Raw genomic sequence first — 226,655 nt, 5'->3', positions numbered from 1 at the left:
TCGACGGTCTGTTGATCCTCTGCAAACTCCATGGCGCGACGGTCAGTCGCGCCAGCCTGAGTGCCGGGCTGCCCCTGAACAAACAACGCCTGAGCCTCGATCTGCTGCCCCGCGCCGCCGCCCGAGCCGGGTTGCAGGCGCGACTGTTGCGCCGTGAACTGAAAGACATCTCGCCACTGAATCTGCCGATTCTGCTGCTGCTCAACGACGGTCGCACCGCCGTGCTGCGGCGGTTTGGCGATGACGGTAAAGCGCTGATTCTGCCCAGTGAAGCCGATGGCGGCGAGCAATGGGTCAGCCGCGAAGAACTCAGCGAACACTACAGTGGCCAGGCATTGTTCGCCCGGCCACGCCACGAACTCGAAGATCTGCGTTCTCCGCTGGTGCCACGGGTGCATGCGTGGTTTCGCGACACCCTGAAGCTGTCGAAATGGCTGTACAGCGACGCGATCCTCGCCAGTTTTCTGATCAACCTGTTAGGCCTGATGGTGCCGCTTTTCGTCATGCAGACCTACGACCGCGTGGTGCCCAATCAGGCCACGTCGACCCTATGGGTGCTGTCGATCGGGCTGTTGATCGGCACCGGTTTCGAACTGGTGCTGCGGGTAGTGCGCGCACACTTGCTCGACACCGCCGGCAAGAAAACCGACGTGATCCTTTCCGCGACTTTATTCGAGCGCATCACCGGCATGTCGATGAAGGCGCGGCCGGCGACCATCGGCGGTTTCGCCCAGAGCATTCATGACTTTCAGGGCCTGCGTGAATTCCTCACGGCCGTGACCCTGACCAGCCTGATCGACCTGCCCTTCGTGGTGTTGATGCTGGTGGTGATCGGCCTGCTCGGCGGCTGGTTGGTGGTGATTCCGCTGCTGGCGTTTCCGCTGACCATCATCTTCGCGATGATCATTCAGGTGCGCCTGCGCGACACGGTGCAGAAGAGTCTGAGCCTCGGCGCTGAACGCCAGGCGCTGCTGATCGAAACCCTCGGTGGCCTGGAAACCCTCAAGGCGTGCAGCGCCGAAAGCGAGCGCCAGCACAAATGGGAAAGCACCCACGGCGCCCTCACCCGTCTCGACAGCCACGCGCGCAACCTCTCGGCGCTGGCCACCAACGGCACGCTGTTCATTCAGCAGTTCTCGGGGATGGCGACAATTGTCGCCGGGGTCTACAGCATCATCGCCGGCAACCTTAGTGTCGGCGCATTGGTGGCGACCTACATGCTCGGCAGCCGCGTGCTGGCGCCACTGGGGCAGATCGCCGGGCTGATCACCCGCTACCAGCAAGCGCAACTGACCATGAAAAGCACCGATGCGCTGATGGCCCTGCCCCAGGAGCGTGACGGCAAACAGCGGCCACTGGAACGCACACAACTGCAAGGCGCCCTCGACGTCAACGGCGTGACCTTCCACTACAACGGCCAGAATATACCGGCCCTGAGCAATGTCAGTTTCAGCCTGAAACCCGGTGAACGGGTCGGCATCATCGGCCGCAGCGGTTCGGGTAAAAGCACCCTGGCGCGGCTGGTGATGGGTTTTTACGAGCCCGAGGAAGGCCAGTTACTGCTCGACGGCCTCGCGCTGCAGCAACTGGATGTCGCCGACCTTCGCCAGCAGATCGGTTACGTCGCCCACGACTTGCCGCTGCTGGCCGGCAGCCTGCGCGACAACCTGACCCTCGGCGCGCGCTACATCAGCGATTCACGCATGCTGGAAGTCGCCGAACTGACCGGCGTCACCGAACTCGCCCGCCAGCATCCGCAAGGTTTCGACCGGCCGGTGGGCGAGCGCGGACAGTTGCTCTCCGGCGGTCAACGTCAAGCGGTGTTGCTGGCCCGTGCGTTGCTGCTCGATCCACCGATCATGCTGCTCGACGAACCCACCAGCGCCATGGACAACAGCAGCGAAGACCTGCTGCGCCAGAAACTGCATGGCTGGGTACAAGGCAAAACCCTGCTGCTGGTCACCCACCGCACCTCGATGCTGAGTCTGGTGGATCGCTTGCTGGTGCTGGACAACGGCCGGGTCGTCGCTGACGGCCCGAAAGAAGCAGTCATCGATGCACTGCGCAAGGGCCGTGTCGGCTCGGCGGCAGTCTAGGAGTAAGCCATGTCTGCTGCATCCGATGGCAAATCACGCGGCTACTTCGACAGCTTCGGCAAAAGCGCCGAGGCCGAGTTCATGCCGGAAACCGCCGGCGCCTCGTTGCAGGATTCGCCACGCTGGTCGCGGATTACCGTGTGGCTGGCGGCGGGCCTGCTGATCAGCGCACTGGTCTGGGCCAAGTTCGCGGTGCTTGAAGAAGTGACCATGGGCGAAGGCAAGGCGATTCCGTCGAGCAAGGTTCAAGTGATCCAGAACCTTGAGGGCGGGATCGTCACCGAGCTTTTTGTCCGCGAAGGGCAGATGGTGAACAAGGGCGACACCCTGCTGCGCCTGGATGACACGCGGTTTCGCTCGAACAAGGGTGAGAGCGAGGCCGACCGTTATGCGCTGACCGCGCAGGTCGAACGCTTGTCGGCGGAGTCTGAAGGCCGGCCGTTCAAGCTCTCCGATGAAGTGATCGCCAAGGCACCGCAAGTCGCCGAAGACGAACGCTCGCTGTACGAACAACGCCAGCGACGGCTGGCCAGCGAACAACGCACCCTCAGCGAACAACTGCGGCAGAAGACTCAGGAACTGGCGGAGTTTCGCTCCAAGCAGGGCCAGTTCAGTTCAAGCCTGGCGCTGTTGCAACAAGAGATGAACATGTCCGAACCGCTGGTGAAAACCGGCGCGGTGTCGCCGGTGGAAATCCTGCGGCTCAAGCGCAGTGCGGTGGAAATTCGTGGCTCGCTGAATGCCACCACACTGGCGATTCCCCGGGCGGAATCGGCGATTGCCGAGATCCGCAGCAAGATCGACGAGTCGGAGCAAACCTTCCGCTCCGAGGCCGCCAAGGAGCTGAACGAGAAACGCACCGACCTGTCGAAAATCACCGCGTCGAGCATCGCCATCGACGACCGCGTCAGCCGCACCACCGTGACCTCGCCAGTCCGTGGGGTGATCAAGCAAATGAAGGTCAACACCATCGGCGGCGTGGTCCAGCCGGGCAGCGACATGGTCGAAATCGTGCCGCTGGAAGACAACCTGCTGATCGAAGCCAAGGTGAGACCGCAGGACGTGGCATTCCTGCATCCGGGCCAGAAAGCCATGGTCAAGTTCAGTGCCTACGACTACACGATCTACGGCGGGTTGAGCGCCAAACTTGAGTTGATCGGTGCCGACACGATCACCGATGACAAGGGCAACAGCTTTTACCTGATTCAGGTGCGCACCGATAAAAACCACTTGGGCGGGGATGCGAAACCGTTGCTGATCATTCCGGGGATGGTAGCAACGGTGGACATTATTACCGGGGAGAAAAGTGTGCTGGATTACCTGCTGAAACCGGTGCTCAAGGCCCGTACCGAGGCAATGCGCGAGCGGTAGCCAATGATCGTTCCCACGCAGAGCGTGGGAACCATCATCTGTCAGCATGATTACGCTGAAAAACCTCCTCCCCCATCGCTGCAATCTGCCCGTCGATCAATGCCTCGAACGGCCTCAGCAATGGCGCAAACGTAGTCGGCGTTTCGAGAGTTTCGAGCGCCTGAACAATCGCCTCGATGGTCGACAACGCCCCCGGCCCCGGTGCCTTGCGCAACCGATACCGCGACACACCACCTTCGGCCAGCGTCACCCGCGGCAACGCCGCCAACAGCGGATTGAGGTGCAGCATCTTGCGCGCCTTGCGCCAGGTGCCGTCCGGCACGACCAGCAACAGCGGTTGCTCGGACTCGCCGTAAGCCTGCATCGGCTGCGCATCGTCCGCCGGAAACAGCAAACGCACCTGATACCCCGGCCGGTTCAACAGCGTCGGCAAATCCTCGAACACCTCACCGACGATCAGTTCGGCATTGGTCAAACCCAGCGCCGCCAGCCGCGCGGTGTTCAACGCATGATTGACCTCACTCGGATGCTGCAACAGCAACACCCGGGTGCGGCTGTCGAGACTGGGGATCAGCGCGCACAGGCAATGGGTTTGTGGGCGCAGGCAGCGCGGGCATTGGGGTCTGGACATATTCTTAGGCCTGATTGAGCTGGGCTTTGAGCAAATCGCGGAACGTCTGGATCAGCGGCTCACGACTGCGGCCACGGCGCATGATCATCGAGAACGGCGCCTGATAACCGAAGGTCGCCGGCAGCAGCACGCGCAAATCGCCCTTGTCGGCCCAAGCCTGGGCGTAATGCTCCGGCAGATAACCGATGTAGGCGCCGGACAGCACCAGAATCAGCTGCGCTTCCATACTCTCCACGGTCGCGGCGCTGTGCTTGAAACCGTGGCGGGCGAGTTCCGCCTGACTCCAGTAACCGCGCCCGACCATGCGTTGCTGGGTAATGACTTGTTCGGGAATGCGCCGCTCGTTGAACAACGGGTGTCGGCTGCTGCAATACAGCCAGTGCTGTTCGCGGTACAGAGGCATATAGACCAGACCGCTCATGCGCGTGGAGAACGCACCAATGGCCAGATCGAGGCGGTTGTCTTGCACTCCGAGTTGCAACTCATAAGGGCTCATCACCGACAAATGCAAATGCACCGCCGGGTGTTCCTGACTGTAGGCGCCGATGGCTTCGGCGAACGGCAGGGCCTTGTCGCTGACGGTCGAGTCGATCACCCCGAGGTTGAGCGTGCCGCGCAGTTCGCCTTTGAGCGCGGCGGCGTATTGCTCGAAGCCTTCGAGTTCGGCCAATAGGCGCAGGGTTTCCTGATGGAACAGCTCACCCTTGCTGGTCAGGCTGAACCCGCCACGGCCGCGATGACAGAGCACCAGACCGAGCGCGGCTTCGAGCTGGCTCATGTAGGTGCTGATCGCCGAAGTCGACAGATTGAGTTCCTGTTGAGCGTTGGCGAAACCCTGATGACGGACCACGCTGACGAAGATGCGTAATAGTTTGAGGTCGGGTAAAGCGTTGGCCATGCGGCTCTCCAAACATCTGTCGAACGCTGATGACTTTGTGGTGAGGGGATTTATCCCCGACCGGCTGCGAAGCAGTCGTAAATTCAATACACGCGGGGTGCCTGATGGACCGAGCCGCAGGAATTGGGGCGGCTTCGCCACCCATCGGGGATAAATCCCCTCGCCACAGGTCATCAACACAGGGCCTGAGAGTCTATCCCGCGCCTTGGCATTAGTTTAGAAAAATCTGAACTAAGTATTTGCCCGTAGCGATTCTTCCCCCTTACTACATTTCGCAGAATCGGCCCACAGCGGTGCCCGCCTGCCGGTGCACCGACATAAATAAAACAAGACGATGAGGCCCTACCCGTGGACAAGATTCTTCACCAACCACTGGGCGGCAACGAAATGCCGCGCTTCGGCGGCATCGCCACCATGCTCCGACTCCCCCATGTACCGACCGCTGCCGGTCTGGACGCTGCCTTCGTTGGCGTGCCTCTGGATATCGGTACTTCGCTGCGCCCCGGCACCCGCTTCGGGCCACGCGACATCCGCGCCGAATCGGTGATGATCCGCCCGTACAACATGGCGACCGGCGCTGCGCCGTTCGATTCGCTGTCGGTTGCCGACATCGGTGACGTGGCGATCAACACCTTCAACCTGCTCGACGCCGTGCGCATCATCGAAGAAGCCTACGACAACATCCTCGAGCACAACGTCATCCCGATGACCCTGGGTGGCGACCACACCATCACCCTGCCGATCCTGCGTGCCATCCATAAAAAGCATGGCAAGGTCGGTCTGGTACACATCGACGCCCACGCTGACGTCAACGATCACATGTTTGGCGAGAAAATCGCCCACGGCACGACCTTCCGTCGCGCCGTCGAAGAAGGTCTTTTGGACTGCGACCGCGTGGTGCAGATCGGTCTGCGTGCGCAGGGCTACACCGCTGATGACTTCAATTGGAGCCGTGATCAGGGTTTCCGCGTGGTTCAGGCCGAAGAGTGCTGGCACAAGTCGCTGGCCCCGCTGATGGCCGAAGTGCGCGAGAAAGTCGGCGGTGGTCCGGTGTACCTGAGCTTCGACATCGACGGTATCGACCCGGCTTGGGCGCCAGGCACCGGCACCCCGGAAATCGGTGGTCTGACGACCATTCAGGCGATTGAGATCGTTCGTGGCTGCCAGGGCCTCGACCTGATCGGTTGCGATCTGGTAGAAGTCTCGCCCGCTTATGACACCACCGGCAACACCTCGCTGCTGGCCGCCAACCTGCTGTACGAAATGCTCTGCGTACTGCCAGGCGTGGTTCACCGCTGAGGGTTGGGTCATGAACGAACGTGATCAGGTTCTGAAAGCGGCCGCCGATCTGGTGTCCGCCTTCGCCCGTAACGATCGCGAAGCCTACTTCGGCGCATTCAGCGCCGATGCCAGCTTCGTGTTTTACACCCTCGAACAGCCGCTGCTGTCGCGCGATGCCTATCAGGCGTTGTGGGACAACTGGCGCACCGAGGATGGCTTCGAGGTGCTTTCCTGCACATCAAGCAACGCCTTCGTCAGCCTGCAAGGTGACGTGGCGATTTTCATCCATGACGTGGCCACCGAGCTGCGCATGCAAGGGGAGCAACACTTCAGCCAGGAGCGCGAGACGATTGTTTTCAAGAAACAAGCGTCGAGCCTAGAACAACAAGGCCATTGGCTGGCCTGCCACGAACATTTGTCCGCAATGCCGGAAGGGCTGCCATCCCCTTAGCCAAGACAGGTGACGCTCACGCACGATGAGCGCGCCTTTATGATCGGAGCAGATCATGAATAACAACAACAACGACCAAAGCCTCACGCAGATTGAAACCCACGGGGTCGAACAGATCCCGGACAATGAACGCACCGCAGGCCCGACGGATTTGTTCCGGATGATCTTCGGTGGTTCCAATACCTTTGCCACCGCCGTGCTCGGCAGTTTCCCGGTGCTTTTCGGCCTTTCGTTTCAGGCCGGCGTCTGGGCAATTGTCTCGGGCGTGCTGCTCGGCTCGCTGATCCTCGCACCGATGGGCCTGTTCGGCCCGCTCAACGGCACCAACAATGCCGTGTCGTCCGGTGCGCACTTCGGCGTGCACGGGCGGATCGTCGGTTCGTTCCTGTCGCTTTTGACCGCCATCGCCTTCTTCTCGCTCTCGGTGTGGAGCTCGGGGGATGCGCTGATCGGCGGTGCAAAACGCCTGATCGGCCTGCCGGAAACCGACCTGACCCTGGGCCTGGCCTACGGTCTGTTCGCGATTCTGGTGCTGACCGTGTGCATCTACGGCTTCCGCTTTCTGCTGTGGGTGAACAAGATCGCGGTGTGGAGCGCCAGCCTGTTGTTCCTGCTGGGCATCTTCGCCTTCGCCGGGCCTTTCGACGCGCACTACGCCGGTACTGTCAGCCTCGGTCAACCAGGCTTCTGGGCAGCCTTCATCGGCGCGGCGCTGGTGGCCATGAGCAACCCGATCTCCTTCGGTGCGTTCCTCGGCGACTGGTCGCGCTACATCCCGCGTGACACTTCCAAGCAGCGGATCATGGCCGCCGTGGTGCTGTCGCAGATCGCGACGTTCATCCCGTTCCTGTTCGGCCTGGCTACCGCGACCATCGTCGCGATCAAGGCGCCGGACTACATCGCGGCCAACAACTATGTGGGCGGCTTGCTGGCGGTGTCGCCGAGCTGGTTCTTCCTGCCGGTGTGCCTGATTGCAGTGATTGGCGGCATGTCCACCGGCACCACGTCGCTTTATGGCACCGGGCTGGACATGTCCAGCGTGTTCCCGCGTGTGCTGTCTCGGGTCAAGGCGACCTTGCTGATCGGCGTACTGTCGATTGCCTTCATCTTCATCGGGCGCTTCGCGGCGAACCTGGTGCAAAGCGTGTCGACCTTCGCCGTGCTGATCATCACCTGCACCACCCCATGGATGGTGATCATGATCATCGGCCTGGTGGTGCGTCGCGGCTTCTACTGCCCGGATGACCTGCAAGTGTTCACTCGCGGCGAACAGGGTGGCCGCTACTGGTTCACCCACGGCTGGAACTGGCGTGGGCTGGGCGCGTGGATCCCGAGCGCGGCGGTCGGCCTGTGCTTCGTCAACCTGCCGGGGCAGTTTGTTGGCCCGCTGGGTGAGCTCGCGGGCGGGATCGACGTCAGCTTGCCGGTGACGTTGGGCCTGGCTTCGGTGGTGTATCTGACGCTGCTGAGCCTGTTCCCGGAACCGCGCGAAGTGTTCGGCCCGAAGGATGCTCGCAGCCAAGTCGCAGCAAAACCTGAACTGCGTCAGGCCGCCTGACGTAGGTCCCCTGTAGGAGCGAGCCTGCTCGCGAAGACTTCAGCACATTCAACATTGATGTGACTGACGGACCGCCTTCGCGAGCAGGCTCGCTCCCACAAAGGGCAGCCACACCAAACCAAATTTGTTTCACCATAAAAAAGACAATCGGAGACACGCCATCATGGCTTTGGATTTATTCGTCGTCCTCATCTACGCCGCCGGCATGCTCTTGCTCGGCTACTTCGGCATGCGCAAAGCCAAGACCAACGAAGACTTTCTGGTCGCCGGTCGCAACCTCGGCCCGAGCCTGTACATGGGCACCATGGCTGCGACCGTTTTGGGTGGGGCGTCCACCGTCGGCACCGTGCGCCTGGGCTACGTGCACGGCATCTCCGGCTTCTGGCTGTGTGCGGCGCTCGGTTGCGGCATCGTCGCGCTGAACCTGTTCCTCGCCAAACCGCTGCTGAAATTGAAAATCTACACCGTTACCCAGGTGCTGGAAAAACGCTACAACCCGATGGCCCGCTCGGCGAGCGCGGTAATCATGCTGGCCTATGCGCTGATGATCGGCGTGACCTCGATCCTGGCGATCGGCACCGTGCTGCAAGTGCTGTTTGACCTGCCATTCTGGATCTCGGTACTCGTCGGTGGTGGCGTGGTGGTGATCTACTCGGCCATCGGCGGCATGTGGTCGCTGACCCTGACCGACATCGTCCAGTTCATCATCAAGACTGTGGGCCTGATGTTCATCCTGTTGCCGATCTGCCTGTACCGCGTTGGCGGTTGGGATGAGCTGGTGCTGAAACTGCCTGCTACTGCATTCAGCTTCACCACCATCGGCTGGGACACGATCATCACCTACTTCATGATCTACTTCTTCGGCATCCTGATCGGTCAGGACATCTGGCAACGGGTGTTCACCGTCAAGACCGCCAAAGTCGCCCAGTACGCTGGCAGCATCGCGGGCATCTACTGCATCCTTTATGGTCTGGCATGCGCCCTGATCGGCATGGCTGCGCACGTACTGATCCCGGATCTGGACAACGTCAACAACGCCTTCGCCGCGATCGTCAAACTGTCGCTGCCGGATGGCATCCGTGGTCTGGTGATCGCCGCTGCTCTGGCCGCGATGATGTCCACCGCCAGCGCCGGCCTGCTCGCCGCTGCCACTACACTGACTGAAGACTTGCTGCCGAAACTGCGCGGCGGCAAACAGTCGAGCCTGGGCATCAACCGCCTGTTCACCCTGCTGACCGGCATCGTCGTGCTGGGTATTGCGCTGGTGGTGAACGACGTGATCAGCGCCCTGACGCTGGCGTACAACCTGTTGGTGGGCGGCATGCTGATCCCGCTGATGGGTGCGATCTTCTGGAAACGCGCAACCACCGCCGGCGCGATCGCCAGCATGGGTATGGGTTTTGCCACGGCGCTGGTGTTCATGTTCAAGGACGGTCTGGACGCCAACACGCCGATCTATTACAGCCTGGCCGTAGGTCTGGTGAGTTTTGTGGTGGTTAGCTTGGCATCGCGTCGTCCTGCGCCCCTGGCTAGCGCGATCTAAGCTGAAACATTACGACTTGATGCTTTCTTCGACGAGTGTGGCGTCGGTTGCCACACTCGTTTTTTTTCGTCTAAAGGAATGTGCTGATGAAGATTGTTTCTCGCGATCAGTGGTTCGAAGTGCAAACCCTGAGCGATGGCATCCGCCTGATTCACGAGCCGTACATCCGCCCGTTCTATCGCTGCAACTTGTGGCACGTTCAGGGTCGCGACAAGGATCTGTTGCTCGACAGCGGCTCCGGGCTGGTCAGCCTGCGCGAGCAACTGCCGTGGCTGACCGAGCGGCCACTGGTGGCGGTGGCCAGCCACTGCCATTTCGACCACATCGCCGGGCATCACGAATTTGCCGAGCGACTGGTGCACCCGGCAGAGGCGGACATTCTGGCGGCGCCGGATGGCGAGAATGATTTAAGTCGCGCCTTCGTCGGCGACGACATGTTCGAGGCGCACCCGGACTGCCCTCTGTGCTATGCCGAATACCGGGTCAAAGCCGCGCCGGCCACCGGGTTTATCGAGGATGGCGACGTGCTGGATCTGGGCAATCGTACGTTGCAGGTGCTGCACACACCGGGGCATTCGCCCGGCGGCATCAGCCTGTATGAAGCGGCGAGCGAAACGCTGTTCAGCGGCGACATCATCTACGACGGGCCGTTGATCGAAGACGCCTACCATTCCAATCTGAATGACTACGCCGCCAGTCTGCGCCGTTTGCAGGCACTGCCCATCCGCACGGTGCATGGCGGGCATTTCGGTAGTTTTTCCGGGGAGCATTTGCGCTCGATGATTGACGAATGGTTGCGCGGGCACGCATGACGCCTGCTGTACTCAAGCAGAACAACAACCAGAAAAAATTTGCCATGAGAAGAGCTGCCGTGCGTGCCGCCGTACATCGGTTCATCCGGCGTCTGCTGGAAAACCGCGAATTCGATGACAAGACCAGTCTGGTGCAATTGGGCTTGGAGAAGGCGGATATCGAGGATCTGATCTTCCATCTGGAAGATGAATTCGGACTGACGGCGTTTACCGCCGAAGAGGATCACCTGCTCAAGAAAGCGAAGACCGCGAATGACTTGAGCCGGTTTTTGCTGATGATTGCGCGTCACTGAAAACAAAAAATCGCAGCCTTCGACTGCTCCTACACTGATCTCTGTAGGAGCTGCCGAAGGCTGCGATCTTTTGATCTTAAGTCTTTTGAACCTTTACGTCGGGGGCCTTACCGCCGACGCTGCTGACGCCGACGCTGTTCGTCGTCCGTGCGAATCGGTACCGGTTGCAGAGGCGGTTCGATCAAGCCGAGGGCAACACCCAAATCGTGCAGCCAATTTTGAATTTTCTCTTTCATCGTCATGCCCCCTTCAGGGTGGTGCCGAGCGACCGGAATTCTGAGGCCGCTTCGCACTGATAATAGTCCGAACTCCTACGCAATGCTTGAGCAATTCCGCAATGATCTGTTACTGAATTGAACAGAGTCTGCTGACATTGGTTCAAGCCGTTTCCCGAGTTTCAGCCAAAGGCGCGGGATAGACGGCGTGCTGCACTTCGATCCATGCATTGAGGTTGGCGCCAACCATGCCCCGGCGCCACATGAGCCACGTTGTCGCACCCGCAAACGGCTCTGCCAAAGGGTGCACCGCGACGCTCTCGCGCCCCGGCAGACTGGCCAGCATCGACTCCGACATCAGCGCCACGCCACTGCCGGCAATCACGCAAGCGAGCATGCCCTGATAGGACTCAATCTCCATCGCCCGGCCCATCGCTGCGTGATCGTGCGCGAACCACGCCTCCAATCGCATACGGTAGGAACAGCCCTGGCGAAAGGTGAACACTGAGCGCCCTTCGACATCTCTGGCACTGCTTACCGGCGGATGATCGGCTTCAGTGATCAGCACCAGCCTTTCCTCACACAACGGCACGCCGTCGAGCCCGGCCAGCTCCAGCGGCCCGTCCACCAGTGCCGCATCGAGGCGTCCGGTGAGCAAACCTTCGAGCAACTCACCGCTCGGCGCGGACTGCACTTGCAGGTTCACCGCCGGATATTGCTTGTGATACCGCGCCAGCAGCGCCGGCAAATGGATCGCCGCCGTGCTGTACATGGTGCCCAACACAAAATCCCCCGCCGGTTGCCCGCCCATCACCGCCGCGCTGGCCTGATCACGCAGGGCAAACAGTTTGCCGGTGTAGTCCAACAGGACTTTCCCCGCAGGCGACAACTGCAAACGCTGACGCTCACGGACGAACAATTCGACGCCCATTTGCTCTTCCAGCTGTTTCAGGCGGGTCGAAAGATTGGAAGGCACTCGATGCAGGCGCTCGGCGGCGCGGGTGATCGAACCTTCTTCGGCGACTGCCTGAAAGATCCGCAGTTGGCTGAACTCCACAATCTTTCTCCAGAACAGAACAAGTTACTCACTATTATTCATTTTTAAAGAAAGTCAATCAGTCTTAGCCTGACGGTCATTGCTCTTCCAACGGAATCCAGACCATGTCACCACTGATTCGCTTATCCGCCTGCTTCGTCGCCCTGATGATGGCCGTGGGCATCGGGCGTTTCGCCCTCACACCACAAATGCCGCATATGCTCAGTGAAGGACAGATCGACCTGACTGCCGCCGGTCTGATTGCCGCGGCCAACTACCTTGGTTACCTGCTCGGTGCAGTGGATGCGATGTTCGCCCATCGTCCGCAGCAGGTTCATCGCCGATTGCACGGTGGCCTGTGGCTGTGTGTGCTGCTGACGCTGGCGTCGTTTTGGGCCAATGGCTTCTGGTCGCATCTGCTGCTGCGCTTTGGCACCGGGGTGGCAAGTGCCTGGGTGATGGTGATGATTACGACGCTCAGTCAGCCATTGGCTGCCGCGACGGGTCGTCCACGGCTTGGGGCGCTGGTATTTGCCGGACCCGGCTTGGGGATTTTTCTGACAGGCGTGTTGGCGCTGGTCTCACATCTGCTGAACCAGACTTCTGCGACGTTGTGGCTGATTTATGCAGCGGCGGCATTGGTGATGATGCTGGGGGTCTGGCGACTCCTGCCGCAACCAGTCGCAGCGAAGACGGCTGTGGCAGCCGTCAATCCATCGAGTCGTGGCATCGGGCGTCTGGCGGTGATCTACGCCCTGTACGGTGTCGGCTACATCATCCCGGCGACGTTCCTGTCGCAGATGGCCAACGCGCAGTTTCACGGGCAATGGCAGGCAGACCTATTCTGGCCGAGCTTCGGCCTGTGCGCGGCAATCGGCGTGTTGCTGGTGAGTCTGCGCCGTCACGATCCGCAGACCACGCGTCACTGGTTGATGGCGACGCTGTGGCTGCAAGCAGCCGGAGTTTTTGCCTGCCTGTTGGGCAGCGGTTGGGGGCTGGCGCTGGGCGTAATCCTCTGCGGCACATCGTTCCTGGCTTGCATGCAACTGGTCATGCAGCGTTCGCGAGAACTGGCGCCCCACGCCACCCAGCGCAACGCCGGCATGCTCACCGCCTGCTTCGCCGCCGGCCAGCTCAGCGGCCCGCTACTGGCCGCGCTGAGCAGCCATTTCAGCGGGGGCTTGCAGCCCGCGCTGGTGATCGCCGGCAGCGGTTTGCTGATTGCCGGCGGGCTGGCGATGCAATCGACTGTTACTGGCCCAGCGCTTTGCGCAAACGCCGACGCACCCACTGTTCAGCGCTGACAAAAGTGATGCCGAGCAACACCAGCACGGCACCGATAACGAAGTTCAGGCTCAGTTGCTCGCCGAGCAGCAACACGCCGAAAGTGACGCCGAACAGCGGCGTCATGAACGAGAACACCGCGAGATTCGCCGCCAGATAACGGCGCAATAACCAGAACCACACCAGGTAACTGAAGAAGGACACGACCAAACCCTGGAACAGCACGCTGGCCACCGCCACGGTAGTCAGATTTACATGGCTGATCTGGCCGCTGAACAGCGCGATCAACAGCAGGCCGATGAAGCCGACGATCAGCTGATAGAACAGCGTCAACGTCACCGGCGCTTCCGACAGTCGCGAGGCGCGCACCACCACGGTGGTCGCGCCCCAGCAGGCGCCAGCCAACACACCAAAGGCATCGCCCAGCAACATGCGCCGGTCAAGGCTGTCCCACGACACACCGCCGGCAAAGGCAATCGCGATGCCAATAAACGCGAGCAGAATCCCCAGCCACTGCAACGGCCGCAGACGCTCGCTGGCCAACAGAAAATGCACGCCCAGCGCGGTGAATATCGGTGCCGTATAGAGGAACACCGACATGTGCGCAGCGGTGGTCAGTTGCAAGCCTTCGCTGATGAAGAAGAACTCCAGACCGAACAAGGCACCGGCCAGCAAGCCGCCGCGCCAGGTGTTGCCGACCTGATCCCAGCCGCCCTTCCAGCAGATGAGCAATCCTACAAGCAACGCGGAAATCCCTGACCGCCCCGCTGCCTGCATCACCGGCGCAATGTCCGGCGCCGCCCACTTGATCATGACCTGCTGCACACCCCAGATCAGGCATAGGCCAATCATCACCTGCAAGGCAAAACGGTCGGCATTGCGCCGCTCGACAATCACCGCAACACCTCGAACACACACAACATGGCAGCCATCCAATGGTCAAAAAACAGTGCTGGGGATTATCAATCAGTCAGACAGAAAAAGCCGTCTGGAAAAGACATTTAGTTCATCGCAGACGTCAGCGGTGAATGGTTGTCGGCTGCGCCGTCATTCGCTGGCAAGCCAGCGAAGAGGCCGGTCAAGGCAACACAAATCAACGATTCGAAACACCAAACCGTCGAGCCACCAAAAACCCGATGGTACAAGCCACAGCGGTGGCAAACGTCCCCCACGCCCAATCCATCAATGACACTTGCGCCGACCACCCACGCAACGTCGCCCAATTGGTCAGGTCATAGGTGCCATACGCCACCAGCCCCAACAACGCGCCCATCTTCGCCGCGCGCTGCCAACTCAGTGCCGGCAACACCACCAACAGCACACACCCGAAAACGTACAGGCAATAAAAAACCGCTGCGGGAATCAGCAGCGGTTTTTCAAGCATCAGCGGACCGAGCAGTTCGCGATAGGTCGGCGCCATCAACAGGCCGAGCCAGACGCCGTCGAGCAAAAGAAACGTCACCAGGGTGGCGACATAGGCAATCAACGATTTTTTCATTTACCCGACCTCAAGTGAGCCCATGCAACATGGGCCACGCCAGGCTCAGGTTAGTTCAATGCGATCGGCGTGAATGACGATCTTGCCTTCCTTGTACAGCGAACCGATGGCCTTCTTGAAGTTGCCCTTGCTGACACCAAAAAGGCTGCTGATCAACGCCGGATCGCTCTTGTCGCTGACCGGCAGCGAGCCATCGTTTTCGCGCAGCTTGGCGAGAATCTTCGAGTTCAGGCTGCTGGCCGCTTCCTGACCGACCGGTTGCAGGCTCAGGCTGATCTTGCCGTCGGCGCGCACTTCCTTGATGAAGCCTTTCTCGATCATGCCGGCGCGCATGAACTTGAAGATTTCGTTCTTGTGAATCAAACCCCAGTGCTTGTTGTTGATGATCGCCTTGAAGCCCATGTCGGTGGCTTCGGCTACCAGCAGGTCAACTTCCTGGCCCTGGCTGTAGTTGGCCGGGGTTTTGTCGAGGTAACGATCCAGACGTGCGGTCGCGGTGATGCGGCGGGTGTGCTTGTCGAGGTAGACGTGCACCACGCAGTACTCGCCGGCGGTCATCTGACGTTTTTCTTCGGAATACGGCAGCAATAGATCTTTCGGCAGGCCCCAATCGAGGAACACGCCGATGCTGTTGACTTCAACCACTTTCAGACTGGCAAATTCACCGACCTGAACTTTTGGTTTTTCAGTGGTGGCGAGAAGTTTGTCTTCGCTGTCCAGATAAATAAAAACATTGAGCCAGTCTTCATCTTCGCTGGGAATATCTTTGGGAATATAACGGTTGGGCAAAAGAATCTCGCCGTCAGCACCGCCGTCCAGATATAAACCGAAGTTAGTGTGTTTAACCACTTGCAAACTGTTGTAACGCCCGACTAAAGCCATTTTCCAGAACCCTCATTGCGTGGGCGGCATTCTACCCGGTTTTGCCCCCAGCGTTGACTGGCAGATTCCTGCCTTCAGCGAAATAGGCGCAAAGCCTTGATTTTCCTTGGACGCGCACGTGACGGTTGCCGCTCGTCAGTCCGCTGTGGCGCATTGCGGCAGCCCCTCACAGCGCCGAAAAATATAAATGATCTTATTTAAAACAGCAGGTTAGCCGATTATTTCGAAAATTGAATCGAGAATAATCCACCATGGAGGTTGGTTATTCCCGGGGATATTTACCAAGCAATTGTCAAGTTATTACTGTACGATGCCTGGCCGAGTTACTTTTCTACAGGTTAATGGCCGCCATGCGTGTAAAAGCATCCACCAGCAAAGCAAAGCCAGCTCCAGCCGTTGAAACCAGCGAATCGATCAACGATCAGATCGCAGCGTTCCTCAAGTCCGGCGGCGAGATTCAGCAAATTGCCAAAGGCGTCAGCGGCCAGACGTTCGGCCCGTCCAAGCAGATCAGCCTGGGCAAGAAGTAACACCCGGTAATACACCCGTCCATAGGCGCTTTGAGCTTCGAAGCGCCTGGACTGGCACCGCAAAATCCCCCTCCGCTTTAAACAAATCTATCATCCATTCTTTGCAAATCGACGAACGGCCATCAATGCCGCGCATTCGCCGGTATCCTTGCACGCGTCTAGATCAAGCGTTTCAGCAGGCTTGCCGCCCTGCGCTCGCTGTTAATGGAGTGACGCATGCGCAAAACATCCTGTTTATCGCTCGTAGGCCTGCTGGCTTGCACGACTGCGCACGCGCAGATTTTCCAGCGTGAACTGGGCGACTTCGACCTCAAACTCGGCACCACGCCCAGCCGCAGCATGGCGCAAGGACTGGTCAAACCGGCGTCCACCGGCTCGTTTCATGGCGGACTAGACCTCAGCCACGACAGTGGCCTGTATTTCGGCCAGTACGCGCCGAGCATGGGAATTACGCCGGGCAAGAACCTCGAAATCGACTCCTACTTCGGTTTTAAACAACCCTTCGATCAAACCCTCGGCTACGAAGTCGGGATGATCCACTACAGCTATCCCAAAGTGGACACCCTCGACAGCCAGGAGTTGTTCGGTGGTCTGACCCTGCTCGGCAGCCGATTCGGCATTGCCTTGAGCAACGACCCGGATAAACAGAACAACACGCTGTTTGCCGACCTTGGCGGCAATCAGCCGTTCGGCATCGGCGTCAGCATGAAGTACACCACTCACCAACTAAACACTCCGGTGGCGGTAGACGGTGGTTATGTCAGCAGTTTCACCGATTGGTCGGTGAAGTTTTCCCGGCCGGTCATGGGCGTCAATCTCGACCTGATCTACAGCAATTCCAGCCTCAGTGGCAGCGATTGCTCGGCCTACTCCGGGCACAACAGCGAGTGCGACGGCCTCGTCACACTCAAAGCCGAGCGCGCGTTCTATTGATCGGCTGAACTGCCGGGTTCATTCTGCGTTCACATAAGAATCAGACCCCAAGGCTGGCCATCGCAAGGATTCGCCCATGTCTCGCTGGTTCACACACATTGTCACCCTGTTGATATTCACCCTAGCCCTCGGCGCCTGTAGCCGCGTAGGCCTGGCCTATCGCAATCTCGACGTGATCATTCCGTGGACGCTCAGCGACTACCTGGACATGAACGGCGAGCAGAAAGGCTGGTTCAACGAACGTCTTCAGGAACACCTGAGTTGGCACTGCACCACGCAACTGCCGGGCTATCTCGACTGGCTCGACCGCTTGCAAACGATGGTCGAGACCAACCAGGTGACTGAAGCCGCACTTGCGGCGCGCACCGAGGAAGCCAAAAAAGCCATTGCTGAAACCGCGCGGGAGATCACCCCGTCCGCTATCGAGTTGCTGCAAGGGCTGGATGACAAACAAGTCGCCGAGATGAACGACGCATTTGCCAAGGATCTGCGCAAGCGCCAGCAGGAATACCTGAAACCGCCGCTGACCCAGCAGATCGCCGAACGCAGTGCGCGCATGGTCAAACGCCTCAACGATTGGCTGGGGCCGTTGAGCGCCACGCAAGAGCAGCGGGTCATGGCCTGGTCGACGACGCTAGGCGACCAGAACACTCAGTGGATCGCTAATCGTGCCCATTGGCAGCAACAGTTCAGCGCAGCCGTCGCTCAGCGCAAGAGTCCGGAGTTCCCACAACGAATCGAGACACTTCTGGTCAATCGCGAGCGTTTATGGACGGCGGATTACCGCAAGGCATTTGCTGACACCGAGGCGCAGGGACGATCGCTGGCGGTTGATTTGATGGCGGAGAGTACACCGCAGCAACGTCAGCGGTTGTTGAAGAAAATTGAAGGGGTGCGCAAGGACTTCAATGATTTGAAGTGTCTGAAGGCCGCTAAACAGGGTTGAAGATCAAAAGATCGCAGCCTTCGGCAGCTCCTACACGGTTATGCGTAGGAGCTGCCGAAGGCTGCGATCTTTTGCTTTCAGGCAATCTGCGCCTTTGAAGCCACTTCATCAAACGTCGCCTCAGCCAGCGCATCCTCCTGCTCATCCAGTACTTGGCGTGGATGATCGTTGCCGGGAATGCTGCTGTCGATCAGGCTCAGCAGGCTGGAACCGCGCGGCGTCAGCACGAAATTGCTTCCTGTGGCGCCCTCTTCATCTGGACGCGGTGCGATGTAGCCACGCAAGAGCAGCAACCTTTCATAATCGCTGGCCAGCGTTTTCAGGCCATCCAGATTCTCGATCGGCTCGCCCGCGCTGGCTTTCTCCGCCGCGTAGTCCTCCGCGTATTTCCGAGGAGCGAAACTTTTGCCTGCACTGTTCTGCACTTCATGCAGCAAGCGCTCAATCAAATCCCAGTTGTAAGTCGTCATCCTGATTCAACCTCCGGTGCGCGTAATTAATGGCGCGGTCATAGGTTGTGACCCGAGCGTGCCGCAGCCGTTCAGCCGCATTTCTCGCCCCGACCGACCGGCGGTCTGTCGAATTCCCTGCCGGTTAAACGACTAGTCTGAAACAGACGGTTTCAACCCCGCAGGAGAAATCATCATGAACGTCGAGAATCATCCGGTGGTGTCGCGCGAAGAATGGCTCGCCGCCCGTAGACAACACCTCGATCACGAAAAAGCCTTCACCAGGGAGCGCGACCGCCTCAGCGCCGAACGTCGCGCATTGCCTTGGGTGAGAATCGACAAGGACTACCACTTTCAAGGCCCGGACGGCGAATTGAAACTGGCTGACCTGTTCGGCAAGAACAGCCAATTGGTCGTCTACCACTTCATGTTCGCCAAGGATTGGGAGGAAGGCTGCCCAGGGTGCTCGTTTCTGAGCGACCACATTGACGGCGCCAATCAGCATCTGGCGCATCACGATATTTCCGTGGTCGCGGTTTCCCACGCACCGTTCAACGAGTTTCAAGACTTTAAACGGCGGATGGGCTGGAAGTTTGACTGGGTGTCGTCGGAAGGTTGCGACTTCAATTACGACTTTGGCGTGTGCGCTCGGGCCGAGGATGTCGCTGCGGGAAAGGCTACTTACAACTATGAAAAGACTGATAGCGCCGAGGAGGAAATGCCGGGGCTGAGCGTGTTTTATCGCGATGATAAAGGTGGGATTTTCCACACTTACTCAACGTATGCCCGTGGGCTGGACATGTTGGTGGGCGCCTACAACTACCTCGATCTGACGCCCAAGGGCAGGAATGAAGGCGAGATCATGGAGTGGGTGCGGCATCACGACAAGTATGAGGCCTCAGGTAAATCCTCCTGCTGTCACGGGAAATAAGGCTCATCGACTTGCTCAAACCCGCCATGCAGACGGGGTTGAGACAAGTTGCCAGAACCAGCCCCGAGCGTTACTGCCTGGATTCACGCTTGGTCTGTTCGATCAACGGCCGGTATTTGTCATAGAGCGCGCCGTAGTTGACGGCCAATGCCGGCGGCATCGTGCCGAGATTTTCCCACCAGGTCATGTTCACGCCGTCTTTGGCAATAATCAGCTTGTTCATCCAGGTGTCGTGCAGCGTGGCAAACGCATTCATGCCCGGCACCGAGTTGGCAATGTTACTGATCAACGTACCGTGGCAGACCGCCAGCAATGAGGTGCAGGAATCATTCAGGCCGATATTCTTGCCCTCGATCCACTCGCCTGCCACCCACTCGCGAGCCACCAGTCCGCCGTCCAGTTGATCAACCTTGGGGCCTCCCGGTCGGTCCTCGCCCGGACGGACATCCGGCCCGCGACCGGTCCAGTACGCGTAAATCTCTGCCAGCGCGCCGGTACCGGCAATGGTCAGCCACGACTTGTCACTGCCGTCACCTGTCAGCAGACCCTTCAGGGCCGTATTGACCGCAAATGCCTTAAGTCGCTCAGTGACACTGATTGTAATCTTGTTACCTTGCGGCCCGATCTTGGTGCCCCACTCACCGGTATAAGAACCGGCACCGGCAATGATCGCCGCCGTGACGTAGCTCTTGATGTTTTCTTCCGAGAGCACATCTTTCAGTGTGTCGGCCAGATTGCCCTTGTTGTTGATGGCGCTGACCGCTGCGGTACTGGCCATCGACGTGATAACGGCAGTCAAGGCGACGTTACCAGCGCCAGCAGCGGTGGTTGCCGTCGCGGCAGCGAAGGTCGAACCCGTTCCGGAAGCCATCCCGCCGACCGCAGCGCTCGCGGCACCGGCTGTCAGCACCGTAACGATGATTGCGACAGCAATGGCAGCCCCCATGCCCATGCCCGAGCTTTGGTAATCCCACTGGTCATGCACTTCCTTGATCATGTGCCAGTCGATATCGCCGCGGTCCTGCATGTCCTTGAGCCAGGCCAGTTGCGGGTCAGCCTTGACCATCGCGTCGATGCTGTCGGCCACGGATTTCTGCGTGACCTCCTTGACGTCGATACGGATATCGCCGGCGGCCTTGATGATGATGTCCCCGGCCGCCAGCAGATGGCTCTGACGAACGGTCTCGTCGGTTTGCCCGGCGCCCTTGGCCGATGTCCAGGCGAGGCTGCTTTTGCTCTTCTCGTGGCTCTCTTTTTCCAGGTCGGTGACACTTTCAAACGTCAGGTCACCACCGCTGCTGATGGTCAGATCTTTCCCGGCGTTCAGATTGGCTGCCTGATATCGCTGATCGCCACCACTGACCAGAGTCAAATCACCGCCACTGCTGATTTCGCTGCCGACGTACTTGACCTTGGTCACCTCGTCATGACGGGTTTCCTTGCGCCCCAGGCTGCCCTTTTTCTTTTTGTCGTAAAGCGAATAGTCGTAGTCCTCAGCCGCCAGCACCTCCAGGTCATTGCCAGCGACCAGATACGCCTCATCGCCGGCGGTGATGCGACTCGATACCACGGTCAGGTCTTTCCCGGCGACGAACCCGGCCTTGCCGCCGGCACTGATCGAACTGGCGATCTGATCAATGTGGTCTTCCTGTGCCGTAACCTTTTTCGACTTGTAGTAGGAATGTGATTCCTCCTCGGCCGAGCCAATCAGCAGGTCACGGTCGGCGCTCATTTCAATATCGCGAGCGGCGCTGATCTGGCTGCCGATAACCGTCAGATCGCGCCCGGCGTTGACCGAGAAATCGCGGCCTGCCGTCGCGGTCGAACCCACCTGATGAACACTGCTGGTCGTGGCACCGGTAAACGCGGAGTTGTTGCTTTGCGCCGAAAGAATGCTGGCATCACGTCCCGCGTCGATGCTCGTATCACGACCGCTGACCAGCGCACTGCCCGTGCTGATAAAGTCGCGACCGGCGCTGGCTTTCAGGTCATTGGTGGCTTCGATGCGTGACGCGTTATCGAGGTACTCGCGGTGCTGCGAGTATCCTTGGGATGCGAAACCGCTGCTGGTGACGGTGCGCTCATTGATGATGTCGCCCTTGACCGACACCAGGTTCACATCGCGCCCGGTGATGATGCCGCCCGATTTGTTGACGATGTTATTGCCCGCCAGCAAGTCGAGACGGTTACCCGCCTCGATCAGGCCACTGTTGACAAGATCATTGCCGGCGGCGGCCGTCAGGTTATTGCTGGCACGCAGGGTTCCGGCGTTCTGTAGATCCTGACCGGCAATCAACTTGACGTTTGCGCCTTGGATCAGCGCGCCATTGGGTGCCAGCCGATTATTGGCCTGAGCCAGATAAAGCACCGGCACCAGAACTTTCTCGCCGTTCACTTCGTGCTCTTCAAGCCAGACGATGTCGTGGGTCAGCGCCGCCACTTGCTCGGCGGTGAGCGTCACGCCCACCGACAGGTCGAGCTGATCCTTGCTGGCGATCGCATTGTTCATCAGGTACTTGAACAGTCCTTCGTCGGAGGTCTGACCATCGATGAAGCGCTGCCCGGTGCGCTCGACCACCGCCTGCTGAATCAGACGCTGTTCGTACAAACCGTCACCCAGCCGTTTGGCACTTTGATCCGGGTCGTACCCCAGATTGGCCAACAGGTAATCCGAACTCATGAATTGTTTAAGTTCGGTGAGTACCGGGTTGGTTTCGATCAGATATTTGTGCGCGTTCGACGGCGCAGGTGTATTCGGCAGGCCCTGAACACGAGCCAGCGTCTGGCTGACATTACCCTTGAGCGACGTATTCGGTGCACCGATCAAAGCACCGGAGCCATCGTTGATGCTGGCATCGATCGCGCTTGCACCGGTGGTCGGCTGTAGACCTGTACGGTCCGCTGTAGTCAGTTGGCGATCCGCTGCACCGACCGCATTGATCGGGTCGACGGTCAATGTACGCCCGCCAGCAGGCAAGTCCGCCTGACGTTGCGTTGTTGTAACGGATGCGCCACCGATGGTCCAGTTCTGTGCGCCAGGAAGCGGTGCCGTGCTTCCCGAAGTGGCGCCCTGACCACTCAGACGAAACAGTCCGTTCTGACCACCGGGTAATTCAAATTCGGGTAACGCCAACGGGTTGACCTGCTGTTGAGCCAGATCCGGTGGCAATTGGCGATTCAGGCTGATCACTGTGGGTTTGGTCCCAGCGCCGGTTCGGGTATCGGCCGTTTTCGCCGGACCACCCGCGGTTGCCGTGTACGAACGCAGTTCGCCGTTGGTGATCTTGTTGGTCGCATTGACGACCACGCTGCCACCCGCCTGCACAATGGCCGGTACATAGCTTTTGTCAGTCGACTCGGTAATGACCGTCTGGAACGGCGTGGCGTTTCTGATTTCAGCCGGGGCGTCCACGCGGACACCGGAAGCGTACTGGGAGGCGCCAAACACTATATCACCGCCGCCCCAGACATCATTCGAATACGTCCCGATGTACTGGGTTCTTGTCTCGCCGACATGCGGGTTGTTTCTGATCCATGGAGTCACCGACGACTGCGCTCCACCGGCAGTCCAGAATCGAATGTCTTTGTCATAACCCGCGTCGTTATGGCTGTTGTAGTTAACGATCTGATCCCACAATTCGGGTTTCGGCGCTTTGTTGGTGATGTACTTGAGCGACGAATAACTGCCCAGCGAACTGCCGGAGTTGTTGAAGGTATCGACGTTGATGGTGATGTCGGACGCGGCGGATACCGTGGAATTGGAGTTGACGAATTCCGACCCGGTCACACTCAGATTACGTCCGGCGGTGATGCTAGAAGCATCGGCATCACCAGAAACTGTCACGTTGAACGTCTGCTGCCAGACCAGGTGCGAATCGACGTCTTCCATGTGTTTGGGACGCGCCGAATCACAGTTGAAGCAGCGCACACCAATGGACGAAGAATCGCCCTCGGTGGTGGTGACGCTGAAGTTCTCCATCTTGTTGTTCACCACTGACGACTTCAATGACATATCGCCGGTGGATTCGATACGCCCGGACAGATTGTCGACGCGAGCCGCCCGGTCTGCACCGTTGTAACCGAGCACATTGATGTCGCCCAGGCTGTATACGTCGCTGTAGGTGTTGGTCAGTGTGCCGACTTGCAGGTTCATGTGAGCGCCGCTGAAAAGCAGCGATCCCTGATTGGCTCGAATGCGGTTATTGGTCAGTGTCTGTGCGTTGATCAGGAGGTTTTTGGCACTGGCCAGCGTACCAAGATTGCTGACCGCACCGGCCCTGATTTCCAGCGCATCAGCGGATGTCAGGCGCCCCATATTGGTGACTTGACCGCTCACGTTGAGCTTGGTCAGACCGCCACCGGCAACACTGGCGCCCTCATTGACCGTCAACTGGGCGGCACCGAATGTGAGGTCGCCTACGCTTGAAACCCGACCGTTACCACCGTAACTGCCGCCCAGTTGCAGATCCATGCTGCCGTCGCTGGCAATCAGTCCGTCATTGACCCAGTTACCACCACGCCCTTGCAGTTGCGTCGAGGCCAGCAATTGACCGCTGGCAGTCTGACTGAAGTTGTTGACGTTGACGTTCAGCCGACCCGCTTGAATCACGCTGGAGTTGCTCCAGGTGTCGGCGTTGAGCGTCAGGCCGCCACGGGTGACGATGCTGCCGCCGGCGCCGGTGACATTGGCAGTGGAGATATCGAACGTACCATCGCCCAGGTGCAGCAGTTGGCCACCGCTGTTCAGGAAGCTGCCGACTGCCAGCGTGAGGTCGGTGTTGCCGGTTTCAAGCACACCATTGCGGTTGTCCAGCAGGCCGCCAATCTGAAACGCCGTTTTGCCAGTGTTGGCTAGCGAACGCAGCTTGCCACCCTGATTATCCAGGCTGGCTGCCTTCACCGACAGAGTCGTGTCGCTTTCCACGACACCGCCGCGGTTGTTCAAATCATTGAGCAGATCCAGATCGATACGATTGCCGGCGATTTGCCCGCCGCTGTTGTCCAGTCGAGTGCCAGTCACGCTGAGCAGATTTTTGGCGTAGAGCCCGCCGTTACGGTTATCCAGCGCGGCCGTGACAATGCTGGCGTCCGCCGTCTGCGCGGAGATCCGTCCGCCATTGTTGTCCAGCCCTGCCAGCGCAGTGAGGGTCAGGCCCTGTGCCTGGATAATGCCGCCCTGACGGTTATTGTTCAGGTCGACACCATTGCGCAACACGCCAACAGTGCGCGCTTGCAATGCGCCCTTGATGCTCGCCAGTACGCCGCCACGGTTGTCGATACTCGAGGCGTTGACACTGACCACACCCGTTTCGGCGATGACTCTGCCACTTTGATTATCCAGATCGCCACTGATATCAAGTGCCAGGCCACTCTGACTCTGGATTGCGCCTTTGCCGTTGGCCAGACTGGCCGCCTTCAATTGCAGGCCGGCGTTCTGGCTATAGATCAAACCATCGGAATGATTGAGCACCGCGCCGCTGGCGGTGATCTGCAAATCATCGTTGGCGGCAATGGTGCCTTTGTTGCTGTTGTCCAATGATCCGGTCAGCAGGCTGAGGTTACCTTGGCTGACCAGTTGCCCGCTGCGGTTGCTCAGGTCAGTAACGCCGGTGATCAGTACAGGGCCGGCACCCGCCAGTTTGCCGGCGTTGTTGTTCAGTTGTCCGAGCAGGTTAAGGGTTATCGCTGCGTTGCCAGCGATCTGGCCAGCACTGTTGTCGACGCGAGTGGCGTTGACGTTGATCGCCTGTTGCGCATTGATCGTACCGCCGGCATTGGTCAATGCCGCACTGCTGATATCGAGCGCCACGCCACTGTCAATGAGACCACCCTGATTGTTGTTGAGTGTCCCGCTCAATGTCAGGGTCTGCCCCGCCGCGCTGCTGAGAATGCCTTTATCACTGTTATCCAGCTCACTCGCCCTGACGTTCAGGCTGCCGTGACTGACCAACGCACCTGAATGACTATTGAGCAATCCACCTGTCAGCTCGACGACCACATCGCCACTGCGGCTGGAGAGCGTGCCACTGTCGCGGTTATCCAGGCTGGCACCTTTGACCGCGAGACTTTCCCAGCCAGAAATCAAGCCCTTGCGGTTGATCAACTCGGTACCGCTGACCGTCAGTTTCTGGCTGCTGATCAACTTGCCGCTGCTGTTGTTCAACGCCCGAGCGATTACGTCAAACGCCAACGCGCTGGAGATCTCGCCACCCTCGTTGTTCAGATCACGCAGACGCTCGAGGGTCAAAGGACCTTTGGCAGTGAGTAATCCGTTGCGATTGTCGAAGTCGCCCTCCGCCAGATCGACGCTGATCGCGTTGTCACCCAACAGACGACCGCCATTTTGGGTCAGCGCAGTCAACTTGAGATTGATATCACCCTTGGCGGAAACCTCACCGCCGTTGCTTGAGTCCAGCGTCGTAGCAGTCACGCTCAACGCACCCAGGCTGTTGATCAGACCATTGCCCCGGTTGTTCAGGGCCATCGCATTGAGCGTAATCGCGTCCTTGGCCAATATCGCGCCGCCCTCGTTGTTCAAGTCGGCACTGTTGAGGTGCAGCGCTTGCTCGGCGTTGATCAGGCCCTTGGCATCATTGCGCAACAAACCGTCCACGGTCAGGTCGAGATTGCCGCGACTGACCAGACTGCCACCGCTATTGTTCAGACTGGCGCTACGGAGATCGATTGCAGCGGCGCCGATCACGCCTTTGACGTTATCCAGGGCATTAGCGATGCGCACGGTCAGGCCCTGACTGCTCAGAAGCTTGCCGCCGTTGCTGTTATCGAAGTTTTGCGCAATCAGGGTGAACGCTTGCGCACTGGAAATTTCACCGCCCTGATTGTTGACCCCATTGAGTTGTTTGAGCAGCAAGGCACCCGGAGCGTTGATCAAGCCGTTCTGATTGTTCAACTGACCGTTATTCATGTCCAGAATCAGGCTTTGCTTACTGAACAACTGCCCGCCCTGCTGATCCAGTCCGGTGACCGAGGCCGTCAACGCACCTTCGCTGCCGATGCGCCCGCCATCGCTGTTGTTCACCTGGCCGGCGTTCAGATTTACCGTGCTGGCGCTGTTGAGTTGTCCGGACTGACTGTTGTCAAACGCACCCGTGGTAACGGTGACCGCGCCTTTGGCGCTGATAGTGGCTTTTTGGTGGTTATCGAGGCGCGTACTAACGAGGCTGAGCGCGCCGTTGGTGACCATGTTGCCGCCCTGGTTATCGACAGCGCCCTGACTGTTGACCGTCAGATCCCCTGCACTCGACAGACTGCCAAGGGCGTTTGTCAGTTGCGCTGTATTGACCGCCAATTCGCCTTCGCTGCTGACCTTGCCCCGGCTGTTATCGAATGCCCCGCTCAGGTCCAATCGGGCCGCGTGCAAACTCAGCAGGTTGCCACCGCTGTTATCCAGCGTGCGGCCTTGCAGGTTCAGCACGGATCGGCTGCTGATCAATCCGTCATTGCGATTGAGCAATTGATCGACAGTCAGGGCCAGCGCCTGTCCTGCGAACATCTTCCCGGCGTCGCTGTTATCGAGTTTGTCACCGGTTATCGATACTTGGGCGTTGCTGGTGATTTCTCCCCCTCGGTTGTCAACATCGCCGACATTGAGGGTCACGTCCTGCGTTGCACCCAGCAGACCGCTTTGGCGATTATCAAGTGTCTCGGCGTTCAGGCCGAGCGTACCGGTCGCGATCAGCTTGCCTTGGCGGTTATCCAGTTTTCTGACCGCAAGCAAAGCATCCGTCTTGCTGGCGATACTGCCGGCACGGTTATCCAGCGTGCCGGCCCTAAGCAGCAACTGCCCGTCGGCGATCAACGTACCGGCATGGTTGTTCAAGTCTTTGCCGACAGCCAGTTCCAGCCGTCCATTGCTGCTGATCAATCCTTCGGCATTATCCAGACTGTCACTTTGAGCATCGACCGAAGCGGCCGAAATCACACCTTTGAGATTATTCAGTGCGTGCGCAATACGCAGCGTCAGACCTGCTTGGCTCAGGAGCTTGCCTTGACTGTTATCAAGCTCATTGACAGCAAGCGTAAAGGCCAGTCGGCTGGAGATTTCACCGCCCTGGTTGTTCACGCCAGCAAGGTTTTTCAGCAATAGCGTTCCGGGGGCATTGATCAAGCCGTTGCGGTTATCCAAATCACCGTTGTTCAGATCCAGGGACAGGCTGTCTTTGCTGAACAACTCGCCAGCCTGCTGTTTGAGTCCGGTGACCGAAACCGTCATGGCTTGCTGGCTGGCGATCCGTCCGCCAGCGTTGTTGACCTGGTTGGCCTTGAGTTCAAGCGACGCACCGCTGATCAAGTGGCCGCCCTGACTATTATCCATATCGCCGGTATGGATCAGCGTGACATCCTTGGCCGAGACCGATCCATTGCGGCTGTTATCCAGACTGCCACTGCTAAGGTTCAACGTGCCGTCAGTGGAAATCGAACCGTCCTGATTGATCACTTCACCCTGCGTGGTCAGCGCCAGTGCGCCGGCACTGCCCAAGCTACCGGCACTGTTGTCGATACGATTGGCAGCGACGGTCAATGTGCCTTCGCTACTGACCAGGCCCTGGACATTGAGCATGGCGTCGTCGAGGGTGATGACCAGACCCTTGAGGCTTTCCAGCCTGCCGCCTGAGTTGTTAAGCGAGCTGCCGATCAACCCGGTAGCGCCCTTGGCGCTGATCAGCCCTTTGTTCTGATTATTCAATGTAGCCACTGCCAGTGTCAGATCCGCGCCGGCGAGCAGCTTGCCGCCGTCAGCGTTATCCAGACGCTTGCCGCTGATATTCATCAACAGCGTGGCGGAGAGTTCACCCGCGCGGTTGTCGACCTGGTCGACATTCAACTTCAATGCCTTGGTGGTCCCGACCAGTCCGCCGTTACGATTGTCGAGGCTGTTGCCGGTCAGGCTCAGATTGCCCTGCGCAACCAGTGCACCGCCCTGTTGTTGCAACAGGCCAATGGTAGCGAGCAAGTCAGCCTGGCTGGAGATCCGTCCCTGAGCGTTGTGCACCTCATCGAGTGTGAGAGTCACAGGGCCGACCGCACTAAAAAGACCGCCGCTGTTATCAAGATAATTGCCCTGCAAGGTCATCGCCGCTTTACCGGTGATCTGACCCTTGTCACGGTTATCCAATCGATTGATTTGCAGATTCAGTTGCTTGTCAGCCTGGATGATCCCTCCTCGGTTGTCCGCACTGTCGCCGCGCAGTGCCAGCGAGTTTTTACCAATGACCTTGCCCGCGCGATTGTCGAGACTGCCGGTTTGCGCGTCGATAGAGCCCTTGGTGGTGATTTCACCTTTGTCACGGTTGTCGAGCAGGCCATTGATGCGCAGGACAAGGCCGTTATCGCTGACCACAATGCCACCGTCACGGTTGTCTAAACTGCCCGCCTTGAGAGACAGAACCTGACCTGAGCCGAGCATGCCGTCACGGTTGTCCAGCGCCCCGCCGAGATCAATATTGAGCCCCAGGTCACCTAGAATCCGGCCGCTGCGATTGTCCAGGGTCAGGCCATTGAGACGCGTCGTGCGCGTGCTGGAAATCTCACCAGCGCTGTTGTCGAGCTGGCCGACGGCGCCCTGTAAATCGCCTGCACTGTTGATCAGGCCGCCCGTGTTCTGCACTTGATTGGCCGTCACATTCAGGGTGCCGCGACTCAACACACGTCCGTTGTTACGGTTGTCCAGTGTTCCCGCCGTCACTGCAGTGGTTTGCCCGCTGAGGGAGCCGCCCTGGTTGTTCAGGGTCTGCACCGCGATTACCGTCAGGTTGCGGCTGGCAGTCAAGCTCTTACCTTGGTTTTCAAGATTCTGCGCATTGAGGTTCAGGTCGCCATGTGTGTTGCGACTGCCGTCGGCATTGACGCCGGCCTCGATAGCTCCGGCGTTGTTCAGTTGCCCACCGGCGCTGAGGTTGATGCTGTCGCGGGCCGCGAGGGTTTGCCGGTTAGTCAGGTTGCCTTGGGTTTGTACATTGACGTCGGTACCGGCATAGACAGGGCCTTGCGCATCGAGACTCGCAGCTTTGACATTGACTGACGTAGCGGCAGACGTCTGCGCCAGCGTGAGCTGGCCGTTGGCATCAATCTGGATATCGCCACCACTGGCGGCAACGTTGCCCACCAGTTTCACGCCGACTCCAGCCTCGGTTCCCACCAGTTTGATCGCCCCGGCGTACATGCCGCCAAGCGCCGAAGAGTCGATGGCCAGTTGTGGTTTGGCGCTGCCGTCATCGGCGCGGGCAGTGGCATTGAGGGTTTGCGCGTTGACGTCGTTGCGGCCGGCAACAATGGTCAGATTCTGCGCCTGGATCTGGGCGTTTATTCTGGCGCTGCGGGTGATGATTTCGAAACGATCGACGTTGCTTGCATTGAGCCCGGCGCCTTCAATGGCGACACCGCCCTGATCGACCTGAAATCGATCCAGTTGACCGTTTTCGATCACCGGTTTGCCAGTGGTCAATGTCACACGTGGAGCGTTGATGAAGCCGCAACCATTGCAGGTAATCCCGTAAGGGTTTGCGACAATGACCCGCGCCGACTGCCCCGCCACTTCGGTGTAACCACGCAGTTGACTCGGGTTCCCGCTGATGACTTCGTTGAGAATCGCTTGCGCCGAACCGCTGTTCTTCAGGTTCGGGTTGCCGATGATGTGGCCCCCCAGTTGTGTGGCCGAGGTCTGTGCCGCGCCGTTGTTGAGGATGACGCCCTGTGCACCAACGTTGTAATCGTGGAATTGGTTATGTGACAGCCCACTTCCATTAGGCGTGGCGATGTTGATGATTGGCACGCCGTTGCCGGCCCGATCCAGCGATGTATTCGGGTTGGCCACCACGATCCCGTCGGCCTGCGCCCACATCGGTTGCCAGAACATGACGTTCGCCAGCAGAAATGCCAGTCCGCGCTTGGGCATCCCCCAAAAGTGTTCACGGGTTTCGATACTGCAAGATTGACGCGCGGCGAAGGCGTAGTGGCGAACATCCATGTTGAAAGTCTCATCGCGTGCAGCTGATTGATCGGCAAAATCGACAGGCAAAGCAGTCCCTACCCGGCCAAATGAAGCATGCCGGTAGAGTGAGAAACTGAATTAGGGGGATATAGGCGCGCTTGGGTCAGAACGTCCAAAGCGTTGCAAAACCATCACAGAATCGGTCTGCGACAAGTCTGTTCGATCCCTCGAAACCGCACATTGATATCAATGTGGTGGCTCGATGGTAGATTGCCATCATTCTGACGTCAACAACCCGTTATGCAACTATTTCAGCAACCGCTCTAGCGCGGGGTTTAGCGCACAAAGTTGATTTTTTGCGGGAGTTATCGACATTTTCGATTCAACAACAACGACGGCAGCGCCTGGGTTGAACCAGAACAAACAGGACTGAACTTTCTTCAGGCCACACCCCTCAACCGGTTAACCCGCCTTAACCGGAACTGAGGCCTGCCACCATGAATACCCTGATCAAGCTCACCCTCGCTGCCACTCTCGCCTGTGCCCTGCCCGCTTGGGCTTGCACGCCGGAAGAAGCTACCGCCAAACGCGAACAACTGGCCAAGGAAGTCTCCAAGCTCACCGAGCAGAATCCGGCCAAGGCAAAGGAGATCAACGCCGAATTGCAGAAGATGGACCTGGGCACCGCCAGTGCGGATTTGCCGGACAAGTGCCAGTTGATTGATCAGCGGTTAAAAGAGCTCAATTCGGCCGAGAAGAAAGCCGAGGGTTAACAAACCAAAGTCAAAAGATCGTCCGATCGCGGGCCGAGCCTTCGGCAGGTCCTACAAGGATCGGCCCGCGATCGGACGATCTTTTGATCCTGATAATGCACTAGTGCATTTATTTTATTGCATTAATGCATACTGCGACTAAGGTTACCTCGAGCAAGGAGATCGGCGCCCGCCATGGAACATGGCCAACCTTTAACCCCGATCGCTCGGCAACACCGCTGCACCCATACAAGCTGGACGCTTGTTTTCACTCATGGAGGATTGAAAAATGTTAACCAATGAAGCAACCCGATTCACCGGCGAGACCCTGCCAAGGTGCCTGATCGGCCATCTGCTCGACCCGCAACTGGTCGAGGTCGAGGCCGCTGAACACGCCAATGCCTTGGCTGCCAGCAGCCTCAACTTCAGCATGCAACAGCAGACCCAGACCAACTGGTGCTGGGCGGCCGTTTCCGCCTCGGTCGGCAACTATTACGGCACCGGGAACTGGACCCAGTGTGGCGTTGCCAGTTCGGAACTCAACCGCAACTGCTGCAACCAGCCGGGGCCGTGCAACGTCTATGGCTATCTTGATTCCGCCCTGCGCACCACGCGCAGTTATAACGGTATGAATCAGGGTTCGCTGCAGATGTCGGCCATTCAGAACCAGATCAACATGGGCCGCCCCGTCGGCCTGCGCTGTGCCTGGTACGGCGGCGGTGCGCACTTCCTGACGATCTATGGCACCAACGGCAACTACGTGCTGGTCGCGGATTCGATCTACGGCTATTCGACCCGCGCGCTGAACGCATTCCCCGGTTCGTACAACGGCGGCGGCAACTGGACCAACACTTACTTCACCGCAAAAAACTAGGAGGGCGACATCATGCAACTGACTTATCCAAAGGCGCCTTCCAACGGCGTACAGACTTTGCGTCCGGCACTACAAGCCGCCCTGCAAACCCAGGGCTTCGGCGCGAACCGGCAGTTTGCGAACGCTGTACCTGCGAAGATCAGCCTCAGTGAAGCCTGGCGTGGTTACTCGCTGAGCCTGGAGGACTTGAGCAACGGCAAAGGTCTGCCAGATGCCCGAGTGGGCGATTGGCATTACCTGGTGTTCGCCGATGGCGTAACCATTGCCGATGCGCAATTGGTCGACGTTCGCGGCCATGTCGAGTTCGCTTCGTTGAACCATGGTGGCCTGGCGGCTGCCACGGTCGGTGCGCTGAAATTGGCCGAGCAATCGCCGCAATTGCAGGGCAAAACCGTGGAACCGCGGTTGTTGTTTGTTTCGGCGTTGCACGTTGTAGCGATCTGGCTGCACGCCGATGGTGAAGATGTGCTGATTCCAATCGAGCCAACGCCCAAGGAATTGGCGGGCACCAGGTTGTACAGCGAGGCGGCGCTGCTCGCGTTGCTTAAACCGGCGGCTGACAAGGCCAAGCAACGTTTTGACGCCGACACCAGCGGGCTGCTCGGGAGCTGACAAATCCCGGCGATAAAAAAACCCGGACACTGTCCGGGTTTTTTATGTGCGCCTGAAACGACTTACTCAGCCGCAGGCTCTGCCGGCTTGCGGCGCTTGAGCGGCGCCATGCCGTCGCTGCTCACCAGAGAATCCGGCTTCGGACGGTTGACGCTCTTGCGCTTGGTCGGCGTCTTGGCGGCGGTTTTCTTCTTGTCGCCCTTGGCGTCGGTCTTTTTCTTCTTCACGCCGACAGCTTTACCCGAGGCCTTGACCTTTTTCGGCCCGCCGTAGGTGCCTTTGACTTCCTTGATGGTGCGGCGCTCGAAGCTCTGCTTCAGATAACGCTCGATGCTCGACATCAGGTTCCAGTCGCCGTGGCAGATCAGCGAGATCGCCAGACCGTCGTTACCGGCACGACCGGTGCGGCCGATGCGGTGCACGTACTCGTCGCCGCTGCGTGGCATGTCGAAGTTGATCACCAGGTCCAGGCCGTCAACGTCCAGACCACGGGCCGCCACATCGGTCGCCACCAGAATCTTCACGCCGCCCTGCTTCAGACGATCGATCGCCAGTTTGCGATCCTTCTGGTCTTTCTCGCCGTGCAGCACGAACGCCTTGTATTCCTGAGCCACAAGGCGGCCGTAGATGCGGTCGGCCATGGCGCGGGTGTTGGTGAAAACGATGGCCTTCTGATAGGTCTCGTTGGCCAGCAGCCAGTTCACGATTTGTTCTTTGTGCTGGTTGTGGTCGGCGGTGATGATCTGCTGACGAGTGGTCGAGTTCAACTGGCTGACCGCGTTGAGCTGCAAGTGCTCAGGGTTGTTCAGCACTTTGCCGATCATCTCGCGCAGACCGGAACCGCCGGTGGTGGCGGAGAACAGCATGGTCTGCTGACGGTTCGGGCATTCGTCGACCAGACGTTGCACGTCTTCGGCGAAACCCATGTCGAGCATGCGGTCGGCTTCGTCGAGCACCAGCACTTCAACTTCTTTCAAGTCGAGGTTGCCAGCGTTGAGTTGCTCGATCATCCGGCCCGGGGTGCCGATGAGGATGTCCGGCACCTTGCGCAGCATCGCTGCTTGCACCTTGAAATCTTCACCGCCGGTGATCAGGCCGGATTTGATGAAGGTGAACTGCGAGAAGCGTTCAACTTCTTTCAGCGTTTGCTGAGCCAGTTCACGGGTCGGCAGCAGGATCAGGGTCTTGATGCTGACGCGAACCTTGGCCGGGCCAATCAGGCGGTTGAGGATTGGCAGGACGAAAGCAGCAGTCTTGCCGCTACCGGTTTGCGCCGTCACCCGCAGGTCACGCCCCTGAAGCGCCAGCGGAATGGCCGCTGCTTGCACAGGCGTTGGCTCGACAAATTTCAGCTCGGCCACAGCTTTGAGCAGGCGTTCGTGCAGGGCGAATTGGGAAAACACGGGTGCTACCTCGAAGATATGCAAAAAAACAGCTGCATAGATTACCGGTTTCGAGCGCTCAGGCCGAGTTTCTTTATACAAACGGTGCTAATCAGTGGCTTTTTTGTTGCTCGATTTGTCTCTTACGGTAATACGCAGCGTCTTAAATGCTCTAATCGCCCATCGCGTCTTATAGAAGAATCGTTTCTCTTATGGATTTCAAACAGCTCTGGCTCAAAGCCCAAGACCTATGGGGCACCCTCGAACAGCATCCGTTTCTGCAATCCGGCCTGGCGCTGATCCTGCTTTTGGTGATCGCGCTGGTGCTCGGACGAGTGGCGCGCTATTTGATCCTGCATGCCAGCCGCATGCTCGGTCGTCAGCCGGCGCTGCACTGGCTCAACGACTTTCGCCACAACAAGGTGTTCCAGCGTCTGGCGCAGATGACGCCGTCACTGGTGATCCAGTTCGGCTTGCATCTGGTGCCGGAGCTGAGCAAAACCGCGATGACGTTCCTTGGCAACGTCGCGCTGTCGTTCACCATCTTGTTCCTGTTGCTGTCGATCAGCGCCCTGCTCAATGCCTTGCTCGACATCTACGCCCGCACCGAACACGCCCGCACCCGCTCGATCAAGGGTTACGTGCAACTGGCGAAAATGGTCTTGTACGTGTTTGGCGCGATCATCATCGTCGCCACGCTGATCGACCGTTCGCCGTTGTTGCTGCTGTCGGGTCTGGGTGCGATGTCGGCGGTGATTCTGTTGGTCTACAAGGACACCCTGCTGTCCTTCGTCGCCAGTGTGCAACTGACCAGCAACGACATGCTGCGGGTCGGCGACTGGATCGAGATGCCGCAAGTCGGCGCCGATGGCGACGTGGTCGATATCACGCTGCACACGGTCAAGGTGCAGAATTTCGACAAGACGATTGTGTCGATCCCGACCTGGCGGCTGATGTCCGAGTCGTTCCGAAACTGGCGCGGCATGCAGCAGTCCGGCGGGCGGCGGATCAAGCGCAGTCTGTTCATCGACGCCAGCGGCGTGCGTTTCATCCGTGACGATGAAGAAGAGAAACTGAGCCAGGTGCATCTGCTGACCGGCTACATGAGCCGCAAGAAAGCCGAACTCAAGGCTTGGAACGAAGCACAGGGCAATGTGGCGGCGATGTCGGCCAACCGTCGGCGGATGACCAATATCGGCACCTTTCGCGCTTATGCCTTGGCGTATTTGAAGAGTCACCCGGAGGTGCAACCGAACATGACCTGCATGGTGCGCCAGATGCAAACCACGGCGCAGGGCATTCCGCTGGAAATCTACTGCTTCACCAGCACCACGGTGTGGGCCGATTACGAGCGGATTCAGGGGGATATTTTCGATTACCTGCTGGCGGTGTTGCCGGAGTTTGGTTTGAGCCTGTATCAGCAGCCGAGTGGCGGGGATTTGCGTGTGGGAATGCTGCCGGCGGTGCTCGGCGCGGCCAGCATTCCAGAGCCGCAAAAACATCTCATGTAAAACCACCGATCTACTGTAGGAGTGAGCCTGCTCGCGATAGCGGTGGGTCAGACAAATCAATGATGACTGACCCACCGCTATCGCGAGCAGGCTCACTCCTACAGGGGTTAGGCGGTGGCTTGAGATCTGCGGATGCCTAAACGGCTGATCCACACCGCCGCCAGAATCACACTCCCGCCGAGGAACAACCTGCCCAGTTCCTCATCCTGATTCCAGATCAGCAAGTTCAGCAGCAACCCCACCGGTACATGCAGGTTGTTCATCACCGCCAGCGTGCCACCGTTGACCATGCACGCGCCTTTGTTCCACCAATACAGGCCCAGCGCCGTCGAGACCAGACCGAGGAACAGCAGCACGCCCCATTGCAGCGGCGCTTCGGGCAGGAAGTTGGCTTTGCCGAACAGCAGGAATGCCGGCAGCACCACCGCCAGTGCGCCGAGGTAGAAGTAGCCAAAGCGGCGATAATGCGGCAGATCGCTCGGGTGTTTCGCCACCAGATGTTTGTACAACACCTGCCCGGCGGCATAGGTGAAGTTGGCCAGTTGCAGCAGCAGGAAGCCCATGAAGAAGTCCGGGTTGATCCGGTCGAAGCGAATCACCGCTGCGCCGCCTACCGCCACCAATGCGGCGATCAGTGCCCACGGGTTGAAGCGGCGGTTGAGCGCATCTTCGATCAGGGTTACATGCAATGGCGTGAGGATGGTGAACAGCAACACCTCGGGCACCGTCAGCACACGGAAGCTCAGATAGAGGCAAACGTAAGTCACACCGAACTGCAACGCCCCAATCACCAACATGCCGCGCATGAACGAAGGTTCCACCGAACGCCAGCGGGTCAGCGGGATGAACACCAGCCCGGCTAGCAGCACACGTACCAGCACCGCAAAGTAGCTGTCGACATGACCGGCCAGGTATTCGCCGATCAGACTGAAGGAAAACGCCTGGATCAGCGTGACAAAAAGTAGATAGCCCATGATCGCCTCTGTTTCGAATGGCGGCGACGATAGCGGTTTTTACTTTCTGGAACCAATACAAAATCCCAGGCAAAAAAAAGCCCGATCTCGCTAATGCGTTCAATCGGGCTACAGCACTCAGGAGCAAAAAGTGCAAAGGGAGGTTCGATGCGCGTAGAGCCTTGAAGGGGTTGCGCCAGGTCACTAGAACATCCAGCGATTATCTGGCGATTAACATATCAAGCGACCGAGGCCAGTTTGGCGTTGGCCTGGTTCAAGCCTTTTTCCTGGAAGTCGCCACCCAGGTTCATGCCTTCGGCGTGAATGAAAGTCACGTCGTGGATGCCGATGAAACCCATCACCTGGCGCAAGTACGGTTCCTGATGGTCCGCCGGGCCGCCGGCGTAGATGCCGCCGCGGGCCGTCAGCACGTAGGCACGCTTGCCGCTGAGCAGGCCTTGCGGGCCGGTTTCGGTGTATTTGAAGGTCACGCCGGCACGCAGTACATGGTCGAGCCAGGCCTTGAGGGTGCTCGGGATCGCGAAGTTGTACATCGGTGCGGCCATCACCAATACATCGGCGGCCAGCAGTTCGTCAGTCAATTCATTGGAGCGATCCAGCGACGCCTGTTCGCTGTCGTTGCGCTGCTCGGCGGGCTTCATCCAGCCACCCAACAGATTGATGTCCAAGTGCGGCACCGGGTTCACGGCGAGGTCACGTACGGTGATCTGATCGGCAGGGTGTGCTGCTTTCCACTGTTTGATGAAGGTCTGGGTCAACTGGCGGGACACCGAGTCTTGCTGGCGGGCGCTGCTTTCGATGATCAGAACGCGGGACATGTTGTGTAGCCTCCATCCGAGAATGTTGTAGGTCGATGGAGTGGAGATTAGACAGAGTCGATTCGATGAAAAAGCGCAAATAATTGCTATAAAGCATCGATAAATTCGTTTATAAGCTGAAGCATGCCTTTGCAGGAGTGAGCCTGCTCGCAATAGCGGTGTGTCAGGCGACATCTATTTATCTGGAACACCGCTATCGCGAGCAGGCTCACTCCTACAGGAGAACGGTGCTACTTCGGGGTGCAAGTCAGCTTGATCCGCAGCTTGATGATTTCTCGGGTGAACTTGGCCGTAGCGTTTTTATGCTTGCCGGCCGCCACTTCGATGGTGCGTGTGCGAGGTGCTTCCGGGCCGTTGGTGAACACGGCTTTGCAGACTGCATCGACATCCCCGTAGTTGACCACCCGGATCGAGCCGATGTCATTGTCGGTGTCGAAGGTCTCGTAGTCGATCTTCAGTCCGTTGAGATCCTTGACCACGTCGATCGGATAAGCAAACGCCGACATCGGCAGCAGCGCCAGCAACACACAACAGAATTTTTTCATTCGGCAATCTCCATGAGGGACGGCCAGCTTAGGACAAGAGGAGCTATTGATGAAAGCGCCCCGCGTGACCCTTGATCAATGGCGAACATTGCAGGCCGTGGTCGACCACGGCGGATTCGCCCAGGCCGCCGAGGCCCTGCACCGTTCGCAATCGTCGGTGAGCTACACCGTCGCCCGCATGCAGGACCAGCTCGGCGTGCCGTTGCTGCGCATCGACGGGCGTAAAGCGGTACTCACCGAAGCCGGCGGCGTGCTGCTGCGCCGCTCGCGGCAACTGGTGAAACAGGCCAGCCAACTGGAAGACCTTGCCCACCACATGGAGCAAGGCTGGGAGGCCGAGGTGCGACTGGTGGTCGATGCGGCCTATCCGAGCGCACGCATCGTGAGGGCGCTGACTGCGTTCATGCCGCAGAGTCGTGGCTGCCGCGTGCGTCTGCGTGAGGAAGTGTTGTCGGGTGTCGAGGAAGTGTTGCTTGAGGGTGTGGCCGATCTGGCCATTACCGGCCTGAGCATTCCCGGTTACCTTGGTGCGGAACTGAGCGACGTCGAGTTTGTGGCCGTCGCACATCCCGATCACCCGCTGCATCGGCTCAATCGCGAACTGAGCTTTCAGGATCTGGAGACCCAGATGCAAGTGGTCATCCGCGACTCTGGGCGCCAACAGCCACGGGATGTCGGCTGGCTCGGCGCCGAACAACGCTGGACTGTCGGTAGCCTTGCTACTGCTGCCACGTTTGTCAGCAGCGGCCTGGGCTTTGCGTGGTTGCCACGGCACATGATCGAGCGGGAACTGAAAGATGGCTCGCTTAAGCTGCTACCGTTGGACAGGGGCGGCAACCGCAACTCCAGCTTCTATCTGTATTCAAACAAGGACAAACCGCTGGGCCCGGCCACGCAAATCCTTATCGAACTGCTGCGCACCTTCGACACTTTGCCGCTGGACGCACCGTTCGCCGCACCTGAGCAAGCCTGACACGGAGTTCATCGATGGCGTATTTCGAGCACGAAGGTTGCAACCTGCACTACGAGGAATATGGCCACGGCACGCCGTTGCTGCTGGTCCACGGGCTCGGCTCGAGCACGCTGGACTGGGAAATGCAGATCCCGGCACTGGCCGCGCGTTACCGGGTGATCGTCCCGGACATTCGCGGCCACGGCCGCTCGGACAAACCCCGCGAGCGCTACAGCATCGCGGGCTTCAGCGCCGATCTGGTCGCGCTGATCGAGCACTTGAAACTCGGCCCGGTGCACTACGCCGGGCTGTCCATGGGTGGCATGATCGGTTTTCAACTGGCCGTCGATCAGCCGCAGACGCTGAAGAGCCTGACCATCGTCAACAGCGCCCCCGAGGTCAAACTGCGCAGCCGCGACGACTATTGGCAGTGGTTCAAGCGCTGGAGTCTGATGCGAGTGCTGAGTCTCGCGACTATTGGCAAGGCGTTGGGTGGCAAACTTTTCCCGAAACCGGAACAGGCCGATCTGCGACAGAAAATGGCCGAACGCTGGGCAAAAAACGACAAACGTGCTTATCTCGCCAGCTTCGATGCGATTGTGGGCTGGGGGGTTCAGGAACGACTTTCCCGAGTGACCTGTCCAACCCTCATCGTCAGCGCCGACCGTGACTACACACCCGTCGCGCTGAAAGAAACCTATGTAAAACTGCTACCCGATGCGCGGCTGGTGGTGATCGCCGATTCACGCCACGCCACCCCGCTCGATCAACCCGAACGCTTCAACCAAACGCTGCTGGAGTTTCTCGCCGCAGCCGATATTCAATCTCAGGATCACTGACCCATGCTGAAAAAACTCGCCCTCGCCGCCGGCACCGTGCTGTTTGCTGCCAACCTGATGGCTGCCACGCCGGTTAAAGCACCGCACGTGCTGCTGGAAACCACCAATGGCCAGATCGAAATCGAACTGGACCCGGTCAAGGCACCGATCAGTACCAAGAACTTCCTTGAATACGTCGACAGCGGCTTCTACACCAACACGATTTTCCACCGTGTGATCCCGGGGTTCATGGCTCAGGGCGGCGGTTTCACCCAGCAAATGCAGCAAAAAGAAACCAAGGCACCGATCAAGAACGAAGCCAGCAATGGTCTGCATAACGTTCGCGGCACCTTGTCGATGGCACGCACCTCCAACCCGGATTCGGCCACCAGCCAGTTCTTCATCAACGTGGCCGACAACGCCTTCCTCGACCCGGGTCGTGACGCCGGTTACGCCGTATTCGCCAAAGTGGTCAAGGGCATGGACGTGGTCGACGTCATCGTCAACTCGCAAACCACTACCAAACAAGGCATGCAAAACGTGCCAGTCGACCCTGTGATCATCAAGTCGGCCAAGCGCATCGACTAAGGTTTACAGGGCATATAGAGCGGCGACGGCTTGATCCCGCGCCGCTCACACCGATAAAAGGAGAGCCCGTACTCCGGGCGGTTATCTGATGCTCTATCGCCGTTTTGAACAACTGATCGACATATTCCGCGACGCCCCGACGGCATCCCCGCCGGACCGTGTGCTCCCCTTCTATACCTATTACCTCAAGCAGGTCTGGCCAAGTTTTGCCGCTCTGCTGGTGGTCGGTCTGTTTGCCGCGCTGATCGAAGTGGCGCTGTTCAGTTATCTGAGCCGCATCATCGACCTGGCCCAAGGCACGCCCAACCCGAATTTCTTCAGCGACCACGCCCTCGAACTGTCATGGATGCTGGTGGTTGCGCTTGTGCTGCGCCCGATCTTCTTTGCTCTGCATGATTTGCTGGTGCATCAGACCCTGAGCCCGGGCATGACCAGCATGATTCGCTGGCAGAACCACAGCTACGTGCTCAAGCAGAGCCTGAACTTCTTCCAGAACGACTTCGCCGGTCGTATCGCCCAGCGCATCATGCAGACCGGCAACTCGCTACGTGATTCGGCGGTGCAGGCGGTGGATGCGCTGTGGCACGTGGTGATCTATGCGGTCAGCGCGCTGGTACTGTTCGCCGAGGCCGACTGGCGCCTGATGATCCCGTTGCTGATATGGATCGCCGCCTATATCGGCGCGCTGTATTACTTCGTGCCACGGGTGAAAGACCGCTCGGTGGAAGCCTCCGACGCGCGCTCGAAACTGATGGGCCGAATCGTCGACGGCTACACCAACATCGCCACCCTGAAGCTGTTTGCCCACACCAATTTCGAACAGCACTACGCCAAGGAAGCCATCGAAGAGCAGACCGTCAAAGCGCAAATGGCCGGCCGCGTGGTCACCAGCATGGACGTGGCGATCACCGCCATGAACGGCTTGCTGATCGTCGGCACCACGGCGCTGGCCCTGTGGCTGTGGACGCAATCGCTGATCACTGTCGGCGCGATTGCCCTGGCGACGGGTCTGGTGATCCGCATCGTCAACATGTCCGGCTGGATCATGTGGGTGGTCACCGGCATTTTCGAGAACATCGGCATGGTCCAGGACGGTTTGCGCACCATCTCGCAACCGGTCAGCGTCACCGATCGCGAACAGGCCAAACCGCTGGCAGTGGCCCATGGCGAAGTGCGTTTCGAGCACGTGGATTTTCACTACGGCAAGAAGAAAGGCATCATCGGCGACCTCAACCTGAGCATTAAGCCGGGTGAGAAAATCGGTCTGATCGGGCCGTCCGGCGCCGGCAAATCGACCTTGGTCAACTTGCTCTTGCGCCTGTACGACGTTGAAGGCGGGCGCATCATGATTGACGGCCAGAACATCGCCGAAGTCGGCCAGGAAAGCCTGCGCGCGCGCATTGGCATGATCACTCAGGACACCTCGCTGCTGCACCGCTCGATCCGCGACAACTTGCTGTACGGCAAGCCTGACGCCACTGACGCAGAGCTGTGGGACGCGGTGCACAAGGCCCGCGCCGATGAGTTCATTCCGTTGTTGTCGGACGCTGAAGGCCGCACCGGGTTCGACGCGCATGTCGGTGAGCGTGGTGTGAAGCTGTCCGGTGGCCAGCGTCAGCGCATCGCCATCGCGCGGGTACTGCTCAAGGACGCGCCGATCCTGATCATGGACGAAGCGACCTCCGCCCTGGACTCGGAAGTCGAAGCAGCGATTCAGGAAAGCCTGGAAACCCTGATGCAGGGCAAAACCGTGATCGCGATTGCCCACCGCCTCTCGACCATCGCGCGCATGGATCGGCTGGTGGTGCTGGAAAACGGCAAGATCGCCGAGAGCGGCACCCACGCCGAGCTGCTGGCCCATCGCGGGCTGTATGCGCGGTTGTGGGCACACCAGACTGGAGGGTTTGTCGGGATCGATTGATAGCCAAAAAAGATCAAAAGATCGCAGCCTCCGGCAGCTCCTAGCTAGGGTTTTATATCCACTTGGAGGAGCTGCCGAAGGCTGCGATTTTTTGCTTTTGATCCCTGTAAATATTCAGGTTTGGCGGTAGGGCAAGGCTGCTCTCGCTTCTTCGGCATAGGCCAGCACACCGGCGCGTTCCTGGTGCAGGAAGTCTTTGACCGCCGCCTTCAAACCCGGATGCCGCAGGTAATGCCACGAATGCGTGATCACCGGTTCAAAGCCGCGAATCAGTTTGTGCTCACCCTGAGCGCCGGCATCGAAACGCTGATAACCCTGGGCAATCGCGTAATCCATGCCCTGATAAAAACAGGTCTCAAAGTGCAGCCGATCAAACTCGGCCAGACATCCCCAGTAGCGTCCGTAAAAGCTGTCACCCCCGACCAGGCTGAAGGCCATGGCCACCGGTCGTGAGCCTTGCTTGGCCAGCACCACACGGATCGCTTCGGGCATACGCTCGGCCAGCAGGCTGAAAAACTCCCGAGTCAGATAGGGCGTCTGCCGGCGCACCGCGTAGGTGTTGGCATAGCAGGCATAGACGAAATCCCACTGCGCCTCGTTCAGCTCGCGCCCTTCCAGCCATTCAAACTCGAAGCCCTGCCCCGCCACTTGCTCGCGCTCTTTGCGCATCTGTTTGCGCTTACGCGAACTGAGTACATCGAGAAAATCCTGGAAGTCGCTGTAACCACGATTCTGCCAGTGATACTGACAGCCGATGCGCTGCAACCAGCCCGGTTGCTCGGCCATGGCGGCATCAGTGAAAGGGTCGGTGAAGTTGATGTGGGCGCTGGAGAGTTCTTCGATTTCCAGATAACCCGGCAGGCTTTTGAGCAGCTCGTAACCATCTTCGACGTTCGCCGCCAACAGCCTTGGGCCGCTGACCGGACTGAATGGCACCGCCGTCAACAACTTGGGGTAATAGTCGATCCCGGCGCGGGCGCAGGCATCGGCCCAGCCGTGATCGAACACGTACTCGCCGTAAGAATGCCACTTGCGGTAACTGGGTAGCGCCGCGATCAGTCGATCATCTTCGATGTGCAGCAAATGCTCGGGTTGCCAACCGCTGTGCGGGCCGACACTGTCGCTGTCTTCCAGCGCACTGAGAAACGCATGACGCAGAAATGGCTGACTCTCGGGCACCAGAGCGTCCCATTCCGATGGGGCGATTTCTGACAGGTTCTGCAGGCGTTGCAACGGCATCAACAAGTCTCCACATCTGGGTTTCAGCGCCCGGCGAGTATCGCCGATTGCGTTGCATTGCACACCTGCCATTGAGCGACAGCGCTCTAGATCGATAGTTCACGCGCACCGTGCATCGTCATCAACCTGCCATCACTGTGCCACCGCTCTGTCATAAACCATCGCGATACTGGCGCCTGTTTTTAGAGCGCCGGGTTCTACCCGGACACTGTTTTCCGACCTTCAACCGTCGGTTGTGCCCAGGATGGTTCAGCCATCCCTCTCATCTTCGGAGATTGCTATGCGTCTTGCTTCCACGAAAACTGCGGCGGCCCTGTGCGGTGGCCTGTTGCTGGCCATGAGCGTTCCGGCCAGTGCCGCAGTCGACGCCAAACTGCTCGACATGCTCAAGGCTAATGGTTCGATTTCCCAGTCGCAGTACATCGAGCTGCAAACTGAACTGGCCAAGGATCAGAAGGCTCAGCAAATCGCCCAGCAGGCGCAGCAAGAGACCAACGAACAAGTCGCGGCTGTCGCGAAGAAAACCAACGAACAAAGTGCCTTCGACCAGAAACTGGCCTGGGCTGCCAAGACTCAGTTCAAGGGCGACGTGCGTATCCGTCAGGAAACCATCAAGATCGACGGCGAACCAAACAACGGCGGCCGCGACAAGGATCGTCAGCGCATCCGTGCCCGTCTGGGTGCCTACACCGAGATCAACCCGCAAGTCGACACTGGCATCCGTATCGCCACCGGCGGCGGCGATGACGCCCGTTCGACCAACCAGGATCAGGACAACTACTTCGACAAGAAGCAGATCTGGCTCGACCTGGGTTACATCGATTACCACCCCGATCAAATCAAGAACCTGCACGTGATCGGCGGCAAGATGCTGCAACCGTGGGTCAGCATGGGCGACGTGATCTGGGATGGCGACATCAACCCTGAAGGTCTGGCCGTTACTTACAAATACCCATTGGGCAGCAGCGCCGAACTGTTCGGCAGCGTGGGTAACTACAACCTCAAGGACAACGTCGATGGCGACGGCGTGCAATTCCGTCACGATTTGCGCATGACCGCCGGCCAACTGGGTAGCCGGTTCACCATCACCGATAACCTGAAGCTGACGGTGGGTGGCAGTGTCTACGCCTACCAGAACGACGAAGACAGCCGTTGCACCGGTACTTCCACGCCGTGCGCCCTGGCCGTCAACGGCAACTCGGCGAACAACGAGTTCCGCCTGTACGAAGGCTTCAGCCAGATCGACATCGGCGGTCTGCCAATGCCTCTGTCGTTCTACGGCCAGTACGTGAAGAACAACGACGCCGTGACCGATCAGGACACTGCGTGGCTGCTCGGCGCCAAGTCGAAGGTCTTCGGTTTCAACCTCGACTACAACTATCGTGACGTGCAACGCAACGCTGTAGTCGGCGCCTTCACCGACTCCGACTTCGCCAACGGTACTACCGGTTCGCGTGGCCACAAGTTCAAGGTCGGTTACGACATCGACAAGAACTTCGCCCTTGGCGCGACGTACTACCTGACCAAGGCCGACTTCTCCAGCCGTACACAGCGTGACGCAGACACCAACACTCTGCAGCTGGACGCGGAAGCGAAGTTTTAAGCCACAGAGCAACAGATCTCAGGCGTTGCGCTTCTCATCCGGGCGCAATGTTTGAGGTGTTTCAACAGTCTGGTGCGATTATGGCGATCCCCATCATCCGTGAGCCTTAACCGTGCCAGCCTGCATTTCCCTCAGGGACTGTCGTCCCGCCGCTGCTTGGCCAGACGCTCGGCCAGCGCATCGACATCCTCCACCGGGTGCTCCGGCAGCGCCTTCAGCGTCAATTGCATCAGACGCATCTGACGAATGAAACGCCGGCAATTGGCGCAGAACATCAGGTGATGACGCACCATCAGTTTTTCCCGAAAACTCAACTGGCCATCGAGATAATCGCTGGATCGTGCCACTTGCTCCTTGCAGGTCAACATTCCCCTGTCTCCTCAAAATGTTCCACGGTCGCGAAGACCTTTAAACGTGCCCGATGCAGCAGCACGCGGACATTGGAGAGCGATATCTCCAGAAGATTACAGATCTCTTCCAGCTCCAGCCCCTGACGTTCGCGCAACAACAGCACACTGCTTTGCAGTTCCGACAGGCTCAACAGCGTGTGTTCCAGGCATTCGCGCAGTTCGCTTTCGGTCAACAACGCTTCGGGAGTGTCCTGGTGCCAGGCAAACGGTGCGACCAGCCAATGGCCGTCCCCGGGAGAAAAACGGCCGTCGTCGATGGTGCCGTGGGGCGATGGCAGGTCATCCATCAGCACTTCGCGGCGATTGAGTTTGTAACGACTTTTGGCTGAGTTGGCGGTGATGGTCAGCAACCAGGTTTTGAGACTGGAGCGGCCTTCGAAGCTGCCAATATGACGCACCACCGAGAGCCAGGCATCCTGCACCACTTCCTCGACATGACGCTGGCCGACAATCGCATACGCGACGGCGCGCATCGCACTCTGATAAGTCGTGACCAGTTCCTTGAAAGCCCGTTGCTCGCCTGCCAGCAAACGCGCGAGCAGTTGGGTGTCGTCAGCCGCCATCCATCAATCTCCTTGTTCCGACTCCGAAAAAGATAGCGGCAGGATTCGCCTAAAGCGTCTCCTGCCGCGATTTCCGAAAACTACAGCGTTCCAGCCGATTCGGATGTAGGAAAGGTCAGCGCGATTAAGCGGAAATTAAACCGTTTTTCAACGCTTGCGCAGAATCACGCTCCCGATCGAGTAACCCGCACCGAACGAACTCAGTACCGCCAGCGAACCGCTGGCCAGATCATCCTGATATTTGTGGAAAGCAATCACGGACCCGGCAGAGCTGGTGTTGGCGTAGGTGTCGAGGATCACCGGCGCTTCTTCTTCGGTAGCCTCGCGGCCCAGCAGTTTGCGCACGATCAGGTGGTTCATGCTGAGGTTGGCCTGGTGCAGCCAGAAACGCTTCACATCGCCGACGTTGAGCTGGTTTTCCTGAAGATGCTCGCCGATCAGTTCAGCGACCATCGGGCAAACATCTTTAAACACCTTGCGGCCTTCCTGCACGAACAGCTTGTCGCGGGTGCCGATGCCCTCTTCCGCCGCGCGGTTGAGGAAGCCGAAGTTGTTGCGGATGTTGTTGGAAAACTTGGTCAGCAGTTTGGTACTGACCACGTCGAACTGATGCTTGGACGTTGCAAGGTCAGCGCGCTCGATGATCACCGCAGTCGCGGCGTCGCCGAAGATGAAGTGGCTGTCGCGGTCACGGAAATTCAGGTGACCGGTGCAGACTTCCGGGTTGACCATCAGGATCGCCCGGGCCTGGCCCAGTTGCACGCTGTTGGCCGCGGCCTGGATGCCGAAGGTCGCCGAGGAGCACGCGACGTTCATGTCGAAACCGAAACCCTGAATGCCCAGCGCTTCCTGGACTTCAATGGCGATGGCCGGGTAAGCGCGTTGCAGGTTAGAGCAGGCGACGATGACGCCGTCGATGTCGGCAGCCGTCTTGCCGGCGCGTTGCAAGGCTTGCTCGGCAGCGCCAATGGCCATTTGGCAAAGTACCGACCACTCGTCGTTGGAGCGCTCCGGCAGGCGCGGGGCCATGCGTTGCGGATCAAGGATGCCGTCCTTGTCCATGACAAAGCGGCTTTTGATGCCCGAAGCTTTTTCGATGAACGCAGCGCTGGATTCGGTCAGGGCCTGGACTTCGCCGCTGGCGATGGCATCGGCGTTGTCGGCATTGAACTGGGCGACGTAGGTATTGAAAGACTGCACCAGCTCTTCGTTGGAGATGCTGTTGGCCGGGGTGTACAGGCCGGTGCCGCTGATGACGACGTTATGCATGGTCGTTTCTCTAATCTGTTCAGGCAGAAAGTGCTGGAACCGTCGTACCAACACACAAAGGGTCTATTCCCATCCGGGGGACGCAAACCTGGCATCGCTTTATTCCGATCCGTGACCGCGCCGAAGGCTCTGGGTCGCGAAAGCGGCGTTTATGGTCGCGAAGTTTGCCATAAACGTGGGGTTTTGGCGCCTTTCTCAGGCACAACGCCTATCCCCTGTGCTGGCTTGTGTGGCGAGGGGATTTATCCCCGATCGGCTGCGAAGCAGTCGTCAAACCATCCCACTCGGTACAAATGGCACGCTTAGGTCATGGTTTTTGGGGCGGCTTCGCCACCCATCGGGGATGAATCCCCTCGCCACAGAGGTTGTTTGAGCTTCTGTGTCAGGGTTCGACCTGGGTCCACTGCTTGTTCAGGCGTTTGTCGGAAATCGGCACTTTTGTCCCCAACTGCTGGGCGAACAGCGACACCCGGTATTCCTCCAGCCACCAGCGATACAGCTCAAGCTGCGGATCGCGTTTGCCTTCCTGCGCGTGTTTGGCCGCACGGGTCTGGTATTGCGCCCACAGGCCGGCGAGTTCGCCGCTCCAGACGCGATCCTTCTGCACCTGCGCGCCGAGTTTCTCGAAACGCTGCTCGACCGCTTTCAGATAACGCGGCAGCTCCTTAAGCCACTGCATCGGCGTTTCCCGGACAAACCCCGGATAGACCAGATGATTGATCTGCTGCTTGATGTCGTTCAGCGCCACGGCTTGCGCCAAGTCGATCTTGCCCTTGAAGCGTTTTTGCAGACCGTGCCAGAGCTTGAGGATCTCCAGCGTCAGCCGCGCCACGCGCTCGGCATGTTCCGTCCAACTGCCGCGTTTGCGTTCGGCCAGGGCTGCCAGTCCTGCGCCGTCACGCGGCAGCGGGTCTTCGCCATCGAGAATGCAGCTGTCGAGACTGGCCAACAGAATGTCTTCGACCAGCGCATCGACACGGCCCAATTCACGATAGAGCAAGCCAAGTTCGGTCTGCCCCGGCAACTTGCCACGCAGGAATTTGGCCGGCTCGGCCAATTGCTGCATCAACAGACGCTGCAAGGCGCGACGGTGCTGGAACTCGGCTTCGGCCGGGGTCGAGAACCGCCCTTCCTTGACCGTGCCGCCCTCTTCGACCAGCGCCGGATAGACCGTCATCGACAGCCCGGCGATTTTCTGCTGAGTCTTTTCCGCTACGGGAGCGAAAACCTTGGCTTCCACCGGTTGCTGACTTTTCGCGCTCTGCGGCACCGCCAACGCGGCCTGACTCGCCTCAGCGAAGCGTGCAGTCAGCTCGGCCAGATCCCGCCCTTCGCCGAGGAACTTGCCCTGGCCGTCGACGATTTCCAGGTTCATCCGTAGATGCCCTTCGACTTGCTGCGCGGCTTCCGCCCACGCCTCGTCGCTGACCCGCGCGCCGGTCATGCGCAACAGCTCACGCCCGAGCACCTGGGGCAGCGAACCCTCGGCGAAGGTCATGCGTTGCAACGCAGCCTTGATGAAGTCCGGCACCGGCACGAAGTTTTTGCGCAGGGCTTTCGGCAGGTTACGCACGAGGGCGATGCACTTGGCCTCTATCAGCCCCGGCACCAGCCATTCCAGACGCTCCGGTGGCAGCATCGGCAGCAGCGGCGCCGGCACGCGCAGGGTCACGCCGTCGCGCGGGTGATTGGGTTCGAAGTGGTAAGTCAGGGCCAGTTCCAGATCGCCGATGTGCAGCGTGTCCGGGTAGTCCCGCGCGGTGACTTCACTGGCCTCACGGGCCAGCACGTCTTCTTCGCGCATGATCAACAGCTGCGGATCTTTTTGGCTGTTGATGCGATACCAACTGTCGAAGGTCGCGGTCTGATGAATCTCCGCCGGCAGCCGCGCATCGTAGAAGGCGTACAGGGTTTCTTCGTCGGCGAGGATGTCGCGACGTCGGGCCTTGGCTTCCAGTTCGTCGAGCTGTTCCAGCAGTTGTTTATTGGCGGTCAGGCATTTGGCCCGCGACTGAATCTCGCCACGCACCAGACCTTCGCGGATAAACAACTCACGCGAGACCACCGGATCAACCGGGCCGTAATGCACCGGCCGGCGACCGACCACGATCAGGCCGAACAGAGTGATCTGCTCAAACGCCACGACCTGCCCGCGCTTCTTCTCCCAGTGAGGTTCAAAGTGGTTTTTCTTGATCAGATGCCCGGCCAGCGGCTCGATCCAGTCTGCGTCGATCTTCGCCACCATGCGCGCGTACAGCTTGGTGGTTTCCACCAGCTCGGCGGTCATCAGCCATTGCGGGCGCTTCTTGCCGATGCCCGATGACGGATGAATCCAGAAGCGCCGCTGACGGGCGCCGAGGTAATCGCCGTCTTCGGTTTTCTGGCCGATCTGGCTGAGCAGCCCCACCAGCACGGCCTTGTGCAGTTTCGGATAATCCGCCGGCTCTTTATTGAGGCTCAACTGCATGTCGCGGCAGATCAGGCTCAACTGCCGATGCGAGTCACGCCACTCGCGCAGACGCAGGTAGTTGAGGAAATTCTTGCGGCACCAGTTGCGCAGCGGGCTGGCAGTCAGCGCCTGACGCTGCTCTTCAAAACCGCGCCATAGATTGACCAGCCCGGCGAAGTCGGAATCAACATCCTTCCATTGCGCGTGGGCCTGATCCGCCGCTTGCTGGCGCTCCGGCGGACGCTCGCGCGGGTCCTGAATCGACATGGCACTGGCGACGATCAGCACTTCCTGCAAGCTGCCGAGTTTCGCCGCTTCAAGCAGCATGCGGCCCATGCGCGGGTCGACCGGCAGGCGCGCCAACTGCCGACCCAACGGGGTCAACTGGCTGTTGCGATCCACCGCCGAGAGTTCTTGCAGCAGGTTGAAGCCGTCGCTGATCGCCTTGCCGTCCGGCGGCTCGATAAACGGGAACGCGGTGATTTCGCCGAGGCGCAGGTGCAGCATCTGCAAGATAACCGCAGCAAGGTTGGTGCGCAGAATCTCCGGATCGGTGAATTCCGGGCGACCGAGGAAATCTTCTTCGCTGTACAAACGTATGCAGATACCCGGCTCGACGCGACCGCAACGACCTTTACGCTGATTGGCGCTGGCCTGGGAAATCGCTTCGATCGGCAGGCGCTGTACCTTCGCGCGGTAGCTGTAACGGCTGATGCGCGCGGTGCCGCTGTCGATCACATAACGGATGCCCGGCACGGTCAGCGAGGTTTCGGCAACGTTGGTCGCCAGCACCACACGTCGACCCGGGTGCGACTGGAAAATCCGCTGCTGCTCGGCCGGCGACAGGCGCGCGTACAGCGGCAGAATCTCGGTGTGTTTGAGCTGGGCCTTGCGCAGCATGTCGGCGGCGTCGCGAATCTCGCGCTCGCCGGGCAGGAACACCAGCACGTCACCCGGACTGCGGCGTTCGCTGCGCTCGTAAGCGGCGATTTCGTCGAGGGTGGCGAGAATCGCCTGATCCACGGTCAGGTCGTCTTCGACGCGGTTGCCCTCTTCGTCCTGCTCCAGGGTCAGCGGGCGATACCAAGTGTCCACCGGGAAGGTGCGGCCGGAGACTTCGACAATTGGCGCATCGTCGAAGTGCTTGGAGAAGCGCTCCAGATCGATGGTCGCCGAAGTGATGATGACTTTCAGATCCGGGCGGCGCGGCAGCAGGGTTTTCAGGTAACCGAGCAGGAAATCGATGTTGAGGCTGCGCTCGTGGGCTTCGTCGACGATGATCGTGTCGTAGCGTTCCAGATACCGGTCGTTCTGGGTTTCCGCCAGCAGAATGCCGTCAGTCATCAGTTTGATCAGGGTGTTGGAATCGCTCTGATCTTCGAAACGCACCTGATAGCCGACCAAGGACCCCAGCGGCGTGCCGAGCTCTTCGGCAACCCGGCTGGCAACGCTGCGCGCCGCGATCCGGCGTGGCTGGGTGTGGCCGATCAAGCCGTGCTGGCCGCGGCCGATTTCCAGACAGATTTTCGGCAACTGCGTGGTTTTACCCGAGCCGGTTTCGCCGGCGATGATCAGCACCTGATGCTGCTCCAGCGCCTTTTTGATTTCGTCACGCTTGGCCGCGATCGGCAGGCTGTCGTCGTAACGGATCACTGGCAGGCTGGCCTTGCGCGCCAACACCTGATCGCAGGACGCCTGCATGCGCGCCACCCACTGAGCCAGCTTGGCCTCGTCGGGTTTCTTGCGCAGCTCAAGCAACTGCCGCCGCAACCGGTGACGGTCGGCGAGCATGGCGTGATCGAGGTTTTTCAACAATTTGTCGATGGAGGGCGATTCGTCGGTCATCGGGTACGCAATTCGGTCGTCTAGTGGCGCAGGTTGCGGATTGTCGCAGATTTGCGGCACTGAACACGACTGTGAGGTGCTTTTGTGGCGAGGGGATTTATCCCCGATCGGCTGCGCAGCAGTCGCCAACTGGATATCAAAGCCGATCTGTCACATCTGCGCTGAATGGTTTTAGGGGTGCTTCGCACCCCATCGGGGATAAATCCCCTCGCCACACAGTGTTCACTTGAAAATTATTCGTTATCCAGGCCCTTGCGCCGATACGGAAACACATCAATCACCTTCCCGGCCCGAATCGCCTCCTGCAAGCTCTTCCAGTAATCGGCGTTATACAACTCGCCATGCAACTGATCGAACAACTTGCGCTGACCGGAATCGGCAAACAAAAACGGCGGAAACTCCTCGGGGAACACATCCAGCGGCCCGATCGAATACCACGGCTCCGACGCCATTTCGTCCTCCGGCGTACGAGGTTGCGGGATGTGGCGGAAGTTGGCTTCGGTCAGGAAGCAGATCTCGTCGTAGTCATAAAACACCACCCGTCCGTGACGGGTGACGCCGAAGTTCTTCAGCAGCATGTCGCCGGGAAAGATGTTCGCTGCCGCCAGTTGCTTGATCGCCAAGCCGTAATCCTCCAACGCCTCGCGTACCTGCGCATCGTTGGCGTTTTCCAGGTACAGGTTGAGCGGGGTCATCCGTCGTTCGGTCCAGCAGTGGCGGATCAGCACGGTGTCGCCTTCCACCGACACCGTGGACGGCGCGACTTCAAGCAATTCTTCAAGGCACGCCGGATCGAACTTGCTCAGCGGAAAGCGGAAATCGGCGAATTCCTGGGTATCGGCCATGCGCCCGACCCGGTCGACACTTTTCACCAAACGGTACTTCTCGATGACCGTGGCGCGGTCGACGTTTTTCGACGGTGAGAAGCGGTCCTTGATGATTTTGAATACGGTGTTGAAGCCCGGCAGGGTGAACACGCTCATGACCATGCCGCGTACGCCGGGGGCCATGATGAACTGGTCGTCGGTGTTGGCCAGGTGGTTGATCAGCGCCCGGTAGAACTCGGACTTGCCGTGTTTATAGAAGCCGATCGAGGTGTACAGCTCGGCAATGTGCTTGCCCGGCAGGATCCGCCGCAGGAAACCGATGAACTCCGCCGGCACCGGCACGTCGACCATGAAATACGAGCGGGTGAAGGAGAAGATGATCGACACATCGGCTTCGTCGGTAATCAGCGCGTCGATCTGAATTCCGCGACCTTCACGGTGCAGCAGCGGAATCACCAGCGGCCACTGTTCGTCGCGGGTGTAGATGCGCCCGACCAGATACGCGCCCTTGTTGCGATACAAAACCGAAGAAAACAGCTCGACGCTCAGCTCCGGGTCCTTGCATACCCAGTCCGGCAGGTTCTCGCGCAATTGCGCTTCGAGTCTGAGCAAATCGCCCGGCAAATCGGCGTAATCCTCACTGAAGCGGTAGTCGGCAAAAATGCTCGCCAGCATCCCCGATAATTGGCCCTGCGGTTTGTACGTGCGGGTTTGCGCGGCGCGGGCACGGCGCAGGCTGGGCCGGGTGGTGTGGATGAACATGCAGCCGTCGCTGATCAGGTCATGGCTGAACAGCCCGCAGAAAATCGAGTTGTACCAGGTCTCGGACAGCTCATCGTCGAAGCGCAGGTCGATGACGCTGATGTAGGCGCTTTTCACCAGCGGCCAGCAACTGACATCCATCAGCGTTTCGTCGTCGAAATACTCACGCAGGCGAGCGATGGTTTCGCCGACCTTTTCTTCGTAGAGGTTGATCCGCGCCGCCGATGCCGTCTGGATCTCCTGCCAGCGCGCCTGCTCGAAGCGCTCCCGCGCGCCGTCGGTGATCCGGCGGAAATGCTCGCGGTAATCGTCGAAGCCATCGAGGATCATGCGGGCGATGTCGGTGGCTGGCCATGGCTGCGGCATAGATGAAACCTCTGCGTGCATTCGGAATGCTTGAGCTTAGCCACGGAACCGGCCCGAGGAGAAGTGCAATTTCTGCCAAAACCGCGTCGTGGTTGCACACGGCAGGGATTATTCGTTGCCGGCGTAAACAATGGACCGGTCAGACCAAAATTAAATGCCTGATTAGCGGTTGCCATCGTCAGGGCGCTCGGCAACACTCTCGTCCCGATCAAGCAAGGAGCGCCACCGTGAGCCCCGTCGATATTTTCCGCATGCTGTCGCTGGCAGCCATCTGGGGCGCGAGCTTCCTGTTCATGCGCATTATTGCGCCGGTGATCGGCACAATTCCGACGGCGTTCTTCCGCGTGTCGATTGCGGCCGTCGGTCTGCTGGTGATCCTTGGGCTGATGCGCATCAGCTGGGATTTCAAAGGCAAGCTGAAAACCGTGATGCTGCTGGGTGTCATCAATTCGGGGATTCCGGCGACGCTGTATTCGGTGGCGGCGCAGGTGTTGCCGGCGGGTTACTCGGCGATCTTCAACGCCACCACGCCGTTGATGGGCGTGCTGATTGGCGGCTTGTTCTTCAGTGAAAGACTTACCGTCGCCAAACTCAGTGGTGTGTTCCTTGGCTTGTTCGGTGTCGGCGTGCTCACGCGCGCAGGCCCCGTGGCTTTCGATCTGGAATTGTTGATGGGCGCCCTCGCCTGCCTGCTTGCCACCACTTGCTACGGTTTCGCCGGTTTCCTCACCCGTCGCTGGCTGGATCTTAGCGGCGGGCTCGATAGTCGACTCTCGGCGGTGGGCAGCATGCTCGGGGCAACGCTGTTTCTCTTGCCGCTGTTCGGCTACAGCGTGATGACCGCACCACCGGCAAGCTGGGGCGGCTGGAATGTCTGGCTGTCGCTGCTGGGATTGGGCTTGGGCTGCACGGCGTTTGCCTACATCATTTACTTCCGTCTGCTCAGCTCCATCGGCCCGGTGAAGTCGATGACCGTGACCTTCATGATCCCGGCGTTCGGTGTGTTGTGGGGCGCGTTGTTGCTGGATGAGCCGTTGTCGATGGCGCATCTGTATGGCGGGGTGTTGATCGCACTGGCGTTGTGGTTGGTGTTGAAGCCGGCGGTGGTGAAATCGTCTGAGGTGACGGCCCGCTAGAACAGCGTTGCTGCTGAAATTGCCATCGCGAGCAGGCTCACTCCTACAGGGAAATGCGTTCCAACTGTGGGAGCGGGCTTGCCCGCGAAGACGCCAGCACAGTCACTGAGGATTTAAAGCGCCAGCGCACTCACCTCACCATCCACCAAACGCCGAATCCCCAGCGGATTAGCGTCCTGCAATGCCTCGGGCAACAACGCATCCGGGTAATTCTGAAAGCAGACCGGCCGCAAAAAGCGATCAATCGCCAACGTCCCGACGGACGTTCCGCGCGGATCCGACGTCGCCGGATACGGCCCGCCATGCACCATCGCCTCACACACCTCGACGCCGGTCGGATATCCGTTGAACAGAATCCGCCCGACCTTTTTCTGTAGCTGCTCGGCCAGCCAGCGGTACTCCAGCAACTCCCCCGCCTCACCGATCAACGTCGCCGTCAGTTGCCCACGCAAGCCTTGCAGCGCTTGCGCCAACTGCGCCTGATCCTCCACCTCAATGATGATGGTGGTCGGGCCGAAGACTTCTTCCTGCAACAGCGCATCGCCGTTGAGCAACAGGCTGACGTGGGCCTGAAACACCTGCGGTTGGGCCTGGTTGCCTTGCTGTGGATGCCCGGCCAGGTGCGTCAGCCCCGGATGTTCGTGCAACTCGCCCAAGCCTTTGCTGTAACTGGCCAAGGCGCCGGCATTGAGCATGGTCTGTGCCGGTTGCCCGTTCATGTTGGCGCAGAAGCGCCGGACAAACGTACTGAACTGCGGCGAGCGCAAACCGATCACCAGACCGGGATTGGTGCAGAATTGCCCGCAGCCGAGCGTCACCGAACCCGCCAGTTGCGCGGCAATCTGCTCGCCGCGCACGTCCAGCGCTTCGGGCAGCAGGAACACCGGGTTGATGCTCGACATCTCGGCGAATACCGGGATCGGTTGCGCGCGGCTCGCGGCCATCTGGCTCAGGGCATTGCCGCCCTTGAGCGAACCGGTGAAACCCACGGCCTGAATCGCCGGATGTTTGACCAGCCATTCGCCGACTCCGCCGCCGTAGACCATGTTGAATACGCCGGCGGGCATTTCGCAGCGCTCGGCGGCGCGGATGATCGCGTCCGCCACCCACTCGGCCGTGGCCATGTGGCCGCTGTGGGCCTTGAACACCACCGGGCAACCGGCGGCCAGCGCCGAGGCGGTGTCGCCACCGGCCGTGGAAAACGCCAGCGGAAAGTTGCTCGCGCCGAACACCGCCACCGGACCGAGGGCGATGTGGCACTGGCGCAGATCCGGACGTGGCAACGGCTGACGTTCAGGTAACGCCCGATCAATCCTCGCACCATAAAAATCACCCCGGCGCAGGACTTTGGCGAACAGCCGCAACTGGCCGCTGGTGCGCCCGCGCTCGCCTTGGATACGGGCGGCGGGCAGCGCGGTTTCACGGCATACGGTGGCGACGAAGTCATCCCCCAGGTCGTCGATTTCAGCGGCGATGGCATCGAGAAACACCGCGCGTTTTTCTGCACTGAGGTTGCGATAAACCGGATAGGCAGCGGCGGCGGCTTTGGCAGCAGCATCCACCTCGGCTTCGGTGGCCTGGACGAAATGCCCCGGCAGCGCCTCACCCGTTGTGGCGTCGAGACTTTGCAGCTGCACGCTGCCTTGAGCGCTGCGGCGGCCGCCGATGTAGTTGTGACCCAGTAGCGATGTCATGGGAATTCCTCAAACAATTGGGCGTTACAACGCACGTACCTGACCGATGGCCAGCGGCTGGGCACTTTCGCCGATGCCGTTTTCCAGCGGCGCGCCGAACGCGTCGAGACTGATCTGGAAGCGGTCGCCGGGGCGGGTCTTGATAGCGTCGGCAAACGACAGCGTGGCGGTGCCGAAGTAATGCACGTGGACATCGCCTGGACGCAGGAACTGCGCGTATTTGAAGTGATGAAATTCGAGGTTGGCGAGGCTGTGGCACATGTTGTCTTCGCCACTGAGGAACGGCTTCTCCCACAGCACTTCGCCGTCACGCAGGATGCGGCTGGTGCCTGACAGATCGGTGGGCAACGCACCGACCCGCAGCTCCGGGCCGTAGGCGCAAAAGCGCAACTTGGAATGGGCCAGATACAGGTAGTTGCGCCGTTCCATGACGTGGTCGGAAAACTCGTTGCCCAGCGCATAACCGAGGCGATACGGCAGGCCATCGTCGCCAATCACGTAGAGGCCGGCCAATTCCGGCTCCTCTCCGGCATCTTCGGCAAATGGCGGCACCGGAAAATCCGCGCCAGGGCGCACAACGATGTTGCCGTCGCCCTTGTAGAACCATTCCGGCTGCGCACCGACTTCACCGGCCGCCGGTTTGCCCCCCTCGATGCCCCACTTGAAGATGCGCATGGTGTCGGTCATGCCCGCTTCAACGGCGCCGTCCTGCTGGTGCATTTTGTCCCGTGCCGAGGCGCTGCCCAAGTGGGTCAGGCCGGTGCCGCTGATCAGGCAATGCGCCGGGTCTTCGTGATCCAGCGGCGGCAGGACGCGGCCCTGTTGCAGCAGCTCGGCGTAATCGGGGCCGAGTTCAGTGCCGCGCAGGGCGACTTGATCTTGCAGACCATGGCTGGCACGAATCGCCGCCAGCGCCAGTTCGCGGGTGTTGACGGTGTTGCGCACGACGTGAACCTGCGTGCCCTCAACGAGCCCGACGTGGCGCTGGCCGGCGGTGTTTTCAAATTGAATCAGGCGCATATGCGACCTCCGGAAATGCATGGAGGGCGCCGCCCGCAGGCGACGCCCGACAGATCAATCGATGATGTTGAAGTCGCTCAAGTACTCATCAGAAATTTCCAGGCCCAGGCCCGGCTTGTTGTCGTCGAGCTGGATGTAGCCGTTGACTGGTTGCGGCTCGCCCTTGAACACGTAATAGAAGAGTTCGTTGCCGACTTCGACGTCGAACACCGGGAAGAACTCGGCCATCGGCGAGGCGGTGGTGGACATGGTCAGGTGGTAGTTGTGCATCTGCCCGGCATGGGGGATCACCGGCACCGACCAGGCTTCGGCCATGGCGTTAATCTTGCGCGCAGCGGTGATGCCGCCGACGCGGTTGGTGTCGTACTGGATCACGTCGACGGCGCGGCGTTCCAGCAAATCCTTGAAGCCGTAGGAGGTGAATTCATGCTCGCCGCCGGAGATCGGCATGATCCCCATTTTTTTCAGCTCGATGTAGCCTTCGATGTCGTCAGCGATCACCGGTTCTTCCAGCCAGCGCGGCTCGAACTCGGCCAGTTTCGGCAGCATCCGGCGGGCGTATTCGAGGGTCCAGCCCATGTAGCACTCGAGCATGATGTCGATGTCCGGGCCGGCCAGTTCACGCAGGGCGCGCACTTGCTCGATGTTTTTGCGCATGCCCGCCGGGCCGTCTTTCGGGCCATAACCGAAGCGCATTTTCAGCGCGGTGAAACCCTGATTCAGATAGCCCTGCGCCTCTTCGAGGAACAGGTCGAGGTTGTCATTGGCATAGAGCTTGGAGGCGTAGGTCCAGATCTTTTCCTTGGTGCGCCCGCCGAGCAGTTTGAACACCGGCTTGTTCACCGCTTTGCCCATGATGTCCCAGATGGCGATATCGATGGCCGAGATCGCCGCCATGCCGATGCCTTTGCGGCCCCAAGCGTGGCTCTGGCGGTACATCTTCTGCCAGATGTATTCGTTGTCGAAGGGATCCTCGCCGATGGCAATCGGTGCGAGATAGGTGTCGATGATTTCCTTGGCCACGCGCGGCGCCAGGGCACAGTTGCCGATGCCGACCAGACCGGTGTCGGTTTCGATTTCCACCACCAGCCAGCCGTGGAAACGGAACGAGCCCATGGCGTCGCCACGCTCAAAAAGGATATCGCTGGCGTTGGTGCAGAAGTGCGCCTGCGGTGGCACGACTTTGCCTTTCCATTCGAAGACGCGGGTACGGATCGCTTTGATTTTCATGAATACGGTTCCTTGCTAACGCTTAAGTAGTGATCAGCCAACCTGAGCCGGTGTGAGCTGCGAGGGAGAAACAGGGGTTTGGGTGGTGCGAAGTCGGGACAACAGAACCGCGCCAACGAGGCCAACCAGCGCCAGGGCGAACATGCCGGCCCGGGGGTCAGCGAAGGAGGTTTCCATCACGGTTTTCAGGTTCGGTGCGACAAAGCCGCCGAGGTTGCCGATGGAGTTGATCAGGGCGATCCCGCCGGCTGCGGCGGCACCGCTGAGGTAACTGGTGGGTATGGTCCAGAACAGTGGCTGCACCGAGACGAATCCGGCGGCAGCGAAACAGAAAGCGAGCACCACCGGCACCATGCTGGTACCCAATGCCGACGCCGCGATGCCAAGGGCGGCCATGGTCAACATGCACACGGCGAGACGACGGTGCTGGCCAGTGCGGTCGGCGTAGCGAGTGACGATGCGGGTGACGATCAGCGCGCAGATCCACGGGATCGCGGTGATCAGGCCCACGTTCAAACCGACATGACCGTCGAGCAACCCGGCGATGCGGGTTGGCAGGTAGAACACCACGCCATAAACGCTCATCTGAATGGTGAAATACGCCAGGCAGAATTGCAGCACTCGCGGGTTGCGCAAGGCACTCAGGAAACCGTGGGGGCTGGAGTCTTTTTTCTTCGCATCTTCTTCATCGAGTGCAGTTTGCAGTGCCTGCTTTTCTTCGACACTCAACCATGTCGCCTCAGCCGGACGGTTGACCAGATAGAAGTAAGCGGCGATGCCCACCACCGAAGCCATGAGGCCTTCGACGACGAACAGCCACTGCCAGTTGGTCAGGCCAAACACGCCGTGGAACTCCAGCAACCAACCGGACAAAGGGCTGCCCAACACCAGTGCCAGCGGCAGGCCGAAATAGAACAGACCGAGGGCCTGACCACGGCTCTGCGCCGGGAACCAGTAGGTGAGGTAAAGGATGATCCCCGGGAAGAACCCCGCTTCGGCCACACCCAGCATGAAGCGCAGGACGTAGAAGGTTTCGGCGTTGTGGGCAAACATCATCGCCGCCGACACCAGACCCCAGGTGACCATGATCCGGCACAGCCAGACCTTGGCGCCGAGGCGATGGAGCATGTAGTTGCTCGGTACTTCGAAGAACGCATAACCGATGAAAAAGATGCTCGCACCGAAGGCGAACGCCGCATCCCCGAGCCCGGTATCGGCTTGCAGCGCCGCTTTGGCGAAGCCGACGTTGGAGCGATCGATGAAGGCGAGGATGTACATCAGGATCAGAAACGGCAGCAGGCGCAGCCGGCTTTTGGCGATGGCACTGGACAAAACCAAGGCGGAATCTGGACGGGTCATGTGAAGGTTCCTTTGCTGCCGGTATGTGCCCTGCGGAAGTGACAGGGCGGGCTTTTTGTAGTTGTTGGTCGCATGAACATGCGTTCAGTCGATGGAGCGACTGTAGCCAGCGCAAAGGGCTGCCGGATAATCACTTATGCGTATCCGGCGATAACCTGGGGTGATCGCATCAGGCGATTTATGGGCAGATAGGGTTATCGGATAAAAAACAAAAAAGATCGCAGCCTGCGGCAGCTCCTACAGGTGAATGAGATCCCCTGTAGGAGCTGCCGCAGGCTGCGATCTTTTGCTTCTGATGTTACTAGTAGCTGTTGGCACCCATCCGGCAGGCAATTTCGAACGCCTGGCGAATCGCGCCGACGTTGGCCTTGCCCTGCCCCGCAATATCAAACGCGGTGCCATGGGCCGGGGTGGTGATCGGGATCGGAAGACCGCCCTGCACCGTCACCCCACGGGAGAAGCCCATCAGCTTGATCGCGATCTGGCCCTGGTCGTGATACATGGTGACGACCGCATCAAATGCGCTGGCATCGCCCTGCACCTTGAGGAAAATCGTATCCCCCGGATAAGGCCCTTCCGCCGCAATGCCCTCGGCCTGTGCCGTACGTACTGCCGGGCCGATGATGTCCAGTTCTTCACGACCGAACGAGCCGTTGTCGCCGTTGTGCGGGTTGAGGCCACACACGCCGATGCGCGGTTTCTCCAGTCCGTTGCGTTTGAGCGCGGTGTCGATCAGGCGGATCGCCTCGCCTACCCGCTCCTGACTGAGCAGCCCCGGCACATCGGCCAGCGCCACGTGTGACGTCACCCGTGACGTCCACAGGTTGTCGAGCACGTTGAATTCGCAGAACGGGCCATGGAAATCCAGCAACTCGGCGAACCAGTGCAGCTCGTCGCTGTGGGCCATGCCGGCCATGTGCAGCGAAGTTTTGTTCAACGGCCCGAACAGCACCGCATCGGTGGTGCCAGCCTGGGTCAGACGCAGGGCGATTTCCAGCGTATCGAGGCTGTAGCGGCCGCCGATTGCACTGGCTTCACTGCGGGGAAACTCGCCCACGGTATCGCCGCGAACGTTGTAGAACAGTGGCGTGTCATCGGCAAAATCCAGTTGTTCCAGCGACTCGATCCGGCGATAGGGAAACTCGACGCCAGCGATGCGCATGCCGCGCTGCATCTCGGCTTCATCGGCAATCAGAATCACCTGCGCCTGACTGCGCACGGCCGGCTCGCCGAGCAGCCGCGCAATCAGTTCCGGGCCAATACCCGCCGGGTCACCGAGTACCATGGCGATCGTGGTTTTGTTCATGCTTGACTCCTCAAAGGCTCAGACCCGGCCCGCTCAAGGACACCAGGTTCGCAGCGGTAAACCCGCTGCGCGTTGCTGTAGAACAGACATTGCTGATCGGCACGCGGCAGATCGGCGACGATGTGTTTGAAACCGCTGTAAATGGCGTCGAACGAGCCGCACAGGCTGTCGACCGGGAAGTTGCTGGCAAACATCGCCCGCGCGCTGCCGAACATGGCGATGATCTCGCGCACGATCCACGCGTTGTCGATGGCCCGCCATGAACGACCGGCCTGACCGAGACCGGAAATCTTCACCTGCACGTTCGGGTACTCGGCCAGTCGCGCCATGGCTGTGCGCCAACCGGCCAAACCTTCGGCGCTGCGGTCGCTGGGCAGGCCGGCGTGGTTGAGAATCAGCGTGGTTTCGGGGAAATCCCGGGCCAGTCGCTCGGCTTCCGGCAGGTTCCACCACGGTGTCTGCAAATCGAAGTGCAGCCCCAAACCTTGCAGCGCGGCGTAACTGCGGCGCCAATGCTCGTCGCTCATCAGGCTGCGCGAACGCCCGACTTGCGTGGGTGATGTCGGTCCGCCGGGTTTGTGCCGCACGCTGCGCACATGCTTGAAGCGCGCCTGTTCGGTAAGCACACCGATGGCATCCGGATGATCAAGCCAGGCTTGGGCCACCACCGCATTCGGCACGCCATAACGGGCGGCCAGTTGTTCGATGAAGCGGGTCTCGCCGATCGGGTCCTGCGGGTTCCATTCGGTCTCGATGTAGACGGTTTGCACCACTTGATGCTGCGCCACGTCGGCGAAGTAATCCTCGGGAAAATAGCGGCGCTTGATCGCGCTGTAATCACCATAGCGAAACGGGATGTTGGCCTCGGGCGCGAGCCACGGGTGATCGTTGATCGCCGGGTCCCAGAAATGATGATGGGCGTCGATGATCGGGCCATCCCACAGTGGGCGGTTCTGCTCAGTCATGGCGCACCTCGTCCAGTGCAATGAACAGCGTGGCCAGCACAAACACCGCCGAACACGCCGCGAAGAAACCGAGTACCGGAGCGAAACCGCCGGCCATCTGCAGGATCACGCCGACCAGAATCGGCACGGTAATCCCGCCGACACTGCCGGCCATGTTCATCACTCCGCCGATCAGGCCGACCCGCGCCGGTGCCGCGAGCAGCGCCGGGAAGCTCCAGTAGAGGCTGCCCCACATCAGGAAAAACGCGGTCATGGCCAACAGCGCCACGGCCGCAAAAGGGTTGCTCAAGGTCGGCAGCAGCAGGAACGCGCCCAGCGCCACCAGCCCGGAAAAAGCCAACAGACTCTTGACCGCCACACCACGGCTGACGCCTTTGCGAATCAGCCCGTCGCAGAGAAAACCACCGGTGAGCGAGCCGAGCGCGCCGCAGACAAAGATCACGAACGTGGCGAAACCAATGCCCTTGATATCGAAGCCGCGCGCCTGGGACAGATAGGTCGGCCCCCAGGTCAGCAGGCCGAAATAAACCATCGCCCAACTGGCCCGGCCAATCAGCAAACCACTGAGTGAACGTGCGGCAATGCCCAGCCCCTTGACCGGTGCCCGCGCCGCTTCGGCAGCAGGCGTGGCGCGGCCGGCGTTGATCTTTTCCAGCTCCGCCGCATTCACTTGCGGGTGGCAGGCTGGATCGTCGCGCAGATAACGCCAGGCCAGCCACGCCAACACCAAAGTGGCGATACCGGCAATCACAAACGCCAGGCGCCAGGAGTTCAGCGAGGCAATCAGGTAAGCGATGATCAGACCGCCCAACGCCACGCCCAACGGGCTGCCGCTGTCCATCAACACCGCGCCGCGACTGCGCTCGCCGGGGGCGAGCCACAGGGAAATCAGTTTGCCGCCGGAAGGAAAAAGCGGCGCTTCCGCCGCGCCCAAAGCGACTCGGGCGAACAGCAGCGACAGGCCGCCGGTGGCGAATGCCGCCAACACCTGAAAGGTGCCCCACAAACCGGTCGACCAAGTGATGACCCGGCGCGGCCCGTAACGGTCGATCAGCCAGCCGCCGGGGATCTGCAACAACGCATAGGCCCAAAAGAAACTGCTGAGGATCAAGCCTTGCAGGCTCGGTGACAGGGAAAATTCGGTAGCGATGGTCGGCATCGCAATCGACAGCGACACGCGGTCGATCAGGTTGACCATGGTCAGGGCGAAGACAATCGCAAAGATCCGCCAGCGCACGTTGCTGGCCGTGGTGCTGGCGGTCTGCGCAGCCGCCGCTGCCGTCGGGAGGGCGCCTGCGACAGGCAGGTGCAGGGAAGCACTGGGACGAGCCATGGTGCGTACCTCGTTTTATTATTTTTGTGGGTGTCGCCACGCCGCTGTTTCGCGGCATTCGGAGGGCACTATCGAAGGCCCGGCGATAACCGTCTAATCAAAACTTGAAATCAGGCGATAGCCTCGGGTTATGCCATGCCGATCTTTCATCACGCTTACAACGCCAGCCATGACGATGAATGTGCGCCTAAAACGCTCTACGGCAAAGTCTGCCCCACGTTTGGGTAATTGATTGGCGCCCGAGCGATAACCCCAGGCTATCGGTGTATGTTTTGTTTTGAGTAGACGCCGCCGTCATACCTTCCCACACTCAGGCCAGGCTTGCGGCTTTCGAGCGCAGACAAGTCACTCATAACAACTACAAGAATGAGGCCTCCCATGCGTACTGCATTCGTCCGTCGCACCTCCCGTCTGCTGCTGGGTTGTACCCTGCTCGCGGCCGGTGTCCTCCCCTCCCTCGCCCACGCCTGGCAACCGGACAAGAACGTCGAGATCGTCGTCGCCGGCGGCCCCGGTGGTGGCACCGACCAGCTCGGTCGTCTGATCCAGTCGATCATCACCACCCACAAGTTCCTTGAGGTCAACACCATCGTCCTCAACAAGGGCGGCGGCAACGGCGCCGAAGCGTTCCTTGACCTGAAGATGAACAAGGGCGATCCGGAAAAACTGGTGATCGGCACCAACAACATCTACCTGCTGCCGCTGGTGTCCAAGCTCGGTTACCAATGGCAGGAACTGACCCCGGTGGCCGCCGTTGCCGAGGATGACTTCATTCTCTGGAGCTACAAGGACGCACCCTGGAAAGACGCCAAGGGCTTCTATGAGGCGGTGAAAACCGACCCGTCGAAACTGCGCATGGGCGGCAGCCAGTCCAAGGACGTCGACCAGACCCTGACCCTGCTGCTCAACCAGACCAACAACAGCAAACTGGTGTACATCCCGTTCAAGAGTGGCAGCGAAGCCGCCACGCAACTGGCCGGCAAGCACATCGCCGCCAACCTCAACAATCCCAGCGAAAGCATCAGCCAATGGCGTGGCGATCAGATCGAGCCGCTGTGCGTGTTCAGTAAAGAGCGCATGGCCTACACCGAAAAAGTGGCTGGCGACAAATCCTGGGCGGATGTACCGACCTGCCACGAACAAGGCCTGGGCATCGATCAATATCGCTTTCCGCGCACCGTGTTCATGCCGGGCGATGTCACCGCCGAACAGCGCGCGTTCTATGTCGAGCTGATGCGCAAAGTCACCCAGACCCCCGAGTTTCAGGCCTACGTGAAACAGAACGCGCTGGTGCCGACCTTCCTCGAAGGCGAGCCGCTGACCGCGTACATCGAGCAAGACACCGCCCGTGTCACGCCGGTGTTCAAGGAAGCCGGCTGGCTGAAAAACTGAGGTCGTCCACGGCCGCCCGATAAGGTGCGGCCGTCACCTGCTGGAGGTGTTTCATGTCCCATTCTTCGGATTCACCGGCGCTGGTCAGCACCCGTTGGGTCGAACTCGGCCTGACCCTGTTCACCACGCTGATCGGCGCGGTGGTGATGTACGGCAGCCTTGAACAAGGCATCGGCTGGGGTGACGCCGGGCCTGAGCCGGGTTACTTCCCCTTCTACATCGGCCTGATGCTCAGTGGCGCGAGCGTGGCCAACGGCATTCTGACCGTGGTGCGCTGGCAGGCCATGAGCATAGCGTTCGTCAGCCGCAGCGCGTTTCGGCAAGTGTTCTCGGTGTTCCTGCCGATTGCCCTGTTCGTCGCGGCCATGCCGTTCACCGGTATCTATGTGGCCTCAGCGGCGTTCATTGCCTGGTTCATGTGGCGCGACAAAGTACGCGTAAAACCCTACGGCAAATGGATGATCGGCAGCGTCTCGCTCGGCGCGGTACTCGCCAGTTACCTGATCTTCGCGCTGTGGTTCAAGGTGCCGCTGGATGCCGGCCCGATGGGCGACTGGATTGCCCTCGCCGGGAGAAACTTCAAATGAGCGAATTCGATTCCCTGATGCAAGGCATGAACCTGATCATGACCCCGGGCCACATCGGCCTGATGGTGATCGGCGTGCTGCTGGGCATTCTGGTCGGTGTGTTGCCCGGCCTCGGCGCCCCCAACGGCGTGGCGTTGCTGCTGCCTCTGACCTTCACCATGTCGCCGGTGTCGGCGATTATCCTGTTGTCGTGCATGTATTGGGGGGCGTTGTTCGGCGGGTCGATCACCTCGATTCTGTTCAACATCCCCGGTGAGCCGTCATCCGTGGCGACCACCTTCGACGGCTACCCGATGGCCCGTGAAGGCCGCGCCGCCGAAGCCCTCACCGCCGCGTTCAGTTCGGCGCTGATTGGCGCACTGGCCGGCGTGTTGTTGCTGACGTTCCTGTCGACCAAGATCGCCGCGTTCGCCATGTCCTTCAGCTCACCGGAATTCTTTGCGGTGTACCTGTTGGCCTTCTGCACGTTCATTGGCATGAGCAAGAACCCACCGCTGAAAACCGTGGTGGCGATGATGATCGGTTTCGCCATGGCGGCGGTGGGCATGGACACTGTATCCGGCAACCTGCGCCTGACCTTCGATCAGCCCGCGTTGATGACCGGCATCAGCTTCGAAGTGGCGGTGATCGGTCTGTTCGGCATCGGTGAAATCCTCTGCACAGTGGAAGAAGGCCTGGTGTTTCGCGGTGAACATGCGCGCATCACGCCGATGGTGATCCTGCGCACCTGGGCGAAACTGCCGCGTTACTGGCTGACCATTGTGCGTAGCACGTTGGTCGGTTGCTGGATGGGCATCACCCCGGGCGGGCCGACGGCGGCGTCGTTCATGAGCTACAGCCTGGCCCGGCGCTTCTCGAAGAACCGCGACAACTTCGGCAAGGGTGAACTGGAAGGCGTGATCGCTCCGGAAACCGCCGACCACTCCGCCGGTACCAGCGCCCTGCTGCCGATGTTGACCCTGGGCATTCCCGGTTCGGCCACCGCAGCGGTAATGCTCGGCGGCTTGATGATCTGGGGCCTGCACCCCGGCCCTACCCTGTTCGTCGAGCAGCACGATTTTGTCTGGGGCCTGATCGCCAGCATGTACCTGGGCAACGTCGTGAGTCTGATCGTCGTGCTGGCCACCGTGCCGTTGTTCGCCTCGATCCTGCGCATTCCTTTCTCGATCATCGCGCCGATCATCATCATGGTCTGCGCCATCGGTGCCTACTCGGTACACAACTCGTTCGTCGACGTGGTGCTGATGCTCGGCTTCGGCGCGCTGGGTTATCTGTTCAAGAAACTCGGCTACCCGATCGCGCCGCTGGTGCTCGCCGCCGTGCTGGGTGACAAGGCCGAAGACGCGTTCCGCCAGTCGATGCTGTTTTCCGACGGGCACTTGGGCATCTTCTGGTCCAACCCGTTGGTGGGCAGCCTGACCACGGCGGCGTTGCTGATGCTGTTCTGGCCGTTGATCTCCAAGGCGCTGCAAGTCATGGTCGGTTTGCGCAAGCCCCCTGCGGCCAAGCCAAAATCGGTGCTGTGACACAGGACTGGCACTGCCTGACATTTGTTGTCAGGCTGGCCACCTGTCTTTTTCGCGAGCACGGCCCATGACCCAAATTCCTGATGCCAACGTGATCCACAGCCGCCTGCGTCTGCGCCAATTGCGGCTGATGCTGGCGTTACAGGAATTCGGCTCGCTGCGCCGCGCCGCCGACCACATCGGCATGACTCAACCGGCGGCGACCAAGATGCTGCACGAGGCCGAGGATTTGCTCGGCGTCGAACTGTTCGAGCGCCTGCCCCGGGGCATGCGCTCGACGCCCTTCGGCGAGACGGTGATCTATTACGCGCGCATGGTCTTCGCCGAACTCAGCGGCATGCGCGAAGAGTTGGTGGCGCTGGAATCGGGCAATCTCGGAAGGGTCGCGGTCGGGGCTATTCCGGCGCTGGCCTCGGGGTTGCTGACGCGGACTATCGCGACCTTGAAGCAAAGCCATCCACGGTTATCAATGAGCATTCAAGTCGACACCAGCGACGTGTTGGTGCAGGCGCTGTTGCAGGATCAACTGGACATCGTGCTGGGGCGAATACCCGCCGGGGCGCGGGCCGAAGAGTTGCTCTTCGACAGTCTCGGCGAAGAAGCCTTGTGCGTGATTGCCGGCGCGCAGAACCCGCTGGCGAAAGAGAAAAACCTCAGCTGGGCAGAATTGCAAAACATGACCTGGGTGCTGCAACAGCAACCGAGTCCGATGCGCGCGATCATCAATCAGGTGTTCCACAACGCCCGGGTCGACATCCCCAGCAGCATCGTCGAAACCACCTCGATCATGACCTTGCTGTCATTGATCCAGCAGACCGACATGCTCGGAGTAACACCGGTGTCGGTGGTTGAAGACTACCCCGGCCGCGACCTGCTGGCGGTGCTGCCGATCAAGTTCGAAGCGCGACTGCCACCGTTCGGTCTGATTACCCGACGCCACCGGATTCAATCGTCGGCGATGCAGGCGTTCATGAATTCGGTGCGGGCCGAACATGCATTGAGCAAATGAAAAAAGGCCCGGAGACAGGCTCCGGGCCTTTTGCGGTTTACGCTGTTTTACGGAAGACGAATGCCAGACCGATGACGATCAACAGCATGCCTAACATGCTCAACGTCGCTAGTCTGTTGCCGAAAAACAGATAGTCCATCACTGCAGTCACCGCCGGCACCAGATAAAACAGGCTGGTGACATTCACCAGATTGCCCCGCGCGATCAGGCGATACAGCAACAGCGTCGCCAGCACTGACACCACCAGGCCCATCCACAACACCGGCACGATGAAGCCCACACTGTGCTCGAAGTGAAATGGCTGGAACGGCACGAAGATCCCGCACAACAACAGTCCGGCCAGATACTGCACCGGCAGCGTGCCGAGGGGATTGTCGGTGATGCGCTTCTGCATGATCGAACCGAGCGTCATGCTCGCCAGCGCCAGCAGACCGAACAGCATCCCCGCCCACGACATCCCGGCCAGACCGATCCCCTGATACACCACCATGATCAGACCGGCCAACCCCAGCGCCAGCCCAAACATCCGGCTGGCCGAGCGCTGCCGCTCCATCAACACCACCGTGAGAATCGGTTGCACGCCCATGATGGTCGCCATCACCCCCGGCGTGACTTTGGTGTTGAGGGCCAGCAGATAGAAAATCTGATAAGCCCCCAACAACACCACACCGGTGGCAATCGCAAACAGCATCGGCCTGCCGCCCTTGGGCAGTTTCAATTTGAGTAGAGGAATCAGCAGCACCAGGCCGCACAGGGCGATGGCAAAGCGAATCAACAGAAAGGCAAACGGTGACGCGTGGGCCAGGCCCCATTTGGAGAAGATCGCCCCGCTGCTCCACAGCAGAACGAACAGGCTCGTGGACATCGCCGCGAGCGCGGATTTTTTCGAAAGGACAAACATGAATACCACCTGTAGTCAGGCCAATAGCCAACTCAGCCGAAGCTGAAATTCAGTAGTTTTTTCAGGCGGGCAAGGGGGTCAGCAGAAAATGCCGATCAGCCCGAAACGCCAACGCCCGGCGGTGATACGACTGCGCACACCGGCGTGCTACTGACAGGTGGGGGGTAATGACTGATCTGCCCGGGCTGCTGATTCCCGCACGGCACGACGCCAGCGTTGACCGCTGAATCGACTACCGCGTTGATGAGGGATGCAGGCATTTGGGCTGATCTTTGTTGAGGATGGTTGCGTGAGTCGTCTGGCTCACGAGGGCCGACTATAACCAGCGCGGGACACAGATTGCAATGACTTGGGCAAAGGGCCTGTAACGACAGGTCGGCGGGAGATGAATAGGCTGGATGGCAACGGATACAACCTATGACAGAGACATGGAATGCAAGAGATCACATGCCAAGGGAACGGACGTATTTGCGGTATCAGTTGTACAGGTCGCAAGCCAGGAAACTGGCAGGTACTACGTTCGCAAGACTACAAGATGATTTGGCGCAGAAAGGCATCATAGATGTCGATCATTCCAGAGTTCGTTTCGAAGCAATCGATGCACTGGCGTTGAGCGCCTATGAAAAATGGCTTGATCCTCATTTCTCCTGGCAGGAAGTTGTCAGGTGGAAGGCCAGAGAGCCATTAGGCTTCGATTTGGCCATCTGGTTTGATCAGGAACTGTGCGGACTCTGCTTTGCGAACCCTAATCAGAGTCGATTGAGAGTGAAGATTGTGCGTCTGGAGGGCAAGGCAGGAAACGATCACCCGCTCAAGAGCCGCGTCGCGACGTTTGCATTGACCGCCGTTACTCACTTCGCGCGAATCATAGGCAGCAAGCAAATTGAAATTCAGGAGCCTCTCCCGGGGGTCATATCTCTTTACCAGCAACTGGGTTTTGAGTTCGATTCAGACGGTCGGCTTGTGAAGCTTATTGACTAAGACTAGTATCGAAGCAACTGCTCATTTAATGATCAACGCCGGAGAAAGCATGAAAGCTGTCGTTGAAAACAAGGCCTCAGACGCCAAATCGACAAAGACCAATAGAAAGCGGTCCTCTGGAGAGTTGTCTGAAAAGGAGTTGCAGCGAATCAGGGAGGCATTGGCAAATCCAGCCGTTGAGGAGCCAGGCGGTATTCTCGCGGGCGCCTCTTTCGCGTTCCCGTCATGAAAAAACCGCTCACAATGAGCGGTTTTTCATTTCTGGTTAGGCCTCAACCAAACAGCCAATACCCCAGCAAAGTCAGCACCACCACCGCCAGCACCGGACGCATCACACGGTAGGCTTTCGGATGGCGGCGTTTCCATTGCTTGACCACGCCGCTGAACTTGTCGCTGAAGTTCTTGCTCCAGGCGTAAGCCTGGTTGATGCCACCGACGCGTTCGTCATCAAGGTTCTGTGGTGCGGTTGCCCGGCCGAGCCAGCCACTGATGAAGCGGTTGATTCGGGTCATCAGCCGGTTGCTCAGCGGACGTTCGATGTCGCAGAACAGGATGACGCGTGTCTTGTCGGTTTCGTTCTTGACCCAGTGCACGTAGGTCTCGTCGAACATCACGTCTTCACCGTCCCGCCAGGCATAGACCTGGCCATCGACGAAGATCCGGCAGTCGTCGGAGTTCGGTGTCGACAGGCCGAGGTGATAACGCAGGGAACCGGCAAACGGATCGCGGTGCGGATTGAGGTGACTGCCGCCCGGCAGCAGCGCAAACATCGCGCCTTTAACGTTCGGAATGGTACTGACCAGTGCCACGGTTTTCGGGCACAGGGTTTCGGCCGATGGCAGAGGTTTGTCGTACCACTTGAGGTAGAAACGCTTCCAGCCCTTCTTGAAGAACGAGCCGAAACCGGCGTCGTTGTTCTTCTCGGCGGCGCGGATGTAACCCTCGTCGAACAGGTGCATCGCTTCGTCGCGAATGACTTCCCAGTTATCGCGCAGCACATCCAGTTCCGGGAATTTGCTGCGATCCAGATACGGCTTGGACGGTACAGCGGAGAACAGGTACATCAAGGCGTTGTAGGGGGCGAACAGCGCCGAGTGGTTGACGAACTGACGCAATACCGGCAAACGCGCCTTGCCGCGCAAATGCACATAGAGCGTGCTGCCCAGAAACAGCAGCAATACCGAAGCCTTGGCGGCAAACGAAAAGGTCATCAACAACTCCTTGGAATAAAAACAACACTGCGCAACGCCCTTTACCCGGCATGGCAGCCGGCCATGATAAACACTCCTGGCCCGGGGCAAAACCCGTTCAACCCAAGATTCAGTGTTAAGAATTGCGCAACAAAGCATTTATTAACATAAGCATCCTGAACCCGGGCTGACCTGAATCAACTCGATTACTGCTGGTTCTCCTGCTCAGTGAACAGATCGCTGAATAGCATGCTCGACAGATAACGCTCACCGGAGTCCGGCAGAATCACCACGATGGTCTTGCCCTGCATCTCAGGTGTCTCAGCCAGACGCACCGCCACCGCCATTGCCGCACCGCAGGAAATACCGCACAAAATCCCTTCTTCCTGCATCAGGCGCAGGGCCATGGCCTTGGACTCTTCGTCGGTGACCTGCTCGACCCGGTCGACCATCGACATATCAAGGTTTTTCGGCACGAAACCGGCACCAATGCCTTGAATCTTGTGCGGGCTCGGCTTGATCTCTTCGCCAGCCCGTGCCTGAGTAATCACTGGCGACGAGGCAGGCTCCACGGCCACCGAAATAATCGGTTTACCCTGAGTATTCTTGATATACCGCGAAACGCCGGTGATGGTTCCGCCGGTGCCGACGCCAGCCACCAGCACATCCACGGCACCGTCGGTGTCATTCCAGATTTCCGGGCCGGTGGTTTTTTCGTGGATGGCCGGGTTGGCCGGGTTATCGAACTGTGCCGGCATGAAGTATTTGCCTGTATCACTGGCAACAATCTCGGCGGCCTTCTCGATCGCGCCTTTCATGCCTTTGGCCGGCTCGGTCAGCACCAGTTCGGCGCCCAGCGCCTTGAGTACTTTGCGACGCTCAATGCTCATCGAGGCGGGCATGGTCAGCATCAACTTGTAGCCACGCGCGGCGGCGACGAAGGCCAGGCCGATGCCGGTATTGCCCGAAGTCGGCTCGACGATGGTCATGCCTGGCTTGAGTTTGCCGCTGCTTTCGGCGTCCCAGATCATGTTGGCGCCGATTCGGCACTTGACCGAATAACCGGGGTTGCGCCCCTCGATCTTGGCCAGAATGGTCACGCCACGCGGGGCGATACGGTTGATCTGCACCAGCGGCGTGTTGCCGATGGAATGGGCGTTGTCAGCAAAGATACGGCTCATGGCTGGGTCCTTGTGCAGCGTTGAATTTAGCGCTCCAAGGTATGCCTGTTGCCCGTTACAGTCCAGTCGGGTCGAACGTCTGCGGCAGCAGGCAGTCAACCGTTTACATCGTTCGGGAATTGGCACCATGAAGCGTCGTTATAGCTGGCCGTTATGGATTTTCGCTGGGATTGTCGTGCTGTTGATTGCACTTCACATCGCCCTGCCCTACATGGTGCGCGATTATCTGAACGACAGAATGGCGAACATGGGTGACTACCGTGGGCAGATCACCGATGTCGATCTGGCGCTTTGGCGCGGCGCCTACAAAATCAACGGTCTGAAGATCGTAAAGGTCGACGGCAAGGTGCCGGTACCGTTCGTCAACGCACCGGTGATTGACTTGTCGGTGAGCTGGCACTCGTTGTGGTACGAGCGAGCGGTGGTAGCGCAGGTGCAGTTCATCAAACCGGAAGTGAATTTCGTCGACGGTGGGGCCAACAAGCAGAATTCCCAGACCGGTCAGGGCACTGACTGGCGCGAGCAACTGGGCAAGTTGCTGCCGATTACCCTCGATGAAGTCCAGATCCACGATGGCCGCGTCACATTCCGCAATTTCAACTCCAAACCGCCCGTCAACATGAACGCCACCAACGTCGACGCCAGCATTTATAACTTGACCAACGTGGTCGACAAAGAGGGCAAACGCGATGCGCGTTTCGAAGGTAAAGCTTTGTTGTTGGGCCACGCCCCTCTGGAAACCACCGCGACCTTCGATCCGCTGAGCAACTTCGAAGACTTCGAGTTTCGACTTCGCGCAAAAGACATCGAGCTCAAGCGCATGAATGACTTCGCCTCGGCTTATGGCAAGTTCGACTTCAACGCCGGGCATGGCGACGTGGTGATTGAAGCAAAAGCCGAAAAAGCCAAAGTGACCGGTTACATCAAACCGCTGCTGCGCGATGTCGATGTGTTCGACTGGCAGCAAGACGTTGAAAACAAGAACAAAGGTCTGTTCCGCTCGGTCTGGGAAGCACTGGTCGGCGGTACCGAAACCGTGTTGAAAAACCAGGTCAAAAACCAGTTCGCTACCCGCGTGCAACTCAGCGGTAACGTGCACCAGCAAAATATCAACGGGTTCGAAGCGTTTTTGCAGATTTTGCGCAATGGATTTGTTCAGGCTTTCAATGCGCGGTATGAGCGGCCGAAGCCGGATGAGGGTTAAGGCTTTGCGCCAGCACCTCCCGATGAAGGGTCTCGGCCGAAACCGAGTCAACATGTGACGCCCCATTCAGAGACTGAATAAGCCGTCTGCGTTCACAGTCGACCGGGCTGCGCGTTATAGTCGGTGCATCCGATTATTTCGCCCCCGCCCTGCCCGTTCAGGTCGGCGTTACCGTTCGAGGATTAGCAGATGAAGTTCGAAGGCACCCAGGCCTACGTCGCCACCGATGACCTGAAGCTGGCGGTCAACGCCGCCATCACCCTGGAGCGGCCGCTGCTGGTCAAGGGCGAGCCGGGCACCGGCAAGACCATGCTCGCCGAGCAACTGGCCGAATCGTTCAACGCCCGGTTGATCACCTGGCACATCAAGTCCACCACCAAGGCGCATCAGGGCCTGTACGAGTACGACGCCGTCAGCCGTCTGCGCGACTCGCAGTTGGGCACAGAAAAAGTCCACGACGTGCGCAACTACCTGAAGAAAGGCAAGCTCTGGGAGGCTTTCGAGTCCGAAGAGCGGGTCATCCTGCTGATCGACGAAATCGACAAGGCCGACATCGAGTTCCCTAACGACCTGCTGCAAGAACTCGACAAGATGGAGTTCTACGTTTACGAGATCGACGAGACCATCAAGGCCAAGAAGCGCCCGATCATCATCATTACCTCCAACAACGAGAAAGAGCTGCCGGACGCCTTCCTGCGCCGCTGCTTCTTCCACTACATCGCCTTCCCCGATCGCAACACGCTGCAAAAAATCGTCGATGTTCACTATCCGGACATCAAGAAGGATCTGGTCAGCGAAGCGCTGGACGTGTTCTTCGACGTGCGCAAAGTACCTGGTTTGAAGAAGAAGCCGTCGACCTCGGAACTGGTCGATTGGCTGAAGCTGCTGATGGCCGACAATATCGGCGAAGCGGTGCTGCGCGAACGCGATCCGACCAAGGCAATTCCGCCGCTGGCAGGGGCTTTGGTAAAGAACGAACAGGACGTGCAATTGCTTGAGCGCCTGGCGTTCATGAGCCGTCGCGGCACCCGCTAAGAGGCTGATGCCATGTTGCTCAACCTGTTCAATGAAATGCGTGCAGCCAAGGTGCCGGTGTCGGTGCGCGAGCTGCTCGACCTTATCAACGCGCTGAAACAGCGCGTGACCTTCGCCGACATGGACGAGTTCTACTACTTGTCGCGGGCGATTCTGGTGAAGGACGAACGGCATTTCGACAAGTTCGACCGTGCGTTCGGCGCCTACTTCAATGGCCTGGAAAAACTCGACGATCATCTTCAGGCGCTGATTCCCGAAGACTGGCTGCGCAAGGAGTTCGAACGCTCGTTGAGCGACGAAGAACGCGCGCAGATCCAGTCCCTCGGCGGTCTGGACAAGCTGATCGAAGAGTTCAAGAAGCGTCTGGAAGAACAGAAGGAACGCCACGCCGGCGGCAATAAATGGATCGGTACCGGCGGCACCAGTCCGTTCGGTTCCGGCGGCTTCAACCCGGAAGGCATTCGGGTTGGCGATGCCGGCAAGCGTCAGGGTAAAGCGGTAAAAGTCTGGGATCAGCGCGAGTACAAGAACCTCGACGATTCCGTCGAACTGGGCACGCGGAACATCAAGGTTGCCCTGCGTCGTTTGCGTAAGTTCGCCCGTCAGGGCGCGGCGGAAGAGCTGGATATCGACGGCACCATCGACCACACCGCCAAGGACGCCGGACTGCTGAACATCCAGATGCGCCCGGAACGGCGTAACACGGTGAAGCTGTTGTTGCTGTTCGACATCGGCGGTTCGATGGATGCGCATGTGAAGATCTGCGAGGAACTGTTCTCGGCCTGCAAGACCGAGTTCAAGCACCTGGAGTATTTCTACTTCCACAACTTTATTTATGAATCGGTGTGGAAGAACAACATGCGCCGCACCTCAGAGCGTTTCTCGACTCAGGATTTGCTGCACAAATACGGCGCCGACTACAAAGTGATCTTTATCGGCGACGCCGCCATGGCGCCTTATGAAATCACCCAGGCCGGCGGCAGCGTCGAACACTGGAACGAAGAGCCCGGTTATCTGTGGATGCAACGGTTCATGGAGAAATACAAGAAGCTCATCTGGATCAACCCGTACCCGAAAGATACGTGGGGCTATACCTCATCGACCAACATCGTGCGGGACTTGATCGAGGATCAGATGTATCCGCTGACATTGCGTGGGCTGGAAGAAGGGATGAGATTCCTGTCCAAATAAAATCAAAAGATCGCAGCCTGCGGCAGCTCCTTGTATCTCGACTATCGCTCCGTCAGGAGCGATAGTTCTCGACTGATCATCGAGGGAGGGACTTGGAAGCCGTGCAGCTCCTTAGGCTTTTTGCCTGTGATGTAGATCGTGCTCCAGCCCTCCACACTCACTCGTATAGTTCGAACGGTATCTTGGGCCCGTCTCTGGCGAGAGCCCGCATTCGCAAGGTTGGACAGAGTGCAGTGATGATCGAAAACGGATTAATGGAGAAACGGTCATGTCCAATTTCGTCGGCGTCGATGTCGCTAAAAACACCTTTGATATCGCTACTCACCTGCCAAACGGCAAGCACAAAACCAAAGCCAAACTGGCTAACGACTCAAAAGGTTTCAAAGAGTTTGACGCCTGGTTGAACAAGCAGGTCGAGCCTACAGCCCTGATCGTGATGGAAGCCACCAGCGTTTATCACCTGGAACTTGCCGAGTTCGTCTACAACAAGGGTTACCGGGTCTGCGTCGTCAATCCGGCTACGACCCACGCTTACGCCGACAGCGAGCTGCGCCGGATAAAAACCGACAAAAGCGACGCCAAATTGATCGCTGACTTTGCTCGGGAAAAGGCTGAAAAGCTTCAGCTTTGGGCTCCGGAGCCGCTGAAATATCGTCAGCTAAAGGCGATGGTACGTCGCTTGGATGACCTTCAGGAAATGGAGCAAATGGAGCTCAATCGCCTGGATGTGTCCGACGAAAAGGTCAAAGACTCGATCAACTCTGTGCTGCGTCACATCGAGAAAGAGATCGTTGAAACTCACAAAGCAATCAAAAAACACATCGACGATGATCCAGACATGCGCCAAATGCGCGACTTGATCGTGACCATCGACGGTATCGGCCAGAAAACCCTTGAGCGGCTGCTGGCCGAGTTGGGCGACCTGCGTAAATATGACGACCCTCGCAAGCTGGTCGCTGCCGCCGGGTTGAACCCAAAGCTGCAGGACTCGGGAAAATTCAAAGGCAGAACAGTGATTTCGAGGATCGGATCGGCTCGCGTTCGGGCGGGTCTATACATGCCTGGGTTGGTTGCACTGAAGCACAACAAGGCAATCATCGCCATGAAGGACCGCTTGAAGGCCAACGGCAAGGCCCCCAAGCAAATCATCTGTGCAGCGATGCGCAAACTCCTACATTTTGTCTACGCCGTTCTTAAATCGGGCCAACCATTTGACCCGAAAATTGCCCTTGCCCGATGAGGGGCAAGACGGTATCTACAGAGAAATCTCCGCTCCCCTGCAGGAGCTGCCGCAGGCTGCGATCTTTTGATCTTCAACCAAACAGCTGCAGATAGTCGACATGCTCCCGGTGCGCAACGTCCTGCACCACCGGCCGCAATCTCACCTTCGCTCCCGGCAGACATTGCGCCAGCCGAGTCAACGCCAACGGCGTCAACGCCCCCAAGCGCGGATAACCACCAATCGTCTGTCGATCATTGAGCAAAACAATCGGCTGCCCGTCCGGCGGAACCTGCACCGCGCCCAGTGGAATGCCCTCGGAAATCATCGGCTGCCCCTGGTATTGCAAAGGCTTGCCCAGCAAGCGAATGCCCATGCGATCAGCGCGACTGTCCAGCGTCCAGGCGCTGTTGAATACATCAAACAGACTCTGCCCGCCGAACTGGCCGATCTGCGCCCCGAGCACCAGATCCAGCGGCGCATTCAGCCGAAGATCCGGGCGATGCGCCATTGGCACTTCTCGAACCAGAAAGGTTTCACCCTGATAGCTCAACGTCGCCCCTTTGGTCAGCGGCAGACCCATGCCATCGAGCCCCCCGAGTTCCTCGCGCACCACCGTGGCGCTGCTGCCCAGAACCCTCGGCGCGTCAAAACCACCCGGCGCCGCCAGATAAGCCCGGGCACCGAGTCGTGGCTGGGTGAGTTTCAAAGTCTGCCCTTTGCGCAGTTTGAAACTGCACCACGGCGACAGCGGTTGGTCATCAAGGTGCGCGTCGAGATCTGCCCCGGCCAACGCCAAGAGGCAATCCTCTTCAGCCACCAAGGCAAACCCGCCGAGGGTGATTTCGATCACCGGCAGATCCAGGCCGTTGCCCAGCAGCCAATTGGCCCAACGCATCGACCGCCAATCCGCCGCACCGCCCTGGGTCACGCCCAAATGCCGCACGCCAAACCGCCCGGCGTCTTGCAACAGGCACAGCGGCGTACTTGCTTCAATCGTCAGTCGGCTCATGCCAGTGCCTCCAGCGGTGTGTCGTCGCCACCCAGATGGATGAACTCGGCGTGGCTCACCGCTTCGAAGCGCACGGTGTCGCCAGGTTGCATCAGGCTGTAGCCGTCGCGATGGCGATCAAACAGTTTCGCCGGGGTGCGGCCGATCAGGTTCCAGCCACCCGGGGAAACCACCGGATACGCGGCGGTTTGCCGTTCGGCAATGCCGACGCTGCCGGCGGCGACTTTCTTGCGCGGGGTGTTCAGGCGTGGCGCAGCCAAGACTTCTTCGACCAGCCCCATGAAGGCAAAACCCGGGGCAAAACCAAGAGCGAATACCTGATACTCCCGGGCACTGTGACGGCGGATGACCTCTTCTACCGCCAATCCACTGCGTTGGGCCAAAAGGCTCAGTTCGGGGCCGACGCTCAGGTCGTACCAGACCGGCAGCACGTGGCACTGGCCGGTGGCCCGCGCATTCGGCGAAAGATCAATCAACGCCTCAGCGATCAATTTCCGGGCCTGATTCGGGCTCAAAACGGTCAAGTCGTAATGCACCATCAATGTCGTATAGGACGGCACCAGATCAATCATTTGCGCACCGAACACCGCGCGCAACCGCTCACTGGCAGCGAGCATCCATGGCATGTTGGCCTCGGCGATGTCATCGAACAGACGCAGCATCAGGCAATCCAGTGCTACGACTTCAATCCTTGGATTCATGACGCACTCTGCTGATTCAAGGCCTCGCGGATACGCTGCACGGCGGCCACCGAACTGGTGTTGTCACCGTGTACGCAAAGGGTGTTGGCTTGCAGGTGCAAGGCGCTGCCGTCGCTGGCGGTGAGGTTGTCGCCACGGGCAATGGTCAGCGCTTGCTCGATGATTTTTTCCGGTTCGTGATGCACCGCGCCCGGCAGTTGTCGCGAGACCAGGCGACCGGCGCTGTCGTAGGCACGGTCGGCGAAGGCTTCAAACCACAGGGTTACGCCGTACTCGTCGCCGAGTTGCTGCGCCGCCGAGTTGTCGCGGGTGGCCATCAACATCAACGGCAACGTGCGATCGTAAGCGGCCACCGCCTGAATCACCGCGCGCAACTGCGCCGGGTTGGCCATCATGTCGTTGTACATCGCGCCATGGGGTTTGACGTAGCTGACTCTTGCACCTTGCGCGCGGCAGATGCCGTCGAGCGCGCCGATCTGGTAATGCAGGATGTCTTGCAGTTCCTGTGCGGAATACGCCATGGAGCGCCGACCGAATCCGACCAGATCCTGATAGGCCGGGTGCGCGCCGATCTGCACGCCATGGTTCAGTGCCAGGCTGACGGTTTTGCGCATGATGCCCGGGTCGCCGGCGTGGAAGCCGCAGGCCACGTTGGCGCAGTCGATGAAGGGCATGACTTCGGCGTCCAGACCCATGGTCCAGCTGCCGAAACTCTCGCCAATGTCGCAATTCAATAACAGGCGGCTCACGGTAAACACTCCTGTAGCTTTTTATCTTTCTATCCGTAGGACATCGCCCCTTGGGCAATGCCCCCGCAGGTTATCAGTTACTGCGCGTCGAGTTGCTTGCCACGGGTTTCCGGCAGGCTCAACGCCGCGATAATCACCACGCCGTAAGACACCGCAGCAAATGCACCAATGCCCACGCTCAACGGCACTTTCTGGCTGAGCAGGCCGATCAGCAGCGGAAACAGCGCCGCCAGCGCCCGGCCGATGTTGTAGCAGAAGCCCTGGCCCGAGCCGCGAATCCGCGTTGGGAACAACTCGGTGAGAAACGCGCCCATCCCGCTGAAAATCCCCGAGGCAAAGAACCCCAGCGGGAAGCCCAGCCAGAGCATCACGCCATTACTGACCGGCAATTGGGTGTAGAGCAGAACGATGGTGAACGAGCCGACCGCGAACAGGATAAAGTTCTTTTTGCGACCCAACAGGTCGGTCAGATAAGCACTGATCACGTAACCGACATAGGAACCGACAATCACCATCGCCAGGTAACCGCCGGTGCCGAGCACGCTCAAGCCCCGTTCGTTTTTCAGGAAGGTCGGCAACCACGAGGTGATCGCGTAGTAACCGCCAAGTGCGCCGGTGGTCAACAAGGAGGCGCGAATAGTGGTGAAGAGTATGCCGGGGGCGAAGATCTCATAGAACTTCGCCGCATTTTCCGGGGTTTGCGCAGCCTTGGCTTCGCGGTAGATCTCCGGGTCTTTGACCAGACGTCGCACGAAAATTACGAAAATCGCCGGCACGATGCCGAGGATGAACAGCGCTCGCCAGGCATCTTCCGGCGGCATGATCGAGAACAGCAGCGCATACAGAATCGCCGTCAGCCCCCAGCCCAGCGCCCAACCGGATTGCACCATGCCGACCGCTTTGCCGCGATCCTTCGCCCGGATCACTTCGCCGATCAGCACTGCGCCAGCCGTCCATTCGCCACCGAAACCGAAGCCCATCAGGGTGCGGGCGATCAACAACTGTTCGTAGTTTTGCGCGAAGCCGCAGAGGAAGGTGAAGAAGGCGAACCACAGCACCGTCAGTTGCAAAGTGCGCACACGGCCAATGCGATCAGACAGGATGCCCGCGACCCAGCCGCCGATGGCCGAGGCGATCAGGGTGCTGGTGTGAATCAGCCCGGCTTCGCCCGTGGTGATGCCCCACATCGCAATCAGGGTCGGCACCACGAAACTGAGCATCTGGGTGTCCATGCCGTCCAGACCGTAGCCGATCTTGCAGCTCCAGAACGTGCGACGCTCCTGCTTGTTGATGTTGCGATACCAGTCGAACGGTCCGGGGCGGGCCGTGGTCTTGGCGAGGTCGAGGGTGTCGGGCGCACTCATGGCAAGTCTCCGCAGGCTTTTATTGATCTTGTTCGTAGTCCCGACGACGCCTATCGTGGGAACCGGATGCGCCGATTTTTGGGCGCCCCGCCCTGCTGCGTCCAACGAATAAAAACCCGCCTTAGGCATAAGAAAAATTTGTCACCCGAGCCTTGCCCATGAACCTGAAGTTTCTCGAGACCTTTGTCTGGGTCGCCCGGCTGAAGAGTTTTCGCCTGACCGCCGACAAGTTGTTCACCACTCAGGCATCGATTTCCAGCCGCATTGCGGTGCTTGAAGGCGAGTTGGGGGTGAAGCTGTTTCTGCGTGATTCGCGCGGCGTCAGCCTCACACCCGAAGGCTTGAAAGTGCTGGACTATGCCGAGCAGATGCTCGACACCATGAGCGCGCTCAAGCAATCGATCGAAACCCGCTCAAGCAAGGTTGGCCGTGTACGCATCGGCGTGATGGACACGGTGATTCACACTTGGCTGAGCCCGTTGGTGGCGCAGATGACCGACCTGTATCCACGCGTGGAAATCGAGCTGGTGGCCGATACCTCGCTGAACCTCTGCGATCAGCTGCAAAAAGGCTTTCTCGATCTGATCCTGCAAACCGATCTGGTGCGCCATGAAAGCGTGCGCAGTCTGGAGCTGGCCAGCCATCCGCTGGGCTGGATCGTCGCCAGCCATTCGATCTACAACCGCGACTACGCCGATCTCGCCGAACTGGCGCAGGAACGCATCATCACCTACTCGAAAAACTCCCGGCCACACCAGGACCTATTGGCGCTGATGCAGGCCAACGGCGTGTTGGCGCCGCGCTTGAATTGCGTGAATTCGGTGTCGGCGATTACCCGGTTGCTGCGCGATGGTTTTGGCATCGGTGTATTGCCGCCGGTGCTGGTGGCCGAGGAGTTGGCGCGGGGTGAACTGACCCTGCTCGCCATTGATCAGCGGCCACCGAATCTGCAAGTGGTGGTGTCGTGGCGGGTGGGTGTGGAGTGGGTCGAGGAGATTGTGACGTTGTGTCAGCAGGTGCTGGAGGGGTATGCGCAGAAGGTGGGTGAAAACTACATCACCCTTACTAACTGATCACATACTTGTGGTGAGGGGATTTATCCCCGACCGGCTGCGCAGCAGTCGTACACCAAACAACTCAGTCTTTCTGACACACCGCTTTGCCGGGTTTGGGGCTGCTTCGCAGCCCATCGGGGATAAATCCCCTCACCACAAAATCCCCTCATTTCAGGGGGTTGTGCAGAATTTACAAGCCGCGCACATCCCGGTCTTCAATCGGCCGGCTCTGGCGCAGGCGCTTGCCGCCCAGTACCACCCAGTCGATCAGACGGAACAGGCATTCGATGCCGAACGACAGCAGCAACGCGCCGCTCATGCCCCAGATCATCGCTTCCGGAGTCAGCAGGATCTGATAGCTGTAGCCGTTCCAGGTTTCCTTGCGGATGTCCGGGTCGGCGGCCAGCACCACTTGCAGGAAGCGGATGTACCACGGCCCCTGCATGGCCTGGAACTGTTTATCCAAGGCCAACTGACGATTGAGCATCGTGCTCAGGCTATCGGCATCGCTGCGAAACACCGGGTCTTCACTGGCGCGATAATGCGCGACCAAGGCCTGCATGTCGCCCTTGAAAAACTGTTCGGCCGTGCCCTGGAACCCACGCAGACCAGTCTGCGCCTCGATCAGATGCGCCTCGACGCGTTTAGCGTAATCGTTGATGAACCCCGGCACCTGGACACCGATCAACAGGCCCGCCGCAAACAACACCAGCCGTAGATAACTGAGCAACATGGGGTGCAATCCTTATTCGGTCTTGCCCTGGCTTACGCATTCGCCGCGTCGCCACAGGCTCCATTGGCCCGGTTCGTAGCGGGTCCAGGTTTCGTTTTCGGTCAAGGGTTCGGTGGCAATCACCGTCACCACATCGTTGGGCGTGGTTTCGGCCTGGAAATCGACGATCACATCGACATCCTTGAGCCGCGCCGGGCCGAACGGTGCGCGCCGGGTGATCTGCGCCAGTTTGGTCGAGCAATAGCAGAACAGCCAGTCGCCATCGCTGAGCAGGCAGTTGAACACGCCTTTGCTGCGGTATTCGGCGCACGCGGCGACCAGATCCGGCAGCAGCACTTCTATATCGACCGGTTCCGGAAAGGCTGCACGTACGCGGTTGAGCAAATCGCAGAACGCCGCTTCACTGTCGGTATCGCCAACCGGGCGGTAGAAACTTTTGATCGGGGTGAAATCGGCGAGCTGGCCGTTGTGCGCGAAGCACCAGTTGCGCCCCCACAGTTCGCGCACGAACGGGTGGGTATTGGACAGGCAGACCTTGCCGACGTTGGCCTGGCGGATGTGGCCGATGACCACTTCGCTCTTGATCGGGTAACGCTGCACCAGATTGGCGACTTCCGACTCGCTGCTCGCCGCCGGATCCTGAAACAGCCGCAGGCCACGGCCCTCATAGAAGGCGATGCCCCAGCCGTCGCGGTGCGGGCCGGTGCGGCCGCCGCGCTGCATCAGCCCGGTGAAGCTGAACACAATATCGGTCGGCACGTTGGCACTCATGCCCAGTAATTCACACATGTGCGGACTCTCGGGATTACAGACGCGGCTCGACCCGCATGCGCTGCGGATTGCTCGGTACCGGCGGGCGGCCATAACGGTCATCACCGGCACCACCGAACGGCTGATCATCGTCGCGTTCATCGGCGCGAGCTGCGGCCTTGGCGGCGTCGGCCTGTTCACGGCGAGCCTTGGAGGCACGTTCGATCGGGAAGCGGATCAACACGAAAATCAGGTAGATACCGAAGGCGATCATGCCGTACATGAACAGATCGGAGACCGCGCGCCAGGCGTTGTTGCCGACCTTGAACGCCAGATCCAGTGCGGTAATGGCGATGGCCGGAGCGACCTTTTCCTTCACGGGGTCAACGATGGTCGGGCTGAAGAGCAATACCACCATCAACACGCGCAGCGGCTCGCGCAGCCAGCGCCACATCCAGGTGGTCAGGCGCATCCATACCAACAGGCAGCCTACAGCGGCAAAGGCGTAGAGGCCCCAGGCGATCAGATAGTCGTTCTCGGTCATGGTGTCCATGGCAAGGCAGGCAAAGAGGCGCTTATAGTAACGACTTTTCGCCCGCCAGGCTTGTCCCAATGCCAGACGGCGAGCAGCAATCCCTGTGAGAGCATCAGTCTCAAGCGCTGCGAAATCCCTTTTCCGAATATTGTCCGAGAGCCTTCCATGCCCGAATCCGCCAACGTCATCAGCGCCCCGATTGCCCACAAGGCGGCCGGCGCCGACCCGTATGCCTGGCTGCAAGAGCGCGACACCGATGCGGTGCTCGACTACCTCAAGGCCGAAAACGCCTACCAAGAAGCGCAAACCGCCGATCAGGCCGAACTGCGCGAAACCCTGTTCGAAGAGATCAAGGGCCGGATTCTCGAAACCGATCTGTCCCTGCCCTCCCCTTGGGGGCCGTACCTGTATTACACGCGCACCACAGCGGGCGACGAATATGCCCGGCATTACCGCTGCCCGCGCCCGGCGGACGACAGCCTGACCCTCGACGAAAGCCGCGAGCAACTGCTGCTCGACCCGAACGTGCTGGCCAATGGCGGATTCTTTTCCCTGGGTGCGTTCAGCATCAGCCCCGATCACCAGCGCCTGGCCTACAGCGTTGATGCCTCGGGCGATGAGATCTACACGCTGTTCGTCAAGGAACTGTCCAACGACAAGGTCAGCGAACTGGAATTCGAGGACTGCGACGGCAGCATGACCTGGGCCAACGACAGTCTGACGCTGTTCTTCGGCGTGCTCGACGACACCCACCGCCCGCACAAATTGTTCCGTTATCGCCTCGACGGCACTGCCGCTGAAGAAGTCTTCCACGAGCCGGACGGGCGTTTCTTCCTGCATTGCTACCGATCCAGCTCCGAACAGCAATTGCTGCTGTCGCTGGGCAGCAAGACCACCAGCGAAGTCTGGGCACTGGACGCCAACCAGCCGCACCTGCCGTTCACCTGCCTGGCACCACGCGTCGAAGATCACGAATACGACGTCGACCACGGCCTGCTCGATGGCACATGGACGTGGTTCATCCGCACCAACCGCGACGGCATCAACTACGCCTTGTATCAGGCGCCGGACACTGGCGTCGCGCCGACAGAAGCAGACTGGCAGAACCTGATCCCGCACAGCGACGAGGTGATGCTCGATGGCGTGAGCCTCAACACCGAGGCCATGACCCTGAGCCTGCGCGAAGGTGGCTTACCGATCATCGAAGTTCACCCACACGGTCTGGCGCCTTATCGCGTGCAATTGCCGGACGCGGCCTACAGCCTCTATGTGCAAAACAGCCTGGAGTTTGAAAGCGATCGCATCCGCCTGCGCTACGAGGCACTCAATCGCCCGGCGCAGGTGCGCCAGTTGATCCTCGCCAGCGGCGAACAGACTGTTCTGAAAGAAACACCGGTACTCGGCCCGTTCGATGCTGACGCTTATGTCAGCCAGCGCCTTTGGGCCACCGCGCCGGACGGCACGCAAGTGCCGATCAGTCTGGTGATGAAACGCGAAATGGTCGGCAAACCGGTGCCGCTGTACCTGTACGGTTACGGTGCTTACGGTTCGAGCCTCGACCCATGGTTTTCCCACGCGCGCCTGAGCCTGCTCGATCGCGGCATGGCCTTTGCCATCGCCCACGTACGTGGCGGCGGCGAGTTGGGCGAAGCCTGGTATCGCGCCGGCAAGCAGGAACACAAGCACAACACCTTCAGCGACTTTATCGCCTGCGCCGAATTCCTGATCCTCAATGGCATCACCACGGCTGAAAAACTGGCGATCAGCGGCGGCAGCGCCGGCGGTTTATTGATTGGCGCGGTGCTCAACCAGCGTCCGGATCTGTTTGGCGTGGCGATTGCCGAAGTACCGTTCGTCGATGTGCTCAACACCATGCTCGACCCTGAACTGCCGCTGACCGTCACCGAATACGACGAGTGGGGCAACCCTGAGGAGCCGGACGTCTACGAGCGGATCAAGGCCTATGCGCCTTACGAAAACGTCACTGCGCAGGATTATCCCGCGACACTGGTGATCGCCGGCTACAACGACAGCCGCGTGCAGTACTGGGAAGCGGCCAAGTGGGTGGCGAAGTTGCGAGCGACCAAAACCGACAACAACGTGCTGCTGCTCAAGACTGAACTGGGCGCCGGCCACGGCGGAATGAGCGGGCGCTATCAGGGATTACGTGACGTAGCGCTCGAATATGCATTTGTTTTCAAGGTTCTGGGGCTGGCCTGAGGAACTCCGTCGGTCACTTGGGTCTTAACTCAAGACCCAAGAGGCCGATACCTACAGTTCCATGTAGGAGCTGCCGAAGGCTGCGATCTTTTGATTTTGATTTTCAGACAGGCAAGATCAAAAGATCGCAGCCTTCGGCAGCTCCTACACTGGAACCGTGCAGCGCCTGAAATCAGTGAACACAAAATAAGATCGCAACGACATGTCAGAACCGACCTTACTGAACAACGAAATCCGCGACTGGCTGATGGACTGCGGCCTGTTCGACCAATTGCAACTGGCCGACTTCGCCGCCGCCTCCGGCTACTTCAGCATCAGCACCGTGGCTGAAGGCGAAGCAATTTTCCGTGAGGGCGATGCCGGCAGTTTCATGTGCATCCTCCACACCGGTCAGGTCGCCGTGCAGAAAACCGGTGCCGACGGTCAGGTCATCACCATGGCCACCCTGCGCAGCGGTCGGGCGTTCGGGGAAATGGCCGTGCTCGACGGCGAACGGCGCTCGGCCACTTGCGTGGCGGCGAGCAATTGCCAGTTGCTCAATCTGGGCAAGGACTCGCTGGAAAAAATGCTCAACGACGCGCCGAAAATCGCCGCCAAGATCATCCGCGCCCTCGCCGTCTCCCTGTCCAAACGCTTGCGCATGGCCGACGGTCAACTGGCGGCGCAACAGGTTTAACCGCCGGGGGATTTGATCTTGGTGCCGGTCTGTTCAATACCCGGCACCGGTTGATCCTTGATTGGTGGGCTGGGCATTTCGATCGGCACCAGCGGCGGGCTGCCACTGCCGGCGCCCGACTTGGGAATGTTGATCGGCGTGATCTGTGGATATGGGGTTGGCGTTGCGGTGCCGGGCGAGCCGGGCTGCGGCGCCGGGCTGATCGGAATGGTCTGCTGCGCCTGCACTGCAGTTATCGAGAGCGCGGCCAGGGCAATGACCGTTAGAATGGTGCGCTTCATCAAGGGCTCCGTTGGCCTTAGTCTGCGCTCAGGCTACTCCCAACGGGCCTGCTTGCCTTCCCCCTTGTAGAGATTTCCATGAAACGTTTCGTTCTGCTCGACACCACCCCGATCCCTGAAAGCGGCGGTGCCCTGTGCCTGTTCGAGTATGGCGAGGATTTCGTCATCAAGATCCAGGGCGGCGACGGCGGGCAACTGATGAACACGCGCATGCACGGCTCCGAAGATGCGCTAGCCGAGATCCCTTGCCGCAAGGTTGCCGGCCGGCCGGACTCGCGGGTGCTGATCGGCGGGCTGGGCATGGGTTTCACCCTCGCCTCGGCGCTCAAGCATCTGGGCAAGAGCGCTGAAGTGGTGGTCGCCGAACTCGTGCCGGGCGTGGTCGAGTGGAACCGTGGCCCGCTCGGTGAAAAGTCCGGCCGGCCGCTGCTCGATCCGCGCACGGTGATTCGTCAGGAAGACGTGGCCAACGTCCTGCAAAGCGAGCCGAACGGCTTCGACGCGATCATGCTCGACGTCGACAACGGCCCCGAAGGCCTGACGCAAAAGGCCAACAGTTGGCTGTATTCCGCCGCGGGCCTGAATGCCTGCGCCAAGGCACTGCGCCCAAAAGGCGTGCTGGCCGTGTGGTCGGCCAGCGCTGACCGGCAGTTTTCCGACAAATTGAAGAAGGCCGGTTTCAAGGCTGAGGAAGTGCAGGTCTTCGCCCACGGCAACAAGGGCACTCGCCACACGATCTGGATTGCCGAGAAGCTCAAGGGCTGAGCTAAACTCTGTACATAACCGTCATTAGTCTTCTACAAAGGTGAACCCATGAGTTCGTCCACCCCAACCAATACGTCGAAACTGGATCGCATCCTCGCCGACAACCAGCGCGACAAGGAAATGGGCTATCGCGACAAGGCCCTGAAGATGTACCCGCACGTCTGTGGCCGCTGCACCCGTGAGTTTTCCGGCAAGCGCCTGAGCGAACTGACCGTGCACCACCGTGACCACAACCACGACAACAACCCGCAGGACGGCTCGAACTGGGAGCTGTTGTGCCTGTACTGCCACGACAACGAACACTCGCGCTACACCGACCAGCAATACTTCAGCGAAGGCTCGCTGAGCACGCCGAAAATTGCCAAGGCGACGCACAACCCGTTCGCCGCACTGGCCGGGTTGATGAAGAAAGAAGACTGAACCAGCCATGATCGTTCCCACGCTTTGCGTGGGAACGATCAGTGCCCGCCCTCCCCCAATCCCCGTATAATCGCGCTCTTTTTCCCGAAGGCACCCCGCTCGTGGCAGACAAACGTTACAGCTGCATTGGTTTGTACAACCCCAAATCACCGGAGAACGTCGGTTCGGTGATGCGCGCCGCAGGCTGTTACGGCGTGGCGTCGGTGTTTTACACCGGCAAGCGTTATGAACGCGCCGCCGATTTCGTTACCGACACCAAGCGCGTGCACTACGACATTCCGCTGATCGGCATCGACGATCTGAAAAAGATCCTCCCGCTCAATTGCGTACCGGTCGCCGTGGAACTGGTCGAAGGCGCCCGCCCTCTGCCGGAATACACTCACCCGGATCGCGCCCTGTACATCTTCGGCCCGGAAGACGGCTCGCTGGATAAAGAGATCCGCGACTGGTGCGAAGACGTCGTGTACATCCCGACCACCGGTTGCATGAACCTCGCCGCCACCGTCAATGTCGTGCTCTATGACCGCATGGCCAAGGGCCTGAATACTCGCTCCGGACCGAAATTCCGCTGAAGCGTCGCACATCCGATGGAACAAGCTGACCGCTCCGGCAGTCAGCTTGTTTATCCATTACTCATTACCTGGAGAAAGATCATGACCGAGCTCAAACGCGTCGAGCGTATCGAATCCACCCCGTTCCAGACTCGTACCGAGCAGAACGTCGAAGGCTGGGAGCGCATCGGCTCGCTGGCCGGTGGCGTGATCATGGTCGGCAAGGGCCTGCGCCGTGGTGGGGTGTTCGGTCTGATTCAGGTGGCGATTGGCGGTGTGGCCATGGCTCGCGGGATCACCGGGCACAGTTCGGTAAAAAGCCTGTTTGAGAAAAGCCGTCAGGACATGAACAACGTGCGGGCCAAGATCGAGCGGGCCGGAGAAGAGCTGAGCAAGCTCAAAGCCAATGCCGAGGCGGCGACCAGCACGGCGACGGTGACTGGTAATGATTCGGTGAAATCGCCGAAAGCCGGGGTTTGATCCTGAATTTGTTGTAAGGCCTGTGGCCTCTTCGCGAGCAGGCTCGCTCCCACATTTAATCTGTGTCGAACACAAAACCAGTGTGGGAGCGAGCCTGCTCGCGAATGGGGATATTACTGAAGCAACGCGGTATCAAGCACTTTCGAGGACTCGCCCAGAACGCTCTCGGCCAGTTGCACAAACTCCTTGGTGCTCACCGTCCCCAGATGCATCGCCCCGCGCAACACATCATCCAGCGAACGCTTGTTGCGCGTCTTCAGGCGAATCTCGCCATCCAGCTCCTGCAACACAATTACCGCTTTTGAAATCTGCCCCGGGCTGACCTGCTCGCCGCGCAGCGTTGTGACCTTTGCGCCATCCTTGGCCAATTTCGCCTGCAAACTCTGATAACGCTCGTCACTCATACCGCCAGCCCGGCGCACCAGTTCGATCGCGTAATACTCGGCAAAACCCTCACTGATCCAGTCACTGCGCTGCTCGTCATTGATCCGCCCGAACACCTGCGCCAACTCGCGTACCAGCGCACTGCTGCCGCTTTCGCTGACCAGCGGCAACCGCGTGTTGAGGTAAATCGATTCGTGCGCGCCGAGGCTGCCGCGCCACATCGGGTCGTTGGCGCCGACGATCAACAGTTTCGTGGGATGCCGTGGATATAGGGCTTGAACCTGAGGCCAGACGAAGGTGAGCAAGGTCAGCACATCCATCCGGCGCATGCCCTGCCCTTGCGGCGAGGCCACGGTGACTTCGGTTTCGCCCAGACGCGTGCGGCGGCTGCCCAAGTGCCCGGCGAGCATCCACCCGGTCGGGCGGTCGAACAGACGCGAGGGGTTGTCGATGCGGAATTTGTTTTTGCCGACGCGCGGCCAAGCGGTTTCGATGCTTTTCCAGCCGTCAGGCAATTCGAATTGCAGGCGCGAGACCAGTTCGGTGCCGTCCTGCTGATCAAGTTTGGCCGGCGGCACCAGTTCGTCGCCGCGCATCAAAGCCCAAGTCGGGGTCATGCGCGTGTCGAAGCTGCCGTTCTTGCGGCCGTGGCTGATGCGCACGCGGTAGGTCAGGCTGGACTTGTCGCTGGCCGGACGCCAGACACCGCGTGCCTGCTTGCCCGGTGTCAGCAGCCATTGGCCGTCGGCCTTGAAGTCGCTGTAATGACTGCCGTCGCCGAGGTCGAAATCCAGGCTGCGTACGGCTTCGCCTTTGGCCAGGGTCAGGCGCACTTCGGCCTGATCGCTCTGCGGCAACAGGCGCACGTGATAATCCAGATCGACTTTCTTCGCAGCCCACACAGGGGCGCTCAGCGCCAGCAGCCCGGCGATCAACCCCCGCCGCAATCCCACAGCCATACACACTCCTTGTTGAAACTTGAACCTGCGGGCGTTTAACCGGCCCGGAAAATCAGGTGATCTTCCCAGTCATCCTCCGGCACGCTGCCTTCGGCGAGCATGCGCCCGGACTGGGAAATACGCTCGTGGTGCACTGCATCGCGGTCGCCGCAGACCAAGTGGTGCCACAACGGCAGATCCTTGCCTTCGCTGACCAGTCGATAACCGCAGGTTGGTGGCAACCATTTGAATTCTTCAGCCTGGCCCGGGGTGAGCTGGATGCAGTCAGGGACAAACTTGAGGCGATTCGGGTAATCGCTGCATTGGCAGGTTTTCAGATCCAGCAGTTTGCAGGCAATGCGCGTGTAATAGACGCTGTTGTCTTCTTCATCTTCGAGCTTTTGCAGGCAGCACAGACCGCAGCCGTCGCACAGCGATTCCCACTCCTCGTGATCCAGCTGATCGAGGGTTTTGCGTATCCAGAACGGTTCGACTTTGGCGGCCATGGCTCAAGCATCAACATCAGGTGGTGAAAAGGCCGCCAGTCTAGTGCCCAAGGCCTTTCGGGCCAAGCGCTGGCGACTGTCGGTAAATCGTGCTTGTCAGCCCAATCGCCGCCAAGTAGGGTTTTGCCACGGTTTTATTACTCAAACGTAGCAAGGAATCTCTTGATGAGTGCCAACCCTCGCGTCGCCGATTACGCCATTCACCCGCAGTTCACTGATCGCTGGTCACCCCGCGCCTTCACCGGTGAAGCGATCCCGGAAGAAACCCTGCTGAGCTTCTTCGAAGCCGCGCGCTGGGCACCATCGGCCTACAACTCACAGCCGTGGCGTTTTCTCTACGCGCGTCGCGATACGCCGAACTGGGAGCGTTATCTGGGCCTGCTGAACGAGTTCAACCGCGGCTGGGCGCAACACGCTTCGGCGCTGGTGATCGTGATTTCGAAAACCACCTTCACCGCACCGGGCGCGACAGAAGAAACCCCCGCGCTGTGGAGCACTTTCGACACCGGTTCGGCATGGGGCCATCTGGCGCTGCAAGCGAGCATCAGCGGCTGGCACACCCATGGCATGGCCGGTTTCGATCAGGAACTGACGCGCAAAGAGCTGAACATTCCGCAAGGTTATGCCCTGCATGCCGCCGTTGCGGTGGGCAAGTTGGGTGACAAATCGACCTTGGCCGAGTACCTGCAAGCACGCGAAGAACCAAGCCCGCGTCGCCCGCTGAGCGAATTGGCGGCTGAAGGCGACTTCACCCTCTAAAAGCAAAAGATCGCAGCCTTCGGCAGCTCCTACATTGATCTTTGTAGGAGCTGCCGAAGGCTGCGATCTTTTCATAACAACTCAATACCCGCGGTTGAAATCCACTTCCCCACGCAACGGCTCGCCCACCTGATACGCCTTCAGGTTCTCGACAAACAACTGCACCATCAATGCCGGTGAAGTCGGTGCCGAGCTGTGACCGGTCAGCAGCAGGCCCCACGCCGTCCAGAACGGATGACGCTGCGGCAACGGCTCCTGACGGCAAACGTCGATCACCGCACCCGCCAGATGCCCTTCCTTGAGGGCCTCTACCAGATCGGCATCAACCACCGCTACACCACGCCCGACGTTGATGAACAACCCGGTCGGCTTGAATTGTTTGAACAGCGCTGCGTCGTAAATATCGTGGGTATGCGCCGTGTTCGGCAGCAGATTGACCACGTAATCCACTTCGCCCACCAGCCGTGGCAGATCGGCCATCGACCCGACTTCAACAAAAGGTGCCTGCTCCCGTGCGCTGCTGGCGATGCCGTACAGTTCGACGCCGAACGGCAACAGAAACTGCGCCACGCTCAGGCCAATATCACCGGTGCCGACAATCAGCACCTTGCGCCCGACCAGGCTTTGGCCGGTGCGGTTGTCCCACTTGCGCTCGACCTGGCTGACCAGTCGCGCCAGTACTTCGCGTTCGTGGCCGAGCATGTAAGTCAGCACGTATTCGGCCATCACCTGGCCAAAAATCCCCACCGCGCGGGTCAAGCGGTAATCCCGGCGCAGGCCGTCGGCGAGCAGCGGCGTGATGCCGGCCCAGGTCGACTGCAGCCATTGCGGTTGATGGCCCTGCCGCAACAGGGTCGCGAGCAGATCCGGTTGCCCCAGCCACACCGGGCAATCGGCGGCCTTGCGGGCCAGTTCAGCGGAGTCGCCGCTGGTCAGCACTTCGAGTTCCGGCGCTGCCTGTTGCAGCAGCCGGGCGTATATCGCGTGGTCGTGTTCAGCAATCAGAACGCGCATCTTCAAACCTTTCGCAAACCGTGCAGACGGCCACCGGATTCAGGGCGGCCATCGCGGTAAAAACAGTTCCAGAGTTAACAAAGGCCCAGAACAGGGCCTTGCAGATCACATCGGGTCGTTGCGTCGCAGCAACTCTTCGGGCAAGTGTTCGATGTACTCGTCCTCGGCAGGCGGCATTTGCAGGTGATAACCCTGTTTGTCGAGGTTTTCCAGGACAACGACGATGTCCTCGCTGGCCAATTTGCGCTCGGGAGTCAACACCAGGCTAAAGGCAAAAATGGCTTTGCCGAAGGCCGCCATCAACGCCTCGGGCACACGTTCCAACTCATCGCTCTTGAGCACGTAGAGATACATGCCGCTGCGCTTCGAGCTTTGGTAAATAGAGCAAATACGTTTCAAGGCTGTTCTCCGGCGGTGGCCAGGCTGTCGAGCAGCTTCTGACCCATGAGTTCGCGGCGCCAGCCACGCAGCGACTCAGGCAATTGGTAAGGACCCTCGGGAAAGCCGCTTTTGACCAGCGCTTCGAGGGTTTTCTTGCGCAGCATCAGTTCTGGGGCGATGCCCAGGCGCTCGGCCTCGGCCTGCCCCAGGGCGCGCAGTTGCTTGATCAACGCAGCCGCTTCGATCGGCAACGGCTCTGGCACAGCGGGCGGCCATTGATCAGGCCCCACACTGCCAGAGCGCTTGATCAGATCAAGCAGAAATTCACCGTCCTGACGCACGGTACGCGGGTGCATGTCTTCGATCTTGCCCAGCGCACTGAGGGAGTCCGGTTGCGTGCGGGCCAGCGGCCACAGCGAGTGCTCACGGACGATACGGTTGCGCGGTAGGTCGCGGGCGCGGGCTTCGCGCTCGCGCCAGGCGCACAACTCGCGCAGCACGGCCAGTTGCGCACGGGACAGTTTCCACGCCAGTTTGGCCTCGCGATAAACCTCGTACGGATCGGTTTCCCGGCGCAGGTTGGCGACCAGTTCGGCGCCGTCCTCCAGCACCCAGGCAAATTTGTCGTCAGACAGTTTCGGCCGCAGTTGTACGAAAACCTCTGCCAGATGCACGGCATCTTCGGCGGCGTAACTGATTTGCGTGTCGGACAAAGGACGCTGCAACCAGTCAGAGCGGGTTTCGCCCTTCGGCAGTTCGATGCCGAGTACGGCCTGCACCAAACGCGAATAACCCATCGAGAAACCAAGGTTCAGATAAGCGGCGCCCAGTTGGGTGTCGAACATCGGTGCCGGCAGGCTGCCGGTCAGGCGCAACAGGACTTCGAGATCTTCGCTGCACGCGTGCAAGACCTTGAGCACCGCCGGGTTTTCCAGCAATGCCGCCAGCGGTTGCCAGGCATTGATGGTCAGCGGATCAATCAGGTAGGCGCGTTTGCCGTCGCCGACCTGCAACAGACCGGCAATCGGGTAGAAGGTGTCGACCCGCATGAATTCGGTGTCGAGGGCCACGAAAGGCAGCTGCTGCCACTCGGCGCAAAATTGCGCGAGGCTTTCGTTGTCGCGAATCCAGTGAATATCGATGGCCACACGGCTCTCCCTTGAAGAATGGCGCGCAGTATATATCGCCACTGGCGATTTACGCGCCTGCGAAGGGCAAGAGCTGTAACGAAATGTCCTGCCAGAGAGCAAGAATAGTCTGACAGAGGAAACAGACACGCCCGTCGTGTCAGGACGACAGGCCCGAAGCGGTTCAGTCCTTCGCCAACACGCCGTCGATCACTGCACCACGGCAACCGGCGAACATATCCAGACCCGGCTGATACACCTTACTGCGCACTTCCAGCAGGCCAAGCATCGAATGGAACAGGTTGTCCTGGCTCAGCGGTTTGTCGCGGCTCATTTGCAGACAGTGGGTGTCGACCGAATAGGCTTTCTGATAGTTGTCGGAGAACCACGCCAGCATCGCGACATGTTTCTGTTGCTCCGGCGCCAGCATGTAAGGCGTGCCGTGCAGGAACAGGTTGTACTCGCCCAGCGACTCGCCGTGATCGGACAGGTACAACATCGCGGTATCAACTTTGTCCTGATTGTTACGCAACACATCAATCAGGCTCGACAGCACATGGTCGGTGTAGACCAGCGTATTGTCGTAACCGTTGACGATACTTTCGCGGCTGCAATTGTTCAGTGCATTGCTTTCACAGACAGGCGTGAAGTGCTCGTACTCCTTTGGATAACGCTTGAAGTACTCCGGTCCGTGGCTGCCCATCTGGTGCAGGACCAACACGGTGTCCTTGTCCAGATGATCGATAAAGCTTTGCAGACCTTGCAGCAGGATTTCGTCGCGGCATTCACTGTTGGCGCACAGCGTCGGGTCTTTCAAATTGCTGACATCCTGCAAGGTGACACGATCACAAGTGCCCTTGCAGCCGGACTGGTTATCGCGCCAGATCACGTTGATGCCAGCACGTTTGAGCACATCAAGCAGGCCTTCTTCGTTCTTGGCTTTACTGGCGTCGTAATCCTTGCGGCCCATGTTGGAGAACATGCACGGCACCGAGACGGCTGTTTCAGTGCCGCATGAATGCACATCGGTGAAGGCGATCAGCCCCGCTTCCTGGTCCAGCTTCGGCGTGGTGTCTCGGTCGTAGCCGAGAATGCCGAAGTTCTCGGCACGGGCACTTTCACCCACCACCAGCACGGTCAGGGATTTGCGCGGCTGAAGATGCAGATCCGGGTTGCGCTGCGCGTCTTCGCCAATCTTGACGAAGGGTTGCTGCGCCGAGACAACCTGCTCACGCAGGTAACCGGCCGAGGCGCCAATGTAGTTGCTCGGCACCAGCATCAAACGCAATTCATGGTGATTGCGAAACAACGACGACAGGCCTTGATAGTTGGCCAGCGCCACCCCACCGATGACCGCAACCGACGCCACGCTGACGATAACTTTGCTGAACAACTCATGATGCCAGCGACGATAGCTGACCGGCACTTTCCATAACAACCAGGACGGTAAAACTCCGAGCAGGAATATATAAGCAAACAACTTAAACGACAGCAAATCACGCACTTCCGTAACATTGGTTTCAGCAAAGTTACGCAACATGCCCGCATCAATCATCACGCCATATTGGCTCATGAAATAAGCCACACCGGCGCTGATCAAAAACATCAACATCAGCACCGGTTTAAGCAGCGGGCGGAAGGCCAGAAACGTCAGCACGATGTTGAACGCCGCGAAGATCATCACCCCGAAAGCCACGCGCATGGCGATGCCCTTGCCGTCTGCGGCGGTGATCTCGAAGAGGTGCTGCCAGAGCACAAAGTTGAAGCCGAGCAAAAGAAAGGCGCTGGCAATCAACGTCACCCATTCCGGGCGCACGGCTTTTAACTTCAACATAGAGGTTGGCAATTCCTGAAAAGAAGAGCTGTGGCTAACTGTGAAAAATTCATTAACCAGGGCATGACAAACTTTAGGCGCGCAACCATCAATTTTTTGTGAAAAAGACGCCAACAATTAGTTGGCCCTGGGTATTACATCCAAACTTGTGAAGTATTTGAGAATGATTCAGTTCTCGTTCAGAAAAACAGCACGGCTTTACCTATGGGAGTGAGCCTGCTCGCGATTGCGGTGTGACAGCCACTACTGCATAGACAGGCAGCCCGCTTTCGCGAGCAGGTTCACGCCTACAAGTGATCGGGTGTTATCGAGTTTTCAAATACTGCTGCGGATTTTCTGGTTTGCCCGAGTCAGGCAGTGACGCGCCTAATCCTCAGTCCCCAGCATCAAAGGTCTGAAGATGGAAAACGCCCGCACCACTTCCCGCCCCGCTACTTGGTTGATGCTTTCAATCATTCTAGTCGCGCTCAATCTGCGCCCGTCGATGGCGGCCATCGGGCCGCTGCTGTCGGCAATTCGCGGCGACATTGCGTTGAGCTTCAGCGTCGCTTCGTTGCTGACCATGCTGCCAGTGATGGCCATGGGTCTGGCGATGTTCTTCGGCATCGGCATCAGCCAACGACTGGGTGAACAGCGCACGGTGTTGCTGTCGCTGCTGATCATTGCATTGGCGACACTGTCGCGGCTGTTTGTCGATTCGGCGGCAGAGTTGATTGTCAGCGCCGTGCTGGCGGGGATTGGCATTGCCTTGATTCAGGCGTTGATGCCGGCGCTGATCAAGTCGCACTTCCCCAATAATGTGGCGCTGTGCATGGGCTTGTACGTGACGTCGATCATGGGCGGCGCGGCGCTTGCGGCCTCGTTCGCCCCACGGGTGATGGTGCAAACCGGTAGCTGGCGCCTCGGCTTAGCCATTTGGGCAGCACTGGCGCTGCTGGCGTTGGTGTCCTGGTGGTTGCAACGTTGGCAATTGCCGAACGCCATGACCGGTGTGGCGAAGAAAGAATCGTTTTTCGCCAATTCCCGCGCCTGGTCACTCGCAATCTTCTTCGGTTTGGGAACAGCGCCCTACACCTGTGTGCTCGCCTGGCTGGCGCCGTACTACGTTGAAAAAGGTTGGAGCGAACAAAACGCCGGTCTGTTGTTGGGTTTTCTGACAGCCATGGAGGTAATTTCCGGAATGATAGTGCCGGCCATCGCCAACCGTAGCCGAGACCGGCGCGTGGTGCTGATGGCGCTGCTCGGCCTGATCATCGCCGGTTTCTGCGGCCTGACCCTCAGCCCCCAACACCTCAGCCTACTGTGGCCCTGCTTGCTGGGCCTGGGCATCGGCGGGTTATTCCCGATGAGCCTGATCGTCTCGCTCGACCATCTAGACAATCCTCAGCGAGCCGGGCACCTGACTGCATTCGTGCAGGGCATTGGGTATCTGATTGCCGGTCTCTCGCCGCTACTCGCCGGGATGGCTCGCGATCAACTGGGTAGCTTCGAATGGGCTTGGTGGGCACTGACTGCAGTGATGGTGGCCATGCTCCTGATGGTGTTGCGCTTCGATCCCCGGCAGTACGCGCGGCATATTCAATGATTGCAGAGGCGCGCGAGCTAGAGGCCTCTGGCCATCTTTGCGCACATTGATCAATGACGTCGTGTTCCTAAAACTTTCTGTCCCACATGTATCCGTGAAATGTCCTACAGGCCGTTCTCCTGGCACCATCGTTCCGCTAGGATCATTCGCACACGTTTGCGCGGATTCAGCGCAAGGAGCACAGCGAGACAGAACGGATGCTGAACAGTAACTTGCTTCGAAAGCTCGACATGCAGGATCTCATGGTGTTTGTCGCCGTGTATGAGCAGAGCAGCGTCACCGATGTTTCGGAAACGCTGTTTGTCAGCCAGTCCACCGTCAGTTACTGCCTGAAAAAACTGCGCACCAGTTTCGAAGACGAACTGTTCATCAACACCCGCACCGGCATGCGCCCGACCTACAAGGCCAGCAGCATGTACGGCCATGTGCAGAAAATTCTCGAAAGCATCAACCTGTGCCACGCCGGCGCCGCGGTGTTTGATCCAACCCGACAAGCCGTCACATTCAACATCTGCGCCCCGGAATACTTCGAGCAACTGATCCTGCCGCGTCTTTTGAAGCGCTTCGACTTCGATGACTTGCCGGTGGTAGTCAACATGCACAAATTCGAAACCGACGTGCCGGCCGATGAGTTACGCGACGGCAGCCTCGACCTGGTGATCAGTTTCAGCCCCAATTTTCACCGCAACCACACTGACCTGAAGTCGCAGATGCTGCTGGAAGATGATCTGGTCTGCGTCTTCGACAAGCGCGCCACGCCACTGGAACCACGCCTGAGCCTGCAAGCCTTCACCGAGCGTCGGCATGTGTTTCCGACCCCGTGGACCTCCACCACCAACATGGTCGATGGCTGGCTGGCACGGCAGGCGCAGAAGCGTCAGATCGTGGCGCGATCGAACAGCTACAGCGCTGCGTTGAAGATGATCACCGGCACCGACTTCATCCTCACCCTACCCCGGCGCATTCAGCGTTTACTGACCAGCGAAGCGGTGTTTAATCACTGTGAGGCGCCTAATGGCTTGCCGGGGTTCACCCTCGACATGCAATGGAGCCAGAGCGTCGATCAGGACAGCGCCAACGTCTGGCTGCGCGAGCAGGTGATCAAGGTGTGCAGCGAACTGGAAGCGGCCTGAGTCTTACACGCCAATGGCGGTTTTGCTGTAGGACTCACGGTCGATATCCAGCAGTTCCACACACAACTGCACCTCGACGCCGGCGGGCCATTCGCAAAGATCCTGCAACACCGCCAGCAGGCTTTGCGAAAGCTGCTTCTTGATCCCCGGCGAACGGCCACTGAGCAGTGCCAGCTTCACATGCACGAAAGCGCGCTCGCCCATGGCGGTGCCCACTTTGAAGGTTTCCACCTTTACCGCACGGCTCTTGATATCGAACTCTGCCGCGAACTGACCGGACCCCACCAACGTGTTGTTGAGCCGGATCAACGCGACGTCGGCGTTCAACTGCGGCAGGTTGGCGGTGTATTCCATGTGCAGGTGTGGCATTGGGATGCTCCAGTCAGTCGGCAGAAAGGGCGTACATATAACACAGCACCGGCTCAGGGCGGTGTGATCGGCCGCTCGCTCATGAACGCTTCAAGCCGTGAACGCAACCAGCGCTCGGCCGGGTCGCTGTCGACGTGGCTGAGCCAGACCATCGACAGATCCAGCGTCGGCGTCTTGAATGGGAACGGCTCCTTGAACAGCAATCCGGAGGTAGCCATGGCTGCGGCGGTGTAGTCCGGCAGGCTGGCGATCAGGTCCGTGCCGGCCAGCAATGCCGGCAATGCGCTGTATTGCGGCACCGACAGCACGACCTGACGGGTACGTCCCAGCTCTGCCAGCCACTCGTCGGCGAAACCGCTGACGTTGGCCGTGTGGGACACCAGCACGTGCGGGCGCGCGCAATATTCATCAAGGGTCAGCGGTGTAGCGGAGGCGTCGGCACGCAGGATGCTTGGCTGGATGTGCCGCAGCAGTTTGCGCTTGGCATTGGCCGGCAGACCGCGGGTCTGGCTGATACCGACGGTGATGTCGCCGGCGGCCAGTAGATCGGGAATCCGCCAGTAGTCGACGTGTTGCACCACAAACACCACATTCGGCGCTTCCTGGCGCAGTGCACGCAACAGCGGCGGCAACAGGCCGAACTCGACATCATCGGACAGACCGATGCGGAAAGTCATGGTGCTGATCGCCGGATCGAAATCGCGGGTCAGGCTCAGCGCCACCGACAACGAATCCAGCGCAGGCTTGAGGTGGCGGAAAATATCTTCGGCGCGGGCCGTTGGCTCCATGCGGTGGCCGACTCGGATAAACAACGGATCGTTGAGCATCGTGCGTAGACGGTTGAGCGCCGAGCTGATGGTTGGCTGGCCAAGAAACAGCTTCTCTGCCGCCCGGGTCACGTTGCGTTCGAGCATCAAGGTCTCGAACACCACCATCAGGTTGATATCGGCCTTGCGTAGTTCATTGCGGTTCATCCATTGCCCCCATTCCCAGACTGCCCGCAGTGTAGAAAGTCTGCGGGGCTGACGTCCATCAACATGCGCAGCAGGAGAGGTTTAGATCAACACAGAAACATCCGCGAACGATTGGAAACAAATGTCCGATAGCCAAAATAACCGCCTGCGCTAGGCTTGCGTCGATGCGCCACACAGGTTGTCGCACGATTAAATCGCATGGAGCGAACTGAATGTATTTCGAGATTTACAGGCAATCCAGAGGCACCCCAAGCACCGGCAAAGGCCAATGGCGCTGGAGGCTGCGCGCAGGCAATCACGAGACCATCGCCAGCGGCGAGTCGTACGTGAACAAGGCGGATTGTTTGCATGTGATCGAGTTGATCAAGGGTGCTACGGGGGAGACGCCGGTTAGGGAGATTTGACCACGAGAGTGAAAGCGCGACTGTGTCCTACAGCACTTTCCTTTTTTAGTCGAATGACTGGCACGCCTGCTTTCCACCTCTACGCTCACCGGCGTAAGGGGCAATCCGGCCCTGTTTCATTCCATCACTCGAAATCAAAAGGAGCCGCACAATGGCTAGAGACAAAGCGAAAGACGACAAGCACTTCAACTGCACGCAAGCACATGAAGCCGATTACGTCGCCAGCCTCTATCCGCACGCCAAGGACGAAGTCAAAACCTTCCTCGCCTCGGCGTGCAAGGACAATTCGCTGCATAACTCGACGCACAAGGAAGTTTATGAGCTGATCAAGCGCAAGCTGGGACACTCACAGCCTTGAGTGGTTGATTGCGGAATTTTCCAGGTTTTGCAGAAGTGGAAAGCCCCACAAGTTTGAATTTGTGGGGCTTTTTTTGTGGTCGATGCGAACGAAAGGAAAATAGCGGTTGGTCGACCTGCTCTTCGCCCAGAAACGAAAAAGCCCCGGAGCTTCTCAGCTACGGGGCTTTTTCTATGTAATGGCGGAGAGATAGGGATTCGAACCCTAGGTACCGGTGAAGGTACAACGGATTTCGAATCCGTCCCATTCGGCCACTCTGGCATCTCTCCAACGGCGCGCATCATAACAACACTTTTGCCGAAAGCGAACCCCCTTTCGCAAATTTTTTCCGTGCTATCAGATGCTTGCGTCGATTAAAGCGGTACGCCCAGACGATTGGCGACTTCTTCGTAGGCTTCGATAACGTCACCGAGGCCCTGGCGGAAGCGGTCTTTGTCCATCTTCTTCTTGGTGTCCTTGTCCCACAGACGGCAACCGTCCGGGCTGAACTCGTCGCCCAGGACGATGGAGCCGTCGCTGAACACGCCGAACTCAAGCTTGAAGTCGACCAGCAGCAGGCCGGCGTCGTCGAACAGCTTGGTCAGCACTTCGTTGACCTTGAGCGACAGTTCTTTCATGCGAACCAGCTGCTCGGCGGTGCCCCAGCCGAATGCCACGACGTGGGATTCGTTGATGAACGGGTCGCCCTTGGCGTCGTCCTTCAGGAACAACTCGAAGGTGTACGGGTTAAGCTTAAGGCCTTCTTCGACGCCCAGGCGTTTTACCAGGCTGCCAGCGGCGTAGTTACGCACGACACACTCGACCGGGATCATGTCGAGCTTCTTCACCAGGCACTCGTTGTCGCCCAGCAGCTTGTCGAATTGGGTCGGAATGCCGGCCGCTTCGAGTTTCTGCATGATGAAGGCGTTGAACTTGTTGTTCACCATGCCTTTGCGGTCGAGTTGTTCGATGCGCTTGCCGTCGAACGCCGAGGTGTCGTTGCGAAACAGCAGGATCAAGCGGTCAGCGTCGTCGGTCTTGTAAACCGATTTGGCTTTGCCGCGGTAGAGTTCTTCACGTTTTTCCATGATGGGCTCCGCTTGCTAAGTAGGTGGGCTAGGCGATGTGGCGCCAGTCGAGCCCTGAATCTTGATCGGCCAGTTGCAGCCAGTCCGGGTCGCACCCGAGGGTGTCGACAAAACATTGCCGGGCCAGCTGCGGCATGTTGTTCTTGCTGCTCAGATGGGCCAGGACCAGGTGTTGGAGACCCTGCCAGCCCAACTCGGACACCAGGAATGCCGCCTGATGGTTGTTCAAATGTCCCAGCTCGCCGCCCACCCGCTGCTTGAGAAAGTACGGGTAGTGACCACGTGCCAGCATGTCACGACAATGATTGGATTCGATCATCAATGCATCGAGATCCCGGTAACCGTCCAGCACCCGCTCGCAGTAGGAACCCAGGTCGGTCAGCAGGCCGAAGCGCCGCTGTTCGTTGTCACTGAATACATACTGGGTCGGCTCCTGCGCATCATGGGCCACGGCAATGACCCCGATGTTCAGTGCACCGATCTGCAGTTGCTCGCCGCCAGCCAGAAAGCCTGCGGGTTCAATCGGTTTGCGCATCCCGCGCAGTGTGCCGCGACTGAGGTAGACCGGCAGATTGTAGCGCCGAGACAGCAAACCCACGCCATGCACGTGGTCGGCATGTTCGTGGGTTACGAGTATCGCGCTCAGTTGCGCCGGGTTCACACCCAGACGCAACAGGCGTTTTTCGGTTTCCCGCAGGGAAAAACCACAATCCACCAGCACATACGTATCAGCACTGGCGATCAGCGTGCCGTTCCCTTGGCTACCGCTGCCGAGAACGGCAAAACGCATTGGATCAGCCCAGGTTGTCCTGAATGACGCTCAACACTTTGCGCGCCACTTCAGCCGGCGCGACGGTGTTGATGTTTTTCTCGACGGTCACCTGAATGTTCTCGCCAACCTTGCTCAGGCGAACCTGATAACGCTCGGCACGGGCTTCAACTTCTTCCTTGCTCGGCGCACTGCCGAACAGGCTGCTGAAGAAACCAGGCTTGTCGTCTTTTTTCTCGGCTTTTTCGGCCAGGTTGATGTAGTACAGGCCCAGACTGCGGTTGATGTCTTCAACGCGCCATTCGCCCTGCTCCAGCGCACGGCCGACGCTCGACCAGGCACGGTCCAGATCGGTACCGACGTTCAACACCGGGTTACCGCTGCCGTCTTCGCTGAGGCTGACGCGGCTCGGGGTATCGAAATCACGCGAAGCCAGCATCGACACCGAACCGCCCTTCTCGGCGATACGGCTCATGCTCGCGAGCATGTCGTCGACCAGCGCTGCGTCCAGGCCAGTGTTGACCGAACGATTGGTGAAAGCGACGTCGGCGGTGCTGCCGGCAGGACGCTCGGCGCTGACCACGTAGATTTCACTGGTGTTGCGCTGCACGCCCGGCTCGATACGCACGCGAACGCGGGTTTCGCTGTCACTGGCGATACCGGCCGCGCTCAGGCGTTTGGCCATGGCGGCGGACAGTTCGTCGGAACGCTGCCAGGTGGTGGTGAATTCGCCAGTTTGCGGACGCTGTTCATCCAGACGGAAACCGTTGTCCTGGAAGAACTGCACAGCCACTGGCCAGACTTCGGCCGGTGGGTGTTGAGCCATTACCCAACGAGAATCGCCACTCTTCTGCAGCGAGTAGTCGGTGGCATCGGCGATCGCCGACAGCGGTTGAGGACGTGGAACCACGTACTCGCCCTTGGCGGTATCGTCAGCAACGTTGCGCGGGATCGGCAGCAGCGGATCCAGACGCTTGGAGGTGCTGACATCCGGTGGTAGTTGCATCGGTGCAGTCTGTTGCGCTTCCAGGTAATCGCTACCACGGTCACGGAAATAACCTTCCGGGCCCCAGACCCATCCGCAGCCACTGGTGCTGGAGATAATCAAGGCAAGTGCGGAAAGTCCGGCCATTCGCTTCATGCGTTGTACTTCCTCAATTAAACCAGGACGCTGCACTGGCGCAGGGCCGAGCGAAGCGTTTCATGACAAGGTGCGCTCAGCCAGGTCAGCGGCAGGCGGATGCCTTCGTGCATCAGGCCCATTTCAACCAAAGCCCACTTCACCGGAATCGGGTTGGCTTCGATGAACAGGTCTTTGTGCAGCGGCATCAGTTTTTCGTTAATGGCCCGAGCGGTGTCAGCGTCGCCCTTGAGCGCGGCCTCGCACAGATCAGCCATTTCGCGCGGAGCGACGTTGGCAGTCACAGAGATGTTACCTTTGCCGCCCAGCAGGATCAGCTCGACCGCGGTCGGATCATCGCCGGACAGCACGATGAAGTCCTTGCTCACGCCGTCGATAATCGCTTTGGCACGCTTCAGGTCGCCAGTGGCTTCCTTGATGCCGATGATGTTCGGCACGGTGGATAGCCGAATCACGGTCTCGGCCTGCATGTCGCAAGAGGTGCGGCCAGGAACGTTGTAGAGAATCTGTGGGATATCGACCGCTTCGGCGATGTGTTTGAAGTGCTGGTACAAGCCTTCCTGAGTCGGCTTGTTGTAGTACGGAACCACCAGCAGGCAGGCATCGGCACCGGCTTCTTTGGCATTGCGGGTCAGTTCGACGGCTTCGCGGGTCGAGTTGGCGCCAGTGCCGGCGATGACCGGAATGCGCCCGGCAACCTGTTTGACCACGGCTTTGATGACGGCGATGTGTTCTTCTACATCAAGGGTTGCCGACTCGCCGGTGGTGCCGACCGCGACAATGGCATGGGTGCCGTTCTTGAGATGGAAGTCCACGAGTTTGCTGAGGCTGTCCCAGTCAAGACGCCCTTGTGCATCCATGGGAGTGACCAGTGCCACCATACTGCCCGCAATCATGAAACCGCTCCTGCCGGAAAAAGAGAGCGGTAATGGTACTGGCGCCAAGATGCTTGCACAAGCAAAGTACTGCGTAGCCGCCATTCCCCTTGGCGTCGCTTTTCGCTACCCTTCAGACTTTGATCGGTACTGATCAGCTTGTATGCCGGGTTCCAGCCTCCCTTTTCGGCCTCCCAGACCCTGTTCCTGCGTCGCATCGACGCGCTCCCGCTTTTGTGGAGCGAGCCACGAGCGCTTGTCGGGGTTCTTTGAACGGACAGCCTGAATGGGCAGAGGCCCTCCCTCGGCGTCAAACGCCCATCAACCTACCGACCGCTCATCGCTTTAGGAATGCTGCATGTCCACCCCCACAGTTCGCGAACAATTCCTTGTCATCAGTGCCCTCGGCGCCAACCCCATGGAGCTGACTAACGTCCTGTGCCGCGCCAGCCATGAAAATCGCTGCGCCGTGGTTACTTCTCGCCTGACCCGCCACGGCGAGTGCAGTGCGCTGATCCTCGAGATCTCTGGCAGCTGGGACGCCCTCGCGCGTCTTGAAGGCAGCCTGTCGGGCCTTGCCAAGAAGCACGCCTTCACCGTCAACGTGGTGCGTAGCGCGGCGCTGGAGAATCGTCCGCAGGCGCTGCCGTACGTGGCTTACGTCAGTTCGGCGTATCGCCCGGACATCATCAATGAACTCTGCCAGTTCTTCATGGACCACAACGTCGAGCTGGAAAACCTGACCTGCGATACTTATCAGGCACCACAGACCGGCGGCACCATGCTTAACGCCACATTCACCGTGACACTGCCGGCGGGCACCCAGATCAGTTGGCTGCGCGACCAGTTCCTGGATTTCGCCGACGCGATGAATCTGGACGCACTGATCGAGCCTTGGCGCCCACAAAACCCAATGTAAGGAAGCTTTCATGGCCGTTATCATCGACCAACCGGTTGCGGATTTCGAAGCACCTGCCACCAGCGGGCAAACCGTCAGCCTGTCAGCCCTGAAGGGCAAGCAAGTGGTGATTTACTTCTATCCGAAGGACAGCACCCCCGGCTGCACCACCGAAGGCCAGGGCTTTCGTGATCATTACGCGGCGTTCAAGGCTGCCAACACTGAAGTCTTCGGCATCTCGCGCGACAGCCTGAAGTCCCACGAGAACTTCAAGTGCAAGCAGGAGTTTCCGTTCGAGCTGATCAGCGACAAGGACGAAGCGGTCTGCCAACTGTTCGACGTGATCAAGCTGAAGAAGCTGTACGGCAAGGAATACCTGGGTGTTGATCGCAGCACTTTCCTGATCGACAAGGACGGTGTGCTGCGTCAGGAATGGCGTGGTGTGAAGGTGCCGGGGCATGTTGATGCAGTTTTGGCCGCTGCCGAAGCACTAAACAAAGCCTAAGATCAAAAGATCGCAGCCTTCGGCAACTCCTGCATTTGGAATACGTTTCCTGTAGGAGCTGCCGAAGGCTGCGATCTTTTTACGTTAAAGAAGTGGCGCTACCGCCGGTTCCTTGCGCGGCCATGCGTCCAGCACAGCCTTGAACAGCGTCGCCAGGGGAATCGCAAAGAACACTCCCCAGAACCCCCACAGCCCGCCAAACAACAGCACAGCGCAGATGATTGCCACCGGGTGCAGGTTGACCGCCTCGGAAAACAGCAGCGGCACCAGCACGTTGCCGTCCAGCGTCTGGATAATCCCGTAGACCGCCATCAGATAGATGAACTGATCGCTCCAGCCCCATTGAAATAGCGCAATCAGCAGCACCGGCACGGTCACCACCACCGCGCCGACATAGGGCACAACCACCGAAACACCGACCAGCAAAGCCAGCAGCGCTGCATAGTTGAGGCCAAGTGCGACGAAGGCGATGTAGGTCACGCCGCCGCAAATCACGATCTCGATGACTTTGCCGCGAATGTAGTTGGCGATCTGCCGGTTCATTTCCTGCGCCACCCGCGTGATCAGCGCCCGTTCACGCGGCAGATAGCCACGCACCCACTCGCCGATCATCGCCCGATCCTTGAGGAAGAAGAACACCAGGATCGGCACCAGCACCAGATAGATCATGATGTTCACCAGCAGTGGCAGACTCGACAGCGAAAAGGTCAGCGCCCATTGACCGAACTTGCCGATCTCGCCGCGCGCGGCCTCAATCGCCTGCAACACTTGCTCGTCGGAGACCAGATGCGGATAGCGTTCGGGCAGCAGCAAGAGCAGCGACTGCCATTTTGCGAGCATGCCCGGCAGTTCGTTGAACAGCGTGATCAATTGATGCCAGAGCAGCGGCACCACCACGACGATGAACACCAGCAATACGCCCATGAACAACGCAAACACCAGCCCCACCGCCGCACCACCCGGCATGCGCAGACGCTCCAGCGTGACCACCAGCCCCTGCATCAGATACGCCAGCACCATCCCGGCCAACACTGGCGCAAGCATGCCACCGAGGGTCAACACCGCAGTAAAGGCCAGCACCAGCAGTACGGCCAGCACCACGGCTTCTTCGTCGGAGAAGTAGCGCTGAATCCAGTCGCGTAACACTTTGAACATCAATAATCCTTAGGTCTTGTACGCTGTCGGTTTCAGGCTTTTTTCAACCAGTAACGGTAGACGCCCGCTTCGTCTTCTTCGCGCAGCAGCGTATGACCGGCCAACTTGGCAAAGGTGCGAAAGTCGCGCTGCGAGCCGGCATCCGTGGCGATCACCTTGAGCACGTCGCCGCTTTGAAGCTTGTTGAGCTCCATTTTTGCCTTGAGTAACGGCAACGGACAGTTAAGACCACTGGCGTCCAGTTCTACCTCATGGGCTACCGCGTCAGTCATTGCGTCACTCCGGTTCAAGTCGTCGAGCTGCCTAGAATATCTGGTCGCAGGCTTGGTGTCCGGCTACAGTAAGGTCTTTGTCTTCTAAGGCTTTGTGCATGACTTTTCTGCGCCCTACCCTGCTGACGCTCGCTTGCCTGCTCGCCTCACCAGGCTTTGCCGACGATCTGCCGTCACTCGGCGACGCCAGTTCTGCCATTGTCTCGCCGCAACAGGAATACCAGCTCGGCCGGGCGTGGCTGGCCATGTTGCGCAGCCAGGTTTCACAGCTCAACGATCCGCAACTCAAGGACTACGTCGAATCCAGCGTTTACAAGCTGGTGGAAACCAGCCAGGTCACTGACCGACGCCTCGAATTCATTCTGATCAACAGCCCGCAGCTCAACGCCTTCGCGGCACCGGGCGGCGTGGTCGGGGTCAACGGTGGTCTGTTTCTCAATGCGCAGACCGAGGGCGAATACGCGTCGGTACTGGCACACGAACTGGCGCACTTGTCGCAACGCCACTTCGCCCGCGGCGTCGAAGCTTCGCAGCGCATGCAAGTTCCGATGATGGCTGCCCTGCTGGCAGGGATCGTGATTGCTGCAGCCGGTGGCGGTGACGCCGGCATCGCGACCATCGCTGGCACTCAGGCCGCAGCGATTCAGGCGCAGCGGACCTTCTCCCGCCAGAATGAACAGGAAGCCGACCGCATCGGCATCCTCAATCTTGAAAAAGCCGGGTACGACCCGCGCTCTATGCCAACCATGTTCGAACGCTTGATGCGCCAGTATCGCTTTGACGCCAAGCCACCGGAATTCCTCCTGACTCACCCGGTCACGGAATCGCGGATCGCCGACACCCGCAACCGCGCCGAACAGGCCAAGTCGGGCGGCATCGAAGACACCAAGCGCTATCAACTGATTCGCGCACGCGTACAACTGATCTACGAAGAAACCCCGGGACTTGGCGCCAAGCGCTTTCGTGCACAGTTGGACGAGAATCCGAAAAACGATGTCGCGCGCTATGGTCTGGCCATCGCGCAGATCAAGGGCGGTCAGTTGAATGAAGCGCGAGAGAACCTCAAACAACTGTTGGTCACCGCGCCGAACGAGATCATCTACAACCTCGCCCAGGTTGATCTGGACATCACCAACAATCGCCTGCCCGATGCGCAGTCGCGGGTTGACCGGATGCTCACCCAATATCCCGGCAACTATCCGCTGAATCAGGTTCGTGTCGATCTTCTGCTCAAGCAGAACCGCGCCGCCGACGCCGAGAAGGCACTGGAAAGCCTGCTCAAATCACGCCCGGATGATCCGGACGTCTGGTATCAGGTTGCCGAAACCCGTGGTTTGTCTGGCAACATCATTGGCTTGCACCAGGCGCGCGCCGAATACTTCGCCCTGGTTGGCGATTATCGTCAGGCGATCCAGCAGCTCGACTTTGCCAAACGCAAGGCCGGCAGCAACTTCCCGCTGTCCTCGCGGATCGACGCCCGCCAGCGCGAGTTGATGGAGCAGGAGCGCATGGTCAAGGACATGATGGGCTGAGCTTTCTTTACGAAAAAAGCTTCAGGCATAAAAAAACCGCCTCATTCGAGGCGGTTTCTTTTTATTTACTAGCGGTTATTCAGCCAGTTTGAAGGTGATGAAGCTCGCACGACCTTGACGCAGAACCCGCATCGACACCGAACGGTTCTTCGGCAGTGCCTTGGCGATCTCGGCGAACTCCTTGGCGGAACCGATGGCCTGGTTGTTCAGGTGGGTGATGACATCACCCGGCTGCAGACCGATCAGGGCCGCAGGACCGTCCTGCACTTCCTTGATGACCACGCCACCTTTTAGGTCGTAGGTTTTCTTCTGCTCGGCGGTCAGCTCGCCCACCGAAACACCGAGACGGTTGCTGTTGGTTTCAGCACCGGACTTCGGCAACGCACCCAGCTCTTTGTCTTCGTCCGGAATCGCGCCAACAGTTAACTCGACGTTTTTGCGTTTGCCTTCACGAATCACTTCCAGATTGGCTTTCGCACCGGCCTTCAGTGCGCCGACCAGATGTGGCAGATCAGCAGACATAACGATCGGCTGGCCGTTCATGCTCAGGATCACGTCGCCGACTTGCAGGCCGCCCTTGGCTGCCGGACCGTCGTCCTGGATCTGCGCAACCAGCGCACCGGCCGGCTTCTCAAGACCGAACGACTCGGCCAGATCCTTGTTCACTTCCTGAATAACCACGCCCAGCCAACCACGGCTGACTTTGCCGCCACTCTTCAGTTGGTTGGAAACATCCATTGCCACATCGATAGGAATAGCGAACGACACGCCCATGAAGCCGCCGGAACGGGTGTAGATCTGCGAGTTGATCCCGACCACCTCCCCATTCAGGTTGAACAGCGGGCCACCGGAGTTGCCCGGGTTGATCGGCACGTCGGTCTGGATGAACGGCACATAGTTTTCGTTCGGCAGGCTACGGCCAACGGCGCTGACGATGCCTTGGGTCACGGTGTGGTCAAAGCCGAAAGGCGAACCGATTGCCACGACCCATTGGCCGGCCTTCAGATCCTGGGATTTGCCGAGCTTGAGCACCGGCAAGTCCTTGCCCTCGATTTTCAGCAGGGCCACGTCGGAACGCGGGTCGGTGCCTACCAGCTTGGCTTTCATTTCGCTGCGATCAGCCAGGCGAACGAGGATTTCGTCAGCATCGGCAATCACGTGGTTGTTGGTCAGAATGTAGCCATCGGGAGAGATGATGAAGCCCGAACCCAGCGATTGCGCTTCACGCTGGCGACCACCGCCCGGCGAACGCTGTTGAGGCGGCATGCCGCGCTCGAAGAACTCGCGCAGCATTGGCGGCAGGCCTTCGAGATCAGGCATCTGCTGGTTCACTTTGCGATCCGGCAGTTTCTGCGTGGTACTGATGTTCACCACGGCAGGCGAAGCTTGTTCGACCAGTTGGGTGAAGTCAGGCAGATCAGCCGCTTGCGCAGCAGGAACCGCCTGGCCGAGCAGCAGCACAGTAGCGAAGATGGAGAGATAAGATTTCAAGCTAGGTATCGACATACAGCTCCCGTTACGACGAGCAGGTTTAAGCGATATGGAACAAGGACCACCGGACACTACAGGCCGGTACTTTTATTCCAGGAACAACAAACAAGGCCAGAGCCGTTAGGCTCTGACCTATAAAAAATTTTCAGGTGATTTGCAAATGAAAATGCTCAGCAAACATTTCTACGTCTCGACGACGAAGTGGGTATGACTGAAATCAGCTCACTGCTTGCTGGTCGCAGCGCCATCGGTATTGCGCATTGATAGAGCAATTCGTTCGGCGGTACCAATCGGGATCTCACCGACCACCGTGACCATCATTTCACCTTGCGGTGTGGTCAGGCGACGGGAGACGGCAACGGTTGGGCCGAGCTGAGTGCGCGTATCGGTGACAGTGGCACCGTTAAGCGGCTCGAGAAATACAGAGAACCGCGCCAGGCCGTCGTCATAAAGCAGGCTGCTGACCTGAATTTTGGTTTCCGGATCTTTGTGCGAGGTGCTGCTGGTCAGCTCGAAACCTGGCGGTAGCCAGTCAGAGTGCCAAGCCTGAGCTGTCTTCACCGCAGAAGCCTTGTCACTATCGATAGTAATCGGCTTGCAGTCGGCGTCAGCCAATAAGTCTTTGTCCGTCGGAACATCATCAGTATCAAGACTGGTGAACTGGAATCGCTCGAGCAACTGCCCTTTGTCGTTCAACAGCAGCGACTTCAGCGGCAGACCGGTCTTCTTGTCCAGATGCAACTCAAAACCGTAACGATGCTGGTCCCGAGGCGTCAGCGATACGATCACTGCGTCTCTTCCAGCTACGCGCGACTTGCCGATGACAGCAAGGTCATACCAGTTTTTCAGCTTTTGCGGATCGAGAGGACGAGCGGCAGAGTTGGGAGAATCTCCCAACCCGGCAATCAGGGTGCCGCTTACGCATTGAGTATGTCCATCAATGCGCACGACTTCCTGTGCCGAACCGTCGAGCTGGAGTAAACGCTCGCGGACCTGGCCATTCTGGACGCGATGCCAGATGTTGTGGGTAGAAAAACTACCATTACGCTCGTAAACGAAAGTACCGTGGAAGCTTTGCTGCTGCTCGGCCTGGCCCAGACGGGTCAACCAGTCCTGGGCCTCGTCAGCGTGGGCTGGAACAATGAACCAGCCACTCAGCAGAAGCGAAAGTAGAGGTATGGCGCGCATGATCCTCCTTAACGGTTTTCCAGGCTTGCCGCACGTGCATACGGCAGCGCGCTTTCAGTACCTTTCAGCGCAGCCTGTTGAGCGTGCTGACGCAGATAGCTTGGCAGGCGCTGATCATGCCAGCCTGGTTGACCTTGCAGTACGCCGTTGGCCATAGGGCCAGTGGCTTCCGAACTTTCACTATAGCCTGCCAGAACAGCCGGACCTTTGACCTGTGGAGTGGCCAGGGTTGGCTGATTGGATTGCTGTGCCAGTTCGACGCCAGCGATCTCGTCCTGGTTGTACAGGCGCACACCGGCCAGAACGGCAACCGTAACCGAGGCTGCAACAGCCAGACGGCCAAGGTTTCGCCATGGGCTACGGGATACTTTGGCCGGAGCCGTTTCGTCTTCCAGCGCAGCAGACACTGCCGCAGCGATATCCAGACGTGGCAGCAGCAAATCCTTGTGCATGGCTGCCCGAGCGATCTGGTAACGAGCCCAGGTCTCACGGGTTTCTACGTCGTCCAGTGCATTGATCACTCGACGCAATTCCAGTTCGTCCGCTTCGTTATCCATCACTGCGGACAGCGATTCCTGCAGGGCTTCACGACTCATGGCGTTCCTCTCTTGGCTGTCGCCGCTGTCTCAGTTTTCCTGCAACAACGGTTGCAGGGCTTTATCGATGGCCTCCCGAGCGCGGAAAATCCGGGAGCGCACGGTACCCACCGGACATTGCATGACGCTCGCAATGTCCTCGTAACTCAGACCATCGAATTCACGTAAAGTTAAAGCCGTACGCAAATCCTCTGGCAGTTGCTGAATGGTTCGATGGACGGTGCCTTCGATCTCATCCCGCAGCAATGCCCGTTCTGGTGACTCGAGGTCCTTGAGGCCGTGATCGCCATCGTAGAACTCTGCATCTTCGGAACTTACATCGCTATCCGGCGGCCGACGGCCGCGTGAAACCAGATAATTCTTTGCCGTGTTAATGGCAATACGGTACAGCCACGTATAAAACGCACTGTCACCGCGAAAATTTCCAAGTGCTCGATACGCCTTGATAAAGGCTTCCTGAGCTACGTCCTGGGCTTCATGGGTGTCGTGCACAAAACGCACGATCAACCCGAGAATTTTGTGCTGATATTTCAGCACCAGCAGATCGAAAGCTCGCTTGTCGCCACGCTGAACGCGCTCGACCAGCTGCTGATCCTCTTCCTGGGTTAGCATGAACACTCCTCGATAAGCCCGGAGGAGACTTGCACAACTAAACGACCAGACTTGCAAACATAGACTCGGGCTTTTCGCAAAAGTTCTCCCCCTCCAAGCAAGTTTCCTGCGGGCTCTGATTTGGCACGCACGAAAAACGCAGCGCGGGATAAACCGGCTGCGCGAATAATCTTGTCATCGGTTTCGCCGGCAGCAACCCAATCGCAGGTTCCGCACTGAAGCCGACACTGTCCCTTGTTTCTGGCACCGACTATTGATCTTGGGCCTCTGGCAAAAGTTCCAATTATTTATAGCCGGCCCCACCCGACATTGGGCAACACTGGGAGGAAAAAACCTGTTTCAGCGCCGATACAGTCGCCTTTTCCCAAAACCTGCGGAAAATTCTTCCGACGAAGCGCCCGGTTCCCCCATCCCGGTAGTTTCACAATGCCATATAGGCCCGGCTATTGTGCCGCCCCACCCCTCTATATACTAGTGGGCTGTGTGGCTGTCTTGACTCGCCGATCCAGCTGTCTTGCGCCAACCCCGACCCGGGTCGCTTTGAGCGGAATCCTGAAATGAGCCAACAGTTCCAACACGATGTTCTGGTCATTGGCAGCGGTGCTGCCGGTTTGAGTCTCGCGCTGACCCTGCCAGATCACTTGCGCATTGCCGTTTTGAGTAAGGGCGATCTCGCCAATGGTTCGACGTTCTGGGCTCAGGGCGGCGTCGCTGCCGTGCTGGACGATACCGACACTGTCGAATCCCACGTCGATGACACCCTGAACGCCGGCGGAGGTCTGTGCCATGAAGATGCCGTTCGCTTCACCGTCGAGCACAGCCGTGAAGCCATCCAGTGGTTGATCGACCAAGGCGTTCCGTTCACCCGTGATGAGCAATCCGGCACTGAAGACGGCGGTTTCGAATTTCACCTGACCCGCGAAGGCGGCCACAGTCATCGCCGCATCATCCATGCCGCCGATGCTACCGGCGCCGCGATCTTCAAAACCCTGCTGACCCAAGCGAAAGAGCGTTCAAACATCGAATTGCTGGAACAGCGAGTAGCCGTCGATCTGATTACCGAGCGCCGCCTGGGCCTGGACGGCGAGCGCTGCCTCGGCGCCTACGTGCTGAACCGCGCCACCGGTGAAGTCGACACCTACGGCGCACGCTTCGTGATTCTGGCCTCGGGTGGCGCGGCCAAGGTCTACCTCTATACCAGTAACCCCGACGGCGCCTGTGGTGATGGCATCGCCATGGCCTGGCGCTCTGGCTGCCGGGTGGCGAATCTGGAGTTCAACCAGTTCCATCCCACCTGCCTCTATCACCCACAGGCCAAAAGCTTCCTCATCACCGAAGCCCTGCGTGGCGAAGGTGCGCATTTGAAGCTGCCGAATGGCGAACGCTTCATGTATCGCTTCGACAAGCGCGCCGAACTGGCACCACGCGACATCGTTGCCCGGGCCATCGACCATGAAATGAAGCGTTTGGGCGTCGATTGCGTCTATCTCGACATCAGCCACAAACCCGAAGCCTTCATTAAAAGTCACTTCCCGACTGTTTATGAGCGCTGCCTCGGCTTCGGCATCGATATCACCAAACAACCGATTCCGGTTGTACCGGCGGCGCATTACACCTGTGGTGGCGTGATGGTCGACCAAAACGGCCGCACCGATGTGCCAGGCTTGTACGCCATCGGCGAAACCAGCTTCACCGGTCTGCACGGCGCCAACCGCATGGCCAGCAACTCGTTGCTGGAATGTTTCGTCTACGCCCGCTCGGCGGCGGCGGACATTCTGGCGCAACTTGATGATGTGACAGCGCCGAACGCCCTGCCCGTCTGGGACGCCAGCCAGGTGACCGACTCCGACGAAGACGTGATCATTGCGCACAACTGGGATGAACTGCGCCGGTTCATGTGGGACTACGTCGGCATCGTGCGCACCAACAAGCGCCTGCAACGGGCCCAGCACCGCGTGCGCCTGTTGCTGGACGAGATCGACGAGTTCTACAGCAACTATAAAGTCAGTCGCGACCTGATCGAGCTGCGCAATCTCGCCCAGGTCGCCGAGCTAATGATTTGCTCAGCCATGGAGCGCAAGGAAAGTCGCGGCCTGCATTACACCCTCGACTATCCGGACCTGCTACCCGAGGCGCTCGACACTATTCTGGTGCCGCCCACCTACGCCGGCTGAACTTGAGCCGCACACGCAGGCGTCGGTGCAAATCCGCCGCCTGCGCGTCGCGTGGCACGCAGATCGATCTGACCCACCATTCCCCGCGCAAACGAAAGCGCAGCACCACGATCAATGGCAGCGCCAGGCTGTCCGGTCGTAGTTGCACCGCCTGCCAGCCATCCGCCCGACTCCACAACTGCCAACCATCGGCATCTCGACGCAAGCCACAAAATGCTTTGGGATGACTCAATAGAATTTGCCGTGGGATCACGTAAAAACCGTGAAGCAGGCAAGCGAAAGCCGCTGCCAGACTGGCCCAGAGTGGAATTGAAAGCAGAAGCAAAGAACCCAGCGCGAACGCCTGGGCCAACAGATACGCCGCCAGCAACTGCCGCGAGGCATGCCAGCGGCATTCGAACGTATTACTTGGGCTGGACACGATCCAGGATCATGCGAACCATGCGCTGCAGCTCCGGATCTTCGGACTCGCTGCGCTCCATGAACCAGCCGAACATGTCCTGATCCTCACACGTCAGCAGGCGCACGTACAAATCGCGATCTTTGTTGTTGAGAGTTGCGTAAACGTCTCTCGAAAACGGCACCAGCAGCACGTCAAGTTCAAGCATGCCGCGACGGCTGTGCCAAAAGAGGCGATTGAGTTCAACTTGTTCGACCATGGAGCCCTCCTCAAATTTGGCGGCAAGTATACAGCCCCGAGACGGGTCGCACAGTCGGCTTTGGTCGGGCACCACCGATCCTTTATCAACTACCCATTTCAACAGCGCACCCTTATGATGTGCCCCAGTCTATTTACCCTGCGATGACCCATGGCCGATTCTGCTTTTTTCTGCACCCTGTCTCATGAAGGCGTTCTCGCGGTTCGCGGCGCGGATGCCGGAAAATTCCTGCAAGGCCAGTTGACCTGCAATATCAATTACCTGAGCGACACCACGGCCAGCCTTGGCGCGCGCTGCACGCAGAAAGGCCGGATGCAGTCGAGTTTCCGCATTCTGCTGGAAGGTGACGGCGTGCTGCTGGCGATGGCCAGCGAACTGCTCGAACCACAACTGGCGGATCTGAAGAAGTACGCAGTGTTCTCCAAATCCAAACTCACCGACGAAAGCGCCGCCTGGGTGCGCTTTGGTCTGAGGTCGGACGATGCAGCACTGAGCAGCCTCGGCCTGGATCTGCCGGCCGAAACCGACAGTGTTGTACGCAACGAAGGTCTGATCGCGATTCGCGTCTCGCCGAATCGCGCCGAACTCTGGGTGCCGGCCGAACAAGCCGAAACCATCAAAGGCAAGTTGTCCGCAGCCCTGCCTGAAGGTGATCTGAATCAATGGCTGCTGGGCCAGATCCGCGCCGGTATCGGCCAGGTCATGCCAAGCACCCGCGAGCTGTTCATCCCGCAGATGCTCAATCTGCAGGCCGTTGGCGGCGTGAGCTTCAAGAAAGGCTGCTACACCGGCCAGGAAATCGTCGCGCGCATGCAGTACTTGGGCAAACTCAAGCGCCGTCTGTATCGTTTGAGCCTGGATGCCACGCAATTACCAGAGCCGGGCACCCCGTTGTTCGCGCCGAGCCACAACAGTTCCATCGGCGAAGTCGTACTGGCCGCCAACGCCGGACAAAATATTGAACTGCTGGCGGTGTTGCAGGCCGAAGCTGCTGAAGCGGGCGATCTGCATCTGGGTACCCTTGAAGGGCCTGCACTGCATTTGCTCGATTTGCCCTACGAACTGGATCGCGACCGCGAAATCCAGCGCTGATCGCAGCCTTTGTTGCAACACCCTAGAGAGTCTAAATGAGCGAACTGGCGGATAAGGTCCAACAGGATTTGGTTGAGGCCATCGATAACGATGACCTGGTTCTGCCCACGTTGCCGGAAGTGGCCCTGCAAATTCGCAAGGCCGCTGAAGATCCGGAAATCAGCGTCAGCGACCTGAGCAAAGTGATCGGCCGCGACACGGCGCTTTCGGCACGCCTTATCAAAGTGGTCAACAGCCCCCTGCTGCGTGCAGCCCAGGAGGTCACTGATCTGCACACCGCCATCACCCGCCTGGGCATCAATTACAGCAGCAATCTGGCGATCGGCCTGGTGATGGAACAGATTTTCCACGCGCGTTCCGAAGTGGTGGAACAGAAAATGCGCGAAGTCTGGCGCAAGAGCCTGGAAATCGCCGGGGTCAGTTATGCGTTGTGCCGCCGCTACACACAGCTCAAACCTGACCAAGCGGCATTGGGCGGGCTGGTGCATCAGATCGGCGTGCTGCCGATTCTGACCTACGCCGAAGACCACTACGAACTACTGTCCGACCCGGTCAGCCTCAACCATGTGATCGACCATATTCATCCGCTGCTGGGCGACAAACTGTTGCGGGTCTGGGAGTTTCCGGAGCGGTTGGTGGAGTTGCCGGGGCGCTATCAGGACTTCAAACGCGACTCGAAAGAGATCGATTACGTCGATCTGGTGCAGGTAGCGAGTCTGTATTGCCACAAGGGCACCGATCATCCATTTGGGCGCATTGATCCGCTCAGTGTGCCCGCGTTCAGAAAGCTTGGGATCGATCCGGAAAACAAGGCACTGTGCGAAGATCTGGAAGAATCGCGGTCGATGTTCTACTGATCCGAGACCGAGGCGCGCCCTTCGCGAGCAGGCTCGCTCCCACATTGGAATGCATTCCCCCTGTGGGAGCGAGCCTGCTCGCGAAGAGGCCGGCAAGAACACCGCAGAATCACCCGGCGATAAAACTCACACGCACCTTCAAACCCGCCTGCTCACCATCATGCAAGCTGATCTGCGCCAGATGCGCCCGGCAAATCTCGCCAACAATCGCCAAACCCAACCCCGAACCCGCCACCTGCTGATTACGCCGGTAGAACCGCTCAAACACCCGCTCTCGCTCCTCCAGCGGAATCCCCGGCCCGTCGTCTTCAACTTCAAGCACCGCTGGCGCCGTCACACGCAAAATCACATTGCCGCCTGGCGGCGTATGCGCCAGCGCGTTATCCACCAGATTGCTCAGTAACTCATTGAGCAGCGTCGGCTCACCCCGCAGCCACACCGGCTCGTCCGCCTCAAGCGCCAGCGCCACGCCGCGTTTGTGCGCCAGCGGCGCCATGGCCATGCCCAGTTCCCGCGCCAATTGGCTCAGATCGAGCAACTGTGCGCCGCCCTCCGCAATAGCCCGGGCGCCGTTTTCAACCCGCGCCAGCGACAGCAGCTGATTGGCCAAATGGGTCAGGCGATCCGTGCTTTGCGCTGACGATTCCAGGGTCGTGCGCCAGGTTTCGGGTTCATTCGAGCGCAGGCCCAATTCCAGCCGCGCCTTCAACGCTGCCAATGGCGTACGCAACTCATGCGCCGCATCGGCGATGAACTGCGCCTGTCGCTCGAACTGCCCACGCAGGCGCTCGGTGAAATGGTTAAGCCCACGCACCAGCGGCCAAAGTTCATGCTGCACTTCCACCAACGGCAAGGGCCGCAAGTCGTCGGGCTGACGTTCCTCCACCGCCGTGCGCAAACGCTCCAGCGGTCGCAACGCCGCACTGACGGCAAACCAGACCAACAGCAACGCGCCAATCGCCAGCATGCCCAAACGCAATAAGGTGTCGGCGGCCAGACTGCGGGCCATGCTGACCCGGGCTTCGTCAGTTTCGGCGACACGGATTTCCGCCATGCCGTTCATGTTTGGCTCGGTTACCGCTTTAAGCAAACTGACCACCCGAACATTCTGCCCCTTGTAGGTGGCGTTGTAGAAACGCGCCAGCGCCGGATAGTCGTCAGTTCTTGGCGTGCCTGACGGCGGACCGGGGAGGTTTTCGTAGCCGGAAATCAGCTTCTGATGAATGTCGTTGACCTGATAATAAATCCGCCCGGCACTGTCGTAGGCGAACGTATCGAGGGCCACGTAAGGCACGTCGGCACTGAGGGTGCCGTCTCGTTGCGACAGGCCGGCAGCGATGGTTCGCGCCGAGGCCAGCAACGTGCGGTCATACGCGGTATCGGCCGCTTCGCGACCATTCCAGTAAGCACTCAAGCCACTGGCGAGCATCAGCACCACCAACAGCAGCGCAAGGTTCCACAGCAACCGCCAGCGCAGGCTGCTGGGCTTATGCATCGCGGCTTTCCAGGAGATAGCCAAGGCCACGGAAGGTCACGATCGCTACCGGGTGACCGTCGAGTTTCTTGCGCAAACGGTGCACGTAGATTTCGATGGCATCGGGGCTGGCCTCTTCGTCGAGGCCGAACACTTGCGATGCCAATTGCTCCTTGCTCATCACCCGCCCCGGCCGGGCGATCAGCGCTTCAAGCACCGCTTGCTCACGAGAGGTCAAGGTCAGCAATTCCTCACCGAGGGTGAAGCGCCGGGTGTCGAGGTCATAGGCCAGCACGCCGCAGCGCTGTTGGCGTTCGCCGCCGAGCACACTGCGGCGCAACAAGGCTTTGACCCGCGCTTCCAGTTCGGTCAGCTCGAAAGGCTTGGCCAGATAATCGTCAGCGCCAAGATTGAGGCCGTGCACCCGATCTTTCACGTCACTGCGCGCGGTCAGCATCAGCACCGGCAAATTTTTTCCGCGCGCACGCAACCGCGCCAGCACTTCAAAACCATCCATGCGCGGCAGGCCGACATCAAGGATCGCCACCGCGTATTCCTCGCTGCCAAGCGCCAGGTCGGCGGCCACGCCATCGTGCAACACATCCACGGTCAGACCGGTGCTCTTGAGCGCCTGGGCGACACTTTCGGCCAGTTGCAGATGGTCTTCGACGAGCAGGACACGCATGGATTTTTACCTCGTTCAGGGATGGCCGACGCCACTCTTTGTCGCGGAGTTTACAGCCGCAACCGCCGCTGTGAAGCCCGAAAACCGTGAAAGCCAGTTGAAAGGTTAGCGAAAGGTTAGCTGGTTAGAGTCGAGCCACGGACAGTTCCGACTGCCGTCGCTGCTGCCACACAGCGTTACGAAAAACGCCACGAAGCGTTTTCGACCAATAAGAACAATAAACGGAGCACCCCGCGCATGCCGTCCTTGCAGACCAAGGCTCTAACGCCTCTTCGCCCCTCCCGCTTCAGCCACGCCACCTTCGCCAGTGCCGCCGCCCTCGCCGGTTTTTCGCCGCAGCGTTTTGCCAGGCAAAGCGTGGGAGCGCGACACCGAGATCAAATATGTCGTACAAAGCGGCGCGTTGAAGGATGTCGCCGTGCGCCTGCGTAATGCCACTTACCGTTCCAGCTACTCCGCTCGCGATGCAGACGAAGTGCGTTTGCTGGTGAGCTACAGCGTTGCCCTTTGGTAAATGTCCGTTGCTGAAAAACACGTCGAATAACAACAATGCCCGTGGAGACTTGAATGAACCTATCACTGCGTAAAGTGGCCCTCGCCGCCAGTTGTGTCCTGTTCGCCGGCCAACTCATGGCCGAACCGAAACGTCCTGAATGCATCGCCCCGGCCTCGCCGGGCGGCGGTTTCGACCTGACCTGCAAACTGGCGCAGAGCGCGCTGGTCAACGAAAAACTGCTGAGCAAACCGATGCGCGTCACCTACATGCCTGGCGGCGTCGGCGCGGTGGCGTACAACGCAGTGGTCGCACAACGCCCGGCGGATGCCGGCACGTTGGTGGCGTGGTCCAGCGGTTCGTTGCTGAACCTGGCCCAGGGCAAGTTCGGGCGTTTCGATGAAACCAATGTGCGCTGGCTCGCAGCGGTCGGCACCAGCTACGGCGCCATCGCGGTGAAAAGCGATTCGCCCTACAAGACCCTCGACGATCTCGTTCAGGCACTGAAGAAAGATCCAGGCTCCGTGGTGATCGGTTCCGGCGGCACCGTCGGCAGCCAGGACTGGATGCAAACCGCGCTGATCGCCAAGGCTGCCGGGATCAACCCGCGTGACCTGCGTTACGTCGCCCTCGAAGGTGGCGGCGAGATCGCCACCGCCCTGCTCGGCGGTCACATCCAGGTCGGCAGCACCGACATCTCCGACTCCATGCCGCACATTCAGAGCGGTGATATGCGCTTGTTGGCGGTGTTCTCCGAGAAGCGTCTCGACGAGCCGGAAATGAAAGGCATTCCGACCGCCAAGGAGCAAGGCTACGACATCGTCTGGCCGGTGGTGCGCGGCTTCTACCTCGGGCCAAAAGTCAGCGATGAAGACTACGCCTGGTGGAAAGACGCGTTCGACAAACTGTTGGCCTCCGAGGAATTCGCCAAGCTGCGCGATCAGCGTGAACTCTTCCCGTTCGCCATGACCGGGCCGGAACTCGACACCTACGTGAAGAAGCAGGTCGCGGACTACAAAGTGCTGGCCAAAGAGTTCGGCCTGATCCAGTGATCGTCTCTGTCTAGCGGCTGCGTTCCCGATGACGGTGACGCAGCACAGGAGCTCCCATGCTTATTCAACGCATTTTCGCCTCGGTGCTGTTGCTGGCCTGTGCCGGCCTGGCCCTGATGGCGTGGCCGTATCAAGCGGCTTTTTCCTACGAACCCGTCGGCCCGCGCGCCTTTCCCCTGCTGATGCTCGGCCTTATGGGCGCGGCGCTGCTGTACATGGTGTTCCGCCCGGCCCCTATCAAACACAGTGAAGACGAGCCGCCACTGGATCGCGAAACCCTGACCAAGATCGGTATTTGCGTCGTCCTGCTGCTGGTGTTCGCTGGCACGTTCGAACCGCTGGGCTTCATCCTCAGCAGCATCCTGATCGGCATTCCGATGGCGCGACTGTATGGCGGTCGCTGGGTGCCAAGCATCGTGGTCACCACGCTGATGGCGATCGCTCTGTACCTGCTGTTCGACCGTCTGATGGACGTTCCGCTGCCCCTCGGCCTGCTCGACGTTCTGGAGAACTGATATGGATACTCTTGGCTATTTGGGTCAGGGTTTCGGCGTCGCGCTGAGTCCCTACAACCTCGTGACCGCGCTGTGCGGCACCCTGATCGGCACCGTCGTCGGCCTGTTGCCGGGGCTGGGGCCAATCAACGGCGTGGCACTGCTGATCCCGATCGCGTTTGCCTTGGGTCTGCCGCCGGAATCGGCGCTGATCCTGCTGGCAGCGGTGTATCTGGGTTGCGAATACGGCGGTCGGATCAGTTCGATCCTGCTGAACATTCCGGGCGAAGCGTCCACCGTGATGACCACCCTCGACGGCTACCCGATGGCCCGCAAAGGCTTGGCCGGCGTAGCGTTGTCGCTGTCGGCGTGGAGTTCGTTCATCGGTGCGTTTATCGCCACTTGCGGCATGGTGCTGTTCGCCCCGCTACTGGCGAAATGGGCGATTGCCTTTGGTCCGGCGGAATACTTCGTGTTGATGGTGTTCGCGATTGTCTGTCTCGGCGGCATGGCCGGTGATCGCCCGCTGAAAACCTTTATCGCCGCGCTGATCGGCCTGTTTCTGTCGACCGTCGGCATTGACGCCAACAGTGGCGTGTACCGCTTCACCGGCGACAACATCCATCTGACCGACGGCATCCAATTCGTCGTGCTGGTACTCGGCCTGTTTTCCATCAGCGAGATCCTTCTGCTGCTGGAGAAAACCCACCACGGCCAGGAAGCCGTGAAGGCCACCGGCCGCATGATGTTCAACTTCAAGGAAGCGGCCTCGGTATTCACGGTGAACCTGCGGTGCGGTGTGCTGGGCTTCATCATGGGCGTGCTACCGGGTGCTGGCGCAACACTCGCCAGCGCCGTGGCGTACATGACCGAGAAGCGCATTGCCGGTAACAGCGGCACATTCGGTCAGGGCGACAAGCGTGGTCTTGCGGCTCCAGAAACCGCCATTGGCGGTGCGGCGTGCGGTGCTCTGGTACCGATGCTGACGCTCGGTGTTCCAGGTTCAGGCACCACCGCAGTGATGATCGGCGCACTGTCGCTGTACAACATCACCCCGGGACCGCTGCTGTTCCAGCAACAACCGGACATCGTCTGGGGCCTGATCGCGTCGCTGTTTATCGCCAACGTGATGCTGGTGATCCTCAACATCCCGATGATCCGCATCTTCACCCGCATCCTCGCCGTGCCGAACTGGGCACTGGTGCCGGTGATTGCGATCATTACAGGGATCGGCGTCTACGCGGTGCACGCAACCACGTTTGACCTGTTCCTGATGATCGGTATCGGCATCTTCGGCTACATCCTGCGCAAGCTGGACTTCCCATTGTCGCCGCTGCTGCTGGGCTTCATCCTCGGTGGTCTGATGGAGCAAAACTTGCGTCGTGCGCTGTCGATCTCTAACGGCGCGCTGGAAATTCTCTGGTCAAGTCCGATCACAGTCGGTTGCTGGGTATTGACGGTGATCATGCTGATGATGCCGATCATCCGTATCTGGCGTAAACGCTCCGCTGCCCGGCGCGCCATTGCCGATGTCTGATTGGTCATCCCTCAAAACCTGGTGGGGAACCCCGCTGGTCGGTCTGCTTGGCGGCTTTGTCGCCAGTCAGATCGGCTGGCCGTTGCCGTGGATGGTCGGCTCGTTGCTGGCGATCATCCTCGTGCGCTGCCTGACCCCGTGGCAATTAACCGAAATCCCTGGTGGCCGCAAATGCGGCCAGTGGATTGTCGGGATCGGCATCGGTCTGCACTTCACCCCGGTGGTGATGGAGCAGGTGCTGAGTCACTTCGGTCTGATCTTCTTCGGCGCGCTGGTCACCAGCCTGTCGGCGGTGGTCGGCGTGTGGTTGATGCGCCGCACCGGTGAAGATCGCGCCACGGCGTTTTTTTCCAGCATGCCCGGTGGTTCCGGGGAGATGGTCAACCTCGGCGCGCGCAATGGCGCGCTGCTCAGCCATGTAGCGGCTGGGCAAAGTTTGCGGGTGTTGGTGGTGGTGCTGTGTGTGCCGGCGGCGTTCAAGTATCTGCTCGGCGACGGCACACCGATTTCTCATGCCGGTAGCGTCGATTGGCGTTGGCTGGCGATTTTGTTTCCGGCGGGCGCCCTGGCCGCCTGGACCTGGGAGCGACTGCGCCAGCCCAATCCGTGGCTGTTCGGGCCGTTGCTGGTGAGTGCGGCGGTGAGCATCGGCTGGGATCTGCACATCGGTTTGCCCAATGGCGGCAGTCAGATTGGCCAGTGGCTGATCGGCAGCGGTCTGGGCTGTCACTTCAATCGACAGTTTTTCCGGCGTGCGCCGTCGTTCATGGGCCGCACACTGATCGGCACGGCATTGACCATGTTGATCGCGACACTGGCGGCATTGGGGTTGAGTACGTTGACCCATCTGGATCTGCGTTCACTGACGTTAGGCATGATGCCCGGCGGGATTGCCGAGATGAGCCTGACGGCGGAGACCCTGCAACTGTCGGTGCCGCTGGTGACAGCGATGCAGGTGATGCGGTTGCTGTTTGTGCTGTTTCTGGCGGAGCCGTTGTTCAAGTACTGGAATCGTCATCCCGAGTAACACCGAGTCGACTTCATCGCTGGCAAGCCAGCGATGGCGCCCTTCAGACCCACATCAAACCGGCGGCAACCGCCACTCGATCGGCGACTCGCCATTCTGCTCAAGAAACTTGTTGGTCCGGCTGAAATGCCCGCATCCCAAGAACCCGCGATAAGCCGACAACGGCGACGGATGCACCGAGGTCAGCACCAGGTGTTTGGTCGCATCAATCAGCTTCTGTTTACTCTGCGCATGAGCGCCCCACAGCATGAACACCAGATGCGGCTGCTGTTCGCTGACCAGTTCAATGATCCGGTCAGTGAAGAACTGCCAGCCCTTGTCCTTGTGCGCATTAGCGTTGGCGCGCTCGACGGTCATGGTGGTGTTGAGCATCAACACGCCCTGATCGGCCCAGCTCTGCAAATAACCGTGGCTGGGAATATCGATGTTCAGGTCGCGTTTCAACTCTTTATAGATGTTGACCAGCGACGGCGGCGCCGGCACGCCCGGTTGCACCGAGAAGCACAAGCCATGGGCCTGGCCCGGGCCGTGATACGGGTCCTGGCCGAGGATCACCACTTTGACTTTATCCAGCGGCGTCGAATTCAGCGCATTGAAAATCAGCGGCCCCGGCGGATAGATTTCCTTGCCGGCCGCCCGCTCCTGCTGCAGAAAATTGCGCAACTCTGCCATGTAAGGCTGGTCGAATTCAGCACGCAGTGCCTCCTTCCAGCTCGGTTCGAGTTTGATACGGTCGTCAGCAGTCATGGTCATACCCGGCAAAAACAATGGGGCGAACCCTAGGAAAGCCGACCACGCTTGTCAATTGATCTGACGCAGATCCGGCACTATCCCACACAACGATCATACTGATCGTTCAAATTCCCGATCGAGGTCACGATGAATCTGCACTTCGAAGAACTCACCGGCACCGACGGCGCCCGCCTCGGTATCGCCAGCCTGGACGCTGAAAAATCGCTCAACGCGTTGTCCTTGCCGATGATCAATGCGCTGAGCGACAAACTGAATGCCTGGGCAAAAGACCCACAAATCGTCTGTGTCTTACTGCGCGGCAACGGCGCCAAGGCATTTTGCGCTGGAGGCGAAGTGCGCAGCCTGGTGGAAGCCTGTCGCGCCCACCCCGGCGAAGTACCGCCACTGGCCGCGCAGTTTTTCGCCGCGGAATATCGCCTGGACTACAGCCTGCACACCTACCCGAAACCGTTGATCTGCTGGGGCCACGGTTATGTGCTGGGCGGCGGCATGGGTCTGTTGCAAGGCGCGAGCACACGCATCGTCACGCCGAGCAGCCGTTTGGCCATGCCGGAAATCACCATTGGCCTGTATCCGGATGTGGGCGCCAGTTGGTTCCTGTCACGACTGCCCGGCAAGCTCGGTTTGTTTCTGGGCCTGACCGGCGCGCACATGAACGGGCGTGATGCGATCGATCTGGGACTGGCCGACCGCTTCCTGCTCGACGAACAGCAACCGGATCTGATCGAAGGCCTGCTGCAACTGAACTGGCAGGAACAGACCCCGATGCAACTCAACAGCCTGCTCAAGGCCTTGCAGCAAGAAGCCGTCGCGAAAATGCCCGAGGCGCAGTGGCTACCGCGTCGTCAGCAGATCGACGAACTGCTCGACGTCAGCGATGTGGCGTGCGCCTGGAAAGCCATCAGTCTGCAACACGACAGCAGCGACCCGTTGCTCGCCCGCGCCGCCAAGACCCTGAGCGAAGGCTCACCGGTGACCGCTCATCTGGTCTGGGAACAGATCATCCGCGCGCGCTATATGTCACTGGCTGAAGTCTTTCAGATGGAATACACCCTGAGCCTCAATTGCTGCCGGCATCCGGAGTTCAGCGAAGGGGTGCGCGCGCGATTGATCGACAAGGACCAGAAGCCGCACTGGCATTGGCCAGACGTCAACAGCGTGCCGGATGCCGTGGTGGAGGCGCATTTTCATAAGGTTTGGGAGGGGCGGCATCCGTTGGCGGATCTGACGCAGTACTAACCTTCTCGTGTAAAAAAACAGGCACAAAAAAAGCGGCGCTCAATGCGCCGCTTTTTGTTTGCGGTGAGTTACCAGCGGTTGCCACGTCCGTTGTGGTCGCCGCGGCCGCTGTGGCGGTCGTAGTTGCCGCGACCGCGGTGATCGTTGTCCCAACCGCCGCGACGGTGGCCATCCCAGCGTCCGCGGTCATTGCCGTGCCAGCGACGGCTCTCGTAATAACGCGGGGCCGGCTGATAGTAGCGTGGCGCTGCCTGGTAATAGCGCGGCTGCTGATAGTAACGCGGTGCGGGTTGGTAGTAGCGCGGCTGCGTGTAGTACGTGCCGCCGCTGTAGTACGCCGGCGCGGGTGATGAGTAGACCTCTGACCTGTAATAGCTGTCTCCGTATGAATAAGGGACACATCCGCCAATGGAAAAAAACATCACGGCAAGCAGTAGGATTCGGCGATACATGGCGGCCTCCTGGACCGCGGGTAGCCACACCAGCGACGCTGGCAGGCGTCAGTCGTTTATTCGGTGACTGACGAATTATCTGACAGCGTTTTCGGAATCTGGTGCGTTCCTGCAACAAGTTGAAACAAGTGATTTATGAAACCTTGTTCATCCGCCAACGCGGTCATTCAGCGGCTGATTAATGGGGCCTGCCGGGATATACGCGGCCGTGATAACCCTACTCACCGGGCCAACAATGCCCCCGTGGCCCGTACGCTGCATCACGGTGCAACCGCGCACCAACACAAAGCGTCGCCTCGCTCGCAAACACAACCGGATTGAACCGGCAGGCCCGTGCCAGAGGGCTCGACGCGACTTGGCACGCCTCTCGCTTTAGCAAACCCGTGCAGGAGTCATCACAGGTTCGCGGCACCACAATTTGCAATGGCTGACTAGGGTTCCGGCTCGCAATCGCGAGTGGCTGGTCCGAGAGTTGGCGACCTCCAGTTGAGGTTACACGGCGGGACAAAAGCCCGGGAGACAAGCCACCGTTCGCGGTGCCGCGTTGCCTTCCTGTCCGCCCTTGATCAACTGGAGAACCCACCATGTCCCGACTACGTTTGCCCGCCCTGCTCGCCGCCGCCTTCGCCGCACTGGTCAGCACCCAATCCCCCGCCGCGCAGAAAGACCACTTCAGTGTCTGCTGGACGATTTACGCCGGCTGGATGCCATGGGAATACGCCGGCAGCCAAGGCATCGTCGACAAATGGGCGAAGAAGTACGGCATCAAGATCGACGTCGTGCAACTCAATGACTACGTCGAATCGATCAACCAGTACACCGCCGGCCAGTTCGACGGCTGCACCATGACCAACATGGATGCGCTGACCATCCCTGCCGCCGGCGGCGTCGACAGCACCGCGCTGATCGTCAGCGACTTCTCCAATGGCAACGACGGCGTCGTCCTCAAGGGTGAAGGCAAGAAAGTCGCCGACCTCAAGGGCATGGACGTCAATCTGGTCGAACTGTCGGTGTCCCACTACCTGCTGGCCCGCGCGCTGGATTCGGTCGACCTGACCGAGAAAGACCTCAAAGTGGTCAACACCTCCGACGCCGATATCTCCGCCGCCTTCAACACCGACCAGGTCAACGCCGTGACCACCTGGAACCCGATGCTTTCGGACATCAAGGCCAAGCCCGGCGTGACTGAGGTGTTCAACTCCAGCCAGATCCCCGGCGAGATCATGGACATGATGGTGGTCAACAGCGCCACCCTCAAAGACAACCCGGCGCTGGGCAAAGCGCTGACCGGCGCCTGGTTCGAAGTGGTCGAACTGATGAATGCAAAAAACGCCGCGAGCAAAGCCGCGCTGGAACACATGGCCAAAGCCTCGGGCACTGATCTGGCCGGATTCCAGGCGCAACTGGACACCACCAAACTGTTCGCCACGCCGAAGGAAGCCCTGACCTTTGCCACCAGCAAACAACTGCCGGAAACCATGCGCAAAGTCGCCGAGTTCTCGTTCCAGCACGGCTTGCTCGGTGAAGGCGCCAAAGACACCAGTGCGGTCGGCATGGCTTTCGCCAACGGCGTGACCAGCGGCGACTCCAGCAACCTCAAGCTGCGTTTCGATCCGACCTACGTGCAGATGGCCGCCGACGCCAAGCTGTAAGCCACGGAGGATTTGGCCATGCGCCTGATCAATCGCCACCCGGATCGCCCGAGTCGCCTGCTGTTGGTGATCCTGCCGTTCGCTCTGCTGCTGTTCGCCTATTTCATGGGCTCGGCCGAACGCCTGGCGGACAACCCCAACGACAAACTGCTGCCCAGCGCCGTGCAGATGACCGACGCGGTAAAACGCCTGGCCTTCCATGCCGACAGCCGCACCGGCGAATACCTGCTGTGGCAAGACACCGCGGCGAGTCTGGGGCGTCTGGCCATCGGCCTTGGCATCGCCGCGCTGGCCGGGCTGTGTCTGGGCATCGCCGCCGGCACCCTGCCGTTGTTCGGCGCGCCGTTGTCGCCGCTGCTGACGGTGCTGTCGATGGTGCCACCGCTGGCGATTCTGCCGATTCTGTTCATCGTCTTCGGCCTCGGTGAATTGTCGAAAGTGATGCTGATCGTGATCGGCATCACCCCGGCCCTCGCTCGGGATCTGGAACAGCGTGCGCGGGACATTCCCGTCGAACTGCTGATCAAGGCGCAGACCCTCGGTGCCTCGACCTGGACCCTGATGTTGCGCGTGGTGTTGCCACAACTGTTGCCGCGCCTGCTGATTTCGCTGCGCCTGATGCTCGGCTCGGCGTGGCTGTTCCTGATTGCCGCCGAAGCCATCGCCGCCACCGACGGCCTCGGCTACCGGATTTTTCTGGTACGGCGCTATCTGGCGATGGACGTGATCCTGCCCTACGTCGCGTGGATCACCCTCCTCGCCTGGCTGATGGATTGGGGGTTGAAATCCCTGACCCGCCGGGCATTCCCCTGGTATGAGGGGGCCGCCAAATGAGCTTCATCACGGTAAAAAACGTCTGGCAGCAATACGCCGATCAAGTGGTGCTCGAAGGCTTGAATCTGCAGGTCAACGAGGGCGAGTTCTGCACGCTGGTCGGCGCTTCCGGTTGCGGCAAATCGACCTTTCTGCGCCTGTTGCTCGGCCAGGAAACCGCCAGCCGTGGCGAGATCCTGCTCGATGGTCAGCCACTGGCCTGCGAGCCGGACGCCAGCCGTGGCGTGGTGTTCCAGCGCTACTCGGTGTTTCCGCACTTGAGCGTTCTGGACAACGTCGCGATCGGCCTCGAGTTGCCACGCGCACCGTTGCTCGGGCGGTTGTTCGGCACGGCCAAAAAAGACGCCCGTGAGCAGGCTTCGGCACTGCTGCACAAAGTCGGCCTCGGCCATGCGCTGGACAAGTACCCGGCGCAGCTCTCCGGTGGCATGCAACAGCGACTGGCGATTGCCCAGGCACTGATCATGAAACCGCGCGTGTTGCTGCTCGACGAGCCATTCGGCGCGCTCGATCCGGGCATCCGCAAAGACATGCATGCCCTGCTGCTGGAGCTGTGGCGCGAGACGCAGCTGACGGTGTTCATGGTCACTCATGACCTGTCCGAAGGCTTCAGCCTCGGTACGCGATTGCTGGTGTTCGACAAGGTTCGTCTCGACCCGCACGCCCCCGGCGCCTATGGCGCGCGCATCACCTACGACATCCCTTTGAACACCGACCGCCGCGCCCAGCGCGCCGCCGTCGAAGCCTTGCCGGTGAACCTGGCGGGCTCACTTCGAACCGCTTGAGAGGATTGCTCCAATGACTGATTCAACCCAATTGTTTCCACCCTTCGCCGAAGAAATGCTGCCCGGCGGCGGCCACCGCTCCTTCGTTCTCAAGCGCGGCCAATTGCTGCGCCTGACCGATCTGCGCGGCGGTGCCAACGTCAGCCTGACCCTGCTCAATGCCAACGAAAAAACCGAACGGCTGAACCTGCCTGACAGCCTCAAATGCCAACACACCGCCAAGCTCACCACCGGCCATTGCCTGTACTCGGACATGGGCCGCGTGCTGGCCGCCATCACTGCCGACACCTGCGGCTGGAGCGACAGCCTCGGCGGCGTGCTCTGCGCCGAGGAAGTCGCGCAGAAGTACGGCCAGGGCCGCTATCAGGAACTGCGCAACGGTTTTTTCCGCAACGGCACCGACAACCTGCTGGTGGAACTGGGCAAGTGGGGCCTGGGCCTGTCTGACCTGCTGATGACCCTCAATCTGTTCAGCCGGGTCAACGTCGATGAGGCCGGACATTTTCATTTCGTCGAAGGTAATTCCAAGGCTGGCGACTACATCGAGTTGTACGCGCCGATGGACACCCTCGTCGTCCTCACCGCCCTGCAACACCCGATGGACCCGTCCACCGAATACGCCCCGAAACCCCTGAAGCTGAGCTGGATGAACGCCGACCCAAGTGTCGCCGAACACTGCCGCACCTCGCGCCCGGAAAACGAGCGCGGCTTCATCAACACCGACCGTCTGTTCGCCTGAGGATCGCTGCCATGTCACTCGCCATCGCTACCGCTGCTAACCCCGACAGACTGCCCGAGCATGCGGTCTACCGCGCGACCATCCCCGCCGGCGAACCCTGGCTGATGGAGGTCAAGGCCGGCCAGACCCTGCGCATTCTCGATCTGGAAGGCAATCAAGCCGTCGATACCCTGTTCTACAGCGTTGCCAACCCCAAGGAACGCTACGACGTGCAGCGCACGTTGCGCCGACAGAACAGCGTCTACCTGAGCACCGGCAGCGTGCTCTATTCCAACCTCGGCAAACCGATGCTGACCATCGTTGCCGACACCTGCGGCCGCCACGACACGCTCGGCGGCGCGTGTGCGCAAGAGAGCAACACCGTGCGTTACGCCCTGGAAAAACGCTACATGCACAGCTGCCGCGACAACTACCTGCGCGCCTGCGTCCACGACGGACGACTGGGCAAAAGCGACATCGGCCCGAACATCAATTTCTTCATGAACGTGCCAGTCACCGCCGACGGTGGGCTGACGTTCGAAGACGGAATTTCCGCACCGGGCAAGTACGTCGACCTGCGTGCCGAGATGGACGTGATCGTATTGATCTCCAACTGCCCGCAACTGAACAACCCGTGCAACGCCTACAACCCGACCCCTGCGGAGCTGCTGGTATGGAACTGAAATTCAGCCGTTTGCGCCGCTGGTTGTTTGCCTTGTGCCAGGCCCGGTCCGGGCAGTGCCTGAAATCACGGGAACACCACTAATCCAACTGTGGTGTTCTGAAGTGTGTTTTTTTCATCCGGGACGGCCCGGATGCCTTTCGAAAAACTGCGGGACGGCCCGCATCCCCTTCAGGGGTTATGCCATGTTCGAAAAAATCCTCATCGCCAACCGTGGCGCCATTGCCTGTCGGATTCTGCGCACACTGCGCGAGTTGCAGGTCAAAGGCGTGGCCGTGTACTCCGAAGCCGACGTCGCCAGCCTGCACTTGATGCAGGCCGATGAAGCCCACAGCCTCGGCGAGGGTGCCGCCGCCGGCACTTATCTGGCGGTGGATAAAATCCTCGCGATTGCCAAAGCCAGTGGCGCTACGGCGATTCATCCCGGCTACGGCTTCCTCTCGGAAAACGCCGCGTTCGCCGAAGCCTGCGAAGCTCAGGGCATCGCCTTCATCGGCCCGACACCCGAGCAACTGCGGGTGTTCGGTCTCAAACACACCGCCCGCGCGCTGGCCAAACAACACGGCGTGCCGATGCTTGAAGGCACCGAACTGCTCGACAGCCTCGACGCCGCACTGATCGCCGGCGAACAGGTCGGGTACCCGGTGATGCTAAAGAGCACCGCCGGCGGGGGCGGCATCGGCATGCGCGTGTGCCGCAGCGCCAGCGAACTGAGCGAATCGTTCGAAGCGGTGAAACGCCTCGGCCAGAACAACTTCAGTGACGCCGGAGTGTTCATCGAGAAGTACATTCAGCGCGCCCGGCATCTGGAAGTGCAGGTGTTCGGCGACGGCCAGGGTGAAGTCATCGCCCTCGGCGTGCGCGACTGCTCGGTCCAGCGGCGCAACCAGAAAGTCCTCGAAGAAACCCCGGCGCCGAACCTGCCGGACGGCATGGCCGACGCGTTGTGCGTGGCGGCGATCAAACTGGCCAAAGCGGTGAATTACCGCAGCGCCGGCACCGTTGAGTTCGTCTTCGACAGCGATGCGCAGCGTTTCTACTTTCTCGAAGTGAATACCCGTTTGCAGGTCGAACACGGCGTCACCGAACAGGTGTGGGGCGTGGATCTGGTGCGCTGGATGGTTGAACTGGCGGCGGGTGATTTGCCTGCGCTGAGCGTGTTGTATCAAGGGCTGAAACCAGAAGGCCATGCGATCCAGGCGCGCCTGTATGCGGAAGATCCGGGGCGTGATTTTCAGCCGAGCCCGGGCCTGCTGACCGCCGTGGAGTTTCCACCGGCCAACGGCATTCAACTGCGCATCGACACCTGGGTCGAGGCGGGCTGCGAGATCCCGCCGTACTTCGATCCGATGATCGCCAAAGTCATCACATGGGCCCCCAACCGTGAGCAGGCCCGTGCCGAATTGCATCAGGCACTCGGTGACAGCGTGTTGTACGGCGTCGAAACCAACCGCGATTATCTGCGCCAGATTGTGCTCGACGCACCGTTCGCCAGCGGTCAGCCGTGGACCCGTTGCCTGGAAGCGCTGGTGTACCGCGCCAACACGTTCGAAGTGCTCAGCGCCGGCACGCAAACCAGTGTGCAGGACTATCCCGGTCGTCTCGGTTACTGGGCCGTCGGCGTACCACCCTCGGGGCCGATGGACAGCCGCGCGCTGCGTCTGGGCAATCGCCTGCTCGGTAATGCCGACGGTGCAGCGGCGCTGGAAATAACCATGAGTGGCCCGTTGCTGCGCTTCAACTGCGCGGCGGTGGTGGCGGTGACGGGCGCGCCAATTGCCCTGACCCTCGACGGTGAAGCCGTTTCGATGAACACCGCGCTGCTGATCCCGGCCGGCGCGACGTTGAACCTTGGCAGCATCAGCGGCGCCGGAGCGCGCAGTTATCTGTGCCTGCGTGGCGGCTTGCAGGTGCCGGATTACCTGGGCAGCAAAAGCACCTTCACCCTCGGCCAGTTTGGCGGGCATGGCGGTCGCGCGTTGCGCGCTGGTGACGTGTTGCATGTGCCTGCGTTGATCGATCACAGCGCCGGGCAGCAACTGGCCGAACAACATGTGACTGCGTTGCCAGCAGTGCGGCAGATTCGTGTGATCTACGGCCCGCACGCGGCGCCTGAATACTTCACCGAAAACTACATCGGCACCTTCTTCGCCACTCAGTGGGAGGTGCATTTCAACTCCAGCCGCACCGGCGTGCGCCTGATCGGGCCCAAACCCGAGTGGGTTCGTGCCGACGGCGGCGAGGCCGGCCTGCACCCTTCGAATATCCACGACAATCCCTACGCCATCGGCGCGGTGGATTTCACCGGCGACATGCCCGTGATCCTCGGCCCGGATGGCCCCAGCCTGGGTGGTTTCGTCTGCCCGGTGACGGTGATCGAAGCGGATCTGTGGCAGCTCGGCCAGCTCAAGGCCGGGGACAAGATCCAGTTCATCCCGGTCGACCTCACAACCGCCCGCGATCTCGCCAGCTATTGGGATCAATGTAGGAGTGAGCCTGCTCGCGATGAGGCCAGATCAGACACCGCATCAACTTCATCGCGAGCAGGCTCACTCCTACAGGGGCTTTTGTCGCCTGTGGTTCTGGAGTTGGGTCAGGGTGATATGCGCCTCGTTGGGCGCGTATCCGGCGATACCCATCTGCTGCTGGAAATCGGCGCCCCCGAGCTCGATCTGGTTCTGCGCTTCCGCGCCCACGCCCTTATGCAGGCTCTGGAACGCAAAGCCCTGCAAGGCGTGATCGACCTCACCCCGGGCATCCGCTCGCTGCAAGTGCACTACCAGCCCGAACAACTGCCGTTGGCGGATCTGCTCGGCATCGTCGCCGAAGAATGGGACGCGGTGTGCGCCGCCAAAGACTTGCAGGTGCCGTCACGGATCGTCCATTTGCCGCTGTCCTGGGATGACCCGGCCTGCCAGTTGGCCATCGAAAAATACATGACCACCGTGCGCAAGGACGCGCCCTGGTGCCCGAGCAATCTGGAGTTCATCCGCCGTATCAACGACCTGCCCAACCTCGACGAAGTCCAGCGCACGGTGTTCGACGCCAACTATCTGGTGATGGGCCTTGGCGACGTTTATCTCGGCGCGCCAGTGGCCACGCCGCTTGATCCGCGGCACCGATTGGTCACCACCAAATACAACCCGGCGCGCACCTGGACCGCCGAGAACTCGGTGGGCATCGGCGGCGCTTACATGTGCGTGTACGGCATGGAAGGCCCCGGCGGCTACCAGTTCGTCGGGCGCACGTTGCAGATGTGGAATCGCTACCGCGACGTCGCGGCATTCGACGGCAAACCATGGCTGCTGCGCTTTTTCGATCAGATCCGTTTTTACCCGGTCAGCGCCGAAGAACTGCTGCGCATCCGCCGGGATTTCCCCCTCGGCCGATTCGATCTGAACATCGAACACAGCCAGCTCAACCTCGCCGATTACCAGGCCTTTCTCAATCGTGAAGCCGAAGGCATCAGCGCGTTTCGTAGCCAACAACAGAGCGCATTCAGCGCCGAGCGCGAACGCTGGATCGCCAGCGGCCAGGCACATTTCGACAGTGAAGAAGCCGTGCCCGAATCAACCGAAGACGCACCTTTGGCCGACGGTCAGCAGAGCGTCGACAGCCACATCGCCGGCAACCTCTGGCAGGTGCAGGTCGAGGCCGGCAGCCGTGTCGCGGCCGGCGATGTGCTGGTGATTCTGGAGTCGATGAAGATGGAAATTCCGCTGCTCGCACCGATGGCCGGCGTGGTGCGCGAGATTCGCGTGCAGCCGGGTTCGGCGGTACGCGCCGGACAACGGGTCGTGGTGCTGGAACTCGACTGAACCCATTTGGAAAAGGATCAACTGATGAATCTGCAACTCGATGCGCTGCGCCAGGCCTACCGCAACGGCGACACCACACCGCGACAACTGCTGGCGATGCTGCGCGACAAAGCCGCCGCGCTGAATCCTGACTATCACCTGTTCATCCACCTGCTCAGCGTAGAAGAACTGGAACCCTATCTCGCCGCCCTCGACGGTCGCGAACCGGACAGTCTGCCGCTGTACGGCGTGCCGTTCGCGATCAAGGACAACATCGATCTGGCCGGCATTACCACCACCGCCGCATGCCCGGCGTTCGCCTATGTAGCGGAGCGCTCGGCGACCATCGTCGAGCAGTTGTTGGCGCTGGGGGCGATTCCGCTGGGCAAGACCAACCTCGACCAGTTCGCCACCGGCCTCAACGGCAGCCGCTCACCGTATGGCGCGTGCCCCAACAGCGTGTTGCCGGAGTATCCGTCCGGCGGCTCCAGCGCCGGTTCGTCACTGGCAGTGGCGTTGGGCGTCGCGAGTTTTGCCTTGGGCACCGACACCGCCGGTTCCGGCCGGGTGCCGGCGGCGCTGAATAATCTGGTCGGATTGAAGGCCAGCAAAGGCCTGATTTCCACGGCGGGAGTGCTGCCGGCGTGCCGCACGCTGGATTGCGTCACTACGTTTACCGCGACTGCGCGCGAGGCCAGTCAGTTGCTGGCGTTGACGGCGACACTCGATCCGCGCGACGAATACAGCCGCCGCAATCCGGCATGGAACGACGGCTCGGCGTTCGGCGCGCCAAGGCCTTTTCGCTTTGGCGTACCGCGCGCGCAGGACATTGAATTTTTCGGCTGCGTCGAAGGCCCGCTGCTGTTCGGCGATGCCATCGAACGGCTGAAAGCGTTGGGGGGTGAAGCGGTCGAACTGGACTTGTCACCGTTCCTTGAAGCCGCACGTTTGCTGTATGACGGGCCGTGGGTCGCCGAGCGTTACAGCGTGGCTGGGGAACTGATGGAGGAAAATCCCGAAGCGGTGTTGCCGGTGATCCGTGCGGTACTGGCCAAGGCCCCGGCGGTGAGCGGCGTGCAGACGTTCCGTGCGCAGTATCGACTGCAAGCCCTCAAAGCCCTGTGCGATGAGGCACTCGAAGGCCTCGATTGCGTGCTGACCCCAACCATCGGCCGCCCCGTGACACGGGCCGAACTGGACGCCGAACCGGTGCTGCGCAATTCCGAACTGGGTTACTACACCAACTTCATGAACCTGCTCGATTACGCCGCCGTCGCCGTGCCGAGTGCGTTCATGGCCAACGGCTTGCCGTGGGGCGTGACGTTGTTTGGCCGAGCCTTCACCGATCAGTATCTGTTGAGCGTGGCGGATGCATTGCAGCGCCAGCAAGACGCCAGCCTGCCGACGCCTGCAACCGTGGCGCGCCACGACCGGGCACGACTGGTGGTGTGCGGCGCGCATCTGCAAGGGCTGGCATTGAACTGGCAACTGACACAGCGCGGCGGACAACTGATCGAAGCAACCCACAGCTCACCGGATTACCAGTTGCATGCCCTGGCGGGCGGTCCGCCGTTGCGTCCGGGCATGGTTCGCGTCAAGGACGGCGGCGTGGCGATTGCCGTGGAAGTCTGGGAGTTGCCGAGCAGCGAGTTGGGATCGTTCCTCACCGGTATTCCGGCCCCGCTCGGGCTGGGCAAGGTGCAACTGGCGGATGGCCGTTGGGAGAGCGGGTTTATCTGCGAGCCCTATGGTTTGGAAGGCGCCGTGGATATCAGTCATCTGGGCGGGTGGCGGGCGTATCTGAAAACCCTGAACTGATCCTGTAGGAGTGAGCCTGCAAGGATGCCATTTAGCCGGTGATCCGGCGATGACACCTTGCACACTCCGCTGTCACGGGCCGATCATACGGTGTACCGGGCCAAGCAATCCGGCCGTAACCGCACCTGCGTGGAAATGCCTCACTCGACTTATGCCTGAATCCGACGTTAAACCCGACCTCTGCCCGGCCTGCGGCGCCCGCAACGACTGCACACTGGCCGACCCGCGCACTGCCGACCGCGCCTGCTGGTGCTACGGCGTGAGCATCGACCCGGCGGTGCTCGAGGCCTTGCCGCCAGCACTGCGCGACAAATCCTGCCTGTGCCCGCGTTGCGCGCAGGTTGAGGCGCAACTGCAAGCGGCCAAACCGGCGATCCCGTAAGATGCGCGCCCCTTCATTTCTCGAATTCTGAACATGCGCGTCGACCGTTTCCTCAGCAACCTGCCCCGCTACAACCGTCAGCAGGTTCGCCTGTTGCTGGTGGAAAAGCGCGTGCGCGTTGACGGAAAAGTCGTCAGCGACCCGCACAGCGAAGTGCTGGAATTCAGCCGCGTCGAAGTCGATGACGACGTGCTGCAACTCGGCAAACCGGCGCGCTACTTCATGCTGCACAAACCGCCGGGCTGCGTCAGCGCCACCCGCGACCCACAACATCCGACCGTGCTTGACCTGATGGATGAGCCGGAGAAGGACGACTTGCACATCGCCGGACGCCTGGATTTCAACACCACCGGATTGATGCTGATCACCAACGACGGCACCTGGTCGCGGCGTCTGACCCAGCCACAAACCAAACTGCCGAAGGTCTATTACGTCGAAACCGAGCAGGACATCACCGCGGAATATGCGCTCAAGTTTGCCGAGGGGATCTACTTCGCTTTCGAGGATCTGACCACGCAACCTGCGCAACTGGAGCTGCTCGGCCCGAGGTCGGCGCGACTTAGCATCGTTGAGGGTCGTTACCACCAGGTGAAGCGCATGTTTGGTTACTTCAACAACAAAGTCCTGCGCCTGCACCGCGAATCCATGGGCCCGTTGCTGCTCGATAACGCGCTAAAACCGGGCGAGTACCGTGCTTTGCGCACCGAAGAGATTCATTTGTTCTAAGCAGGCGACCGCTCAGCAGAAGTTGTCGAACAATCTACCGACGGCACTTGCGCGATCCCCCCGCCCCTGCTTGAATCAGGACGTCGGCCAGATTGTGACCGATGAGTCACAACATACATCCAAGAAACTTTTTGCCGGTAGAGAACCCTCAGGTTCCGCCTTCCCCCGGCAAACTGCCCGCCAATAACAATACCCGTCGACCGTTGTCATGGATCGACATGGGCCAGCAAATTCCAGGCGTATGCCTACCTGTCACAAAGCTCGTGCAATCTCTATTTGCGCGCATACCCGCTTGCTTGCCAGGAGTCTTATGACATGAGGCCAGAAATCGCTGTGCTGGATATACAGGGTCAGTATCGGGTTTACACGGAGTTCTATCGCGCAGACGCCGCAGAAAAGACCATCATCCTGGTCAACGGCTCGATGGCCACGACTGCGTCGTTTGCACAAACCGTGAAAAATCTGCACCCGCAATTCAACGTGGTCTGCTACGACCAGCCATACGCGGGCCGGTCAAAAGCCCACAACCGCCACGAGAAACATCTGACGAAGGACGTCGAAGGCCAGATTCTGCTGGAGCTGATCGACCACTTCGCCGCCGAGCACGTCCTGTCGTTCTCATGGGGCGGCGCCGCAACGCTGGTTGCCCTCTCGCACCAGCCACGGCGCATCGAAAAAGCCGTGATCAGCTCGTTCTCACCGGTGATCAACGCGCACATGCTCGACTACCTGGAACGCGGCGTCGATTACCTCGGCCAACGCGACGGCGACCGGGTCGGCGAACTGGTCAACAGCACCATCGGCAAACACCTGCCGTCGCTGTTCAAACGCTTCAACTACCGCCACGTCAGCAGCCTGGCCGAGCACGAATACGGGCAGATGCACTTCCATATCAGCGACGTACTGCACAGCGATCGTCAGTGCTACCTGAACGCGGCGCAAAAGATCAACGTACCTGTGCTGTTTCTCAACGGCGAATGGGACGAATACACCGCCGCCGAAGACGCGCGCCTGTTCGGCAACCATGTGGCGCAAAGCACCTTCACCACCCTGCAAGCCACCGGGCACTTTCTCGACATGGAGCACAAGGCTGCGTGCCGCGATAGCCAGAACGCCCTGCTCGGCTTTCTGAAACCGGCGCCGCAGGCTAGCCGAACGCGTTACTCGTTTGTTCAGGATCACCATGCACTGGCCATTTGAAAAAGCGTCGTCGCGAGCAAGTCTGCCGGTATGAGATGTGTGCATCTGAGCACGCGTCGGGCTTGCCCGCGATTGACCGTTTTCAACGTTGCAACGCCATGCGAGCAAAAGAAAACTTCAAATCCGTGGCCGAGTCTGGTACAAAGTCAGCCGCTCTGAGCGGGTGTCGTATAATGGCATTACTCCAGCTTCCCAAGCTGATAACGAGGGTTCGATTCCCTTCACCCGCTCCAATCGAATTTTTGTCTCACGTTGTTTTTTGACGGGGGATGCAGGAACAGAAAAAAACCGGCCTTGGTGGCCGGTTTTTTTGTGGCTGGGATTTGAGATTGGCCATTTAGTCTGCGCAGAACGATTCAGAAACACACCGTTGGTTGCAGATACGCCATCCCCCTTTACCCTTTGATCTCTCTAACGACCAGAAGCGCCGCGTGCTCAAGGGGATGATCCAGATGCTCTATCCAATCGCAATCTCTGCCAGTGACGGTGAATGTGCCTGGGGTGTTGAGGTGCCGGATCTGCCGGGATGTTTTTCTGCAGGAGAGGATCAAGAGAATGCCATTGAGATGGCAAAAGCGGCCATAGAGACCCACATCGAGATTCTGGCCGAAAGCGGTGCAGCCATTCCGGTCGCTGGGAAACTCGGAACTCACTTTTCCAATCCGAAATATGCAGGCTGCGTTTGGGCGTTGGTGGATGCGGATGTCAGTCGGTGCCTCGGAAGTCCGCAGAAAGTGAGTATTACGCTGCCGGGCTACTTGCTGGAGCGGATTGATCTTCACGTTCACCATCATCCGGAGGAGAAGGACCGTTCGGCGTTTTTGACTTCGGCGGCGTTGCGGATGTTGGCGCCTTGAATCGTGAGTGTTCGTAGGCGTAACTACAAAAAACCGGCCTTTAGAGCCGGTTTTTTGGGTCTGCTACAAATCGACGATTTTGTGATTACCCCGCCGGCACAACCTTATCCAGGGCCTGATTCACTGCCAATTCACCCAACATCACGACCTGCGCAATACCCAGCGCGGTCTTGCGGTGCGAGGTGTCGAGTTGCGCGGCGAAGTTGTTGAGCAGGGTGGTGGCCGAGCCGAGGGTTTCGCTGGCGTTGGCCAGCAGGGATTCGGTGTCGTACTTCGGGTTGGCGAGGAACATCGGTTCGGGTTCGTTGGTTGAGCCCATGATTTGGGCGGCGGGGCTGAGGTAGTGGTCGAGGGCGCGTTCAGCGGCTTCGTGGAATTTCTTCGAACCGGGCGATTCGTAGGGGGATGCCGGATCGGTGTCTGGCGGGTTTGGCGTAACTTTGAACATATGGTGTATTCCGAATAGGGCCACAACCATCCCGCTGCTACACGAAAGGGTGGCGGCTGTACGCAAGTTAGCAGACCGGGCGAATCCACCAAAATCCCGGCGCACCCGAAGGTGCCATGCGCACAGCCACCATTAAGCACAGAAAAACTGGCTGAATGACGCTCGTACGATGTGGTGGAAACGCCTGGCTGCTAAACCCGTTCACTGGAAATCAGTGACGCGAACCAAGTTACCGACCGCCCCCAAGGCGCACAAGCCGGCGGATTCTGGCGTAGCGGTAGGCAACGGCGCAAGGATTTGTAGGCTTCAGGACGTAACATCGAACGCCTTTAAACGCAGCCAGCAGAAAGCGTTTACACATCCAGAAAAACCGGCGAACCGTCCGACATTACAGATCCACAACACTCCCCCGGTTCTCACTTTCCAACCGACCCGCTAGCATCTCCCCATCAACCACCACCCTCCCCCTGCGCGGCCATCGACGAATACGCGTCATCACTTTCGAGGGAACCCCATCGCGGCCGCTGTGCCGCTGACGAACGAACTCAAAAGAGCACTTCCCCATGACTCAAAACATCTACGACGATCCCGAATTTTTCCAGGGCTACAGCCAGATGAACCGCTCCATCGGCGGCCTCGATGCCGCGCCGGAATGGCCGGCGCTCAAGGCGCTATTGCCATCAATGCACGGCCTGAACGTGGTGGACCTGGGTTGCGGATATGGCTGGTTCAGCCGCTGGGCCAGTGAACACGGCGCCGCGAGCGTCCTGGCCCTGGACGTTTCGGAGAAGATGCTGGAACGGGCACGCGAAACCACTACGGCGGCGAACATCCGTTATGAACGCGCCGACCTGGAACAACTCGACTTGCCCGCCTGCAGTTTCGACCTGGCTTACAGCTCGCTGGCGCTGCACTACATCAAGGATCTGCCGGGGCTGTTTGCGCACCTTTATGCGGCGCTGAAACCGGGGTCACACTTTGTGTTTTCCATCGAACACCCGATCTTCATGGCGCCGCGTAATCCCGGTTGGCTGGTCGACAGCGAGGGCCGCAAGCGCTGGCCGCTGGACAGTTATCAGAGGGAGGGCGAGCGGGTGACCAATTGGCTGGCCGACGGTGTGATCAAGCAGCACCGTACTGTCGGCACGTTACTGAATTCACTGATTGGCGCTGGATTTACCATTCGCCACGTCAACGAATGGGGGCCGAGCGATGCGGAAGTGGCGGCGCAACCGGGGCTGGCTGAAGAGCGGGAGCGGCCGATGATGATGTTGGTGGCGGTGCAGCGCTAGGAACGATCAATCACAACTGTGGCGAGGGGATTTATCCCCGATGGGGTGCGCAGCGCCCCCCAAAAAAAGGCCTGCTGCGCAGTCCATCGGGGATAAATCCCCTCGCCACAGATTCAGTACGCCTGAGGATTACCCTCAGCGCGTCGCGACGATAAACAATCGCGGAAACGGCAACAGCACCGAACCATCGGCCAACGCGGGATAAGCTCGCGCAACCTCAGCCAGATACAGCTCCAGATACTGCGCCCGCTCCGTCTCGGTCAGCGGACTCAAAAACGGAATCAACCCACTGCCCTTGAACCACTCCACCACCCCCGCCGCCCCGCCGGGCAACTGGTGGTGATACGTGGTGCGCCACACATCGACCCGCGCGCAGCACGGTCGCAGCATCGAGAAGTATTCGCTGGCACTGGCCATCTCGGTACGCTGCCCCGCCGCACCGGCGAGTTTGCCGGCCCACGGGCCGTTCGCGGCGACTTCGCGCATCAGCCGGTGGGATGGCTCGTTGAGGTTGTCCGGCATCTGGATCGCCAGACTGCCCCCCGCCGACAACTTGCCCGCCAGCGCCGGCAGCAAAGACGCGTGATCCGGCACCCACTGCAACACCGCATTGGCAAAGATCACATCGAACGGCCCTTCATCAGCCCATTGATCAATCTCGGCGACATCAAACTGCAACTGCGGCAGGCGCTTGCGCGCGGCGTCGATCATGTCGGGCGAACTGTCCAACCCACTGACTTTTGCCCCTGCAAAACGCTGCACCAGCAACTCCGTCGAGTTACCAGGGCCGCAACCGATATCGACCACTGACCGGGCGTCAGTCGTGGGAATCGCCGCGAGCAGATCGCGGGCCGGGCGGGTGCGTTCATCTTCGAAAGCGACGTATTGTTTGGCGGACCAACTCATTGCGTTCTCCTGTCGGGGGCGAAAAGCGAGTGCCGCCACGATACAGCTAACGGACAAACCTGGCCTCCCTACCAACGTCGAGCAACGTTCGCGGAGTTGTCATTAGAATTTTCACACCTCAGCAGAGGTCTGTATTTCAAGCGCTTACCAATAAGGAATACAGCCATGAAATTCGCCAAGATCTCGCAGAAACTCGCTCTCTGGGCCGGTAGCCCCTCGACCTTCATGGGCGCGTTGATCCTGATTGCGATATGGGGGATGAGCGGGCCAGTTTTTCAGTTCAACGACACCTGGCAACTGGTCATCAATACCTCGACGACGATCATCACGTTCCTGATGGTGTTCCTGATCCAGAACACGCAGAACCGTGACACCGACATCCTGCATCTGAAGATTGATGAGTTGCTACGGGTGACCAAAGAGGCGCAGAACGCGATGCTGGGGCTGGAGGCACTGGATCTGAAGCAGCTGGAAGCGTTGCGCAAGCACTACCGGACGATGGGTGAGGGAGAGGTTTTCAATCTTGAGGGGTTGGGTGAGAAGAGCAAGCCGAAGCAGGATTTGAATGAGTGTTGAACAACAAAAACGGCGCCTTGGCGCCGTTTTTATTTGAAGTTTGAGATTAACGGCTGGCTTGCAGCGCCCGGGCCATTTGCAGATGGTTTTGCAGCTTGGGCAAGATCTCATCGGCGAAGGCTTTGATCTCCGGCACGTCGGTGGTCTGCGCTTGCTGCTGAATCTGCTGAATGGCTTCTTCCGTGGCTTTGACCTGACTGGCGGCATAGGCCTGATCGAAGGTCGCGCCGTCTTTGACTTCTGGAATCATTTCCTTGGCCTTGTCGGCCATTTCGTCACGCGGCGCGACGGGCAGGTCGAGCTTCTTGGCGATTTTCGCCAGGTGCTGATTGGCCGTGGTGCGGTCGTTGATGACGACGATGGTGTAGTCCTTGACCTCTTTGGATTCGGACTTCTGGTGCGCCAAGCGGCTGGCTTCGATGTCGGCCATGCCTTTGGCTGAAGCATCATTGATGAATTCGGCAGGCGACTGGGCAAAGGCGCTGCTGGCGAATAACCCTAAAACGGTGACAAAACTTAAACGACGTACGTGGGTGGCCATCCGGCTCATGGTCGCGCCCTCCTTCTTGCTGAATTCAAGCGGGAGCTTGCGCCCCCGCCTCTCAATCAAAACTACCTTCACCGACTACTTCGATTTCTGAGCAGGCTTGCGGCCCGTTTCTGTTTTCGCAGGCTCTTTATCGACCGTCGTTGTGGTGGTTTTCCCACCTTTGCGACCGGCTTCAGACGCCTTCGTTCGATCGTTGGCGAAGTTTCCCGAGTTCGAGTTTCTTGAATTAGGCATGATTCTCTACCTCTTGGTATTGATCGCGGCGAGCAGGTGCCCGCCTAGATTGAGAATTTTCTGCCCGGCAAAGGTTTAGAAAAATTGCCGCCTGCGCGACGAACGGTGAAACCCGAACCGCGAAAATCAAGCCTTGTTCGGCAACAATCCCGGCAGCGCATGCATCAGCGCATTGATGGCGAAACCAATGAACATCACGCCACACAACCGGGTGATGAGCAGTTCGTGCCGTTGATAGATCGTGCGTACCCGCTGCGCGCCGACCACGCCGATGAGAATCGCGTAGGCGATTAATCCGCCGAGGAAACTCAGGGCGATCAGCGCCGGCAGCATCGACCAGTTGAGCAGTTCGGCGCGGCTCGACAACAGCGCGGTAAAGGTCGCCACTGCCACTGGATAGGCCTTGGGGTTGGTCAGGCCGAACAGGATGCCGTGCCAGAACGGATTGCGCGCTGCGCCCTGCGGTTCATCGTCGCTGCGACGTTGCGCACGCACCGCACGCCAGCCGAGCCAGAACAGGTACAGGCCGCTGAGCACGCCGAGCACGTCGAACGCCGTGCTGCCGATTTCCCGTGCGCCAACAATCGCGATCAACGCGGTGCTGCACCAGACCACATCGCCGAGCAGATGCCCGCAGAGAAACCCCGCACCGGCCCGTCGCCCATGCGCTGCGCCAATGCCGAACACCGCCAGCACGCCCGGCCCGGGAGTGATGCCGTAAATGAAACCCGAGGCCAGCACGGCCATTAGCAACGATGGAGTCATGGAAAACCTGCAAGCGCCAGAATACGTGGCGGCCAGTCTATATCAGCCGATTGAGCGAGTTCACGGCTCGTCGTAAAAACGCATGCCGGCATACGGTTTCAGCCGACACGCCGCCAGTCGCGACGCGAGATCGCCGACGTGGGCTTCGAGCTTGTGGCCGTCGGGGTCGAGAAAGTAGAACGACGCACCTTCGCTGCGGTTGTCCCGCCATTCCCGCACGCTGGCCGCTTTTAGCTGTTCTACGAACAGCGGGAAATCCGCCTCACCGAGGCTGAAGGCGTAATGGGTGTAGTCGGCGCACGGCTCGGCCGTGAGCTGCGAATCGAACGACAGGCACAACCACAGCCCCGGCAACGACAGATAGGCGCCAGCGTCCCACGTGGCTTCGACGCGCAGACCCAACACATCGCGATAGAACGCGAGGCTGCGGTTGAGATCGCTGACGGCGAGGGTCAGGTGGTTGAGGCCGGTGAGCATCGGATCAGTAGCCTCGCAGGTCTTCGGGGACGGTGTATTGCTGGCCGTCGTAGGTCAGGGTGATTTGGGTCTTTTTCAGCACGGTATCTTTCGACACGCACTGTTTTCCCGACTGGGTGTTTTTCATCTTGCTGCCGCTGGTGGTGATGATCAAATCGGCGAGACCGTTGTGACTCGTGGTGCCGATGTCGACTGTCCGGCGAATTTTCTTCATGTAGCCTTCGCAGTCATTCATGAACTCACCGTTGTTCTTGTAGATCACCAACCCTTCCAGCACCGGGCGCAGCTTATCGCCTTCGCGAACATACAGCGCCAGATCGGTTTTCTCGTAGGGAATGGCGTGGGAACTGTGGGTGAACTTAGAACGCAGGCCGAAAGCCCGCACGTCCGACGCCAGTCGGTAGCGGCCCGTGTCGACGCGAAGATCGTCAAACCGCACGGCATCGGAGTTGTAGGCGCCCGGTTTACGGTAAGTGGCGATGGGGTTGGCGTTGCTGGCATTGACGAGCGCCAGATCCAGATCGAACACCCCGGCCTCGTCGTCGCCGGGGTCGGCCAGGTACGTGGATTTGACCGCAATCGCCTGCGCCGGGAAGGCTGGCCAGACGATGCAGCGTGACAGTGATTGGCCGTCGAAGGTCTTGGTGGTGCAGGCGGCCTGGGCCTGGGCAGCGATGGCCAGAAAACCGAGGGCGATAAGGAGTCTGGTTGGGCTGAGCATGGTTCTTCCTTGATATAAGTCGTGTTTGGCAGATCAGTCAGAGACCTTTGAAACCGGGTGGCAAAACGTAAGTTTTTCCGTCGTAGTGCAAGGTTGTCAAAACCGGTTGGTAGACGTTGGATTTATCATCACAAGCGTCCGCATCCCCCACACTTGTCGTGTCTGTTTGCTGGGTTTTAACGATCAAGTCTGCGTAACCGTGGGAGCTTGTTTTAGCAATTTCGACGGTTCTTGAAATCTCGAAACGCTCGCCAGCGCAGTTGTCATCCCACTCGCCGCCATACTCATAAACCAACAACTGACGCAGGACCGGACGCAACTTTTCGCCCTCCATCACGTAGAGCGTCAGTTGGCTTTCATCTCTGGGATTGAGGCGCGAACCATTAGTGAGTCGTGCGCGTACTCCAAAGGCTCGAAGGTCGGGGGGTGAGTTTGTAGCGCGCAGTGTCGAGTGTCATTTCTTGCAAGTGGACGCCATCCATTACGAAGGCAGCGGCCTGCTGATAAGCGGCAACCGGATTCGGTTGACCATCCTTCAGAACAGACAAGTCCAGATCATGAGCACCGAGCGCGTCAGCGGTGCCACGCACAAACCGCGTCTTGGCGCTGAGGGTCAGCCCTGGGTAAGCCGGCCAGTCCTTGCAGACAGACACATCCTCCGCAGTTACCGTCGCCGGCGTGCACTCGGCAAACACCTGCCCCGCCATCAGCCCTGCGCACAGCGCCACACACCCGATCAATCCAGACTTCACTGTCACGTCCCGCTCCTTGATGACTTTTCAGCCGCGCACTATCCCCTTCTCAACAAACTGTTTCAACCGAGCAAATGCTAAATGGCCATCACTCTCAGCGGTTCAGATAGACAAATGGAGCTAGCCGTTGCTACGCACGACACTGTAGTGTTGTGTAATACAAACCACTACATCGAGTTCGCCATGTCCGTCATGTCTCTACGTATCCCCGATGAAATTGCAGACACCCTCGCCAACCTCGCCAAAGCCACTGGCCGTAGCAAGTCTTACCTGGCAGTGGATGCATTGCGCGAATACCTGACGCGCGAGGCTTGGCAGATAGAAGAAATTCAACAAGCGCTGAAGGAAGCCGACGCCGGTGATTTCGCTTCTGCTGATGAAGTCAGGGCCATCGCCGAAAAATGGGATGCCAATGCGCGTTGAGTGGCTGAAAACTGCATTAAAGAATCTCGATGACGAAGCTTCCTACATTGCGATTGAAAATCCGAAGGCTGCCTCAGAGTTTGTTCAGGCCATTCTTGCCAGCGTTGATCACCTCGCCCGGTTTCCTGCCTCTGGACGAAAGGGGCGCTTAGCCGGAACACGAGAATGGGCTCTTCCTGATCGCCCCTATTTGATTCCGTACAGGGTGCGTCAGGGCTGTTTACAGGTTTTGCGTGTCTTCCATACCCGTCGACTCCCACCCAGCAAGTGGTAGAACGCGTTCATGCGCCGCTGATCAATGTCCCGCAGGCCCTGCCGACGACACCGTCAGAATCAGGTCCGTGCCGCTGGTGAAGGTGGTGTTGATTGAGTGGGGTGTTTGGGAGAAATGTGGCGGTTGTCGGGTGATGTGAGAACTCGGGGGATTTGTAGTGCCTGGAAGCCAGTTTTCGCGGGCAAGCCCGCTCCCACAGGGAGCGGCATTGGACACAGCATTTGTATGTCACCGCGGACACTGTGGGAGCGGGCTTGCCCGCGAAAGGGCCGGCCCGGTCATCGAAATCTTTCCCGCAAACGCTGCTCTCAAAACGCGTTGCGGAAAATCTCTTCGATCTGCCGCTGATCCGCCACACGCGGGTTGGTCAGACCGCAGGCGTCTTTGAGGGCATTGGCGGCGAGCATCGGGATATCGGTGAGTTTGGCGCCGAGCTCACGCAAACCGCCGGGAATCTCGACATCTTTGGCCAGGCTACGGATCGCATTGATCGCCGCTTGGGCGCCCTCTTCCGGACTGAAACCATGAACATCTGCGCCCATCGCGTGGGCCACATCGGTCAGGCGATCGGCACACACCAACGCATTGAACGTCTGCACATGTGGCAGCAATACGGCGTTGCACACGCCGTGCGGCAAGTCGTAGAACCCGCCCAACTGATGCGCCATCGCGTGCACGTAGCCAAGGGACGCATTGTTGAACGCCATGCCGGCAAGGAACTGCGCGTAGGCCATGTTCTCCCGCGCCGCGAGGTCGCTGCCGTCGCGCACAGCCAGGCGAAGGTTGTTGCTGATCAGGGTCATGGCCTTCAGCGCACAGGCGTCGGTGATCGGGTTGGCGGCAGTCGATACATAGGCTTCGATGGCGTGGGTCAGTGCGTCCATGCCGGTGGCGGCGGTCAGGCTTTTCGGCATGGCGACCATCAGTGCCGGGTCGTTGACCGACAACAGCGGCGTAACGTTACGGTCGACGATGGCCATTTTTACGTGGCGCGATTCATCGGTGATGATGCAGAACCGGGTCATCTCGCTGGCGGTGCCGGCGGTGGTGTTGATCGCGATCAGCGGCAGTTGCGGCTTGGTTGATTGATCGACGCCTTCGTAATCCCGAATCTGCCCGCCGTTGGTCGCGCACAGCGCAATACCCTTGGCGCAGTCGTGGGGCGAGCCGCCGCCCAGCGACACGACGAAATCACAGCGACTTTCCTTGAGCAGCCCCAGGCCGGACTCGACGTTGGCGATGCTCGGGTTCGGTTTGGCGCCATCGAAGATCACCGAGTCGATGTCCTGCATGGCCAGTTTCTCGGCGACCATGGCCGCCACGCCGGCCTTGGCCAGCCCCGCGTCGGTGACGATCAGTGCCTTGCGAAAGCCGTAGTTGCGGATCGCGACCATGGCTTCGTCGAGGCAGCCGCTGCCCATGATGTTGACCGCCGGAATGAAAAAGGTGCTGCTCATCGTGTCTCTCCTGACTGGGGCCAAATCGACAGCTGCGATCCGACGGGTACACACAGCATCGACCGATCGGTCATGGCGTATGTTGATCTGGCTCAATGCCCGCTCGTGATAAAGTCGCCGCCCATCAGCCCCTATGTTTTGAGATGTGCCAAGCAATGAGCGATTTTCTGGATGTCGACGCCACCCTCGAAGACTGGAGCAGCCTGCGCGCCGCGACCGATTTCAAGGGCTTGCTGGTGGGGAACGGCGCCAGCCGCGCGGTGTGGGACGACTTCGGTTATGACTCGCTGTTCGAAAACGCCCGTACTGTGGAAGACAAACCCCTGAGCCCATCGGAACTGGCGGTGTTCGACGCGATGCAGACGCGCAGCTTCGAACAAGTGCTCGGCGCGCTGAAAACCACCAGCCGGGTCAACAAGGCACTGGCCGTCAGCTCGGCAGCGCCGCGCAATCGCTACTACGCAATCAAGGAAGCGCTGATCAACAGCGTGCACGCCATCCATATTCCGTGGCGACTGGTGCAGGCCTCGACGCTGGCGACGCTCAATGAAGAACTGGCGCGCTATCGCACGGTGTTCACCACCAATTACGACTTGCTCAACTACTGGGCGCTCCAACACCGCAGCGAAGCCATCGACGATCTGTTCAATGGCCCGAATGCGAGTTTCGACCTGAGCGAAAGCGCCACGAAAAAACCGCGTTTACTGTACCTGCACGGCGGTCTGCATTTGGTGCGCAACCAGGATGGCACCGCGCGCAAACTGACCTCGACCGAAGGCACGCTACTCGGCAGCTTCGCGATCAACAACACTCTCAAGACGCTGGACGACGTGCCGCTGTTCATCAACGAAGGGCCGAGTGCCGAGAAACTCAGGACCATTCGCAGCTCGGATTATCTGTCGTTCTGTTACGCGCAGTTATTGGGTCATGGCGACAGTCTGTGCATCTTCGGCCATGCCTTGGCCGAGCAGGACAGCCACATCGTGCGGGCCTTGCGTTTGGCGAAACCGAAGGTGGTGGCGATCTCGATTTATCCGCGCAGTGCGGCGTTCATTCAGCATCAGAAGCGGCATTACGCGAAGGTGTTTGAAGGGACTGGGGTGGCGTTGCGGTTTTTTGATGCGAAGACGCATGCGTTGGGGAATCCGAAGTTGTCGGTGCCGGTCGAGGTTTAGCGGCGAGGCTTCTGACGTCATCGCCAGCCGGCTAGCCCACACAGGGGAATGTATTCCGATGTGGGACCTAGCCGGCTCGCACAGTTTGATTTTCAGTGTTTTCTAGAGAACCGGCAGGGTCTTGTCCTTGATGGTTTTGGTCGAACCGTTGGCCTTCACGCTGGCAATGCCTTTGTCGCACGCTGCATCCGAGGAATACGCTTCGCTGCTGCCGATGATCTGGTGATTGGCGGCTTTGAGATTGAAATAGGGATGACCGTCCTTGGTGGTTTTCTTCTCGTAACGCTCATCCAGCGGGCTGTTGGTCTGCACCGAGGCGATGCCGCCGTCGGCTGCCGCGCGAGTGGTGTAGAGCTCACTGGTGAGAATGGTTTCGGCGTTGGCTGCCTTGAGTACAAACCTGAACTGGCCGTTGCTGCTTTTACTGACTTCGTACCATCCGGACATGCTCGATTCTCCTTGGCGATTAAGAGGTTTCGCGCCTCAGAGTAAAGACCAGTCCAGAACATCTGTCGCCTGAACCGCCCCCTTCGCGAGCAAGCTCGCTCCCACATTGGAATGCATTTCCCTGTGGGAGCCAGCCTGCTGGCGATGGCGTCTGTCCGGTCTCGGCTATTTCACCACCGCCCGCACCACCGACAACTCCGGCGCAGCACTACGCCGTTGCGACAGATACCGCGTACAACTCACCCGCAGGAACGACGCAAAGTTCACCACTTCCCCACGATAATCCATCACCTCTTCATACAGCTTGGCGATCAGTTGATTGGTGGTCATGCCATCGACCTCGGCGATTTCGCTGAGGATGTCCCAAAACTGGTTTTCCAGGCGCAACGTCGTCACCACCCCGCAGATGCGCAGCGAACGCGAGCGCGATTCGTAGAGAATCGGGTCAGCCTTGACGTAGAGCTCGCACATGGGCGAATCCTCGTTACAGGGTGATTTTAGTGCCGAGCAAACCGAGGAAACCGGCCAGCCAGTTCGGATGCGCCGGCCATGCCGGGGCGGTGACCAGATTGCCTTGAACGTGGCCGTCGGTCACGGGAATGTCGATGTACGTGCCGCCCGCCAGTCGGACTTCCGGCGCGCAGGCCGGGTAGGCGCTGCATTCGCGCCCTTCGAGAACCCCCGCCGCCGCCAGCAACTGCGCGCCGTGACACACCGCTGCGATCGGCTTGCCAGCCTTGTCGAAGGCGCGTACCAGTTCGAGGACTTTTTCATTCAGTCGCAGGTATTCCGGCGCACGACCGCCGGGGATCACCAGCGCGTCGTAGTCGGCTTCGCTGACTTTGGCGAAATCGAAATTAAGGGCAAACAGGTGCCCGGGTTTTTCACTGTAGGTCTGGTCGCCTTCGAAGTCGTGGATGGCGGTGCGCACGGTTTTGCCGGCGGCCTTGTCCGGGCATACCGCGTGGACGGCGTGGCCGACCATTTGCAGGGCCTGGAACGGCACCATCACTTCGTAGTCTTCGACGTAATCGCCGACCAGCATCAGGATTTTTTTCGCGGCCATGGGGCGGACTCCTCTGGAAATTGCCTGGGAGTGTTCAAGGTAGACCTTATCGATCAGGGTGGGTAACAACCGGCTACTACCTAATAAGCCGCGAAGAGGCCCTCAAACTGTACGGATAAGTCTGTGCCTAGCTGTAACAGCCAGAAGGCCACGGTTTATGGCTTGATGAAGGCAATCCCCTGCCACCTTCAATTCTGGTCAACCTCATGTCTTCGCGCGAAAACACCGGCATGGCCCTCGGCCTGCTCGGGGTTGTGATTTTCAGCCTTACCCTGCCCTTCACCCGCATCGTCGTGCAGGAACTGCATCCCTTGCTCAACGGCTTGGGCCGCGCCTTGTTCGCGGCGATTCCGGCGGCTTTGCTGTTGTTATGGCGACGGGAGAAGTGGCCGACCTGGGCGCAGGTCAAAGGCCTGAGTCTGGTGATCGTCGGGGTGATTCTCGGTTTCCCGGTGTTGTCGGCCTGGGCCATGCAGACGTTGCCGGCGTCCCACGGTGCACTGGTCAACGGATTGCAGCCGTTGTGCGTGGCGCTTTATGCCGCTTGGTTGTCCCACGAACGGCCGTCAAAAGCCTTCTGGGCCTGCGCCGCGCTGGGCAGTGCGCTGGTGCTTGGTTATGCGTTGTTTACCGGGGCCGGCAGCATTCAGGCCGGGGATTTATTGATGCTCGGCGCGATTGCCGTGGGAGGTCTGGGCTATGCCGAGGGCGGCCGGTTGGCCAAGGAGATGGGCGGCTGGCAGGTGATCTGTTGGGCGCTGGTGCTGTCGACGCCGCTGTTGATCGGCCCGGTGTGGTACCTGGCGCTGCAACATCAGGGCGCGGTGTCAGCCAAGGCATGGTGGGCGTTTGGGTATGTGGCGCTGTTTTCGCAGTTTCTCGGCTTCTTCGCCTGGTACGCCGGGCTGGCCATGGGTGGCATTGCCCGGGTCAGTCAGATCCAGTTGCTGCAGATCTTCTTCACCATCGCATTTTCGGCGCTGTTCTTTGGGGAACATGTGGAGCCGATCACCTGGGTGTTTGCTTGCGGGGTGATTGCGACCGTCATGCTCGGTCGCAAGACCGCCGTGCAGCCAGCAAAGGCTGCCACTGCGTGAGATTCAGCTCAGATAACCATCCGCGCGCAGCAAGGTTTCCAGACAGTGCTCGCTGATGTTGTAGAACGCCTTCAATTCCTCAATCTTCACCAACAGCTGAGCCGGGTCTACCGGCTCGGCGCGTTTCACCGCCAGAATCATCTTGTTCTTGTTGGTGTGGTCCAGTGAAATGAACTCGAACACCTTGGTCTCGTAACCACAGGCCTCGAGGAACAGCGCACGCAAGCTGTCGGTGACCATTTCCGCCTGCTGGCCGAGGTGCAGACCGTATTGCAGCATCGGCTTGAGCAGCGCCGGGCTCTGGATTTGCAGGCGGATCTGTTTGTGGCAGCACGGCGAGCACATGATGATCGACGCGCCCGAACGAATGCCGGTGTGGATCGCGTAATCGGTGGCAATGTCGCAGGCATGCAGGGCGATCATCACGTCCAGCTCGCTCGGCGCCACGCTGCGCACGTCACCGCACTTGAACACCAGCCCCGGATGATCCAGCTTCGCCGCCGCAGCGTTGCACAGGTTGACCATCTCTTCGCGCAATTCGACGCCGGTGACTTCACCCTCGGCCTTCAAGGTGTTGCGCAGGTAATCGTGAATCGCGAAGGTCAGATAACCCTTGCCCGAACCGAAATCTGCGACCCGCACCGGCTTGTCCAGCGCCAGCGGGGACGAGGTCAGGGCATGGCTGAAGACTTCGATGAACTTGTTGATCTGCTTCCACTTGCGCGACATCGCCGGGATCAGCTCTTGTTGCGCATTGGTCACGCCCAGATCCTTGAGGAACGGTCGGCTCAACTCCAGAAAGCGGTTTTTTTCGCGGTTGTGTTCGGCGGACGGCGCTTCGCGCAGTTGCTGGGGTTTGCTCTTGAACAGCGAACTCTTGCCTTTTTTGCTGTATTCGAGCTGTGCTTCATCAGTCACGGCCAGCAAATGCGCATTTTTGAACGAGGCCGGCAACACCTCGGCAATCATCGCCACGCCTTCGGCCAATGGCAGATTCTTGGTGATGTCGCGGGTCTTGTAGCGATAGACGAAGGACAGGTTTGGCTGCGCCTTGACCGTCACCGGTTTGATGATGACCCGCTGCAGATCCGTTTCTTCACCGACGTATTTGGCCAGCACCAGTTTGATGAAACCGTTCTGCTCGAGGCTGGTTTGCAGCAGCTCGATGAACTGGGCGTGGTGATCTGGCGCCGATTTGGCGGATGGGGCGGTAACGGACATGAACAAGCGGCCTCGGGGGGCGAATCGGGAATGGCGGGTATTTTAGGGGGGATGGGGGTTGGGGACACGCTCTTATTTACCGAACGGTTTTAAATGAGGCCCTCACCCTAGCCCTCTCCCAGAGGTAGAGGGGACCGATTGGGGGATATTTGAGAAATTTACCGACTTGAAAGACTGGCGCTGAATCCATGATCGACCCGATTCTTGCTTGGCAGTGAATCCATCATCGACCCGGTTTTTCCTCGGATCTGAATCCATAATCGACGCGATCTTTCAGGTCGATGGATAGCGACGGACACCTCACCCCAGCCCTCTCCCTCTGGGAGAGGGCTGGGGTGAGGGTTTTCCTCATGCCAACACCACCAACCGGTTCGGCAACTCATTGCGCACCTGCGTCACCGGCACATGCACCTTCAACAACTCCCCACACGCCTCGACGCACTGCACAAACCCCTCAAGTGTGCGCCCCTGCCGCACTTGTTCGGTAAACGCCGCGACAATCGCATCCCAGTTTTTATTGTCCAGCCGACTGGAGATCCCCTCGTCCACCAGAATCTCCACGTAGCGTTCGGCCTCGCAGACAAAAATCAGCATGCCGGTGCTGCCCACCGTGTGATGCAGGTTTTGCTCAAGAAACTGCCGCCGCGCCAGATTCGAGGCGCGCCAGTGCCGCACGCGGCGCGGCACCAGGTGGGTGGTGATTTTCGGCAGACGAAACAGCAGGCACAGCACAATGAACAAGCCCCATTGCACCAACAGCAAACTGCGCAAGGTCAGCCAGCCGGTCAGGTAATGCACGACGCCCGGCACCACCAGCGCCAGCAAACTGGCCCAAAGCAACGGGATGTACGCGTAATCGTCGGCGCGGGCGGCCAGCACTGTCACCAGTTCGGCGTCGGTGTCGCGCTCGACCCGGGCGATTGCCTCGGCGACTTTGCGTTGTTCGTGTTCAGTCAGTAATGCCATGTCAAAGAGTGCCTGCTCATTATTGTTGTGTGCTCACCAGCCGCCGGACGAACCACCGCCGCCGAAACTGCCCCCGCCGCCGCTGAAGCCCCCGCCTCCACCGCCGCCGCCAAATCCACCACCACCGCCGAAGCCGCCGCCCGATCCACCGGAGCCGCCACGGCCGGCGGGAAGGATACCGAGCATCTGGCAGACAAACACCGTCAGGATGAACAACATCACCAGAAACACGAACAAGGCCGGGTGCCGGGAAACGAAATCGCTCTGCGGATCACCGCTCGATTCATACACCGTCGACGGCTCGTCCAGCGGATTGCCGCCCAACACCACCAGCATCGCCGCCACGCCGTCGCTGATGCCCTTACTGAAGTTGCCCGCCTTGAACGAGGGGGTGATGACTTGATGAATGATCACCGAAGTTTGCGCATCGGTCAGCCGATCCTCCAGGCCATAACCGACTTCGATGCGCAGTTTGCGCTCGTCCCGGGCGACGATCAGCAGCGCGCCATTGTTTTTGTCCTTTTGACCGATGCCCCAGTGTCGGCCCAGTTGTACGCCAAAATCCTCGATGGTGGTGCCCTGCAGATCCGGCAGTGTGACCACGACCAATTGCTCGCCCGTGGCCTGCTCGTGGGCCTGCAACTGTTGGCTCAGTTGCGCACGCACCGAGGGCTCGAGCATCTGCGCCTCGTCCACCACCCGCCCGCTCAGCGCCGGGAATGTCAACTCGGCCCGGGCGCTGACGGCGAACAGCCACAGCATCAGCACCAGGCCCATCTTCAACACACGCATGGATAACCTCGGATCAGAACTTCACTTCCGGGGCCTTTTCCGCGCCGGGCGTAGTGGCTTCGAAGGTCTCGCGGATCGACAAGTCGCTGTACATCACGCTGTGCCAGAGGCGACCGGGGAAGGTGCGGATCTCGGTGTTGTATTTCTGCACCGCCAGAATGAAATCGCGCCGCGCCACGGCAATACGGTTTTCCGTGCCTTCAAGCTGCGATTGCAGGGCGAGGAAGTTCTGGTTGGCCTTCAGGTCCGGATAACGTTCGGAGACCACCATCAAGCGACTCAACGCGCCGCTCAACTGATCCTGCGCCTGCTGGTACTGCTTGAGCTTCTCGGGATTGTCGAGGGTGCTGGCATCGACCTGGATCGACGTGGCCTTGGCCCGGGCCTCAATCACCGCGGTCAGGGTTTCCTTTTCGTGGGCGGCATAGCCCTTCACCGTTTCCACCAGATTGGGAATCAGGTCGGCGCGGCGCTGGTACTGGTTCTGCACCTGGCCCCACGCAGCCTTGGCCTGCTCGTCGAGGGTCGGGATGTTGTTGATGCCGCACGCGGTCAGCAACATCGCCAGCACCAGTAACGAGGCGACCTGCAAGCGTGAGCGAGTGGTAGGACTTACATTCATGGCAGTGATGCTCCCTGGCACATTTCATTTTAAAAACCGCCCGCGAAACACTCGGGGCCGGCTCTTGGGGCATAATCGGCCGCGCTACTGGATTGCTACGGGCCGATGGGCTAAAAAGAGGCCCTGCGCAGACGCGGCCAACTGTCCGCTGTCGTTTTTTGGCTCTGCGTTTTTGCGCCTGCACCCGAACAACAATAGTCGCTCCCTAAATTTTGGCTGGCCGGCATTGCATTGCCGTTTGCGCCCTTGAGAAAAACATTCATGAAGAAGCTGTGTTTGCTGGGCCTGTTCGTCAGCCTGGCCAGTCATCAAGTATTGGCCGCTGAGACCCCGGTACCCCTGGAAAACAAGGACGCCTTCATCAGCAACCTGATGAAGCAAATGACCCTCGACGAGAAGATCGGCCAGTTGCGCCTGATCAGCATCGGCCCGGAAATGCCGCGCGAGCTGATCCGCAAGGAAATCGCCGCCGGCAACATCGGTGGCACGTTCAACTCGATCACCCGCCCGGAAAACCGTCCGATGCAGGACGCCGCCATGCGCAGCCGCCTGAAGATTCCGATGTTTTTCGCGTACGACGTGATCCACGGTCACCGTACGATATTCCCGATTCCACTGGCCCTCGCTTCGAGCTGGGACATGGACGCCATCGGCCAGTCCGGCCGCGTTGCGGCCAAAGAAGCCGCCGCCGACAGCCTCGACATCACCTTCGCGCCGATGGTCGACATCTCCCGCGACCCGCGCTGGGGCCGCAGCTCTGAAGGCTTCGGTGAAGACACCTACCTGACTTCGCGCATCGCCAGAGTCATGGTCAAGGCCTATCAGGGCGAAACCCCGAGCGCGGCCGACAGCATCATGGCCAGCGTCAAGCACTTCGCCCTGTACGGCGCGGTCGAGGGCGGTCGCGACTACAACACCGTGGACATGAGCCCGGTGAAGATGTACCAGGACTACCTGCCACCGTACCGCGCGGCGATCGACGCCGGCGCGGGCGGTGTGATGGTGGCGTTGAACTCGATCAACGGTATCCCGGCCACCGCCGACACTTGGCTGATGAACGATTTGCTGCGCAGGGACTGGGGCTTCAAGGGCCTTGCGGTCAGCGACCACGGCGCGATCTTCGAGCTGATCAAGCACGGCGTTGCCCGCGACGGTCGGGAAGCGGCGAAGCTGGCGATCAAGGCCGGCATCGACATGAGCATGAACGACACCCTGTACGGCAAAGAGCTGCCGGGGCTGCTCAAGTCCGGCGAGATCGAACAGAAACACATCGACAACGCCGTGCGCGAAGTCCTCGCGGCCAAGTACGACATGGGCCTGTTCAAGGACCCGTACCTGCGCATCGGCAAGGCTGAAGACGATCCGGCCGACACCTACGCCGAAAGCCGTCTGCACCGCGCCGAGGCCCGCGAAGTGGCACGCCGCAGTCTGGTGCTGCTGAAGAACCAGAACGAAACCCTGCCGCTGAAGAAAACCGCGAAAGTCGCACTGGTCGGTCCGTTGGCCAAAGCGCCAATCGACATGATGGGCAGTTGGGCCGCCGCCGGCCGTCCGGCGCAATCGGTGACGCTGTTCGATGGCATGAGCGCAGTGATCGGCGACAAGGCGAACCTGATCTACGCCCGTGGCGCCAACATCACCGGCGACAAGAAGGTGCTCGACTACCTGAACTTCCTCAACTTCGATGCGCCGGAAGTGGTGGATGATCCGCGTCCGGCCAACGTGCTGATCGACGAAGCGGTGAAAGCCGCCAAGGACGCTGACGTGATCGTTGCAGCGGTGGGCGAGTCCCGTGGCATGTCCCACGAGTCCTCCAGCCGTACCGACCTGAACATCCCGGAAACACAGCGCGAGTTGATCCGCGCCCTGAAGGCGACCGGCAAACCGCTGGTGCTGGTGTTGATGAACGGCCGTCCGCTGACCATTCTCGAAGAGAACCAGTCGGCCGACGCGATTCTGGAAACCTGGTTCAGCGGCACCGAGGGTGGCAACGCCATCGCTGACGTGCTGTTCGGCGACTACAGCCCGTCGGGCAAACTGCCGGTGACCTTCCCGCGCTCCGTGGGCCAGATTCCGACCTACTACAACCACCTGAGCATTGGCCGGCCATTCACGCCGGGCAAACCGGGCAACTACACCTCGCAGTATTTCGATGACACCACAGGTCCCCTGTTCCCGTTTGGTTATGGCCTGAGCTACACCGATTTCAGCCTGAACGACATGGCGCTGTCGTCGACCACCCTGAACACCACCGGCAAGCTCGACGCCAGTGTCATGGTGAAGAACACCGGCAAACGTGACGGCGAAACCGTGGTGCAGTTGTACATTCAGGACGTCACCGGCTCGATGATCCGCCCGGTGAAGGAACTGAAGAACTTCCAGAAAATCATGCTCAAGGCCGGCGAACAGAAAGTCGTGCACTTCACCATCACCGAGGATGACCTGAAGTTCTACAACGCCCAGCTCAAATACGCGGCAGAGCCTGGCAAGTTCAACGTGCAGATCGGCCTGGACTCGCAGAATGTAAAGCAGCAGAGTTTCGAACTGCTGTAATCATCAGAACACCGCAATAACTTGTGGGAGCGAGCCTGCTCGCGAAAGCGGTCATTCAGATAAAACAATGCTGACTGACATACCGACTTCGCGAGCAGGCTCGCTCCCACAGTGGTTTTTGGGCATGGCTGCTAGCCCCGTCTATCCAGAATATTGACCACCAACCGATCCACCCACCCCCAAACCCGCTGCTTGACCCGCCGCCACAACGGCCGCTTCCGCCACTCCTCCAGACTCACCCGCTGGCTCAAGCCGAAGTCTTTCTCGAAACTCGCCACCACCGCTGCCGTCAACGACGGGTCCAGCGCTTCAAGGTTCGCCTCCAGATTGAAACGCAGATTCCAGTGATCGAAGTTGCACGAACCGATGCTCACCCAGTCATCCACCAGCACCATTTTCAGGTGCAGGAAACACGGCTGGTATTCGAAGATCTGCACCCCGGCCTTGAGCAGGCGCGGGTAGTAGCGGTGCCCGGCGTAGCGCACGGACGGGTGATCGGTGCGCGGCCCGGTCAACAGCAGCCGCACGTCGACACCGCGAGCGGCGGCTTTGCGCAGGGAGCGGCGGATATTCCAGGTGGGCAGGAAGTACGGCGTGGCCATCCAGATGCGTTTCTGCCCACTGTTCAAGGCACGAAACAGTGATTGCAGAATGTCGCGGTGCTGGCGGGCATCGGCGTAAGCCACGCGCCCCATGCCCTCGCCCATGTCCGGCACTTTGGGCAAGCGTGGCAGGCCGACATGCGCCGACGGTTTCCACGCTCGGCGATGGCGGTTGGCGGTCGAACAGCACCTGCCAGTCGAGCACCAGCGGGCCGGTGATTTCCACCATCACTTCGTGCCATTCGCTGGTCTCTTTTTCAGGCGTCCAGAACTCATCGGTGACACCGGTGCCGCCGACCACGGCAAGACGCTGATCGACCAGCAGCAGCTTGCGGTGATCGCGATAGAAGTTGCCGAGCCAGCGCCGCCAGTGCAGGCGATTGTAGAAACGCAATTCAACCCCGGCGTGAGTCAGACGCTGACGCAGGTTGAGGGTGAACGCGAGGCTGCCGTAATCATCAAACAGGCAACGCACCCGCACGCCACGTTCGGCGGCTTGCACCAGCGCTTGCACCACGGCTTCGGCACAGGCGCCCGCCTCGACCAGGTACAACTCCAGTTCGACTTGCTCTTCGGCGCGGGCAATCTCCACCAGCATGCGCGGGAAAAATTGCGGGCCGTCGATCAACAGCTCGAAGCGATTGCCGTCACGCCAGGGGAAGATCGCGCCGCGCATGTCAGCGCGCCGTGAAGATCAGCACCGCACCCACCGGCACCGACAGACTGATGGCCGACAGATCGGCCAGTTTGCGCAGGCTTTCCAGCCCCGGGACGAGATCGAAGTCTTCGGCGTTGATCACCAGCGGCTCCAGTGTCACCACTTGAAAACGCCGGTCATCGAGACGCGTCGCCAGCAGTTCGGCCGGGTATTCGTGCTGCTTGCCGTGCAGGTTGACGGTCAGCGGCAGGCGCAATTCAAGCTGCGCGCCGGGGGCCAGGTCGTTGATCGGGCGCAGGTCGATCTGAGTGGTGATGGTCGCGTCGGGAAACTGCTCGATCTGGAACAGCTCCTTGCGCATCCGCTCATCGCGCAGCGGGATGCCGCTGTTGATCGAGTCCAGTTCGACTTCGACCTCGGCGCGACCGTTAGGGTCGACTTTGCCGTGCAGCACCAGAAAGCGCTGCACTTCGGAAACATGGGCGTTTTTCGTGCTGACGAACGACAGCCGCGATGACTCGCCGTCCAGATACCAATTGGCCTGCGCCGGCAGCGCGGCGGCGGCCAGCAGCAGGCTGGCGAAGGCATTACAGAGGGAGCGGTTGAACATTGAAGACTCGTGGGGTCGATAAACCTGAGCCGAACATTAACCGCCCGTGGATGTATTGCAAACCGTGGAGCGTAAAAGACTGTCAGGCCAATGCTTGCTGCACATCACCAATGGTCGCCGCCAGGCTATTGAGGTGCAGGCTCAACACCCGCTCCACCGGCGCCTGATCCATCGGCCAGTGCAATGCCATGCTGCCGACCAGTCGCCCTTGCGCACGGATCGGCAACGCCACCGCACGAATCAGAAACGGCAAGCGCACCGGGTATTCCCAGTAACCTTCGGTGCGCTGGCCAAAGCCCTGCTGCAACGCCGACTCGGTGGCCTGTAACAGACCTTCATCGCTCAACTGCTCGCGTTCGGCTAAGCGTTCGACCTCATGGCTGTCGAGTTCACCCAGACACGCTCGGCCCATCGCCGAATGAAACAGGCTGGCGTGATGCCCGACGATCTGGCAGTTGTTCGGATAGCGTTTGCGCAGTACCTGCGGGATCGCACTTTCCATGACTTCAACCCGCTCACCGTCGAAGCACGACAAGTCCGCGACCAGCCCGGTGCGTTCGCTCAACTCAAGCAACATCGGCGCCGCACTCTCCACCAGATGCCGCTTGAAACGCTGCTGACGATCACCGAACAGGCGCTTGGCGCACAGGCGATATCGCCGGTCGCTGAGGCCGCGGTAGATCCAGCCCTGCTCCTGCAAGGTCGCGAGCATCCGCGACACCGTGGCTTTGGGCAGCGTCGTCAGGTAGTGCAACTCCTCCAGCCCCAACGCCTGATGCTCGCCGAGCAACTCGACGATCGCCAGCGCCCGTTCGACCGAGCGCACGCTGCCGGTGTCTGCCTTGCTGCCCATAGGATCGACCTCCATGGTTACGAATGGATGATCACTTTTTGCAGCAAGATACGAGCCGCTCAGGCCGGTTGCAGGCATGGCGGCGGGCGCCGTTCGACCCAGCGGGTCAGTTGTTCGTGGGCGTAGGCCAGTTGCAAAACCGCACGATCCGCCTGGGCCGGGCCAATGATTTGCAGGCCCATCGGCAACCCCGCCGGGTTGAAACCGACCGGCACACTCATGCTCGGCAGTCCCGCCAATGTCGGGCCGATGACCACCTCCATCCAGCGGTGATAGGTGTCCATGGCGCGCCCACCAACGACGCGCGGCCACGGCTGTTGTGCATCAAAAGGGAACACTTGGGCGGTGGGCAGCAGCAGGAAATCGTAACGTTCGAACAGTTTGCTTAGCGCGCAATACCACTCGCTGCGCGCGACCGATGCCTGATAAACGTCGGCGGCGCTCAGACGCAATCCACCCTCCACTTCCCACTGAGCTTCAAGCTTGAGCAGTTCGCGTTTGCGCGGGTCGGCATACGCCGCGCCGAGGCTGCCTTGCACCAGAAAGTGCCGATGGGTCAGCCAGGTCTGCCACAAGCGCTGCATGGAAAAATCCGGCTGGCAGGCTTCGACCTGACAACCCAGCGCAGTGAAATCCGCCAGCGCCGATTCGCACAGACTCAGCACGCCGTCGTCCATCGGCAGATAGCCGTTGTAGTCGCCGAGCCAGCCGATACGCACGCCGGTGAAATCCCTTTGCAGCCCTTCGGCAAACTCCTGCGGTTGATCCTTCAGCGACAGCGGTACGCGCGAGTCGTAACCGGCCTGCGTCGACAGCAGCCGTGCGACGTCAGTAACGCTGCGGCCCATCGGGCCTTCGGTGGCCAGTTGCTGGACGAACACTTCAGGCCCCGGCCCGTGGGGCACGCGGCCCTGTGACGGGCGAAAGCCGAAGACGTTATTGAACGCCGCCGGGTTGCGCAGCGAGCCCATCATGTCGCTGCCATCGGCCACCGGCAGCAAACGCAGGGCCAGCGCCACCGCCGCCCCGCCGCTGCTGCCGCCGGCAATCAAGCTCGGGTCATAGGCGTTGGTGGTGGTGCCAAACACCGTGTTGTAGGTCTGCGAACCGAGGCCGAATTCCGGCACGTTGGTCTTGCCGATGATGATAGCGCCGCACGCGCGTACACGGGCCACGCTGATCGCGTCATGCTGAGGCACTTGCTCGGCGAACAGCGGCGAGCCCATGGTGGTGCGCAAACCAGCGGTGGCGGCCAGATCCTTGATCGCCTGTGGCATGCCGTGCATCCAGCCGCGAGACTGGCCGCGATCCAGTTGGCGGTCGCACTCATCAGCTTCGCGAAGCAGGTCTTCATCAGCACGCAACGACACCAGCGCATTGACCGACGGATTGAAGCGCTCGATGTGCGCCAGATACGCCTGCATCACTTCGCGACACGACACCTGGCGCGCATGAATTGCCCGGGACAGCGCATCGGCATCGAGGGCAACAATCGGGTGGATGGCTAACGGGCTCACGGTTTCACTCCCACATTGAGCGCGACGGGTTTCTTCGCGCGCGGCGCTTCCTGCAAGCAGTAAGTACCGAGCAGGGTCAGCAGGCAAGCGAACAACACGTAGAAGGCTGGCGCTACCGGCGTATTCAAGACTTTGCTCAGCCAGGTGACGATCAACGGTGCGAAACCACCGAACAGCATCACCGCCACGTTGTAGGCCACCGAGACGCCGGTTGAGCGCACTTCGATGGGAAACTGCTCGGCCAGCGCAGTCGGGGCCGGGCCGAAGAAGCCGCCAATGGCACTGCACAGCAACAGTTGCATCACCAGCAGACGCTCGATCGACGGCGCAGCCGCTACCCACACATACAGCGGATAGACCATCAAGAAAAACGCCAGGGTGAAGGCCATCAACACGGGCCGCCGCCCCACGCGATCCGACAGCGCGCCGGACAGCGGAATCACCACGGTCATCAGCGCCACGGCGAGCATCTGCACCAGCAACACCTGATCCAGTGGCAGACCGAGATTGGTGTGGGCGAAGGTCGGCATGTTCACCAGCACCACGTAGAACGACACCGTGGCCCCGCACGCCAGCCCCATCGACACCAGCAGACTGCGGCGATGTTCGCGGATCACCTGCCACAAGCCCGGTGCCGCACCTTTGGCTTGCTTGCGCGCTTCGAGGAATTCTTCCGGTTCTTCCATGTGCTTGCGAATCCACAAGCCGACCGGGCCGATCAACAGACCGAGCACGAACGGGATCCGCCAGCCCCAGGTGTCCAGCGCCTCAGGCGTAAACAGGTGGGTGACCAACGCCACCATCGCCGCGCCAGCAAAAACCGCCAGACATTGCCCGACCAGTTGCCACGAACCATACAAACCTTTGCGATGGGCCGGCGCGCTCTCCACCAGAAACGCCGTGGCGCTGGCGTATTCACCGCCGGTAGCAAAGCCTTGAAGCATCCGCGCAACGACGATCAGCAACGGCGCGCCCATGCCGATGGCTGCGTAGTTCGGCGCAAAAGCGATCAGCGCAATGGACACGGTCATCAGCCGGATGATCATCTGCATCGCCGCTTTGCGGCCCTTGCGGTCGGCATACATGCCGAGCAGGATGCCGCCCAGCGGGCGCATGAAGAAGCCGACGCCGAAGGTCGCCAGCGCCATCAACAGCGAGGCGTAGCCATCTTCGGAGGGAAAAAATTGCCGGGCGATGATGCTCGCCAGAAAGCCGTAAACGATGAAGTCATACCATTCCAGCGCATTGCCGATAACGGCGGCGACCACTTGCCGGGTACGCGAAACGCCTGTGCTCGAAGCCTGCATGGGGAATTCTCCAAAAGCTGTTGGGTGATGACCCGCGCACCAGGGCGCCCGGGGTTCAGCGGCAGCAGAAAGTGAAGAAATCAGGCCGGCTTGAGCCAGCTCTCGGTCAGCGCGCCCCAATACGCCGCGCCGGTCAGCAGGATGTCGTCATTAAAGTCATACGCGGGGTTGTGCACCATCGGCCGCGACACGCCGTTGCCGATAAACAGATACGCGCCAGGGCAACGCTGGAGCATCCAGGCGAAGTCTTCGCTGCCCATCAATTTTGGTGTGTTGCCATCGACGGCGTCGGCGCCGACCAACTCGACGCCAACCTGACGGGCGAACTCGGTTTCGGCGGCGTGGTTGACCAGCACCGGGTAGGCCGGGCGGTGTTCGATGTGCGAGGTGCAGCCGAAACTTTCGGCCTGGGTTTCAATGATCGAGCGCACGCGGTCGAGGGTCTGTACCCGCACTTCAGCGTTGAGCGCACGCAGGCTCAGGCGCAGGATCGCCTGTTGCGGAATGACGTTGGCCGCCTCCCCTGCTTGCAGCGCACCGACCGTTACCACTGCCGCCTGTTGCGCATCGATGTTGCGCGAAACAACGGTTTGCAGGGCCATGACAGCGCTCGCCGCCGCGACCAGCGGATCGACCGCCAGATGCGGCATCGAACCGTGGCCGCCGACGCCTTCGATGGTCACGGTGAGCAGATCCTGCGACGCCATCATCGGCCCTTCGCGAAAGCCTAGGTGCCCGGCAGGCAGGCCCGGCATGTTGTGCATGCCGAACAGCGCATCGCACGGGAAACGTTCGAGCAGGCCATCGGCAAGCATCGCTTCGGCGCCGCCCTGGCCCTCTTCGGCGGGTTGAAAAATCAGCGTGAGGGTGCCGTCGAACTGGCGGGTTGCGGCCAGATAACGCGCGGCGCCGAGGAGCATCGCGGTATGCCCGTCGTGACCGCAGGCGTGCATGCAGCCCTGATGCTGGCTGCTGTAAGCGACACCGGTGTTCTCGATGATCGGCAACGCGTCCATGTCGGCGCGCAGACCGAGTTTTCGCGAGCTGCTGCCGTTACGCAGCACGCCGACCACGCCGGTCTTGCCGATGCCGGTATGGACTTCGTAACCCCAGCTTTCGAGCGATTGGGCGACCAGCGCCGAAGTGCGATTTTCCTCGAAGCCGAGTTCGGGGTGAGCGTGAATGTCCTGGCGGGTGGCGTGCAGGTCGCTGGCCACGTCGTTGAGCCAGGCCAGAATGTGCTGATGTCGGGGCATGACGGTTCTCCTCGCGCGGGTGTTCCCGGTCTTTTTGTTCGGTCAGATTTCACGACACGTACAAGGCAGGTCGTGCTCACCGCCAGATAACCGCGAGATGCGCGCGAGGACAATCGAATGTGGTTCCGCAGAGTGGAACCTGACTTCATCGAACTCCTACAGGGGGATTGGGTTTTTTCAAGGATTGAGACGACAGCCCTGGCGCTCGCTCAACCATTGCGCGCTGCTGCTGCGGCCCATGCCGCTGACGGTGATGGTTTTGCTCGCAGGCTCATCGGCAAAGAGGCTGGTCGGCAGCCACTGCTTCACATAGCCACGGCAATACTCGGCCTCGTTGTTCATCACGTAGCGGCACGAACAATATTCCTTGGCGGTGTAGGCGCTGATGATGTCGGGGAAGGCCCACAAATTTTCGCGCTCGTACCCGATCCAGCCGAGCAACAGCACAAGCAACACCAGCAACAACCGCTTCATGGCTGCACCGCCGCGAGCACACGCTTGAGCAATTCGTTGTGCCGGTAGCTGCCGTCACGATCATCGGCGTAGCGCACGATCACCAGTTTTTCGCTGGGAATCACGTACAGCGCCTGGCCCCAATGGCCGAGGGCGGCGTAGGTGTCGGGCGGTGCGTCGGGCCAGGGCGATGCGGTGCCATCCACCGGGCGATTGAGCCACCACTGGCCGCCGGGTACGGCTTCGTCCTGCTGGGCCTTGTAACCGGCGAACGGCTTGAGGTTGAAGGCGACCCAGTCCTTTGGCAGCAATTGCCGATCATTCCAGCGTCCGTCGCGGGCCATCAACAGACCGACTCGCGCCAGATCCCGCGCGGTGAGATAGGCGTAAGACGAAGCGACAAAAGTGCCGCTCGCATCCGTCTCCCACACCGCGCTGCGAATGCCCAAAGGCTCGAACAAGGCTGTCCACGGATAGTCGGAATAACGCTGCGGGCCGACGATGGATTTCAACGCGGCCGCCAGCAGATTGCTGTCACCGCTGGAATAACGGAAGGCCTGCCCCGGTTCCGCATAGGCATCGTGATCGGCAGTGAACGCAGCCATGTCGCGATGGCCACGGGTGTAAAGCATTGCCACCACCGAGGATTTCAACGGGGCGTATTCGTAGTCTTCCTGCCAGTCGATTCCCGAGGCCCAGTGCAGCAGATCCGCGAGGGTGATGGCCGGGTGTTTTTCCAGCGCCGGGTAGAACTTCACGGCGGCGTCTTCAAGTTTGAACAGACCTTCGCCGTAAGCCACACCGAGCACGGTGGCCATCAGGCTTTTGCTGATCGACCAGGTCAAGTGCGGGGTGTCGGCGGTGGTCGGGCCGGCGTAGCGTTCATAGATGACTTGGCCATCGCGGATGATCAGCAAGGCGTCGGTGCGGATGCCTTGGCGGGTGGTGTCGTCGCGGGGTGGGAAGGCGTAGGTCTCAAGGTCTTTAATCGCTGTAATCTGCGGGCCGACCGGCCATTGCTCGTCTGGCCATTGTTCGGCCTGAACGGTGGCGCTGATCAGCAAAAGAAGCAGGGACAGGCCTTTGAACATGGTGAGGGCTCTTGGGGAGAACCTGCTGAGGGTAGTCGGGGTTTATGACAGATGTGTGGTGATGTTGAGGCCGCCTTCGCGAGCAGGCTCGCTCCCACAGTTCGATCGCATTCCAACTGAAGAAACTCGGTTAACTGTGGGAGCGAGCCTGCTCGCGAAGAGGCCGGTCAGGCCTGCGCCAAAGCCTTGGCCAGCCGCTTGGCCCTGGCGCCCGAAGCCAATTGCATCACCGACTGATCGCGCTGCCACATCGCCGCCCAGTCCGAATTGCCGCCAGCCAACGCCTGATCAATCTCCGGTTTCAACGAATCAAACTGCGCAAACAATCCACCCAACAACACATGCCCGGCCGGATTGTTCGGCGGCTGCCGACTCATTTCCGCGCACCCGGCCAACAACGCCAGCAAACGCAATTGCAGTATCTGTGGCCAGTCGCTGTCCTGCCCGACGCCATAAAGCCAAGCGGTCATCGCACTCAGCACATAGACATCTTCCAGCGTGCGAAACGGTTTGACGTAAGCATCCCAACCGTCCCCCGCAAGTAAACCGCACAAGGCGCCGTCGAGGTGCAGCCGGCCATGGCTGATGTCCGGCATCAGCGGCAGTGGCGGCAGTTTTTCCAGCGTTACGCCGGGCTCACCGGGATACACCACCGCCAGACTCAGGCGCGGCGTTTCGCCGGGTTCTTCGCTGCGCGCGGCAATCAGCAGCCAGTCCGCCGCATCGCCGGCGGTGAGGAAATCCTTGCGGCCGCTCAGGCGCAAATCAGTCAGCCGGGTCTGCATATCGGCCGGGCGCAAGCTGCGCTGTTCCGTTGCACACAGCGCGCCGAGGCTCAGCGGTGCACTCGGCCACAGCATGCGCAACGCCGCCTGATAACCGACCAGAAACGCCAGCCCCGGCGTCGCCATCCGCCGCCCGCCCGCCATCGCCAATTCGAATGGCGTGACGTTGCCCAGTTGATGCAACAACGTCGCAAAACCCTCCGCCAGGTCAGCCACGGCGGGCAATCGTTCGCGGCTTTCGAGCAGATCTGACCAGGGCATAAGAGGCTCCTTGTGGGCTGTCATATAAGCATCACCAAACTTTCATGGCGATGACACCGGGGCTACATAGCCTGACTTTGCACAACACGGCTGCATAAAGAAAGTCGATCGGCTGCAACCCACGACGGGTTAAAGGCCCGTACGGAGATTCACATGACTCAGATCGCCCGCATCAGCGACACCGGCAATGAACGCCGTCTGCAAGCCGAACGCCTGATCGGCGCCGAGGCCTTGCAGCAAGCCCAAGCCTTGCGATTCAGCGTATTCAGCGGCGAATTCAACGCCAAGCTGAAAGGCGCAGAACTGGGTCTGGACATGGATGATTATGATGTTCACTGCAGCCATATCGGCGTGCGTGACCTGAACACCGGGCGCCTGGTGGCGACCACGCGGTTACTTGATCACACCGCCGCCAGCACCCTGGGCAAGTTCTACAGCGAAGAAGAGTTCAGCCTGCATGGCCTCGCCCATTTGAAAGGCCCGATCCTCGAAATCGGCCGCACCTGCGTCGACCCGGCCTACCGCAACGGCGGCACCATCGCCGTGCTGTGGGGCGAACTCGCCGAAGTGTTGAATCAGGGCGGTTACAGCTACCTGATGGGTTGCGCGAGCATTCCGATGCAGGACGGCGGCGTGCAGGCCCACGCGATCATGCAGCGTCTGCGTGAACGTTATCTGTGCACCGAACACTTGCGCGCCGAGCCGAAAAAGCCGTTGCCGACTCTGGATATTCCATCGAACGTGATCGCCGAAATGCCGCCGCTGCTCAAAGCCTATATGCGTCTGGGCGCGAAGATCTGCGGCGAGCCGTGCTGGGATGAAGATTTCCAGGTCGCCGACGTGTTCATCCTGCTCAAGCGCGACGAGCTCTGCCCACGCTACGCCAAACACTTCAAGGCGGCCGTGTGATGAGTCGCCTGCGGGTGTACGCGCGGATCGCGCGAGTGCTATTGGTGGTCTCGCTGGGCTTGAGCATGGCCACTGTCTTCGGCGTGTTCGAACGCATTGGCCTGGCGCATTCGATGGAACGCCGCCAACGCTGGTCGCGGTTTTTCATGGCGCGCCTGAGCAATGCCCTGCCCTTTCGTGTGAGCGTTCACGGTGAGCTGCCAAAACAGCCGATGTTGTGGGTCAGCAACCACGTTTCCTGGACGGACATTCCGCTGCTCGGCATGCTCACGCCGCTGTCGTTTCTGTCCAAGGCCGAAGTACGCACCTGGCCGGTGGCCGGTTGGCTGGCGGCCAAGGCTGGCAGCCTGTTCATCCGTCGCGGTTCGGGCGACAGCCAGTTGATCCGCAAGCAGATGACCCGTCACCTGCAAACCGATCACTCGCTGCTGATGTTCCCGGAAGGCACCACCACCGACGGCCGTTCGCTGCGTACCTTTCACGGTCGCTTGCTGTCGGCGGCGATTGATTCGCAAGTGATGCTGCAACCGGTGGCAATCCGTTATCTGCGTGACGGCGAAATCGATGCGCTGGCGCCGTTCATTGGTGACGATGATTTGCTGTCGCACCTGATGCGCTTGTTCAGCAATGATTGCGGGGATGTTGAGGTTCATCTGCTCAAGCCGATTGCATGCGAAGGCCGGGAGCGTGCGGCGCTGGCGTTTGAAGCGCAGCAGGCGGTGCAGAAGGTGTTGTTTGGGGCGATCCCGGAAAAACAACAAGCCCCGATGCGTCCGGCTATCGCGGCCTGAATACCCGAGCGCATACGCATGATCATTGTGGTGAGGGGATTTATCCCCGATCGGCTGCGCAGCAGTCGCAAATTTATGCACGCGATTTACCTGGCGAACCGCGATTGCAGAATTTGGGGCCGCTGCGCGACCCGTCGGGGATAAATCCCCTCACCACAGGCTCATTCCTACATCAGATTTTCTGTAATCCGCAGTTCTGGGCAAAATCCTGAAGCTGCGGGTAGAACAACGCAAAGTCTCCACTGAGCGGCTCATACAACCGCCGCAACTCCTGCATCGCCCCCGCCAACTCTTCCGGCCGGGTCAGGCGCCGGGAGATCCCGCGCAACACCTGCTCCAGCACTTCAAACTCCTGATACGACCCCAACCAGTCATTGGCGACCATGTGCGGCGCAATCTTCGCCAGTCGCTCGGGCAGTTGCTGCTCGCGAGACAACACGCGATAAACATCAGCGGTGAACTGCTCCAACGGCTGATCGGCGTACAACCTCCAGTCCCGCGCCAGGCAATGGTCGAAAAACACATCAAGGACGATCCCCGCGTAACGTCGCCGGGTCTCGGAAAATCGCCCCAGCGCGATATCCACCAAAGGATGGCGATCGGTAAAAACGTCAATCCGTCGGTGCAGTTGAATGGCCGCCTCGAGCTCCGGAGCAAACTGCCCTTGCAGCCGACCTTTGACGAAATCGCCATACAGGCTGCCGAGTAATTGCTCGGGGCGCTGGCCACCGAGGTGCAAATGTGCGAGATAGTTCATGGGCGCAGCTTAGCACTGCGCCTTCGTTTCAATACACTCAACGCATCGTTATAACCCGATATACCGATTTACGCGGTCGTAAGATCAAATTCATATTGGTATATCGCGAAGTACCGATTTAAAGTTCGCCTCATCGCGATATAGCGCTACAGACATCACGAGCCCAAGCCATGAACATCGACCTCGACGAAATAATAAAAGCCCTGGCACACCCAGTACGGCGAGACATCCTCAACTGGTTGAAAGATCCCAAAGCCGAGTTCCCGGAACAGATCCACAACCACGAGTACGGCATCTGCGCCGGGCAAATCGATCAACGCTGCGGCCTGTCGCAGTCGACGGTTTCCGCCCATCTGGCAACCCTGCAACGCGCCGGGTTGATCAGCAGCCAGAAAGCCGGTCAATGGCACTTTTTCAAACGTAACGAGGACGTGATCCAGACGTTCCTCAGCACCCTCAGTAAAGAGCTCTGACCCTTAACGTCAGCCAGCCCACAAGGAATCAACGATGCCCCTCTCGCTACTCATACTCGCCTTGAGCGCCTTCGCCATCGGCACCACCGAGTTCGTCATCATGGGCTTGCTGCCCGATGTGGCGGCCGACCTCGGTGTGTCGATCCCCGGCGCCGGCTGGCTGGTGACCGGTTACGCCCTGGGCGTGGCCATTGGTGCACCGTTCATGGCACTGGCCACCGCCAAACTGCCGCGCAAGGCTGCTCTGGTAGCGTTGATGGGCATTTTCATCGTCGGCAACCTGCTTTGCGCCATCGCCAGTGACTACAACGTGCTGATGTTTGCCCGTGTCGTCACCGCGCTGTGCCACGGTGCGTTCTTCGGTATCGGTTCGGTAGTGGCCGCAGGTCTGGTGGCACCGAACAAACGCGCTTCGGCAGTCGCTTTGATGTTCACCGGTTTGACCCTGGCGAACGTCCTTGGCGTGCCATTGGGCACCGCGTTGGGTCAGGAAGCCGGCTGGCGCTCGACCTTCTGGGCAGTGACGGTGATTGGTGTGATCGCACTGATCGGCCTGATCCGTTTCCTGCCGGCCAAGCGTGACGAAGAAAAACTCGACATGCGCGCCGAACTCGCCGCCCTCAAAGGCGCCGGTATCTGGCTGTCGCTGAGCATGACCGCGCTGTTTGCAGCTTCCATGTTCACCCTCTTCACCTACGTTGCCCCGCTGCTCGGCGATGTCACCGGTGTCTCGCCAAAAGGCGTGACCTGGACCCTGCTGTTGATCGGCCTCGGTCTGACTGTTGGCAACATCATCGGCGGCAAACTGGCGGACAAACGCCTGGGCGCCACGCTGATCGGCGTGTTCGTGGCGATGGCGGTGGTTTCCACCGTGCTGAGCTGGACCAGCGTCGCGCTGATCCCGACTGAAATCACCCTGTTCCTCTGGGCCACCGCTTCGTTCGCTGCTGTACCGGCACTGCAAATCAACGTGGTGACCTTCGGCAAGGCCGCACCGAATCTGGTGTCGACCCTGAACATCGGCGCGTTCAACGTCGGCAACGCCCTCGGTGCCTGGGTCGGTGGCAGCGTCATCGCCCACGGTTTCGGCCTGACCAGCGTGCCTCTGGCCGCAGCAGCTTTAGCGGTACTCGCCCTGCTGGTGACCCTGATTACTTTCCGTCAGAACGGCAATGCCGATCTGGCCCCCGCTACCCACTGATTAACCACTTCACTGACGAGGGTTGTAGACATGGCAACTATTTTCGATCCGATCAAACTGGGCGACGTCGAGCTGTCCAACCGCATCATCATGGCGCCGCTGACCCGCTGCCGCGCCGACGAAGGCCGCGTGCCGAACGCGCTGATGGCCGAGTACTACGTGCAACGCGCCTCGGCTGGCCTGATCCTCAGCGAAGCCACTTCGGTGACGCCGATGGGCGTCGGCTACCCGGACACCCCGGGCATCTGGTCCAACGATCAAGTGCGCGGCTGGGCCAACGTGACCAAAGCCATTCACGGTGCTGGCGGCAAGATTTTCCTGCAACTGTGGCACGTCGGCCGGGTTTCCCACCCGTCGTACCTGAACGGCGAAGAGCCGGTCGCACCGAGCGCCATCCAGCCTAAGGGCCACGTCAGCCTGGTGCGTCCAATGGCCGACTACCCAACTCCGCGTGCACTGGAAACCGCTGAGATCGCCGACATCGTCGACGCCTACCGCACCGGTGCCGAAAACGCCAAAGCCGCCGGTTTCGACGGTGTGGAAATCCACGGTGCCAACGGCTACCTGCTCGACCAGTTCCTGCAAAGCAGCACCAACCAGCGCACCGACAACTACGGCGGCTCGCTGGAAAACCGTGCCCGCCTGTTGCTGGAAGTGACTGACGCCGCCATCGAAGTCTGGGGCGCCGGCCGTGTCGGTGTGCACCTGGCACCGCGTGCCGACTCCCATGACATGGGCGACGACAATCTGGCTGAAACCTTCACTTACGTGGCTCGCGAGCTGGGCAAACGTGGCATCGCCTTCATCTGCTCCCGTGAGAAAGAAGGCGCCGACAGCCTCGGCCCGCAACTCAAAGAAGCGTTCGGCGGCCCATACATCGCCAACGAGCGCTTCACCAAGGACAGCGCCAACGCGTGGCTGGCCAGCGGCAAGGCTGACGCCGTGGCGTTCGGTGTGCCGTTCATTGCCAACCCGGATCTGCCGGCGCGTTTGAAGGCCGATGCACCGCTCAATGAAGCTCGCCCAGAGCTGTTCTACGCGAAAGGCCCGGTCGGCTACATCGACTATCCGACGCTGTAAGCGTTATTCAGTACGAGGCAGGCAGAAACGCAAAAGCCCCGACTCGCAAGAGCCGGGGCTTTTTCTTGGGCGCCCGATAGGCAGGCAGCTAACAACCGTTCACACACACGACACAAAATCCCTACAAAATACGTAGCTCGCTACATATAAACTGCGCGCCGCGAACGTATATAAAAGCAGGCCAATTGACACAAGCTGTGCCAATTACGCATTTTGTTTCATTTGCGCAGGCTGGGGCTCAGGCGCAGCATGTCCAACCCTGTATCGACCCAGCGCTCGGCTTCGGCGTGCAGTTCAAAGCTGTCTGGCGCCAACAGCCATCCATAGAGGAGGCCATCAATATAGGCATGAATGCTGATGGCTGCGCGGGCAGTGTCGAGATCGTCCGGCAACTGGCCGCGATTCACCGCATTACGCAGGGTCAGCCCGATACGCAGATTGCAATCGAGACTGGCCGCCCGGCGCTGTTGGCGCAAATCGCACATTTCATCGGTGAACTCGCACTTATGAAACAGAATTTCGTTGATGCGCCGGGTCTTCGGATCCAGCGCAACTTGATGAAACAAATGAATCAGCAGCTTGCGCATGCAGCCCAGCGGGTCGAGTTCGTCCTCGCTTTCACTGGCTTTGGCCAGTTCATCCAGCGGCTCATGCAAGCTGTCGAGCATGGCCTGGACCAGATCGGCCTTGTTGCTGAAATGCCAATAGATGGCGCCGCGAGTGACACCGGCCATTGTCGCGATATCCGCCAGGGTCGTGCGGGCCACGCCTCTTTCATAGAAGGCTTTCTCCGCCGCTTCCAGAATCTGGCTGCGGGTTTCTTGAGCTTCCTCTTTGGTACGACGGACCATGGCAGTAAAACCTCAAACAGGATGTCTCAGGGATGTCTGAATATCCGCTGAATAAAGAGGGGGCGATCTCTCGCGAATCGGCTCCCCGGCCTACAATTTCAAACCTTGCAACGACTTTTGTAACAGGGTGGGTACGCAGCCAAGGTATTTACAAACAACCATGAACGTAAGTATATTCCTTAGCAAGCTACTTATCCACCCAGCAAAATTTTTTTACCCTTACACACTTCTTGTGCGCTTCTCGCGCGCCTGACCCGAGGATCTTCATGCAATTCAAGCCAGCTGTTACCGCTCTGGTCACTGCCGTCGCCCTGGCATCGCTGCTCAGCGGATGTAAAAAGGAAGAAGCGGCCCCAGCCGCTCCGCCTCCTCAGGTCGGCGTCGTCACCCTTCAACCCCAAGCGTTCACCCTCACGTCTGAACTGCCGGGCCGCACCAGTGCGTTCCGCATCGCTGAAGTTCGACCGCAGGTCAACGGCATCATTCTCAAGCGTCTGTTCAAGGAAGGCGGCGACGTCAAAGCCGGCCAGCAGCTGTATCAGATCGATCCGTCGGTCTATGAAGCGACCCTGAAAAGCGCCGAAGCCAGCCTGCGTTCGACCAAGTCGATCTCCGACCGCTACAAGCAACTGGTCGATGAACAGGCCGTGAGCCGTCAGGAATACGACACCGCCGTGTCCAACCGCATGGAATCGGAAGCGTCGTTGCAGAGCGCGCAGATCAACGTGCGTTACACCAAGGTCTACGCGCCGATTTCCGGCCGTATCGGTCGCTCTTCGGTCACCGAAGGTGCGCTGGTCAGCAACGGCCAGACCGATGCGATGGCGACGATCCAGCAACTTGACCCGATCTACGTCGACGTCACCCAGTCCTCGGTGGAATTGCTGGAACTGCGCCGTGAGCTGGAAAGCGGTCGTCTGCAGAAAGCCGGCGACAACTCGGCGGCGGTCAAACTGACTTTGGAAGACGGCAGCCAGTACAAGCTCGACGGTAAGCTGGAATTCTCGGAAGTCACGGTCGACCCGACTACCGGCTCCGTGACCCTGCGTGCGGTATTCCCGAACCCGGATCACACCCTGCTGCCGGGCATGTTCGTCCGCGCCCAGTTGCAGGCCGGCGTCAACGCCGCCGCCATTCTGGCGCCGCAACAAGGCGTGACCCGTGACCTCAAAGGTACCCCCACCGCACTGGTCGTCGGCGCCGACAACAAGGTCGAACTGCGTCAGCTCAAGGCCAGCCGCACCGTCGGCAGCCAGTGGCTGATCGAAGACGGCCTCAAGGCCGGCGATCGTCTGATCACCGAAGGGCTGCAATACGTCCGTCCGGGTGTGCAGGTAAACCCGAGCGAAGCGACTAACGTAGGCAAAAAGAACCCGGCCCCCGCTCAAGCAGCTGACAAAGCCGCTGGCGGCAAAGGGGAGTAACTCATGTCGAAATTTTTTATCGACCGTCCGATTTTCGCCTGGGTAATAGCCCTGGTGATCATGCTGGTCGGGGCTCTATCGATCCTCAAGTTGCCGATCAACCAATACCCGAGCATTGCGCCACCGGCCATTGCGATCTCCGTGACCTACCCGGGCGCTTCGGCGCAAACCGTGCAGGACACTGTGGTTCAGGTGATCGAGCAGCAACTCAACGGTATCGACAACCTGCGTTATGTGTCGTCGGAAAGTAACTCCGACGGCAGCATGACCATCACCGCGACCTTCGAGCAAGGCACCAACTCCGACACCGCGCAGGTGCAGGTTCAGAACAAGCTGAACCTGGCCACCCCGCTGTTGCCGCAGGAAGTGCAGCAACAAGGTATCCGCGTGACCAAGGCAGTGAAAAACTTCCTTCTGGTGATCGGCGTGGTGTCGCGTGACGGCAGCATGAACAAGGACGACCTGTCCAACTACATCGTGTCGAACATGCAGGATCCGATCTCGCGGACTGCCGGTGTCGGTGACTTCCAGGTCTTCGGTGCCCAGTACGCGATGCGCATCTGGCTCGACCCGGCCAAGTTGAACAAGTACAACCTGACCCCGTCTGACGTGAGCACCGCGATCTCGGCGCAGAACGTTCAAGTTTCCTCCGGTCAACTCGGCGGTTTGCCAGCGCTGCCTGGCCAGCAACTGAACGCCACCATCATCGGCAAGACCCGTCTGCAAACGGCCGAGCAGTTCAAGGCGATCCTGCTGAAGGTCAACCAGGACGGTTCGCAAGTACGTGTCGGCGATGTCGCTGACGTGGGCCTGGGTGGTGAAAACTCCAGCATTTCTGCTCAGTTCAACGGCAGTCCGGCTTCCGGTCTGGCGGTAAAACTGGCCAACGGCGCCAACGCCCTCGACACCGCCAAAGCGCTGCGCAAGACGATTGACGATCTCAAGCCGTTCTTCCCGCAAGGCATGGAAGTGGTGTTCCCGTATGACACAACTCCAGTGGTGACCGAATCGATCAAGGGTGTGATTGAAACCCTGGTCGAAGCGATCGTGCTGGTGTTCCTGGTGATGTTCCTGTTCCTGCAGAACTTCCGCGCCACTGTCATCACCACGATGACCGTGCCGGTGGTATTGCTGGGTACGTTCGGCATCCTTGCCGCCGCAGGCTTCAGCATCAACACCCTGACCATGTTCGGTATGGTGCTGGCCATCGGCTTGCTGGTGGACGACGCCATTGTTGTGGTGGAAAACGTCGAGCGGGTGATGGCCGAAGAAGGCCTGTCACCGAAGGAAGCGACCAAGAAGTCCATGGGCCAGATCCAGGGCGCACTGGTCGGTATCGCTCTGGTTCTGTCGGCAGTACTGTTGCCGATGGCGTTCTTCAGCGGTTCCACCGGTGTGATCTACAAGCAGTTCTCGATCACCATCGTCTCGGCCATGGCCCTGTCGGTACTGGTTGCACTGATTTTCACCCCGGCGCTGTGCGCCACCATGCTCAAGCCCATTGCGAAAGGTGAGCACGGTACGCCGAAAAAAGGCTTCTTCGGCTGGTTCAACCGCAATTTCGACCGTGGCGTCAGAAGTTATGAGCGCGGTGTCGGCAATATGCTGCAGCGCAAGGCCCCGTACCTGCTGGCGTACTTGCTGATCGTCGTCGGCATGATCTGGCTGTTCACCCGCATCCCAACCGCGTTCCTGCCGGAAGAAGACCAGGGCGTACTGTTCGCTCAGGTACAAACCCCGGCCGGCTCCAGTGCCGAACGTACTCAAGTCGTGATCGACGAGATGCGTACCTACCTGCTGGATAAAGAAGCGGGTGCGGTGTCCTCGGTGTTCACCGTGAACGGCTTCAACTTTGCCGGTCGTGGTCAGAGTTCCGGTCTGGCGTTCATCATGCTCAAGCCTTGGGGCGAGCGTGACGCAAACAACAGCGTGTTCGCACTCGCACAGCGTGCCCAGCAACACTTCTTCAGCTTCCGCGACGCGATGGTATTTGCTTTCGCCCCGCCTGCGGTACTGGAGTTGGGTAACGCCACCGGTTTCGACGTGTTCCTGCAAGACCGTGCCGGTATCGGTCACGAAAAACTGATGGAAGCACGTAACCAGTTCCTCGGCCTCGCGGCACAGAGCAAGGTGCTCTACCAGGTGCGTCCGAACGGCCTGAACGACGAACCGCAATACCATCTGGAAATCGACGACGAGAAAGCCCAGGCCCTTGGTTTGAGCCTCTCCGACATCAACAGCACCCTGTCGATCTCCTTCGGTAGTAGCTACGTCAACGACTTCATCGACCGTGGTCGGGTGAAGAAGGTTTACGTGCAAGGTCAGGCCGGTGCTCGCATGAGCCCTGAAGACCTGAAGAAATGGTACGTGCGCAACAGCGCCGGGACCATGGTGCCGTTCTCCGCTTTCGCCAAGGGCGAGTGGATCTACGGTTCGCCGAAACTGGCCCGATATAACGGCGTGGAAGCGATGGAGGTGCTCGGTTCTCCGGCACCGGGTTATTCCACCGGTGATGCGATGGCCGAAGTCGAAGCGATTGCCAAGAAGTTGCCGGCCGGTGTCGGTATCTCCTGGACGGGTCTGTCCTATGAGGAACGTCTGTCCGGCTCGCAAGCGCCTGCGCTGTACGCCCTGTCGCTGCTGATGGTGTTCCTGTGTCTGGCGGCGCTGTATGAAAGCTGGTCGATTCCGATCGCGGTCATGCTCGTGGTGCCGTTGGGGATCATCGGTGCGCTGATGGCCACCAGCCTGCGCGGTCTGTCCAACGACGTGTACTTCCAGGTGGGCCTGTTGACGACCATCGGTCTTGCGGCTAAAAACGCCATTCTGATCGTCGAATTCGCCAAAGAGCTGCACGAGCAAGGGCGCAGTCTGCGCGATGCGGCGATTGAAGCGTGCCGCATGCGTCTGCGACCGATCATCATGACGTCGCTGGCCTTCGTACTCGGTGTTGTACCGTTGGCGATCTCCACGGGCGCCGGCTCAGGCAGTCAACATGCGATCGGTACTGGCGTAATTGGCGGTATGCTCACGGCCACAATCCTGGCGATCTTCTGGGTCCCACTGTTCTTCGTCACTGTGTCGTCCATAGGCCAGCGCAAAAACGCCGACCAGGATGACACCAAAGAAACTCCTAAAGAGGCTGGCCAATGAGCAAGTCGCTACTCTCCATCGCAGTCGCCGCCTTCGTGCTGAGCGGTTGCTCGCTGATACCTGATTATCAGCAGCCCGAGGCTCCGGTCGCAGGCCAGTACCCGCAAGGGCCGGCGTACTCGCCGGCCCAGGCACCGGCGCAGGCCGCTGCCGAGCAGGGCTGGAAGCAGTTTTTCCATGACCCTGCCCTGCAACAGCTGATCCAGGTTTCGCTGGAAAACAACCGCGACCTGCGCGTCGCGGCACTGAACATCGACGCCTACGCGGCTCAATACCGCATCCAGCGCGCCGACCTGTTCCCGGCAGTTTCAGCCAATGCCAGCGGCAGCCGTCAGCGGGTGCCGGCGCGTGCCTCGCAGACCGGTGAAGCGGGCATCACCAGCTCCTACTCCGCCACTGTCGGCATCAGTGCCTACGAACTCGATCTGTTCGGTCGGGTTCGCAGCCTGAGCGAACAAGCGCTGCAACAATACTTCGCCACTGAAGAAGCACGCCGCAGCACCCAGATCAGTCTGGTTGCCAGCGTCGCCAATGCCTACTTGACCTGGCAGGCGGACAAGGAACTGCTCAAGCTGACTCAGGACACCCTCGGTGCCTTCGAAGAAAGCTACAAGCTGACCAGCCGCAGCAATGAAGTCGGTGTCGCGTCGGCACTGGACCTGGCGCAGTCGCGTACCTCGGTTGAAAACGCTCGTGCTCAACTGGCGCGTTATACCCGTCAGGTGGCTCAGGATGAAAACAGCCTGACCTTGCTGCTCGGCACCGGTATCCCGGCCAATCTGCAAGCGGCCAAACCGCTGTCTGACGACCTGCTCAGCGACGTGCCGGCCGGTCTGCCATCGGATCTGCTGCAACGTCGTCCGGACATCCTGCAAGCCGAGTACAACCTGAAGGCCGCCAACGCCAACATCGGCGCAGCCCGTGCAGCGTTCTTCCCGAGCATCAGCCTGACCGCCAACGCGGGCAGCCTGAGCCCGGACCTGTCCGGTCTGTTCAAGGGTGGTTCGGGGACGTGGCTGTTCCAGCCGCAGATCAACCTGCCGATCTTCAACGCCGGCAGCCTGCGCGCCAGCCTCGACTACGCCAAGATCCAGAAGGACATCGGCGTGGCGAACTACGAGAAGGCGATTCAAACCGGCTTTCAGGAAGTCGCCGACGGCCTGGCCGCGCGCCAGACCTATACCGAGCAGTTGCAGGCACAGCGTGACTTTGTGCAGGCCAACCAGGATTACTACCGCCTGGCCGAACGTCGCTATCGTATCGGCGTCGACAGCAACCTGACCTTCCTCGATGCCCAGCGTCAGCTGTTCAGCGCCCAACAAGCGCTGATCACCGACCGCCTCGCGCAGCTGACCAGTGCGGTCAACCTGTACAAGGCCCTGGGGGGTGGCTGGAATGCGCAAACCGCGCAGAACGAACCGCTGAAAGAAGAAGCACCGAAGATGAAGTTGTTCTGATTATCGGGTGAACACAAGGAGCCCACCGTTTGGTGGGCTTTTTGTTGTCTACCAGAAAGTGATGTTGCCTGGGCTGCCCCCTTCGCGTCACCACAAAACCCGGCTCAATCTTACGTTCGATAATCGCCCAAAACCCGCTTTCCCCGATTGAAACCCCGCCTCCGCGCCCCGCACCATTCGCTTCACAAAACCAATAACAACAGGTTCGACACCATGCCCCCGCGCCCTGCCCTGTCCGGCTGATCGCCGCCGCTTTATCCCCGAATCTGCAACTTCATGTTTGCCCCCGAAAGCGGCGGCAACGGATCCCGTTCGACTCAAAAAAACAAAAAGAGAATCTGCAATGACACATCCCACTGCGCCGTACGCATTACCCAGCCTGATCGCGCTTGCACTGGCCGGCGTCGCCCTGCCCGCCGCGGCTGAAGAAGCCGGGTTTGTCGAGGGCGCCAAGGTCAATCTGAACCTGCGCAACTTCTACATCAACCGCAACTTCACCAACCCGACCAAGGCCCAGGGCAAGGCTGAAGAGTGGACGCAGAGCTTCATCCTCGACGCAAAATCCGGCTTCACCCAAGGCACCGTTGGGTTCGGCATGGACGTACTCGGTTTGTATTCGGTGAAGCTCGATGGCGGCAAAGGCACCGGCGGCACCCAGTTGCTGCCGCTGGATCACGATGGCCGCCCGGCAGACAATTTCGGCCGTACCAACGTTGCGTTCAAGGCCAAGCTGTCGCAGACCGAATTGAAGGTCGGCGAGTGGATGCCGGTACTGCCGATCCTGCGTTCGGACGACGGTCGCTCGCTGCCGCAAACCTTTCGTGGCGGCCAGATCACCTCGAAGGAAATCGACGGCCTGACCCTTTACGGCGGCCAGTTCCGCGCCAACAGCCCGCGCGACGACAGCAGCATGAGCGACATGTCGATGACCGGCAAAGCCGCGTTTACCTCCGATCGCTTTAACTTTCAGGGCGGCGAATATGTGTTCAACGAAAAACGCACGCAGATCGGTCTGTGGAACGCCGAACTCAAGGACATTTACAGCCAGCAGTACGTCAACCTGATCCACAGCCAGCCACTCGGCGACTGGACGCTAGGCGCCAACCTCGGCTTTTTCTACGGCAAGGATGACGGCAGCGCCCGCGCTGGTGATCTGGACAACAAGACCTGGTCGGGCATGTTCTCGGCCCGATACGGCGGCAACACCTTCTACGTCGGCCTGCAGAAACTCACCGGCGACAGCGCGTGGATGCGCGTCAACGGCACTAGCGGCGGCACGCTGGCCAACGACAGCTACAACGCCAGTTACGACAATGCGCAGGAACGCTCATGGCAGGTGCGTCACGACTACAATTTTGTCGCCCTCGGCATTCCCGGCCTGACCCTGATGAACCGCTACATCAGCGGCGACAACGTGCACACCGGGACCATCACCGATGGCAAGGAATGGGGCCGCGAATCGGAACTGGGCTACACCGTGCAAAGCGGCGCGCTCAAGGACTTGAACGTCAAATGGCGCAACTCGACCATGCGCCGCGATTTCAGCAACAACGAGTTCGATGAGAACCGCTTGATCGTCAGCTATCCGATCAGCTTGCTGTAAACCCAAGTCCTCTGTAGGAGCTGCCGCAGGCTGCGATCTTTTGATCTTGATCTTAAAAACAAATCAAAAGATCGCAGCCTGCGGCAGCTCCTACAGGGAAAGTTGGTATACGCAGAATAGCCATTGTCTGGCTTGCCAGCGATGGCGTGAGCTCAGGCACTATCACTCCCGGGATTCAACCCCCAACTCATCCCACACCGATTCGGCCAGATGGAACGTCGCATTCGCCGCCGGAATCCCGCAATAGATCGCGCTCTGCATGATCACTTCCTTGATCTCGCTCCGGCTCACGCCGTTATTGGCGGCGGCGCGCAAATGAAGTTTCAGCTCACCTTCGCGGTTCATGCCGATCAGCATGGCGATGGTGATCAGGCTGCGGGTATGCCGAGGCAAACCCGGGCGTGTCCAGATATCGCCCCAGGCGTGGCGGGTGATCATCTCCTGGAATTCCGAGTTGAACTCGGTCAGCGTGGTCAGGCTGCGATCGACATGGGCATCGCCCAACACCGCGCGTCGTACCTGCATGCCATCGTCGTAACGTTGTTTCTCGTCCACAAAAACTTCCTCACTTAGCCTGCAAAAACGCCAACACGCGATCACTGAAATCAGCGCCGGCTTGCACGTTGGACAAATGCGCCGCATAGAACTCGGCATACTCGGCGCCGCGCACATGCTCCTGAATGAAATGCCCGCCGGACGGCGGTGTCACTGCATCTTCAGTACCGGCGATCACAAGCAACGGCACATTGATCGAAGACAACTGCTCGCGGAAATCGGCATCACGTACCGCCGCGCAATTGGCCGCGTAGCCATCAGGATGAGTGGCCGCGAGCATGTCGGTAATCTGCTTGGCCGCGGCCGGATGAGCCTGCGAAAAATCCGGCGTAAACCAACGCGCAATCGACGCGTCACGCAGGGCAACCATGGCTGCCGCGCCGTCGCGCAATACGGTTTCAATGCGCGGGTTCCACACCGATGGATCACCGATTTTTGCTGCGGTGTTGCACACAATCAGCTTGTTCAGACGCTCGCCGGCATTGACCCCCAGCCACTGTCCGATCAAGCCGCCCATCGACAATCCGCAAAAATGCGCGCGCTCGATGTGCAGCGCATCCAGCAAGCCAAGCACGTCATGGCCCAATTGCTCGATGCTGTAAGGCCCCGGCGTCACCAGCGATTGGCCGTGGCCACGGGTGTCGAAACGCAGCACGCGAAAGTGTTCGGTAAACGCCGGCATTTGCGCGTCCCACATGTGCAGATCGGTGCCCAGCGAGTTGGACAGCACCAGCACCGGCGCATCGACCGGGCCTTCCAATTGATAGTGCAGTTCGCCATCGGCGAGTTGAACGAAAGCCACAGCCCTCTCCTTCAGACAGTCAACGCGTTGTGTTCGGCCACCGCTCGCTCGACCCAGACTTGCGCCTGGCCGAGGTAATGGGCGGGGTTCAACAGATGATCCAGTTCAGCGGCGCTCAGTTCGGCGGTGACTTTCGGCTCGTCACCGAGCACGGCACGCAAGTGACGCTGTTCGGCCACCGCACGTTTGCAGCATTGTTCGAGCAGATGATGCGCGGTGTCGCGGCCGACCCGTTGCGCGAGGACGATGCTCACCGCTTCGGCCAGCACCAGCCCTTGGGTCAATTCGAGATTGCGCGCCATGCGTGCGGCGTCGACTTCCAAACCGTCGGCCAATAATCGCGCCTGTTGCAGCGATCCCGAAACGAGGCAGCAGATTTCAGGCAAGGTTTCCCACTCGGCATGCCACAAGCCGAGGCTGCGTTCGTGCTCTTGTGGCATGGCACTGAACAATGTCGACACCAGCCCCGGCATGCGCGTCGCCGCGCCGATCAAGACCGCCGCGCCCACCGGATTACGTTTGTGCGGCATGGTCGAGGAACCGCCCTTGCCCGGTGCCGACGGTTCGAAGACTTCCGCCGCTTCGGTCTGCATCAACAAACTGATGTCGCGACCGAGCTTACCGAGGCTCCCGGCGATCAAACCAAGCGCCGCGCCAAACTCGACGATGCGATCACGCTGAGTGTGCCACGGCTGTTCCGGCAGGGTCAGTTGCAGTTCCTCAGCCAAGGCCTGAGCGATCGGCAATGCCTGCTCGCCCAGCGCCGCGAGGGTGCCCGATGCGCCGCCGAATTGCAGCACCAGCAGACGCGGCTTGAGTTCGCGCAGACGCTGACGGCTGCGAGTCACGGCCCCCAGCCATCCGGCGATTTTCATGCCGAGGGTCACAGGTGTCGCGTGTTGCAACCAGGTGCGCCCGGCCAGCGGCGTAGCCGCATGACGCTGCGCTTGAGCGGCGAGTGAATCGGCGAGTTGCGCCAATTCCCCTTCGATCAAACCCAGCGCCTGACGCAATTGCAGAACCAGCCCGGAATCCATCACATCCTGACTGGTTGCGCCCAAATGCACATAACGCTCGGCCTCGGCATCGGTGGCAGCAATCTGCTTGCCCAGCGCCTTGACCAGCGGAATGGCCGAATTACCGGCTGTGGCAATTGCCTCGCCCAGCGCCGCGAAGTCGTACAGCTCAGCGCTGCACGCGTTGGTTATCGGCGCAACAGCGGACACTGGAATCAGTCCGACCCGAGCCTCGGCCCGGGCCAGCGCTGCTTCGAAGTCGAGCATTGCCTGGACGCGGCCCTGATCGCAGAACACCTCGCGCATATCGCGGGCAGTGAAGTAGGCATCAAACAATTGATTGCCCGGTCGCTGAGTCATAAACAGTCCTTGCCGGCGCGGGCCATGGCGGCCCGCGCGCATCGGTTTAGAGATCGTGGTGCAAATATTTCGCCTGTTTCGGCAGACGCAGACTGAACAGGAGTGCCACCGCCATCATCAGCGTGACGTACCAGTAAAAGGCGTTTTCCATGCCGCCGGCCTTCAGGCTCAGGGCAACGAATTCCGCCGACCCACCGAAGATCGCGTTGGCCACCGCATACGCCAGACCTACGCCAAGGGCGCGGACTTCCGGCGGAAACATTTCGGCTTTCACCAGGCCGCTGATCGAGGTGTAGAAACTGACAATGGCCAGCGCAATGGTGATCAGTACAAAAGCCAGAAACGGACTGCTGACGCCCTTCAGGCTGAGCAGGATCGGCACGGTGAACAGCGTACCGAGCGCGCCGAACCAGAGCATCGAGTTACGTCGGCCAATTTTGTCGGCAAGCATGCCGAACAGCGGTTGCATGCACATATACAAGAACAGCGCGCCGGTCATGATGTAGCTGGCGGTCTTGGCGTGCATGCCGGCAGTGTTCACCAGATATTTCTGCATGTACGTGGTGAAGGTGTAGAAAATCAGCGAGCCACCGGCGGTATAACCCAGCACAGTGATAAACGCGGCTTTGTGATCGCGAAACAGCGCACGGATGCTGCCGGCGTCCTTGTTCTCGCGCATTTCTTTGCTGGTGGTTTCTTTCAGCGAACGACGCAGGAACAGCGAAATCAACGCCGCCACCGCACCGACCACGAACGGAATCCGCCAGCCGTAGGCGCGCAGGTCATCTTCGGTGAGGAACTGCTGAAGCACCACCACCAGGGACACCGCCAGCAATTGCCCGCCAATCAACGTCACGTACTGGAACGAGGCAAAGAACCCGCGCTGGCCCTTGAGCGCAACTTCACTCATGTAAGTCGCGGTGGTGCCATATTCGCCACCCACCGACAAACCTTGCAGCAGACGCGCGAACAGCAACAGCACCGGCGCCCAGACGCCGATGTCCTTGTAGGTCGGCAGACAGGCGATCAGCAATGAGCCGAAGCACATCATCAGAATCGAGATCAGCATCGAGTTCTTGCGCCCGTGCTTATCCGCCACGCGCCCGAAGATCCAGCCACCAATCGGTCGCATCAGAAACCCGGCAGCGAACACACCGGCGGTGTTGACCAGTTGTACCGTCGGGTTGTCGGAAGGGAAAAACGCCGGGGCAAAATAGATCGCGCAGAAGGCGTAGACGTAGAAGTCGAACCATTCGACGAGGTTGCCGGACGAAGCGCCGACAATGGCGAAGATGCGCTTACTGCGCTCTTCACCGGTGTAATGGGCTGTGGTGGTTGTCATTGTTTTTCACTCGATAGGGACAGTGAGAGTCTAGACACACTTTGCAACAGTCCCGTTCCACATTGGCTCGGTAACACAGGCCACGCCTATGAAAGCGGGCTTTGTGGCGAGGGGATTTATCCCCGATGGGCTGCGAAGCAGCCCCAAGACCGGCGATCACGGTGCAATAGATTTACCGCGCTCTGGGGTTTTGCGAGTGCTGCGCACTCGGTCGGGGATAAATCCCCTCACCACAAAACTCACTCCACTGGAATAGCGGTGTTCTTTCAATAATCGAAGAACACCGTCTCGGCGTCAGTGCCCTGCAAAATCACGTTCCACTGATAAACCCCCGACGCATCGGGCTTTGCCAGCAACGTCGTGCGGCGCTCGGCCGGCACACATTCCAGCAGCGAGTCATTCACGTTCGCCGGCTCGCCGTCAAAATAGATCCGCGTCAACAAGTGCTTCACCAACCCGCGAGCAAACACCAACACCACCAGATGCGGCGCCTGGGTCGAGCCCTTCAAACCCTCGACCGTGCCTGGCTTGATCGTGGTGAACCGAAAACGCCCTTCGGCATCCACCGGCACCCGACCAAAACCTTCGAAGTGCGGGTCCAACGGTTTGTCCTGCTCGTCTTCCGGATGGTCGTATTTGCCGGCGGCGTTGGCTTGCCAGACTTCGAGCATGGCGTCATTAACCACATCGCCGTTGCCATCGACGACTTGTCCGGTGATCGCCACACGCTCGCCGAGGGTCAGTTCATTGGCGAGGTTTTCACGGTTCAGCCAGGTCAGACCGATGTGGTAGTAAGGCCCGACGGTGTGGGACGTGGTCGCATTCAGGGTCATCTTATTTCTCCATCGGCGTGGCATCACGGCCGCGCAGCACGATGTCCCAACGGTAACCGAGGGCGTAGGACGGAATGGTTTTTTCCAGATCGAAAGCAGCGATCAGGCGTTCCTTGGCGGACGTATCCGGTACGCAGTTGTAGATCGGGTCGTAGGCCAGCAACGGGTCGCCGGGGAAATACATCTGCGTCACCAAGCGGGTCAGTATGCTCGGCCCGAACAGCGAGAAATGGATGTGCGCCGGGCGCCAGGCGTTGTGGTGGTTACCCCACGGATAGGCGCCGGGCTTGATGGTCTGGAACTGATACCAGCCATCGGCGTCGGTCACGGTGCGACCGGTGCCGGTGAAGTTCGGGTCCAGCGGCGCATCGTGCAGGTCGCGTGGGTGGTTGTAGCGGCCGGCGGCGTTGGCCTGCCAGATTTCTACGAGAATCCCCGGCACCGGCAGGCCGTTTTCGTCGAGCACACGGCCGTGGATGATGATCCGCTCGCCCTGCGGTTCGCCGTCATGCTGGGCGGTCAGGTCGTTGTCCTTTTCGGCCACACGCTCGGCGCCGATGGTCGGGCCGGTGATTTCCGACAGCGAGTGGGGCAGAAACACCAACGGCTTGGAGGGCGAGCGCAAATTGGTGGATTGATACGTCGGGTGCAGGTACTCAGGCTGGGTGCCTTCCTGCGGACGACGGTAGCCAGGCTTGTCAGTCATTTCGCTTTCCTCTGTTCTTATTCGTCACGGCTTGCGTCAGACGCGTTCGATGGCCAAGGCAAGTCCTTGGCCGACACCGACGCACATGGTCGCCAGACCTTTCTTGCCACCGGTCTTTTCCAGCTGATGCAGCGCGGTCAGCACCAGGCGCGCACCGCTCATGCCCAACGGGTGACCCAAGGCAATCGCGCCGCCATTCGGGTTGACCTGCGCGGCGTCGTCCGCCAAGCCCAGTTCCCGCAGCACCGCCAAACCCTGGCTGGCAAACGCTTCGTTGAGTTCGATCACATCGAAATCGCTGACCGCCACACCTAGACGCTCGATCAGTTTACGCACCGCTGGCACCGGGCCGATGCCCATTACCCGTGGCGCGACACCGGCACTGGCCATGCCCAGCACTTTGGCGCGGGCGGTCAAACCGTGTTTTTTCACCGCTTCGGCCGAGGCCAGAATCAGCGCGGCGGCGCCGTCGTTCACGCCCGAGGCATTACCGGCGGTGACAGTCTTGTCCGGGCCGTTGACCGGTTTCAGTTTGGTCAGCGCTTCGATCGTCGTGTCAGCGCGCGGGTGTTCATCCTGGCTGACCACCGTTTCGCCCTTCTTGTGGGCGATCCGTACTTCGACGATTTCTTCAGCGAAGTAGCCGGCGGCCTGCGCGGCGGCTGTCCGTTGCTGACTGCGCAGGGCGAAAGCGTCCTGATCCTCGCGGGAAACTTCGTAATCGTCAGCGACGTTGTCGGCGGTCTGCGGCATCGCGTCGACGCCGTACTGGGCTTTCATCAACGGGTTGATGAAGCGCCAGCCGATGGTGGTGTCTTCCAGTTTCATATTGCGTGAGAACGCTGCATCAGCCTTGCCCATCACGAACGGTGCGCGGGACATCGACTCGACGCCGCCGGCAATCGCCAGCTCCATCTCGCCGCTGGCGATGGCGCGAAACGCCGTGCCGATCGCATCCATGCCCGAAGCGCAGAGGCGATTGAGGGTCACGCCGGGCACGGTTTCCGGCAGGCCTGCCAGCAGCAGCGCCATGCGTGCGACGTTGCGGTTGTCTTCGCCAGCCTGGTTGGCGCAGCCGAGGAACACCTCGTCGATTGCACTCCAGTCCACCGACGGGTTGCGTTCCATCAGCGCCTTGATCGGCACAGCGGCCAGATCGTCGGCGCGAACGGCGGACAAACCACCGCCGAAACGGCCGATGGGGGTACGAATCGCATCGCAGATATAAACGTCACGCATCATGCTTCTCCCGGTGCCTGACCGTGCGCCGCAGCGGTGCGCGCTTCGAGATCACGCAACGCAGTCAGCTCGACCTCGGTCGGCTCGGCGGTTTGTTCAACATTGTCGGCAAAGCGGATCGCCCAACCGGTGGCGGCAACCACTTGCTCGCGAGTCACGCCCGGGTGCAGTGCGGTGACCACGAATTCGTGAGTGCCCTCCTCCGGTTCCATGATGCACAGGTCGGTGATGATGCCGACCGGACCGGCGCCCGGCAGGCCCAGTCGCTTGCGCGAATCGCCGCCCTCGCCATGGCCGACCGAGGTGATGAAATCGAGCTTGTCGACAAACGAGCGCGCCGACTGTTTAAGGATGATCAGTACACTCTTCGCCGAGCCGGCAATCTCCGGCGCTCCGCCGGCTCCCGGCAGACGCACTTTCGGCGAATGGTAATCGCCGACCACAGTGGTGTTGATGTTGCCGAAACGGTCGACCTGCGCCGCGCCGAGAAAACCGACGTCGATGCGTCCGCCCTGCAACCAGTAGCGAAAAATCTCACCGGTCGGCACGACGGTGTCAGCGGTTTCCGCCAACTCGCCGTCACCGATGGACAGCGGCAGTACGCTTGGTTTGGCGCCAATCGGGCCGGATTCGTAAATCAGCACCACGTCCGGCGATGAAGTCAGGCGCGCGAGGTTGGCGGCTTTCGACGGCAGGCCGATGCCGACGAAGCACACCGAGCCGTTCTTCAGGCGACGGGCTGCGGCGACGGTCATCATTTCATTAGTGGTGTAAGTCATTATTTGGCCTCCGAAGCAGCGGCCAACTTGGCCTGGAACTCGCTGAAATCAGCGCAGCCATGGATGTATTCGTTGATCCACGCGGTAAACGTCTCACGGTCGCGGGCAATCGGGTCCCACGCCTGATAGAAACGATTGTCACGCTCGGTGTAACCGTGGGCGTAGGAAGGATGCGCGCCACCCGGGACGTGACAGACCGCGCTCAAGGCCCAGGTCGGCAGCACGCAGGCGTTCATCGGTGCGTTGAGGTTGTCGACGATTTCCTCGACGGTAACGATGCAGCGTTTGGCGGCCAGTGCGGCTTCTTTCTGCACGCCGAGAATGCCCCACAGCAACACGTTGCCTTGGCGGTCGGCTTTCTGCGCGTGGATCACAGTGACGTCCGGGCGCACCGATGGCACCGCCGCCAGCACTTCACCGGTGAATGGGCAGGTGACGGATTTGATCAGCGGGTTGACCTTCGGCAGGTCGGAGCCGGCGTAGGCGCGCAGCACAGCGAACGGCAGGCCGGAAGCGCCGGCGACGTAGGCATTGGCCAGGTCGGCGTGGCTGTGTTCTTCGATTTCCAGCGGGTGCGGCCATTGTTTCTCGACGGCATCGCGCAGACGATGCAGCGAACCCACACCCGGATTGCCACCCCAAGAGAAGATCAGCTTGCGCGCACAGCCGGCGCCGATCAGTTGGTCGTAGATCAGGTCAGGCGTCATCCGCACCAGGGTCAGATCTTTCTTGCCCTGACGAATGATTTCATGACCCGCCGCCGTAGGGATCAGGTGAGTGAAGCCTTCGAGCGCAACGGTGTCGCCGTCGTTGACGAATTGCTTCACCGCGTCGTGCAGCGAAAGGATCTCAGCCATGGAGCGGGCTCCCGTTTTTGTAGTGGATCGCCAGTGATAAAAAAGGCGCGAGGTTCAGCGCCGGAGTCACTGCAGATTAAGCCTGGGAAATTTGCCAAACAATCCGATAATCGACTCAGTGTTCGTTTATCGAACGGATTGTTGTCAGACTAACTTTGTGTGTTGTCTGCAAAAGATCGCAGCCTGCGGCAGTTCCCTACAGGGGTATGTATTCCAATTCAGGAGCCGCCGCAGGCTGCGATCTTTTCAATCTACAGCGCGATATCAAGTCGCATCCGCATGACTCACCATGCCTTTGATCACCACCGCCGTGGTCGCCAACGCTGCCGGAATCACCAGCGCCGTCAACACCTGCTCGAAATTCCAGCCCAACCCCAGCAGCGTCGCGCCCATCCACGCGCCGAGAATCGCGCCGAAACGGCCAATCCCCAGCATCCATGAGACGCCGGTTGCCCGGCCCTGCGTCGGATAGAACCGCGCCGCCAACGAAGGCATCGCCGATTGCGCACCGTTCACACACATCCCCGCCACCAACACCAAGGTCGCCAGCAATGTGATGTTGCCCAGGCTCTGCCCCACCGCGTAGGCAAAAAACCCGGCCAGCAGATAGAAAATACCGATGACCTTGTGCGGATTGAAGCGATCCATCGCCCATCCCACACCGACCGCACTCAATACCCCGCCGAACTGGAACAATGCGCCGATAAACGCGGCCTGCTCCATGCTCGCGCCGCTGTCACGCATCAGCGTCGGCAGCCAACTGGTCAGCAGGTACACAATCACCAAGCCCATGAAGTACGTCAGCCACAACAGCAGCGTGCCGGCGCTGTAGGTGCCGGAAAAGATCACTGCGAACACGTTACGCGCCTTGACGGTTTTCTGTTCCGGGACGCTGAAACTCGAAGCCTGCGCGACCACCACCGGATCAATCGGCGCCAGTGTCTTGCGGACTTTGTCAGTGCCACGGTTACGGACTACAAGGTAGCGCGCCGATTCCGGCAGCCAGAACAGCAGCACCACGGCGAGGATCAAGGGCAAAATGCCGCCGATCAGCAACAGGCTGTGCCAGCCGAACGCCGGGATCAACTTGGCGGAAATGAACCCGCCACCGGCCATGCCAAGGTTGAAACCACAGAACATGCTAGTCACCAGAAGCGACTTCTTGCGCTCCGGAGTGTATTCCGACAGCAGCGTCGTCGCGTTCGGCATCCCCGCGCCCAGACCGAGGCCGGTCAAAAAGCGCAGCACCAGCAATTGTTCAACGTTGGTGCTGTACGCCGATGCCAGGCTGAAAGCGCCGAACAGCACAACCGCGCCAACCAGTACGACTTTGCGCCCGAAGCGGTCAGCCAGAGGCCCGGAACCGAGTGCGCCGAAGACCATGCCGATCAGTGCGGCACTCATCACCGGGCCAAGGCTGGCGCGGTCGATGCCCCAATCCTGCGACAGCGCCGGGGCAATGAAGCCCATCGCTGCGGTGTCGAGGCCATCAAGAAACACAATCAGGAAACACAGGATCACCACCCGCCACTGATAGCGCGAGATCGGTTGGGCGTTGATAAAGGACTGCACGTCGAGGCAGTTACCTACAGCGGACTGAGGCTGGTTCATTGTTTTTATTCCACGCAAAAAACGCAGTCGAACGGCGACCGGCCAAGGAGCGGCACGGTGACAAGAATAGAAGGTTGCAATCAGGCGTTGCGGGGAACCCGGCAACAGGAACTGGGGCGGCGACAGTCGGGGAACGTGCGCATGGGGAGTTGCCTCTTGTCATTATTATGGGAGTCGGCAGTCCGGCTGACGCTTTCGCTCAGCGCCGGATGACGCTGCCGCGACATTAATGATCCGAGGGTTTTAGCGTCAATTCGATAAACGCAACACTGTGCGTTTATCGAACAGCTTCATCAGGCAAACAACTGCGCGCTGAGGTCGCGGCTGGCACTGAGCAGGCCCGGCAGAAAGCGCTGCTCCAGCTCGGTGCGGCTGACTCGGCCGGCGTGGGTGCTGACGTTGAGCGCGGCCACCACTTGCCCCGAGGCGTCGTAAACCGGCACGGCAATCGAGCGCAGGCCTTGTTCCAGTTCCTGATCGACAATGCACCAACCCTGCTGCCGCACTTCTTGCAGGCATTCGAGCAGTGCGTCGGGGGTGTGAATCGTGCGGCTGGTCTTGGCGACCAGTTCGGCGTGATCGAGGTATTCGCGTAGCGTCGTGTCGTCCAGCGCGGCCAGCAGAATCCGCCCCATCGACGTGCAATAGGCCGGCAAACGTCCGCCCACCGAGAGATCCACGGAGATCAGTCGCTGAGTCGTCGCCGATCGGGCTATATAGAGAATGTCGTCGCCCTCAAGCGTGGCCATGTTGCAAGCTTCGTGCAAATGCTCACTCATGCGGTCGAGGTAGGGCTGCGCGGAAACGGCCAACGGCGTCGAGGATAAATAGGCATGGCCAAGGGTCAGCACTTTCGGCAGCAACGAATACGTGCGGCCATCGGTGGTGGCGTAGCCGAGTTTGATCAAGGTGTGCAGGCACCGGCGCACCGCAGCGCGGGGAATTTCCGTGCGGTGGCTGATCTGGGCGATGGTCAAATGCCTCTTGCGCTCCTGAAATGCCTGCACCACCGCCAGGCCACGGGCCAGCGAGGTCATGAAATCCGGATCGCCTGTCAGCGCCTGGATCCGTTTGGCCGGCGAAGCGACGATCGGCGGCGCCACGGAGGTGAAGGAGTTGCGCATTTGGTCGTTCATTTCAGGTCCTTTATCCGGCTCGGATCACGGGCTATACAATCGGCTCACAGGGAGATGCGCAAGGGCAACGCCAACAACATTGGGCGATTATCGAACCGTCGACCGATAATCGCAATCGAGCACACAGCGAAGGTTCGGCCGCGTGAGCGGTTTGCGCAACTTTGAACGCACACTGAATCAGCGTTTTTAGTTGTTCGACTTAATGGCGCCAAAAACAGATCGCTTGGCAAATAACGGTTTGCCCGTGAGGCAACTACCGATAAAAGTTGTCAGTAACATAACGATCACACATCCAGAACCTTTTTTAACTTGGCAAAGATAGTCATTCCCGAATCGACCGCTATAATGCACCTCAGTGGGACCGCCGTTCTTTACTTGCCGTGGTCGCCACCCGCTGACGCGATGTCCATCGCCGACAGCCCGGCCAGCGCCTGACGCAAATGACTCATGCAACGCCAGCGCTCGCTGAAACAGGAAGCTGATGCTACGTCAGTTTTAATCTGGTGCCGTAGCCCGCCTGCAACATGGAAGTCTTGATCGCCCTGCCGACTACATCAATGCCTGTTCAGGTATTGGCACTCGACGGACCCGCTCAATCGATTTGTTGCCGTGCGTTTCACCAGACATTTAACTCAACTCAAACAGGTAGCACTGTGACGAAAGACGAACTGCGCGCGGAACTTGAGCGCCAGGAACAACGTTACAAGGAAGTTTACGGCGGGGAAGTCACCACCTACGCCGCTCAGCCAGAACCGGAACGCAAGGCATGGCGTAAACGCCCCACCGTTCAGGATCAGGTCTTCAAGCAAGAAATTGAAAAGATCGAAAAGGAACTCAAAGCCGAAGAGCCATGAGCCACGGGTTTTGATCATTTCCAAGGCAGCCGTGCGCACCGTTACAAACGCGGTGTATCGACGATGCCATGCGCGCCCGCTACCCGCGGGCAGCGGCTATCTCCCCGTCATGAACGCTAATGGGGAGCTACATAAAGGTTTCAAAGATATTTCAGACAAGCGTTTGAGCCCGCGATCTCCACGGAAAAAGGTGCGCTTCCGAATACTTTTCCATTGAAAATCAACAGGTTGAAAAACCCTGCGTGACACTGGGTTTTAACGCGCTGCAACAAATTAAATCGAAGAAGAATGTTACCGATGAGCAGGGAGGGCATCGATTTCGAGACTTTTCTGGCATAATCGCGCCCCCTTACGACCGGGTCAGAAAACCTTCATGATCGATTTATTCAGCGGACTGGATGCTTGGGTGCTTGTGAGCCTCTTGCTCGCCCTGACGTTTGTCCTCGCCTTCGAGTTCATCAATGGATTTCATGACACCGCTAACGCGGTAGCCACTGTTATCTACACCAAAGCCATGCCGCCTCACCTGGCGGTGTTCTTCTCCGGTGTGTTCAATTTCCTCGGCGTGCTGCTGGGTGGCGTTGGCGTGGCGTATGCCATTGTCCACTTGCTGCCGGTTGAGCTGCTGATCAATGTGAACACCGGCCATGGCCTGGCGATGGTGTTCTCGTTGCTCGCCGCGGCAATCGCCTGGAACCTTGGCACCTGGTACTTCGGTATCCCGGCGTCCAGTTCCCATACCCTGATCGGCTCGATCCTCGGGGTTGGCCTGGCCAACGCCCTGATCAACGACATACCGTTGGCCGACGGCGTGAACTGGCAGAAAGCGATCGACATCGGCGCCTCGCTGGTGTTCTCGCCGATGGCTGGTTTCCTGATCGCCGCACTGATACTGATCGGCCTGAAATGGTGGCGACCGCTGTCGAAGATGCACAAGACGCCGGAACAGCGCCGCAAGATCGACGACAAGAAGCACCCGCCGTTCTGGAACCGCCTCGTCTTGGTGATCTCGGCCATGGCCGTCAGCTTCGTGCACGGCTCCAACGATGGTCAGAAAGGTATCGGCCTGATCATGCTGGTGCTGATCGGTATCGTCCCTGCGCAGTTCGTACTCGACCTGAACAGCACGACCTACCAGATCGAACGTACCCGCGATGCGACCCTGCATCTGAGCCAGTTCTACCAGCGCAACGCCGACTCCCTCGGTGAGTTCCTGGCCCTGGGCAAGAGCGTAGAAGGCGATCTGCCGGAGAAATTCCGCTGCAACCCGCAACAGACTGAACCGACCATCTCCGCCCTGCTCCACACCCTCAAAGGTGTAGCGGACTACCATTCGCTGTCGTCGGAAAGCCGCATTGAAGTGCGTCGCTACCTGCTGTGCCTGGACGACACCGCGAAGAAAGTCGGCAAGTTGCCTGGCCTGGAACCCCGTGAAAAGGCTGACCTGGACAAACTGCGCAAAGACCTGACCACCACCACCGAATACGCGCCGTTCTGGGTGATTCTGGCGGTTGCACTGGCCTTGGGCCTGGGCACCATGGTTGGCTGGAAACGCGTGGTACTGACCATCGGCGAGAAGATCGGCAAGCAAGGCATGACCTACTCCCAGGGCATGTCGGCGCAGATCACCACCGCCACCCTGATCGGCATGGCCAACATCTTCAGCCTGCCGGTGTCCACCACCCACGTCCTCTCCTCGGGCGTGGCCGGCACCATGGTCGCCAACAAAAGCGGCCTGCAAGGCGGCACGGTGAAAACCATCCTGCTGGCCTGGGTACTGACCCTGCCGGCGACCGTGGCACTGTCGGCCGGGTTGTTCTGGCTGGCGTCGAAGGCGCTGGGTAGCTGATAGATAGCTGGAAATGAAAAAGGCGCGATTCGAGAGGATCGCGCCTTTTTTTTTTGGATTTTGGATTTTGGATTTTGGGATTGGGATTGGGATTGGGATTGGGATTGGGGGCATATCCGTTGCTGCGGGTGTTGCCGCTGGCGGTTTCGCTCTTACAGCGACTCACTTTTCCAAACGCCGAAAAGTAAGCAAAAGGCTTTGCCCCCGGCGTACGGCACTTCGCTAAGGCTCAGTGTTCCCTCGCTACGGTGTCCATCCGGGGGCATCGCTTCCGGTTTGCTTCGCTGCACCTCCTTTCGATGGATGCGGCTTCGCCGCACGGCGCTGCGCGCCTCCCCCCTGATGAACACCTTCGCTCGGCCTGCCGATGGGGGCAAAAGAGCAAAAGCAACATCAAGAGCCAAAGCCAAAGCCAAAGCCAAAACAGATCAAAAAATCGCAGCTTCGGAAGCTCACAAGGAATGAGTACACCCACCAGAGCTTGGTCGGCTGTCAGGCCGCCATCGATCCCACAAGGATATGAATACCCCCCCACACGCGGCGCATGCCGCCCCACTCAACACAATGAGCGTTAGCTCGAGTACCGCTTTTGATCTCAGAGCCCGTCGGAAGGCTGAGTGGAGGGATTGATCCGGGGGGTGGGAGCGCAGCGACCGTTTGGCGAAGCCAAACACATCGAAAGGAGGTGCAGCGAAGCAAACCGGAAGCGATGCGCCCGGATCAATCCCGGAGCGAAGGAACCCGAGCCACAGCGAGGGCCGAACGTCAGGGCAAAGACCTTTGGTTACTTTGGGGCGTTTGCCAAAGTGACCCGCCGTAAGGGCGGAACCCTAAGCAGCCGTTACCGCAGCAACGGATATTCACCCAAAACCCCCAACGCGCAGGCAAAAAAAAGGGCAACCGAAGTCGCCCAAAATGCCTTGCGTGCCCATCAATCCAGAAGAACTACTTCTTGCGCTTATTCGCATCCTTCCAGATAAAAAATCCAAACCCTGCAAAAAACAGAACCATGAGCCCAACCGTCAGAACCCCGGCAAACACCACGTTATCGAAAAACATGACTGTGGCCTCCTGGCCCCTGCTCTGCTGCGATGGAGCTAAGTTAACCAATCACGCAGGCGCAGAAATTGACCAGGATCAAGTCCGGTCAACACAGCAAGCAAAGGCGGGGAAATAACTGACCTGCATCAACGGATGCAGTGGGAGATCAACGCTTTTTCGGTTTGTTTTTCGACTTTTTCTTGGCTTTTCCCAACGGCATGGCCTGTTCGAAGGCATTGCGCACTTCGTTCAGACGCTTCTCGTTGAGGTCATGCACACGCTTGGCGCGTTCGGTACTGAGGTCGATCAGTTTGTCGTCTTGGCTCATGGCGTTCGGTGCATCACTTGAGGAAATCACAACTGCCACAACATGGGCAGGACTGCGCCAATAATGCAGCCTGGCGCCTGCGCTGACCAGTCGGCACACCTCAAATCTCGATATCGACCCACAAGCCCTGACGCGGCTGATCTTCCATCAGCGGCACCACCGGCACCGTGTTGTCTGCATTGAGTGCCGTACCCGGCACGGCGAGGTGTTCCTCAGGGTCTTCATCGGCTTCGCGGCGCCGACGATCACGCTCCTGCTGGCGACGCTGTTCTTCGCGCAGCAGCAGCCCGTCCTCTTCAGGATCGCGTTTTTGCAGATCGATCGTGCTTTCGTTGGAGCTTTCCTGCACCGGTACCACCGGAGGAATGTCCGGCCGCTGGCGGATCGGATCCTGCTGGGAAGTGATCGGCACGGCGCTCAGGGGGAGCATCGGTGGCAGCATATAAAGGGTCTCCTGTGAGCAGGCTATCGGCTTGGACGTGGACGGCTTGAGCCGCCGGTCGCAAACTTGTGACCGGGTTGGCACTCACTGGTGCCCTGCTCCCGCGCAAATCCGACGCATGACCTAATCTTCCCTTTGCAGTTAAAAGCCGGCCACGGCTCCTAATCCTTTGGCCTCGGGGCCTCATTCCGTTAAGATAGCCCGCTTTTTCAAGGTGGGAGTCAGGCAGCATGGCGCAGCAGTATCAACCGGGGCAACGCTGGATCAGTGACAGCGAAGCAGAGCTTGGTTTAGGCACCGTTCTGGCACAGGACGGCCGCTTGTTGACCGTGCTTTACCCGGCCACTGGCGAAACCCGCCAGTACGCGCTACGGAATGCGCCCCTGACCCGCGTGCGGTTCTCGCCGGGTGACAGCATTACCCACTTCGAAGGCTGGAAGATGACCGTGCAGCAAGTCGACGATGTCGACGGGCTGATGGTCTATCACGGTCTCAACGGGCAGAACGAAGCCGTCACCCTGCCGGAAACCCAGCTGTCGAACTTCATTCAGTTCCGTCTGGCCAGCGACCGTCTGTTCGCCGGTCAGATCGACCCGCTGGCGTGGTTCTCCCTGCGCTACAACACCCTCGAACACACCAGCCGCCAGTTGCAATCTTCGCTCTGGGGCCTGGGTGGCGTGCGTGCGCAACCGATCGCTCACCAGTTGCACATTGCCCGTGAAGTCGCTGACCGTATCGCGCCGCGGGTTTTGCTGGCGGACGAAGTGGGTCTGGGTAAAACCATCGAAGCAGGTCTGGTCATCCATCGCCAACTGCTGTCGGGCCGCGCCAATCGCGTGCTGATCCTGGTGCCGGAAAACCTCCAGCACCAGTGGCTGGTGGAAATGCGCCGCCGCTTCAATCTGCAGGTCGCGCTGTTCGACGAAGAACGCTTCATCGAAAGCGATGCCGCCAACCCGTTCGAAGACACTCAACTCGCGCTGGTTGCGCTGGAATGGCTGGTCGACGACGAAAAGGCCCAAGACGCATTGTTCGCCGCTGGCTGGGACTTGATGGTGGTCGACGAAGCGCACCACTTGGTCTGGCACGAAGAAAAGGCCAGCCCCGAGTATTCGCTGGTCGAACAACTGGCCGAAGTGATTCCGGGCGTGCTGCTGCTCACCGCCACCCCGGAACAACTTGGTCAGGACAGCCACTTCGCCCGTCTGCGCCTGCTCGATCCAAACCGTTTCCATGACCTGGCCGCGTTCCGCGCCGAGAGCGAAAACTATCGCCCGGTGGCCGAAGCCGTTCAGGAGCTGCTGGACAAAGGGCGCCTGTCGCCTGAAGCACACAAGACCATTCACGGTTTCCTCGGCAACGAAGGCGAAGCCCTGTTGACCGCGGTCAACGATGGCGACACCGAAGCCAGCGCCCGTCTCGTGCGTGAACTGCTCGACCGCCACGGTACCGGCCGCGTGCTGTTCCGTAACACCCGCGCCGCTGTGCAGGGTTTCCCGGAACGCAAACTGCATCCGTACCCGCTGCCATGCCCGGACGAATATCTGGAACTGCCGCTGGGCGACCATGCCGAGCTGTACCCGGAAGTCAGCTTCCAGGCCCAGCCGGACGCCAGCGAAGAAGAGCGCTGGTGGAAATTCGATCCGCGCGTCGAGTGGCTGATCGATCAGCTGAAAATGCTCAAACGCACCAAAGTGCTGGTGATCTGCGCCCACGCCGAAACCGCGATGGATCTGGAAGACGCCCTGCGCGTGCGCTCCGGCATCCCGGCCACGGTGTTCCACGAAGGCATGAACATCCTTGAGCGTGACCGCGCCGCCGCCTACTTCGCCGACGAAGAGTTTGGCGCGCAAGTACTGATCTGCTCGGAAATCGGCAGTGAAGGTCGCAACTTCCAGTTCGCGCATCACTTGGTACTGTTCGATCTGCCGTCGCACCCGGACCTGCTTGAGCAGCGTATCGGTCGTCTCGACCGGATCGGCCAGAAACACATCATCGAACTGCACGTGCCATACCTGGAAACCAGCCCGCAAGAGCGTCTGTTCCAGTGGTACCACGAAGCGCTTAACGCCTTCCTCAACACTTGCCCGACCGGCAACGCCTTGCAGCATCAGTTCGGCCCGCGCCTGCTGCCGCTGCTTGAAGAAGCCGACGACAGCGAGTGGCAAGCGCTGATCGACGAAGCGCGCACCGAGCGCGAGCGTCTGGAAGAAGAGCTGCACACCGGTCGCGACCGTCTGCTGGAACTCAACTCCGGCGGCTCGGGTGAAGGCGATCAACTGGTCGAGGACATCCTGGAGCAAGACGATCAGTTCGCCCTGCCGATCTACATGGAAACCCTGTTCGACGCGTTCGGCATCGACAGCGAAGACCATTCGGAAAACGCCCTGATCCTCAAGCCGAGCGAAAAAATGCTCGACGCCAGCTTCCCGCTGGGCGATGACGAAGGCGTGACCATCACTTACGACCGCAACCAGGCGCTGTCGCGCGAAGACATGCAGTTCATCACCTGGGAACACCCGATGGTGCAGGGCGGCATGGATCTGGTGCTGTCCGGTTCGATGGGCAACACCGCCGTCGCGCTGATCAAGAACAAGGCGCTGAAGCCGGGCACCGTGCTGCTGGAGCTGCTTTACGTCAGCGAAGTGGTTGCCCCGCGCTCGCTGCAACTGGGCCGTTACCTGCCGCCGGCGGCCCTGCGCTGCCTGCTCGATGCCAACGGCAACGACCTGTCGGCCCGCGTCTCGTTCGAAACCCTCAACGATCAACTGGAAAGCGTGCCGCGCGCCAGCGCCAACAAGTTTATTCAGGCCCAGCGCGATCAACTGACGCCACGGATCAACGCCGGTGAAGACAAAATCGCCCCGCGTCACGCCGAGCGCGTGGCCGAGGCCCGTCGCCGTCTGGCGGCCGACACCGACGAAGAACTGGCGCGCCTGACCGCGTTGCAAGCGGTCAACCCAACCGTGCGTGACAGCGAACTGGTTGCCTTGCGTGAACAGCGTGAGCAGGGTCTGGCGCTGCTGGATAAAGCGGCACTGCGACTGGAAGCGATTCGGGTGTTGGTGGCGGGCTAAACCGCCCTGCTCCACCGCTGAAAACAAGAAGGCCCGCAGTGATGCGGGCCTTTTTGTTTGCCTGTTATTTATCCGGTGATGCTACTGGCCCTTTCGCGAGCAGGCTCGCTCCCTCAGGGATTGTGTTCACGCTGGAGAACCACTGTGGGAGCGAGCAGGCTCGCGAAGGCGGTTATGCAGTCGCCGCAGCCACCTCTGGCTCAACCACCGCCACCAACCCCTCCTTCATCCGCTTCGCATCCTGCACAAAACACCGCGACGCCAGAAACAGAAACACCATGGTCAGAAACAGCGCCACCGGGATCAGGTACATCGCATCATGCAGCCCGACCGCCTTGAACGACTCGGTCATCTGCTCCGCCCCCGCAGCAACCATTGCCGACTTGGCAAAGTGATCCGACAGCCCACCCACCACCACCGGCCCAAGACCACCGCCCAGCAGATACAAGCCGGCAAAGAACAAGGCCATCGCCGTGGCGCGCAGACGCGGTTCGACCACGTCCTGAATCGCCGTGTACACGCAGGTGTAGAAGTTATAGGCAAATAGCCAGCCGAGGCTGAACACCGCGACAAACACACCGATCTCGATACGCCCGGCATGCAGCGCCCATGCCGTGCACACCGTCGAGACAATCAGGCTGAATGCGGCAAACAGCAGCCGCCCATTGGCCACACGCTGGTGGATCTTGTCGGCGATCCAGCCACCCAGAGTCAAACCGACCAGCCCGGTGACGCCGACAATCACACCGGTCGCCACCGCCGCTTCCTGCAATGGCATCAGGAAATAGCGCTGCAGCATCGGCACCAGAAACGAATTACAGGCATAAGTCGCGAAGTTGAAACACAACCCCGCCATCACCAGCCACAGGAACGTCGGCACGGCGAGAATCCGACGGATCGGCTTGTCGACTTTCTCCTGCGAGACCTGCACGGTTTCCGCCGCACCGCGCTTGGGTTCTTTGATGAAAAACATGAAGATCGCGAGGAACAGGCCCGGTACGGCGGCGATGAAGAACGGTGCGCGCCAACTGTCGAAAGCCTTGACCATCCAACCGATGGTGAAGAACGCCAGCAACAGCCCCAGCGGCAGCCCCAACATGAAAATGCCCATGGCCCGCGCCCGACGGTGCGCCGGGAACAAGTCGCCAATCAGCGAGTTGGCCGCCGGCGCATAACTGGCCTCACCGATGCCGATCCCCATGCGCACGATGAGGAAACTCCAGAAACTGCCCACCAGCCCGTTGACGGCGGTCAGCGCGCTCCAGGTCGCCAGACCCCAGCCCATCAGTTTGCTGCGTGAGCCGGTGTCGGCCATGCGCCCCAAGGGCAAACCGGCAATCGCGTAGACAATGGTGAATGCGGTGCCGACGATCCCCAGTTGAAAGTCGCTGAGGTGCCATTCCATGCGGATCGGCTCGATGATGATCGCCGGGATGGTGCGGTCGAAAAAATTGAACAGGTTGGCGAGGAACAGCAGGAACAGAATGCGCCAGGCATTCGCCGCTTGGGTCGAGTTCTGCATGGGTCCGTCTCTTTATTGTTATAGGGCTTCACTGCCAACGCATCCGAGCCCGGAACCTGCAATCTAGTCAGCCAGACAGGGGCTGTCTGTGATCATTCGTCTGCCTGATATCGGGCCATGGCACTGTAACGAAACGTAAGCCCTTGATAAGTCTGTAATCCCCCGAAAACCGGGGCTTTTGCGGCAAAACCTTGCCACAAAAAAATAGTTTCGCGCCCCCCTTCCCAAGTCCGTGGCGAAGCCTAGAATGGCCGCCGTATCCGTCCGGATCTCCCGATCAATCCCTTTGATACCCTCGCCCATGTCCGAAGTCAGTCCGTGTCTGAATTGCGGTGCCTGCTGTTCCCATTTTCGTGTGTCTTTTTTTTGGGGTGAGTGCTCATCTTCCGGGGGGACGGTGCCCGATGAACTGGTGACACAAATCAGTCCCAGTCGGGTGGCAATGAACGGCACCGACTGCAAATCGCCGCGTTGCACGGCATTGGTCGGCGAAGTCGGGAGTACAGTGCACTGCTCGATTTATGAAAAACGTTCCAGTCCCTGCCGGGAATTCGAAGCTTCCTGGGAGAACGGCGAACAGAATGTCGATTGCGATAAGGCCCGCGCCCGTTTTGGTTTGCCGCCCCTGCAATCGGACTGGGCTGAAATCCCTTTCGATAAAAGCGCCTGACATTTAGCACCAATCGCTATGACGCTAATGACGAAATCGTTAGCGCCAATGTGCCACTACCCCTTGCACCCCGAAAACGGCCTCTATACTCCTGTCATTCGCCTGCGTTAACCGCGCGGTTAGGACGACTTCAGAGACGGGGCATGCTATGGAGTGGCTTGGTTTGCAGTTTGTTACCGAGCTGCCGGAGAGCGGGCAGGTCATTCTTGATTGCACACATAATCCCTTGCTGGTGCTGGTGGCCTATCTGGTGGCCTGCGCCGCGAGCTTCGCTACGCTCGATATGGCCGAGCGGGTCGGTCACGCCGAAGACCTTGGTTCGCAACGCCTATGGCGCTGGATCGGCGCGACCTGCCTGGCCGGCGGGATCTGGGCCATGCACTTTATTGGCATGCTCGCTTTCCAGGCGCCGATCGAAATCCATTACGACCTGCCGGTCACCCTGTTCTCACTGCTGATCGCCCTGCTCGCCTCGTGGCTGGCGATGCACACGCTGAGCGAGGCACAGCCGAGTCTGGTGCTTTACCTGAAAACCGCTGTGGTCATCGGCCTCGGTATTGCCGGCATGCATTACGTCGGCATGGCCGCCATGGAGTCGAGCGCCACCGCCTACTACCAACCGACCTTGTTTGCGCTGTCGATCGCCATCGCCATCGGCGCCAGTTTCGCCGCGTTATGGGTCGCAGGCTACTTGCGCGAAGGCAGTGGCCTGGCTCATCAGATGCTCAAGTACAGCGCCGCACTGATTCTCGGCGCGGGCATTTTCAGCATGCACTTCACCGGGATGGCCGCACTGCAATTGGTGTTACCGGAAGGCAGCGCACCGAACCTGTCGGCCGAAACCAGCCATTTGCAACTGGGCCTGACAGTGGCGCTGATCATCCTGCTGATTCTCGGCAGCGCGATCAGCGCGGCGCTGGCCGACAAGAAACTGCAAAGCAAGGAACACGATCTGCGCCGGGTCAACGCCCTGCTCAGCCAACTCGATCAGGCGCGCATGTCATTGCAGCAAGTGGCCAACTACGACGCCCTGACCAATCTGATCAACCGCCGCGGCTTCAACCAGATCTTCGCCGAGAAACTCAGCCAGAAAACCACCGAGGGCGGCATGCTCGCGGTCATGTTTCTCGACATCGACCACTTCAAACGCATCAACGACAGCCTCGGCCACGATGCCGGCGACGCCCTGCTCAAGGTCATTGCCAATCACATCAAAAGCTCTGTGCGCAGCCATGAAGACGTCGTCGCGCGTTTTGGTGGCGACGAGTTCTGCATCCTGATCGGCCTGCGCGATCGCGAAGAGGCGCGCACCATGGCCCAGCGCATCATGCTGAAGATGAAGGAGCCGATAGAACTGGCCGGACGCCGGATGGTGATGACCACCAGCATCGGCATCAGCCTGTTTCCCGAAGACGGCACCACCTGCGAAGAACTGCTCAAGCACGCGGATCTGGCCCTGTATCAATCTAAAGGTGCCGGGCGCAATGGCCTGCACTTTTTCAATTCCAACCTGAAAAACCGCGCGACTCTGGAACTGCAACTCGAAGAAGAACTGCGCCACGCCCTGCGCGAAGAAAACGGTCTGATGCTGTATTACCAACCGATCTTCGAACTGAAAACCGGTCGGGTCACCAAGTTAGAGGCGCTGATCCGCTGGCAACATCCGCTTCACGGACTACTGACGCCGGATCGTTTCATCAGCATTGCCGAAAACAATGGTCTCATCGCCGAACTGGACAACTGGGTGCTGCGCCGGGCCTGCCGGGACCTTGGCGAACTGTCGAACCACGGCTGCGCAGAGCTGAAAATCGCCTGGAACTGCTCGCCGCTGAATCTGGCTCGGGAAGAGTTGGCTGACGAAATCGAAAGTGCGCTGCGCACCGCCGGCGTCGCGCCGGAACGGCTGGAACTGGAAGTCACCGAAAACGCCCTGATGGGTAACATTGCCAACACTCTGGTGCTGCTGCGGCAGATTCGCGCCCTCGGTGTGTCACTGTCGATCGACGACTTCGGTACCGGCTATTCGTCGCTGGCCTACCTCAAGCGCCTGCCGCTCAACACCCTGAAGATCGACCGCTCGTTCATTCTGGACATTCCCAAAGCCACGGCGGACATGGAGATCGTCCAGGCAATCATCGTCATGGCCCACACCCTGCATTTGCAGGTGGTCACCGAAGGCGTGGAAAGCCTGGAGCAATACGAATTCCTTGAGCGTTCCGGCTGCGACTTTATCCAAGGCTACCTGCTCAGCCGTCCGGTGCCGCTGGACGAACTGCGCCCGGTGCTGGAAGAAATCAATCAGCGTAAACATTCACATGCGGTCAATCCGTTGATTCTGGCGCGCGGTACATTTGCACCAGTGTCGCTGGATCCTTCGCCAAAAAGCCCTGGGCCCCATGCAGGCGCATCAGTTGTGCGGCCAATCCGCTGATCGGCGTCGCCGAGCCTTGCTCGCGGGAGAATTTCACCGCTGTGTCGAGATCCTTGAGCAACGTGCGTACGTGCCATTTGATCGGTTCGAAACGGCTTTCGGCCATTTGCGGAGCGAGGATCTGCAACGGTTTCGAATCGGCAAAACCGCCGGCCAGCGCTTCGGCGATCAGACTCGCATCAACACCTGCCTGCTCGGCCAGCGCCACCACTTCGGCAATCACCAACGCATTGCAGGCAACTATCATCTGGTTGCAGGCCTTGGTCACTTGCCCGGCGCCGATGCCGCCCATGTGCGTAACGCGTTGACCGAGATTGAGCAACACAGGGCGCACGCGCTCAAGGTCGGCTGCATCGCCACCGACCATGATCGCCAGACTGCCGGCCTCGGCACCGACCACGCCGCCGGAAACCGGTGAATCCATCCAACTCATACCGGTTTCACTTTTCAGCTGCGCCGCCATCTCACGAGTAGCCGTCGGTTCAAGACTGGAAAAATCCACCAGCAACTGACGGCCCTTCGCACCTTCGGCAACACCGGCCGGGCCGAACACCACTTCGCGCACCACCGCCGTATCGGCCAGACACACCATCACCACGTCAGCGTGCTCGCACAGCTCGGAGGGGCTCGCCACCTGCCGGGCACCGGCCTCGACCAGTGGCGCGCACTTCGCCGGGTTACGGTTCCACACGGTCAACGGATAACCCGCGGCCAACAGGCGCCGGCACATCGGCAAGCCCATCAGACCGATTCCGGCGAATCCCAACGATGGTAGCGTTGACATCATTTTGCCTCTTTTCGATTAAAGATCGCCGAATAATGGCCGATTCATCAACGATCAGGAAAGGATTCCCCCAAGCGACAGTCAGGCCAAGTCCCTGACGCTCGGGCCTAATTCGCGCAAAAAAGACGCGAGATCTTATTCCGTGAGGTTCGCTGACATCAGTCACCGAGCCAACCAGTCCAGGTATATGGCGCAAAATGACTTCTAAAAATAATCCCGCCACTGCGGTATCCGATCTGACCCTGAGCCCCGCTGCAAACAGCCCGTCACCGTCGAAGCCATTGCACCCCTCGCGTCCGCTGGGTACCCAGCAATACCTGTACTTCACCGAAACCAACACCGATCGCATCCTCGACAACCTCGATGGCCTGCGTGATCTGGTGTTCCCGCGCCCGCCGCACCTGGAAGGCGATAACGAACAGCACAACGATCAGGAATTCCCGTCGGTGTGCCTGATCGGCCTCGGTCGCTGCGGCTCCAACATCGCCCTCGACGTGGCGGAGTTGGTGTACAACGCGCGCAAGTTCTACCTCAACGAATTCAATAACGAAGATCGGGCAGCCGACCGGCGCCTGGCCGACAAGGGTTACAGCCCGGCACAGTGGATCAAGAACAACCTGCGGATCGGCCCGAACAAGTCGACCAAACCGGTGTTTCTGGTCGAGCCGCTGGTGATGCTCGGCGACCTCGACAAAGACATCGCCGGGCGTATCCGTTTCTCGCGCAAAGGCGAGAAAAGCGGTTTCCTGCGCGACTACAGCAAAATGAAGATCATGGACTTGTCCGAAGTCCACGCCGGTGGCGCCGGTAACGCGCCGATCCTCGGCCAATACCTGGCGAAGATCATCCTCAACAAGGACACCCAGCGTTTTTCCAGCCCCGACTGGAAAATGATCCACTCGTACCTGATCGACAGCTGCGGCATCAAGGCCAACCAGTCGCGCCTGTACTTCTCGATCTTCAGTGCCGGCGGCGGTACCGGTTCGGGCATGGCCTCGGAATTTGGTCTGGCCCAGCAGCACTCGTACATGAACAAGACGTTCGACACCAAGCCGATGGACGAACATGACGGCAAGAGCGGTCATTCGTTCGTGTTCGAACCGATCTTCACCAGCGGCATCTGCGTGCTGCCGAACATTTCCGACCACCGCAGCGAAATGTCCGAGGCGCTGCACATCAACGCCGGTCGCCTGCTGTGCAAATACCTCTCGGAAGAATGGGATTTCTCCTACAACTTCGCCAACGAAGACAGCAGCGAAGCCAGCGTCATGGGCCGTATCCGCCCGTGGAACGCAATGATGCTGATCTCCAACGACATCATGCGTTACGCCGAAGAGAGCGACGACGGCAACATCCAGAACATTGATGTCAATGCGATGGAGAAGCACGCCAACCAGTACATCTCGCAGCAGATTTTCAACATTCTGACGGCGCAGGCAGTCACGACTGACTACGACCAGAACTACTTCCGTCGCGCCGGCATCGACATCGGCGAAACCATTCGCCTGGACGCCAACGACCTGTTCATGAGCCTGGCCGGCCCGGTGGCGATTGCCTACGCCGAATCGGTGGTGCCGGAAACTCCACCGCCGAGCAGCGACAAGTTCAAGGTGTTCGACAAAGAGCCGCAGCGCCTGAACATCGACGATTTGTTCTTCCGCTCCATCGACCTGCCGCACTTCAACAAGGTCACCCAGGCCATCGAAGGCATCAGCCTGTTGCCAATCGAATCCAAGCGTTATCGCGCCTCGCTTGAGCAGTACAAGAATTCCGGCTACGACGCCGCCGCCCTGCACGATCTGCATTTCTTCAAGAACTGCTCGTCGGTGGTCTCGATCGTTTCGCTGCCCAAAGACTACAAGTTGTCGTACATGGACCTGAACCGGTTGAAGACGCACCTCAACAGCCTGTTCCCCAACACCACGCTCAAGCGCTATGCACTGGTGATCGGCGCCTCGGCCAACCTGTCGCTGACCACATTGATTGCGAAGAGCCCGTGCCTGTCGGACGACTTCCTGACCTTGATCGTCGCGTTCATCAAGCGCTGCTTCGCGAAGACCCCGTACCGTTTCGACGAGACGCTGGACAATTCGATCCTCGACTTCATCATCAACGAGGACTTCGACGAAGAACGCATTGATGACCTGCTCAACGAATTCGAAAACCCGGCGAAGATTCTCGACACCAACTGGTACGCGATCAAACCGATGTACGAGAAGAAGTACCGCGAACTGATCAACGACAAAGAGAAGTTTGTCTCGATCAACGACATTCGCCTGTCGCGCGATTGCGTGAAGAAGTCGATCAAGTACCTGCGCGAGATCTATCGTCACCGGATTGGCAAGACCAAGGTTATTTCCCTCAATAACCATACCGGCAAGTCTTACTCGGTCTAATCCAGGAACGAGTCGCCCCATTCGCGAGCAGGCTCGCTCCCACAGGGGGATGCATTCCAAATGTGGGAGCGAGCCTGCTCGCGAAGAGGCCACTCCAGACACCGCAAACCTTCATTGCCAACATCCAGAAACAATTAAGCAGCCGTTAGGCTGCTTACTAAACTGTTCCCGTTACGTTTACGTCACCGTGAGCCACCCTCGCTTGTGGCGTTTCTCTACGGCAACGTGCCATCACGCTACTCGGCTACCCACTTTTCAACGATGATGACGCGCACTACAAAGGTGCAAGCCGTCAGACCTGCGCCCTTTCCTGGATCAGAATCCACGGCGAAACCACCACCGCCCACAGCTGCGGATCACGTTCAAAAAGATCCAGCGCCCGCGTTTCAGACAGCTTGGCGACCTTGTCTTCGGCCAGCCAGGCAGCGACTTTCTCGCCCTCATCCGACGCCACGGCCTCGGCAGCGGCGATCAAATCAAGGTCAGGGTCGACCCACAATAGGGCACCCTTGGCGAAGAACGGCTCCAGCTCTTTCCAGGTAATAGATGCGGTTTCACCAAGCAGCTTGGCATAGAGGGTGCTAGGTTCTTGATTCATGGGAACTGTCCGGAAAAGAAATCGACGCGAATGATAACGTCGGTGATCCGCCAGAAAAACCCGGTTGCAAATGGCTTTACCGAACGAAAAGAGCAGGAACGCCAGGGAATGCTGCTGATTGGGATATATGCCCACGAACGCCCCGCCGCAATTCTGTCTTTTTCATTCAAAAATGCGACACCCCCAAGTTTTGCCCCTCGGCGCCCGCTTCCCAGGCTGACAACCGGCGCTCTACACTGTACCGGTACAGTTGCCGGGGGCATTTCCGGAGGGTATCGCAAAGATATCTGACCCGGTTCTGCTGCTACGGCGCCAGAACTCAAAAAAATTACAACAGTAAGAGTGGAGCACTATGACTAAGGCTACTAAGCAGATTTCCAAACTGTTTGCCGCTATGGTTCTGGCCGGGGTTGCCAGCCATTCGTTCGCAGCTGACACCATCAAAATCGGTATCGCCGGTCCAAAAACCGGTCCTGTAGCCCAGTACGGCGACATGCAGTTCAGTGGCGCGAAAATGGCCATCGAGCAGATCAACGCCAAGGGCGGCGTCGACGGCAAGAAACTCGAAGCCGTTGAATACGACGATGCCTGCGATCCGAAACAAGCGGTAGCTGTTGCGAACAAGGTCGTCAACGACGGCGTCAAGTTCGTGGTCGGTCACCTGTGCTCCAGCTCTACCCAACCTGCTTCGGACATCTACGAAGACGAAGGCGTGATCATGATCACCCCGGCTGCCACCAGCCCGGACATCACCGCCCGTGGTTACAAAATGATCTTCCGTACTATCGGTCTGGACAGCGCCCAGGGCCCTGCCGCCGGTAACTACATTGCCGATCACGTCAAACCGAAAATCGTCGGCGTCCTGCACGACAAGCAGCAGTACGGTGAAGGTATCGCCACCGCCGTCAAATCGACCCTTGAGAAGAAAGGCACCAAAGTTGCCGTATTCGAAGGCGTCAACGCTGGCGACAAAGACTTCTCGGCCATCATTGCCAAGCTCAAGCAAGCCAACGTCGACTTCGTTTACTACGGCGGCTACCACCCTGAGCTGGGTCTGATCCTGCGCCAGGCTCAGGAAAAAGGCCTGAAAGCCAAGTTCATGGGTCCGGAAGGCGTGGGTAACGACTCGATCACCCAGATCGCCAAAGACGCTGCCGAAGGCCTGCTGGTGACCCTGCCGAAATCCTTCGACCAGGACCCTTCCAACATCGCCCTGGCTGATGCATTCAAAGCGAAGAAAGAAGACCCGAGCGGCCCGTTCGTGTTCCCGGCCTACTCGGCCGTGACCCTGATCGCCGAAGGCATCAAGGCTGCCAAGTCCGAAGACCCGACCAAAGTGGCAGACGCCATTCACGCCGGCACCTTCAAGACCCCGACTGGCGACCTGAGCTACGACGCCAAGGGCGACTTGAAAGACTTCAAATTCGTAGTCTACGAGTGGCACAACGGCAAACCTAAAACTGAAGTTTCGCCTCAGTAAGGCATTGCCGAACTGACTGCCAATAAAGCCCACGGCGTGCCGTGGGCTTTGTTTTACGAATGTATAGGGCCGCGCTGGCGTGATCCGCCAGTCTCCCCACCTGAAAATCTCAAAACCGTCATCAGCGGTTCGCTGGCAAAACCCGGATTCGAAGTGGATAAAGATCCACGGGGCCGGGCGGGAAAATGACTCCACCAGTGAAATGCGTATCAGGTTTTTAGGAGCGCTGTAATGCCTGACATCTATCACTTCTTCCAACAGCTGGTTAACGGCCTGAACGTTGGCAGCATGTATGCCCTGATCGCCATCGGCTACACGATGGTTTACGGCATCATTGGAATGATCAACTTCGCCCACGGCGAGGTGTACATGATCGGCTCATACGTGGCGTTCATCGCCATCGCCGGGCTGACCATGATGGGACTCGACAGTGTCCCGCTGTTGATGACGGCGGCGTTCATCGCCAGCATCGTCGTGACCAGCTCCTACGGTTACAGCATCGAACGCATTGCCTACCGCCCTTTGCGCGGCAGCAACCGTCTGATCCCGCTGATTTCCGCCATCGGTATGTCGATCTTCCTGCAGAACACGGTTCTGCTGGCGCAAGACTCCAAGGACAAAGCTATCCCCAACCTGATTCCGGGCAACATTGCCTTCGGCCCAGGTGGCGCACAAGAAGTGCTGATTTCCTACATGCAAATCGTGGTGTTCGTGGTGACCCTGATCGCCATGCTCGGCCTGACATTGTTCATCTCCCGCTCTCGTCTGGGCCGCGCCTGCCGCGCCTGCGCCGAAGACATCAAGATGGCCAACCTGCTGGGTATCAACACCAACAACATCATCGCCCTGACCTTCGTCATTGGTGCTGCGCTGGCGGCCGTCGCGGCCGTACTGCTGAGCATGCAATACGGGGTGATCAACCCGAACGCCGGTTTCCTTGTCGGCCTCAAAGCCTTTACCGCTGCGGTACTCGGCGGCATCGGCAGCATCCCCGGCGCCATGCTCGGCGGGCTGGTGCTTGGGGTGGCGGAAGCTTTCGGTGCCGATATCTTCGGCGACCAGTACAAGGACGTCGTCGCTTTCGGCTTGTTGGTTCTGGTGCTGTTGTTCCGTCCGACCGGCATTCTGGGCCGTCCGGAGGTTGAGAAAGTATGACTAGGAATCTTAAACAGGCACTGTTCAGTGCTTTGCTGGTGTGGGCCGTGGCCTACCCGGTACTGGGTCTGAAACTGACCATCGTCGGCATCAATCTGGAAGTGCACAACACCAGCCCCGCTGTTCTGGCGACCATCGCCATCTGCTCGGTACTGATGTTTTTGCGCGTGCTGTTCAACCAGCAGATCAGCAAGGCCTGGCGTTCGTCGCCGGGCATGCCGCTGATCCCGGCCAAGGCCAGCAACTTCCTGACCCTGCCGACCACCCAGCGCTATTTCATCATTGGGTTGATCCTGCTTGCGCTGGTGTGGCCGTTCTTCGGCTCCCGTGGCGCGGTGGACATCGCCACGCTGATCCTGATCTACGTGATGCTCGGCCTGGGCCTGAACATCGTCGTCGGTCTGGCCGGTCTGCTCGACCTGGGTTACGTCGGCTTCTACGCCGTCGGCGCCTACAGCTACGCGCTGCTGTCGCACTACTACGGCCTGAGCTTCTGGATCTGCCTGCCGATTGCCGGCCTGATGGCGGCGACGTTCGGCTTCCTGCTGGGCTTCCCAGTGTTGCGACTGCGCGGTGACTATCTGGCGATCGTGACCCTTGGCTTCGGCGAGATCATCCGTCTGTTCCTGCGTAACCTGACGGACATCACCGGTGGCCCGAACGGCATTAGCAACATCGAGAAACCGACGTTCTTCGGTCTGACCTTCGAACGTAAAGCCGCAGAAGGGATGCAAACCTTCCACGAGTATTTCGGCTTGCAGTACAACTCGATCAACAAGGTGATCTTCCTCTACCTCGTTGCCCTGTTGCTGGCGCTGGCGGCACTGTTCGTCATCAACCGTCTGCTGCGCATGCCGATCGGCCGTGCGTGGGAAGCGCTGCGTGAAGACGAAATTGCTTGCCGCGCGCTGGGTCTTAACCCAACCGTGATCAAGCTTTCCGCGTTCACCCTCGGTGCTGCATTCGCCGGTTTTGCCGGCAGCTTCTTCGCGGCCCGTCAGGGTCTGGTGACGCCGGAATCCTTCACCTTCATCGAGTCGGCGATCATCCTCGCCATCGTCGTATTGGGTGGCATGGGCTCGCAGCTCGGCGTGATTCTCGCGGCCGTGGTGATGATCCTGTTGCCGGAAATGATGCGTGAATTCAGTGAGTACCGCATGTTGATGTTCGGTGCCCTGATGGTGTTGATGATGATCTGGCGTCCACAAGGTCTGCTGCCGATGCAACGCCCTCACATGGAGTTGCGAAAATGAGCCGCGAGATTCTTAAGGTCGAAAACCTGAGCATGCGCTTCGGCGGCTTGCTGGCGGTCAATGGCGTGGCCCTGACCGTGAAGGAAAAACAGGTGGTTGCGCTGATCGGACCGAACGGCGCGGGCAAGACCACCGTGTTCAACTGCCTGACCGGTTTCTATCAGCCAACCGGCGGCAGCATCCTTTTGGACGGCGAGCCGATTCAAGGCCTGCCGGGCCACAAGATCGCGCTCAAAGGCGTGGTGCGCACCTTTCAGAACGTGCGGTTGTTCAAGGACATGACGGCGGTCGAGAACCTGTTGATCGCCCAGCACCGTCACCTGAACACCAACTTCCTGTCCGGCCTGTTCAAGACCCCGGCGTTCCGCAAAAGCGAGCGCGAGGCGATGGAATTTGCCGAGTACTGGCTGGAAAAGGTCAACCTCAAGGAGTTCGCCAACCGTACCGCCGGCACCCTGGCATACGGTCAGCAACGTCGTCTGGAAATCGCCCGCTGCATGATGACCCGTCCGCGGATACTGATGCTCGACGAACCGGCCGCCGGCCTCAATCCGAAGGAAACCGAAGACCTCAAAGCGCTGATCGGCATGCTGCGTGAAGAGCACAACGTCACCGTGCTGCTGATCGAACACGACATGAAACTGGTCATGAGCATTTCCGACCACATCGTCGTAATCAACCAGGGCACGCCTCTGGCCGACGGCACGCCGGAACAGATCCGCGACAATCCTGAAGTGATCAAAGCCTACCTGGGGGAAGCGTAAATGCTGCAGTTCGAAAACGTTTCCACCTTCTACGGCAAGATCCAGGCCCTGCACAGCGTCAACGTCGAAGTCCGTCAGGGCGAGATCGTGACCCTGATCGGCGCCAACGGTGCCGGCAAGTCCACGCTGCTGATGACGCTGTGCGGCTCGCCGCAGGCGCACAGCGGCAGCATCCGTTACATGGGTGAGGAACTGGTCGGCCAGGACTCGTCGCAGATCATGCGCAAAAGCATCGCTGTGGTGCCGGAAGGCCGTCGGGTGTTTGCCCGTCTGACCGTCGAAGAAAACCTGTCCATGGGCGGCTTCTTCACCGACAAGGGCGACTATCAGGAACAAATGGACAAGGTTCTCGGACTTTTCCCACGCCTGAAAGAACGCTTCAGTCAGCGCGGCGGCACCATGTCCGGCGGCGAACAGCAGATGCTCGCCATCGGCCGCGCGCTGATGAGCAAGCCGAAACTGCTGCTGCTCGACGAGCCGTCGCTGGGCCTGGCACCGATCATCATCCAGCAGATCTTCGACATCATCGAACAACTGCGCAAGGACGGTGTGACCGTGTTCCTGGTCGAGCAAAACGCCAACCAGGCGCTGAAAATCGCCGACCGTGCGTACGTTCTGGAGAACGGCCGCGTGGTGATGCAAGGCACCGGTGAAGCGCTGCTGACCGACCCGAAAGTGCGCGAGGCGTACCTCGGTGGTTGAGCGATTGCGGTAAATAAAAAACGGCCTTCGGGCCGTTTTTTTGTGCCTGCCACAATCTTCGTATCCTTCAAATCCCTTATAGGAGTGAGCCTGTTAGCGATGGTGGTATGTCATTCAACATCATGGTGTCTGACACGACGCCATCGCGAGCAGGCTCACTCCTACAGTGGGGGATTAGAACGGATTGCAGTGCTGCGCTACCGCCGTGGCCTGATCGACGTAAGGCCGGGCCGGTTCAAGGTTCCATTCGGGTTTGTTCCTCACAGGCTTGCCGTCGTAGACGGCCGCGAGATGACAAACCATTTGCCGGCGCAAAGACCCACCGTTGATGCTGTACTGGCGCCATTGCGGATCGTCTTTGTGCTTGTTGTACAACTCGGCAAACATACGATCGGTCTGATCATCCTTGATCGCCCGGCCACATGCGGTCGGCACGACGGAGAGCGACCAGGTATCCGGCCCCAGTTTCGGATCTGACCGTTGTTCCCAGGTGGTTGATTCGAAGTAGCTGGTACAGAACTGTTGCGCCGGTGGAGCGGCGGTCTGGATGCACGAGAAGCTGGCCTTGGCGACCGGGGTTCTCGGGAAATCGATCTTGATGATGTTGCGATCCTTCCCGGTCCTGGCTTTGTAATCGCGCTGGTTGGCCAAGGCATCGTTCAAGCCCCGCTGATCGCTGTAGAAAAACGCCAGAACTGGCAGTTCATCGGTTTTCGGGTTACCCAAACGCAGTTCTGTCTGGGTTTGGAACTCGCGACTGCTGATGACTTTGCGTGCGCCCATAAAATTGCGGAAGGCGTCGACGCGCTCCTTGCTGCTCATGGGGTTACGCATATTGAAACCACACTGCAACTGATCCTGCTGGCGGTTGTTGTTGAATTGGATGAAGTGCGCGACCCAGGCATTCGGGTTCGAAACAGGCGGCGCCATGGACTGGCAAACGGCCTCTTTCGGGGCGGTGTTTTTGCTGTCCCCACAGCCGCGATCATCTCGAAAGTCGGTCCAGGCATCGTTGGGAAACGCGCAATAGACATGCACCGGCGTTTCCGGATCGCGCACCAGATCCCTTGGTGTAATGAGATAGCCATTCTGCGTGCTCATGCCAGGGTCTTCATAACTGATGCCGTCTGCACGCATGTATGAAGCGGCAAACGTACCCAGCTCGACGGCTTTCGGACTGGGATTCCAGACATCCCATTTCTGCCCCTTGGCCGGATCGGCGCGGTGCGTTCCTCGAACCAACAGTCCCGAACAGTCCGAAGCGGGATCCTGACCGCAGCTTTCGACGGTTTTGTTGTACAACGATTCAACCTTTTTCAGCGTCTCGTCGCATGACTCGGCGTACGCACCTGTGGCTTGCACCAGCAGTGGCAGCATAAGTAATGGAACGACCCTGCACAGACTTTTCTTCATGGCTCGCATCTCCTTGATTAGCCAATACACACCGTCAACGCGGGACCGGGTTGCAACCCGTGGCCCGCATTTCGTTGTCCGATAACGCCGGCCGGAAAGGCTCGAGATTCCATGGCGTCTTGTTGCGATAGTTGTTCAGGACACAGTTCAATTGCTGGCGCATGCTGCCGGCGGAATTTTCGTTGTCTCGCCAGTTGCTGTCCGCGCCCTTGAGGGCGAACAACTGGTCGTACAAAGCGCCGATCTGTTCGTTGGGCAAGGCCCGCCCCACCGCCGTGGGCACAATGCTCAGGCTCCACTCATCCTTGCGGGTGCCGGGGTCGTAACGTTTGACCCAGTCGGCCGAGGCGATGTATTGCGGGGCCTGAACCGGCACTGGATTGCAACCGGCCCTGGCCGCTTCCTGCGGACTGACGGTAGGTCGAAACGGTTCCAGATTCCACTCGGTCTTGGCTGGATAGTTCTGCACCAGACACGCCAGTTGCTGACGCATGCTGCCCGCTGATTTTTCGTGGTCGTGCCACTGGCTGTCAGCGCCATGCAGCGCGAACAGCTCCTGATACAAGGCATTCTGATCACTGGCCTGTATCGCCTTGCCCTGGGCGGTCGGCGTGACGTTGAGCGACCATTCGTTTTTCTTGCTGCCCGGATCGTAACGCTCGACCCAGGTCGCGCTGGCAATGTAGTTCGATGTCGGCGCAACCACTGGTGGCTGAACACCACCCGCCGCTGTCAGGTCGATCGCCTGATCGGCGGCGACGTAGCTGAAGCGCTGCTCCGCCGGCTGGGTGAAATCCAGTCGCAGGATCGGCACGCTGTAGCCCTGAGCCTGGAGTTTCTTCTGAAAGTTGCGCGCACTGTTCAGGCCGTTTTCCGGTTTCGGCGGCGCCTGATCGCCGCGGGTGGCGAAGTTCTGCGTACTATTGACGTTGTAGATGAAGGCATCGATGTACTTCATGTTCTCGCTGCCATCGTTGGTCGCGGTGGCATTCTTCAACATGAACTCGTTGACCTGAGCACTGAAGGCAAACGGGTCCTTATTGGTGGTGTTTGGTCGGGATTCATGAACCCGGATCATAGCGTTCCAGTCACTGGGTTTCTCCGCATTCCAGGAACACTGCCCGTACTGGATCGGCCCTTTCATCAGCCCGGTATATTTCTGCGTCCATTGCTCAGCAGTGCTCACCCCGGCTTCCGCACAGGTGCCGTAAGCCAGCGCGGCATTGCGATTGTCCATCCCCCCTTGGGCCGTACGTGGCGGTTCACGACTGTCGAAAAAGCCGCAGCCATACCACTTGCGTTCTGGTCCAGTACCACCATCGAAGGCGTAGATGCAGGTGAAGCCCTGCTCCTTGACCGGCAAATTCAGGGCGGCAGCATCGGTTGGGTTTCGCAAAACAAACCCGGCCGGATGGATCAGGATCCGGGTGCTCAGATCCTTGCGAATCCACGAGTAAGACGTCGCGCCGATCTTGATCGCGTAAGGGCTGTAATCCCAAGGATTGAACGGCCCGTCATTGACCATTCGCAAGGTCACGCCGCTGCAGTAATAAAGCCCGCGCGCGGCACCGGTATCGGGTTCCTGGCAGGAATCCTTGAGAGTGTTGTAGTTGTGGTTGATGCGCTTGAGCGTGTCCAGAGGTTCCGGTTGCGGCTGGGCGCATACCGTCCCGAACAGCAAGGGCAGCGTGCCGGCGAGAGCCAAAGATAAAGTTCTGCGCAATAGCACAGCAGAAGCTGAGCAATCCTTCGACATAAGATACCGTCCTGGTAAATCGGCCTGTGAGGGTGGCCGTTGAAATGACTATAGAGCACGGGTGACGGCCTGGAAAAAACTGGCAGAAACCGGCATCTGGGGGTGAGCGATTGTGGTTATCAAAAAACGGCTTTCGGGCCGTTTTTTGTGTCACAGGCGCCTATCTGGTTTTTAGATTCACTGTCGCATAGTCGATTGCCTGTTCAGCCCTGGTCATGATGTTGCTCCTGTCATTCACCTGCCACGTTCGGAATCTACCGATCCACTTAAGCTTTTCCTACTTTCAGAAATTACAGGTCTCTAGAACCATTCACGATCAGAACGACGCAGTTATTCCATTCGCTGTAATTTTTTTCTCACTGGCGCTGTAACGCATCGCCATGCCGTTTCTCTAGAGGGACAAGCAAGCGCAAATCGCTTGTAAAACCCAAGCTAAAATCGGAGAAACATCATGACTGCTACCACCCGCACCCTGTCCGCTACCGCCCTGGTTCTGGCCCTTGGTTCTGCCCTGAGCATCGCAGCCGTTTCCACCGTTCACGCTGCCGACGCCAACATGGAAAAATGCTTCGGTGTGGCCATGAAAGGCAAGAACGATTGCGCTGCAGGCGCAGGCACCACCTGTGCCGGCACCGCAAAAATGGACTATCAGGCCAACGCCTGGAAACTCGTTCCGAAAGGCACCTGCGCCACCACCGAAAGCAAAACCTCGCCGACCGGCTTCGGTCAAATGGAAGCGTTCAAAGCCAAGTCCTGATCAGTCGGCTGCCTGAGTGACAATCATGTTCACACCTAACGACCATGCCCACTCCTGCACTCAGGCAGCCCGTTCAGGGCTCCCGCCCCGTGCCGGGTTGGGGCTCAAGACCGGGCACTTGCGTGAAGTGCTCGGCTCATTACCGGACATCGGCTTCTTCGAAGTCCACGCCGAAAACTACATGGTGGCCGGCGGCCCGTTTCATCATTTTCTGGGATTGATTCGCGAGCAGTATCCGCTGTCGCTGCACGGCGTCGGATTGTCCATCGGGGCTGAAGGGCCGCTGGACGTTCACCACCTGCAACGCCTGAAGGATCTGATCGAGCGTTATCAACCCCACTCCTTTTCCGAACACCTGGCCTGGTCCAGCCACGGCCCGGTGTTCCTCAATGACCTGCTGCCACTGGCCTATGACGCACCGACGCTGAACCGCGTCTGCGAACATATCGATCAGGTGCAGAACGCCCTCAAGCGGCCAATGCTCCTGGAAAATCCGGCGACCTATCTGGCCTTTGAACGTTCGACCCTCGACGAGGCTGACTTCATTGCCGAAGTCATTCGCCGCAGCGGCTGCGGTTTGTTGCTGGACGTCAATAACGTCTACGTGTCGTGCATCAATCATCTGCGCGATCCATTGGCCTATCTCGATGCCTTGCCATTGCACGCCGTCGGTGAGATTCATCTGGCCGGTTTTGCCGAAGATTGCGACAGCCTCGGCGACCGTTTGCTGATCGACGATCACGGCGCGCCGATTGATCAAGCAGTCTGGCATTTGTACCGGCAAGTGCTGGAGCGCATCGGCCCGGTGGCGACGTTGATCGAGCGTGACAATCAGGTGCCGGCATTCGACGTCTTAATGGCCGAGGCGCAGCAGGCCGAAGTGCTGTTGAAGTGCGCGCGGGATCGATCATGAGCTCTCAAGCCGCGTTCACGGCAGCGTTGCTCAATGTGCAGTTGCCCTGCCCCGAAGGCCTTTACAGCGCCAACGGTGCCGATCCCGCCAGCCGTTTCGCGGTGTATCGCAACAACGTGCAGAGTTCGCTGATCAACGCACTGGGCGACAGTTATCCGGTGGTTGCGCAGTTGGTTGGCGAGGAATTCTTCCGAGCCATGGCGGCTGTGTTCGTACAAAGTCAGCCACCACAAAGTCCGTTGATGAGCCTTTACGGCGAAGGGTTTGCGGACTTCATCGCTGCGTTTGAACCGGCCTCAAGCGTGCCGTACCTGGCCGACGTGGCACGCCTTGAGCAGTTACGCACCCTCGCTTATCACGCCGCCGACGCAAACCCGATCCCGCCGGAACAGATCGCCGCTGCGCTGAGTGACCCGCAAGCCCTGAGCGAACTTGGCTTCGAACTTCATCCGTCCCTGTACCTGCTCGATTCAGGCTATGCCGTGGTTGCGATCTGGGCCGCACACCAGCGAGAGGCGACGCTGGAAGGCATCGAACTCAATCGTGGACAGCAGGCATTGGTGTTGCGCAATGGCCTCGATGTCGAGGTGTTTGCCCTTGATCACGGCGCCGGCGTTTTCATCCGCCATTTGCTCGATGGCCAGCCGCTATTGGCAGCCGCAGAAAACAGCCCGCCGTTCGATCTCAGCCAGACCCTGGCCTTGCTGATCGCTCATAACGCCATCACCCATCTGAACTTCAAGGAATTGCCATGAATACGCTGATCACCCGCGCCATCTCGCTGCTGGAGAAAATCCCCCACAGCCTGATTGCCTTTATCGCGCGCTTTTCGATTGCCGCGGTGTTCTGGAAGTCCGGGCAGACCAAGGTTGAAGGCCTGGCTATCGACCTGTTCGACGGCAACTTTGAGTTGGGCTGGCCGCGTCTGGCCGATTCGACGATTCCGTTGTTCACCAGCGAATACCACGTGCCGCTGCTGTCGCCGGAAATCGCCGCGTACATGGCCGCGTTCGCCGAGCACTTTTTCCCGATTCTGATTCTGATTGGCTTCGCCACACGATTTTCGGCGCTGGCGTTGCTGGGGATGACCCTGACCATTCAGTTGTTTGTGTATCCGGATGCCTACCCGACACACGGCACTTGGGCAGCGGTGCTGCTATATCTGATGACGACCGGACCGGGGAAATTGTCGATCGATCATCTGATCGCCAAGCGCTACCGCTGAAGCCGATCCAGCGCCTCGCCGCTGCGTTTGAACCAACCCATCAGATAGTCCGCCAATACCTGAGTGCGTTTCGGTAATCCACCCTGATACGGATGCACCAGATACATCGGCATGCGCCGGGTCTGGTAATCGCGCAGGAGCCAGCGCAAGCGCCCGTCAGCCAATTCCGCTTGCAGCAGGTACGAAGGCAATCGAGCGATGCCGGCACCGGTCAGCGCCGCTTTCTTGAGCAGGTTGTAATGGTTGCTGGCGAACGGCCCCGAGACGCGTACCCGCAACAATTCGTGCTGCTGGTGATACAGCCATTCCTCGCGACCGCTGTAGTGGCTGTTGAGCAAACAACGGTGCTCGGTCAACGCCTGCGGCGTCAGCGGCTCGCCGAAGCGCTCGAGATAGGCCGGGCTGGCGCAGGTCATTTCCTGCCAGGCCAGCAGCGGCTTGGCCACCAGCCGCTCGTCGTTGGCCACCTCGCTGCGGATCGCCAGATCAAAGCCGTCCCGGGACAGATCGCGATAGCTGTTGTTCAGCTCAAGCTCGATCTGCACATCGGGATACTTTTGCGAAAACTCCAGCAGCAAACCATCGAAGAAGGTTTCTCCCAGGGACACCGGAACCGTCATACGCACCGGCCCGGCCATGTCGTCCTTCAATCGCGCCAATGCCTGACGCGCTCTCTCGACTTGGACTACAAGGGCCTGGGCTTGTGGCAACAACGCCGCACCGGCAGCGGTCAGGCTCAAACGCCGGGTCGTGCGTTGCAGCAGCACCACGGAAAAGCGCGTTTCGAGTTGGCTGATCCGCTTGGACAACTGGCCCTTGCTGCACCCGAGTTGCTGCGCCGCCAACGTGAAACTGCCGGCCTCGATCAACACCGCAAACGCGGCCAGATCATCCATCTCGCTCATGGATTGTTTCCATTTGAAAACCAAAGGTTGCCCATTAGCGCGCTTATCCACAGAAAAAACCACTCTAGACTGAAACCTCGTTCAATCACTTGAGGCACAACACGATGAAAATTCTGTTGATAGGCGCTGGCGGCACCATCGGTTCGGCCGTGGACAAAGAACTGTCGCAACGCCACGAAGTTATTCGTATCGGCCGCAAAAGCGGCGATTTGCAGGTGGATATCAGCGACAGCGGGTCGATCCGAAAACTGTTCGAACAAACCGGCAAGTTCGACGCACTGGTCTGCGCCGCTGGCAACGTGACCTTCGCACCGTTGGGTGAAATGAACGAAGACAGCTTCGCCCTGGGCTTGAAAGACAAGCTGATGGGCCAGGTCAACCTGTTGCTGATCGGTCGCGAGTTTGCCAACGACGGTGCTTCGTTCACCTTCACTACCGGCGTGCTCAGCCACGATCCGATCCGCAGCGGCGCCTCGGCTGCAATGGTCAACGGCGCCCTCGACAGTTTTGTTCGCGCGGCCGCCATCGAACTGCCTCGCGGTTTGCGCGTGAACTCGATCAGCCCGACCGTTTTGCTGGAAGCCATGGGCAGCTACGCCCCGTATTTCCGTGGCTACAAGCCGGTTCCTGCGGCGGATGTGGCATTGGCCTACGCCAAAAGTGTCGAAGGCCTGCAAACCGGTCAGACTTTTCACGTCGGCTAAACCCTTGTGATGAACGGTCAGCCTGCGTAACGTGGCGGCACTTGTCTGGAGAGCCGAAGATGCGTGTTGCCCGTTCGTTAGTCCTTGTTGCCCTGCTGCCGTTGTTTGCCGCCTGCCAGTTGTTCGATGGCCCGCGAGAAAGTGCCTCGCACGTGGGGCAGACGCGGATGCAGGGGCAACTGACCGCTGCCGACGGCAAACTGGTGTTCCAGCCGTGTCAGGATCAACGCCAATACGTGGTCAACGACATTGGCGGCACCAGCGTCTTGCAAGAGGCCGCGACCCTGGCCGATGACCAGGGCAAGTTGTTCGCCGACGTACGCGGCAAGATCGCCGGTGACCGCCTCGATCTTGCCCAGCTCTATCGCGTCGAACGTTCGGGCACCGCGTGTGATGATCCGAATTTCAAGCTACTGATTCTGCGCGCCGCCGGCCATGGCCCTGAGTGGAACGTCAAGGTCAGCGGCAAAGGCATGGTCATCGACCGCGACGGCCAGCCCCCGCTCGCCGTCCCTTACGTTGAAGAGCAATTGGGCGACGGTCGCTTCAATCTCAGCAGCGAAGCCAACAACCAGCGCATCGAATTGTGGGTCGCGCCGCAACGTTGCGTCGACAGCAGCACCGGCAGCGTGCAGCACATGAGCGCCGAACTGCGCATCGACGGTCAGGTGCAGCGTGGCTGCGGGTATTTCGGCGGTTCGCGTAACGACTGATCGTTTTACCCTCACCGGATCCGGCGGTTGCGGCTTATAATCGCGGCCTTCAAACGCCCTGGCGCAGTTGTGCGCCCCGCGAACCCGGATCCTCGCCATGTTACGAATCACTGAACTCAAGCTGCCAATCGACCATCCCGAAGAAGACCTGCGCGTTGCCATCGTGCAACGTCTGGGCATCGCCAGCGATGACTTGCTCGATTTCACCTTGTTCAAGCGCAGCTACGATGCGCGCAAAAAGTCCTCCGAACTGTGCTTCATCTACACCATCGACCTCACCGTACGCGACGAGGCCAAAGTGCTGGGCAAGTTCGCCGACGACCGTAACGTCAACGTGGCGCCGGATGTCAGCTACAAATTCGTAGGCGAAGCACCAAGCGACCTGAGCCAGCGACCTATCGTCGTCGGATTCGGCCCGTGCGGGATCTTTGCCGGCCTGTTGCTGGCACAGATGGGCTTCAAGCCGATCGTCCTCGAACGCGGCACCGAAGTGCGTCAGCGCACCAAGGACACCTGGGGCCTGTGGCGTAAAAGCGTGCTCAACCCCGAGTCCAACGTGCAGTTCGGCGAAGGCGGTGCGGGCACGTTCTCCGACGGCAAACTGTACAGCCAGATCAAGGATCCGAAGTTCCTTGGCCGCAAAGTCCTGCACGAGTTCGTCAAGGCCGGCGCACCGGAAGAAATCCTCTACGTCAGCAAGCCGCACATCGGTACGTTCCGTCTGACCGGCATGGTTGAAAACATGCGCGAACAGATCCGAGATTTGGGCGGCGAAGTGCGCTTCCAGGAGCGCGTCAGTGATGTGCTGATCGAAGACGGCCAACTGGTCGGGGTCCAACTAGCCAGCGGCGAGACTCTGCATTCGAAACACGTGGTTCTGGCCCTCGGCCATAGCGCCCGCGACACCTTCCGCATGCTCCACAGCCGTGGCGTGTTCATGGAAGCCAAGCCGTTCTCGGTGGGTTTCCGCATCGAACACCCGCAGTCGCTGATCGACCGTGCGCGTCTGGGCAAATACGCCGGCCACCCCAAGTTGGGAGCCGCCGACTACAAACTGGTGCACCACGCCAAGAACGGCCGTTCGGTCTACAGCTTCTGCATGTGCCCGGGCGGCACCGTTGTCGCCGCGACGTCCGAGCCGAACCGTGTGGTCACCAATGGCATGAGCCAGTACTCGCGTAACGAGCGCAATGCCAACTCCGGCATCGTCGTCGGCATCACCCCGGAAGTAGATTATCCGGGCGGCCCGCTGGCCGGGATCGAGTTGCAGGAGCGTCTGGAATCCCACGCCTTTATCCTCGGCGGCAGCGACTACAAGGCCCCGGCGCAACTGGTTGGCGACTTCATCAACGACATTCCTTCGACCGAACTGGGTGAAGTCGAGCCGTCCTACAAACCGGGTGTGGCGCTGGGTGATCTGGCCCTGGCTTTGCCAGACTTCGCGATTGAGGCGATTCGTGAAGCGCTGCCGGCGTTCGAGAAGCAGATTCGCGGCTACTCGCTGCACGATGCGGTTTTGACCGGGATCGAAACGCGCACGTCTTCGCCGCTACGCATTACTCGTAATGAGTCGCTGCAGAGCATGAACGTGAAGGGTCTGTTCCCGGCCGGTGAAGGCGCGGGTTATGCCGGTGGGATTCTGTCGGCGGGTGTGGACGGGATTCGGATTGCCGAGGCTGTGGCTCGCGACATTCTCGGCCTCGAAGCTTAAGCCTTAAGATCAAAAGATCGCAGCCTGCGGCAGCTCCTACATTGATCGGTGTAGGAGCTGCCGCAGGCTGCGATCTTTTTGCTTTTCAGATATTGGCGCGCAACACCGAAGTCGGCAGCGCCTCTCCCCGCTCGGCACTCGCCGCCACAGCCTCAATCAATCCGCTCAACTCATAGCCCTGCGCCTTGAGCCAGTCCTGATCGTAATAGGTGTCGGCATAACGCTCGCCGCCATCGCACAGAATCGCCACGATCGACCCCGACTCCCCCGCCGCTTTCATTTGCTGCGCCGCCATCAATGCGCCAATCAGGTTGGTGCCACTCGAACCGCCAACATGCCGCCCCAGCCGTTGCGCCAGGTAATGCATGGCCGCCAGCGACAAGGCGTCCGGCACCTTGACCATCGCGTCGATCACCTTCGGCAAGAACGACGCTTCCACTCTTGGCCGGCCAATGCCTTCGATCCGCGAACCGCAATCCAGACGCAAACTGGCGTCGCCGGTCTGGTAGTAATCGAAGAACACCGAACGCTCGGCATCAGCGCACAACACGCGGGTGCAGTGCTGGCGATAGCGCACGTAACGACCGAGGGTCGCGGTGGTGCCGCCGGTGCCGGGGCTGGAAATCAGCCAGCTCGGTTCGGGATGTTTCTCGTAGCGCATCTGCTGGAAGATCGACTCGGCGATGTTGTTGTTCGCCCGCCAGTCGGTCGCCCGTTCGGCATAGGTGAACTGGTCGATGAAATGACCGCCATGCTCTCGAGCCAGACGCTCGGATTCGGCATAAATCTGCGTCGGATCTTTTACCAGATGGCTCTGGCCACCGTAGAAGGCAATCTGGGCAATCTTCTCTTTCGACGTGGTCGCCGGCATCACCGCAATGAACGGCAGCCCCAGCATCCGCGCGAAATACGCTTCGGAAATCGCCGTCGAACCGCTGGACGCCTCGATTACCGGCGCGCCGGGCTTGAGCCAGCCGTTACACAGCGCATAGAGAAACAGCGAACGGGCCAGCCGATGTTTAAGGCTGCCGGTCGGATGACTCGACTCGTCCTTGAAGTACAACTCGATGCCCGCAAAACCTGGCAGCGGCAAGGGAATCAGATGGGTGTCGGCGCTGCGCTGAAAATCCGCTTCGATGATGCGGATGGCTTCGCGGGCCCACTGTCGGTTGTCGCTCATGGTCATGGTTCTCGTTGAATCGGGCAGGAGATTGGCCTCCTGAAAAGGCTCATCCGTCAGCTTAGGAAAAAACCTACATCGCGCACAGATACAGCTGAGTCTCAATATGTCCCGCAACTGCTAGGCTCAGCGTGGTTCGGGGTAAAGGCGTTGTAACGACATAT

The 226,655-nt window shown here is 59.7% G+C and carries 211 protein-coding genes, 2 tRNA genes, 2 pseudogenes and 1 riboswitch (1 of these 216 running past the window's edge); of the genes and pseudogenes, 103 read left to right on the top strand and 112 right to left on the bottom strand.

Features of this window, described 5'->3' with window-relative positions; all coding sequences use genetic code 11:
• Nucleotides 1–2,096: the 3' portion of a type I secretion system permease/ATPase gene (locus tag ACA043_RS07660; RefSeq protein ID WP_497658925.1), read on the top strand. It extends 64 nt beyond the left edge of the window; only the last 2,096 of its 2,160 coding nucleotides appear in the window; the start codon falls outside the window, past its left edge; its stop codon occupies nucleotides 2,094–2,096.
• A gap of 9 nt (nucleotides 2,097–2,105) precedes the next feature.
• Entirely contained in the window at nucleotides 2,106–3,467 is a 1,362-nt protein-coding gene (locus tag ACA043_RS07655) for an HlyD family type I secretion periplasmic adaptor subunit (RefSeq protein ID WP_187677310.1), read from the top strand.
• 34 nt (nucleotides 3,468–3,501) lie between these two features.
• Here ACA043_RS07655 and ACA043_RS07650 read toward each other — a convergent pair whose 3' ends face one another.
• Nucleotides 3,502–4,098, bottom strand: a complete 597-nt coding sequence (locus ACA043_RS07650; RefSeq protein ID WP_497658924.1) for a tRNA-uridine aminocarboxypropyltransferase — start codon at nucleotides 4,096–4,098, stop codon at nucleotides 3,502–3,504.
• Between the two features lie 4 nt (nucleotides 4,099–4,102).
• A complete protein-coding gene (locus ACA043_RS07645) occupies nucleotides 4,103–4,996 on the bottom strand; it encodes a LysR family transcriptional regulator (protein WP_007956593.1) in 894 nt (297 codons plus the stop codon).
• Between the two features lie 348 nt (nucleotides 4,997–5,344).
• On the opposite strand from ACA043_RS07645, the gene speB reads away from it, so the two are divergent.
• From speB to ACA043_RS07615, 6 genes are all read left to right on the top strand, one after another.
• Entirely contained in the window at nucleotides 5,345–6,295 is a 951-nt protein-coding gene (speB, locus tag ACA043_RS07640) for an agmatinase (protein WP_123536038.1), read from the top strand.
• Between the two features lie 10 nt (nucleotides 6,296–6,305).
• The gene (locus ACA043_RS07635; RefSeq protein ID WP_489878472.1) at nucleotides 6,306–6,728 is read left to right on the top strand and encodes a YybH family protein; all 423 of its coding nucleotides are present in this window, start codon (nucleotides 6,306–6,308) and stop codon (nucleotides 6,726–6,728) included.
• 55 nt (nucleotides 6,729–6,783) lie between these two features.
• Entirely contained in the window at nucleotides 6,784–8,286 is a 1,503-nt protein-coding gene (locus ACA043_RS07630; protein WP_489878471.1) for a purine-cytosine permease family protein, read from the top strand.
• A 163-nt stretch (nucleotides 8,287–8,449) separates the two neighbouring features.
• Entirely contained in the window at nucleotides 8,450–9,829 is a 1,380-nt protein-coding gene (locus ACA043_RS07625; RefSeq protein WP_401266630.1) for a sodium:solute symporter family protein, read from the top strand.
• An 86-nt stretch (nucleotides 9,830–9,915) separates the two neighbouring features.
• A complete protein-coding gene (locus tag ACA043_RS07620) occupies nucleotides 9,916–10,641 on the top strand; it encodes an MBL fold metallo-hydrolase (protein ID WP_497658923.1) in 726 nt (241 codons plus the stop codon).
• 44 nt (nucleotides 10,642–10,685) lie between these two features.
• Complete coding sequence (locus ACA043_RS07615; RefSeq protein ID WP_187681250.1) at nucleotides 10,686–10,934, top strand: acyl carrier protein; 249 nt, start codon at nucleotides 10,686–10,688, stop codon at nucleotides 10,932–10,934.
• 107 nt (nucleotides 10,935–11,041) lie between these two features.
• Here the strand turns inward: ACA043_RS07615 and ACA043_RS07610 are convergent, their stop codons facing one another.
• Together ACA043_RS07610 and ptrR are read right to left on the bottom strand one after the other, a co-directional pair.
• Complete coding sequence (locus ACA043_RS07610) at nucleotides 11,042–11,170, bottom strand: PA1414 family protein (RefSeq protein WP_007914492.1); 129 nt, start codon at nucleotides 11,168–11,170, stop codon at nucleotides 11,042–11,044.
• A 142-nt stretch (nucleotides 11,171–11,312) separates the two neighbouring features.
• On the bottom strand, nucleotides 11,313–12,206 hold the full coding sequence (gene ptrR, locus ACA043_RS07605) for a putrescine utilization regulator PtrR (RefSeq protein WP_497617015.1): 894 nt from the start codon (nucleotides 12,204–12,206) through the stop codon (nucleotides 11,313–11,315).
• A 104-nt stretch (nucleotides 12,207–12,310) separates the two neighbouring features.
• On the opposite strand from ptrR, the gene ACA043_RS07600 reads away from it, so the two are divergent.
• Nucleotides 12,311–13,489: an MFS transporter gene (locus ACA043_RS07600; protein WP_497658922.1), complete on the top strand. Its 1,179-nt coding sequence runs from the start codon at nucleotides 12,311–12,313 to the stop codon at nucleotides 13,487–13,489.
• Here ACA043_RS07600 and ACA043_RS07595 read toward each other — a convergent pair.
• The 3 genes from ACA043_RS07595 to ACA043_RS07585 all read right to left on the bottom strand — a co-directional run bounded on the left by ACA043_RS07595 (nucleotide 13,437) and on the right by ACA043_RS07585 (nucleotide 15,849).
• A complete protein-coding gene (locus ACA043_RS07595) occupies nucleotides 13,437–14,321 on the bottom strand; it encodes a DMT family transporter (RefSeq protein ID WP_497659626.1) in 885 nt (294 codons plus the stop codon). The genes ACA043_RS07600 and ACA043_RS07595 overlap by 53 nt on opposite strands.
• A gap of 241 nt (nucleotides 14,322–14,562) precedes the next feature.
• Nucleotides 14,563–14,967 (bottom strand): DUF2177 family protein, encoded by a 405-nt coding sequence (locus ACA043_RS07590; protein ID WP_187681254.1) that lies wholly within the window; start codon nucleotides 14,965–14,967, stop codon nucleotides 14,563–14,565.
• A 45-nt stretch (nucleotides 14,968–15,012) separates the two neighbouring features.
• Nucleotides 15,013–15,849 (bottom strand): CvfB family protein, encoded by an 837-nt coding sequence (locus tag ACA043_RS07585; protein WP_187681255.1) that lies wholly within the window; start codon nucleotides 15,847–15,849, stop codon nucleotides 15,013–15,015.
• A gap of 341 nt (nucleotides 15,850–16,190) precedes the next feature.
• Here ACA043_RS07585 and ACA043_RS07580 point away from each other — a divergent pair, with 341 nt between their 5' ends.
• The 3 genes from ACA043_RS07580 to ACA043_RS07570 all read left to right on the top strand — a co-directional run bounded on the left by ACA043_RS07580 (nucleotide 16,191) and on the right by ACA043_RS07570 (nucleotide 18,258).
• Nucleotides 16,191–16,379 carry a PFL_1563 family small protein gene (locus ACA043_RS07580; protein ID WP_016985943.1) on the top strand — a complete coding sequence of 63 codons (189 nt, stop codon included), beginning with the start codon at nucleotides 16,191–16,193 and terminating at the stop codon, nucleotides 16,377–16,379.
• Nucleotides 16,380–16,595: 216 nt separating this feature from the next.
• Nucleotides 16,596–17,312 (top strand): TorF family putative porin, encoded by a 717-nt coding sequence (locus ACA043_RS07575; RefSeq protein ID WP_497658921.1) that lies wholly within the window; start codon nucleotides 16,596–16,598, stop codon nucleotides 17,310–17,312.
• A gap of 76 nt (nucleotides 17,313–17,388) precedes the next feature.
• Complete coding sequence (locus ACA043_RS07570; RefSeq protein ID WP_497658920.1) at nucleotides 17,389–18,258, top strand: DUF6279 family lipoprotein; 870 nt, start codon at nucleotides 17,389–17,391, stop codon at nucleotides 18,256–18,258.
• A 77-nt stretch (nucleotides 18,259–18,335) separates the two neighbouring features.
• On the opposite strand, the gene ACA043_RS07565 is transcribed toward ACA043_RS07570, so the two are convergent.
• The gene (locus tag ACA043_RS07565) at nucleotides 18,336–18,728 is read right to left on the bottom strand and encodes a transcriptional regulator (protein ID WP_401266616.1); all 393 of its coding nucleotides are present in this window, start codon (nucleotides 18,726–18,728) and stop codon (nucleotides 18,336–18,338) included.
• A 175-nt stretch (nucleotides 18,729–18,903) separates the two neighbouring features.
• Here ACA043_RS07565 and ACA043_RS07560 point away from each other — a divergent pair, with 175 nt between their 5' ends.
• Nucleotides 18,904–19,638 (top strand): DUF899 domain-containing protein, encoded by a 735-nt coding sequence (locus tag ACA043_RS07560; RefSeq protein WP_497658919.1) that lies wholly within the window; start codon nucleotides 18,904–18,906, stop codon nucleotides 19,636–19,638.
• Between the two features lie 70 nt (nucleotides 19,639–19,708).
• On the opposite strand, the gene ACA043_RS07555 is transcribed toward ACA043_RS07560, so the two are convergent.
• A complete protein-coding gene (locus ACA043_RS07555) occupies nucleotides 19,709–30,625 on the bottom strand; it encodes a two-partner secretion domain-containing protein (RefSeq protein ID WP_497658918.1) in 10,917 nt (3,638 codons plus the stop codon).
• 461 nt (nucleotides 30,626–31,086) lie between these two features.
• On the opposite strand from ACA043_RS07555, the gene ACA043_RS07550 reads away from it, so the two are divergent.
• From ACA043_RS07550 to ACA043_RS07540, 3 genes are all read left to right on the top strand, one after another.
• On the top strand, nucleotides 31,087–31,362 hold the full coding sequence (locus tag ACA043_RS07550) for a hypothetical protein (RefSeq protein ID WP_497617007.1): 276 nt from the start codon (nucleotides 31,087–31,089) through the stop codon (nucleotides 31,360–31,362).
• Nucleotides 31,363–31,630: 268 nt separating this feature from the next.
• The gene (locus ACA043_RS07545) at nucleotides 31,631–32,215 is read left to right on the top strand and encodes a C39 family peptidase (protein WP_489878462.1); all 585 of its coding nucleotides are present in this window, start codon (nucleotides 31,631–31,633) and stop codon (nucleotides 32,213–32,215) included.
• Nucleotides 32,216–32,227: 12 nt separating this feature from the next.
• Complete coding sequence (locus ACA043_RS07540) at nucleotides 32,228–32,827, top strand: hypothetical protein (protein WP_497617005.1); 600 nt, start codon at nucleotides 32,228–32,230, stop codon at nucleotides 32,825–32,827.
• Nucleotides 32,828–32,889: 62 nt separating this feature from the next.
• Here the strand turns inward: ACA043_RS07540 and ACA043_RS07535 are convergent, their stop codons facing one another.
• The gene (locus ACA043_RS07535; protein ID WP_038358505.1) at nucleotides 32,890–34,230 is read right to left on the bottom strand and encodes a DEAD/DEAH box helicase; all 1,341 of its coding nucleotides are present in this window, start codon (nucleotides 34,228–34,230) and stop codon (nucleotides 32,890–32,892) included.
• A gap of 191 nt (nucleotides 34,231–34,421) precedes the next feature.
• On the opposite strand from ACA043_RS07535, the gene ACA043_RS07530 reads away from it, so the two are divergent.
• Complete coding sequence (locus ACA043_RS07530; protein WP_497658917.1) at nucleotides 34,422–35,720, top strand: mechanosensitive ion channel family protein; 1,299 nt, start codon at nucleotides 34,422–34,424, stop codon at nucleotides 35,718–35,720.
• 107 nt (nucleotides 35,721–35,827) lie between these two features.
• Here ACA043_RS07530 and ACA043_RS07525 read toward each other — a convergent pair whose 3' ends face one another.
• From ACA043_RS07525 to ACA043_RS07515, 3 genes are all read right to left on the bottom strand, one after another.
• Nucleotides 35,828–36,694 (bottom strand): carboxylate/amino acid/amine transporter, encoded by an 867-nt coding sequence (locus ACA043_RS07525; RefSeq protein ID WP_497658916.1) that lies wholly within the window; start codon nucleotides 36,692–36,694, stop codon nucleotides 35,828–35,830.
• Nucleotides 36,695–36,912: 218 nt separating this feature from the next.
• Nucleotides 36,913–37,512, bottom strand: a complete 600-nt coding sequence (locus tag ACA043_RS07520) for an FMN-dependent NADH-azoreductase (protein ID WP_187681376.1) — start codon at nucleotides 37,510–37,512, stop codon at nucleotides 36,913–36,915.
• 230 nt (nucleotides 37,513–37,742) lie between these two features.
• The gene (locus ACA043_RS07515) at nucleotides 37,743–38,057 is read right to left on the bottom strand and encodes a 3-phosphoglycerate kinase (RefSeq protein ID WP_497658915.1); all 315 of its coding nucleotides are present in this window, start codon (nucleotides 38,055–38,057) and stop codon (nucleotides 37,743–37,745) included.
• Between the two features lie 49 nt (nucleotides 38,058–38,106).
• Here ACA043_RS07515 and ACA043_RS07510 point away from each other — a divergent pair, with 49 nt between their 5' ends.
• From ACA043_RS07510 to ACA043_RS07495, 4 genes are all read left to right on the top strand, one after another.
• A complete protein-coding gene (locus tag ACA043_RS07510; RefSeq protein WP_007914443.1) occupies nucleotides 38,107–39,030 on the top strand; it encodes a PA3225 family LysR-type transcriptional regulator in 924 nt (307 codons plus the stop codon).
• Nucleotides 39,031–39,044: 14 nt separating this feature from the next.
• Nucleotides 39,045–39,848, top strand: coding sequence for an alpha/beta fold hydrolase (locus ACA043_RS07505; protein ID WP_497658914.1), 804 nt, complete (start codon nucleotides 39,045–39,047; stop codon nucleotides 39,846–39,848).
• Nucleotides 39,849–39,851: 3 nt separating this feature from the next.
• On the top strand, nucleotides 39,852–40,415 hold the full coding sequence (locus ACA043_RS07500; protein ID WP_401266592.1) for a peptidylprolyl isomerase: 564 nt from the start codon (nucleotides 39,852–39,854) through the stop codon (nucleotides 40,413–40,415).
• A gap of 88 nt (nucleotides 40,416–40,503) precedes the next feature.
• Nucleotides 40,504–42,336, top strand: a complete 1,833-nt coding sequence (locus ACA043_RS07495) for an ABC transporter ATP-binding protein (protein ID WP_497658913.1) — start codon at nucleotides 40,504–40,506, stop codon at nucleotides 42,334–42,336.
• 114 nt (nucleotides 42,337–42,450) lie between these two features.
• Here ACA043_RS07495 and ACA043_RS07490 read toward each other — a convergent pair whose 3' ends face one another.
• Nucleotides 42,451–43,575 carry a GNAT family N-acetyltransferase gene (locus ACA043_RS07490; protein WP_497658912.1) on the bottom strand — a complete coding sequence of 375 codons (1,125 nt, stop codon included), beginning with the start codon at nucleotides 43,573–43,575 and terminating at the stop codon, nucleotides 42,451–42,453.
• A 280-nt stretch (nucleotides 43,576–43,855) separates the two neighbouring features.
• Between ACA043_RS07490 and ACA043_RS07485 the strand changes: the two genes are divergently transcribed.
• Nucleotides 43,856–45,178, top strand: coding sequence for a putative porin (locus ACA043_RS07485; protein WP_489878455.1), 1,323 nt, complete (start codon nucleotides 43,856–43,858; stop codon nucleotides 45,176–45,178).
• Nucleotides 45,179–45,309: 131 nt separating this feature from the next.
• Here the strand turns inward: ACA043_RS07485 and ACA043_RS07480 are convergent, their stop codons facing one another.
• The 5 genes from ACA043_RS07480 to aceK all read right to left on the bottom strand — a co-directional run bounded on the left by ACA043_RS07480 (nucleotide 45,310) and on the right by aceK (nucleotide 53,669).
• On the bottom strand, nucleotides 45,310–45,546 hold the full coding sequence (locus ACA043_RS07480; protein ID WP_497658911.1) for an anti-sigma factor family protein: 237 nt from the start codon (nucleotides 45,544–45,546) through the stop codon (nucleotides 45,310–45,312).
• On the bottom strand, nucleotides 45,540–46,151 hold the full coding sequence (locus ACA043_RS07475; RefSeq protein WP_489878454.1) for an RNA polymerase sigma factor: 612 nt from the start codon (nucleotides 46,149–46,151) through the stop codon (nucleotides 45,540–45,542). The genes ACA043_RS07480 and ACA043_RS07475 overlap by 7 nt, the downstream gene beginning before the upstream one ends.
• A gap of 147 nt (nucleotides 46,152–46,298) precedes the next feature.
• Complete coding sequence (locus ACA043_RS07470; protein WP_497658910.1) at nucleotides 46,299–47,420, bottom strand: beta-ketoacyl-ACP synthase III; 1,122 nt, start codon at nucleotides 47,418–47,420, stop codon at nucleotides 46,299–46,301.
• A 382-nt stretch (nucleotides 47,421–47,802) separates the two neighbouring features.
• Entirely contained in the window at nucleotides 47,803–51,714 is a 3,912-nt protein-coding gene (hrpA, locus tag ACA043_RS07465; protein ID WP_497658909.1) for an ATP-dependent RNA helicase HrpA, read from the bottom strand.
• Nucleotides 51,715–51,947: 233 nt separating this feature from the next.
• Nucleotides 51,948–53,669, bottom strand: coding sequence for a bifunctional isocitrate dehydrogenase kinase/phosphatase (aceK, locus tag ACA043_RS07460; protein WP_401266570.1), 1,722 nt, complete (start codon nucleotides 53,667–53,669; stop codon nucleotides 51,948–51,950).
• A gap of 227 nt (nucleotides 53,670–53,896) precedes the next feature.
• On the opposite strand from aceK, the gene ACA043_RS07455 reads away from it, so the two are divergent.
• On the top strand, nucleotides 53,897–54,805 hold the full coding sequence (locus ACA043_RS07455; RefSeq protein ID WP_497658908.1) for a DMT family transporter: 909 nt from the start codon (nucleotides 53,897–53,899) through the stop codon (nucleotides 54,803–54,805).
• 113 nt (nucleotides 54,806–54,918) lie between these two features.
• On the opposite strand, the gene ACA043_RS07450 is transcribed toward ACA043_RS07455, so the two are convergent.
• From ACA043_RS07450 to ACA043_RS07420, 7 genes are all read right to left on the bottom strand, one after another.
• On the bottom strand, nucleotides 54,919–56,499 hold the full coding sequence (locus ACA043_RS07450; protein WP_497658907.1) for an aldehyde dehydrogenase (NADP(+)): 1,581 nt from the start codon (nucleotides 56,497–56,499) through the stop codon (nucleotides 54,919–54,921).
• Nucleotides 56,500–56,523: 24 nt separating this feature from the next.
• Nucleotides 56,524–57,519, bottom strand: coding sequence for an AraD1 family protein (gene araD1, locus ACA043_RS07445; RefSeq protein WP_489878450.1), 996 nt, complete (start codon nucleotides 57,517–57,519; stop codon nucleotides 56,524–56,526).
• A 54-nt stretch (nucleotides 57,520–57,573) separates the two neighbouring features.
• Nucleotides 57,574–58,749, bottom strand: coding sequence for an L-rhamnonate dehydratase (locus ACA043_RS07440; protein ID WP_497658906.1), 1,176 nt, complete (start codon nucleotides 58,747–58,749; stop codon nucleotides 57,574–57,576).
• A gap of 33 nt (nucleotides 58,750–58,782) precedes the next feature.
• The gene (locus ACA043_RS07435; protein WP_489878449.1) at nucleotides 58,783–60,108 is read right to left on the bottom strand and encodes an MFS transporter; all 1,326 of its coding nucleotides are present in this window, start codon (nucleotides 60,106–60,108) and stop codon (nucleotides 58,783–58,785) included.
• A 301-nt stretch (nucleotides 60,109–60,409) separates the two neighbouring features.
• Nucleotides 60,410–61,414 (bottom strand): 4-hydroxythreonine-4-phosphate dehydrogenase PdxA, encoded by a 1,005-nt coding sequence (locus ACA043_RS07430; protein WP_401266558.1) that lies wholly within the window; start codon nucleotides 61,412–61,414, stop codon nucleotides 60,410–60,412.
• Nucleotides 61,411–62,379: an amidohydrolase family protein gene (locus ACA043_RS07425; RefSeq protein ID WP_497658905.1), complete on the bottom strand. Its 969-nt coding sequence runs from the start codon at nucleotides 62,377–62,379 to the stop codon at nucleotides 61,411–61,413. Before ACA043_RS07425 ends, ACA043_RS07430 begins: the two co-directional genes overlap by 4 nt.
• Complete coding sequence (locus ACA043_RS07420; protein WP_497658904.1) at nucleotides 62,372–63,712, bottom strand: MFS transporter; 1,341 nt, start codon at nucleotides 63,710–63,712, stop codon at nucleotides 62,372–62,374. The genes ACA043_RS07425 and ACA043_RS07420 overlap by 8 nt, the downstream gene beginning before the upstream one ends.
• Nucleotides 63,713–64,090: 378 nt before the next feature.
• Here ACA043_RS07420 and ACA043_RS07415 point away from each other — a divergent pair, with 378 nt between their 5' ends.
• From ACA043_RS07415 to ACA043_RS07400, 4 genes are all read left to right on the top strand, one after another.
• On the top strand, nucleotides 64,091–65,104 hold the full coding sequence (locus ACA043_RS07415; protein ID WP_489878447.1) for a Bug family tripartite tricarboxylate transporter substrate binding protein: 1,014 nt from the start codon (nucleotides 64,091–64,093) through the stop codon (nucleotides 65,102–65,104).
• Nucleotides 65,105–65,157: 53 nt separating this feature from the next.
• On the top strand, nucleotides 65,158–65,691 hold the full coding sequence (locus ACA043_RS07410; RefSeq protein WP_401266548.1) for a tripartite tricarboxylate transporter TctB family protein: 534 nt from the start codon (nucleotides 65,158–65,160) through the stop codon (nucleotides 65,689–65,691).
• Nucleotides 65,688–67,217, top strand: coding sequence for a tripartite tricarboxylate transporter permease (locus ACA043_RS07405; RefSeq protein ID WP_401266546.1), 1,530 nt, complete (start codon nucleotides 65,688–65,690; stop codon nucleotides 67,215–67,217). Before ACA043_RS07410 ends, ACA043_RS07405 begins: the two co-directional genes overlap by 4 nt.
• A gap of 67 nt (nucleotides 67,218–67,284) precedes the next feature.
• Entirely contained in the window at nucleotides 67,285–68,226 is a 942-nt protein-coding gene (locus ACA043_RS07400; RefSeq protein ID WP_497658903.1) for a LysR family transcriptional regulator, read from the top strand.
• 37 nt (nucleotides 68,227–68,263) lie between these two features.
• On the opposite strand, the gene ACA043_RS07395 is transcribed toward ACA043_RS07400, so the two are convergent.
• Nucleotides 68,264–69,127 (bottom strand): DMT family transporter, encoded by an 864-nt coding sequence (locus ACA043_RS07395; protein ID WP_497658902.1) that lies wholly within the window; start codon nucleotides 69,125–69,127, stop codon nucleotides 68,264–68,266.
• A 95-nt stretch (nucleotides 69,128–69,222) separates the two neighbouring features.
• A complete protein-coding gene (locus ACA043_RS07390; RefSeq protein WP_497658901.1) occupies nucleotides 69,223–69,387 on the bottom strand; it encodes a hypothetical protein in 165 nt (54 codons plus the stop codon).
• 187 nt (nucleotides 69,388–69,574) lie between these two features.
• Here ACA043_RS07390 and ACA043_RS07385 point away from each other — a divergent pair, with 187 nt between their 5' ends.
• Both ACA043_RS07385 and ACA043_RS07380 read left to right on the top strand, forming a co-directional pair.
• Entirely contained in the window at nucleotides 69,575–70,108 is a 534-nt protein-coding gene (locus ACA043_RS07385; protein WP_497659625.1) for a hypothetical protein, read from the top strand.
• A 49-nt stretch (nucleotides 70,109–70,157) separates the two neighbouring features.
• A complete protein-coding gene (locus tag ACA043_RS07380) occupies nucleotides 70,158–70,337 on the top strand; it encodes a hypothetical protein (RefSeq protein WP_497658900.1) in 180 nt (59 codons plus the stop codon).
• Between the two features lie 43 nt (nucleotides 70,338–70,380).
• Here ACA043_RS07380 and ACA043_RS07375 read toward each other — a convergent pair whose 3' ends face one another.
• Together ACA043_RS07375 and cysK are read right to left on the bottom strand one after the other, a co-directional pair.
• Nucleotides 70,381–71,319 carry an aspartyl/asparaginyl beta-hydroxylase domain-containing protein gene (locus ACA043_RS07375; protein ID WP_497658899.1) on the bottom strand — a complete coding sequence of 313 codons (939 nt, stop codon included), beginning with the start codon at nucleotides 71,317–71,319 and terminating at the stop codon, nucleotides 70,381–70,383.
• 185 nt (nucleotides 71,320–71,504) lie between these two features.
• Nucleotides 71,505–72,479 (bottom strand): cysteine synthase A, encoded by a 975-nt coding sequence (gene cysK / locus ACA043_RS07370; protein WP_401266540.1) that lies wholly within the window; start codon nucleotides 72,477–72,479, stop codon nucleotides 71,505–71,507.
• Between the two features lie 127 nt (nucleotides 72,480–72,606).
• Here cysK and ACA043_RS07365 point away from each other — a divergent pair, with 127 nt between their 5' ends.
• From ACA043_RS07365 to ACA043_RS07350, 4 genes are all read left to right on the top strand, one after another.
• On the top strand, nucleotides 72,607–73,683 hold the full coding sequence (locus ACA043_RS07365; RefSeq protein ID WP_401266537.1) for a DUF748 domain-containing protein: 1,077 nt from the start codon (nucleotides 72,607–72,609) through the stop codon (nucleotides 73,681–73,683).
• Between the two features lie 189 nt (nucleotides 73,684–73,872).
• On the top strand, nucleotides 73,873–74,718 hold the full coding sequence (locus ACA043_RS07360; RefSeq protein ID WP_489878441.1) for an AAA family ATPase: 846 nt from the start codon (nucleotides 73,873–73,875) through the stop codon (nucleotides 74,716–74,718).
• A 12-nt stretch (nucleotides 74,719–74,730) separates the two neighbouring features.
• Nucleotides 74,731–75,909, top strand: coding sequence for a vWA domain-containing protein (locus ACA043_RS07355; protein ID WP_305441915.1), 1,179 nt, complete (start codon nucleotides 74,731–74,733; stop codon nucleotides 75,907–75,909).
• 268 nt (nucleotides 75,910–76,177) lie between these two features.
• Nucleotides 76,178–77,149, top strand: coding sequence for an IS110 family RNA-guided transposase (locus tag ACA043_RS07350; RefSeq protein ID WP_497657519.1), 972 nt, complete (start codon nucleotides 76,178–76,180; stop codon nucleotides 77,147–77,149).
• A gap of 73 nt (nucleotides 77,150–77,222) precedes the next feature.
• On the opposite strand, the gene ACA043_RS07345 is transcribed toward ACA043_RS07350, so the two are convergent.
• The 4 genes from ACA043_RS07345 to ACA043_RS07330 all read right to left on the bottom strand — a co-directional run bounded on the left by ACA043_RS07345 (nucleotide 77,223) and on the right by ACA043_RS07330 (nucleotide 80,954).
• A complete protein-coding gene (locus ACA043_RS07345) occupies nucleotides 77,223–78,140 on the bottom strand; it encodes a 5-oxoprolinase subunit C family protein (protein ID WP_497658898.1) in 918 nt (305 codons plus the stop codon).
• Nucleotides 78,137–78,841, bottom strand: coding sequence for a 5-oxoprolinase subunit PxpB (gene pxpB / locus ACA043_RS07340; RefSeq protein WP_497658897.1), 705 nt, complete (start codon nucleotides 78,839–78,841; stop codon nucleotides 78,137–78,139). The genes ACA043_RS07345 and pxpB overlap by 4 nt, the downstream gene beginning before the upstream one ends.
• Entirely contained in the window at nucleotides 78,838–79,590 is a 753-nt protein-coding gene (locus tag ACA043_RS07335; protein ID WP_497658896.1) for a 5-oxoprolinase subunit PxpA, read from the bottom strand. The genes pxpB and ACA043_RS07335 overlap by 4 nt, the downstream gene beginning before the upstream one ends.
• A gap of 77 nt (nucleotides 79,591–79,667) precedes the next feature.
• Entirely contained in the window at nucleotides 79,668–80,954 is a 1,287-nt protein-coding gene (locus ACA043_RS07330; protein ID WP_489878438.1) for an MFS transporter, read from the bottom strand.
• A 158-nt stretch (nucleotides 80,955–81,112) separates the two neighbouring features.
• Between ACA043_RS07330 and ACA043_RS07325 the strand changes: the two genes are divergently transcribed.
• Nucleotides 81,113–82,027 (top strand): LysR family transcriptional regulator, encoded by a 915-nt coding sequence (locus tag ACA043_RS07325; RefSeq protein WP_489878437.1) that lies wholly within the window; start codon nucleotides 81,113–81,115, stop codon nucleotides 82,025–82,027.
• A 172-nt stretch (nucleotides 82,028–82,199) separates the two neighbouring features.
• Here ACA043_RS07325 and ACA043_RS07320 read toward each other — a convergent pair whose 3' ends face one another.
• The 3 genes from ACA043_RS07320 to ACA043_RS07310 are packed head-to-tail and all read right to left on the bottom strand — an operon-like array spanning nucleotide 82,200 to nucleotide 84,045.
• Nucleotides 82,200–82,742, bottom strand: coding sequence for a DUF2937 family protein (locus ACA043_RS07320; RefSeq protein WP_305441908.1), 543 nt, complete (start codon nucleotides 82,740–82,742; stop codon nucleotides 82,200–82,202).
• A 12-nt stretch (nucleotides 82,743–82,754) separates the two neighbouring features.
• Nucleotides 82,755–83,531, bottom strand: coding sequence for a class II glutamine amidotransferase (locus tag ACA043_RS07315; protein WP_024012022.1), 777 nt, complete (start codon nucleotides 83,529–83,531; stop codon nucleotides 82,755–82,757).
• A gap of 16 nt (nucleotides 83,532–83,547) precedes the next feature.
• Entirely contained in the window at nucleotides 83,548–84,045 is a 498-nt protein-coding gene (locus tag ACA043_RS07310) for an MFS transporter (protein ID WP_401266523.1), read from the bottom strand.
• A gap of 147 nt (nucleotides 84,046–84,192) precedes the next feature.
• Between ACA043_RS07310 and ACA043_RS07305 the strand changes: the two genes are divergently transcribed.
• Both ACA043_RS07305 and ACA043_RS07300 read left to right on the top strand, forming a co-directional pair.
• Entirely contained in the window at nucleotides 84,193–86,247 is a 2,055-nt protein-coding gene (locus ACA043_RS07305) for a S9 family peptidase (protein ID WP_497658895.1), read from the top strand.
• Between the two features lie 202 nt (nucleotides 86,248–86,449).
• Entirely contained in the window at nucleotides 86,450–86,923 is a 474-nt protein-coding gene (locus ACA043_RS07300; protein ID WP_186548822.1) for a cyclic nucleotide-binding domain-containing protein, read from the top strand.
• Here ACA043_RS07300 and ACA043_RS07295 read toward each other — a convergent pair.
• On the bottom strand, nucleotides 86,920–87,204 hold the full coding sequence (locus ACA043_RS07295) for a hypothetical protein (protein WP_497658894.1): 285 nt from the start codon (nucleotides 87,202–87,204) through the stop codon (nucleotides 86,920–86,922). The genes ACA043_RS07300 and ACA043_RS07295 overlap by 4 nt on opposite strands.
• Nucleotides 87,205–87,282: 78 nt before the next feature.
• On the opposite strand from ACA043_RS07295, the gene ACA043_RS07290 reads away from it, so the two are divergent.
• The 4 genes from ACA043_RS07290 to ACA043_RS07275 all read left to right on the top strand — a co-directional run bounded on the left by ACA043_RS07290 (nucleotide 87,283) and on the right by ACA043_RS07275 (nucleotide 89,420).
• Nucleotides 87,283–87,969, top strand: coding sequence for a spermidine synthase (locus tag ACA043_RS07290; RefSeq protein ID WP_093103748.1), 687 nt, complete (start codon nucleotides 87,283–87,285; stop codon nucleotides 87,967–87,969).
• Nucleotides 87,970–88,017: 48 nt separating this feature from the next.
• Nucleotides 88,018–88,389, top strand: a complete 372-nt coding sequence (locus ACA043_RS07285; protein ID WP_007911336.1) for a YajD family HNH nuclease — start codon at nucleotides 88,018–88,020, stop codon at nucleotides 88,387–88,389.
• Between the two features lie 101 nt (nucleotides 88,390–88,490).
• Entirely contained in the window at nucleotides 88,491–88,961 is a 471-nt protein-coding gene (locus ACA043_RS07280; protein ID WP_007911337.1) for an RNA methyltransferase, read from the top strand.
• Between the two features lie 81 nt (nucleotides 88,962–89,042).
• A complete protein-coding gene (locus ACA043_RS07275) occupies nucleotides 89,043–89,420 on the top strand; it encodes a YgaP family membrane protein (protein WP_187680184.1) in 378 nt (125 codons plus the stop codon).
• A gap of 113 nt (nucleotides 89,421–89,533) precedes the next feature.
• Here ACA043_RS07275 and ACA043_RS07270 read toward each other — a convergent pair whose 3' ends face one another.
• Nucleotides 89,534–90,763: a hypothetical protein gene (locus ACA043_RS07270; protein WP_497658893.1), complete on the bottom strand. Its 1,230-nt coding sequence runs from the start codon at nucleotides 90,761–90,763 to the stop codon at nucleotides 89,534–89,536.
• Nucleotides 90,764–90,798: 35 nt separating this feature from the next.
• The gene (locus ACA043_RS07265) at nucleotides 90,799–91,248 is read right to left on the bottom strand and encodes a YcgN family cysteine cluster protein (RefSeq protein WP_122608869.1); all 450 of its coding nucleotides are present in this window, start codon (nucleotides 91,246–91,248) and stop codon (nucleotides 90,799–90,801) included.
• A gap of 165 nt (nucleotides 91,249–91,413) precedes the next feature.
• On the opposite strand from ACA043_RS07265, the gene ACA043_RS07260 reads away from it, so the two are divergent.
• A complete protein-coding gene (locus ACA043_RS07260; RefSeq protein WP_497658892.1) occupies nucleotides 91,414–92,007 on the top strand; it encodes a nitroreductase family protein in 594 nt (197 codons plus the stop codon).
• 81 nt (nucleotides 92,008–92,088) lie between these two features.
• On the opposite strand, the gene ACA043_RS07255 is transcribed toward ACA043_RS07260, so the two are convergent.
• The 4 genes from ACA043_RS07255 to ACA043_RS07240 form a co-directional block, all read right to left on the bottom strand.
• On the bottom strand, nucleotides 92,089–93,021 hold the full coding sequence (locus tag ACA043_RS07255; RefSeq protein ID WP_497658891.1) for a D-2-hydroxyacid dehydrogenase: 933 nt from the start codon (nucleotides 93,019–93,021) through the stop codon (nucleotides 92,089–92,091).
• Between the two features lie 105 nt (nucleotides 93,022–93,126).
• A complete protein-coding gene (locus ACA043_RS07250; protein ID WP_187680180.1) occupies nucleotides 93,127–93,420 on the bottom strand; it encodes a YcgL domain-containing protein in 294 nt (97 codons plus the stop codon).
• The gene (gene rnd, locus ACA043_RS07245) at nucleotides 93,417–94,550 is read right to left on the bottom strand and encodes a ribonuclease D (RefSeq protein WP_187680179.1); all 1,134 of its coding nucleotides are present in this window, start codon (nucleotides 94,548–94,550) and stop codon (nucleotides 93,417–93,419) included. The genes ACA043_RS07250 and rnd overlap by 4 nt, the downstream gene beginning before the upstream one ends.
• 163 nt (nucleotides 94,551–94,713) lie before the next feature.
• Nucleotides 94,714–96,363, bottom strand: coding sequence for a phosphoethanolamine transferase (locus tag ACA043_RS07240; protein ID WP_497658890.1), 1,650 nt, complete (start codon nucleotides 96,361–96,363; stop codon nucleotides 94,714–94,716).
• Between the two features lie 400 nt (nucleotides 96,364–96,763).
• Here ACA043_RS07240 and ACA043_RS07235 point away from each other — a divergent pair, with 400 nt between their 5' ends.
• The gene (locus ACA043_RS07235) at nucleotides 96,764–97,948 is read left to right on the top strand and encodes a cyanate transporter (protein WP_497658889.1); all 1,185 of its coding nucleotides are present in this window, start codon (nucleotides 96,764–96,766) and stop codon (nucleotides 97,946–97,948) included.
• Between the two features lie 197 nt (nucleotides 97,949–98,145).
• Complete coding sequence (locus ACA043_RS07230; RefSeq protein ID WP_497658888.1) at nucleotides 98,146–99,081, top strand: LysR family transcriptional regulator; 936 nt, start codon at nucleotides 98,146–98,148, stop codon at nucleotides 99,079–99,081.
• 3 nt (nucleotides 99,082–99,084) lie between these two features.
• Here ACA043_RS07230 and ACA043_RS07225 read toward each other — a convergent pair whose 3' ends face one another.
• Entirely contained in the window at nucleotides 99,085–99,450 is a 366-nt protein-coding gene (locus tag ACA043_RS07225; protein ID WP_187680175.1) for a 5-carboxymethyl-2-hydroxymuconate Delta-isomerase, read from the bottom strand.
• 53 nt (nucleotides 99,451–99,503) lie between these two features.
• Nucleotides 99,504–100,424 (bottom strand): LysR substrate-binding domain-containing protein, encoded by a 921-nt coding sequence (locus ACA043_RS07220; protein WP_187680174.1) that lies wholly within the window; start codon nucleotides 100,422–100,424, stop codon nucleotides 99,504–99,506.
• A 212-nt stretch (nucleotides 100,425–100,636) separates the two neighbouring features.
• Here ACA043_RS07220 and ACA043_RS07215 point away from each other — a divergent pair, with 212 nt between their 5' ends.
• On the top strand, nucleotides 100,637–100,828 hold the full coding sequence (locus ACA043_RS07215) for a YegP family protein (protein WP_187680173.1): 192 nt from the start codon (nucleotides 100,637–100,639) through the stop codon (nucleotides 100,826–100,828).
• Nucleotides 100,829–100,979: 151 nt separating this feature from the next.
• On the top strand, nucleotides 100,980–101,186 hold the full coding sequence (locus ACA043_RS07210; protein WP_401266501.1) for a hypothetical protein: 207 nt from the start codon (nucleotides 100,980–100,982) through the stop codon (nucleotides 101,184–101,186).
• Nucleotides 101,187–101,365: 179 nt separating this feature from the next.
• Here ACA043_RS07210 and ACA043_RS07205 read toward each other — a convergent pair.
• The 5 genes from ACA043_RS07205 to dapA all read right to left on the bottom strand — a co-directional run bounded on the left by ACA043_RS07205 (nucleotide 101,366) and on the right by dapA (nucleotide 105,059).
• Nucleotides 101,366–101,455, bottom strand: a tRNA-Ser gene (locus ACA043_RS07205).
• Nucleotides 101,456–101,539: 84 nt separating this feature from the next.
• Nucleotides 101,540–102,253 (bottom strand): phosphoribosylaminoimidazolesuccinocarboxamide synthase, encoded by a 714-nt coding sequence (purC, locus tag ACA043_RS07200; protein WP_187680171.1) that lies wholly within the window; start codon nucleotides 102,251–102,253, stop codon nucleotides 101,540–101,542.
• 28 nt (nucleotides 102,254–102,281) lie between these two features.
• Entirely contained in the window at nucleotides 102,282–103,043 is a 762-nt protein-coding gene (locus ACA043_RS07195) for an MBL fold metallo-hydrolase (RefSeq protein WP_187680170.1), read from the bottom strand.
• A 4-nt stretch (nucleotides 103,044–103,047) separates the two neighbouring features.
• On the bottom strand, nucleotides 103,048–104,163 hold the full coding sequence (gene bamC / locus ACA043_RS07190) for an NlpB/DapX family lipoprotein (RefSeq protein WP_187680169.1): 1,116 nt from the start codon (nucleotides 104,161–104,163) through the stop codon (nucleotides 103,048–103,050).
• A 17-nt stretch (nucleotides 104,164–104,180) separates the two neighbouring features.
• Nucleotides 104,181–105,059 (bottom strand): 4-hydroxy-tetrahydrodipicolinate synthase, encoded by an 879-nt coding sequence (gene dapA / locus ACA043_RS07185; RefSeq protein WP_187680168.1) that lies wholly within the window; start codon nucleotides 105,057–105,059, stop codon nucleotides 104,181–104,183.
• Nucleotides 105,060–105,396: 337 nt separating this feature from the next.
• On the opposite strand from dapA, the gene ACA043_RS07180 reads away from it, so the two are divergent.
• Nucleotides 105,397–105,957 (top strand): glycine cleavage system transcriptional repressor, encoded by a 561-nt coding sequence (locus tag ACA043_RS07180; RefSeq protein WP_016984694.1) that lies wholly within the window; start codon nucleotides 105,397–105,399, stop codon nucleotides 105,955–105,957.
• A 10-nt stretch (nucleotides 105,958–105,967) separates the two neighbouring features.
• Nucleotides 105,968–106,441 (top strand): peroxiredoxin, encoded by a 474-nt coding sequence (locus tag ACA043_RS07175; RefSeq protein WP_489878416.1) that lies wholly within the window; start codon nucleotides 105,968–105,970, stop codon nucleotides 106,439–106,441.
• A gap of 84 nt (nucleotides 106,442–106,525) precedes the next feature.
• Here the strand turns inward: ACA043_RS07175 and ACA043_RS07170 are convergent, their stop codons facing one another.
• Together ACA043_RS07170 and ACA043_RS07165 are read right to left on the bottom strand one after the other, a co-directional pair.
• On the bottom strand, nucleotides 106,526–107,596 hold the full coding sequence (locus ACA043_RS07170) for an AI-2E family transporter (protein ID WP_187680166.1): 1,071 nt from the start codon (nucleotides 107,594–107,596) through the stop codon (nucleotides 106,526–106,528).
• Between the two features lie 32 nt (nucleotides 107,597–107,628).
• The gene (locus ACA043_RS07165; protein ID WP_401266025.1) at nucleotides 107,629–107,868 is read right to left on the bottom strand and encodes a sulfurtransferase TusA family protein; all 240 of its coding nucleotides are present in this window, start codon (nucleotides 107,866–107,868) and stop codon (nucleotides 107,629–107,631) included.
• Between the two features lie 98 nt (nucleotides 107,869–107,966).
• Here ACA043_RS07165 and ACA043_RS07160 point away from each other — a divergent pair, with 98 nt between their 5' ends.
• A complete protein-coding gene (locus ACA043_RS07160) occupies nucleotides 107,967–109,400 on the top strand; it encodes a M48 family metalloprotease (protein WP_187680164.1) in 1,434 nt (477 codons plus the stop codon).
• 75 nt (nucleotides 109,401–109,475) lie between these two features.
• On the opposite strand, the gene ACA043_RS07155 is transcribed toward ACA043_RS07160, so the two are convergent.
• From ACA043_RS07155 to rpoE, 4 genes are all read right to left on the bottom strand, one after another.
• The gene (locus ACA043_RS07155; protein WP_497658887.1) at nucleotides 109,476–110,906 is read right to left on the bottom strand and encodes a DegQ family serine endoprotease; all 1,431 of its coding nucleotides are present in this window, start codon (nucleotides 110,904–110,906) and stop codon (nucleotides 109,476–109,478) included.
• Between the two features lie 207 nt (nucleotides 110,907–111,113).
• Complete coding sequence (locus ACA043_RS07150) at nucleotides 111,114–112,079, bottom strand: MucB/RseB C-terminal domain-containing protein (protein WP_187680162.1); 966 nt, start codon at nucleotides 112,077–112,079, stop codon at nucleotides 111,114–111,116.
• A gap of 8 nt (nucleotides 112,080–112,087) precedes the next feature.
• A complete protein-coding gene (locus ACA043_RS07145; protein WP_401266035.1) occupies nucleotides 112,088–112,675 on the bottom strand; it encodes a sigma-E factor negative regulatory protein in 588 nt (195 codons plus the stop codon).
• A 30-nt stretch (nucleotides 112,676–112,705) separates the two neighbouring features.
• Nucleotides 112,706–113,287 carry an RNA polymerase sigma factor RpoE/AlgU gene (gene rpoE / locus ACA043_RS07140; RefSeq protein WP_003172477.1) on the bottom strand — a complete coding sequence of 194 codons (582 nt, stop codon included), beginning with the start codon at nucleotides 113,285–113,287 and terminating at the stop codon, nucleotides 112,706–112,708.
• A gap of 557 nt (nucleotides 113,288–113,844) precedes the next feature.
• Here rpoE and nadB point away from each other — a divergent pair.
• Complete coding sequence (nadB, locus tag ACA043_RS07135) at nucleotides 113,845–115,461, top strand: L-aspartate oxidase (protein WP_497658886.1); 1,617 nt, start codon at nucleotides 113,845–113,847, stop codon at nucleotides 115,459–115,461.
• Here the strand turns inward: nadB and ACA043_RS07130 are convergent.
• Both ACA043_RS07130 and ACA043_RS07125 read right to left on the bottom strand, forming a co-directional pair.
• Complete coding sequence (locus tag ACA043_RS07130; RefSeq protein ID WP_497658885.1) at nucleotides 115,430–115,882, bottom strand: protein YgfX; 453 nt, start codon at nucleotides 115,880–115,882, stop codon at nucleotides 115,430–115,432. The genes nadB and ACA043_RS07130 overlap by 32 nt on opposite strands.
• Nucleotides 115,866–116,120, bottom strand: a complete 255-nt coding sequence (locus ACA043_RS07125) for an FAD assembly factor SdhE (protein WP_401266041.1) — start codon at nucleotides 116,118–116,120, stop codon at nucleotides 115,866–115,868. Before ACA043_RS07125 ends, ACA043_RS07130 begins: the two co-directional genes overlap by 17 nt.
• 150 nt (nucleotides 116,121–116,270) lie before the next feature.
• On the opposite strand from ACA043_RS07125, the gene ygfZ reads away from it, so the two are divergent.
• Together ygfZ and ACA043_RS07115 are read left to right on the top strand one after the other, a co-directional pair.
• Entirely contained in the window at nucleotides 116,271–117,212 is a 942-nt protein-coding gene (gene ygfZ / locus ACA043_RS07120) for a CAF17-like 4Fe-4S cluster assembly/insertion protein YgfZ (protein WP_497658884.1), read from the top strand.
• Between the two features lie 35 nt (nucleotides 117,213–117,247).
• Complete coding sequence (locus ACA043_RS07115) at nucleotides 117,248–118,069, top strand: HDOD domain-containing protein (RefSeq protein ID WP_187680157.1); 822 nt, start codon at nucleotides 117,248–117,250, stop codon at nucleotides 118,067–118,069.
• Between the two features lie 109 nt (nucleotides 118,070–118,178).
• On the opposite strand, the gene ACA043_RS07110 is transcribed toward ACA043_RS07115, so the two are convergent.
• Both ACA043_RS07110 and ACA043_RS07105 read right to left on the bottom strand, forming a co-directional pair.
• The gene (locus ACA043_RS07110) at nucleotides 118,179–119,564 is read right to left on the bottom strand and encodes a sensor histidine kinase (RefSeq protein ID WP_187680156.1); all 1,386 of its coding nucleotides are present in this window, start codon (nucleotides 119,562–119,564) and stop codon (nucleotides 118,179–118,181) included.
• Entirely contained in the window at nucleotides 119,557–120,228 is a 672-nt protein-coding gene (locus ACA043_RS07105) for a response regulator (protein ID WP_187680155.1), read from the bottom strand. The genes ACA043_RS07110 and ACA043_RS07105 overlap by 8 nt, the downstream gene beginning before the upstream one ends.
• Nucleotides 120,229–120,577: 349 nt before the next feature.
• Here ACA043_RS07105 and ACA043_RS07100 point away from each other — a divergent pair.
• The 5 genes and pseudogenes from ACA043_RS07100 to ACA043_RS07080 all read left to right on the top strand — a co-directional run.
• A pseudogene (locus ACA043_RS07100) lies at nucleotides 120,578–120,742 on the top strand (OprD family outer membrane porin); the annotation flags it as partial.
• Between the two features lie 53 nt (nucleotides 120,743–120,795).
• Nucleotides 120,796–121,773, top strand: a complete 978-nt coding sequence (locus ACA043_RS07095; protein ID WP_187680154.1) for a Bug family tripartite tricarboxylate transporter substrate binding protein — start codon at nucleotides 120,796–120,798, stop codon at nucleotides 121,771–121,773.
• Between the two features lie 56 nt (nucleotides 121,774–121,829).
• Nucleotides 121,830–122,288, top strand: a complete 459-nt coding sequence (locus ACA043_RS07090; RefSeq protein WP_497658883.1) for a tripartite tricarboxylate transporter TctB family protein — start codon at nucleotides 121,830–121,832, stop codon at nucleotides 122,286–122,288.
• A gap of 1 nt (nucleotide 122,289) precedes the next feature.
• Nucleotides 122,290–123,804 carry a tripartite tricarboxylate transporter permease gene (locus ACA043_RS07085; RefSeq protein WP_489878410.1) on the top strand — a complete coding sequence of 505 codons (1,515 nt, stop codon included), beginning with the start codon at nucleotides 122,290–122,292 and terminating at the stop codon, nucleotides 123,802–123,804.
• On the top strand, nucleotides 123,797–124,831 hold the full coding sequence (locus ACA043_RS07080; protein WP_497658882.1) for an AbrB family transcriptional regulator: 1,035 nt from the start codon (nucleotides 123,797–123,799) through the stop codon (nucleotides 124,829–124,831). The genes ACA043_RS07085 and ACA043_RS07080 overlap by 8 nt, the downstream gene beginning before the upstream one ends.
• A gap of 54 nt (nucleotides 124,832–124,885) precedes the next feature.
• On the opposite strand, the gene ung is transcribed toward ACA043_RS07080, so the two are convergent.
• Nucleotides 124,886–125,578: a uracil-DNA glycosylase gene (gene ung, locus ACA043_RS07075; RefSeq protein WP_401266056.1), complete on the bottom strand. Its 693-nt coding sequence runs from the start codon at nucleotides 125,576–125,578 to the stop codon at nucleotides 124,886–124,888.
• A 132-nt stretch (nucleotides 125,579–125,710) separates the two neighbouring features.
• On the opposite strand from ung, the gene dspII reads away from it, so the two are divergent.
• Nucleotides 125,711–126,823 (top strand): enoyl-CoA hydratase/isomerase DspII, encoded by a 1,113-nt coding sequence (dspII, locus tag ACA043_RS07070; protein WP_489878408.1) that lies wholly within the window; start codon nucleotides 125,711–125,713, stop codon nucleotides 126,821–126,823.
• 68 nt (nucleotides 126,824–126,891) lie between these two features.
• On the opposite strand, the gene ACA043_RS07065 is transcribed toward dspII, so the two are convergent.
• Nucleotides 126,892–127,275 carry a hypothetical protein gene (locus ACA043_RS07065; RefSeq protein ID WP_095187689.1) on the bottom strand — a complete coding sequence of 128 codons (384 nt, stop codon included), beginning with the start codon at nucleotides 127,273–127,275 and terminating at the stop codon, nucleotides 126,892–126,894.
• Nucleotides 127,276–127,695: 420 nt separating this feature from the next.
• Nucleotides 127,696–127,796, top strand: a riboswitch (guanidine-I (ykkC/yxkD leader).
• Nucleotides 127,797–127,859: 63 nt separating this feature from the next.
• Between ACA043_RS07065 and ACA043_RS07060 the strand changes: the two genes are divergently transcribed.
• The 12 genes from ACA043_RS07060 (at nucleotide 127,860) to ACA043_RS07005 (ending at nucleotide 140,726) form a co-directional block, all read left to right on the top strand.
• Nucleotides 127,860–128,927 carry a putative urea ABC transporter substrate-binding protein gene (locus tag ACA043_RS07060; RefSeq protein ID WP_187680147.1) on the top strand — a complete coding sequence of 356 codons (1,068 nt, stop codon included), beginning with the start codon at nucleotides 127,860–127,862 and terminating at the stop codon, nucleotides 128,925–128,927.
• 18 nt (nucleotides 128,928–128,945) lie between these two features.
• On the top strand, nucleotides 128,946–129,761 hold the full coding sequence (locus ACA043_RS07055) for an ABC transporter permease (protein WP_401266063.1): 816 nt from the start codon (nucleotides 128,946–128,948) through the stop codon (nucleotides 129,759–129,761).
• Nucleotides 129,758–130,546 (top strand): ABC transporter ATP-binding protein, encoded by a 789-nt coding sequence (locus ACA043_RS07050; RefSeq protein WP_401266064.1) that lies wholly within the window; start codon nucleotides 129,758–129,760, stop codon nucleotides 130,544–130,546. Before ACA043_RS07055 ends, ACA043_RS07050 begins: the two co-directional genes overlap by 4 nt.
• 13 nt (nucleotides 130,547–130,559) lie before the next feature.
• Nucleotides 130,560–131,285: an urea amidolyase associated protein UAAP1 gene (locus ACA043_RS07045; protein WP_401266067.1), complete on the top strand. Its 726-nt coding sequence runs from the start codon at nucleotides 130,560–130,562 to the stop codon at nucleotides 131,283–131,285.
• 11 nt (nucleotides 131,286–131,296) lie between these two features.
• Complete coding sequence (locus tag ACA043_RS07040; protein ID WP_401266069.1) at nucleotides 131,297–131,947, top strand: urea amidolyase associated protein UAAP2; 651 nt, start codon at nucleotides 131,297–131,299, stop codon at nucleotides 131,945–131,947.
• Between the two features lie 184 nt (nucleotides 131,948–132,131).
• A complete protein-coding gene (gene uca / locus ACA043_RS07035; RefSeq protein ID WP_497658881.1) occupies nucleotides 132,132–135,764 on the top strand; it encodes an urea carboxylase in 3,633 nt (1,210 codons plus the stop codon).
• Nucleotides 135,765–135,788: 24 nt separating this feature from the next.
• Entirely contained in the window at nucleotides 135,789–137,561 is a 1,773-nt protein-coding gene (gene atzF / locus ACA043_RS07030; protein WP_497658880.1) for an allophanate hydrolase, read from the top strand.
• Between the two features lie 151 nt (nucleotides 137,562–137,712).
• The gene (locus tag ACA043_RS07025) at nucleotides 137,713–137,943 is read left to right on the top strand and encodes a cysteine-rich CWC family protein (RefSeq protein ID WP_187680140.1); all 231 of its coding nucleotides are present in this window, start codon (nucleotides 137,713–137,715) and stop codon (nucleotides 137,941–137,943) included.
• Nucleotides 137,944–137,976: 33 nt separating this feature from the next.
• Entirely contained in the window at nucleotides 137,977–138,669 is a 693-nt protein-coding gene (locus tag ACA043_RS07020; protein ID WP_497658879.1) for a pseudouridine synthase, read from the top strand.
• 315 nt (nucleotides 138,670–138,984) lie between these two features.
• The gene (locus tag ACA043_RS07015) at nucleotides 138,985–139,869 is read left to right on the top strand and encodes an alpha/beta fold hydrolase (protein ID WP_497658878.1); all 885 of its coding nucleotides are present in this window, start codon (nucleotides 138,985–138,987) and stop codon (nucleotides 139,867–139,869) included.
• A gap of 159 nt (nucleotides 139,870–140,028) precedes the next feature.
• Nucleotides 140,029–140,102, top strand: a tRNA-Gly gene (locus ACA043_RS07010).
• 219 nt (nucleotides 140,103–140,321) lie between these two features.
• Complete coding sequence (locus tag ACA043_RS07005; RefSeq protein WP_497618200.1) at nucleotides 140,322–140,726, top strand: type II toxin-antitoxin system HicB family antitoxin; 405 nt, start codon at nucleotides 140,322–140,324, stop codon at nucleotides 140,724–140,726.
• Between the two features lie 85 nt (nucleotides 140,727–140,811).
• Here ACA043_RS07005 and ACA043_RS07000 read toward each other — a convergent pair whose 3' ends face one another.
• Complete coding sequence (locus ACA043_RS07000; RefSeq protein WP_489878400.1) at nucleotides 140,812–141,174, bottom strand: DUF6124 family protein; 363 nt, start codon at nucleotides 141,172–141,174, stop codon at nucleotides 140,812–140,814.
• Nucleotides 141,175–141,737: 563 nt separating this feature from the next.
• Here ACA043_RS07000 and ACA043_RS06995 point away from each other — a divergent pair.
• Nucleotides 141,738–142,466 carry a class I SAM-dependent methyltransferase gene (locus ACA043_RS06995; protein ID WP_497658877.1) on the top strand — a complete coding sequence of 243 codons (729 nt, stop codon included), beginning with the start codon at nucleotides 141,738–141,740 and terminating at the stop codon, nucleotides 142,464–142,466.
• Between the two features lie 135 nt (nucleotides 142,467–142,601).
• Here ACA043_RS06995 and tam read toward each other — a convergent pair whose 3' ends face one another.
• Nucleotides 142,602–143,372 carry a trans-aconitate 2-methyltransferase gene (tam, locus tag ACA043_RS06990; RefSeq protein WP_497658876.1) on the bottom strand — a complete coding sequence of 257 codons (771 nt, stop codon included), beginning with the start codon at nucleotides 143,370–143,372 and terminating at the stop codon, nucleotides 142,602–142,604.
• Nucleotides 143,373–143,537: 165 nt separating this feature from the next.
• Between tam and ACA043_RS06985 the strand changes: the two genes are divergently transcribed.
• Complete coding sequence (locus ACA043_RS06985; protein ID WP_187680130.1) at nucleotides 143,538–143,948, top strand: low affinity iron permease family protein; 411 nt, start codon at nucleotides 143,538–143,540, stop codon at nucleotides 143,946–143,948.
• 46 nt (nucleotides 143,949–143,994) lie between these two features.
• Here the strand turns inward: ACA043_RS06985 and ACA043_RS06980 are convergent, their stop codons facing one another.
• From ACA043_RS06980 to ACA043_RS06950, 7 genes are all read right to left on the bottom strand, one after another.
• The gene (locus tag ACA043_RS06980; protein WP_497658875.1) at nucleotides 143,995–144,498 is read right to left on the bottom strand and encodes a DUF4142 domain-containing protein; all 504 of its coding nucleotides are present in this window, start codon (nucleotides 144,496–144,498) and stop codon (nucleotides 143,995–143,997) included.
• 75 nt (nucleotides 144,499–144,573) lie between these two features.
• Complete coding sequence (locus ACA043_RS06975; RefSeq protein ID WP_080762009.1) at nucleotides 144,574–144,732, bottom strand: KGG domain-containing protein; 159 nt, start codon at nucleotides 144,730–144,732, stop codon at nucleotides 144,574–144,576.
• Nucleotides 144,733–144,858: 126 nt separating this feature from the next.
• Nucleotides 144,859–145,497 (bottom strand): LysE family translocator, encoded by a 639-nt coding sequence (locus ACA043_RS06970; protein ID WP_497616795.1) that lies wholly within the window; start codon nucleotides 145,495–145,497, stop codon nucleotides 144,859–144,861.
• Nucleotides 145,498–145,557: 60 nt separating this feature from the next.
• Nucleotides 145,558–145,974, bottom strand: coding sequence for a fosfomycin resistance glutathione transferase (gene fos, locus ACA043_RS06965; protein ID WP_497658874.1), 417 nt, complete (start codon nucleotides 145,972–145,974; stop codon nucleotides 145,558–145,560).
• 4 nt (nucleotides 145,975–145,978) lie between these two features.
• The gene (locus tag ACA043_RS06960; protein ID WP_497658873.1) at nucleotides 145,979–146,695 is read right to left on the bottom strand and encodes a PA3715 family protein; all 717 of its coding nucleotides are present in this window, start codon (nucleotides 146,693–146,695) and stop codon (nucleotides 145,979–145,981) included.
• Between the two features lie 37 nt (nucleotides 146,696–146,732).
• Nucleotides 146,733–147,140 carry a PA3715 family protein gene (locus tag ACA043_RS06955; RefSeq protein ID WP_497659624.1) on the bottom strand — a complete coding sequence of 136 codons (408 nt, stop codon included), beginning with the start codon at nucleotides 147,138–147,140 and terminating at the stop codon, nucleotides 146,733–146,735.
• On the bottom strand, nucleotides 147,079–147,453 hold the full coding sequence (locus tag ACA043_RS06950; protein WP_497658872.1) for a hypothetical protein: 375 nt from the start codon (nucleotides 147,451–147,453) through the stop codon (nucleotides 147,079–147,081). The genes ACA043_RS06955 and ACA043_RS06950 overlap by 62 nt, the downstream gene beginning before the upstream one ends.
• A 177-nt stretch (nucleotides 147,454–147,630) precedes the next feature.
• Between ACA043_RS06950 and relB the strand changes: the two genes are divergently transcribed.
• Together relB and ACA043_RS06940 are read left to right on the top strand one after the other, a co-directional pair.
• Nucleotides 147,631–147,870: a type II toxin-antitoxin system RelB family antitoxin gene (gene relB / locus ACA043_RS06945; protein ID WP_401266189.1), complete on the top strand. Its 240-nt coding sequence runs from the start codon at nucleotides 147,631–147,633 to the stop codon at nucleotides 147,868–147,870.
• A complete protein-coding gene (locus tag ACA043_RS06940; protein ID WP_401266107.1) occupies nucleotides 147,860–148,144 on the top strand; it encodes a type II toxin-antitoxin system RelE/ParE family toxin in 285 nt (94 codons plus the stop codon). Before relB ends, ACA043_RS06940 begins: the two co-directional genes overlap by 11 nt.
• Before the next feature lie 308 nt (nucleotides 148,145–148,452).
• On the opposite strand, the gene yiaY is transcribed toward ACA043_RS06940, so the two are convergent.
• Nucleotides 148,453–149,601, bottom strand: a complete 1,149-nt coding sequence (yiaY, locus tag ACA043_RS06935) for an L-threonine dehydrogenase (RefSeq protein ID WP_489878392.1) — start codon at nucleotides 149,599–149,601, stop codon at nucleotides 148,453–148,455.
• Nucleotides 149,602–149,756: 155 nt separating this feature from the next.
• Between yiaY and ACA043_RS06930 the strand changes: the two genes are divergently transcribed.
• Nucleotides 149,757–150,776, top strand: coding sequence for a DUF4917 family protein (locus ACA043_RS06930; protein ID WP_497658871.1), 1,020 nt, complete (start codon nucleotides 149,757–149,759; stop codon nucleotides 150,774–150,776).
• A gap of 102 nt (nucleotides 150,777–150,878) precedes the next feature.
• Here ACA043_RS06930 and ACA043_RS06925 read toward each other — a convergent pair whose 3' ends face one another.
• The 3 genes from ACA043_RS06925 to ACA043_RS06915 all read right to left on the bottom strand — a co-directional run bounded on the left by ACA043_RS06925 (nucleotide 150,879) and on the right by ACA043_RS06915 (nucleotide 152,289).
• The gene (locus tag ACA043_RS06925) at nucleotides 150,879–151,223 is read right to left on the bottom strand and encodes a YegP family protein (RefSeq protein WP_401266114.1); all 345 of its coding nucleotides are present in this window, start codon (nucleotides 151,221–151,223) and stop codon (nucleotides 150,879–150,881) included.
• A gap of 165 nt (nucleotides 151,224–151,388) precedes the next feature.
• Complete coding sequence (locus ACA043_RS06920) at nucleotides 151,389–151,694, bottom strand: ribbon-helix-helix domain-containing protein (RefSeq protein WP_187680118.1); 306 nt, start codon at nucleotides 151,692–151,694, stop codon at nucleotides 151,389–151,391.
• A 13-nt stretch (nucleotides 151,695–151,707) separates the two neighbouring features.
• Nucleotides 151,708–152,289 (bottom strand): DJ-1/PfpI family protein, encoded by a 582-nt coding sequence (locus tag ACA043_RS06915; RefSeq protein ID WP_497658870.1) that lies wholly within the window; start codon nucleotides 152,287–152,289, stop codon nucleotides 151,708–151,710.
• A 206-nt stretch (nucleotides 152,290–152,495) separates the two neighbouring features.
• Between ACA043_RS06915 and ACA043_RS06910 the strand changes: the two genes are divergently transcribed.
• Nucleotides 152,496–153,386 (top strand): DMT family transporter, encoded by an 891-nt coding sequence (locus ACA043_RS06910; RefSeq protein ID WP_497658869.1) that lies wholly within the window; start codon nucleotides 152,496–152,498, stop codon nucleotides 153,384–153,386.
• Nucleotides 153,387–153,389: 3 nt separating this feature from the next.
• On the opposite strand, the gene ACA043_RS06905 is transcribed toward ACA043_RS06910, so the two are convergent.
• The 4 genes from ACA043_RS06905 to ACA043_RS06890 all read right to left on the bottom strand — a co-directional run bounded on the left by ACA043_RS06905 (nucleotide 153,390) and on the right by ACA043_RS06890 (nucleotide 156,987).
• Nucleotides 153,390–154,607: a class I SAM-dependent methyltransferase gene (locus tag ACA043_RS06905; protein WP_187680115.1), complete on the bottom strand. Its 1,218-nt coding sequence runs from the start codon at nucleotides 154,605–154,607 to the stop codon at nucleotides 153,390–153,392.
• A gap of 348 nt (nucleotides 154,608–154,955) precedes the next feature.
• Nucleotides 154,956–155,573: a TPM domain-containing protein gene (locus ACA043_RS06900; RefSeq protein WP_489878388.1), complete on the bottom strand. Its 618-nt coding sequence runs from the start codon at nucleotides 155,571–155,573 to the stop codon at nucleotides 154,956–154,958.
• Nucleotides 155,574–155,606: 33 nt separating this feature from the next.
• Complete coding sequence (locus ACA043_RS06895; protein ID WP_401266122.1) at nucleotides 155,607–156,365, bottom strand: TPM domain-containing protein; 759 nt, start codon at nucleotides 156,363–156,365, stop codon at nucleotides 155,607–155,609.
• 13 nt (nucleotides 156,366–156,378) lie between these two features.
• Nucleotides 156,379–156,987, bottom strand: coding sequence for a LemA family protein (locus tag ACA043_RS06890; RefSeq protein ID WP_187681176.1), 609 nt, complete (start codon nucleotides 156,985–156,987; stop codon nucleotides 156,379–156,381).
• 261 nt (nucleotides 156,988–157,248) lie between these two features.
• Here ACA043_RS06890 and bglX point away from each other — a divergent pair, with 261 nt between their 5' ends.
• The gene (gene bglX, locus ACA043_RS06885; RefSeq protein ID WP_497658868.1) at nucleotides 157,249–159,540 is read left to right on the top strand and encodes a beta-glucosidase BglX; all 2,292 of its coding nucleotides are present in this window, start codon (nucleotides 157,249–157,251) and stop codon (nucleotides 159,538–159,540) included.
• 131 nt (nucleotides 159,541–159,671) lie between these two features.
• Here the strand turns inward: bglX and ACA043_RS06880 are convergent.
• The 9 genes and pseudogenes from ACA043_RS06880 to ACA043_RS06840 all read right to left on the bottom strand — a co-directional run bounded on the left by ACA043_RS06880 (nucleotide 159,672) and on the right by ACA043_RS06840 (nucleotide 168,933).
• Nucleotides 159,672–160,818, bottom strand: a pseudogene (locus ACA043_RS06880) (phospholipase D-like domain-containing protein).
• 1 nt (nucleotide 160,819) lies between these two features.
• The gene (locus tag ACA043_RS06875; RefSeq protein ID WP_489878383.1) at nucleotides 160,820–161,410 is read right to left on the bottom strand and encodes a YceI family protein; all 591 of its coding nucleotides are present in this window, start codon (nucleotides 161,408–161,410) and stop codon (nucleotides 160,820–160,822) included.
• A gap of 82 nt (nucleotides 161,411–161,492) precedes the next feature.
• Nucleotides 161,493–162,263, bottom strand: coding sequence for an IclR family transcriptional regulator (locus ACA043_RS06870; protein WP_401266191.1), 771 nt, complete (start codon nucleotides 162,261–162,263; stop codon nucleotides 161,493–161,495).
• Between the two features lie 59 nt (nucleotides 162,264–162,322).
• Nucleotides 162,323–163,780: an amidase gene (locus tag ACA043_RS06865; protein WP_497658867.1), complete on the bottom strand. Its 1,458-nt coding sequence runs from the start codon at nucleotides 163,778–163,780 to the stop codon at nucleotides 162,323–162,325.
• Entirely contained in the window at nucleotides 163,777–165,087 is a 1,311-nt protein-coding gene (locus tag ACA043_RS06860) for a citrate-proton symporter (RefSeq protein ID WP_497658866.1), read from the bottom strand. Before ACA043_RS06860 ends, ACA043_RS06865 begins: the two co-directional genes overlap by 4 nt.
• Nucleotides 165,088–165,167: 80 nt before the next feature.
• Complete coding sequence (locus tag ACA043_RS06855; protein WP_497658865.1) at nucleotides 165,168–166,343, bottom strand: M20 aminoacylase family protein; 1,176 nt, start codon at nucleotides 166,341–166,343, stop codon at nucleotides 165,168–165,170.
• A gap of 177 nt (nucleotides 166,344–166,520) precedes the next feature.
• Nucleotides 166,521–166,817 (bottom strand): amidase, encoded by a 297-nt coding sequence (locus ACA043_RS06850; RefSeq protein ID WP_497658864.1) that lies wholly within the window; start codon nucleotides 166,815–166,817, stop codon nucleotides 166,521–166,523.
• Nucleotides 166,814–167,887 (bottom strand): serine hydrolase domain-containing protein, encoded by a 1,074-nt coding sequence (locus tag ACA043_RS06845; RefSeq protein WP_497658863.1) that lies wholly within the window; start codon nucleotides 167,885–167,887, stop codon nucleotides 166,814–166,816. Before ACA043_RS06845 ends, ACA043_RS06850 begins: the two co-directional genes overlap by 4 nt.
• Before the next feature lie 167 nt (nucleotides 167,888–168,054).
• On the bottom strand, nucleotides 168,055–168,933 hold the full coding sequence (locus tag ACA043_RS06840; RefSeq protein WP_497658862.1) for an acyl-CoA dehydrogenase middle domain-containing protein: 879 nt from the start codon (nucleotides 168,931–168,933) through the stop codon (nucleotides 168,055–168,057).
• Between the two features lie 153 nt (nucleotides 168,934–169,086).
• On the opposite strand from ACA043_RS06840, the gene olsB reads away from it, so the two are divergent.
• Entirely contained in the window at nucleotides 169,087–169,842 is a 756-nt protein-coding gene (gene olsB / locus ACA043_RS06835) for an L-ornithine N(alpha)-acyltransferase (protein ID WP_187681165.1), read from the top strand.
• The gene (locus tag ACA043_RS06830) at nucleotides 169,842–170,633 is read left to right on the top strand and encodes a lysophospholipid acyltransferase family protein (RefSeq protein ID WP_489878379.1); all 792 of its coding nucleotides are present in this window, start codon (nucleotides 169,842–169,844) and stop codon (nucleotides 170,631–170,633) included. Before olsB ends, ACA043_RS06830 begins: the two co-directional genes overlap by 1 nt.
• Nucleotides 170,634–170,805: 172 nt before the next feature.
• On the opposite strand, the gene ACA043_RS06825 is transcribed toward ACA043_RS06830, so the two are convergent.
• Nucleotides 170,806–171,390, bottom strand: a complete 585-nt coding sequence (locus tag ACA043_RS06825; protein WP_489878378.1) for an acyl carrier protein phosphodiesterase — start codon at nucleotides 171,388–171,390, stop codon at nucleotides 170,806–170,808.
• 170 nt (nucleotides 171,391–171,560) lie between these two features.
• Between ACA043_RS06825 and ACA043_RS06820 the strand changes: the two genes are divergently transcribed.
• The 3 genes from ACA043_RS06820 to ACA043_RS06810 are packed head-to-tail and all read left to right on the top strand — an operon-like array spanning nucleotide 171,561 to nucleotide 174,144.
• Nucleotides 171,561–171,863 carry an ArsR/SmtB family transcription factor gene (locus ACA043_RS06820; RefSeq protein WP_489878377.1) on the top strand — a complete coding sequence of 101 codons (303 nt, stop codon included), beginning with the start codon at nucleotides 171,561–171,563 and terminating at the stop codon, nucleotides 171,861–171,863.
• A gap of 34 nt (nucleotides 171,864–171,897) precedes the next feature.
• Nucleotides 171,898–173,064, top strand: coding sequence for an MFS transporter (locus ACA043_RS06815; protein WP_187681162.1), 1,167 nt, complete (start codon nucleotides 171,898–171,900; stop codon nucleotides 173,062–173,064).
• Between the two features lie 30 nt (nucleotides 173,065–173,094).
• The gene (locus ACA043_RS06810) at nucleotides 173,095–174,144 is read left to right on the top strand and encodes an alkene reductase (protein WP_497658861.1); all 1,050 of its coding nucleotides are present in this window, start codon (nucleotides 173,095–173,097) and stop codon (nucleotides 174,142–174,144) included.
• Between the two features lie 218 nt (nucleotides 174,145–174,362).
• On the opposite strand, the gene emhR is transcribed toward ACA043_RS06810, so the two are convergent.
• On the bottom strand, nucleotides 174,363–174,995 hold the full coding sequence (gene emhR, locus ACA043_RS06805) for an efflux system transcriptional repressor EmhR (RefSeq protein ID WP_187681160.1): 633 nt from the start codon (nucleotides 174,993–174,995) through the stop codon (nucleotides 174,363–174,365).
• Nucleotides 174,996–175,261: 266 nt separating this feature from the next.
• Between emhR and emhA the strand changes: the two genes are divergently transcribed.
• From emhA to ACA043_RS06785, 4 genes are all read left to right on the top strand, one after another.
• Entirely contained in the window at nucleotides 175,262–176,419 is a 1,158-nt protein-coding gene (gene emhA / locus ACA043_RS06800) for an efflux RND transporter periplasmic adaptor subunit EmhA (RefSeq protein WP_497658860.1), read from the top strand.
• Between the two features lie 3 nt (nucleotides 176,420–176,422).
• Nucleotides 176,423–179,572, top strand: coding sequence for an efflux RND transporter permease subunit EmhB (gene emhB, locus ACA043_RS06795; RefSeq protein ID WP_401266154.1), 3,150 nt, complete (start codon nucleotides 176,423–176,425; stop codon nucleotides 179,570–179,572).
• Nucleotides 179,569–181,029, top strand: a complete 1,461-nt coding sequence (gene emhC / locus ACA043_RS06790) for an efflux RND transporter outer membrane subunit EmhC (RefSeq protein ID WP_401266156.1) — start codon at nucleotides 179,569–179,571, stop codon at nucleotides 181,027–181,029. Before emhB ends, emhC begins: the two co-directional genes overlap by 4 nt.
• 343 nt (nucleotides 181,030–181,372) lie before the next feature.
• Nucleotides 181,373–182,632: an OprD family porin gene (locus ACA043_RS06785; protein ID WP_489878374.1), complete on the top strand. Its 1,260-nt coding sequence runs from the start codon at nucleotides 181,373–181,375 to the stop codon at nucleotides 182,630–182,632.
• A gap of 162 nt (nucleotides 182,633–182,794) precedes the next feature.
• Here ACA043_RS06785 and pcaC read toward each other — a convergent pair whose 3' ends face one another.
• The 11 genes from pcaC to pcaR all read right to left on the bottom strand — a co-directional run bounded on the left by pcaC (nucleotide 182,795) and on the right by pcaR (nucleotide 193,868).
• Nucleotides 182,795–183,187 (bottom strand): 4-carboxymuconolactone decarboxylase, encoded by a 393-nt coding sequence (pcaC, locus tag ACA043_RS06780; RefSeq protein WP_187679425.1) that lies wholly within the window; start codon nucleotides 183,185–183,187, stop codon nucleotides 182,795–182,797.
• A gap of 10 nt (nucleotides 183,188–183,197) precedes the next feature.
• Nucleotides 183,198–183,989, bottom strand: a complete 792-nt coding sequence (pcaD, locus tag ACA043_RS06775; RefSeq protein WP_497658859.1) for a 3-oxoadipate enol-lactonase — start codon at nucleotides 183,987–183,989, stop codon at nucleotides 183,198–183,200.
• An 11-nt stretch (nucleotides 183,990–184,000) separates the two neighbouring features.
• Nucleotides 184,001–185,365, bottom strand: coding sequence for a 3-carboxy-cis,cis-muconate cycloisomerase (locus ACA043_RS06770; protein ID WP_497658858.1), 1,365 nt, complete (start codon nucleotides 185,363–185,365; stop codon nucleotides 184,001–184,003).
• 46 nt (nucleotides 185,366–185,411) lie between these two features.
• Nucleotides 185,412–186,707, bottom strand: coding sequence for an MFS family transporter (locus ACA043_RS06765; RefSeq protein WP_497616774.1), 1,296 nt, complete (start codon nucleotides 186,705–186,707; stop codon nucleotides 185,412–185,414).
• A gap of 266 nt (nucleotides 186,708–186,973) precedes the next feature.
• A complete protein-coding gene (pcaG, locus tag ACA043_RS06760; protein WP_187679429.1) occupies nucleotides 186,974–187,540 on the bottom strand; it encodes a protocatechuate 3,4-dioxygenase subunit alpha in 567 nt (188 codons plus the stop codon).
• 1 nt (nucleotide 187,541) lies between these two features.
• The gene (gene pcaH / locus ACA043_RS06755; RefSeq protein WP_187679430.1) at nucleotides 187,542–188,246 is read right to left on the bottom strand and encodes a protocatechuate 3,4-dioxygenase subunit beta; all 705 of its coding nucleotides are present in this window, start codon (nucleotides 188,244–188,246) and stop codon (nucleotides 187,542–187,544) included.
• A 36-nt stretch (nucleotides 188,247–188,282) separates the two neighbouring features.
• Nucleotides 188,283–189,488 carry a 3-oxoadipyl-CoA thiolase gene (gene pcaF / locus ACA043_RS06750; protein ID WP_187679431.1) on the bottom strand — a complete coding sequence of 402 codons (1,206 nt, stop codon included), beginning with the start codon at nucleotides 189,486–189,488 and terminating at the stop codon, nucleotides 188,283–188,285.
• Nucleotides 189,485–190,267, bottom strand: coding sequence for a CoA-transferase subunit beta (locus ACA043_RS06745; RefSeq protein ID WP_497659623.1), 783 nt, complete (start codon nucleotides 190,265–190,267; stop codon nucleotides 189,485–189,487). The genes pcaF and ACA043_RS06745 overlap by 4 nt, the downstream gene beginning before the upstream one ends.
• On the bottom strand, nucleotides 190,264–191,121 hold the full coding sequence (locus tag ACA043_RS06740; protein WP_103307044.1) for a CoA transferase subunit A: 858 nt from the start codon (nucleotides 191,119–191,121) through the stop codon (nucleotides 190,264–190,266). The genes ACA043_RS06745 and ACA043_RS06740 overlap by 4 nt, the downstream gene beginning before the upstream one ends.
• 264 nt (nucleotides 191,122–191,385) lie before the next feature.
• Nucleotides 191,386–192,732, bottom strand: coding sequence for a 4-hydroxybenzoate transporter PcaK (gene pcaK / locus ACA043_RS06735; RefSeq protein WP_401266176.1), 1,347 nt, complete (start codon nucleotides 192,730–192,732; stop codon nucleotides 191,386–191,388).
• 293 nt (nucleotides 192,733–193,025) lie between these two features.
• Entirely contained in the window at nucleotides 193,026–193,868 is an 843-nt protein-coding gene (gene pcaR, locus ACA043_RS06730; RefSeq protein ID WP_497658857.1) for a pca regulon transcriptional regulator PcaR, read from the bottom strand.
• Between the two features lie 653 nt (nucleotides 193,869–194,521).
• Here pcaR and ACA043_RS06725 point away from each other — a divergent pair.
• On the top strand, nucleotides 194,522–194,722 hold the full coding sequence (locus tag ACA043_RS06725; RefSeq protein ID WP_008080067.1) for a hypothetical protein: 201 nt from the start codon (nucleotides 194,522–194,524) through the stop codon (nucleotides 194,720–194,722).
• A gap of 373 nt (nucleotides 194,723–195,095) precedes the next feature.
• Nucleotides 195,096–196,571 carry an inorganic phosphate transporter gene (locus tag ACA043_RS06720; RefSeq protein WP_187679435.1) on the top strand — a complete coding sequence of 492 codons (1,476 nt, stop codon included), beginning with the start codon at nucleotides 195,096–195,098 and terminating at the stop codon, nucleotides 196,569–196,571.
• A gap of 945 nt (nucleotides 196,572–197,516) precedes the next feature.
• Here ACA043_RS06720 and ccoM read toward each other — a convergent pair.
• The 3 genes from ccoM to ACA043_RS06705 all read right to left on the bottom strand — a co-directional run bounded on the left by ccoM (nucleotide 197,517) and on the right by ACA043_RS06705 (nucleotide 198,382).
• Entirely contained in the window at nucleotides 197,517–197,630 is a 114-nt protein-coding gene (gene ccoM / locus ACA043_RS06715) for a cytochrome c oxidase subunit CcoM (RefSeq protein WP_003222396.1), read from the bottom strand.
• A gap of 148 nt (nucleotides 197,631–197,778) precedes the next feature.
• Nucleotides 197,779–197,940, bottom strand: a complete 162-nt coding sequence (locus tag ACA043_RS06710; protein ID WP_187679436.1) for a hypothetical protein — start codon at nucleotides 197,938–197,940, stop codon at nucleotides 197,779–197,781.
• Nucleotides 197,941–198,040: 100 nt separating this feature from the next.
• Nucleotides 198,041–198,382, bottom strand: coding sequence for an aspartate-semialdehyde dehydrogenase (locus tag ACA043_RS06705; RefSeq protein WP_187679437.1), 342 nt, complete (start codon nucleotides 198,380–198,382; stop codon nucleotides 198,041–198,043).
• Nucleotides 198,383–198,612: 230 nt separating this feature from the next.
• Between ACA043_RS06705 and rapA the strand changes: the two genes are divergently transcribed.
• Nucleotides 198,613–201,459: an RNA polymerase-associated protein RapA gene (gene rapA, locus ACA043_RS06700; protein WP_187679438.1), complete on the top strand. Its 2,847-nt coding sequence runs from the start codon at nucleotides 198,613–198,615 to the stop codon at nucleotides 201,457–201,459.
• Nucleotides 201,460–201,631: 172 nt separating this feature from the next.
• Here the strand turns inward: rapA and ACA043_RS06695 are convergent, their stop codons facing one another.
• A complete protein-coding gene (locus ACA043_RS06695; RefSeq protein WP_497658856.1) occupies nucleotides 201,632–202,981 on the bottom strand; it encodes a spinster family MFS transporter in 1,350 nt (449 codons plus the stop codon).
• Nucleotides 202,982–203,282: 301 nt separating this feature from the next.
• On the opposite strand from ACA043_RS06695, the gene ACA043_RS06690 reads away from it, so the two are divergent.
• Both ACA043_RS06690 and ACA043_RS06685 read left to right on the top strand, forming a co-directional pair.
• On the top strand, nucleotides 203,283–203,651 hold the full coding sequence (locus ACA043_RS06690) for a YkgJ family cysteine cluster protein (RefSeq protein ID WP_095188967.1): 369 nt from the start codon (nucleotides 203,283–203,285) through the stop codon (nucleotides 203,649–203,651).
• A 148-nt stretch (nucleotides 203,652–203,799) separates the two neighbouring features.
• Nucleotides 203,800–206,082, top strand: coding sequence for a putative bifunctional diguanylate cyclase/phosphodiesterase (locus ACA043_RS06685; protein WP_497658855.1), 2,283 nt, complete (start codon nucleotides 203,800–203,802; stop codon nucleotides 206,080–206,082).
• Here ACA043_RS06685 and ACA043_RS06680 read toward each other — a convergent pair.
• On the bottom strand, nucleotides 205,973–206,869 hold the full coding sequence (locus tag ACA043_RS06680) for an NAD(P)-dependent oxidoreductase (RefSeq protein ID WP_497658854.1): 897 nt from the start codon (nucleotides 206,867–206,869) through the stop codon (nucleotides 205,973–205,975). The two genes, ACA043_RS06685 and ACA043_RS06680, sit on opposite strands and share 110 nt — an antisense overlap.
• 194 nt (nucleotides 206,870–207,063) lie before the next feature.
• Here ACA043_RS06680 and ACA043_RS06675 point away from each other — a divergent pair, with 194 nt between their 5' ends.
• The gene (locus ACA043_RS06675) at nucleotides 207,064–209,262 is read left to right on the top strand and encodes a hypothetical protein (RefSeq protein WP_489878363.1); all 2,199 of its coding nucleotides are present in this window, start codon (nucleotides 207,064–207,066) and stop codon (nucleotides 209,260–209,262) included.
• Nucleotides 209,263–209,554: 292 nt separating this feature from the next.
• On the opposite strand, the gene ACA043_RS06670 is transcribed toward ACA043_RS06675, so the two are convergent.
• Complete coding sequence (locus ACA043_RS06670; RefSeq protein ID WP_187679443.1) at nucleotides 209,555–209,860, bottom strand: DUF2288 domain-containing protein; 306 nt, start codon at nucleotides 209,858–209,860, stop codon at nucleotides 209,555–209,557.
• Between the two features lie 352 nt (nucleotides 209,861–210,212).
• On the opposite strand from ACA043_RS06670, the gene ACA043_RS06665 reads away from it, so the two are divergent.
• The 5 genes from ACA043_RS06665 to ACA043_RS06645 all read left to right on the top strand — a co-directional run bounded on the left by ACA043_RS06665 (nucleotide 210,213) and on the right by ACA043_RS06645 (nucleotide 215,214).
• Nucleotides 210,213–211,340: a branched-chain amino acid ABC transporter substrate-binding protein gene (locus ACA043_RS06665; RefSeq protein ID WP_489878362.1), complete on the top strand. Its 1,128-nt coding sequence runs from the start codon at nucleotides 210,213–210,215 to the stop codon at nucleotides 211,338–211,340.
• A gap of 231 nt (nucleotides 211,341–211,571) precedes the next feature.
• A complete protein-coding gene (livH, locus tag ACA043_RS06660; protein WP_007918526.1) occupies nucleotides 211,572–212,495 on the top strand; it encodes a high-affinity branched-chain amino acid ABC transporter permease LivH in 924 nt (307 codons plus the stop codon).
• Entirely contained in the window at nucleotides 212,492–213,748 is a 1,257-nt protein-coding gene (locus ACA043_RS06655; protein WP_187679445.1) for a high-affinity branched-chain amino acid ABC transporter permease LivM, read from the top strand. Before livH ends, ACA043_RS06655 begins: the two co-directional genes overlap by 4 nt.
• Nucleotides 213,745–214,512 (top strand): high-affinity branched-chain amino acid ABC transporter ATP-binding protein LivG, encoded by a 768-nt coding sequence (gene livG, locus ACA043_RS06650; RefSeq protein WP_187679446.1) that lies wholly within the window; start codon nucleotides 213,745–213,747, stop codon nucleotides 214,510–214,512. Before ACA043_RS06655 ends, livG begins: the two co-directional genes overlap by 4 nt.
• Complete coding sequence (locus ACA043_RS06645; RefSeq protein WP_187679447.1) at nucleotides 214,513–215,214, top strand: ABC transporter ATP-binding protein; 702 nt, start codon at nucleotides 214,513–214,515, stop codon at nucleotides 215,212–215,214.
• Between the two features lie 174 nt (nucleotides 215,215–215,388).
• Here the strand turns inward: ACA043_RS06645 and ACA043_RS06640 are convergent, their stop codons facing one another.
• On the bottom strand, nucleotides 215,389–216,627 hold the full coding sequence (locus ACA043_RS06640) for a DUF2599 domain-containing protein (protein WP_497658853.1): 1,239 nt from the start codon (nucleotides 216,625–216,627) through the stop codon (nucleotides 215,389–215,391).
• 34 nt (nucleotides 216,628–216,661) lie between these two features.
• A complete protein-coding gene (locus ACA043_RS06635; RefSeq protein WP_401270519.1) occupies nucleotides 216,662–218,383 on the bottom strand; it encodes a DUF2599 domain-containing protein in 1,722 nt (573 codons plus the stop codon).
• A 451-nt stretch (nucleotides 218,384–218,834) separates the two neighbouring features.
• On the opposite strand from ACA043_RS06635, the gene ACA043_RS06630 reads away from it, so the two are divergent.
• Genes ACA043_RS06630 through ACA043_RS06615 form a run of 4 tightly spaced genes read left to right on the top strand, consistent with a single transcriptional unit; the run spans nucleotide 218,835 to nucleotide 221,278 of the window.
• The gene (locus ACA043_RS06630; protein WP_187679448.1) at nucleotides 218,835–219,140 is read left to right on the top strand and encodes a BufA1 family periplasmic bufferin-type metallophore; all 306 of its coding nucleotides are present in this window, start codon (nucleotides 218,835–218,837) and stop codon (nucleotides 219,138–219,140) included.
• A 25-nt stretch (nucleotides 219,141–219,165) separates the two neighbouring features.
• Entirely contained in the window at nucleotides 219,166–220,053 is an 888-nt protein-coding gene (gene bufB, locus ACA043_RS06625; RefSeq protein ID WP_489878360.1) for an MNIO family bufferin maturase, read from the top strand.
• Entirely contained in the window at nucleotides 220,050–220,808 is a 759-nt protein-coding gene (locus tag ACA043_RS06620; protein ID WP_489878359.1) for an HvfC/BufC N-terminal domain-containing protein, read from the top strand. Before bufB ends, ACA043_RS06620 begins: the two co-directional genes overlap by 4 nt.
• The gene (locus tag ACA043_RS06615; RefSeq protein ID WP_489878358.1) at nucleotides 220,805–221,278 is read left to right on the top strand and encodes a DoxX family protein; all 474 of its coding nucleotides are present in this window, start codon (nucleotides 220,805–220,807) and stop codon (nucleotides 221,276–221,278) included. The genes ACA043_RS06620 and ACA043_RS06615 overlap by 4 nt, the downstream gene beginning before the upstream one ends.
• On the opposite strand, the gene ACA043_RS06610 is transcribed toward ACA043_RS06615, so the two are convergent.
• The gene (locus tag ACA043_RS06610) at nucleotides 221,269–222,183 is read right to left on the bottom strand and encodes a LysR family transcriptional regulator (RefSeq protein WP_489878357.1); all 915 of its coding nucleotides are present in this window, start codon (nucleotides 222,181–222,183) and stop codon (nucleotides 221,269–221,271) included. The genes ACA043_RS06615 and ACA043_RS06610 overlap by 10 nt on opposite strands.
• Before the next feature lie 104 nt (nucleotides 222,184–222,287).
• On the opposite strand from ACA043_RS06610, the gene ACA043_RS06605 reads away from it, so the two are divergent.
• The 3 genes from ACA043_RS06605 (at nucleotide 222,288) to ACA043_RS06595 (ending at nucleotide 225,311) form a co-directional block, all read left to right on the top strand.
• The gene (locus tag ACA043_RS06605; protein ID WP_489878356.1) at nucleotides 222,288–222,887 is read left to right on the top strand and encodes a short chain dehydrogenase; all 600 of its coding nucleotides are present in this window, start codon (nucleotides 222,288–222,290) and stop codon (nucleotides 222,885–222,887) included.
• A 59-nt stretch (nucleotides 222,888–222,946) separates the two neighbouring features.
• Complete coding sequence (locus ACA043_RS06600) at nucleotides 222,947–223,600, top strand: COG3650 family protein (protein ID WP_401270530.1); 654 nt, start codon at nucleotides 222,947–222,949, stop codon at nucleotides 223,598–223,600.
• A 97-nt stretch (nucleotides 223,601–223,697) separates the two neighbouring features.
• A complete protein-coding gene (locus ACA043_RS06595; RefSeq protein ID WP_489878355.1) occupies nucleotides 223,698–225,311 on the top strand; it encodes an NAD(P)/FAD-dependent oxidoreductase in 1,614 nt (537 codons plus the stop codon).
• Nucleotides 225,312–225,396: 85 nt separating this feature from the next.
• Here the strand turns inward: ACA043_RS06595 and ACA043_RS06590 are convergent, their stop codons facing one another.
• Nucleotides 225,397–226,491 carry a PLP-dependent cysteine synthase family protein gene (locus tag ACA043_RS06590; protein WP_257357222.1) on the bottom strand — a complete coding sequence of 365 codons (1,095 nt, stop codon included), beginning with the start codon at nucleotides 226,489–226,491 and terminating at the stop codon, nucleotides 225,397–225,399.
• Between the last annotated feature and the right edge of the window lie 164 nt (nucleotides 226,492–226,655).

The sequence above is a fragment of the Pseudomonas sp. LBUM1648 genome (genome assembly GCF_059716145.1).
This window is presented reverse-complemented; position numbering and strand designations above follow the sequence as displayed.

Excerpts from the sequence above, each read along its gene's own strand:
- ACA043_RS07655 (WP_187677310.1), top strand. The coding sequence starts at position 2,106 with ATGTCTGCTGCATCCGATGGCAAATCACGCGGCTACTTCGACAGCTTC.
- ACA043_RS07650 (WP_497658924.1), bottom strand. The coding sequence starts at position 4,098 with ATGTCCAGACCCCAATGCCCGCGCTGCCTGCGCCCACAAACCCATTGC.
- ACA043_RS07645 (WP_007956593.1), bottom strand. The coding sequence starts at position 4,996 with ATGGCCAACGCTTTACCCGACCTCAAACTATTACGCATCTTCGTCAGC.
- ACA043_RS07635 (WP_489878472.1), top strand. The coding sequence starts at position 6,306 with ATGAACGAACGTGATCAGGTTCTGAAAGCGGCCGCCGATCTGGTGTCC.
- ACA043_RS07630 (WP_489878471.1), top strand. The coding sequence starts at position 6,784 with ATGAATAACAACAACAACGACCAAAGCCTCACGCAGATTGAAACCCAC.
- ACA043_RS07625 (WP_401266630.1), top strand. The coding sequence starts at position 8,450 with ATGGCTTTGGATTTATTCGTCGTCCTCATCTACGCCGCCGGCATGCTC.
- ACA043_RS07620 (WP_497658923.1), top strand. The coding sequence starts at position 9,916 with ATGAAGATTGTTTCTCGCGATCAGTGGTTCGAAGTGCAAACCCTGAGC.
- ACA043_RS07615 (WP_187681250.1), top strand. The coding sequence starts at position 10,686 with ATGAGAAGAGCTGCCGTGCGTGCCGCCGTACATCGGTTCATCCGGCGT.
- ACA043_RS07610 (WP_007914492.1), bottom strand. The coding sequence starts at position 11,170 with ATGAAAGAGAAAATTCAAAATTGGCTGCACGATTTGGGTGTTGCCCTC.
- ACA043_RS07600 (WP_497658922.1), top strand. The coding sequence starts at position 12,311 with ATGTCACCACTGATTCGCTTATCCGCCTGCTTCGTCGCCCTGATGATG.
- ACA043_RS07595 (WP_497659626.1), bottom strand. The coding sequence starts at position 14,321 with ATGATTGGCCTATGCCTGATCTGGGGTGTGCAGCAGGTCATGATCAAG.
- ACA043_RS07590 (WP_187681254.1), bottom strand. The coding sequence starts at position 14,967 with ATGAAAAAATCGTTGATTGCCTATGTCGCCACCCTGGTGACGTTTCTT.
- ACA043_RS07585 (WP_187681255.1), bottom strand. The coding sequence starts at position 15,849 with ATGGCTTTAGTCGGGCGTTACAACAGTTTGCAAGTGGTTAAACACACT.
- ACA043_RS07580 (WP_016985943.1), top strand. The coding sequence starts at position 16,191 with ATGGCCGCCATGCGTGTAAAAGCATCCACCAGCAAAGCAAAGCCAGCT.
- ACA043_RS07575 (WP_497658921.1), top strand. The coding sequence starts at position 16,596 with ATGCGCAAAACATCCTGTTTATCGCTCGTAGGCCTGCTGGCTTGCACG.
- ACA043_RS07570 (WP_497658920.1), top strand. The coding sequence starts at position 17,389 with ATGTCTCGCTGGTTCACACACATTGTCACCCTGTTGATATTCACCCTA.
- ACA043_RS07565 (WP_401266616.1), bottom strand. The coding sequence starts at position 18,728 with ATGACGACTTACAACTGGGATTTGATTGAGCGCTTGCTGCATGAAGTG.
- ACA043_RS07560 (WP_497658919.1), top strand. The coding sequence starts at position 18,904 with ATGAACGTCGAGAATCATCCGGTGGTGTCGCGCGAAGAATGGCTCGCC.
- ACA043_RS07555 (WP_497658918.1), bottom strand. The coding sequence starts at position 30,625 with ATGGATGTTCGCCACTACGCCTTCGCCGCGCGTCAATCTTGCAGTATC.
- ACA043_RS07550 (WP_497617007.1), top strand. The coding sequence starts at position 31,087 with ATGAATACCCTGATCAAGCTCACCCTCGCTGCCACTCTCGCCTGTGCC.
- ACA043_RS07545 (WP_489878462.1), top strand. The coding sequence starts at position 31,631 with ATGTTAACCAATGAAGCAACCCGATTCACCGGCGAGACCCTGCCAAGG.
- ACA043_RS07540 (WP_497617005.1), top strand. The coding sequence starts at position 32,228 with ATGCAACTGACTTATCCAAAGGCGCCTTCCAACGGCGTACAGACTTTG.
- ACA043_RS07530 (WP_497658917.1), top strand. The coding sequence starts at position 34,422 with ATGGATTTCAAACAGCTCTGGCTCAAAGCCCAAGACCTATGGGGCACC.
- ACA043_RS07525 (WP_497658916.1), bottom strand. The coding sequence starts at position 36,694 with ATGGGCTATCTACTTTTTGTCACGCTGATCCAGGCGTTTTCCTTCAGT.
- ACA043_RS07520 (WP_187681376.1), bottom strand. The coding sequence starts at position 37,512 with ATGTCCCGCGTTCTGATCATCGAAAGCAGCGCCCGCCAGCAAGACTCG.
- ACA043_RS07515 (WP_497658915.1), bottom strand. The coding sequence starts at position 38,057 with ATGAAAAAATTCTGTTGTGTGTTGCTGGCGCTGCTGCCGATGTCGGCG.
- ACA043_RS07510 (WP_007914443.1), top strand. The coding sequence starts at position 38,107 with ATGAAAGCGCCCCGCGTGACCCTTGATCAATGGCGAACATTGCAGGCC.
- ACA043_RS07505 (WP_497658914.1), top strand. The coding sequence starts at position 39,045 with ATGGCGTATTTCGAGCACGAAGGTTGCAACCTGCACTACGAGGAATAT.
- ACA043_RS07500 (WP_401266592.1), top strand. The coding sequence starts at position 39,852 with ATGCTGAAAAAACTCGCCCTCGCCGCCGGCACCGTGCTGTTTGCTGCC.
- ACA043_RS07495 (WP_497658913.1), top strand. The coding sequence starts at position 40,504 with ATGCTCTATCGCCGTTTTGAACAACTGATCGACATATTCCGCGACGCC.
- ACA043_RS07490 (WP_497658912.1), bottom strand. The coding sequence starts at position 43,575 with ATGCCGTTGCAACGCCTGCAGAACCTGTCAGAAATCGCCCCATCGGAA.
- ACA043_RS07485 (WP_489878455.1), top strand. The coding sequence starts at position 43,856 with ATGCGTCTTGCTTCCACGAAAACTGCGGCGGCCCTGTGCGGTGGCCTG.
- ACA043_RS07480 (WP_497658911.1), bottom strand. The coding sequence starts at position 45,546 with ATGTTGACCTGCAAGGAGCAAGTGGCACGATCCAGCGATTATCTCGAT.
- ACA043_RS07475 (WP_489878454.1), bottom strand. The coding sequence starts at position 46,151 with ATGGCGGCTGACGACACCCAACTGCTCGCGCGTTTGCTGGCAGGCGAG.
- ACA043_RS07470 (WP_497658910.1), bottom strand. The coding sequence starts at position 47,420 with ATGCATAACGTCGTCATCAGCGGCACCGGCCTGTACACCCCGGCCAAC.
- hrpA (WP_497658909.1), bottom strand. The coding sequence starts at position 51,714 with ATGACCGACGAATCGCCCTCCATCGACAAATTGTTGAAAAACCTCGAT.
- aceK (WP_401266570.1), bottom strand. The coding sequence starts at position 53,669 with ATGCCGCAGCCATGGCCAGCCACCGACATCGCCCGCATGATCCTCGAT.
- ACA043_RS07450 (WP_497658907.1), bottom strand. The coding sequence starts at position 56,499 with ATGACATCGCTACTGGGTCACAACTACATCGGCGGCCGCCGCAGCGCT.
- araD1 (WP_489878450.1), bottom strand. The coding sequence starts at position 57,519 with ATGCGCCTGATTCAATTTGAAAACACCGCCGGCCAGCGCCACGTCGGG.
- ACA043_RS07440 (WP_497658906.1), bottom strand. The coding sequence starts at position 58,749 with ATGAAAATCAAAGCGATCCGTACCCGCGTCTTCGAATGGAAAGGCAAA.
- ACA043_RS07435 (WP_489878449.1), bottom strand. The coding sequence starts at position 60,108 with ATGACCCGTCCAGATTCCGCCTTGGTTTTGTCCAGTGCCATCGCCAAA.
- ACA043_RS07430 (WP_401266558.1), bottom strand. The coding sequence starts at position 61,414 with ATGAACAAAACCACGATCGCCATGGTACTCGGTGACCCGGCGGGTATT.
- ACA043_RS07425 (WP_497658905.1), bottom strand. The coding sequence starts at position 62,379 with ATGACTGAGCAGAACCGCCCACTGTGGGATGGCCCGATCATCGACGCC.
- ACA043_RS07420 (WP_497658904.1), bottom strand. The coding sequence starts at position 63,712 with ATGGCTCGTCCCAGTGCTTCCCTGCACCTGCCTGTCGCAGGCGCCCTC.
- ACA043_RS07415 (WP_489878447.1), top strand. The coding sequence starts at position 64,091 with ATGCGTACTGCATTCGTCCGTCGCACCTCCCGTCTGCTGCTGGGTTGT.
- ACA043_RS07410 (WP_401266548.1), top strand. The coding sequence starts at position 65,158 with ATGTCCCATTCTTCGGATTCACCGGCGCTGGTCAGCACCCGTTGGGTC.
- ACA043_RS07405 (WP_401266546.1), top strand. The coding sequence starts at position 65,688 with ATGAGCGAATTCGATTCCCTGATGCAAGGCATGAACCTGATCATGACC.
- ACA043_RS07400 (WP_497658903.1), top strand. The coding sequence starts at position 67,285 with ATGACCCAAATTCCTGATGCCAACGTGATCCACAGCCGCCTGCGTCTG.
- ACA043_RS07395 (WP_497658902.1), bottom strand. The coding sequence starts at position 69,127 with ATGTTTGTCCTTTCGAAAAAATCCGCGCTCGCGGCGATGTCCACGAGC.
- ACA043_RS07390 (WP_497658901.1), bottom strand. The coding sequence starts at position 69,387 with ATGCCTGCATCCCTCATCAACGCGGTAGTCGATTCAGCGGTCAACGCT.
- ACA043_RS07385 (WP_497659625.1), top strand. The coding sequence starts at position 69,575 with ATGCCAAGGGAACGGACGTATTTGCGGTATCAGTTGTACAGGTCGCAA.
- ACA043_RS07380 (WP_497658900.1), top strand. The coding sequence starts at position 70,158 with ATGAAAGCTGTCGTTGAAAACAAGGCCTCAGACGCCAAATCGACAAAG.
- ACA043_RS07375 (WP_497658899.1), bottom strand. The coding sequence starts at position 71,319 with ATGACCTTTTCGTTTGCCGCCAAGGCTTCGGTATTGCTGCTGTTTCTG.
- cysK (WP_401266540.1), bottom strand. The coding sequence starts at position 72,479 with ATGAGCCGTATCTTTGCTGACAACGCCCATTCCATCGGCAACACGCCG.
- ACA043_RS07365 (WP_401266537.1), top strand. The coding sequence starts at position 72,607 with ATGAAGCGTCGTTATAGCTGGCCGTTATGGATTTTCGCTGGGATTGTC.
- ACA043_RS07360 (WP_489878441.1), top strand. The coding sequence starts at position 73,873 with ATGAAGTTCGAAGGCACCCAGGCCTACGTCGCCACCGATGACCTGAAG.
- ACA043_RS07355 (WP_305441915.1), top strand. The coding sequence starts at position 74,731 with ATGTTGCTCAACCTGTTCAATGAAATGCGTGCAGCCAAGGTGCCGGTG.
- ACA043_RS07350 (WP_497657519.1), top strand. The coding sequence starts at position 76,178 with ATGTCCAATTTCGTCGGCGTCGATGTCGCTAAAAACACCTTTGATATC.
- ACA043_RS07345 (WP_497658898.1), bottom strand. The coding sequence starts at position 78,140 with ATGAGCCGACTGACGATTGAAGCAAGTACGCCGCTGTGCCTGTTGCAA.
- pxpB (WP_497658897.1), bottom strand. The coding sequence starts at position 78,841 with ATGAATCCAAGGATTGAAGTCGTAGCACTGGATTGCCTGATGCTGCGT.
- ACA043_RS07330 (WP_489878438.1), bottom strand. The coding sequence starts at position 80,954 with ATGAGTGCGCCCGACACCCTCGACCTCGCCAAGACCACGGCCCGCCCC.
- ACA043_RS07325 (WP_489878437.1), top strand. The coding sequence starts at position 81,113 with ATGAACCTGAAGTTTCTCGAGACCTTTGTCTGGGTCGCCCGGCTGAAG.
- ACA043_RS07320 (WP_305441908.1), bottom strand. The coding sequence starts at position 82,742 with ATGTTGCTCAGTTATCTACGGCTGGTGTTGTTTGCGGCGGGCCTGTTG.
- ACA043_RS07315 (WP_024012022.1), bottom strand. The coding sequence starts at position 83,531 with ATGTGTGAATTACTGGGCATGAGTGCCAACGTGCCGACCGATATTGTG.
- ACA043_RS07310 (WP_401266523.1), bottom strand. The coding sequence starts at position 84,045 with ATGGACACCATGACCGAGAACGACTATCTGATCGCCTGGGGCCTCTAC.
- ACA043_RS07305 (WP_497658895.1), top strand. The coding sequence starts at position 84,193 with ATGCCCGAATCCGCCAACGTCATCAGCGCCCCGATTGCCCACAAGGCG.
- ACA043_RS07300 (WP_186548822.1), top strand. The coding sequence starts at position 86,450 with ATGTCAGAACCGACCTTACTGAACAACGAAATCCGCGACTGGCTGATG.
- ACA043_RS07295 (WP_497658894.1), bottom strand. The coding sequence starts at position 87,204 with ATGAAGCGCACCATTCTAACGGTCATTGCCCTGGCCGCGCTCTCGATA.
- ACA043_RS07290 (WP_093103748.1), top strand. The coding sequence starts at position 87,283 with ATGAAACGTTTCGTTCTGCTCGACACCACCCCGATCCCTGAAAGCGGC.
- ACA043_RS07285 (WP_007911336.1), top strand. The coding sequence starts at position 88,018 with ATGAGTTCGTCCACCCCAACCAATACGTCGAAACTGGATCGCATCCTC.
- ACA043_RS07275 (WP_187680184.1), top strand. The coding sequence starts at position 89,043 with ATGACCGAGCTCAAACGCGTCGAGCGTATCGAATCCACCCCGTTCCAG.
- ACA043_RS07270 (WP_497658893.1), bottom strand. The coding sequence starts at position 90,763 with ATGGCTGTGGGATTGCGGCGGGGGTTGATCGCCGGGCTGCTGGCGCTG.
- ACA043_RS07265 (WP_122608869.1), bottom strand. The coding sequence starts at position 91,248 with ATGGCCGCCAAAGTCGAACCGTTCTGGATACGCAAAACCCTCGATCAG.
- ACA043_RS07260 (WP_497658892.1), top strand. The coding sequence starts at position 91,414 with ATGAGTGCCAACCCTCGCGTCGCCGATTACGCCATTCACCCGCAGTTC.
- ACA043_RS07255 (WP_497658891.1), bottom strand. The coding sequence starts at position 93,021 with ATGCGCGTTCTGATTGCTGAACACGACCACGCGATATACGCCCGGCTG.
- ACA043_RS07240 (WP_497658890.1), bottom strand. The coding sequence starts at position 96,363 with ATGTTGAAGTTAAAAGCCGTGCGCCCGGAATGGGTGACGTTGATTGCC.
- ACA043_RS07235 (WP_497658889.1), top strand. The coding sequence starts at position 96,764 with ATGGAAAACGCCCGCACCACTTCCCGCCCCGCTACTTGGTTGATGCTT.
- ACA043_RS07230 (WP_497658888.1), top strand. The coding sequence starts at position 98,146 with ATGCTGAACAGTAACTTGCTTCGAAAGCTCGACATGCAGGATCTCATG.
- ACA043_RS07225 (WP_187680175.1), bottom strand. The coding sequence starts at position 99,450 with ATGCCACACCTGCACATGGAATACACCGCCAACCTGCCGCAGTTGAAC.
- ACA043_RS07220 (WP_187680174.1), bottom strand. The coding sequence starts at position 100,424 with ATGAACCGCAATGAACTACGCAAGGCCGATATCAACCTGATGGTGGTG.
- ACA043_RS07215 (WP_187680173.1), top strand. The coding sequence starts at position 100,637 with ATGTATTTCGAGATTTACAGGCAATCCAGAGGCACCCCAAGCACCGGC.
- ACA043_RS07210 (WP_401266501.1), top strand. The coding sequence starts at position 100,980 with ATGGCTAGAGACAAAGCGAAAGACGACAAGCACTTCAACTGCACGCAA.
- purC (WP_187680171.1), bottom strand. The coding sequence starts at position 102,253 with ATGGAAAAACGTGAAGAACTCTACCGCGGCAAAGCCAAATCGGTTTAC.
- ACA043_RS07195 (WP_187680170.1), bottom strand. The coding sequence starts at position 103,043 with ATGCGTTTTGCCGTTCTCGGCAGCGGTAGCCAAGGGAACGGCACGCTG.
- bamC (WP_187680169.1), bottom strand. The coding sequence starts at position 104,163 with ATGAAGCGAATGGCCGGACTTTCCGCACTTGCCTTGATTATCTCCAGC.
- dapA (WP_187680168.1), bottom strand. The coding sequence starts at position 105,059 with ATGATTGCGGGCAGTATGGTGGCACTGGTCACTCCCATGGATGCACAA.
- ACA043_RS07180 (WP_016984694.1), top strand. The coding sequence starts at position 105,397 with ATGTCCACCCCCACAGTTCGCGAACAATTCCTTGTCATCAGTGCCCTC.
- ACA043_RS07175 (WP_489878416.1), top strand. The coding sequence starts at position 105,968 with ATGGCCGTTATCATCGACCAACCGGTTGCGGATTTCGAAGCACCTGCC.
- ACA043_RS07170 (WP_187680166.1), bottom strand. The coding sequence starts at position 107,596 with ATGTTCAAAGTGTTACGCGACTGGATTCAGCGCTACTTCTCCGACGAA.
- ACA043_RS07165 (WP_401266025.1), bottom strand. The coding sequence starts at position 107,868 with ATGACTGACGCGGTAGCCCATGAGGTAGAACTGGACGCCAGTGGTCTT.
- ACA043_RS07160 (WP_187680164.1), top strand. The coding sequence starts at position 107,967 with ATGACTTTTCTGCGCCCTACCCTGCTGACGCTCGCTTGCCTGCTCGCC.
- ACA043_RS07155 (WP_497658887.1), bottom strand. The coding sequence starts at position 110,906 with ATGTCGATACCTAGCTTGAAATCTTATCTCTCCATCTTCGCTACTGTG.
- ACA043_RS07150 (WP_187680162.1), bottom strand. The coding sequence starts at position 112,079 with ATGCGCGCCATACCTCTACTTTCGCTTCTGCTGAGTGGCTGGTTCATT.
- ACA043_RS07145 (WP_401266035.1), bottom strand. The coding sequence starts at position 112,675 with ATGAGTCGTGAAGCCCTGCAGGAATCGCTGTCCGCAGTGATGGATAAC.
- rpoE (WP_003172477.1), bottom strand. The coding sequence starts at position 113,287 with ATGCTAACCCAGGAAGAGGATCAGCAGCTGGTCGAGCGCGTTCAGCGT.
- nadB (WP_497658886.1), top strand. The coding sequence starts at position 113,845 with ATGAGCCAACAGTTCCAACACGATGTTCTGGTCATTGGCAGCGGTGCT.
- ACA043_RS07125 (WP_401266041.1), bottom strand. The coding sequence starts at position 116,120 with ATGGTCGAACAAGTTGAACTCAATCGCCTCTTTTGGCACAGCCGTCGC.
- ygfZ (WP_497658884.1), top strand. The coding sequence starts at position 116,271 with ATGGCCGATTCTGCTTTTTTCTGCACCCTGTCTCATGAAGGCGTTCTC.
- ACA043_RS07115 (WP_187680157.1), top strand. The coding sequence starts at position 117,248 with ATGAGCGAACTGGCGGATAAGGTCCAACAGGATTTGGTTGAGGCCATC.
- ACA043_RS07110 (WP_187680156.1), bottom strand. The coding sequence starts at position 119,564 with ATGCATAAGCCCAGCAGCCTGCGCTGGCGGTTGCTGTGGAACCTTGCG.
- ACA043_RS07105 (WP_187680155.1), bottom strand. The coding sequence starts at position 120,228 with ATGCGTGTCCTGCTCGTCGAAGACCATCTGCAACTGGCCGAAAGTGTC.
- ACA043_RS07095 (WP_187680154.1), top strand. The coding sequence starts at position 120,796 with ATGAACCTATCACTGCGTAAAGTGGCCCTCGCCGCCAGTTGTGTCCTG.
- ACA043_RS07090 (WP_497658883.1), top strand. The coding sequence starts at position 121,830 with ATGCTTATTCAACGCATTTTCGCCTCGGTGCTGTTGCTGGCCTGTGCC.
- ACA043_RS07085 (WP_489878410.1), top strand. The coding sequence starts at position 122,290 with ATGGATACTCTTGGCTATTTGGGTCAGGGTTTCGGCGTCGCGCTGAGT.
- ACA043_RS07080 (WP_497658882.1), top strand. The coding sequence starts at position 123,797 with ATGTCTGATTGGTCATCCCTCAAAACCTGGTGGGGAACCCCGCTGGTC.
- ung (WP_401266056.1), bottom strand. The coding sequence starts at position 125,578 with ATGACTGCTGACGACCGTATCAAACTCGAACCGAGCTGGAAGGAGGCA.
- dspII (WP_489878408.1), top strand. The coding sequence starts at position 125,711 with ATGAATCTGCACTTCGAAGAACTCACCGGCACCGACGGCGCCCGCCTC.
- ACA043_RS07065 (WP_095187689.1), bottom strand. The coding sequence starts at position 127,275 with ATGTATCGCCGAATCCTACTGCTTGCCGTGATGTTTTTTTCCATTGGC.
- ACA043_RS07060 (WP_187680147.1), top strand. The coding sequence starts at position 127,860 with ATGTCCCGACTACGTTTGCCCGCCCTGCTCGCCGCCGCCTTCGCCGCA.
- ACA043_RS07055 (WP_401266063.1), top strand. The coding sequence starts at position 128,946 with ATGCGCCTGATCAATCGCCACCCGGATCGCCCGAGTCGCCTGCTGTTG.
- ACA043_RS07050 (WP_401266064.1), top strand. The coding sequence starts at position 129,758 with ATGAGCTTCATCACGGTAAAAAACGTCTGGCAGCAATACGCCGATCAA.
- ACA043_RS07045 (WP_401266067.1), top strand. The coding sequence starts at position 130,560 with ATGACTGATTCAACCCAATTGTTTCCACCCTTCGCCGAAGAAATGCTG.
- ACA043_RS07040 (WP_401266069.1), top strand. The coding sequence starts at position 131,297 with ATGTCACTCGCCATCGCTACCGCTGCTAACCCCGACAGACTGCCCGAG.
- uca (WP_497658881.1), top strand. The coding sequence starts at position 132,132 with ATGTTCGAAAAAATCCTCATCGCCAACCGTGGCGCCATTGCCTGTCGG.
- atzF (WP_497658880.1), top strand. The coding sequence starts at position 135,789 with ATGAATCTGCAACTCGATGCGCTGCGCCAGGCCTACCGCAACGGCGAC.
- ACA043_RS07025 (WP_187680140.1), top strand. The coding sequence starts at position 137,713 with ATGCCTGAATCCGACGTTAAACCCGACCTCTGCCCGGCCTGCGGCGCC.
- ACA043_RS07020 (WP_497658879.1), top strand. The coding sequence starts at position 137,977 with ATGCGCGTCGACCGTTTCCTCAGCAACCTGCCCCGCTACAACCGTCAG.
- ACA043_RS07015 (WP_497658878.1), top strand. The coding sequence starts at position 138,985 with ATGAGGCCAGAAATCGCTGTGCTGGATATACAGGGTCAGTATCGGGTT.
- ACA043_RS07005 (WP_497618200.1), top strand. The coding sequence starts at position 140,322 with ATGCTCTATCCAATCGCAATCTCTGCCAGTGACGGTGAATGTGCCTGG.
- ACA043_RS07000 (WP_489878400.1), bottom strand. The coding sequence starts at position 141,174 with ATGTTCAAAGTTACGCCAAACCCGCCAGACACCGATCCGGCATCCCCC.
- ACA043_RS06995 (WP_497658877.1), top strand. The coding sequence starts at position 141,738 with ATGACTCAAAACATCTACGACGATCCCGAATTTTTCCAGGGCTACAGC.
- tam (WP_497658876.1), bottom strand. The coding sequence starts at position 143,372 with ATGAGTTGGTCCGCCAAACAATACGTCGCTTTCGAAGATGAACGCACC.
- ACA043_RS06985 (WP_187680130.1), top strand. The coding sequence starts at position 143,538 with ATGAAATTCGCCAAGATCTCGCAGAAACTCGCTCTCTGGGCCGGTAGC.
- ACA043_RS06980 (WP_497658875.1), bottom strand. The coding sequence starts at position 144,498 with ATGAGCCGGATGGCCACCCACGTACGTCGTTTAAGTTTTGTCACCGTT.
- ACA043_RS06975 (WP_080762009.1), bottom strand. The coding sequence starts at position 144,732 with ATGCCTAATTCAAGAAACTCGAACTCGGGAAACTTCGCCAACGATCGA.
- ACA043_RS06970 (WP_497616795.1), bottom strand. The coding sequence starts at position 145,497 with ATGACTCCATCGTTGCTAATGGCCGTGCTGGCCTCGGGTTTCATTTAC.
- fos (WP_497658874.1), bottom strand. The coding sequence starts at position 145,974 with ATGCTCACCGGCCTCAACCACCTGACCCTCGCCGTCAGCGATCTCAAC.
- ACA043_RS06960 (WP_497658873.1), bottom strand. The coding sequence starts at position 146,695 with ATGCTCAGCCCAACCAGACTCCTTATCGCCCTCGGTTTTCTGGCCATC.
- relB (WP_401266189.1), top strand. The coding sequence starts at position 147,631 with ATGTCCGTCATGTCTCTACGTATCCCCGATGAAATTGCAGACACCCTC.
- ACA043_RS06940 (WP_401266107.1), top strand. The coding sequence starts at position 147,860 with ATGCGCGTTGAGTGGCTGAAAACTGCATTAAAGAATCTCGATGACGAA.
- yiaY (WP_489878392.1), bottom strand. The coding sequence starts at position 149,601 with ATGAGCAGCACCTTTTTCATTCCGGCGGTCAACATCATGGGCAGCGGC.
- ACA043_RS06930 (WP_497658871.1), top strand. The coding sequence starts at position 149,757 with ATGAGCGATTTTCTGGATGTCGACGCCACCCTCGAAGACTGGAGCAGC.
- ACA043_RS06925 (WP_401266114.1), bottom strand. The coding sequence starts at position 151,223 with ATGTCCGGATGGTACGAAGTCAGTAAAAGCAGCAACGGCCAGTTCAGG.
- ACA043_RS06920 (WP_187680118.1), bottom strand. The coding sequence starts at position 151,694 with ATGTGCGAGCTCTACGTCAAGGCTGACCCGATTCTCTACGAATCGCGC.
- ACA043_RS06915 (WP_497658870.1), bottom strand. The coding sequence starts at position 152,289 with ATGGCCGCGAAAAAAATCCTGATGCTGGTCGGCGATTACGTCGAAGAC.
- ACA043_RS06910 (WP_497658869.1), top strand. The coding sequence starts at position 152,496 with ATGTCTTCGCGCGAAAACACCGGCATGGCCCTCGGCCTGCTCGGGGTT.
- ACA043_RS06905 (WP_187680115.1), bottom strand. The coding sequence starts at position 154,607 with ATGTCCGTTACCGCCCCATCCGCCAAATCGGCGCCAGATCACCACGCC.
- ACA043_RS06900 (WP_489878388.1), bottom strand. The coding sequence starts at position 155,573 with ATGGCATTACTGACTGAACACGAACAACGCAAAGTCGCCGAGGCAATC.
- ACA043_RS06895 (WP_401266122.1), bottom strand. The coding sequence starts at position 156,365 with ATGCGTGTGTTGAAGATGGGCCTGGTGCTGATGCTGTGGCTGTTCGCC.
- ACA043_RS06890 (WP_187681176.1), bottom strand. The coding sequence starts at position 156,987 with ATGAATGTAAGTCCTACCACTCGCTCACGCTTGCAGGTCGCCTCGTTA.
- bglX (WP_497658868.1), top strand. The coding sequence starts at position 157,249 with ATGAAGAAGCTGTGTTTGCTGGGCCTGTTCGTCAGCCTGGCCAGTCAT.
- ACA043_RS06875 (WP_489878383.1), bottom strand. The coding sequence starts at position 161,410 with ATGTTCAACCGCTCCCTCTGTAATGCCTTCGCCAGCCTGCTGCTGGCC.
- ACA043_RS06870 (WP_401266191.1), bottom strand. The coding sequence starts at position 162,263 with ATGGGCAGCAAGGCAGACACCGGCAGCGTGCGCTCGGTCGAACGGGCG.
- ACA043_RS06860 (WP_497658866.1), bottom strand. The coding sequence starts at position 165,087 with ATGCAGGCTTCGAGCACAGGCGTTTCGCGTACCCGGCAAGTGGTCGCC.
- ACA043_RS06855 (WP_497658865.1), bottom strand. The coding sequence starts at position 166,343 with ATGCCCCGACATCAGCACATTCTGGCCTGGCTCAACGACGTGGCCAGC.
- ACA043_RS06850 (WP_497658864.1), bottom strand. The coding sequence starts at position 166,817 with ATGAAGCGGTTGTTGCTGGTGTTGCTTGTGCTGTTGCTCGGCTGGATC.
- ACA043_RS06845 (WP_497658863.1), bottom strand. The coding sequence starts at position 167,887 with ATGTTCAAAGGCCTGTCCCTGCTTCTTTTGCTGATCAGCGCCACCGTT.
- ACA043_RS06840 (WP_497658862.1), bottom strand. The coding sequence starts at position 168,933 with ATGCCCTGGTCAGATCTGCTCGAAAGCCGCGAACGATTGCCCGCCGTG.
- olsB (WP_187681165.1), top strand. The coding sequence starts at position 169,087 with ATGACTCAGATCGCCCGCATCAGCGACACCGGCAATGAACGCCGTCTG.
- ACA043_RS06830 (WP_489878379.1), top strand. The coding sequence starts at position 169,842 with ATGAGTCGCCTGCGGGTGTACGCGCGGATCGCGCGAGTGCTATTGGTG.
- ACA043_RS06825 (WP_489878378.1), bottom strand. The coding sequence starts at position 171,390 with ATGAACTATCTCGCACATTTGCACCTCGGTGGCCAGCGCCCCGAGCAA.
- ACA043_RS06820 (WP_489878377.1), top strand. The coding sequence starts at position 171,561 with ATGAACATCGACCTCGACGAAATAATAAAAGCCCTGGCACACCCAGTA.
- ACA043_RS06815 (WP_187681162.1), top strand. The coding sequence starts at position 171,898 with ATGCCCCTCTCGCTACTCATACTCGCCTTGAGCGCCTTCGCCATCGGC.
- ACA043_RS06810 (WP_497658861.1), top strand. The coding sequence starts at position 173,095 with ATGGCAACTATTTTCGATCCGATCAAACTGGGCGACGTCGAGCTGTCC.
- emhR (WP_187681160.1), bottom strand. The coding sequence starts at position 174,995 with ATGGTCCGTCGTACCAAAGAGGAAGCTCAAGAAACCCGCAGCCAGATT.
- emhA (WP_497658860.1), top strand. The coding sequence starts at position 175,262 with ATGCAATTCAAGCCAGCTGTTACCGCTCTGGTCACTGCCGTCGCCCTG.
- emhB (WP_401266154.1), top strand. The coding sequence starts at position 176,423 with ATGTCGAAATTTTTTATCGACCGTCCGATTTTCGCCTGGGTAATAGCC.
- emhC (WP_401266156.1), top strand. The coding sequence starts at position 179,569 with ATGAGCAAGTCGCTACTCTCCATCGCAGTCGCCGCCTTCGTGCTGAGC.
- ACA043_RS06785 (WP_489878374.1), top strand. The coding sequence starts at position 181,373 with ATGACACATCCCACTGCGCCGTACGCATTACCCAGCCTGATCGCGCTT.
- ACA043_RS06770 (WP_497658858.1), bottom strand. The coding sequence starts at position 185,365 with ATGACTCAGCGACCGGGCAATCAATTGTTTGATGCCTACTTCACTGCC.
- ACA043_RS06765 (WP_497616774.1), bottom strand. The coding sequence starts at position 186,707 with ATGACAACCACCACAGCCCATTACACCGGTGAAGAGCGCAGTAAGCGC.
- pcaG (WP_187679429.1), bottom strand. The coding sequence starts at position 187,540 with ATGACCCTGAATGCGACCACGTCCCACACCGTCGGGCCTTACTACCAC.
- pcaH (WP_187679430.1), bottom strand. The coding sequence starts at position 188,246 with ATGACTGACAAGCCTGGCTACCGTCGTCCGCAGGAAGGCACCCAGCCT.
- pcaF (WP_187679431.1), bottom strand. The coding sequence starts at position 189,488 with ATGATGCGTGACGTTTATATCTGCGATGCGATTCGTACCCCCATCGGC.
- ACA043_RS06740 (WP_103307044.1), bottom strand. The coding sequence starts at position 191,121 with ATGGCTGAGATCCTTTCGCTGCACGACGCGGTGAAGCAATTCGTCAAC.
- pcaK (WP_401266176.1), bottom strand. The coding sequence starts at position 192,732 with ATGAACCAGCCTCAGTCCGCTGTAGGTAACTGCCTCGACGTGCAGTCC.
- pcaR (WP_497658857.1), bottom strand. The coding sequence starts at position 193,868 with ATGAACGACCAAATGCGCAACTCCTTCACCTCCGTGGCGCCGCCGATC.
- ACA043_RS06720 (WP_187679435.1), top strand. The coding sequence starts at position 195,096 with ATGATCGATTTATTCAGCGGACTGGATGCTTGGGTGCTTGTGAGCCTC.
- ccoM (WP_003222396.1), bottom strand. The coding sequence starts at position 197,630 with ATGTTTTTCGATAACGTGGTGTTTGCCGGGGTTCTGACGGTTGGGCTC.
- ACA043_RS06710 (WP_187679436.1), bottom strand. The coding sequence starts at position 197,940 with ATGAGCCAAGACGACAAACTGATCGACCTCAGTACCGAACGCGCCAAG.
- ACA043_RS06705 (WP_187679437.1), bottom strand. The coding sequence starts at position 198,382 with ATGCTGCCACCGATGCTCCCCCTGAGCGCCGTGCCGATCACTTCCCAG.
- rapA (WP_187679438.1), top strand. The coding sequence starts at position 198,613 with ATGGCGCAGCAGTATCAACCGGGGCAACGCTGGATCAGTGACAGCGAA.
- ACA043_RS06695 (WP_497658856.1), bottom strand. The coding sequence starts at position 202,981 with ATGCAGAACTCGACCCAAGCGGCGAATGCCTGGCGCATTCTGTTCCTG.
- ACA043_RS06690 (WP_095188967.1), top strand. The coding sequence starts at position 203,283 with ATGTCCGAAGTCAGTCCGTGTCTGAATTGCGGTGCCTGCTGTTCCCAT.
- ACA043_RS06685 (WP_497658855.1), top strand. The coding sequence starts at position 203,800 with ATGGAGTGGCTTGGTTTGCAGTTTGTTACCGAGCTGCCGGAGAGCGGG.
- ACA043_RS06680 (WP_497658854.1), bottom strand. The coding sequence starts at position 206,869 with ATGATGTCAACGCTACCATCGTTGGGATTCGCCGGAATCGGTCTGATG.
- ACA043_RS06675 (WP_489878363.1), top strand. The coding sequence starts at position 207,064 with ATGACTTCTAAAAATAATCCCGCCACTGCGGTATCCGATCTGACCCTG.
- ACA043_RS06670 (WP_187679443.1), bottom strand. The coding sequence starts at position 209,860 with ATGAATCAAGAACCTAGCACCCTCTATGCCAAGCTGCTTGGTGAAACC.
- ACA043_RS06665 (WP_489878362.1), top strand. The coding sequence starts at position 210,213 with ATGACTAAGGCTACTAAGCAGATTTCCAAACTGTTTGCCGCTATGGTT.
- livH (WP_007918526.1), top strand. The coding sequence starts at position 211,572 with ATGCCTGACATCTATCACTTCTTCCAACAGCTGGTTAACGGCCTGAAC.
- ACA043_RS06655 (WP_187679445.1), top strand. The coding sequence starts at position 212,492 with ATGACTAGGAATCTTAAACAGGCACTGTTCAGTGCTTTGCTGGTGTGG.
- livG (WP_187679446.1), top strand. The coding sequence starts at position 213,745 with ATGAGCCGCGAGATTCTTAAGGTCGAAAACCTGAGCATGCGCTTCGGC.
- ACA043_RS06645 (WP_187679447.1), top strand. The coding sequence starts at position 214,513 with ATGCTGCAGTTCGAAAACGTTTCCACCTTCTACGGCAAGATCCAGGCC.
- ACA043_RS06640 (WP_497658853.1), bottom strand. The coding sequence starts at position 216,627 with ATGAAGAAAAGTCTGTGCAGGGTCGTTCCATTACTTATGCTGCCACTG.
- ACA043_RS06635 (WP_401270519.1), bottom strand. The coding sequence starts at position 218,383 with ATGTCGAAGGATTGCTCAGCTTCTGCTGTGCTATTGCGCAGAACTTTA.
- ACA043_RS06630 (WP_187679448.1), top strand. The coding sequence starts at position 218,835 with ATGACTGCTACCACCCGCACCCTGTCCGCTACCGCCCTGGTTCTGGCC.
- bufB (WP_489878360.1), top strand. The coding sequence starts at position 219,166 with ATGTTCACACCTAACGACCATGCCCACTCCTGCACTCAGGCAGCCCGT.
- ACA043_RS06620 (WP_489878359.1), top strand. The coding sequence starts at position 220,050 with ATGAGCTCTCAAGCCGCGTTCACGGCAGCGTTGCTCAATGTGCAGTTG.
- ACA043_RS06615 (WP_489878358.1), top strand. The coding sequence starts at position 220,805 with ATGAATACGCTGATCACCCGCGCCATCTCGCTGCTGGAGAAAATCCCC.
- ACA043_RS06610 (WP_489878357.1), bottom strand. The coding sequence starts at position 222,183 with ATGAGCGAGATGGATGATCTGGCCGCGTTTGCGGTGTTGATCGAGGCC.
- ACA043_RS06605 (WP_489878356.1), top strand. The coding sequence starts at position 222,288 with ATGAAAATTCTGTTGATAGGCGCTGGCGGCACCATCGGTTCGGCCGTG.
- ACA043_RS06600 (WP_401270530.1), top strand. The coding sequence starts at position 222,947 with ATGCGTGTTGCCCGTTCGTTAGTCCTTGTTGCCCTGCTGCCGTTGTTT.
- ACA043_RS06595 (WP_489878355.1), top strand. The coding sequence starts at position 223,698 with ATGTTACGAATCACTGAACTCAAGCTGCCAATCGACCATCCCGAAGAA.
- ACA043_RS06590 (WP_257357222.1), bottom strand. The coding sequence starts at position 226,491 with ATGAGCGACAACCGACAGTGGGCCCGCGAAGCCATCCGCATCATCGAA.